Below are 179,387 nucleotides of genomic sequence, written 5' to 3'. Positions count from 1 at the left end.
CCCCGTGCGCGCCCCGCGCCCTTGTCCAAACCCCCCCGGGGCCCGCGGGCCCCCCCCCCCCCCCACGGAGTGGGGGTCGACCCATGCGCTCAGTGCCCTTCCGATGTCCGTTCGCGGCGACTGCCAGGTGGTTCCCCCACTCCGTCTCGGCTTCGCCGAGCCACCTCTCCCCCCTCCGGAGGGAGAGGAAAGGAGCCTGGCTGGGACAGCGCCAACGTCCGGAAAGATGGGGGGGGAGCGCCCCGGCCGTAAGCACAGGTCCTGCACGAAAACTGCACATCCCTGCGGAAAACCTCCTCCGCTCCGCCCCGCCGTTTCCATGCGAGCCCGCGACAACAGCGGCATGCAACAGCGAAACGCTCACCTTTGGTCCTTGCCCTATCGCCTGCGCAGCGAAAGCTGGTGGTTGGTCGATCCGCCCCGGGCGGCGGCCCGCCCTTACCTGGAAGCGAGCCTGCTCCCTTTTATCCGCCCACCGGCCGAGCGGACCCAGCCCATCAGGAAAATCCGCGCATGACATCGTTTGCAAGCTTTTCCAGCCGCTTCGGCATCGCCGTCCTGCTCGTGGCGCTGGCGGATTTTTTCTTTTACGGCCAGCCCGCCGGGATCACGGTGCTGCTGTTTGCCATCCTGATCGCCGGCGCGGTGGTCGCTGTGCATCCTGCCGCGCTGAATTCCACCCGACCCTGGCTCAAGCCGGCCGCTTTGTTCGTCGCGCTGCTGCCGCTGGCCGAGAACGTCAGCCCGCTGTCGGTGGCGATAGCTGTCGTGGCGCTGGTGGTGTTTGCGCTGTCCCTGTCCGGGCGGCTGCGGCACGGCATCGCCCGCATTGCCGGCCAGGTCGCGCTGTTCCTGCTGGCGGCGCCGCTGCGCCTTATCCGTGACTTTTTCCAATGGCGCCGCACGGTGCGCCGGCTTGGCGGCCGCCGCATCCGCCTGGCGTCCATCATCGTCTGGGTCATGCCGGTGACGCTGGGCGCGGTGTTCCTGTTCTTGTTCGGCGCCGCCAATCCGGTCATCGAATACTGGCTGTCGCTGATCGACCTGATGAAGCTGCTCGATCTCATCCAACTGGCGCGGATCGTCTTCTGGCTGTTCGTGCTCGCCGGCGTCTGGGCTTTCCTGCGGCCTCGCCTGCCGCGTTTCCCGCGCCGCCTTCCACGCCGCCTTCCACCTTTGGCGCCGCCTGCAGCCGTGGCCGCACCGGCTGCGACCAAACCCGCCACAACGATCGAGGACGTCGTCTTCGGCAAGGCCGCGATCTTGCGCGCGCTGATCGTCTTCAACGCCCTGTTTGCGCTGCAGACCGGGCTCGACGCCGCCTATCTCTGGGGCGGGGTCGCCCTTCCCGACGGGTTGAGCTATGCCGCTTATGCGCATCGCGGCGCCTATCCGCTGATCGCCACCGCGCTGCTGGCCGCCGGCTTCGTGCTGGCGGCGCTGCGGCCGGGCAGCGAAACGTCAAGCGATCCGCTGATCCGCCGGCTGGTCTATGCCTGGGTGGCGCAGAACATCGTGCTGGTCATTTCGTCGATTCTCAGGCTCGGTCTCTATGTCGGCGTCTATGCATTGACCTACTGGCGCATCGCGGCTTTCGTCTGGATGGGGTTGGTGGCGTCAGGGCTTGCACTGATCATTGCCCGCATCGCGCTTGGAAAATCCAACGAATGGCTGCTCTCCGCCAATCTTGCGACGCTATCGGCGACGCTTTATGCCTGCTGCTTCATCAACTTCGCCGCAACGATCGCCAATTTCAATGTCGACCATTCCCTTGAAATGACCGGCGACGGCACGCCTATCGATACCGAATATCTGCGCTCGCTCGGCGCTGCCGCCATGCCGGCGCTGGACCGCCTCTACATGCACCAATTCGGAAACCAAACCACCTATCTGGCCGACCAAATGATGATCGACGACACTATCGCCGAGCAGAAGCAGTGGCGCGCCTGGAGCTTTCGCGGCTGGAGGCTCGTGCAGGTTCTCGACAAGAGAGGTTCGCTCGTGCTTCCTCCACCTACCCAGCCCTTGCAACCTTCAGTGCCGGACCGTTAGATCCATGCCGCATCAGATCCTGGTCGCCGACGACGATCCGCACATTCGCGAGATCATCTGCTTTGCGCTGGAGAAGGCCGGCATGAAGACGCAAGCCGTGTCCGACGGCGCCGCGGCCCTGCAGGCGATCGAGCGCCGCGTGCCCGATCTCGTCGTGCTCGACATCGGCATGCCGGAGATGGACGGGCTGGAAGTCTGCCGGCGGCTGAGGCAACGCTCCGACGTGCCGGTTCTGTTCCTGTCCGCGCGCGACGAAGAAATCGATCGCATCCTCGGGCTCGAAATGGGCGGCGACGACTATGTGACGAAACCGTTCAGCCCGCGCGAGCTGGTGGCGCGCGTCAACGTCATCCTGCGCCGCGCCCGCCCGGTGGCCCCGGACCCCGCCGGTGCCAAGAACTTTGCGCATGGCAAGCTCAGCCTGGTGCCGGCCAGCCATGGCGCCAGTTTCGACGGCAAGGCGCTGGCGCTGACGGCGATCGAATTCTCGATCCTGAAAGGATTTCTGGCGCGGCCGGCGCATGTGCTGGGGCGCGACCTGGTGGTCGCTAGCGCCTATGCCGCCAACATCCATGTCGCCGACCGTACCGTCGATAGCCACATCCGCAACATCCGCGCCAAGCTGGCGGCGGCAGGCTGTCTCGACGCCATCGAAACCGTGCATGGCGTCGGTTTCCGGCTTGGCCGATGCGGCGCCTGAGCGACGCCAAATGGATCGGCACCAAATGGCGGCCAAGGCTGGCCACGGTGGTCCTCGCCATCCTCATCATGGTGCTGGCGCTGCCGCTGGTCGGCTTGTTCTTCTTCCGGCTTTATGAAAACCAGCTGATCCGCCAGACCGAGGGCGAGTTGATCGCGCAAGGCGCCGTCATCGCCGCCATCTATGCGCAGAATATCAGTGACGCCGCCATTGCCCCGGAGAAGCTTGGGGTGCCGATGCAGGCTGACAGCGGCGAAGCCAGCCGCGGCGACGACACGCCTTACCAGCCGATCGAGCCGAGCCTCGATCTCGCCTCCGACTATTTGCTGCCGACCCGGCCCGCCGGCGTCGCTGCCGCCACCGATCCGGCCTTTGCAGCGATCGGCGCGCGGCTGTCGGGCATTCTCGACACCACGCAGAAAACCACCCTGGCCGGCTTCCGGCTGCTTGACCCGCATGGCGTCGTCATTGCCGGGCGCGACGAGGTCGGCCTGTCGCTGGCCAATGTCGAAGAGGTGCGCACCGCCCTTGCCGGCCACTACGCCAGCGTGTTGAGACAAAGAATTCCCGACCAGCCGCCACCGCCCCTCTATTCGGTCAGCCGCGGCACGAAAGTTCGCGTCTTTGTCGCCATGCCGATCGCGGTCGACGGCCATGTCGCCGGCGTGATCTACCTGTCTCGAACGCCGAACAACATCGTCAAGCATCTCTATGGTGAGCGCGGCAAGGTGACGCTGGCGGCTATCGCCATGCTCTTCGGCATGCTGCTGATCGCGCTGGTGTTCCTGCGCACCGTCAGCCGGCCGATCTACGCGCTGATGGAGCGCACGAGGCGCATCGCCGCCGGCGACCGCGACGCGATCCGGCCGCTCGACCATCACGGCACGCGCGAAATGGCCGAGCTGTCCGCGGCCTTTCTCGACATGGCCGAAAAGCTGCAGGCGCGCTCCGACTCGATCCAGACCTTTGCCACCCATGTCTCGCACGAGCTCAAATCGCCGCTGACGGCGATCCAGGGCGCGGCCGAGCTTTTGCGCGAGTCCGGCGAGGCGATGGACGCGGCCGAGCGCAAGCGGTTTTCCGGCAACATCGTCAACGATGCCGGAAGGCTCAATCTGCTGGTGCGGCGCCTGCTCGATCTGGCGCGCGCGGAAAACCTGGCGCCGAGCGGCGAGAGCACATCGCTCGATGCGGCGCTGGCATTGCTGCCGGTGGACGGCAGGCTGGCTGTGGCCATCGAGACGGGCGGCGAAATCGGTCTGCGCATCTCGGCTGAGAATGCGGCGATCGTGCTTGCCAACCTGATCGACAATTCCGCCAGGCACGGCGCGACCCAGGTTTTGCTGGCGGCTGCCAGCGCCGAAGGCAAGGTGACCATTGCGGTCAGCGACGACGGCGCCGGCATCTCGCCGAGCAACAGGGCACGCATTTTCGAGCCGTTCTTCACCACGCGGCGCGAGTCCGGCGGCACCGGCATGGGCCTCGGCATAGTGCTGGCCCTCCTGAAAGCGCATGCTGGCACGATCGCGCTGGTTGACTCCGGGCGCGGCACGCGCTTCGAGATCATTGTGCCGGCGGCGTGAAGGATGCCGGCGGCCGGATCGGAGAACAAAGTGCGCTACGACACCGTCATCATCGGCGGAGCCATCGTCGGCTCCTCGGTCGCCTATTATCTGCGCGAGGAAGGCTTTTCCGGCTCAATCGCGCTGATCGAACGCGACCCGCAATTCGCCCATGCGGCAACGACGCTGTCCATGGCCTCGATCCGTCAGCAATTCTCGATTCCGGAAAATATCCGGCTGTCGCAGTTCACGCTAAACCTTTTCCGGCGGCTGAAGGAGACCTTCGGCACCGATGCCGATATCGGTTTTCGCGAAGGCGGCTATCTCATCCTGGCCGGCGAGGCCGGGTTGCCGATCCTGAAAGCCAACCACGAGGCGCAGGTCGCCGAGGGCGCCGACATTCTGCTCGAGGATGCCGACCAGCTGGCAAAGCGCTTTTCGTGGCTGTCGACGGAAGGCATCAGCGCCGGCGCCTTCGGCCGCACCGGCGAGGGCTGGTTCGACGCTCATGCGATGCTGACGCTGTTTCGCAAGGCATTGCGTGACAGACAAATAGATTTCATCGCCGCCGATGTCACCGGCATCGAGAGGCAGGGCAACCGCGCCACCGGAGTGGACCTCGACAATGGCGAAAGACTGCAAGCCGGCATCGTCGTCAATGCCGCCGGGCCGAATGCCGGCAAGGTGGCCGGCATGGCGGGACTCGTCCTGCCCGTCGAGCCGCGCAAGCGCAACGTTTTCGTCTTCGAGGCGCGGGAAAAATACGCCGACATGCCGCTGCTGGTCGACCCATCCGGCATCTATGTCCGGCCTGAAGGCTCGGTCTATCTCACCGGCGGCGCCGAGCCGGAGGAGGGCGATGGCCCCGCCGACGCCCGGGATTTCGACGTCGACTGGCCGCTGTTCGAAGAGGTGATCTGGCCCGTGCTGGCAACCCGTATCCCTGCCTTCGAGGCGATCAAGCCGACACGCGCCTGGGCCGGCCACTACGACTACAACACGCTCGACCAGAATGCGGTGATCGGCCCGCATCCCGAGGTCGGCAATTTCATCTTCGCCAACGGATTTTCAGGCCACGGCCTGCAGCAGGCGCCGGCCGTCGGCAAGGCGCTGGCGGAGTTGTTGGTGCATGGCGGGTATCGGACGGTGGATTGCTCGGCGTTTGGGTACGCCAGAGTGGCTGAGGGAAGGGCGTTCCGGGAATTGAATGTGATTTGAGGCGGCAAAAGCTCACTGTCGAGTTCCTGCCTACCCCCCTCTGCCCTGCCGGGCATCTCCCCCGCAAGGGGGGAGATTGGCAGCTTCGGCGAAGGCGCCATTCTTGCAACGTCGGCGATTGGCGAAAGCGGTCGCGGCATCTGATCTCCCCCCTTGCGGGGGAGATGGCCGGCAGGCCAGAGGGGGGTGCTGTCCCGCGAGAGTCTAAGCAACCATCGCACTGACAGCCATCGCGTTGCCCAGTGCATGCCCGGCAGCCGTGTTGTCGAAAATGCCCCAGACCTCGGCACCGGAAGCGGCCGCTGCTTCCACTTGCCGCGCAAACCGGTCGAGCGTTTCGGCATCGTAACCCGAATGGTAGATGCGCGGCGCGCCGTGCCAGCGGAAATAGGCAAGGCCGGGCGAGCCACCCGGCCCTGCTGCCTCAGGGACCGGGGTCGGGTCAACGGCAACGCGCGTGATCCGGTTGTCAACAAGGAGTGCGTCGGCCTCGGCGCCGAACCAGCTGGGATGGCGCGGCTCGCATGCCAGCCTTGCCAGGCTACGCCTGCCCAACATGTTGAAGAAGCCGCCGGCGACCTCCGGCTCGAAGGGCAGGCTTGGCGGCAGCTGCACCAGAAGCACGCTCAGCTTTTCGCCGAGACCTTCGACCTGCCCGAGAAAGTCCTCTGTCAGCCCCTCGCAATCGGCGAGGCGATGCTCATGGGTCATGCTCTTCGGTGCCTTGACCGCGAAACGGAAGTGCTCCGGCACGGCGTGCGCCCAGCGCTCATAGGTCTCGCGGCGGTGCGGCTTGTAGAACGTGGTGTCGATCTCGACGGCCGGAAAGCGTTTTCCGTAACGTTCGAGATGCGAACCGGATTGCGGAAAGTCAGCCTTGTATCGAGACGGAATTCCCCAGCCGGCGGTGCCTATCAGAGATCGGCGATTTCCCATCCTGCGGATTTGGACCGGATGAAGCGCGGGTCAAGGGCGACAAAGGAGGCGTTGCTCCGCGGTGTCCTGAACACCGTTCCGCATTGCCGAGAACCTTGCCCGCCTTGACTGCCCAACCCGATCGGCAATTGCGCTCGACGCTCGTCAGCCCTCGCGGGAGAACCAGAACGCGTCGGCCATTCGCGTCATGCCGATACGCTCATAGAAGCCGACGGCGTCGGGCATCGAGATCAGGCTGATGGCGACCGAAGGCCCAAGCTGCCGGCGGGCCTCGTCCATCAGGCCCTTGCCGATGCCGACGCCTTGCACCGATTGCGACACGGCGAGCTCTGAGACGTAGCACACCCAGGAAAAATCGGTGATGGCCCTGATAACGCCGATCAGCGGCCTGCCTTCGATGTCGAGCCGCGCGGTGAGCACCAGGTTCGCGCCCGAAAGCATCGCCTGTAGCCGGGCGTCGTCATCGACGGGGCGTGTTTCGCCGAGCGTGGATTCGACCAGCACGCGGCGGAACTCGGCGACGTCGAGCTCAGGCTCCCTGGCATAGATAATCTTCGATTGTGCGGTCATGGGCGTAAGGTGCACCAGCGGCGGCCGGTTTTAAAGACGTTTGCCGCCGATCTTTCGATCGGGCCGCGCACCAACAGTTGCCTTTTATTTGCCGGCGGCTTTGTGTAAACCGGGCGCAGCAAACCCTGACGCAACGAATTATCGATCAAGAACGGGCAAAAGCCATGGAAAAATTCACCAAGCTCACCGGCGTCGCCGCACCGATGCCGATCGTCAATGTCGACACCGACATGATCATCCCCAAGGATTATCTCAAGACGATCAAGCGCACCGGGCTCGGCAGCGGCCTGTTCGCCGAAATGCGCTACAAGGACGATGGCTCGGAAAACCCCGACTTCGTGCTCAACAAGCCAGCCTACCGCAAGGCGCAGATCCTGGTCGCCGGCGACAATTTCGGCTGCGGTTCGAGCCGCGAACACGCGCCGTGGGCGCTGCTCGATTTCGGCATTCGCTGCGTCATCTCGACCTCGTTCGCCGATATTTTCTACAACAACTGCTTCAAGAACGGCATCCTGCCGATCACCGTCAGTCCGGAAGATCTGGAGAAGCTGATGGACGACGCCTCGCGCGGCTCCAATGCGACGGTTTCGGTCGACCTCGAGGCCAAGGAAATCCGCGGACCGGATGGCGGCGTGGTCACCTTCGACCTCGACGACTTCAAGCGCCACTGCCTGCTGAACGGCCTCGACGATATCGGCCTGACCATGGAGAAGGCCGGCGCCATCGCCTCGTTCGAGAAGAAGAACGCTGCCGAGCGTCCTTGGGCCTGAGTGGTACGAGATGGCCCGGCCGCCACAAAGCCGGGTTCGTGGCGGCTGAACGGAGGGGACAGTCATGACACGTTTTCTTCTTGCCGGCGCCTGCGCGCTGGCGTGGATGCTGATGCCGGTGGCCGGCGCGCAAGCACAGACCGACAAGATACTCGTGCCGGCAGAAGATCCGTCCGCCGCCGATCCGGGCGCGTCGAACAATGCGGCCCTGGCGGACGATGACAGCCAGGGGCCGGTACCGTTCGAGGGCGGGCAGCTGACCATTACCGAGCCAGAGCAGGATGGCGAGAAGGTGCTGGCCTATGACGGCAAGCAGCTGGCCAGCAATTATGACGTGTTCTTCGACAGAACAGTCAAGGTCGGCGGCGTCAACGTGGCGCTGGTCGATGTTGGCGACGGCGGCAACCAGTGCGGCCCGGCCAAGGTCATCGTCTGGAAACCGGAAGGCGGCGAGATACAAAGCCTCAAGGTCGAACAGGACGAATGCGGCGCGCCGCCGGCGGCGGTGGCCGACAACGCCATCTATTTCGTGCCGTATCTGTTGCCGGGCGATACGAAGCAAGCGCTGCAATGGTCGCCCAGCGACGGGCTGACGATCTCGGGCGACCTGACCTACGCGCCGGAGCCGGGTACGGACTGGAAGGACGTCGATCCGGCCAAATACCAGAACATCATCGACGCCTTCCACAATGAGGCCGTCTACAAGGCGGCGCAGACGCTGCTCGGCGACACCATGCCCGACATGGCGACCAGCCTGCTGGTCGGCGGCGGCACCGAAAAGACGGCCTCGGGCGCCTTCTACGCCACCGGCTGCGTGCCGCACGCATGCGGCAGCAATGACGGTTTCATGGCGGTCGACCCGGCCAACCACACGCTCTACTTCGCCCGCCGCGGCGACAATGGCGAGCCGCAGGCCTGGCCTGACGTGAAGACCTGGCCTGCGGATGTGAAGGAAGCAATGGACAAGGCGCAGGAGTCGGGGAACTAGGGTTCGCGGCAGCGCGGCGAACACTCGGTGTTCATGCTTGTTCCGTCGCGATCCGTCACACCCCCCTCTGCCCTGCCGGGCATCTCCCCCTCATCAAGGGGGAGATCAGACGTTACTCTGGCTTCGCCAATCGCAAATGTGGAAAGCGAGAAAGGCGTCCGAACTGCTAATCTCCCCCCTTGAGGGGGAGATGGCCGGGAGGCCAGAGGGGGGTGCTGTCCCGCCGACGACCAAGATTTGCACCTGACTTGGCCCATGGCCTGGCCGGCCCTTTCCTGCAAAGTGTCCGAAACCACAGCGAGGCTCCATGCGCACACTCATCTCCACCGGTTCGCCCTTCGAAAAAACCGCCGGCTATTCGCGCGCGGTGGTGCAGGGCGACTGGTGCTTCGTGTCGGGAACGACCGGCTACGACTATGCGACGATGACCATGCCGGAAACGGTGGAGGCGCAGACGCGCAATTGCCTGGCGACCATCGCCGAGGCGCTGAGGGATGGCGGCTTCGACATGGCCGATGTGGTGCGGGCGCATTACTACATCACCGACCAGGCCATCGCGGACGTCGTCTTCCCCATCCTCGGCGAGGCTTTCGGCGAGATCAGGCCGGCGGCGACGATGATCGTGTGCCAGCTCAACAAGCCGGAAATGAAGATCGAGATCGAAGTCACGGCGCTGCGGCGTACGGCTTGAGGAGGCAAAGCCATGACGGTCCGGCGCATCGTAGCCAATATCGGGACGCAGGACGCGGCGGCGGCGAAACGCTTCTACCAGGACGTGCTTGGCCTAGATGTGCTGATGGATCAGGGCTGGATCGTCACCTACGGGTCCGACGAACGGATGCAGGTGCAGATCAGCTTCATGGCCCAGGGCGGCTCCGGCACGCCGGTGCCGGACCTGTCGATCGAGGTCGACGATGTCGATGCGGCGCTGCAAGGCATGAAGGCCGCCGGCTTCGCCATCGAGTATGGTCCGGCCGACGAACCCTGGGGCGTACGGCGGTTTTATGTGCGCGATCCATTCGGCCGGTTGGTGAATATTTTGTCGCATAAGTGATTTGTTCCTCTCCCCCGCCTCTGGCCACGGCGAGGAACCCAGGTCTTGAGAGGCGGGCGCCGTCGTAGCGTTCTTCATCCCCTTGCGCTGCAAGCTCTTGGCGTTTAGCAAGGCCGCGGTTTCTCCAACAGCATTGGGACGGTTCTCCATGGCTTCGAAAAATCTTCTCCTGCTCGCCGGCGACGGCATCGGCCCCGAGGCGATGGCCGAGGTGAAGAAGCTGATCGCGGCCATGAACGCAAAGCTCGGCAGCGGTTTTGCCACTGATGAAGGCTTGGTCGGCGGCTGTGCCTACGACGCGCATGGCGCGGCGATTTCGGATGCCGACATGGCAAAGGCGATGGCTGCGGACGCCGTGCTGTTCGGCGCCGTCGGCGGGCCGAAATGGGACAAGGTGCCTTACGAGGTGCGTCCCGAGGCCGGGTTGCTACGGCTGCGCAAGGATATGGAGCTGTTCGCCAATCTCCGGCCCGCCATCTGCTATCCGGCGCTGGCCGCGTCGTCCTCGCTGAAGCAGGAAGTCGTCGAGGGCCTCGACATATTGATCGTGCGCGAGCTTACCGGCGGCGTCTATTTCGGCGAGCCGAAGCAGATCATCGATCTCGGCAACGGCCAGAAGCGCGGCATCGACACGCAGGTCTACGACACGTTCGAGATCGAGCGCATTTCCGGCGTCGCCTTCGAGCTGGCGCGCACGCGCAAGAACCACGTGACATCGATGGAAAAGCGCAACGTCATGAAATCCGGGGTGCTGTGGAACGAGGTCGTCACCCAGACCCAGAAGACTCGCTATGCCGACGTCAAGCTCGACCACATGCTGGCCGATGCCGGCGGCATGCAGCTGGTGCGCTGGCCAAAGCAGTTCGACGTCATCGTCACCGACAATCTGTTCGGCGACATGCTGTCCGACATCGCCGCCATGCTGACCGGATCGATCGGCATGCTGCCGTCGGCCTCGCTCGGCGCGCCCGATGTGAAGACCAAGAAGCGCAAGGCGCTGTACGAGCCGGTGCACGGCTCGGCGCCCGACATTGCGGGACAGGGCATCGCCAACCCGATCGCCATGATCGCTTCGTTTGCCATGTGCCTGCGCTACTCCTTCGGCATGGTCGATGAGGCCGACAAGCTCGAAGGCGCCATAGCCGCCGTGCTCGACGACGGGCTGCGGACGAAGGATATTTTGTCCGAGGGCATGACCGAAGTCGGCACTGTCGCAATGGGCGATGCCGTCATCGCCAAGTTCCTGGCTTAGCGGCCGACTCAGCGGATCTCGCCGGCCAGCCGTTTCAGCAGGCCGACGAGTTGCGCCTCATCCACGGCTGAGAAAAAAGCAGCGTCGGCGGCTTCGACGGCGACGATAGCGCGCTGGACTGCGGCCGTCCCCGTCGTGGAGACGCGGATCACCTTGGCGCGGGAATCCCGCGGGTTGGTGTCCCGCACAATCAGTCCCTTTGCCTCGAGCCGGGCGACGACGTCCGATGTCATCTTCACCTCGGTGCCGGCCTGGGCGGCGAGCTGCACCTGGTTGGGCGGCTCGCCATAGCGGCCGAGCCACATCGCCGAAGCCAGCAGCACGAACTGGACATGGGTAAGGTCAAGCGGGGCCAGCGCCGCCGTCATGACGCGCTGCCAGCGCATGGTTGTTCGCCAGAGCAGCAAGCCGGGGCTCTCGGATGGTCCGCTGAAGCGCGTGTTCAGATCCCCCCGATCAGCCACCGTTCGCCAACACCCTTGCCTGCTCGAACAGTTTGGCCATCGAAGTGTCGAAATCGCCGCTGATCTGCGGCCCGAGCTCTGGTCCGACCTCGGCGGCCGATGGGCCGGAAATCTCGAGGCGATGAGTCACTTGAGTGCCACCCTCGACCGGCGTCAGCGTATGCCTGAACAGCAGTTTCGTGTCGCCGGACGAGGTCTCGTCCGCATAGGTTACAGCGTCGACGAGGTCGACGATCGTTTTCGATCGTCGATTTGATGATTGCACAGATTATCTGTGCACAGACTACATGGCAAGAGAAATATTTCGTCGTTCGGTCAAAACAGCAGCTGCCTTCCCGGCTGCGACCTAAGCCATTGTTATAGCACGGCTGTCCGCAAACAGCCGGCTGCTCATTTCTTGGTGCGGGTCTAGGCTCCGCCTCCTCCAGGCACCGGCCCCCACTGGTTTTCGTGGGCCTGGGTCGGGATCAATCCGAGTATCAGCGCGAGGATCAGCGTAGCCGGAGCGAACATGAAGGTGATTGCGAAGTAAGGTATTGCCAGCCAGCCGGTCAGGCCGATGTCGTGCAAGCGGCGCACGACGAGCCCGACCCAAGGCAGGAACGTCGCTAGCCAAAACAGCCCCCAGACGCCGATCATCACAATCGGCCAGTTGCCGGCATCGAAATTGCCGACGGCCTGGTCGGCGAGGGCGCCGGCAATTCCGACCAGGATGAAGCTGACGGTCCAGAACAGGCAGTAGCCCCAGAATTCCTTGCGGCGGGCGCGTTCGGCGAAGTTGATGTAGTTGCGCGTCACGCCTCGCCAGAAATAACCCGGCAGTCCGCTATCGCGAACCGCGCCGTCTTCCGCCAGGCGGCCGAAATGCTGTGGGGCGGCTGAAGCGGCAGCCGCCTTGGGCGGCGCGGCGCTTGCCGCTGGCGCAGCGGTGGCGGGACTGGCGGGCTGGGCGCGGATTGAAAAAACGTCGCGCGCCTGACCGCTTGCCGGCAGAAACTCGACCACAGCGCCGTTCGCGATCACGGTATCACGGCGCAGATCCTCGCGCGCGAAGGTGTAGCGGTTGCCGTCCGCCCCGGTGATGAAGCCGAAACCCTGGGCCTCGTCATAGTGAAGAACTTCGCCGCGCATTTAGCCTCGCCCCCGTGCAGGCACAGACTGTTCAAAGTTGCGGCGGACTGCAAGGGGGTGGACGAAATGGAGGGCGAACGGTTCAGGCATGAGTTGCTTTATTTTCCGGTGCGTTGGCGCTGCCCCTCACCTGCCTGCCGGCATCCTCTCCCCGTATAGTGACGAGGAGAGGGGTCGCTGTTATCGACGATTCCGCCAATCACCAACGCTGCAAGAAGAGCGCCAAGGCTGCGGTCCGCCCTTTCTCCCGTCACTATACGGGGAGAAACGCCAGGCAGGGCAACGAGGGGCAGCGCCTGCATTTGTAATTGGCCGATAAGAGCCTCAAACCGGCCGCTTCTTCGGCTTCTTGTTCTTCGGCGGTCCCGCCTTGTCGAATTTCGGTTTCCCGGCCCAAGGCTTTGCATCGCCGGCGGGCCGTTCCCGCTTCTCGAATTTCGGCTTGTGTGCGCTTTGCGGCGCCTCGAACGGGCGCTTGCCGCGATGCGGCTTCTTGTCGGGCTTCGGCGCCTGGTAGCCGGCGCGCGACAGGTCGGGCGTGCCGTCCAGCCGCTTCACCACGATGTTGCCCTGCAGCTTCTTGTCGGGGCCGATGGCAGCGAGGAAGCGATCGGCCCAGTCGGCCGCGATCTGCACGTAGGTCTCATCCTGCTGCATCTTGATGGAGCCGATCTCGCGCTTGGAGATGTTGCCGGTGCGGCACAGCATCGGGATCAGCCAGCGCGGCTCGGCATTCTGCTTGCGCCCGATCGACAGCGAGAACCAGACACTGTCGCCGAAATCGTCGCGCCGGCTTGGCGCTTCATCGCGGCGCTCGAATTTTTCGCCCGCCGGTTTGTCACGCGAAGGCGTGAACGGTGCGACATCCGTAAGCTCCTCGGGCGCCGAGCGGCTGGCGCGGCATTGGCGCACGAAGGCGGCGGCCACCTGTTCGGCGCCATGCCTGGCCAGAAGCGCGTCGATGAAGCCGCGCTCGTCCTCGGCAATCGGCTCTTCGAAGGCTGGATCGGCAAGGATGCGCTCGTCGTCGCGCTTGATGACGTCGTCGGCGGAGGGCGGGCTCGCCCATGTCGCCTTCAGCCCGGCATTCTGCAGCAGCCGTTCGGTGCGCTTGCGGGCGCCGTTGGGCACGATCAGCGCGCTGACGCCCTTGCGTCCGGCTCGGCCGGTTCGGCCGCTGCGGTGCAGCAGCGTTTCGGGATTGGTCGGCAGATCGGCGTGGATGACCAGTTCGAGATTGGGCAGGTCGATGCCGCGCGCTGCAACGTCCGTGGCAATGCAGACCTTGGCGCGGCCGTCCCGCATCGCCTGCAGCGCGTGGGTGCGTTCGTTCTGGCTGAGCTCGCCCGACAGTGCCACGACGGAAAAATTGCGGTTGTTGAAGCGCGCCGTCAGGTGATTCACGGCGGCGCGGGTGTTGCAGAACACCAGCGCGTTCTTCGCTTCGTAAAACCGCAGCACATTGATGATGGCGTTCTCGCGGTCGGGATAGGCGACATTCAGCGCCCGGTACTCGATATCGAGATGCTGCTTTTCCTCGCCGCCGGCCGAGATGCGTACGGCGTCGCGCTGATAGCCTTGCGCCAGCGTGGCGATCGAGCGCGGCACGGTGGCCGAAAACATCAGCGTGCGGCGCTGAGCCGGTGCGGCATCGAGGATGAATTCGAGGTCCTCGCGAAAGCCGAGGTCGAGCATCTCGTCGGCCTCGTCCAGCACCACGGCTTTCAGCGCCGACATGTCGAGGGAGTTGCGGGTGATGTGGTCGCGCAGGCGGCCGGGCGTGCCGACGACGATGTGGGCGCCGCGCTCCAGCACGCGCCGTTCGGAGCGCATGTCCATGCCGCCGACGCAGGACGCGACGGTGGCGCCGGTCGGCGCGTAGAGCCATTGCAATTCGCGCATCACCTGCAGAGCGAGCTCGCGCGTCGGCGCCACGGCCAGCGCCAGCGGTGCGCCAGCCTGGTCAAAACGCTCGGCGCTTCCAAGAAGGGTCGGCGCCAAAGCGAGGCCGAAGGCGACGGTCTTGCCTGAGCCGGTCTGCGCCGACACCAGAGCGTCGGACTCGCCGAGCTCCAGCACGGCCTTCTGCACTGGCGTCAGCTCGGTATAGCCGCGTTTTTCCAGCGCTTCTGCCAGCGCAGGAACAATAGCTTCGAAATTGGACATCTCACTCTTTCGGAATTCAGGGTCTGGGCTCATCATGGAGCACATGCCGGGGCTGACGCACGCCAGCCAAACACTATTTGGGCGTTCGTACTTCTTGCGGCCGCTATTGTACAGGGCAGGCGTGTGCCTGGCCGCAATTGACTCCTGACGCAAACCGCGTAAAAGCCGGCATCGAACGGGATCATTTTCGATGCGCGGCCTTCTGATGGCTCTTCTTGCCTTCGACTTCCCCGGCCACAATCATGGGGCCGGGCGCGTTGGCGCGTCTTACCGTTCCAGCAAAACTATGGCCAAAACCACCACCAAAACGGTGTGATTCCCTTGGCCTAACCACCCTCTCCCGGGTCCGGCCCGGGGGACGAAACCCGCATTGGCCGGCGGGTTTTCTCCAAAAACCAAGCGGAGAGGGACAGGAGATTTCTGATGAGTTTCAAAGTTGCGGTAGTCGGCGCCACGGGCAATGTGGGTCGCGAAATGCTCAACATACTGGAAGAGCGCGGCTTTCCGGTAAGCGAAGTCGTGGCGCTGGCCTCGCGGCGCAGCCAGGGCACCGAAGTGTCGTTCGGCGACCGTTCGCTGAAGGTCAAGACGCTCGACCAGTATGATTTTTCCGACACCGACATCTGCATCATGTCGGCCGGCGGCAACGTCTCGAAGGAGTGGTCGCCGAAGATCGGCAAGCAGGGCTGCGTCGTCATCGATAACTCGTCGGCCTTCCGCTACGACCAGGACGTGCCGCTGATCGTGCCGGAAGTGAACCCGGATGCGATCTCGCTGTTCACCCGCAAGAACATCATCGCCAATCCGAACTGCTCGACGGCGCAGCTGGTCGTGGCGCTGAAGCCGCTGCACGATGTCGCCACCATCAAGCGCGTCGTCGTCGCCACCTATCAATCGGTATCCGGCGCCGGCAAGGAAGGCATGGACGAACTCTTTACACAGACCCGCGCGGTGTTCGTCGCCGATGGCGTCGAGGTCAAGAAGTTCACCAAGCGCATCGCCTTCAACGTCATTCCGCATATCGACGTCTTCCTCGACGACGGCTCGACCAAGGAAGAGTGGAAGATGGTCGCCGAGACCAAGAAGATGCTCGACCCCAAGATCAAGCTGACGGCGACCTGTGTGCGCGTGCCGGTGTTCATCGGCCATTCCGAAGCCGTCAACATCGAGTTCGAAAAGCCGATCACCGCCGACGAGGCGCGCGATATCCTGCGCGAAGCGCCGGGCTGCCAGGTCTTGGACAAGCGCGAGGATGGCGGCTACATCACGCCGCTGGAATCGGCCGGCGAGGACGCCACCTTCATCTCGCGCATCCGCGAGGATTCGACCATCGACAACGGCCTGTCGATGTGGATCGTCTCCGACAATCTGCGCAAGGGCGCGGCGCTCAACGCGGTGCAGATCGCCGAGCTTCTGGTCGAGCGCGGCCTGATCCAGCCGAAGAAGAAGGCGGCCTGACGGCTGGTTTGTTTTCGCTCACGGGGTTCGGCCTTCGGCCGATTCCGTTTATCGCTCACGGGCCGTATCGCCGCTGCCGCGGCTGGCCCTCCGCGGGGCGCCGGAAAGCCGGCGGCCCGTAGTCGCGGGCTCGGCCTTCGGCCGAAGCCTTCCTTCTCCCCGTTCACGGGGAGAAGGTCCCGGCAGGGGGATGAGGGCAGCGCTGACCTCTGTTGAGAAACGCCTTTGAACGATCCCACCAAAATCGTGCTGCGCCCCGCCACGGCTTTGGATGCCGCGACCATCGCCATTGTCATGCGGGCCGCACTTGGCTCGTTCTCCTGGATGCCGGTCATCCACACGCCGGATGAGGATCTTGCCTTCATCCGCGAGATCGTGCTGTCCCGGCAGCAGGTGACGGTCGCCGAGGCCGGCACCGGCATTGTCGGCTTCATTGCCCTGAGCGGCGATTGGGTGGAACAGCTCTATCTCGACCCCGCCTGGACGGGGCAAGGCATCGGCAGCCGGCTGCTGGTGCAAGCGACCGCCGCGCTACGGATCGTTAAACTGCATTGCTTCCAGGCCAACACCGGCGCGCGTCGCTTCTACGAGCGCCATGGCTTTCGCCCCGAGGCGTTCGGCGCGGGCACCACCAACGAAGAAGGCCTGCCGGATATTCTCTACGTGCGTCGAGCTTGATATTCAGCCGGCGTTATCCTTGGCCAGTTGGCGCAATAACTCCATCGCTTCCTCGGCCCGCTCAGCGGGCACGAACAGATGGTCATGATAGAAAGCAGAGACCGGATTGACGCCCATGCCGGCGGCGGCCAGCCGGGCGGTGATGGCGGCGAGGAAGCCGACGGCTTCCAGCGAGGAGTGGACGTTCAGGGTGATCATGCGGCAGCGGAACGAAGCGGTCAGCCCGGCCGCCCGTGCCGCGTCCTCGGTCACGATCAGTGTCACACCCTCGCGCTCGCGAAAGACCATCACGGGATCGAGGCCTGCCTGCCGGCTGATTCCAGGTGTGAGCGTAGCGAACACGTAGACGTCCGGCAGCAGTTCCGGCGTCATCGCCGCCAGCAGCTTTTTCAGATCAGTCTCGCCGGCCATTCGCTCGTCTCTCGCCCAGCCCTATCAATAGCCGTGACTGGTGGATGTCGATAGTCCGTCAAGGTGGAGGGACAGCACCCCCCTCTGCCCTGCCGGGCATCTCCCCCGCAAGGAGGGAGATCGGCGGTTTCGATGCTCCGCTCATTCATGGAACATTGCCGAAGCGGTCGAGCGTGTAATCTCCCCCCTTGCGGGGGAGATGGCCGGCGGGCCAGAGGGGGGTGTGAAGGATCGCCACGCAGCGGCTTTTGCTTGCTGCTACCCAAAAAGAATCCGCACCCTGTAGGATCGCCGCCCCATCGCTCGTCCTTGGTCCGAAGCCAGCAAACGGCTCGAACCGCTTAGGAGGGAACACCGTGAGTATTTCTCAAACCATGCCCGTCTCGTCGGGCGCCCTGTGGACCGGCCGCGTGCTCAGCGGCCTCATCATCCTGTTCATGATCTTCGACGGCGTCATCAAGCTGCCGCCGCTCGATGTCGTCACCCAGACCATGGTGCCGCTCGGCTGGCCGGCCGATGTCAATGTCGCGCGCACGCTCGGCATTATCGGGCTGATCTCGACCGCGCTCTATGCGCTGCCCCGCACCTCGGTGCTCGGCGCCATCCTGCTCACCGGCTATCTCGGCGGCGCCATCGCCACAAACATGCGCGTCGGCAGCCCGTTGTTTTCGCACACGCTGTTTAGCGTCTATCTCGGCATCATCCTGTGGGGCGGTCTCTATCTGCGCGACCCAAGCGTGCGCGCCCTGATCCCGTTCAGCCGTTAAGCGAGGAGAAAAACATGCTCAGCACCATTCTCATCATCCTGGTCGTCATCATCGTCGCCGTGCTCATCTATGCGGCGACGAGGTCGAATGATTTCGTCACCGCCCGCACCGCCAGCATCAAGGCCGCGCCGGAAGCGATCTTTCCGCTGATCAACAATTTCAAGCACTGGCCGGAGTGGTCACCCTACGAAAAGCTCGACCCCGAGATGAAGCGCACGCTGTCGGGCGCTGATGCCGGCAAGGGCGCCGCCTACGCCTGGGAAGGCAATGCCAAGGCCGGCAAGGGACGCATGGAGATCGTCAATTCCGTGCCATCCTCGCTGGTGTCGCTGAAGCTCGACTTCGAGAAGCCGTTCCGGGCCAACAACAGCGTCGACTTCACCCTGAAGCCCTCGGGCGACACCACCGCAGTCACCTGGGCAATGCGCGGCAGCCGGCCCTTCATTGCCAAGCTTTTGGGCCTCTTCATGAATTTCGATACGCTGATCGGCAAGGATTTCGAGGCTGGCCTCGCCAATCTGAAGAAGGCCACTGAAAGGTAAAACGTCCTGCATTTCAACAAGCTCGGCGGCGGTCGTTACGAATGTGACAGGCACGCGCACCGGGATCTCTCACGTCTTCGGGATCAAATCAGCTGTCTGGGAGTTAGAGCCGTGGCGGCGAGGACGGCGATCCGCGTGAGAGAGGAACGACAATGAAAAAAGCGATGATCATTCTGGTACTGGCGACCGCACTGGGTGCGTGCTCGCAAACCGAAAAGGGTGCCGCGGTCGGCGGCCTCGGCGGCGCGGCGGTTGGCGCAGCTGTGGCAAATGATCCGGTTCAGGGCGCCGTCGTCGGCGGCGCCGTCGGCGCCGTGGCCGGCGCGCTGATCGGCCGTGCCAGCGAAAGCGGTCAATGTCGCTACCGCGGCCGCAACGGGCGCACCTACATCGCCAGCTGCCCCGACGGTTATTGAACACAGCCAGGTCCAACATCGGAAACCGGCGGCTATAGATCGCCGGTTTCGCTGTTGCCCAAGGCAGCTGGACCATGGCTGCCTGCGCTACAGCAATCCCCGGATATGCTCCCAAGCCAGGCGGCCCAGGCGCGTGTCGGCGTCGTCATTGCCGCCATGGGCATGCAGCCTCGAGCGCGGCGTGATTTCGCCCGGCAGCAGAATGCGGTGGCCGGCGTCGGGCACTGAGACGAGGCAGGTGGTCATTGCGGTGTCCTGGCGACGCCGAACGATCGACTGGGCAAAATCCAGCGATGGCCATAGCGCGTCGTCGCCGCCCGCAACCAGAACAATGTCCGCTGAAATAGCTTCGGCGGGAATGGCAGCCTTGGCCGCTGCGTCCTCGAAGGTTTGCAAGGCACGTAGGAAGAGCCGCCGGTAGGACACCAGACCATCGACATACTCGGCGTTCCAAGCGGGATTGCTTGGGACAAACGGCAAAGGAATCCCCTCGATCGTCCACGACGATCGTTCCGGCCAGCTGACGCCGTCGCGGCCCGGCCCGATATTGCCCCAGACCACCGATGTCGGGCTGATCGCAACCACGAGGCCGATGCGTGGATCGTGAGCCGCCGCAAGCAGGGAGGCCTCGGCGCCTTTCGAGGTCCCGACATAGACGATGCGCCGGCATCCCATCTGGACAAGATAGTCGGTCGCCGCGAAAAACGTTTCGAGCGGGATCTCGCAAATGCCGGGCACCTGACCTTCGCCGCCAAACCATTGCAGCGCGAGAGCGGATGCTCCTTCCTTGGCAAAGAGCCGGGCGCGGGTGACGTCGATGCGGCCGCTCGATCCGCTGAGCACGACGACGCCTGTCGTGGCGCCGGCGCATCGCAACAGCGTTCCGGCTACGCCGCCGAAAAGGGTCTCTTCCGTGACGGTCCGCTCAGTCATCTTTCGTTCGAACGCATATGACATCGCCGCACATTAGCAAAACGGCGGGCACAGGCCCGCCGTTTTGTCGATGCGATGACGCGATGCTTATTCGGCGGTGGCGGCTTCCGCTTCGGCCGGGGCTGCAGCAGCGGCGGCAACGGCGGCGGCAGCGTCTTCCTGGGCCTTCTTCAGCAGAGAGGCGCGTTCCTGCGCCTTCTTGCCGGGCTCGGCCTTCTTCGGGTTGGAGCGGGCTTCGCGCTTGAGGAGGCCGGCCTCATCGAGGAAGCGCAGCACGCGGTCGGTCGGCTGGGCGCCGTGCGACAGCCAATGCTTGACGCGGTCGGCGTCGACCTTGACGCGCTCGCCGTCCTTGGGCAGCAGCGGGTTCCACGAGCCGATCGACTCGATGAACCGGCCGTCGCGCGGCGAACGGGCGTCGGCAATGACGACGTGGTAGTAAGGGCGCTTCTTCGAGCCCGCACGGGCCAGTCTGATCTTCAAGGGCATTTCATTTCTCCTAAATTTCTGATTTCAGTGTTGGGTTAATGGCTTTGTCTGGTGCAGGTCGTTGTCCCAAAACCGCTGCGCACTTTTGGGCGACATGCACTTTGTTAGCCGGTTTTGCTTGCGCCGTTGGACGCGGCGATCTGCTCGTGATGGCGGATCACTTCGCGGACGACGAAGTTGAGGAATTTTTCCGCGAAATCGGGGTCGAGATGAGCGTCCTTCGCCAGCTGGCGAAGGCGGGTGATCTGCTCCTGCTCGCGCGCCGGGTCGGCGGGCGGCAGGCCATGCTCGGCCTTGAGCACGCCGACCGCCTTGGTGCAGCGGAAGCGCTCGGCCAGCATATGAATGAGGGCGGCGTCGATGTTGTCGATCGAGGCGCGATAGCCGGCCAGGATGGTGCGTGCGTCGGCCATGTCTTTTTCTTCGTTCATAGCGTCCTCACTTCTTCTTTCCGAGGCCGGGCAGACCACCGCCGCCAAGGCCGGGAAGCTTCATGCCGCCGGGCAGACCGGGCAGGCCACCGCCGCTCGGGGTGGGCGGGCCCTTCATGCCGCCAAGGCCGGGCATCTGCTTCTGCAAGGCTTCGAGCTGCTTGGGATCCATTTTGGAGAGGTCGGGCATGCCGCCACCCATCATGCCGCCGGGGCCACCCGGCATCATGCCGCCGAGGCCCATCTTGGAGGCAAGGCCGCCCATCATGCCGCGCATCAGGCCGCCGCCTTTGCCCTTGCCGCCCATCGCCTTCATCATGTCGGCCATGCCGCGATGCATTTTCAAGAGCTTGTTGATCTCGGCCGCATCCGTGCCTGAGCCGGCGGCGATGCGCTTCTTGCGCGAATGTTTCAGCATGTCCGGATTGGCGCGCTCGGCCTTGGTCATCGACGAGATGATGGCGAGTTGGCGGCCGAACATCTTGTCGTCGAGGCCGGCGGCCGCCATCTGGTCCTTCATTTTGCCCATGCCGGGCATCATGCCCATGATGCCGCCCATGCCGCCCATTTTCGACATCTGCTGAAGCTGGCCGGCAAGGTCGTTCAGGTCGAACTTGCCCGACTGCATCTTTTTGGCCATCGCAGCCGCCTGCTCGGCGTCGATGTTTTCGGCGGCCTTTTCGACCAGCGAGACGATGTCGCCCATGCCGAGGATGCGGTCTGCAATACGCTTGGGGTGGAATTCCTCCAGCCCGTCCATCTTTTCGCCGGTGCCGATCAGCTTGATCGGCTTGCCGGTGACGGCGCGCATCGAAAGCGCGGCACCGCCACGGCCATCGCCGTCCATGCGGGTCAGCACCAGGCCGGTGATGCCGACGCGCTCGTCGAAGCTTTTGGCAAGGTTGACGGCGTCCTGGCCGGTCAGCGAATCCGCGACCAGCAGGATTTCGTGCGGGCTCGACATCTTCTTGATGTCGGCCATCTCCACCATCAGCGGCTCATCGATATGGGTGCGGCCGGCGGTGTCGAGGATGACGACGTCATGACCGCCGAGCTTGGCTGCCTGGACGGCGCGCCTGGCGATGTCGACCGGGTTCTGGCCCGCAATGACAGGCAGGGTCGCGACTTTGACCTGCTCGCCGAGCTGGCGCAGCTGCTCTTGCGCCGCGGGCCGCCGCGTGTCGAGCGAGGCCATCAGAACCTTCTTGTTCTGGCGCTCGGTCAGGCGCTTGGCGATCTTGGCGGAGGTCGTCGTCTTGCCGGAGCCCTGCAGGCCGACCATCATGATGACGACCGGCGCCGGCGCATTGAGGTCGATGGCGACGCCCTCGGCGCCGAGCATGTCGACCAACTCGTCATGGACGATCTTGACGACCATCTGTCCGGGCTTGATCGACTTGACGACGGCGGCGCCGACGGCCTTCTCGCGCACCTTGTCGGTGAAGGAACGCACCACTTCCAGCGCAACGTCGGCTTCGAGCAGCGCACGGCGCACCTCGCGCAACGCCGCCGAGACATCAGCCTCCGACAGCGCGCCGCGGCCTGTCAGGCCGTTCAGGATGGAGCCAAGGCGCTCCTGAAGTGATTCAAACATTGGTCAACCCGCCGCGCGAGAGCGCCTTGGATTCATGGTGATCCCTGTCGGGCCGATGGCCCGCCACGCCTCTTGTGCGCTCCTGCAGCGATTCAAACATTCCGTTTCCTTTTTCTCAGGCACCCCGATGGTGCCCGAGAGGTAGTGCGTTCGCGCCGCTCATCCAAGCAAAGCTCAAAACCAAAAAGCACCCGGGGGCGCTCAGCGCTGCCGGGTGTTGGCCTCCAGGATCTGTTTACAGCACCCACCTCAAAAGGTTTTGGCGTCCTGGTCGGCTTGCTCGGAGGGATACTCGTCGCGGATTTCGGGGCTGTAGACAGGAAATCGGCCGAAGAGTCAAGACAAGGGCGGCTTCCCGGTCTCTGGATCGGTCCCTGTTTAGTTCACCCTGCATCCCGAGGGTCGGCCGTAACCTTCAGCGGCGAGCGCGGGTGCAGAAGCAGCAGGATCGTCAGCAAGGTGCAGACGATACCGATGGCGGCGATGATGACGGCATCCGTCGTCGTCCAGTCCGGACCTTCCAGCGGCTTGGCGTTGAACAGGGCGAAGGAATTGTAGTTCTCCTGATGCGAGATCAGCAGGAAGCCGGTGAGATTGTTGCCGAGATGGGCGCCGAAGGCGGCGCCGAGATTGCCGGTGACATAAACCACCAGCGTCAACAGCAAGGCGAAGGCGGCGATCGAGGCCAGCACGCAGGCGTTGATGGCGGGGGTCGAGCCCGGGCTCCAATGCAAGGAGGTGAACAGCAAAGCGGGCAATAGCGCCCACACGTAAGGGCTCTCGAAGCGCCTGGCCAGGCCGCGCAGCAGATAGCCGCGAAACAGCATCTCCTCGGACGAGGTCTGCAGCAGGGTCAGCGCCACGATCGGGAGCAGGAACAGCAGCCAGGTCGACAGGTTGATCGTGCCGCGGGCGATTTCGGGCTGTAGCCAGTAGAGCAGGATTTCGGAAAGCGCCGATGTGATCAGCACCGCGACCAGGCCCTTGAGGAAGCCCGACAAGGACACGCGGCGACTGGCGCCGAAAAGCGCCGAGAGCGGCTCGCCATGGACGAAACGCATGGCAAGCCAGAGGCCGAGCCAGATGCCGGTAAACGAGGTGAGTGCGGCGAGTATGCCGATGGGCGAGGCCAGAAAGCCCTGAAGCGGCCCGCGCGGATCGTCCGGCAATACATGCCAGACGATCGCGACATAGGTGCCGCCAAGCACCACAACCAGGGTGATCGCCACCCAGAACAGGACGACGACTGCCGTTCCAATTATCAGCCGCGGCAGGTTCGTCTTTTCGGTGGCCGTGTTGCTATAGCGCTCGAAGGCGGCTGAATCTGATATCACGCGAGTTCCTCTGCCGAACGCATCGGGTCGCATGATCTAGGGGATCGTCGGCTCTCGCGCAATTGCTGCTGTTCAGCGACCCTTTTGCCGCCCTCAGCCTCGGCAGGAGGGCGGCACGAGTTCACTTGTCATTCTTTCCAGGCAAAATCAGCGCACGACGTACATGATGCGCCGTGTCTGCGGGTCGACCAGCGCCTGCTGGCCATTCACATAGACGTAGCGGTAGCGGTAGTCGGGGATCTCGCGCAGTTCGACCGTGTCGGGCAAGGTGGCACCGGTCACCACCTCGCCTTCGAGATAGACAGGATCGAGCCGGTGCGTGCTGACATAGGTGCCGACTTCCGCCGGTGGCCTGTCGATGGCGTCGACGGGGCCGTCGTCGGACAGAATCGCACCGGTATAGGTATCGGGATAATCATCCTGCGGCGGTGTAACCACGGTGATGGCGGCGTTGGCGGGGCGGCGTGTCAGAACGACCCGGTTGCCGCCGAAATCGGCCGTGACATAGTCGGAATAGACCCAGCCCTGGCCTCCGGCTTCGGCAATGGTGCACCATTTGCTGTTTTCGATGCAGCCATTGAGCGTCGCCGACTGGCCGGCGGCGAGCACGCCGATCACAGGATATTGCGGGCCGGGGCCGGCGCGCACATTAAGATCGGTGACGGCCGAGACGGCGGTATCGGCAAGTGCCGCACCCGACATCGCGACAAGCGCCCCGGCGACGGCCGGAAACAATATGCGTCTCATGGTTTCTCTCCCTTTCATGGTCCCTCGCGACACCAAACGAAACCAGAACGCATGCGTTCCGGCTAAAATACCGACGCCAGCTCACGATTTGTTCCGGTTTCTTTCGGCAAACCGGTCAAAAGCTCATGCACGAAGCTGAGTTTCTGCGCCGTCACGTCCGAAATGACGAAGGGATAAAGGTCGGGCAGGCCCATGCAGCGGTTGATCGAGTTGGAGGCTTCCGAGAGTACCAGCCAGCGGGCGAGAATCTTTTCGAACGGCTCGGGCACGGCGTCAGGTTCCGCGGGCGCCGCCTGCAACCGGCCGCCGGTGTCGCCTTGCGGCAGCACATTGGTCTCCATCGTCTCAAGCTGGCCGAGTGGAAAATTCAGCGCGTGCACCATCTCCAGCGTGTCGGTGATGTGGAGATGGTGCGCCCAGGTCTCGGCCCAGTCTTCCCATGGATGCGACGTCGCATAGGCGGAGATGTGGTTCTGCTGCCAGTCGGGCGCAGCGCCATTGGCGTAATAGGCCTTCAGCGCCTGCTCGTAGTCGGGGCGTTCGTCGCCGAACAGCGCCCGGAAGGCATCGAGCCGTTGCGGCTCGTCGCGGATCAGCCGGTCCCAGTAGTAATGGCCAAGCTCATGACGGAAATGACCGAGCAGCGTGCGGTAATTTTCGCCCATCTCGACGCGACGCCGCTCGCGCTCGGCCGAGTCCGCCTCGGCGACGTTGAGCGTGATCAGGCCGTTGTCGTGGCCGGTAAGGATGCGTTCGCCGCCGGGACCGCCGCCGATCGGATCGGCAATGAAGTCGAAGGCGAGGCCGATTTCGTCGCCGTGCTTGTGCTTGGGCGCGACCGGAAGGCCGAAGGCGAGCAGCGAATAGACGGCGCGCTTCTTGGCCGCCTCGACGCGAATCCAGCGGCGGCGGTTGCCGTCGACGGAGAGGTCGGGGATCAGCTGGTTCAGCACGCAGGCGCGGCAGTAGGTATGACCCGGTTCGGCCATCCAGTTGCAGGCGCATTCATCCGCATTGGTGCAGTGGAAGATGCCGTCGACGTCAGACAAGGCAAAGCGCGCATGCTCGGGATCGTAAAGCACGAGACTCCCGCAATTCAGGCACTGCGCATTCTCGAAGTAGAGGCGGTGGCCGCAATGCGGGCAGTCGAACAGTTTCATGTCGATCTCGATGCGTCAGGCGTTGGCGTATGGCGTCAGAGGAGGAATATGGTGCGGAGCGGCGCCTCGCCCAAACGCCCGCCACGGGCCGCCGTTCCATGCCCCCGTCACCTCTTTTTACCCGAGCAGCGAATTCGCCTGCCCGGCACCGGGCGTTTCGGCCACAAAGCACTTGATCGTAAGCAAATTCCGCTGCATTGGCCAGGGTAGCGCCGGGGGTACGGTGACAATGGCGTGTTTCGCTGGCAAGTTCGCAACCGGGACGTGATTCAGGCAATCAGGAGAAAAAGCATGGCATTGCTTGCCAAGGGAAAGATTATTGCTGCCGCGGTGGTCGCGGTACTTGCGCTGGCGACGGGCGCGCAGGCGGCGGCCAGCTGCGGCAAGACCGGCGCGGGCTTCGAAGCGTGGAAGCAGGACTTTGCCGCGCAGGCCAGGTCCGAAGGTGTCGGCGGGAAGGGTCTGGCTGCTCTGGCCGGTGCCAGCTACGCGACAAAGACAATCTCCGTCGACCGCGCCATCCACAAGGCTTTCAGCGGTTCGGTGGACGCCTTCATGAAGCGCCGTGGCGGAGCTGCGATCATTTCCAGGGGCCGTGCGCTGAAGAAGTCGAATGCAGCGATGTTCGACAGGATCGAGAGCAATTACGGGGTGTCGCCGGGCGTGTTGCTGGCCATCTGGGGCATGGAAACCGGCTTCGGAGCCTCCCTGGGCAACCAGAACACGGTCTCCGCCATTCTGACGCTTGCCTATGATTGCCGTCGCCCGGGCTTCTTTTACCCGCATGCCATTGCGGCGCTGAAGCTGGTCGATCGCGGCGCGCTGAGCGCCTCGTCGGTCGGCGCTGCGCATGGCGAGATCGGCCATACGCAGTTCCTGCCCGGCAATGTCCTGAAGTACGGCGTCGGCAACGGAAATCTGCGCGACAAGGCAACGGCCTTGGCTTCGACGGCCAACTTCCTCAAGGCTCATGGCTGGCGGGCGGGTGCGAGCGCGAGTGCGAATATGGGCGCCATCGCCGGCTGGAATTCCGCCAGCGTCTACCAGCAGGCCATCGCCCAGATCGCCGACGCGATCGACGGCAGCTGAACGATAATCTTCATTCGACATGAAAGCCCGGCCAACGCCGGGCTTTTTTGTTGGTGCATGGCCATGCGAATAATCAAGAGCCCGGCGTTAGCCCCTCTTGGCAGTCTCCGCCGGGTTTTCCTGGAATAGTAGTTGGGCTCAACCCTTGCGGTTGCGCGCGGCCAGCGTCCTCAGCCGCAGCGCGTTGAGGCGGATGAAGCCGGCGGCGTCCTTCTGGTCGTAAGCGCCGCGGTCATCCTCGAAAGTGACCAGCGCGTCGGAATAGAGCGTCTTCTTCGACTTCCGGCCGGTGACCATGACATTGCCCTTGTAGAGTTTCAGGCGCACCGTGCCTTCGACGTCCTCCTGGCTCTTGTCGATCATCGCCTGCAGCATCAGCCGCTCGGGCGAGAACCAGAAGCCGTTGTAGATCAGCTCGGCGTAGCGCGGCATGAACTCGTCCTTGAGGTGGCCGGCGCCGCGGTCGAGCGTGATCGATTCGATGGCGCGGTGGGCGACGATCAGGATGGTGCCGCCGGGGGTCTCGTAGACGCCGCGCGATTTCATGCCGACGAAGCGGTTCTCGACCAGATCGAGCCGGCCGATGCCATTGTCGCGGCCAAGATCGTTAAGCGCCGTCAGCATCTCGGCCGGCGACAGTTTCTTGCCGTTCAGCGCGATCGGGTCGCCCTTCAAGAATTCGATTTCGATCTCGGTGACCGCGTCCGGCGCGTCCATCGGCGAGACTGTGCGCTGATGGACGAATTCCGGCGGCTCGTTCCACGGGTCTTCCAGCACCTTGCCCTCGGAGGACGAGTGCAGGAGGTTGGCGTCGACCGAGAAGGGTGCTTCGCCGCGCTTGTCCTTCGCTACCGGGATCTGGTGCTGCTCGGCGAAGTTGATCAGGTCGGTGCGCGACTTGAACGACCAGTCGCGCCACGGCGCGATGACCTTGATGTCGGGGTTCAGCGCATAGGCGGAAAGCTCGAAACGGACCTGGTCGTTGCCCTTGCCGGTGGCGCCATGCGCAATGGCATCGGCCCCGGTCTCCCTGGCGATCTCGACCAGGTGTTTGGAGATCAGCGGCCGGGCGATCGAGGTGCCGAGCAGGTAGGTGCCTTCATAGACGGCATTGGCGCGAAACATCGGGAAGACGAAGTCGGCGACGAATTCCTCGCGCACATCGACGACGCGGATATCCTTGATGCCCATCATCTCGGCCTTCTTGCGCGCCGGCTCCAACTCGCCACCCTGGCCGAGATCGGCGGTGAAGGTGACGACTTCGGCGCCGAGCTCGGTCTGCAGCCATTTCAGGATGATGGAGGTGTCGAGACCGCCGGAATAGGCGAGCACGACCTTCTTGACGTCTTTTGTCTTGGGCATTGCTGGGGACATTTTGGCGGTTCCGCGATGAGTTTCGCGGGCGAGGTATCACGGCATTTCCGGCCAGCGCAAGGGATGAACGGGCTCCGACCGCCGCAGCCGCTGGACCAGATGCCACGCCAGTCAGTTGCTGGCGTGAGCCGGGAGGCTGCGTTATAGACCGACGATCATTCGCCAGGGCCCACCGATGTCCTTCATTCCCGACACCACCACGCTGATCCAGTTCGCCATCGCCACCATGATCCTGGCGATCACGCCGGGGCCGGATATGACGCTGTTCGTCTCGCGCACACTGAGCCAGGGCCGCGCCGCCGGCTTTGCCTCGCTGGCGGGTGCTCTGTTCGGCACGCTGATCCACACAACTTTGGTGGCGGTCGGCATCTCGGCGCTGATCGTCGCCTCGCCAATGGCCTTCCTCGTGCTGAAAACGTTCGGCGCCGCCTATCTGGTGTTCCTGGCCTGGCAGGCAATCACCAAGGGCTCGGCGTTTTCACCGCAGAAGAAGAACGGGCCGCAGATTTCGCTGTTCCGCAGCTGGGCTGCCGGGCTTGGCGTCAATCTGCTCAACCCGAAGATCATCCTGTTCTTCATGACGTTTCTGCCGCAGTTCGTCTCCGCTCACGATCCGAACGCGCCGGGAAAACTGTTCTTCCTCGGCCTCATGTTCATCGTGCTGTCGGTCCCGGTGACAGCGCCGATGGTGTTTGCTGCGGAAAGGTTTTCGGCGGCGATGAAGGCCAGCCCGCGGGTGACGCGGGTGGTAGACTATCTCTTTGCCGGTGTGTTTTCGGCCTTCGCGCTCAAGATCCTGACAGCTCAGGCGAAGTAGCGGCCTGCCACCAGCTTCCGGCCCAGCGGCCGGCGCTTAGCCAGTAGAAGATGCCGCCGACCATGCCGCAGCCGATCACCGCGGCGATGGCGTGCGGTTTGGTGACGTCGACATCCACGTTCTGATGGACGAAGCCGAGGAAGGCCGCGGCCACGACGCCGCCCGCGAGTGCATAGAACAGCCAGTCGCGGCGGCTGAGGACCTCGGAGATCAGGATTGCGACCACCGCCGGTATGAAAGCGAAATAGGCGACAAGCAGCGCCACGAACGGAATCGAAAAATAGAGCGCCGTGGCCATCATCGGGTGCGCATCGTCCGGCTTATAACCGACGGAAGCCAGGAACAGCACGTTGAGAAAGGCGCTCGCCGCCAATGAGGCGACGACATAGCCGAACAGGATGACGGTGAAGCGGACGAGGTAGGCGAAGAGGCGGCTCACGCCTCGCCATGCCCCGCAATCATCATGGCTTCCAGCGCCAGGCGGTCGACCTTGCGCATGCGTTCGGAGTCGGATTTGAGCTGGCCGCAGGCGGCCAGGATGTCGCGGCCGCGCGGCGTGCGGATCGGCGAGGCATAGCCGGCATTGTTGATGTAGTCGGCAAACTTCTCGATCGTCTCCCAGTCCGAGCACTGATAGTTGGTGCCCGGCCACGGGTTGAACGGGATCAGATTGATCTTGGCTGGAATGCCTTTGAGCAGCTTGATCAGCCCCTTGGCGTCCTCGATGGAATCGTTGACGTCCTTCAGCATCACATATTCGAAGGTGATGCGCTTGGCGTTGGACAGGCCGGGATAGGCGCGGCAGGCCTCGATCAGTTCCTTCAGCGGATACTTCTTGTTGATCGGCACAAGCAGGTCGCGCAGATCGTCATTGGTGGCGTGCAGCGAGATCGCCAGCATGACCCCTATCTCCTCGCCGGTGCGGAAGATCTCGGGCACCACGCCGGAGGTCGAGAGCGTAATGCGGCGCTTCGACAGCGACAGTCCGTCGCCGTCGGAGGCAATCAGCAGCGCCTTCTTCACCGCCTCGAAATTGTAGAGCGGCTCGCCCATGCCCATCATGACGACGTTGGAGACTTTTCTGCCCTCGGCAGGGACGATGGCGCCGTCGGGTGTGTCGCGGTCGGGGAAATCGCCGAGCCGGTCGCGGGCGGTGAGCAATTGCGCCAAGATCTCTTCCGCCGTCAAATTGCGCACCAGCTTCTGTGTGCCGGTGTGGCAGAACGAACAGGTCAGCGTGCAGCCGACCTGCGAGGAGATGCAGAGCGTGCCGCGGCCTTCTTCGGGGATGTAGACGGTCTCGATCTCGACCGGACGGCCGGCGCCGCGCGGCGGAAAGCGGAACAGCCACTTGCGCGTGCCGTCGGAGGAAATCTGCTCCTCGACGATTTCGGGCCGGGCGACGGTAAAATGCTTGTCGAGTTCGGCGCGCAGATCCTTGGAGATGTTGAACATGCCGGCAAAATCGGAGACGCCGCGCACATACATCCAGTGCCAGAGCTGCTGGGCGCGCATTTTCGCCTGGCGCTCGGGCACGATGCCGGCACTGACAATGGCTTCACCGAGCTCGGCCCGGGTCAGGCCGATCAGCGACGGCTTCTCGGGCGTGGCGCGAGCGCGCAACGCGTCGGGTGCGCCCTCAGTGGTGAGATCGAAGGAAAGGGTCATATCAGCGCCAATATAAGCGAATTGCGGCCGATTTCATCCATCGTGCCGAAAAGAAGCGCGGCGCATAGCACAGGTTGCGGCGAGAGTCATGCGGCGGGAACCGCGCTAGCCTACTTGCACTTGGCGATCGACGTCAGCGCGGCCGAGATGCCTTTCAGCGAAAACACATAGGTCGTCGGATTGCCGCGGCCGGACTTCGCCGAGACCTTCATGTCGGTGCCGGTCTTCATGGCGGCGATCAGCACCGGCTCTTCGGCGGCGTTCTCGACCCAGGCCGACTTGCCGCGGGTGAACATCGAGAACGTCTTCTTGTCGATGGTGACGGTGGCCTTGGAGCCTTCCTGGAATGTGTAGCCGGCGATGAATTGCGGCTCGTAGGACACTTGCTGGCCCGGCCGCTGGCTGACGAAGAAGAACATGTCGCCGTGATCGAGCGTCGGCGGCTGCTTGTCGGTCGGCACGGTGAGCACATAGCAGACCTTGCCGCCCTGCGCCTGGTAGCTGTAGGTGCCCCAGGCATTGTGCTGGCCGATCTTGGTCGCCTGCTGCGCCAGCGCCGGCGCGGCAAAGGCCACCAGGACCAGGCTCGAGACTAGTGCAATCAATCCGCGCATCGCTTTTCCCGTATTCCAAATGGTGCGGGGCAGGCCGGCTTGGCGTCCTGCCCGTCGCTTCATTTTGATTTAATCTGGGTTACCAAACGGTGAATTTCCCTCGGAAAAGGACATTCACCCATGGAAACCACCGCCATTTCCGCGCCGCTTCTTGAAAAAACGGCTTTCGCAATGTCCCTGCGGCGACTTGGAGGCCACGAAAGCGGCAAGAGTTTGACTTTTTGAACGGCCTCAGCGGAACCCGAAGCCAAGCCGCTATCGTCCTGTTTGAGCGGAGGATTTCTTCTGAACCCAGTTGTTAACGCGACCGCCGATTCAGCTCTTGTCGGCGATCGCCTCCTTGGCGGCCTTGCGGTGCGCAGGGGTGATATGGGCGCTTACGGCGGTGATCGCGGCGGTCAGCACGGCGATGTCGTCGGTGAAGCCGAGGCCGAAGACGAAATCGGGGATGACATCGACCGGCAGCACGAAATAGCCAAGCGCTGCCAGCAATATGCCCTTGGCACGCAAAGGCGTCTTCCTGTCGAGCGCGCAGTAATAGCCGGCGACGACCTCTTCCATGAACGGAATCTGTCGGGCGGCCTTCTTGGCCGTGCGCCAGAATTTGGCGCGCACTTCACTTTCGTCGCCGAGCTTGCTGCCGAAGCCGAAGAAATCAAAACCGGGCTGCTGCGCCATCAATCCTCTCCTTGCCGGCCGTCGCGCTGCGTGTTGCGCGGCTGCCATGGAAAATGTGGTGAAAGCCCCGGTCCACTGCAAGAGGATGGCGCCGATTTGGCGTTGCCGCCCCAGCGTTCAGCCGCCTGCATACCCATTCATCTTCTTGGCCAGCGCGATGTCGAGCGCGGTGACACCGCCGGCATCATGGGTGTTGAGCGTCACGTCGACAGTCTTGTAGACGTTCGACCAGTCGGGATGATGGTCCATCTTCTCGGCGGCCAGCGCAACGCGGGTCATGAAGGCGAAGGCCTCGGAGAAATTCTTGAAGTCGAAGCTGCGCTTGATGGAGGCGCCATCGGCTGCCTGCGACCAGCCGGCCAGTTCGGCCAGTGCGGCGGCGATGGCGTCCTTGCTGAGTTTCTCTCTCGTCATGATGATTTCCCGTGCTATCCCAGATATCGACCCTCACCATAATGCAAGTCGCCCAAAAGTCCTTTGCGTTTTGGGCTTCCAAATGCACGAACGGCGCATATCGAATGAGCGTAAAGCCGATAAATTCCATACTCTTCGTCTGCCTCGGCAACATCTGCCGCTCACCCCTGGCCGAAGGCGTGTTTCGCGCCGTGCTGGCGGAACGCGGCCGCGACATGGTGCTGGACGATATCGTGCTGGACTCTGCGGCGACCGGCGGCTGGAACCTCGGCGAAGCGCCCGACCCGCGCTCGATCGCGATTGCGGCCCGCCACGGCATCGACATATCAGGGCAGCGGGCACGCAAGGTCAGGCCGGGGGATTTTTCGCGCTTCGACCTGATCCTCGGCATGGATCGGCAGAATGTCCGCGACCTCAAGGTGCTGGCGCCGGCCGGTGCGCGCGAACGTATTCATCTCTTGGCAGAGTTTGCGCAGGGCAAAACCCGCGACGTGCCGGATCCCTATTATGACGGGGCCGAAGCGTTCGCTTCGGTCTACCGCATGATCCGCGAAGCGTCGGAGGCGCTGGCGACGAGATTGGTGGCGCGGGCGTCGACGCCGGAGAGCGGCCACGCCTCCTCGACAATGTAGGGACCGCCGCCGACCGAATCGCGCGACGACATCAGCACGAAGCGGCCGACGCGAAACGGTAGCGTCGCAAAATTGCCGCGCGCCGACAGGTACTGGGCGACGTCGAGCGGGCTCGAATTGCGCAAGCGTGCCAGCGTAACATGCGGGGTGAACTTGCGCGGGTCGGCGGGCAGGCCGAGCCGCTGGCAGATGCGGTCGATTTCGCTCTGCAGCGCCGAAAGGTCGGGCGAGGCGAAGACGCCGGCCCAGACGGCGTGCGGCTTCTTCTGGCCGAAAGCGCCAACTCCGGACAGGGTGAGCGAGAAGGATGGGCGGTGCACCCGGTCGAGTGCGTTGGCGATTTCGTCGGCGATATGGCCTTCGACGTCGCCGATGAAGCGCAGCGTCAGATGGTAGTTTTCGACATCGATCCAGCGGGCTCCGGGCAGGCCGCCCCTGAGCAGGGACAGCGAAAGAGCGGCGTCACGCGGTATTTCGAGGGCGGTGAAAAGACGCGGCATGGTGAGCCTCCCTTCCTCGAATCGAACTGTGCCCCTAGCGAATCATCGATAGTCAAACGGGGCAAGTGGTTTGTTGGTTGCAGGCATTTTTACGAACAGGCGACCCGGGCCCTCTGCAGCCCGGTCTTTTGTTTCAAAGTTCGCGCGAGGCGAACAGCGTCCTCTCTCTTGATGATAATGGCCATATGACCCTCCTTTTGGAGGCTATATGTCCTTTTTGGCCACACCGGTCAAAATGATCGCCGCGTGTTATTCTCGTCACGCCGGCGTTCAACCGCCACCCTGAACTGCCGCAATCGCCTTCTCCACGGCGGGCAGGATGCGCTCGACCATCGCTGCGACGCCCTTCGGATTGGGATGCAGGCCATCCTCCAACTGCAGGCCGGACTGCCCGGCGACGCCATCGAGAAAAAACGGATAGAGCGGCACATCGTATTTCGCGGCAAGCTTTGGATAGATCGCATCGAAGGCGTTCTGGTAGTCGGCGCCGAGATTGGGAGCGGCGCGCATGCCGGCCAAAAGCACCGCGATCTTGCGCGCTTTCAGCTTCGCCAGCATGTCGTCCAGGTTCTTTTCCGTAATGCTGGGCGAGACGCCGCGCAGCATGTCGTTGGCGCCGAGTTCGAGGATAACCAGCCTTGTCCCATCCGGTACCGACCAGTCAAGCCGTGCCAAGCCGCCGCTCGAGGTGTCGCCTGAAACGCCGGCGTTGGCTACGGTGACGTCATGGCCTTTGGCCCGCAGCGCAGCTTGCAATTTGTCGGTAAAGCCATCGCCAGGCCCGAGGCCGAAACCGGCCATCAGGCTGTCGCCGAACCCGACGATGGTGAACGTCTCGGCGCGTACCGACGAAATGGCGCCGCAAAGGGTGACGAAAAAGACGAGCCCTGCGGCATTCAAGCGTTTGAAAGACATGTGGCAGGCCCCATATACCCGAGGAATTCTTCCGGCGACGGCTTCCGGCAAGCAGAGCCTTCATCCTGATATAGGACGCTTTAATTGTGACAGAAGCCGTCATCGCGCTGAAAGACATATCCCTGACCCTGGGCCAAGGGGCTTCGTCTGTGCATGTGCTGAAAGGCGTCAGCCTTGACGTGACGCGCGGCGAGGCGACCGGCATTGTCGGCCCTTCGGGTTCCGGCAAGTCGACCTTGCTGATGGTGCTGGCCGGGCTTGAGCGGGTCGATTCGGGGACGGTGCGGATCGCCGGCGAATTGCTGAACGGCAAAAGCGAGGATCAGATCGCCTCGTTTCGGGGCCGAAACATAGGCATCGTCTTTCAGTCCTTCCATCTCATTCCCAACATGACGGCGCTCGAAAATGTCGCGGTGCCGCTGGAACTGGCCGGCCATGCCGATCCGTTCGGCGTCGCCGCGCGGGAGTTGGCGGCCGTCGGCTTGAGCGATCGCGTCACCCACTATCCCGGCGAACTCTCCGGCGGCGAACAGCAGCGCGTGGCGATCGCCCGCGCGCTGGCGCCGTCGCCGCGCATTCTCATCGCCGACGAGCCGACCGGCAATCTCGACCAGGCGACGGGGCGTCAGGTCGCCGACCTTTTGTTCGCCAAAGCGGCCGAGCGCGGCATGACCTTGGTGCTGGTCACGCACGATCCGGCCCTTGCGGCGCGCTGCTCGCGCCAGGTGTCGATGCGCTCGGGCCGCATCGAGGATGCGCCGGTAGCGCAGGTCAAGGTGCCGGCCTGATGCCACTGTCGCAGACGCTGAAGCTCGCGTTCCGCTTCTCGCTGCGCGAGATGCGCGGCGGGTTGTCGGGTTTCCTGATCTTCCTTGCCTGCATCGCGCTCGGCGTCGCTGCAATCGGCGGGGTCAATTCGGTGGCGCAGGCGATCACCGCAGGCGTTGCCGACCAGGGCCAGACGCTGCTTGGCGGCGACTTGCGCTTCCAGCTCAACCAGCGCGATGCGACGCCAGCCGAAAGCACCTTCCTCGACCGCCTCGGCACTGTGTCGCACAGCGCCAATATGCGCTCGATGGCGCGGCTGGAAGACGGCTCCGACCAGGCGCTGGTCGAGGCCAAGGCCGTCGACGACGCCTATCCGCTCTATGGCGCGATCGAGACCGCGCCGCAGCTTGGCAGAAAGGATTTGTTCGACGAGAAATCAGGCGTCTTTGGCGCCGCCGCGCCCGACCTGTTGTTCGACCGGCTGAATGTGAAGATCGGTGACCGGCTGAAGGTCGGCAGCGCGACATTCGAATTGCGGGCCAGGCTGGTGAGCGAACCGGATGCGGTGTCGGACGGTTTCGGCTTCGCGCCGCGGCTGATGGTCTCGACCGCGGGGCTTGCCGCGTCCGGCCTGATCCAGCCGGGCAGCCTGGTCGAGAATGCCTACAAGGTTCGGCTGCCGGCCGGCGCCAGCGAGGCCGATCTCAAGACCATCCAGGATCGGGCGGCGAGCGATTTCCCTGAAGCCGGCTGGTCGATCCGCACGCGTTCCAATGCGGCGCCGGCGCTGTCGGCCAACATCGAGCGCTTCTCGCAATTCCTGACGCTGGTCGGGCTGACGGCGCTGGTGGTCGGCGGCGTCGGCGTTGCCAATGCGGTGCGCGCCTACCTCGACGGCAAGCGCGGCGTCATCGCCACCTTCAAGAGCCTTGGCGCCTCGGGCGGCTTCGTCTTCACCGTCTATCTCGTGCAAATCCTGATAATCGCCGGCCTCGGCATCGCGCTTGGCCTCATCCTCGGCGCCGCCATGCCGTTTGCAGCTAGCGCTGAGCTCCAGTCGGTCATTCCGGTGCCGGCTAAAGGCGGCTTCTATCCCGGTGCGCTGGCTCTTGCCGCGCTGTTCGGGCTGCTGGTGACGCTTGCCTTCGCGCTGTTGCCGCTCGGCCGCGCCCGCGATGTGCCGGCGACCGCGCTGTTTCGCGAAATGGGTTTTGAGGGCCGCGGCTTTCCACGCCTGCCCTATCTTGCCACGGCGGTCGGCATCGCGGTCGCTTTGGCGGCGCTCGCCATCCTGTTTTCCGGCGACCGGCGCATCGCCTTGATCTTCGTCGGCGCGACGGTCTTTGCCTTTCTGGTGTTGCGCCTGGTCGGTGCGCTGGTGCAGTGGGTGGCGCGCAAAAGCCCGCGTGTGCGCTCGGTCGCGCTCAGGCTCGCCATCGGCAACATCCACCGGCCCGGCGCGCTGACGCCGTCCGTCGTGCTGTCGCTGGGCCTCGGGCTGACGCTTTTGGTGACGCTGGCGCTGATCGACGGCAATCTCAGGCAGCAGATCTCCGGCAGTCTGCCGGAACGGGCGCCGAGATTCTTCTTCGTCGACATCCAGAATAGCGAGGTCGATGCCTTCTCGACATTGATCGGCAATGAGGCGCCGAAGGGAACGCTGGTCAAGGTGCCGATGCTGCGCGGCCGGGTGATGGCGCTGAACGGCGTTAGTGTCGACAAGGCCAATGTGCCATCGGAAGGCGCCTGGGTGCTGCGCGGCGATCGCGGCCTGACCTACGACGCCAAACAACCGGCCAATGCGACATTGACCGAGGGCAGCTGGTGGCCGGAGAACTACAGCGGCGAACCGCTGGTCTCGTTCTCCAACGATGAAGGCAAGGCGCTCGGCCTGAAGCTCGGCGATACCGTCACCGTCAATGTGCTCGGACGCAATGTGACGGCCAGGATCGCCAATTTCCGAGAGGTGCAATGGGAGACGATGGGCATCAACTTCGTCATGGTGTTCTCGCCCAACACTTTTGCAGGCGCGCCCCATGGCTGGCTGGCGACGCTGACCGAAAAGGATGCCACGGCAGCAGAGGATGCCCGCCTGCTCAACGCCGTCACCCGCGCCCTCCCGGCGGTGACGACAGTTCGGGTCAAGGACGCGCTCGACGTCGTCAACCGGCTGGTCGGCCAGCTCGGCACGGCGATCCGGGCGGCGGCCGGCGTGGCGCTGATCGCTTCGGTGCTGGTGCTGGCCGGCGCGCTCGCCGCGGGAAATCGCGCCCGCATCCACGATGCCGTGGTGCTGAAGACGCTGGGCGCCACGAGGCGCACGCTGATCGCGGCGTTTTCGCTGGAATACATGCTGATCGGCCTGGCCACCGCGGTGTTTGCGTTGGCTGCCGGCGGCATCGCCGCCTGGTACATCGTTGCCCGCATCATGACGTTGCCGTCGCATTTCATGCCGGAGGTGGCAGTGGCGACCTTGGTGTTTGCGCTGGTGATCACAGTCGGCATCGGCCTTGCCGGCACCTGGCGGGTGCTCGGGCACAAGGCGGCGCCGGTGCTGCGCGACCTCTAGGCCCCAAACGGCAAGGTTGGCCGAATCTGCCGTTTCCGATTAAATCTTGGTAATGTGCAGTCATGGAAGCCCAAGAAAACCGGCTTCCGGAGATTCACCAAGCGTTGCAGCCCGTTACGGTCTTGTTCTTGACGTCAAGAACCATCATATTTCGCCACAGGCATGCTGGAGCCCCGCCAGCGGCGCCCAGGTCCGAAAGGGCCTGACACCGTACGGGGCAGAAGCAACAGAGGATTCCAATGGCTGAGCCCATTCGCAACTACCAGACTTCGGCCGTGCCGGGCGCGCGCGCCGACATCGACCAAGGCCTGCGCACTTACATGCTCAAGGTCTACAATTTGATGGGGCTTGGCCTCCTCATCACCGGCGTCGCCGCCTGGGGCGCTTTCCAGCTCGCCGTCACCGGCGACGGACAGCTGACCGCTTTCGGCACGCTGATCTATGCCAGCGCCTTCCGCTGGGTGGTCATCCTGGCTCCGCTCGCCGCCGTCTTCTTCCTGTCGTTCAGGATCCAGTCGATGAGCGTGGCCGCGGCGCAAACCACCTTCTGGGTCTATTCGGGCCTGGTCGGCCTGTCGCTGTCGACCATCTTCCTGGTCTACACCGGCGCCTCGATCACCCAGACCTTCTTTGCCACGGCGGCCGCCTTCGGCGCGCTGTCGCTCTACGGCTACACGACAAAGCGTGACCTTTCGGCCTTCGGCTCGTTCCTGGTCATGGGCGTCGTCGGCCTTGTGATCGCCATGCTGATCAACATCTTCCTCCAGTCGTCGGCGCTCGGCTTCGCTATCTCGGCGATCGGCGTGTTGATCTTCGCCGGCCTCACCGCCTACGACACGCAGACCATCAAGGAAATGTACTACGAAGGCGATCAGGCCGACGTTGCCGGCCGCAAGGCGATCATGGGCGCGTTGAGGCTATATCTCGACTTCATCAACCTGTTCATGTTCCTGCTGCAGTTCATGGGCGATCGCCGGTAGGCGGTCTTCCCATCAGGCAACTGGACCAGCTGATATCAAGAGGGCGGCCCAACGGCCGCCCTTTCCTTTTGTGCCGGCCTTTGCTGTCATGGAGGCAGATGAATCGTCTGCATAATTTATGAGCACTATTTCCATCCGCGCGGCCATGGAAGGCGACCTCGGCCGAATCACCGAGATCTACGGCGATGCCGTGACGCATGGCACCGCGAGCTATGAGCTGGAGCCGCCCAGCCGCACTGAGATGGGTGCGCGCTTCGACAGCCTGACGGCGGGGGGCTTTCCCTATCTGGTGGCGGAACGAGATGGCGCGCTGCTCGGCTACGCCTATGCCGGCGCGTTCCGGCCGCGCCCGGCCTACCGCTTCATCGTAGAGGATTCCGTCTATGTCGCGCCTGATGCGAAGGGCCAGGGCGTCGGGCTGCTGCTGATGCAGGCGCTGATTGAAGCCTGCCGTATGGCGGGCTTTCGCCAGATCGTCGCGGTGATCGGTGACGGCCATGCAGACAGCGCCTCGGTGCGGCTGCATGAAAAGCTCGGCTTTCGCCATTCCGGTCGCCTGGAAGGCTCCGGCTACAAGCATGGGCGCTGGCTTGACACGGTGTTCATGCAGCTGTCGCTGAATGGCGGCGCAACGGTTCCGCCCGATCCGCATTCGCTGCCGGAGCGGAAGTTTCGTGAGAGCCTGAGGAGGGGGATTGAGGAGTTGAAGAACTGAAGAATTGAGGATTTGAATAGCTGAGAACAAACCCGGCGGTATTTCGACCGTTACATCCTCTTTTTCCAATTCTTCAGTTCTTCAATTCCCCAATTCTCAATTAGGCCTGGACAATCTTCAGCTTAGCATCGAAGACGTTGAGCACGCGACCGAGTTCCTGGCCGCGCTTGAGGATGCGGCCGCCGGCGGCTATGACGGCGAAGGCGCCTTGCCGGCGCGCCAGTTTCGGATCCTTGACGATCTGGAACAGCGGCACTTCGCTGGCCCGGCGGAAGACTGAAAACACAGCCCGATCAGACAGATGATCGATGGCATAGTCGCGCCATTCGTTGGCCGCGACCATGCGTCCGTACAGCCTCAGGATCTCGTCGAGTTCACGCCGGTCGAAACGGACCGGCTGGTCGAGGCGTTCGCGTCGCGCCTCGTGCAGCGGGATCAATATTGCGGATGCGTCCCCATCCTCCGTCCCACCGCTGCGATCGGTCATCCCGCGATCCTTTTGAAAATGAATCTCGCTTGCAGAAGTTGGCGTGTTCGCCGTGGAATTGCAAGGCCCGGCTAACCATCCCGGGACTGCGCTGTTTTCGCAACGTCCAGTCACTTTTATAAAACGCGGTGTTTGAATTGGTGATGCCTCGCCACATTTCCGCCTTTTTTTATCCGCGCTCATGCCCCAATGTCCGACGAATTTACCGGCGTTGCCTGAGACGGTTCGGTCCGGCACCGGCTCGTAAACCCCAAGCCCCCCGCCCACGGGTCTGCGTCGGATCGAACCAACCTCGGACTTTCCTCAGGGAGAGACCGGGTGCGACGATCCCAAACCTAAATGACCGACGTCAGAAGCAAGCTGACGTCGGTTTTTTTGTTGGGCGGCGCCAGACACTTGTCGTCGTGATCCTTCACACCCCCCTCTGTCCTGCCGGACATCTCCCCGCAAGGGTGGAGATCAGATTTCGCGTTTGCTTTCGCCAATCTCAAACGTGGGACAGGATGGCGGATGTGGCGAAGCTGCCAATCTCCCTCCTTGCGGGGGAGATGGCCGGCAGGCCAGAGGGGGGTGCTGTCCCGCCGATATCAAAAGGTATGGACTAGCCTCTTAAGGCTTGTGAATAAACGCCGCGCCCAGAATAGGCCCCGGCAGGCCGTCCTTGCCAACCGATTGCAGCAGCACGGCGCAGCCGCCTTTCTTGGCGATCTCGGTCATCGGCAATTCGTAGCGCTGCGCCTTGCCGTGCCACATGCCGGCGGTCTGGATGCCGGTGACGGCGTTCCAGTAGGTCATGCTGCGGCCGGTGTTCTCGCCCTTGGCGATGGTCACCGTCTGCGGTGGTTCGAAATAGACGATGACGACATGGGCGTCGCTCGGGCCGCTACCGGCGTCGCCGGCATCGATCATGACGCGATCGCTGGTGCGGCTGACCTTGACGCTGACCCGCATGCCTTCACCGGATTTCTCCATGCGGGCAAGCGCGCCGTCGACCTCCTTGCGGCTGGCGCCGTTGACATGGCTGCGACCATTGATGACGGCTTGCGGCGTGTAGACGGAGCGGGTGCCGAAGGCGCGCATATAGTCATATTGCCGGTCGGTATTGTCCTTGCTGCTCAGCGTGTCCTGCCAGCCGAGATAGTCCCAGTAATTGACGTGGTAGGCGAGCGCGACGACGTTGTCCTTGGCCGCCAGCTCGGCAAAGAAAGCGTCCGCCGGCGGGCAGGAATTGCAGCCTTGGCTGGTGAACAGCTCGACCACGCCCAAGGGCCTGTCAATCTGCGGTTTGTCGGTCTGGGTCGTTCCCGATTCCTCGGCGAACCCGGTCCCGGCAAGCGCCGAGAAGGCCAGCGCAAAAGCCGCAAGCCGCAGAGGTTGTCGAGGTGCCATGATCGTTCCGATTCCCGCCGGTGACGCCGGCCTTGTTCTGGTTGCCCAGATTTGTGGCAGAAGCGACAGTCAACGGGAAGTCACGTTGCGGTGAAATTTTTGCTGCCGCAACCATGGGTATGGCATCACAGGGGGAGCACTTCACCGCCCGGTTCGATCGGGAGCATGGCATCAGGAGCGTGGGGCAGATCTTGCTGAGCCCAGCCGGTTTTTACTCCTGTCGGACAGGGCGGGGCTTCGATCGGGTCGGGCAATGCTTTGGAAAGACTGGGAGTAGGGAGTAGGGAGTAGGGAGTAGGGAGTAGGGAGTAGGGAGTAGGGTGCAGGGTGCAGGGTGCAGGGTGCAGGGTGCAGGGGATGTCGTTCCCCGCTACCGCCCAATCCCTACTGCCTAAGCCCTGGCCGCTACGCGGCCAGATCGCGCAGCACGTATTGCAAAATGCCGCCATTCTTGAAGTAGTCGAGTTCGTCCAGCGTATCGATGCGGCAGATGATCGGCACGTTCTTCACGGTGCCGTCGCCATAGGTCACCTTGGCGATCATCGTCTGGCGTGGCTTGATGGTGCTTATGCCGTCGATCTCGACCAGCTCGTCACCCTTGAGGTTGAGCGAGGCCCATGAGGTGCCTTCCTCGAAGACGAAGGGGATGACGCCCATGCCGACTAGGTTGGAGCGATGGATGCGCTCGAAGGACTGGGCGATGACGGCACGGACACCGAGGAGATTCGTTCCTTTAGCTGCCCAGTCGCGCGAGGAGCCGTTGCCGTATTCGACGCCGGCGAAGATGACCAGCGGCACGCCTTCCTTTTTGTATCTCATCGCCGCGTCGTAGATCGATTCCTCTTCCTTCGACGGGTAGTGGATGGTGTAGCCGCCCTCGCGGCCGTTCTCGCCCAGCATGTGGTTGCGGATGCGGATGTTGGCGAAGGTGCCGCGCATCATCACCTCATGGTTGCCGCGCCTTGTGCCGTACTGGTTGAAGTCGGCAACGCCGACGCCATGGTCGGTGAGGTATTTGCCGGCCGGGGAAGCGGCCTTGATCGAACCCGCCGGTGAGATGTGATCGGTGGTGATCTTGTCGCCGAACAGGCCGAGCACGCGCGCGCCCTTGATGTCGCCGATCTTGCCGAAACCGGAGGTCATGCCGGCGAAATAGGGCGGGTTCTGCACATAGGTCGAGTTGTCGTCCCAGGCATAGGTCTGGCCTTCCGGCGCCTTGACGTTCTGCCAGTATTCGTCGCCCTTGAAGACGTCGGCATATTTGCGGGCGAATAGCTCACGTGTGACGTTCTTCTCGATGAACTCCTGGATCTCGGCCGAACTCGGCCAGATATCCCTGAGATAGACCGGCTTGCCGTCGCGGCCTTCGCCGAGTGGCTCGGTGGTCAGGTCCTTGGTGACGGTGCCGGCCAAAGCATGGGCTACCACCAGCGGCGGCGACGCCAGATAGTTCGCCTGCACGTCAGGTGAAACACGGCCTTCGAAGTTGCGGTTGCCGGAGAGCACTGCGGCGGCGATCAGGCCCTTATCGTTGATGGTCTTGGAGATCGGCGCCGGCAGCGGGCCGGAATTGCCGATGCAGGTGGTGCAGCCGAAACCAACCAGGTTGAAGCCGATCTGGTCGAGCTCCTTCTGCAGGCCGGACTTTTCCAGATATTCGGCGACCACCTGGCTGCCCGGCGCCAGCGAGGTCTTCACCCACGGCTTCTGCTTGAGGCCGAGCCGGTTGGCGTTGCGCGCCAAAAGGCCGGCGCCGATCAGCACGCTCGGGTTGGAGGTGTTGGTGCAGGACGTGATGGCGGCAATGACGACATCGCCATGACCGAGATCATGGTCGGTGCCTTCGACGGCATAGCGCTTGTGGATTTCGGCAGCCTTCTTGTACTCGGTTTCCATCGCCTTTGCGAAGCCGGCCGGAATGCCTTCGAGCGGAACGCGGCCTTCGGGGCGCTTGGGACCTGCCATCGACGGCACGACGCTGTCGAGCTCGAGTTCGAGCAGGTCAGTGAAGACAGGGTCGGCCGAGCCGGCGTCACGCCACATGCCTTGCGCCTTGGAATAGGCCTCGACCAGGGCGATGCGGCTTTCCTCGCGGCCCGACATTGTGAGGTAGCGGATGGTCTCGCCGTCGACCGGGAAGAAGCCGCAGGTGGCGCCATACTCGGGCGCCATATTGCCGATGGTGGCGCGGTCGGCCAGCGTCATGTTGGACAGGCCCGGGCCGAAGAACTCGACGAACTTGCCGACGACGCCCTTCTTGCGCAGCATCTGGGTGACGGTCAGCACCAGGTCAGTGGCGGTGATGCCTTCCCTCAGTTTGCCGGTGAGGCGGAAGCCGATGACTTCGGGCAACAGCATGGAAACCGGCTGGCCGAGCATCGCCGCCTCGGCCTCGATGCCGCCGACGCCCCAGCCGAGCACGCCAAGGCCGTTGATCATGGTGGTGTGCGAATCGGTGCCGACGCAGGTGTCGGGATAAGCGGTGGTTTCGCCGTCTTCCGTGTTGGTCCAGACGACCTGACCGAGATATTCGAGGTTGACCTGATGGCAGATGCCGGTGCCGGGCGGCACGACGCGAAAATTGCGGAACGCCTGCTGGCCCCATTTCAGGAATTTATAGCGCTCTTCGTTGCGCTCATATTCGAGCTCGACATTCCTGGCAAAGGCCAGTGGCGTGCCGAATTCGTCGACGATGACGGAGTGGTCGATGACGAGGTCGACCGGCACCAGCGGATTGATCTTCTGCGGATCGCCGCCGAGCGCCTTGAGGCCGTCGCGCATGGCGGCCAAGTCGACCACCGCCGGGACGCCCGTGAAATCCTGCATCAAGACACGCGCCGGGCGATAGGCGATCTCGACGCCGGCGGTGCCCTTGTCGGTCAGCCAGCCGGCAACAGCCTGGATAGAGTCCTTGGTGACGGAGCGGCCGTCTTCATTGCGCAAAAGGTTTTCCAGCAGCACCTTCATCGAATAAGGCAGCTGGGCAATGCCGGTGAGGCCGTTCCTCTCGGCCTCGACCAGATTGTAATAGACATAGTCCGCGCCACCCACGGTGAGGGTGCGGCGGCAATTGAAACTGTCGAGGGATTTTGACACGTGCGGTCCGTCCTTGTCTGTTCAGCCTGAAAGGGAACGGACGCCGATGGGCATGCAATCACGCGCAAAGGTGCGGGTACGGCCATTTCCGCTGTCCGTTCCCAGCCAACCCGAGCCGTTCAAGGCGGCGCGTGCGCTGGTTCGGCGCAAATTCTGTTCCCGTGCCGACCGCTGGCACGGATGTCCCGCATATAGAGAATTTTCTGGAATAGTTCTAGACAGTTGCGGAGCAAATTTGTGCGATGCGGCAGCTATCGCGCGGTAAAGTTTTCGGGACGGGCAGGCATGCGGCTGATTGCCGAAAATCTGGGTGGCGAACGCGGCGGCGAGACGGTCTTTTCCGGCATCGGGTTTGCGCTCGACAAGGGCCAGGTGCTGGTCGTCACCGGGCCGAACGGTTCGGGCAAATCGACGCTGCTCAGGGTCATCGCCGGGCTGCTGCGGAAGGTGCAAGGCGACCTGCGCATCGAGGGCGGCGGCGAGACGTTTCCGACGATCGCTTCGGCGGTCCACTATCTCGGCCACCTCAATGCAATGAAGACGGCGCTCAGCGTGGCGGAGGATCTGCGCTTCTGGCGCGATTTCAACGGCGATGGGCAGTTGGGTGTCGGAGAGGCGCTGGAGACGGTTGGTCTCGGCGGCATCGGCCATCTGCCTTTCGGCTATCTGTCGACCGGGCAAAGGCGGCGCGCGGCAATTGCGAAATTGCTGGTCAGTCATAAGCCGCTGTGGCTGCTGGATGAGCCGACGGCTGGGCTGGACAAGGCTTCGGAGGCGCGGTTTGCGGGGCTGATGACGAGGCATTGCGCGGAGGGTGGGATTATTGTCGCGGCGACGCACCTGCCGCTGGGATTGGATGGGGCGAAGGAATTGAGGATGGGAGCAACAGGGTGATGCCGGCATTCCCGCCCACCCCCCTCTGCCCTGCCGGGCATCTCCCCCGCAGGGGGGGAGATCAGATGTCATGCCGGCTTTCGCCAATCACCGGCATTGAAAAAGAGGCGTCAGCAGTGGCGCTGCCAATCTCCCCCCTTGCGGGGGAGATGTCCGGGAGGACAGAGGGGGGTGTGAAGGAACGCCACCTTCGGCAAGATGGCGATCAAACCGCAGGCGCGGCTTGGCAATGCTAGCCCTCTTCCTGCGCGACATCCGCCTCTCCGTCCGCGCCGGCGGCGGAGCGCTCACCGGCGTCATCTTCTTCCTCGCCGTCATCGTCACTATCCCCTTCGGTGTCGGACCGGACCTGAAGCTGCTCGCCCGCATCGGTCCGGCGATCCTTTGGATCGGCGCTCTGCTCGCCTGCCTGCTCGGCCTCGACCGGCTGTTTCAGGCCGATCGCGAAGACGGTTCGCTCGATCTTCTGGTGCTGGGCAATGACCGCCACATGCTGGCGTTGACGGTGCTGGTGAAGTGCCTGGCGCATTGGGCGGGCAGCGTTCTGCCGCTGGTGGTTGCGGCACCTCTGCTGAGCCTGTTCATGAACATGGAGCCGCTCAGCATCGGCGCCACCGCGCTCACGCTGCTGGTCGGCACGCCGGCGATCACTTTCATCGGCGCGGTCGGGGCGGCGGTGGCGGTGGCGCTGCCGCGTGGCGGGCTGCTGATCTCGGTGCTGGTGCTGCCGCTGACGATCCCGGTGCTGATCTTCGGGGTGTCGGCGAGCTACGGCGCGGTGGCCGATCCTGATCCGTTCCTGCAGCCCTTCCTCATTCTTGCCGCGCTGACGCTGTTTCTTGCCGTGCTGGGTCCGGTGGCGGCAGCACTGGCGCTGCGGCATGGAACGGATTGATATGACCGCTGCGGCGCGACGATCAATTGCGAAGCCCCAGCCGCAAAGCTAAGAAAGCCGCAAAGCTATGGGAAGGCCATGATCGAGCACGACGAAGTGACGGTGGAAGGGGAGCGAAGCGCATGAGTGCACACGCACTCTATGTCGCGGCCGCCTATGGCATCACGGCGATCGTGCTGGCCGGGCTGATCGGCTGGATCCTGCTCGACCAGCGGACCCGCAAGCGCGAACTGGCAGACCTCGAAGCGGCCGGCGTGCAGCGTCGCTCGGACAAAGCCGGTACTGGGGCCAGCACTGGGGCCAGCAAGCCATGAGCACGGAAAGCGAAACGCCGGCGTCGCCGCGCCGCCGCCTGATCGTGCTGTTGCCGCTGCTGGTTTTTCTCGGCCTCGCCGGATTGTTCCTGTCGCAGCTTTTGTCGGGACGCGATGAGGCGGCAGTGCCGTCGGCGCTGATCGGCCTGCCGGCGCCGCAGACCAACCTGCCGGCGCTGGAAGGGTCAAACCTGCCCGGGCTGGATTCGAAAGCCTTCGCCGGCAAGGTAACGCTGGTCAACGTCTTTGCATCCTGGTGCGCGCCGTGCCGGGAAGAGCATCCGGTGCTCTTGCAGCTGTCGCAGGACAAGCGCTTCGTCATGGCCGCGCTAAACTACAAGGACCAAGCGCAAAACGCGCGCCGGTTCCTTGGTGATCTCGGCAATCCGTTCCAGGCGATAGGTGTCGACGAGGCCGGCCGCACGGCCATCGACTGGGGCGTCTACGGCGTGCCGGAAACCTTCGTCATCGGCAAGGACGGCAAGATTGCCTACAAGCATGTCGGGCCGCTGACAGGGGAGTCGGCGAGGGATGTTCTGTTGCCGCAGATTGAAAAGGCGCTCGCGGCACCGGGCTGACGTTGGCGCCATGCCCCCTCATCGGGCCGCTACGCGCCCCCTCCTCCCCGTGGGGGAGAAGAGGGAAGCATCGGCACAGGCTAGCTCCTCTCCCCGGGGGGAGAGGTCGGATTGCCCGAATTGCTCATGCAATTCGGTTTGGCAATCCGGGTGAGGGGGCGGTGCCCCGCTGAGGTCTGAAATGCTCAGCCGTAGATCTGCCTGTGGACCTGGTAGAGCATTTCCGAGCGGTCGGCGCGCAGGTCGGCCAGGTCGCGGCTCGTCAGGTTTTCGATTTCCGCGACGAGGCGGTTGTAGTGGCGGCGCTTGGCCATCGAGGTGCGCGCGCGGGAGAAGAGGTTGTCAAAAGCCATAGCAAGGGTCCTTTCGTGCCGCATATCAGCGGTGAATTTGTTCCTCCCTTGGTCGTTCGCACCATGACATAGGAATGGTGCGATGCAAAAAGAAGATGTTGCAATGCACCATTGCACAGGGCGCATAGCGGGTTAATACAGCGCTACAGCACCATAAACGGCCGGACAGGCTGGCGGGCCATGCCGGCCGGGCACCTTTTGTCTTACAAATTGCGCCTGCGCCACCTTGCCATCGCGCCCGCAGGCTGGCTTGATCCGCGCGTCACGTGATGCCCGGAGGAAATGCATGGCGACCGCAGACTATTACGAAATTCTCGATCCGCGTTTCGCGCGGCTGTTCAACGGCAACGCCCAGGTGGAAAAGCTGTTTACCGGATGTCAGTGGGCGGAAGGGCCGGCCTGGTTCGCCGCCGGCCGCTATGTCGTCTGGTCCGACATCCCCAACAACCGCATGCTGCGCTATGACGAGACCGACGGCAATGTCAGCGTCTTCCGTCAGCCCTCCGGCAATTCCAACGGCAACACCGTCGACCGCCAGGGCCGACTGGTGACGTGCGAGCATTCCGGCCGCCGCGTCAGCCGCACCGAGCATGACGGTTCCGTCACCACCATCGCGGCCGAATGGAAAGGCAAGCGGCTGAATTCGCCCAATGACGCGGTCGTGAAATCCGACGGCTCGATTTGGTTCACCGATCCGAGCTACGGCATCGACACCGACTATGAGGGCGACAAGGCCGAAAGCGAGATCGGCGCTTGCAATGTCTACCGGGTCGATCCGGATACGGGCGAGGTCGAGGCCGTCATCACCGACATGGTCCGGCCGAACGGGCTTGCCTTTTCACTGGATGAAAGCCAGCTCTATGTCGTCGACACCGGCCGCACCCATGGCGCGCAGAACCCCGCGCATATGCGGGTCTTCAACGTCGGCAAGCACGGCAAGAAGGTCTCGGGCGGGAAGGTGTTCGCTGACTGCACGGCCGGCCTATTCGACGGCTTCCGGCTCGACGAGGCCGGCCGCATCTGGACCAGTGCCGCCGACGGCATCCATTGCTACGATCCCGACGGCACGCTGATCGGCAAGGTCAAGGTGCCGGAAGTGACCGCCAATTGCGTGTTCGGCGGCAACAAGCTGAACTGCCTCTACATCGCCGGCACAACGTCGCTCTACATGGTGCGGCTGATGGTGAACGGGGCGAAGACGTATTGAGGTTGCTGGAAACGCTTCTCTGGCGGCCCTTGATGGCGTTTCTGCGCATGTCCGCGGCGCCTGTTGCGCGGCGGCCGCCGGAACGACCGACAAGCGATTCGCCGGAGCGGATTTCGGAGCCGCGGCGCGGCGCTATCAGACACAATTCAGGGGGAGGACATCATGCCATTCGTCAACATCCGCATCGTCAAGGAAGTGATCGCCGCTGATCCCGCTGGCAAGAAGGCCGACATTGCCAAAAAGGTCACGGCGGCCATCATGGACGCCACCGGGCTTAGCAATGACGACGTCTGGGTGGTGTTCGAAGAGGTCAACGCGCGCGACTGGTATGTCGGTGTGACCGATGTCGAGACGTTGCGGAAGGGGTAGCACTGCGGCACGTTGGGGTGCGCCGCACCCTTTCGTTCGTCATCCTAGGGTCTGCGCCGCGTCGCTTCGCTCCTTGCTCCGCCCTAGGATGACGAGGCAACGTTTGCGCGTATAAAACTCGCGAAAACCTGCACCGCTTCGCGCACGGCCCGCAGGTTCTCGTCCTCTCCCAGGATCGCTTCTATCTCCGGCGGTTTCTTGCCGAGCAAGGCAATCTCCAGAACCGCATTCTCACAAAGCGCGAACGACATGGTGCGCATGATCTCGGCCAGCGCGGCGCGGGCATAGAGCGAGCGCGCGGAGGCGTGGGCCAGCATGGCGGGCTTGCCGACGGCGGCGTCGCGCGAGACCAGCCAGTCGAGCGCGTTTTTCATGCCGCCGGGCACGCCATGGGCATATTCGGGGCAGGAGACGATGATGCCGTCGGCGCTGGTGACGGCCTCGATCAGCCGCATGGCCTCGGCCGGTGTGCGCTCGCCTTCGTCATCCGGGTTGAAGATCGGCAGCAGGCCGAGCCCGTCATAGACAGTTACGCGGCAATCCGAAGGCGCGTTCGCGGACAGCGCCGCCAGCAGCGCCGAATTGGTCGAGGCGGCGCGCAGGCTGCCGGAGATGGCGAGGAGTTCGATCACGGGGAAACAGGGCTAGGGAAACCGGCAAAGGACTGTAATGGCGAATCGTACCCGAAATCTACCACAGGGTCTTGCTGTAGGCTTCGTCCAGCGAGCGGTCGAAATCGTCGGCAGTTTCGGCATGCGCCATCTGATCGGACAGGATCTGACCGAGCGTCGGCAACGTCGCGCGGTCGTGCCAGCTGTCCGGCTTCCACAATTCGGAGCGCATGAAGGGCCTTGGCGCAGTGCATGTAAGCGGCCTTGACGCTCACCACGACGACGCTTTGCGGTTGCTTGCCGTCGACGGTGAGGCGCTCGCGCAAACCGGCATCGACGGTTATGCGGGCGTCGCCATTGATGCGCAGCGTCTCGTTCATGCCGGGGATGAGAAAAAGCAGCCCGACCGAAGGGTTGAGCAGGATGTTTTCCAGCGTGTCCAGCCGGTTGTTGCCGGGCCGGTCGGGAATGGCGATGGCCTTGTCGTCAAGGACAAGGGCGAAGCCGGGCCTGTCGCCTTTAGGCGTCACGTCGGCATTGCCGGCGCCGTCGGAAGAACCGATCAGCACGAAAGGGCTCTTGCCGATGAAGGAGCGGCAGTGGCCGTCAAGCGCCTTGAACTACTTGCGCATCGAGGTGTCGGTCGGCCGCGGCGTCTTGTAGATCGTCCTCAGTTCATCGCGCGTGGTGACGAATTCCATGGCCGTCTCCGTTTATTCTGACGCAATTCCGGACGGCTTCACACTTTTCCTGGAATTGCTCTACTTGCCGGCTTCTTCCACCTTCTCGGCCTTATCCTCGATCGAATGGTGCAGGATCAGCGGCATCTGGCTGAAGGTGAACAACAGGGTGATCGGCATGATGCCCCAGACCTTGAAGGTAACCCAGAAGTTGGTGGAAAAATTCCGCCACACCACTTCATTGGCAAGAGCCAGGAACAGGAAGAACAGGCCCCAGCGGAAAGTCAGCTTGCGCCAGCCTTCGGCATCGAGGCGAAAGGCCGAATCGAAGACATAGCCGAGCAGCGATCGGCCGAAATACAGACCGCCGAGCAGCACGCCGCCGAACAGGGTGTTGACGATGGTCGGCTTCATCTTGATGAACACGTCGTCCTGCAGATAGAGCGTCAGCGCGCCGAAGATGAAGACGACGACGCCCGAGACCATCGGCATGATCGGCAAGGTGCGCAGCAGCAGCCAGGAGGCGATCAGCGCGATCGCCGTCGCCGCCATGAAAAGGCCGGTGGCGACGAAGATCGGCCCGCCGAATTCGGCCAGGACAGGAAATTTCTGCACCAGCCAGGCGCCGCGTGCATTGGCGAAGAAGAACACCATCAGCGGCCCGAGTTCCAGCACCAGCTTGAGCAGCGGATTGACGCTTTCTTTCTTCTTTCGCGGGTCGGACGGGTCGCGTTCGAGGATGGGTGGGTTCATGACTTCCTTCTGACGCATGATCTTGTCCAAAAAGCCGTCAGCTCTTCGGGATCATTGCCTGTTACGCTACGCCGGCGATCGCCCTGGCGAATTCGCCGGCCGAGAATGGTTCGAGGTCGTCGACCTGTTCGCCGACGCCGATGAAGTAGACCGGCAGTTTGTGCTTTGCCGCGATCGCGACCAGAATACCGCCGCGCGCCGTGCCGTCCAGCTTGGTCATCACCAGGCCGTTGACGCCGGCGACATTGCGGAAGATCTCGACCTGATTGAGCGCATTCTGGCCGGTGGTGGCGTCGACCGTCTGCAGCACGGTATGCGGCGCTTCCGGATCGAGCTTGCCCAGCACGCGCACGATCTTTTCCAGCTCCGCCATCAGTTCGGTCTTGTTTTGCAGCCGGCCGGCGGTGTCGATGATCAGTACGTCGGAGCCGGCCTCCTTGGCGCGTTCGAAAGCGTCGTAGGCGAGGCCGGCGGCATCCGCGCCGATCTTCGAGGCGATGACCGGAGACTTCGTCCTCTCGCCCCAGATCTTCAGCTGCTCGATGGCTGCAGCGCGAAAGGTATCGCCGGCGGCCAGCATCACCGACAGGCCACCATCGGTCAGTTTGGCGGCGAGCTTGCCGATGGTCGTGGTCTTGCCGGTGCCGTTGACGCCGACCACCAGAATGACATGCGGCTTGTGCGAGAGGTCGAGCTCCAGCGGCATGGCGACATGGGCTAGCACCTTCTCCACCTCGGCCGCCATGATGGTGCGGACATCCCCGTCGGAGACATCCTTGCCATAGCGGCTGGCGGCGAGCGCATCGGTGACGCGCAAGGCTGTTTCCATGCCGAGATCGGCGCGGATCAGCACGTCTTCGAGGTCCTGTAGCGTCTCTTCGTCGAGCTTTCGCTTTGTGAAGACGCCGGCAATGTTGCCGGTGAGTTCTTTCGAGGAGCGGGCAAGCCCGTCGCGCATGCGCTGGAACCAGGAGCGTCGCGGCGCCGGTTCGGGCGCCTTTTGCGGCTCGGCTTTCTGCTCGACCTTTTTGGTTACGGTGACTTTGCCGACTGACGGTGTGGGCTGTGGTGTCGGCGGAAAACCCGGTTCAGGCATGGGCGCAACCCCCGCCGTGACAGCCCGGACTTCGACCGGCGCGGGTGTGGCTTCGACCGGAGTGCGCTTTACCTCCCCCTCGATGGGGGAGGTCCCAAGCGAAGCTTGGGGGTGGGGGTGATTTGCGCTGGCGTCGGCGCCATCACCCCACCCCGCCGCTTCGCGTCGACCCTCCCCATCGAGGGGAGGGTGGGGCGCCTCGTCCTTCTCCCCGTGGCTATACGGGGAGAAGGTGCCGGCAGGCGGATGAGGGGCGGCGCTGACCTCTGAGGTAGGCTGTGCGGGAGGCGCGGACGGTTGCGGCACTTCGATCGGGGCGGCCGGTTCTGCTGGAGTCTCGGCAGGCGTCGGCACTTCGACGGGAGCGGGCTCCAGCTGCGGTTCCGGACGCGATGGTTCGATCTCCGGCTCGGCCGGCACCGGCGGCACTTCTTGGGGCTGCGGCTCGGGAGCCGGCTCCGGAACGGCTGGCGGCGCAGGAACTTCTTCCGGTGCAGGCGGCTCGGGTGTCTCCGGCTCAGGCTGCGGTTCTTCTACCGGCGCGGGCTCCGGCAACGGTTCCGGCTCGGATGGGACGACCGGTTCCGGCGCGGGCGGGATGGTCGGCGCGGGTTCGGGCTTCGGTTCTTCTGGCGCCGACTGCGGCGCAGGCTTTACCTCCCCCTCGATGGGGGAGGTCCCAAGCGAAGCTTGGGGGTGGGGGTGAGTGGCGCCGGCGTCGGCGCTCTCACCCCTCCCCGCCACTTCGTGGCGACCCTCCCCATCGAGGGGAGGGTGGGGCGTCGGCGGCTCGGGCTTCTCGCGCTTCAAGAACGCCGGACCGACCTGCTCGGCCGCCGGCTTCAGCGCCTCAAGCGCATCCCATTTGATCGGCGGCAGGGGAGCGGTTTCGTCGATGCGCTCCTCGACGACTTCCTTCTTGCCGAACGAAAATATGTTCTTGAAAAAACCGGCCATGCTTCAATCGTCTCAGGCGGCGCGGGCAGTGAGGGGCGAGGCTATCAGGTGCGCCCCATCATGGCCGGTGATGTCTGCCTCGACGATCTCGCCCGGCGCGCCTGTGCCGAGCGCGGCAAGCGTGAACCCTTCGGTGCGGCCGAGGCCGTCGCGCTCGATAAGGATCGTTTGGCGCGTTCCGGGAAGCGACGACAGATGGCGGCGATACGCAGTCTCACCAGCGGCGCGCAGCTGGGCCGCGCGCTGCTTGGCCAGTTCGCGGCGGACCTGCGGCATGCGCGCGGCGGGCGTGCCTTCGCGCGGCGAAAACGGGAAGACATGCAGGTGCGTCAGCCCACATTCCTCGACGATCTTTATCGAATTCTGAAACATTTCCTCGGTCTCGGTCGGGAAGCCGGCGATGATGTCGGCGCCGAAGACGATTGCCGGGCGCAATTTGCGCACATCTTCGCAGAAGCGGATCGACTGGTCGCGCAAATGCCTGCGCTTCATGCGCTTCAGGATCATGTCGTCACCTGATTGCAGCGACAGATGCAGATGCGGCATCAGCCTGGGTTCGGTGGCGATGGCGTCGAGCAGATCATCATCCGCCTCGATCGAATCGATGGAGGACAGCCGCAGCCGCTTCACATCAGGCACCTGCTTCAGGATGGTCTTCACCAGCTTTCCCAGCTTCGGCGCGCCCGGCAGGTCGGCGCCGAAAGAGGTCATGTCGACGCCGGTCAGCACGATCTCGGCATAGCCGTTGCCGGCGAGACGCTTGACCTGCTCGACAACCGCGCCCATCGGCACCGAGCGCGAATTGCCGCGGCCGTAGGGGATGATGCAGAAGGTGCAGCGGTGGTCGCAGCCATTCTGCACCTGCACGAAAGCGCGCGCCCGGCCCTCGATGGCGTCCACCATATGACCGGCGGTCTCGCGCACCGAGAAAATGTCGTTGACGCGCGCCTTCTCGGTGTCGTTGACGCCGAAATCCGGCAGCGCGCGGTAGGAGTTGGCCTTCAGCTTCTCTTCGTTGCCAAGCACGAGGTCGACCTCGTCCATGGCGGCAAAATTCTGCGGTTCGGTTTGCGCGGCGCAGCCGGTGACGATGATGCGCGCCGCCGGATTTTCGCGGCGGGCCTTTCTGATGGACTGCTTGGCCTGGCGCACCGCTTCGGCGGTGACGGCGCAGGTGTTGAAGATGATGGCGCCGCCTTTGAGCGCGCCGAGGCCGGCACTTTCGGCCTCGCGCCGCATCACCTCGGATTCATAGGTGTTGAGACGGCAGCCGAAGGTGACGACGTCTATGCCTTGGGAGTTGAGGCCCTTGGTATCGGCAAGTGCAGACATCAGGCCGCGCTTTCGGTGTCGCGGGCCCAGCTGCCGGTCGACGGATCGAAACTGCCGGAAAATTCCCATTCGGCGGCGCCGGTCAGGATGACGTGGTCGTCGTCGCGCCATTCCACATGCAGCGAGCCGCCGCCGGGCGTCATCAGCGTAACGCTGCGGCCGGTGCGCCGGGTGCGGGCAGCGGCGACGACGGAAGCGCAAGCGGCCGAGCCGCAGGCCTTAGTCAGGCCGGCGCCGCGCTCCCAGGTGCGGATGATCATCGTCTCCGGCGACGTTACCTGGGCGATGGTGATGTTGGCGCGCTCGGGGAAGATCGGATGGTTTTCGAGCAGCGGGCCGAAACGCTCGAGTTCGTAGGACCAGACATCGTTGTCGACCCAGAAGATGGCGTGCGGGTTGCCCATCGAGAGAGCCGAAGGCGAATGCAGCACCGGCGCGTCGATGGGGCCGATCTGCAACTCGATCATGCGGGTGTCGCGGAATTCCTCGGCCAGCGGAATGTCCTGCCAGCCAAAGCGCGGCGTGCCCATGTCGACCGAGATGGTGCCGTCGGCATGTTCGACGGCGTTGAGGATGCCGGCGCGGGTCTCGAAGGTGAAAGTCTTCTGGCCGGTTTCGGCAGCCAGCGCCTGGACGACACAGCGCATGCCGTTGCCGCAGGCCTGCGCGCCCGAGCCGTCGGAATTCAAGATGTCGATGTAAAAGGCGGTGCCCGGCGTGCGCGAATCGTGGATCGCCATGATCTGGTCGAACCTGGTCGCCGCATCGGCGTTCAGCGAGACAGCCGACGCCGCCGTGACCCTATCGGCACGGCCACGCATGTCGGCGACGATGATTTCGTTGCCGATGCCGTTCATCTTGGCGAAGGGGGCAGTGCCTGCCATGATCTGAGGTAATTCCTGTACGTTTCGCCGCTATATGGCGGAAACGGGCGGGAATTACCAGTGTGGGCTGCGTCTAGGTTACCGCGAAAACGCCGAGTACGATCAGCAGGAAGATGACGAGAACGATGCCGATCAGCAGGCGCGCGCCGGTGGCGGCGGCACCGGCCAGCGCCGGCATGCCGAGCAGGCTGGCGGCGGCAGCAACGATCAGAAGAATGATGATCCATTTGATCATGGACAATGCCTCGCAAATTGACTGGCCTGCAGCCGGCTTAAGAACGCATCTGCGGCGCTCTGGTTCCGTTGCCGCGAGGCTCTTTCCGACTGGGCGCGCTATTCGGCAATCTCGAAGTCGGTCGTGAAAGGCGCCGTCTTTGGCGAGTTCTCGTCGTGCATGAGGAAATCCGCGCGGTATTTGCCGGGGGGAACGCCATCCAGGGAGACGTTTAATTTGAAGAACATCTCTCGGTTATGCGAGCGCGAGGCGAGCTGGACCCGACCAAGCTTTTCGACGGTTCCCAGCTTCTCGCCCGACTGGGAAAGCACGGTAAGGTCAACGTAAAGCGCGATCTGGTTGTTGCCGAGCCCATCCGAGCCGTAGCCGTAACCGACCGGCTCCATATAAAGCACAATCTCTTCGCCCGGCTTGTAGACATGGTTCGGGCGCTCGGCGTAGGCGCCGAACCCGCTGGCCGACAGGATATGCTTCACATTTTGCACGCCAAGCGGCATCGCTTGCCACAGAGCGTCCTCGGCGCTGCGGAATTTGTCCAGCGCGCCGGCGCCATCACCCGCCTGCAGTGCCTTTTCGGCTTCAGCGGCGCGATCGGTGATTTCACCCGCGAAAGCGGCCGGCGTCGAAATTACCAGCGCGATCAAAACTGCCAAGATTGATTTCATCTGTTCCCCCTATTGCGATAGACCATCGGCTAAAATGGCAGTGCCGTAAACGGCCAAATGCAGACTCCAGCCGCGCTCGATCTCGGGAACGTCCCAAACCTCGCCCGGACGCAAGGCGCGAAACCGCTCACGCGCCAGGCCTTGCGCCTCAAGCGCTTCAATCAGTTTTGCGCCGGCAGTTGCGCTCGACCGCCGATGCGCCGACCTGCTGCGGGCTCCGGTGCCGCTTTCGCAACCAATGTACCGGTTGGAACCGCGCTAGAGCGAAGACATGCCTTTTGTCCGCCAGCCATTTTGCGACAAATTTACAACAATTCGTGGTGCAAACCCTATTTTAACCATATCGGGTTGAAATTTCGCCACCTTCTCCATCTTGGTGAGGGGTGAGATTGTGCGGACGGCTTCCCCCCAGCCGGATCCGACGGAGGTTTGAATGATTTTTTCGAGAAGCGGGCTGATGGCCGTATCGCTGGCAGCGCTCGTTGCGAGCGGCTGTTCGACCTCGCGTTTTTCATCGATGGATGACCAGCAGCCCGCCCCGCTGCAGCCCGCGCCCGCCGGCACGGTGAGCGGAAGCCAACTGCCGCCCCCGGCAGCGCCGGGCACCACCGACCCATCGCAATTCCCGACCGCGCCGGCAGGCGCGCAGGTCGCCTCGCTGCCGCCGGACGGATCGGCGCCGGCCGGAGCCTCCGACCTTACCGCTGCGAGCGTTGCCGGCGTCTGGAACGCCAGCGTGTCCGGACAGAGCTGCAAGGTGGCGACGCCGCAGACCAAATTCGGCGCCGGCTTCCGCGCCGGGCCGCTGCATTGCCCGCCGCCCATCGACGGCATCAAATCGTGGAACGTCGCCGGCAAGCAGCTGACGCTCTATGACGAGAATGGCGGCACGCTGGCGCGGCTCTATTCCTCGGGCGGTTCGAAATTCGACGGCCAGACTACCAACGGCTTGCCGATATCGCTTACAAGGTAGGCAGGGTATGCTGATATTCAGGTGAGGCCGGCCTGCGAACGGCGGCTTCCTGCGCTTCAGGTGCGTACTTAAGTACGCTCCGCTCCGGTTCTCAGGAGCCACCATTCTCGGCTCGGCCTGACCTGAACCTCAACACACCCTGATCTTTCCTGGAGCAATCCGCTCAAAGTAAGCGACGTGACCGATGCATCTGCGTGACGGCCTCCAGACCCATGCGACCGTCAGGCAGCGCTACGACCATCTGGTCGCAACCGGCGCCATCGAGCGCGATCCTGCGCAGGAGCGCATCGCCGCCGCGCTCGACCGGCTGACCGACGAGATCTCGGTCAAGCGGCTGGCGCACAAGTCGAGCGCGCTCGGCTGGCTGTTTGCCCGCAAGCGCGAGACGCGCGAGGTCGTCAAGGGCCTCTACATTCATGGCGGCGTCGGTCGCGGCAAGACCATGCTGATGGATATGTTCTTCGAGCTGTTGCCGGTCAGGCGCAAGCGCCGCGTTCATTTCAACGACTTCATGGCCGATGTGCAGGACCGCATCCAGAAGCACCGGCAGGCGCGCAAGAACGGCGACGTCAAGGAGGACGACCCGATCCCGCCGGTCGCGCTTCAGCTTGCCGAACAGGCCTGGGTGCTGTGCTTCGATGAGTTTTCGGTCACCGACATTGCCGATGCGATGGTCCTGTCGCGGCTGTTTTCGGCGCTGTTCGCCAATGGCGTGGTTCTGGTCGCCACCTCGAATGTCGCGCCGCAGGACCTTTATCGCGACGGGCTGAACCGCCAACTCTTCCTGCCCTTCATCAGCATTCTCGAGCGCCACGCCCATGTGCTGACGCTTGATGCCGACAAGGACTACAGGCTGGAAAAGCTCGCCCGCACGCCGGTTTATGTCACCCCGGCGGATGCCGAAGCCGACCGTGTGCTCGACGAGGCCTGGCAGGCGATGACGCGTGGAGCGCTGACGGCCGAGACCTCGCTGACGCTCAAGGGGCGGCAAGTGAGGATACCGGCTGCCGCCGGGGATGCAGCGCGGTTTTCCTTCGCCGACCTCTGCGAAAAGCCGCTCGGCGCACGCGATTTCCTGGCCATTGCCGGCCGCTTCTCGACCGTCTTCATCGATCACGTGCCGGTGCTGGGCGAAGGCAAGCGCAACGAGGCCAAGCGCTTCATCCTCCTGATAGACACGCTCTACGATCATCACACGCGGCTGGTGGTAAGCGCCGATGCCTCGCCCCCTGAGCTCTATACGGCCAGGCGCGGCAACGAGGTGTTCGAATTCGAGCGCACGGCCTCGCGGCTGATCGAAATGCAGAGCCGGGATTGGCTGGAGGACTGGGCGGAACGGCAAAAGGCGAAGGCGGAAGTGCAGGTCTGAGGGTTCGAAGAGGTCATTATGTAGTGATCCTTCGCGCCCCCCTCTGTCCTGCCGGACATCTCCCCCACACGGGGGGAGATTGGCGGTTTCGGCGCTCCGCTCATTCCTGCGGCCATTGGAGATTGGCGAAAGGTCGCGTGACGTCCGATCTCCCCCCTCGTGGGGGAGATGCCTGGCAAGGCAGAGGGGGGCGCTGTCCCGCCGACGCCTAAAGGTCATACGCATACATTACAAACGCCTCCGCCTGCCCATGCTCCTCCCTGCGTTTTTCATAAAGCCCGCGCGATGGAACATTGTCCGGCTCGGTTCCAACACAGGCTTCGCCGCAACCTTTGCTCGCGGCCGAGCGCGAACATCGCGTCGAGCATTTTTCGCGCGATGCCTTGGCGCTGGTAGGCGGGTGAGACGCCGACTTCGTCGATGTAGAGTCCGTTGACCTTGTCGGGATGGCGGTGGATGATTGTGGGGCATTGGTCGACGACGCCGTCGGCCAATGCCACGATCATGAGATGACCTGATGATGAGGCGAGGTAGGCAGCAAGCCTGTCTGCCCGGACCGGCTCGTCGAACACGTCCTCGGCGATGCGCTTCACAAGGGCGTCATCGCCTGGATATAGTCTTCTGATTTCCACGCTCATTGTGTAAAATCTCCCAGGCTGGCCTACAAACTTTGACGTTTACGTAAATCCCAATGTTTCTAACCGATTGAAATCATTCACTCGAAAATAATCGATTGAATATATTTTCCACCGGGGCTACTGGATGCGGCGAAATCTCGCTGAGACCATAGCATTCCGGCCTCTTCCTCGACGCCGTCAACAGATCGCCAGGGATTTGGGCGTCGTCACAGACAAAGGGAAAATTTCCTCACATGGCACGCAACAAGATAGCGCTCATCGGCTCCGGCATGATCGGCGGCACGCTCGCTCACATGATCGGCCTCAAGGACCTCGGCGACGTGGTGCTGTTCGATATTGCCGAGGGCATCCCGCAAGGCAAGGGGCTCGATATCGCGCAGTCTTCGCCGGTCGACGGTTTTGACTCCCGGCTGACCGGCGTCAATGATTATGCCGGGATCGAGGGCGCCGATGTCTGCATCGTGACTGCCGGCGTGCCGCGCAAGCCGGGTATGAGCCGCGACGATCTGCTGGGCATCAACCTCAAGGTCATGGAACAGGTCGGCGCCGGGCTGAAGAAATATGCGCCGAAGGCTTTCGTCATCTGCATCACCAACCCGCTCGATGCCATGGTCTGGGCGCTGCAGAAGTTTTCGGGCCTGCCCAAGACCCATGTCGTCGGCATGGCCGGCGTGCTCGATAGCGCGCGCTTCCGCTATTTCCTCGCCGAGGAGTTCAAGGTCTCGGTCGAGGACGTCACCGCCTTCGTGCTGGGTGGCCATGGCGATTCCATGGTGCCGATGATCCGCTATTCCACGGTGTCGGGCATTCCGCTGCCGGACCTCATCAAGATGGGCTGGACCTCGAAGGAAAAGCTCGACCAGATCGTCCAGCGCACCCGTGACGGCGGCGCCGAGATCGTTGGCCTCTTGAAGACCGGCTCGGCCTTCTACGCGCCGGCGGCTTCCGCAATTTCGATGGCCGAATCCTATCTCAAGGACAAGAAGCGCGTGCTGCCTTGTGCTGCGCATCTCTCGGGCCAGTATGGCGTCAAGGGCACCTATGTCGGCGTTCCCGTTGTCATCGGCGCCGGCGGCGTCGAGCGCATCATCGAGATCGACCTCAACAAGGCCGAGCAGAAGATGTTCGACGCTTCGGTGGCGACAGTGCAGGGCCTGACCGAGGCTTGCGTCCAGATCGCCCCGCACCTCGCCTCGAAATAATCCCCCAAAGCAGCCGATCCGGAGACCATCCAGATGAACATCCATGAATATCAAGGCAAGGCGCTGCTGAAGTCGTTTGGTGCGCCGGTGGCCGAAGGCGTGCCGGTGTTCAAGGCAAGCGAGGCGGAAGCCGCGGCACAAGCGCTGCCCGGCCCGCTCTATGTGGTGAAGAGCCAGATCCACGCCGGTGGCCGCGGCAAGGGGAAGTTCAAGGAACTGTCGCCCGACGCAAAGGGCGGCGTGCGGCTGGCTAAGTCGGTTGCCGAAGTCGTTGCCAACGCCAATGAGATGCTCGGCCACACGCTGGTGACCAAGCAGACCGGCCCCGCCGGCAAGCAGGTCAACCGTCTTTATATCGAGGACGGCGCCGACATCGAGCGCGAGCTTTATCTGTCGATCCTGGTCGACCGCTCGGTCGGCCGCATCGCTTTCGTCGTCTCGACCGAGGGCGGCATGGACATTGAAGGCGTCGCCCACGACACACCGGACAAGATCATCACCCGCGCCATCGATCCGCTGGCCGGCGTGACGACCATCGACGTCGACATATTGGTGGAAGCGCTGGGACTAAACGGCGATGCCGCCAAGGATGCCGGCACGCTGTTCCCGATCCTCTACAAGGCCTTTGTCGAGAAGGACATGAGCCTGCTCGAGGTCAACCCGCTGATCGTGATGAAGAACGGCAGGCTGCGCGTGCTCGACGCCAAGGTGTCGTTCGACAACAATGCGCTGTTTCGCCATCCCGAGCTGATGGAACTGCGCGACACCACCGAAGAGGACGAGAAGGAGATCGAGGCGTCGAAATACGACCTCGCCTATGTCGCGCTCGACGGCAATATCGGCTGCATGGTCAATGGCGCCGGCCTTGCCATGGCGACGATGGACATCATCAAGCTCTATGGCGCGGAACCCGCCAACTTCCTCGATGTCGGCGGCGGTGCGTCCAAGGAAAAAGTGACGGCAGCGTTCAAGATCATCACCAGGGACCCGGCGGTCAAAGGCATTTTGATCAACATCTTCGGCGGCATCATGAAGTGCGACATCATTGCCGAGGGCGTCATTGCCGCGGTCAAGGAAGTCGGCCTGGAAGTGCCGCTGGTGGTGCGCCTCGAAGGCACAAACGCCGAACTCGGCAAGAAGATCATCAACGACAGCGGCCTCAACGTGGTGTCGGCGGACGATCTCGACGACGCAGCCAAGAAGATCGTGGCGGCGGTGAAGGGCTGAAGGCGAATGCCTCCGCGCAAGATAAACCTCGTCGAGGCGGCGGATCGAACGATCACCAAGGTCTTCGATCCGCATATTGCCGGCGACGTCAATGACAGCCAGGCCAAGGTCGCCAAGTTCGGCGAGACCTTCGACTGGCATGCGCACGAGCATGAGGACGAGGCTTTTCTCGTGCTGCGGGGCAAGATCGCCATCGATTTTCGCGACGGCCCGGTCGAGCTCGGCGAGGGCGATTTCATTGTCGTGCCGAAGGGCGTCGAGCACCGACCGCGGTCGCTGACCGCCGAGCCGGTGGTGCTGATGTTCGAGCCGGCGACGACGCTCAACACCGGCAACGCCAAGAGCGACCTTACCGTCTCCGATTTGAAGCGGCTCTGACCCATGAACGCGTTCTCCTCGCTCTCGGCCGATCACCAGCGCCTGCAGGCACTGGTCGGCGCTTGGCGCGGCGAGGAAGAGGTGGCGGGGGCCGATGGCGGACCGGCGGCGTCGGAAGTGCTGGCAGAGCCACAGTTCGGCGGCCTGTTCGTGGTGCAGCGCTATCGCCAGCGCCGCGACGGCACGGTCTCGTTCGGCTCGCACAGCGTGTTCGGCTTCAACCAGCCAAACAGGCTCTTCACCATGCACCAGTTCGACTCCATGGGTTTTGTGCCGGCCTCGCCGGCCACAGGAACGTGGAACGGCGATGAGCTGGTTCTGGAGCGGTCGTCGCCGCGTGGCTCAGCACGCGTGACGTATATTTTCGACAATGTCGATGCCTACCGGATGCGACTGCATTTCAAACCTGCCGGCAGCGACAGCTGGCAAGACATGGTGAGCGGCGTCTACCGGCGCGTTTCGCCTTCCTCGATCAACGGTTTTTAGAAAAGGGCTCCGATGTCCATTCTCATCGACAAGAACACCAAGGTGCTGGTTCAGGGCCTGACCGGCAAGACCGGCACGTTCCACACCGAGCAGGCCTTGGCCTATCACGGCACCAAGATGGTCGGCGGCATCCATCCCAAGAAGGGTGGCGAGACCTGGACCGGCGCCAAGGGCGAAAACCTGCCGATCTTCGCTTCCGTTGCCGAGGGCAAGGAAAAGACCGGCGCCAATGCCTCGGTGGTCTATGTGCCGCCGGCGGGCGCCGCCGAAGCCATCCTCGAAGCCATCGAAGCCGAGATCCCGCTGATCGTCTGCATCACCGAAGGCATTCCGGTGATGGACATGGTCAGGGTCAAGGCGCGGCTCGACCGCTCGACCTCGCGGCTGATCGGCCCGAACTGCCCCGGCGTGCTCACCCCCGACGAATGCAAGATCGGTATCATGCCCGGCAACATCTTCCGCAAGGGCTCGGTCGGCGTTGTTTCGCGCTCGGGAACGCTTACCTACGAGGCAGTGTTCCAGACCACCAATGTCGGCCTCGGCCAGACCACCGCCGTCGGTATCGGCGGCGACCCCGTCAAAGGCACCGAGTTCATCGACATGCTCGAAATGTTCCTCGCCGACGACGAGACCAAGTCGATCATCATGATCGGCGAGATCGGCGGTTCGGCCGAGGAAGACGCCGCGCAGTTCCTCAAGGACGAGGCCAAGCGCGGCCGCAGGAAACCGATGGCCGGCTTCATCGCCGGGCGCACCGCGCCGGCCGGTCGCACCATGGGCCATGCGGGCGCGGTCATCTCCGGCGGCAAGGGCGGCGCGGAAGACAAGATCGCGGCGATGGAATCGGCCGGCGTCAAGGTATCGCCATCGCCGGCCCGGCTGGGCACGACGCTGGTCGAGGCGATCAAGGCTAAGTGAGTAGCGAGTAGTGAATAGCGAATAGGGAAAAGAGAGTAACGGCGCGACCCGGGAAAAATCGCTACTCGCTACTCGCTACTCACTATCCGCTTTTGAAAAGGAGACGGAGCCAGGCTCCGCGGACAAAAATGGCAAGACAAGATCAGGCCAACGACCAATTTTCGCTCACCTCTTTCCTCTATGGCGGCAATGCCGACTATATCGACGCGCTGTACGCGTCCTATGAGGACGATCCGGAGTCGGTAAACCCCGAATGGCAGGACTTCTTCGCCGGGTTGAAGGACGATGCCGGCGATGTGCGCAAGAACGCCAAGGGCGCTTCCTGGGCAAAGCCGTCCTGGCCGCTGCAGGCCAATGGCGAACTGGTGTCTGCGCTGGACGGCAATTGGGGCATCGTCGAGAAGCATCTGGAAAAGAAGGTCAAGGACAAGGCGGTCACCAATGGCGTCGTGCTGTCGGATGCCGACGTGCATCAGGCGACGCGCGATTCGGTGCGCGCCATCATGATGATCCGCGCCTTCCGCATGCGCGGCCATCTGCATGCCAATCTCGACCCGCTCGGCATCGCCAAGCCGCTTGAGGACTATAACGAGCTGTCCCCGGAGAATTACGGTTTCACCGCAGCCGACTACGACCGGCCGATCTTCCTCGACAATGTGCTCGGCCTCGAATTCGGCACCATCCGGCAGATGCTGGAGATCCTGACCCGCACCTATTGCTCGACGCTCGGTGTCGAGTTCATGCACATTTCCGACCCCGAGGAGAAGGCCTGGATCCAGGCGCGCATCGAGGGTGCCGACAAGGAGATTTCCTTCACCGCTACGGGAAAAAAGGCGATCCTGCAGAAGCTGGTCGAGGCCGAAGGCTTCGAGCAGTTCATCGACGTCAAGTACAAGGGCACCAAGCGCTTCGGCCTCGATGGCAGCGAAGGGCTGATCCCGGCGCTGGAGCAGATCATCAAGCGCGGCGGCCAGCTCGGCATGAAGGAGATCGTGCTCGGCATGGCGCATCGCGGCCGGCTGAACGTGCTGTCCCAGGTGATGGCCAAACCGCATCGCGCCATCTTCCACGAATTCAAGGGCGGCTCGGCCGCTCCTGACGAGGTCGAGGGCTCGGGCGACGTCAAGTACCATCTCGGCGCCTCGTCGGACCGCGAATTCGACGGCAACAAGGTGCATCTGTCGCTGACCGCCAATCCCTCGCATCTGGAAATCGTCGATCCGGTTGTGATGGGCAAGGCGCGCGCCAAGCAGGACTATCTGTTCGGCCGCAGCCGCGAGGAGATCGTGCCGCTGGAAGAGCGCGCCAAGGTGCTGCCGCTGCTTCTGCATGGCGACGCCGCCTTTGCCGGCCAGGGCGTAATCGCGGAAATTCTCGGCCTGTCGGGCCTGCGCGGCCACCGCGTCGCCGGCACGCTGCATTTCATCATCAACAACCAGATCGGCTTCACCACCAATCCGCGTTTCTCGCGCTCGTCGCCCTATCCGTCCGACGTCGCCAAGATGATCGAGGCGCCGATCTTCCACGTCAATGGCGACGACCCGGAAGCGGTGGTGCACGCCACGAAGGTGGCGATCGAATTCCGCATGAAGTTCCACAAGCCGGTGGTGGTGGACATGTTCTGCTACCGCCGCTTCGGCCACAATGAGGGCGACGAGCCGGCTTTCACCCAGCCGATCATGTACGCCAACATCCGCAACCACAAGACGACGGTGCAGATCTATGGCGAGCGGCTGATCGCCGAGGGCCATATCAGCCAGGCCGAACTCGACAAGATGAAGGCCGACTGGCGCGCCCATCTGGAATCCGAATGGGAAGTCGGCCAGCATTACAAGCCCAACAAGGCCGACTGGCTGGACGGCGCCTGGTCAGGCCTGCGCACGGCCGACAACCAGGACGAACAGCGCCGCGGCAAGACCGCCGTGCCGGTCAAGGTGCTGAAGGACATCGGCAAGAAGCTGACCGAGGTGCCGAAGGGCTTCGAGGCGCACAAGACCATCATCCGCTTCCTCGAAAACCGCCGCCAGGCGATCGACTCCGGCGAAGGCATCGACTGGTCGACGGCCGAGGCGCTGGCCTTCGGCTCCATCCTGCTCGACGGCAATCCGATCCGGCTCTCCGGCCAGGATTCCGAACGCGGCACCTTCTCGCAGCGCCATTCCGTGCTCTACGACCAGCGCGACGAGACCCGCTACATCCCGCTCAACAATCTGTCGGCCGCACAGGCCGGCTACGAAGTCATTAACTCGATGCTGTCGGAAGAGGCGGTGCTCGGCTTCGAGTATGGCTACAGCCTGGCCGAGCCTAAGGCGCTGACGCTCTGGGAAGCGCAGTTCGGCGATTTCGCCAACGGCGCCCAGGTGGTGTTCGACCAGTTCATCTCGTCGGGCGAGCGCAAGTGGCTCAGAATGTCGGGCCTGGTCTGCCTGTTGCCGCATGGCTATGAGGGCCAGGGGCCGGAACATTCGTCGGCCCGGCTCGAGCGCTTCCTGCAGCTCTGCGCCGAAGACAATATGCAAGTCGCCAACTGCACCACGCCGGCCAACTACTTCCACATATTGCGCCGGCAGCTGAAGCGGGACTTCCGCAAGCCGCTGATCCTGATGACGCCGAAGTCGCTGCTGCGCCACAAGCGGGCGGTATCGACGCTGCCGGAGATTTCGGGCGAAAGCTCGTTCCACCGGCTTTTGTGGGACGATGCCCAGCTGCTGCAAAACCAGGTGATCAAGCTCACCAAGGATTCCAAGATCCGCCGCGTCGTGCTGTGCTCGGGCAAGGTCTATTACGACCTCTACGAGGAGCGCGAGAAGCGCGGCATCAACGACATCTATCTCTTGCGCGTCGAACAGCTCTATCCCTTCCCGGCCAAGGCCCTGATCACCGAGCTGTCGCGTTTCCGCAATGCGGAGATGGTGTGGTGCCAGGAAGAGCCCAAGAATATGGGCGCCTGGTCGTTCATCGATCCGTATCTGGAATGGGTGCTGGCTCATATCGACGCCAAGCATCAGCGGGTGCGCTACACCGGCAGGCCGGCGGCGGCGTCGCCGGCGACCGGGCTGATGTCGAAGCATCTGGCACAGCTCGCCGCCCTGCTCGAAGACGCGCTCGGCGAATAGAACAAACCCGGCGAATAGAACAGACAGAGAAGAAACGGAACAGGCACAATGGCTACCGAAATCCGCGTTCCCACTCTCGGCGAATCCGTCACCGAGGCGACCATCGGCAAGTGGTTCAAGAAGGTCGGCGATGCCATTGCCGTCGACGAGCCGCTGGTCGAGCTCGAAACCGACAAGGTGACGGTGGAGGTGCCTGCCGCCGCCGCCGGCACGCTGGGCGAGATCACCGCCAAGGAAGGCGAGACCGTTGGCGTCGGCGCGCTGCTCGGTTCGATCTCGGCTGGAGGCGCTGCCGCCGCCCCGGCGTCCAAGCAGGAGACCAAGCCGCAAGCTGTGTCGCAGGCGTCGAGCCCCGACGCGGCACATACGACCAAGCAGGCCGCGGCCGAGACCGCCAAGATTGCCGGCGATGCCGGGCCGGTCGAGCCGCGCACCATGCCGCCGGCGCCAGCTGCCGCAAAGCTGATCGCCGAGAACAATCTGTCGGTCGACCAGGTTTCTGGCTCGGGCAAGCGCGGCCAGGTGCTGAAGGGCGATGTGCTCGACGCGATTTCCAAGGGCGCGCCGTCGCAGCCGGCCGAAATTCCGAAGGCCGCACCGGCTCCGGTCGCCGTGCGTGCGCCGTCCTCGGGCGACGATGCGTCGCGCGAGGAGCGCGTGCGCATGACCAAGCTGCGCCAGACCATTGCGCGCCGGCTGAAGGAAGCGCAGTCGACCGCCGCCATGCTGACCACCTTCAACGAGGTCGACATGTCGGCGGTGATGGCGCTCAGGACCAAGTACAAGGACATCTTCGAGAAGAAGCACGGCGTGAAGCTCGGCTTCATGGGCTTCTTCACCAAAGCGGTTACGCACGCATTGAAGGAAATCCCCTCGGTCAATGCCGAGATCGACGGCACCGACATCATCTTCAAGAACTATGCCCATATCGGCGTTGCCGTCGGCACCGAAAAGGGTCTCGTCGTGCCAGTGGTGCGAAATGCCGACCAAATGTCGATTGCCGAGATCGAAAAGGACATCGGCCGGCTGGGCATTGCCGCGCGGGACGGCAAGCTGTCGGTCGCCGACATGCAGGGTGGTACGTTCACCATCTCCAATGGCGGCGTTTACGGCTCACTGATGTCGACGCCGATCCTCAATGCGCCGCAGTCCGGCATTTTGGGCATGCACAAGATCCAGGACCGGCCTGTCGTGGTCGGCGGCCAGATCGTGATCCGGCCGATGATGTACTTGGCGCTGAGCTACGATCACCGTATCGTCGACGGCAAGGAAGCCGTGACCTTCCTGGTCCGCGTCAAGGATAGCCTGGAGGATCCCGAACGGCTGGTGCTCGATCTGTGAGTGATCCGGGATGGCCGAGCCCGCCCAGCCGATCGACCTGTTCGAACTCCTGACGACTGGCCGCGCGGGTCCTCTCGAACTCGGCAAAAGCAGCCGTGAGGCGGTTCGACAACTGATCGACGCGGAGGATGTGCGGGCGGACGGTCATTATCGCCACGGGGACACGGAGTCCGCGTGGTGTATCTATGGCGCCAATTGCGAATTCTTCTTCAGCCCCGATTTTCGCTTGCGATCGATCAGCGTCGAGCCTTCCAAGACCGCCTTGGCACTCAATGGCATGATGGCGACCTGGCGCGGCGATTTCGAACTCAATCTGGGAAGACATCCAACCATTCTGGCTGGCAACGACCCGATTGCATTTCACGCGTTGCCGAAAGCGCTGAAGGTCCTGAACAAGCCTGAGTTCAATTGGACAATCGGTGGCGGCGATGAGCGCGACATCTATATCGAACTGTCGGAAGGCTCCCGCTATTTGACCCTCAAGTATGAGATCAACACCATTCCGGTGGACGGGGATGCGAAAATTGACTTTGAGATAGATTACTTTCTAGCAGCGGTCTTCCTTGTCGACCGGGATGTTCAGGGCGACGAATGACAATCCGGTCCTTCCGCATTTCGCAGCGTGTTCTGGCCCTGTCGCTAGCAGCAGCGGTGGCGACGCCGATCCCCGCCCAGGCCGCCTGCCCGCTGGCTCTCGCCGTCTATGGCGATGCCGAGAGCGATGCCGGCATCGATTTCCGGCCGACGACGGATGCGGTCACCGTCACCAACTCCTTCACGATGGTGCTCGATAAAGGTGTCGTCCTCGACGGCATCGTCATGTGGACATCGGGCGTTTCGCGGCCGCACGGATCGCTGATGTACAAATGCCCGACCGGCGACGTCACCGGTGACGAGCTTGCCGCCTGCACGGTCTGGCAGGGCGTGGTCTACAGCGCCGACGACAAGGGCAACATTGCGCTGCTGGCGGCCGAAGGCACGGACGCGCCGCAGAGCCTGATCTTCCCCGATCTGGGTCCATCGTTGCAGATGTCGTCCGCCTTTGGCTCCAACGGTTTTTCGAAACTGCCGTGGGATGTGTTTTTGCTGAAAGGTTGCCAGGAATGAGCGCGGCGAAGAAAGTTCTTCTGGTCACCGGCGGCAGCCGCGGCATTGGTGCGGCCACTTGCCGGCTTGCGGCGAAGGCCGGCTACCGCGTCGCGGTCAACTATGCCGCAAACGAGGCCGCGGCCCAGGCGCTGGTCGCCGAGATCGAGGCCGGCGGCGGTGAAGCGATAGCGGTCAAGGGCGATGTCGGCGTCGAGGCTGACATCGTCGCCATGTTCGAAGCCGTCGATAGCGCCTATGGCCGGCTCGACGCCCTGGTCAACAATGCCGGAATCGTCGACGTCAAGGCGCGCGTCGACGAGATGAGCCTGGCGCGGCTGGAGCGCATGATGCGCATCAATGTCATCGGCTCGTTCCTGTGCGCGCGCGAAGCGGTCAAACGCATGTCGAGCAAGCATGGCGGCCAGGGCGGCGCCATCGTCAACATCTCGTCGGCGGCGTCGCTACACGGCTCGGCCGGCGAATATGTCGACTATGCCGCGTCCAAGGCGGCGATCGACACGTTCACGCTCGGCCTGGCGCGCGAAGTCGCGACCGAAGGCGTGCGGGTCAATGCGATACGGCCGGGCATTATCGACACCGAGATCCATGCTTCGGGCGGCCAGCCGGACCGGGTCGAGCGGTTCCGCGACATGCTGCCAATGAAACGAGCCGGCACGGCCGATGAAGTCGCGTATGCCGTTCTCCATCTTTTGTCGGATGAAGCGTCCTACACGACGGGCGCAATCCTGAATGTAAGCGGCGGCCGCTGAGCCCCAAGCTAAGGGAAACGAACATGGCTTATGATGTCGTTATCATCGGGTCGGGACCGGGCGGCTATGTCTGCGCCATCAAGGCGGCACAGCTCGGGCTCAAGGTCGCGGTGGTCGAGAAGAACGCCACTTTCGGCGGCACCTGCCTGAACATCGGCTGCATCCCATCCAAGGCGCTGCTTTATGCCTCGGAAATGTTTGCCGAGGCCGGCCATTCCTTCGATGCGCTGGGCGTCGAGATACCGGCGCCGAAACTCAATCTGAAGAAGATGATGGCGCACAAGGACGCGACCGTTTCGGCCAACGTCAATGGCGTCGCCTTCCTGTTCAAGAAAAACAAGATCGATAGTTTCCGCGGCACCGGGAAGGTGGTTGCGGCCGGCAAGGTGTTGGTGACGGCTGAGGACGGCAAGGTCGAGGAGATCGAGACGAAAAATATCGTTATTGCCACGGGCTCCGATGTCGCCGGCATTCCCGGCGTCAAGGTCGACATGGACGAGAAGGTGATCGTATCGTCGACCGGCGCGCTATCGCTGGAGAAAGTGCCGGGACATCTGGTGGTGGTCGGCGGTGGGGTCATCGGTCTGGAGCTCGGCTCGGTCTGGGCACGGCTCGGCGCCAAGGTCACCGTGGTCGAATTCCTCGACACCATCCTGGGCGGCATGGACGGCGAGGTCTCCAAGCAGTTCCAGCGCCTGCTTTCCAAGCAGGGTTTCGAGTTCAAGCTCGGCTCCAAGGTGACAGGGGTGACCAAGGCCAAAAAGGGCGCCGCCGTTACCTTCGAGCCGGTCAAGGGTGGTGCGGCCGAGACCATCGAGGCCGACGCGGTGCTGATCTCGACCGGACGCCGGGCCTATTCCGACAGCCTCGGGTTGAAAGAAGCCGGCGTCGAGGTCGACGAGCGCGGCCGGGTCAAGACCGACGGGCATCTCAGGACCAACGTGGCCGGCATCTACGCCATTGGCGACGTCATCGCCGGGCCGATGCTGGCGCACAAGGCCGAGGATGAAGGCGTGGCGGTGGCCGAGACCATTGCCGGCCAGGCCGGCCACGTGAATTACGACGTCATTCCGAGCGTCGTCTACACCAGCCCGGAAATCGCTTCGGTCGGCAAGACAGAGGAAGAGCTGAGGAAGGCCGGCATCGACTACAAGATGGGCAAATTCCCGTTCACCGCCAACGGCCGCGCGCGCGCCATGCTGCACACAGACGGCTTCGTGAAGATCCTCGCCGACAAAGCCAGCGACCGCGTGCTCGGCGTCCACATTGTCGGCTTCGGCGCCGGCGAGATGATCCATGAGGCGGCGGTGCTGATGGAGTTCGGCGGCTCTTCCGAAGACCTCGCCCGCACCTGCCACGCGCATCCGACAATGTCGGAAGCGGTGAAGGAAGCAGCGCTGGCGACGTTCTTCAAGCCGATCCATATTTGATTCCGGCAGGAAGTTGCGACACGCCGACTGGACAGCACCACCCTCTGGCCGGCACCCACGCTCCGCCAACCTTCGAGATTATGCGTTCCCATTGGGCGCTGTTCGTGAACTGCCGATCTCCCCTCTCGAGGGGGAGATGTCCGGCAGGACAGAGGGGGCGGTGAAGAATCGCGACGCTCGCCGATAGGTGCCCCAAACAAAACGGCCCGCTTTTCAGCAGGCCGTTCTTGGCTGGAACAAGATGCCAGATCAGTTGGCCAGATTAAGGGCTCGGCGCCGGAGCAGGCGCGGGTGCCGGAGCTGGCGCAGGAGCCGGTGCGGGCGCAGGGGCTGGTGCGGGAGCCGGTTCGGCGGGCTTCATCGGCTCAGCCGGTGCAGGTGCGGGCGCCGGTGTGCTGGCTGCCGGCGGCTCTGCGGGCGCAGGATGTTCGCCGCTTCTGCCGAAAACATAGTACGCGACAATCGCAAGGATGACGACGACCAGCGCAATCAGCCAGCCGCTGCCACCACCCGACCTGGGCGCTGGATCGTTAGGGTTCGCCATAAAAGTGTCCTCCGTGGATGAAAAGCATCAATCAACACCCCTCAACGCGCAACCGTTGAACGGGTTCATACTAGGCCTTCAAATTGACGAACGCAGGAAAATTCTGATTCGCAACCGCTTGTTGGCCTGTATTTTCCCCCGCAAAATCAATCACGAACGAGGTAGAACGAGCTTAGCTGGCCTTTTCCGCCAAAAATAGGGCCAACCGCCTTCGCTTTGCGAATCAGTTGCGCACCGGACAGAGCCGGGCTTACGTGATTCGGTATTCAGACGGGCGCTGCTCAGTCGACGGCGGTGACGGTATAGCCGGCTTTGCGAAAATCCTCGACCAGGCCTTCGGGGCCGGGAAGATGCATGGCGCCGACGGCCATGAAGGCATTGCCCTTGGCCAGGATCGGTGCGGCATGGTCGGCCATGACCTTGTTGCGGCCGGTGATCATCGTCCGGTCGAATTCGGCGTAACCTGCGTCCTCTTCGTCGGGCGAGATCGAACGCAACAGCGGCCAGAAGGTGCCGGTGTCGCCGCGCTGGTAAAGCACTATCATGGTTTCGTTGATGTCGTTTATCTTGTCGCCGAGCTTCAGGGTCTCGACCAGCCCCTTGATGTGGAACGCAAGCGGCAGCGAGGCCATGGCGCGCAGCTGGCTGGCTGCGGTCTCCAACCCTTCCACCGGCTTGCCATTAGCCTTGGCGTCCTGCGCCAGCTTGACGTCGAGAACCGGTGCGCCGCCTGCCTGACGGGCGACCTCACAGACCGGCAGCGCGACCATGGCCGACAGCAGCCACGGCTTCATCTTGGAGACGCTCGCCGGCGGAATGCCGCGCGCATCGAGCCCTTTGTTCACCACCGCCGCATCCTCCGGCGACAACAGCGACGACAACGTCGTGTTGTCGGTGAACATCATCAGCTCGGGTTCCTTGAGCATGGCCTCCATCATCTTCTGCTTGTCGAGCACGTCGGTGGTCTCGATGATGATGGTGCCGGCAGCGTCATAGGCTTTCCTGGCTGCCGGCGGCAGAGTGGTCACGCGCGGGTCGGTCATGTGCATGGTGCCGAACAGGAAGGATGGCTTTTCGCCTGATTTCTCCAGCTTCCACAACAGGCCCTTGCCGTTCAGCGTCGCTGCTGCTTCCGTCTCGATCCTGGCATAGGTGGCGGGGTCTTCCTTCTGCAGGGCCGACAGCAGATCGGCGCCGGCGCAGGCCGGGGCTTCGGCATGCGCCCTGCCCATGGCAAGCAGCAGCACGATGAGGAAAGACAGGAAAAACAGGGCGTTGAGCGCGACGAGCAGCTTCAGCGACACAAGGGCGGCGCGGTCGGCGATGGCAATGGCGCGTTTCATGGTTGCGGTTCTAGAGCTGAAAAGCGGCGAAACGGTTAACCGGCGTGGGGAAATTGTCCTGGACTTATACAGTGTCACGCGCGGGGATGCGCGGATTCGTAAATCTCGAGCAGCCTTGCCGTGTCGACGCCGGTATAGACCTGCGTCGTCGACAGGCTGGCGTGGCCGAGCAGTTCCTGGATGGTGCGCAGGTCGCCGCCGCGCCCGAGCAGATGGGTGGCGAAGGAATGGCGCAACGCGTGCGGCGTCGCGGTGTCGGGCAGGTTCAGCGCCGAGCGCAGCCTGGCCATGTCGCGCTGGACGATGGCCGGGTTGAGCGGCCCGCCCCGGGCGCCGCGAAACAGCAGGCCCTTGGGATCGAGATGGTAGGGACACAGTTTTCGGTATTCGGCGATTGCCCTGAGCGCCACCGGCAGCACCGGCACCAGCCGTGTCTTGCCACCCTTGCCGGTGACGCGCAGCACGGTGTCGGCTTCCGATGCCAGGTCGGCGGCGCTGAGGCCCAGCGCTTCGGAAATGCGCAGGCCCGATCCATAAAGCAGCGTCAGCACGGCGGCGTTGCGGGCGGCGATCCAGGGCTCTTCAGCCAGCTGGCCTTCCACCGACACGACATGTTTGGCATCGCTGGCGGTCAGCGGCTTGGGCAGCGATTTCGGCTGGCGCGGCGCGCGCAACGCAGCGGCACCGGCGGCATTGGCGAGACCGCGCCGTTCGAGGAAGCGCAGCAGCGAGCGGATGCCGGCGAGGCCGCGTCCGAGCGTGCGGGCGCCGGCGCCGGCGTTGCGCCGCGCGGCAAGAAAGCCGCGCAGATCGGCCGGGCGCAGAGTGGCGATGTCGGAAAGACCAGGCGAGCCGCCGCAATGCCCTGTGAGGAAATGCAGGAACTGGCGCGTGTCGCGCTCATAGGCTTCGACGGTCGCCGGCGCCAGCCGGCGCTCGCGCGCCAGCATCTTCAGCCAGCTTTCGCGCGCTGCCTGGAGGTCGGGTTTTGCCGGGATGAGAAATTCCTGCATGCCGCCATTGTCAGGCAGCCGGGTTAGGAAGCGGTGAAGAACCTGTCATTGAAATGGCCACGGGCGATCATTGAAATGACGCCGGTAGGGCGCTAGAGCAGGGCAAAGGATATCAGCCATGTCGAAGCCCCAGAACCCCGTGCAAATGGCCGTGATCGGCGCCGCCCACGGCATCAAGGGCGAATTGCGGGTGAAGACTTTCACCGGCGAGCCGATGGCGCTGGCCGATTATGGGCCGCTCTATGCCAAGGACGGCCGCGCCTTCCAGATCATCGACATCAGGCCCGCCAACACCGTCGTGGTGGTGCGCTTCAAGGGCATTGCCGACCGCAACGCCGCCGAGGCGCTGGCCGGAACCGAGCTGTTCGTCGACCGCTCGATGCTGCCCGACGATGGCGAGGAGGACGAATTCTACCACGCCGATCTCGTCGGACTTGAAGTCCGCGACGATAAGGACGCGGTCATCGGCAAGGTGGTGGCGGTGCATAATTTCGGCGGCGGCGACATTCTCGACGTTACCCTCGGCGGGCGCAAAGGCGTGCTGATCCCGTTCACCCAGGCCGCCGTGCCTCAGGTTTCGATCGCCGAAGGTTTTCTCCGCGTCGACCCGGCAGCCGCCGGCCTTGTCGAGGATGAGGATGGCGACGCGCCGCGCGAAGAAGATTTCGACGCGAAGGGCCGACCGCGCGGGCCGCGCGAAGCCGGAGGCAACCGGTGACGTTCAAGGCGTCGGTGCTGACGCTCTATCCCGAGATGTTTCCGGGCGGGCTAGGCCTGTCGCTGGCCGGACGGGCGCTCGAAGTCGGGACATGGTCGCTGGAAGCTATCCAGATCCGCACCTTCGCCAGCGATCGCCATCACACCGTCGACGACACCCCGGCCGGCGGTGGCGCCGGCATGGTGATGCGCGCCGATGTGCTGGCCAAGGCGATCGACCACACGTCGCCGGCGGGCGATCCGCGGCCGCGTTTGCTAATGAGCCCGCGTGGAAAGCCGCTGACGCAGGCGCGCGTGCGCGAACTGGCTGGCGGGCCAGGCGCCGTCATCGTTTGCGGCCGGTTCGAGGGCGTCGACCAGCGGCTGATCGAGGCGCGTGGACTGGAAGAGGTCTCCATCGGCGATTTCATCCTGTCGGGCGGCGAGCCGGCGGCGCTTGTGCTGCTCGACGCCGTGGTGCGGCTGTTGCCCGGCGTCATGGGCAATGCGGTGTCGGGCGAGGAAGAAAGTTTCGAGAACGGCCTGCTCGAACACCCGCATTACACGCGGCCACAGGAGTTCGAGGGCAGGCCGATCCCCGACGTGCTGGTCTCCGGCAACCACAAGAAGATCGCCGCCTGGCGGCGTGCGGAGTCCGAGAAGCTGACCAGGGAGCGCCGGCCGGATTTGCTAAATGAGCTCGGCAAGAATGGCTGAGATCAGCCAGAGTTCAGCTTCGCTACGGTTCTTCGGCGATGATCTTGATCCAGCCGAACTCACGAAGCTTCTGGCTGGCCAACCGACCTATGCCGTTCGGAAAGGCGACCTGCATACCTATCCCCCAAGTCAGCCACCTCGCATCGCGCTGAAAGGGCTGTGGAGGCTGTCTTCTGAATCCGGCAAAGGCGATCAACTCGATCACCAGATTGCAAGCATCTTGAAGACGCTCACGTCGGACCTTGGCATCTGGGCCGATCTCGTCCGGAGGTTCAAGGTCGACATGTTTTGCGGCGTTTGGCTCGACGAGGAAAACCAAGGTCTGGGATTTACCCCGGGTACTCTGCAAATGCTGGGCGAACGTGGCATCAAGCTCGATCTGGACATTTACTATGGTCTGGAGCCGGATTTTCTCGCCGCTCAGCCCTTGGCAAAATAGTAGACGGCGAGAAACAGGCCGACGGCGATGACGAAGCCGCGTACTGCGTTTTGCGGCACGCGCTTGGCGATCCAGACGCCGGCATAGCCGCCGAGCGCGCCGCCGGGGATCATGACGATTGCCTGCGGCCAGGCGACGACGCCGCCGGAAACGAAGACCAGTATGGCAACGGCGGCGATGACCACGGCCAGCATGTTCTTCAGCGCGTTCAGCCGGTGATAGTCGCCGGATTGCGTCAGGCCGAGCGTCGCCAGCATCATGACGCCCATGCCGGCGCCGAAGAAGCCGCCATAGATGGCGGTGGCGAACTGCGCCAGCGAACCGGTCAGAGAGCCCACCGTGGCTTCATGCCCAGGCTTCGGCGTTGGTTTGAGCCACGGCCCGGCGGCGAACAAGGCGGTTGCCGCCAGCAGCAGCCACGGCACCAGCGCGCGGAACGACGGATTTGAGAGCGCCAGCAGGATGAGCGCACCAGCCAGCGCGCCCAAAGCCGAGATCAGGCAAAGCAGCAGCGCGCCGCGCCAGAAATGCTTGATGTCTGTCCAGTAAGCCAGCGTCGAGGTGATGTAACCGGGAAACTGCGTCACCGAGGACGTGGCGTTGGCGACGATCGGCGGCAGGCCGGCCAGCGTCATGGCGCCGAAGGTTATGAAGGTGCCGCCGCCGGCAACGGCGTTGACGGCGCCTGACAGAAAACCCGCGAGGAAGAGCAGGACTGCGTCGAAAACAGACATTGTGAGGCCGCCGGACAAGTGTGCTGCTCCCGGATTAGGAAGCTTGAAGGGCCGGCGCAACCCTGCACTGGACGATTGCGTGGTGGCATGCGACCAAAAAAGACAGGGCCAAGGCGTGACAAGTCAGTGAAATAGCTGTATGTGCCCGCCCGTACTGGCGAGAAAAATCTCCCGGACCGTCAACAATGACGGTGTAGTCGCCCCTGCCCAATGTTTCGAAGACAAGATGTCTCGGGGACAAAGGGCATAGCCGAGCGGTCAATGGAACTGCCAGGCGAGTGTCGGACGCTCTGACTGTCGGAAGAACAAGAAGTGGACTATTGAGATGGATATCATCCGTCAGCTCGAGGCCGAACAGGCCGCCAAGATCGAAGCCAAGCGCAAGCTTCCCGAGTTTCAGCCCGGCGACACCGTGCGCGTCCAGGTCCGCGTGACCGAAGGCACCCGCACCCGCGTCCAGGCCTATGAGGGCGTCGTCATCGCCCGCGCCGGCGCCGGCTTCCAGGAAAATTTCACCGTCCGCAAGATCTCCTACGGCGAAGGCGTCGAGCGCGTTTTCCCGGTCTACTCGCCGATGGTCGAAGGCGTCGAGATCGTGCGCCGCGGCAAGGTGCGCCGCGCCAAGCTCTATTACCTGCGCGACCGTCGCGGCAAGTCGGCCCGTATTTCGGAAAACACCGGCGTGCGCGCCCGCAAGCTCAACGATGAGGAACGCGACGCGCTGAACGCCGAGAAGGCCCGCATCGAAGCCGAGAAGGTTGCCGCTGCCCAGGCGCTGGCCGCCGAGACGGCCGCCAAGGAAGCTGCCGAGAAGAAGGCCGCCGACGAAGCCGCCAACGCCGCCGACGAGGCTGCAAAGGCGGCGGAAGCGACCCCGGCCGAATAAACCTGGTCCAAGGATTTTGAGAAGGCGGCTTCGGCCGCCTTTTTTCGTTTCACCAGACTGTGAACGATTGCCGGCCGAGAGTTGCGCCACGGCTGTTGACTCGAATTATCTTGTACACTAAATGATCGTATACAAAGCAAATGGAGAACTGACATGGCACTCTACACCACACAGGCTCGCGTCACCGGCGGCCGCGCCGGCCACGGCGAGACCAGCGACGGCCTGCTGAAGGTCGACCTCGCTTTGCCGAAGGAGCTCGGCGGACAGGGTGGCGCCACCAATCCCGAGCAGCTGTTCGCGGTCGGCTATGCCGCCTGCTTCGAAAGCGCCATCCGCTTCGTCGCGCGCAAGCAGAAGCTGCCGCTGGACGATGCGGCGGTGAGCGCCACCGTCAGCCTGCTTCCCAATGGTGAAGGCTTCAAACTTGGTGTCGCACTGGCCGCGGAGACCAAAGGCCTTGATCAGGCGGCGGCGGAAGCGCTTGTATCGGCAGCGCATCAGATTTGCCCCTATTCCAATGCGATCAAAGGCAATATCGAGGTGGCGCTTTCGACCGTGGCGCTTCCGGCAAAGGCAGCATGACGACGAAGACCGAAACCAGGGCCAGCGAAGTCCCGGCGGACACCGCCGGGAGGATCGCCGTTCCGCGCCTCGACCAGCAGCTCTGCTTCGCGCTCTATTCGGCGAGCGGGCTGATGACCAAGCTCTATCGGCCGCTGCTTGACCCGCTCGGCCTGACCTATCCGCAATATTTGGCGATGCTGGCGCTGTGGCAGCATGCGCCTAGCACGGTCGGCGAACTCGGCGAGGCGCTGGGGCTGGATTCGGCGACATTGACGCCTCTGCTCAAGCGGATGGAAGCGGCTGGTCTCGTCACCCGCCGTCGCGATCCGGCCGACGAGCGCCGCGTGCTGGTCGAACCGACTGCCAAGGGCCAGGCGCTGCGCGCCCGCATCAAGGACGTATCCGCAGGCCTTGCCTGCGCCATGCCGCTGGAAGTCGAGGAGCTGAAGTCGCTGCACCGGACCTTGACCGGATTTGTCGCCAAGCTGCGTGACGCTACGTCACCATCCTGATCCGTCATCTGACGGGTTCCCGTGTGTCCAGGAGGGGCCTGGTTTGCCGGCGGCGCAATCACGGAATAAATTCCGACCACGGGGCGCTCTAAAACCGCGTTGGTTGAAGGCATTGGAATCCGCTTTCACCGGACGCTGAGCACCGGACCGGCTTGCAAGCCGTCTGCGGACGGCTAAAGTCGCGCCTGGATTTCATGCGAGCCCGGCTGCAAGCGGGCTTCTCATCCTGGAGCGTGTCATGACCAAATCGAAGCTGCTGCTGGCCGCCCTCGCGGCCTGTTTCCTCGCGCCCGTCGCTGCATGGGCGGCCGATGCGCTGCCCGATCTCGGCGGCAAGAAGGTCGTGGTGGTGACGGAAAACGCCTATCCGCCGCTGCAGTTCATCGACGCCAAGACCGGCAAGCAGATCGGCTGGGAGTATGACGCGATGGACGAAATCGCCAAGCGGCTGAACTTCAAGGTGGAGTACCAGAACACCTCCTGGGACGCGATGATCCAGGCGGTTTCCGACAACCAGTACAACATTGGCATGACCGGCATCACCATCAAGGACGACCGAAAGGAGAAGGTCGATTTCTCCGACCCCTATATGCGTTCGGAGCAGTTCATGCTGGTGCGCGCCGATGAAAGCCGCTTCACCGACGCCAAGACCTTCGCCGCCTTCAAGGACGGGTTGATCGGCGCGCAGGCCGGAACGACGCCGTTCTACACCGCCGTCTACAGCGTGCTCGACGGCAATGAGCAGAACCCGCGCATCAAGCAGTTCGAGACCTTCGGCGCTTCGGTGCAGGCACTGAAATCCGGCGACGTCGATGTCGTCCTGACCGACGGCACCGCCGGCAAAGGCTATGTCGATGCCTCCGGCGGCAAGCTCAAGCTGATCGGCGGCCCGCTCGGCACCGAGGATTTTGGCTTCATCTTCCCGAAAGGCTCGGACCTGGTGAAACCGGTCAACGCGGCGATCGCGGCGCTGAAGGCCGACGGCACGATCGAGGCGCTGAACAAGAAGTGGTTTCTCGACTACAAGATGGGGCAGTGATGTCCGACTCCTTACCCTCGCCCTTGTGGGGAGGGTCGATCCGCGAAGCGGAGCGGGGTGGGGGTGCCAGCGCCGGCGCTTTGTCACGACCCCCCCCCGGCTCACCAGCTTTGCGATGCAAAGCTTGTTCGCCGACCCTCCCCACAAGGGGGAGGGTGAAGCGCCCTGATGGCCACGCCCCCCGCTTCGACTCTCAAATCCGATTTCCCCTGGTGGCTTGCCGCCGCGATCGCGCTCGCCGTCGTCGCTGCGCTCTCCATTGCCGCCAGCGATCTCTACGCCCAGGTTTTTGCCACCGTCGCCAAAGGCATCGGCATCACCATTCTTGTCACCGTGGTCGCCTTCGCGCTGGCTTCCGCCGTCGGGCTCGGCATTGCGCTGATGGGGATGTCGGGGTCGCGTTGGCTCAGGCAGATCGCTCGTTTCTATGTCGAGATCATCCGTGGCGTGCCGATCCTGGTGCTGTTGTTCTGGATCGCCTTCGCCGGCGCGCCGGCCTTCGTGGCTGCGTGGAATGCGCTGACCGCGCCGCTGCAAAACGCCGGCTATCTCGGCGAGCTTTTGGTGCGCGACGTGTCGCTGTTGTGGCGTGCAATCATGGCGCTGACCATCGGTTATTCCGCCTTCATCTCCGAGGTCTTCCGCGCCGGCATCCAGTCGGTCGAGAAAGGCCAGATCGAGGCTGCCAAGGCGCTCGGGCTGACGCGCACGCAGCGCTTCCGGCTGATCGTGTTCCCGCAGGCGATCCGCACCATCCTGCCGCCGCTCGGCAATGACTTCGTCGCCATGGTCAAGGATTCCTCGCTGGTCTCGGTGCTCGGCGTCGCCGACATCACGCAGATGGGCAAGATCTACGCCGCCGGCTCGTTCCGCTTCTTCGAGACCTATTCGATCGTCGCCTATATCTATCTCATCCTCACCGTCAGCCTGTCGCTGGCGCTGCGGGGGCTGGAGCAACGACTGCGGCGGGCGCAGCAGGAATAGAAGTCCGACGCGGGCACGGCTACGATCGCGGAGGACAGGATTCCGGAGGATGCAGGCGATGACGATCGACAAGGCCAATGCGGCGCTGGGTACCGTCTATTCGGCCGACACGCCGGAAGGGCTGGCCAAGGCCTATGCAGACTGGGCCGCGACCTATGACGGCGAGACCGCTTCGCTCGGCTATCTGCTGCCGTTCCTGATCACCGCCTGGGTGGCGCGCCATGTGAAGGTGGGTGAAGGCCCGCTGCTCGACGCCGGCTGCGGCACCGGCCTGTCGGGCCCGTCATTGAAGGCGCTGGGTTATCACGACATTGCCGGGCTCGACCTCTCCGACGACATGCTGAAGATCGCCGGCAGCCGCAATGCCTATGGCGATCTGAAGCAGGCAATGCTCGGCGGGCCGCTGCCCTGGCCAGACGGCCACTTCCGCGCCTTCTTCTCGACTGGCGTGTTCACCATCAGCCATGCGCCGGCGTCCGGCCTGCACGAGCTTGTCCGCATCACCAGGAAAGGCGGCCACGCTATCTTCACCGTGCGCGACCAGGTGTTCGACAGCGGTGGCTTCCAGGCCGTGTTCGATGAGTTGGAACGGGCCGGGAAATGGCAGCCGGTCGAGCAAAGCCCATGGTTCCGCTGCTATGCGATCGCCGAGGCGGACGCGCTGGTGAAGACTTTCGTATTCGAGGTGGTTTGAGCGCCGCCCTCTTCGCCTTCTCCCACAACAAGGGGAGAAGGGAAAACACGCCGCAATTGCCGAAAAGCCAAAACATTGGTATGAGCCACGCCATGGAAGAGCTTTTTGGCGATCCGGCCTATAAGGGTTTCGTGCTGCAGGACAGAAAACGCCTGCCGTCGCGTTTCTCTTCGCGCATTTCCGGCGCGCTCACCAGCCAACTTAGCTAAGCCGCTTTCGCCGGGCCGAAGGCTTCGGCGCGTCTGCCCTTCCCCTTTTTGCAAATCGACGGATTTACGCACATGAGCGCACCGCGCACCCTCTACGACAAGATTTTCGACGACCATGTCGTCGACCGCCAGGATGATGGCACCTGTCTGCTCTACATCGACCGCCATCTCGTCCATGAAGTGACCAGCCCGCAGGCCTTCGAAGGTCTGCGCATGACCGGCAGAAAAGTCCGGCATCCGGAAAAGACGCTGGCCGTGGTCGATCACAATGTCTCGACCTCGCCCGAGCGCAAGTTCGGCATCAAGAACGAGGAAAGCCGCATCCAGGTCGAGGCCTTGGCCAAGAACGCTAGGGATTTCGGCGTCGAATATTACTCCGAGAACGATATCCGCCAGGGCATCGTCCACATCATCGGGCCGGAGCAGGGCTTCACGCTGCCCGGCATGACCATCGTCTGCGGCGACAGCCACACCTCGACGCATGGCGCCTTCGGCGCATTGGCACATGGCATCGGCACCTCCGAGGTCGAGCATGTGCTGGCGACCCAGACGCTGATCCAGCGCAAGGCCAAGAACATGCTGGTGCGTGTCGATGGCCAGTTACCGGAAGGCGTCACCGCCAAGGACATTATCCTCGCCATCATCGGCGAGATCGGCACCGCCGGCGGCACCGGCTATGTCATCGAATATGCCGGTGAGGCGATCCGCGCGCTGTCGATGGAAGGCCGCATGACGATCTGCAACATGTCGATCGAGGGCGGCGCGCGCGCCGGCCTGATCGCGGCCGACGAAACCACCTTCGCCTATGTCAAGGGCAAGCCGCGCGCGCCGAAGGGCGCGTCGTGGGACGCCGCGCTCGAATACTGGAAGACGCTGCAGTCCGACGAGGGCGCGCATTTCGACAAGGTGATCGTGCTCGACGCGGCCAAGCTGCCGCCGATCGTCTCCTGGGGTTCCTCGCCCGAGGACGTCGTTTCGGTGCAGGGCGTCGTTCCCAATCCGGAAGAGATCACGGACGAGAACAAGCGGACGTCAAAGATCCGCGCGCTCGACTATATGGGGCTGACGCCGGGCACGAAGATCACCGACATCACGCTCGACCGCGTCTTCATCGGCTCCTGCACCAATGGCCGCATCGAGGATCTGCGTGCGGTGGCCAAGGTGGTCGAAGGCAAGACGGTGAGTGCGCATGTCGATGCGATGATCGTGCCGGGCTCCGGTCTGGTCAAGGAACAGGCGGAGGCCGAGGGTCTCGACAAGATCTTCATTGCCGCCGGTTTCGACTGGCGCGAGCCGGGCTGCTCGATGTGCCTGGCCATGAACGACGACCGGCTGAAGCCGCATGAGCGCTGCGCCTCGACCTCGAACCGCAATTTCGAGGGCCGGCAAGGCTTCAAGGGCCGCACCCATCTGGTGTCGCCGGCGATGGCGGCGGCGGCGGCGATCGCCGGCCATTTCGTCGACATCCGCGACTGGAAATAGCGCTGACTGTTTCAAGCCTGATCTGAGCTTATGCAAACCCCGAACGGCAAAACCGTTCGGGGTTTTGTTTAATGCGCGCCGCTCTAAGACCCTTGGGGTATATGCCCTAGCCGGCACGCCGGATGATTTCATGAAATTCCTCCCGGCTGCCGGGTTCGTCGGCCGCGACCACCAGCGCCAGTTCGCGCTCGTCGAAGATCTTGAACCACTCGTCCCATTCGACCAGCTCGTAGCCGCCTGCGTTGACCGGGCGTTCAGGCTGATCCTGGTCCTGATAGGCGTGCTGGCCGAAGACGAGCCTCAGCAACGGCTGCGTTCCGGTTTCGGGCGATACATCGACGATCGCCGGAAATCCGGCGCGCCCTGCGGCCCATGAGCGAATTGCTTCGTGATCGGTCAGCGTGATCGTGTCGGCCATGAACAACTTCTCCTTGATTGCTGTCAGGAAACGCCGGCCTCAGGTCCCGGTTCCGTGCACCAGCTTCATGAGTGGCGACTTGCATATTCGTCCCGGCTTAACCGCTTGTTGGGGCTTGCGCTCTAAGGTCTTCCCTGACGTCAAGCGGGGAAGTCACCGTCCTTTGGACACCGGCCTGTTCATAGCGCTGCTCAATCCGACGATCGCGCTGGCGCTCGGCGCGGCGTTCCTCGTGCTGTGGTTCTATCAGCGCCACCGGCCCTATCTGGCTGTGCTCGGCACGAGCTATTGCGTGTCCGCGCCCGGCTTCCTGCTGCAGTATTTCACGCTGCCCGGCGGCATGGTGCTGACCAAGCTGGTCTCCAACCTCTGCTTCACGCTCGCCGCCTGTTGCCTCGTCGGTGCGATCATCTCACGCTACGGCAGGCGCGTGCCCTATATCGCGATCGGCATTCTGGCGGGTGGCGGGATGGTGGCATTCTGCTGGTTCCTGTTCGTCCAGCCGGACTTGACTTGGCGCATCCTGTCGATCAATTTCGGCTTTGGCGGCCTCAGCCTGCTGGTCGCTGCCGAGCTGCGCGCCGTGCGCAAGAACGGCCCGACGGAAAAAATCCTGTTCGTGTTGTCGCTGCTGTCCGGGCTGAACTTCATCGGCCGCACGCTGCTCGTCGTCATCTCGCACGGGCCGTTCACCAGCTATGACGGGTTTTATGGCTCGTCCTACTGGACGACGGCGCTTTTGACGCACGCGCTGCTGTCGTTGCTGATCGCGCTCTGCCTGTTCTCGGCAGCTGCGCTCGACGTGATGAAGGCGCTGAAGACCGAGACGCACACCGATCCGCTGTCTGGCCTGCTCAACCGCAGGGGTTTCGAGGAGCGCGCCTTGCTGGTGCTGCAGCATTGCGCTGTTACCAAGGTGCCGGTCGCGCTGGTGCTGGCCGATCTCGATCACTTCAAGGCGCTCAACGACAAATACGGACATGCCGCGGGCGACCAGGTGATCGCCGACTTCGCCGCCAAGCTTCGCGCGGCCGCCGGCACGCGTGCGGTTGCCGGCCGCATCGGCGGCGAGGAGTTCGCTGTGCTTCTGTCGCTGAGCGATCTTGCCACGGCGCGGCTGTTTGCCGAAGCCGTGCGCACGCACTATTCGGCCGGCAGTGTCGACGGGTTGCCGCCGGGCACCAGGGTGACCGCGAGCTTCGGCGTCGCGGCGCGCACCGGCGACGAAGGGCTGGAGCCGCTGATGCGGCGCGCCGACGAAGCGCTCTACAAGGCCAAGAAGAACGGCCGCGACAGCGTGCGATTGTCCTATGAGCGGGCGGAAACGGTCTTCATCCCGGATACAGGCAGCGTCGGTTAGCGTCTCGCTTAAACGGCCTCTCGGCCGTGCCGGATCATCAGCGGCAAGGGCTGAGGTTGGGCATTTCGCCATCGGAGAGGCCGTACATATAGGAGCGGCCCTTCACGAACACCGGCGGCTGGTAGCAGCCACGCCTGGAGATGTGATCCGCCTCGTCTTCATAAAGGACTTCCGGTTCCGCTTCCGGCTGCCCGGCGCTGGTGTAGTCGGACAATTTCTTGGCCAGCCTGCCTTGGCCGACAATGATGCGCTTGTAGCCGGCGGCGCTGTCGATGACGAGATTGCCTAGGGAATCGGAATAGACGCGGTCATGATGGCGCGACCAGGCCATTGCCGGGGCGGCGAAGCCGAGACTGGCTGTCGCCAGCACAAGCGCCGCAAGGCGCGCTCTTCCTGAATTCGAAAGCATGGTGTCCTCTCTGCTGTGGACCCGATCGAATCGGAAATTAACCTTTTCTTAACCTTTGTTAAGAGGGCAGGCGCATCCGGCGGCGATCTCTCGCCAAACATGGTTAATATCCGACGGGATGGAAACCCGGGCGTCATCATTCGGCCATGCTTGCCCGCACCATCGGCCGCGACGCACACAACTACGCTGACGTCGGGTGAGCTTGATCTTGGTGGAACATCGCGGCTAGTTAGCCGCGCAGGAGGACAGCATATGGCGTTACGCCGGACGTTTCGGGTGACGCTGTTGTCGATCCCCTTGCTGACTGCCGCAGCCTGCGTGCCGCAGAACGGCGCGCCGACGGCGGTGAATACCGTACCACCCACTGTCGCGCCCGTGCCGGCTCAGCAGTCCGCCGCACCTGTGGCGCCCCCGGCTTCCGCAACGGCTCCGACAGCGCCTGCCGCACCTTCAGCCAAGATCGTCACCGACCTTACCGCGCCGCGGTCTGCTGTCGGCACGGCAACTTACAGATGCGGCAATGGCGGCATGATCACCATCCAGAACCTCGGGCCGGCGTTGCGCGTTGTCAGGCCCGATGGCACGACCGAGGAGTTTGCCGCATCACCCGCCAACCAGTCCAGCCGCTACCAGGAAGCCGCGTCGCATGACGCAATCGTGATCGACGCGCGCGAGGCGCTGGTGATGAAGAGGGGCTCGACACCACAGACCTGCAAACGATAGCCTGGCGTCGATTGCAAAGGAAATGCCGCACTGCAGCGAACGGTGCGCCGGCTTTCGACGGTGGCCAAATCGATTGAAGCGAAACAGCAGCCTTTTGTCAGACTAAATGACGTTTTCAAAACGATTTTCCGGCTTTGACGCGGTGCAAAAAGAGCATTAGAAACCGGCTGTCTGAAGTCATATATCGAGGCGGTAAGTGCCGCTTTCCACCGCGGCTCCGGACATCGAACTGGGGCAGCCATGAGCAAATCACCAGCCACCCGAACCGCCAGACGTGAACGGCCGCTCTCGCCGCACCTGACGATTTACCGCCCACCGATCACCATGACGATGTCGATCATTCACCGCATCACTGGCGGGGCGCTGTATTTCGGCACGCTGCTGGTCGCCGCGTGGCTGATGGCGGCGGCGAGTTCGCAAGGCGCTTTCGATTGGATCAACTGGGCCTTCGGCACCTGGCTCGGCCGGCTCATCCTGTTCGGCTACACCTGGGCGCTGATGCACCACATGCTGGGCGGCGTGCGCCATCTCGTCTGGGACACCGGCGCCGGGCTGGAGAAACACACGGCATCGAAGATCGCCTGGGCGACGCTCGCCGGTTCCATCCTGCTCACGCTGCTGATCTGGGTCGCCGGCTACATGGCGCGGGGAACCTTGTGATGAGCGGCACGAACAACAACGATATGCGCACGCCGCTGGCCAAGGTCCGCGGTCTGGGCTCGGCCCGCGAAGGCACCGGGCATTTCTGGCGACAGCGGCTGACGGCCATTGCCAACATCCCGCTGATACTGTTCTTCGTCGGGTTCCTGATCGCGCTCAATGGCGCCGGCTTCGCCGAGGTGCGAGCGGCGCTCGCCAGTCCGTTCGTGGCGCTGGTGTTGGCGCTGGTGCTCGTTTCCGGTCTCACCCATATGCGTGTCGGCATGCAGGTCATTATCGAGGATTACGTGCATGCCGAAGGCATGAAGCTGGCGCTGATCGCACTCAGCACGTTTTTCACCATAGCGGTCGGCGTCGCCTCGATCTTCGCCCTGCTCAAACTGGCATTCGGAGGCTGATTTGGCCAAGGACGCGAAATCGGCCACCGGCTATACCTTTGTCGACCACAAGTTCGACGTGGTGGTCGTCGGCGCCGGCGGCGCCGGCCTGCGCGCCACGCTCGGCATGGCCGAGCAGGGCCTGCGCACGGCCTGCATCACCAAAGTGTTCCCGACCCGCTCGCACACGGTGGCGGCACAAGGCGGCATTGCCGCGTCGCTGTCCAACATGGGTCCGGACTCCTGGCAGTGGCACATGTACGACACCGTCAAGGGTTCGGACTGGCTGGGCGACGTCGACGCCATGGAATATCTGGTGCGCGAGGCACCGGCGGCGGTCTACGAGCTCGAGCATTACGGCGTGCCGTTCTCGCGCACCGAAGAGGGCAAGATCTACCAGCGGCCGTTCGGCGGACACATGATGAATTATGGCGACGGCCCGCCGGTGCAGCGCACCTGTGCTGCCGCCGACCGCACCGGTCACGCCATCCTGCACACGCTCTACGGCCAGTCGCTGAAGAACAATGCACAGTTCTTCATCGAGTATTTTGCGCTCGACCTGATAATGGAACCGGACGGCACCTGCACCGGCGTCGTCGCCTGGAACCTCGACGACGGCACTATCCATCGCTTCTCCGCCAAGATGGTGGTGCTGGCGACCGGCGGATATGGCCGCGCCTATTTCTCGGCGACGTCGGCGCACACCTGTACAGGCGACGGCGGCGGCATGGCGGCACGGGCCGGCTTCCCGCTGCAGGATATGGAGTTCGTGCAGTTTCATCCGACCGGCATCTATGGCGCCGGCTGCCTGATCACCGAAGGCGCGCGCGGCGAGGGCGGCTATCTCGTCAATTCCGAGGGCGAGCGCTTCATGGAACGCTACGCGCCGTCGGCCAAGGACCTGGCCTCGCGCGACGTCGTCTCGCGTTGCATGACGCTGGAGATCCGCGAAGGCCGCGGGGTCGGCAAGAACAAGGACCATATTTTCCTGCATCTCGATCATCTCGATCCGGCCGTGCTGCATGAGCGGCTGCCGGGCATTTCGGAATCGGCCAGGATTTTCGCCGGCGTCGACCTGGCCAAGGAGCCGATCCCGGTGCTGCCGACGGTGCACTACAATATGGGCGGCGTGCCGACCAATTACTGGGGCGAGGTGCTTAACCCGACGGTCGAGAATCCTGACCGGGTGTCGCCCGGGCTGATGGCGGTCGGCGAGGCCGGCTGTGCCTCCGTGCACGGCGCCAACCGGCTGGGCTCGAACTCGTTGATCGATCTGGTGGTGTTCGGCCGCGCCGCCGCAATCCGCGCCGGCCAGGTCATCGACCGTAATTCGGCGATCCCTTCGCCCAACGAAGCCTCGGTCGAAAAGATCATGGATCGCTTCGACCGGCTGCGCCACGCCAATGGGCCGACGCCAACCGCCGTTCTGCGTGAGAAAATGCAGAAGGCGATGCAGGAAGACGCGGCCGTGTTCCGCACACAGGAGTCACTCGAAAACGGCTGCAAGCGCATTTCGCAGATATGGACCGAGCTCAAGGACCTGAAAGTCTCCGACCGTTCGATGATCTGGAATTCCGATCTGGTCGAGACGCTGGAGCTGGAAAATCTGATGGCCAACGCCATCACCACGGTCTACGGCGCCGAGGCGCGCAAGGAGAGCCGCGGCGCGCATGCGCGCGAAGATTTCTCGGCCCGCGACGACACTATCTGGCGCAAGCATACGCTGGCCCGGCTAAGCGAGGACGGCCAGGTGAGCCTCAGCTATCGTCCGGTGCACACCGAACCGTTGGTGGCGGAAAAGGACGGCGGCATCAGCCTCGCCAAGATCGCGCCCAAGGCCAGGGTGTACTGACCATGGTGCCGAAGCTCGTCATCCGAAAGGACCTGAGGTAATGGTCGAACTCACGCTTCCCAAGAACTCCAAGGTGCAGCCGGGCAAGACCTGGCCGAAGCCGGAGGGCGCCACCAACCTGCGGGAATACCGCATCTACCGCTGGTCGCCCGACGATGACGAGAACCCGCGCATCGACACCTATTTCGTCGACATGGACGATTGTGGGCCGATGGTGCTCGATGCGCTGCTCTGGATCAAGAACAAGATCGATCCGACGCTGGCGTTGCGCCGCTCCTGCCGCGAAGGCATTTGCGGCTCCTGCGCCATGAACATCGATGGCTCCAACACGCTGGCCTGCACCAAGGGCTGCGACGACATTTCCGGCGCCGTCAAGGTATACCCGCTGCCGCATATGCAGGTGGTCAAGGACCTGGTGCCCGACCTCACCAATTTCTACGCCCAGCACGCCTTGATCCAGCCATGGCTGAAGACAGTGTCGCCAGAGCCAGCCAAGGAATGGCTGCAGAGCCATGAGGACCGCGAAAAGCTCGACGGGCTCTACGAGTGCATCCTATGCGCCTGCTGCTCGACCTCGTGCCCGAGCTATTGGTGGAACGGCGACCGCTATCTCGGCCCGGCGACGCTGCTGCAGGCCTATCGCTGGCTGATCGACAGCCGCGACGAAGCCACGGGCGAACGGCTCGACGATCTCGAAGACCCATTCCGGCTCTACCGCTGCCACACCATCATGAACTGCGCCCAGACCTGCCCGAAGGGGCTCAACCCGGCCAAGGCGATTGCCGAAATCAAAAAGATGATGGTGGAGCGGCGGGTTTAGTTGAGGCGAGTTCGCTCGCGGCAATCTCGGACGCGGCGATCCTTCGCGCCCCCCTCTGTCCTGCCGGACATCTCCCCCACGGGTGGGGAGATTGGCCGTCATCGCGGCTTTCGCCAATCTCCAAGGTTGAAGGATGGCGCGCTGTCGGCGAAGCTGCCGATCTCCCCCCGCGTGGGGAGATATCCGGTAGGACAGAGAGGGGGGCGCTGTCTCGCCGGCGCTAGAAAGGATACTCAACCCAATGAGCGAAGAGCTTCCAATCCTTAATCCGGTCGAAGCCCGTGTGCTCGGCTGCCTGATCGAGAAGAAGGAGCTGACGCCGGATGTCTATCCGCTGACGCTGAATGCAGCACTTGCAGCCGCCAACCAGAAGACGGCGCGCGAGCCTGTGATGGCGCTCGAGCCGACAGAGGTGCATCGGACGCTGAAGCTGCTCGAGCAGAAGGGGCTGGTGCGTCAGATGTTCGGCTCGCGCGTCGAGCGCTATGAGCATCAGATGGCGCAGCGCTTCTCGCTGACGAGGCCGCAGACTGCGGTGATCGGCCTGCTTTTGCTGCGCGGGCCGCAGACCGCGCATGAGTTGCTGGCGCGAGCTGAGCGCATGGCGCGGTTTTCGTCGATCGAAGACCTGCGCGCTGAACTCGACATGCTGATCGGCCGCCGACCGCCGCTGATCCAGGAAATACCGCGCGGGCCAGGCCAGCGCGAGGACCGCTACGTGCATCTGCTCGCAGGACCGGTGGACGTCGCCGCGTTATCGGTGCAGCGGAGCGCGCTGGCCTTGCCTGCTTCCGACCTGGAAGCGAGATTGGAGGCTCTGGAGCAGGAAGTCGCAGCCCTTCGCGCCCGGCTTGATGCGCTGGGCGCTTAATAGTTATCCGAGACGTTGGTGGGACAGCACCCCCCTCTGGCCTGCCGGCCATCTCCCCCTCAAGTGGGGAGATCAGATGTCACGCCGGCCTTCGCCAATCACGAACGTCGAAAGAAAGTGCCAGCTACCGAGCTTCCAATCTCCCCGGGAGATGCCCGGCAGGGCAGAGGGGGGCGCGAAGGATCGCTACCCCGGGCAAAATCGGCGGATCACCCCAGTTTCGCGTCGAGCGACACTTTGATGGCGCCGAGCGCCTTCGAAACCGGGCATTCGGCCTTGGCCTTCTCGGCCAATTCCTTGAACTTCGCCGTATCGATGCCCGGTACCTTGCCGATCAGGGTGATGGCGCTGCCGGTGATGCCGGTGCCGGGGACCAGCGTCACCACCGCCTTGGCGTCGAGTTCAGTGGCGGGCGTGCCGTTCTCGGCCAGGAAATGCGACAGCTGCATGGCGTAGCAGCCGGCGTGTGCCGCCGCGATCAACTCTTCGGGATTGGTGCCGGATTTGCCGCTCTCGTCCTCGAAGCGAGCCTTGAACGAATAGGGCGTGCCCTTCAAGGTGCCGCTCTGGCTGTCGAGGGTGCCCTTGCCTTCCTTCAGATTGCCTTTCCAGACGGCGTTTGCGGTGCGGTCCATAAAATTCTCCTTGATTACAGCGACAGCGCCGGCCACGCGGCGTTCCCTCCAACTATAGCGCGGCGGCAGGGGAAGACCACCGCGCTGTTTCGGCCGGATGCGACGCCGGCGTGCCCTGCAAATTTTTTCTGAAAAAATGTGCGTGCAAAAATGTCGACTTGCATCGGCGCCGGCCGTCCTGCGAGCGTCCACGGATTCTCGTGGCGGATGGAGATCCAAGATGAACAATCTGTTTTCTGCCCATTGGAACGACGCCGACAAAAGCGCGCGTCTACGCGAGATCGAGTGCTCGCGATCTTCCGGCTTCGGCCGGCTGCTTGCTGCGGTTGCCGTGATCGGCATTGCGGTCTGCGTGCTCGACCACGCTGCTGCCGGCAAGGATGCCGCCGGCACCGTGATCGCCTATGGGTCGTCACAGCAAGGGAGCTGGAAATGAAATATGTCTGTCTGGTCTACGGCGAGGAAAAGGACCTCCATGCCATGACGCCGGAGCGTCTGGCCAAGCTCGACGCCGATTCGATGGCCTATGACCGGTCATTGGACCAGCAAGGCAAGCTGATCATCGCGCAGGCGCTGCAATCGGTGAAGACGTCGAAGACGGTGCGGCGGCGCCAAGGCAAGCGGCTGATCACTGACGGTCCGTTTGCCGAAACCAAGGAGCAGTTGCTTGGTTTCGTCATGATCGAAGCCGACACTCTCGACAAGGCGCTGGAGATCGCCGGCAAAATTCCGCTGGCTGAAATCGGCACCGTCGAAGTCAGGGCGATCTACGACGTGCCGGGGTCATAGGCGGCGGCGCACGTCATGCAGGCCGGCGGATCATATCCGCCGCCTTCTCGGCGATCATCACCACTGGCGAGGCGGTGTTGCCGGAGACGATGCGCGGCATGATCGACGCGTCGATGATCCGCAGCCCCTCGATACCGGTCACGCGCAGGTCCGGGCTGACGACGGCGCGGTCATCGATGCCCATCCGGCAGGTGCCGACCGGGTGGAAGATGGTCGTGGCGATCGAGCCGATCTGGTGCAGCAGGTCCTCGTCCGACTGGTGGGCGAGACCAGGCAGGATTTCTTCCGGATGGAAGCCGGCAAGAGCCTTGGCGGTCATGATGCTGCGCGCCTGGCGCACCGAACGCAGCGCGATCTCGCGGTCGCGCGCCGTAGAGAGGTAGTTCAGCCGGATCTCCGGCTGCACGGCCAGCTCGCGCGTCGTAGCGTGCACCGAGCCGACGCTCTCGGGCCGCAGATTGCAGACCGACATGGTGATTGCCGGGAACGGGTGCAGCGGGTCGCCCAGCCGGTCGGTAGACAAGGGCTGGACGTGGTACTCCAGGTCCGGCGTCGCCATCGACGGATCGGATTTCGAGAACATGCCGAACTGGCTCGGCGCCATCGACATCGGTCCCGAGCGGCCAAAGGCATATTGCAGCGCGATCTTCGCCTTGCCGCTCAGGCTGTTGGCTAGCGTGTTGAGCGTCAGCGCCGACGACACTTTGTAGACAGTGCGGATCTGCAGATGGTCCTGAAGGTTCTCGCCGACATCGGGGCTGGCGTGAACCACATCGATGCCGAGCGCGGCGAGGCGATCCGGCTCGCCGACCCCGGAAAGCTCCAGCAGTTTCGGCGTGTTGATCGAGCCGGCGGTCAGCAGCACCTCGCTCCTGGCCTTTGCCTCGATGGTTTGGCCGCCGACGCGATAACAAACGCCGATAGCACGCTTGCCCTCGAACAACACCGTCTCGACATGCGCGTTGACGACCAGCCTGAGGTTCGGCCGTCGCAGCGCCGGGCGCAAGAATGCCTTGGCTGTGTTCCAGCGCACGCCCTTGCTCTGGTTGACTTCGAAGAAGCCGGACCCCTCATTGTCGCCGTCGTTAAAATCCTCGCGCGGCATGATGCCGAATTCCTTGGCCGCCTCCTGCACGGTGTTCAGGATCGGCCACGACAGGCGTTGCCGCGCCACTTTCCATTCGCCGCGGGAGCCATGCAGCTCGGTCTTGCCGCCATGATGGTCCTCGGATTTGAGGAAGTAGGGCAGCACATCGTCCCAGCCCCAGCCGACATTGCCCATCTGCCGCCAGCCATCGTAGTCCGCCGCCTGGCCGCGCATGTAGATCATGCCGTTGACCGAGGTGCAGCCGCCCAGCACCTTGCCGCGGGGATAGACCAGCGAGCGGCCGTTCAGGCCGGCTTCGGGGGCAGTCTTCATCATCCAGTCGGTGCGCGGATTGCCGATGCAATAGAGATAGCCGACCGGGATATGCACCCAGTGATAATTGTCGCTGCCGCCGGCCTCGAGCAGCAGCACGCGCGTCGCCGGGTTTTCGCTCAGGCGATTGGCCAGCACGCAGCCGGCGGTGCCTGCGCCGACAATGATGTAGTCGTAGTCGCCATCGAGCCGTTGGGTCATTGCGGTGGTTTACTCGGCGGTGTTCTACTCGGTTCTGCGGCGTGTTCGGCCCAGAACGATCGCAGCGTATCGGCAAGGCCGCAATAGGCGCGATAACGCCTGTTGTAATGGTCCTGCATGGCCGGGTTCGGACGGTAGGCGGCGCTTGACCGGGTCATGGCGTCGACGCCGGCCTCATAGTCGGCGAACAGGCCGGCCGCGACCCCGGCGCCGATTGCCGCGCCAAGCGCGCCGGTCTCGCGCGCCTCAGGCACGGTGATCGGCACCCCAAGCCCGTCGGCGAAGATTTGCGGCCAGTGCTCGCTGCGCGAGCCGCCGCCGGACAGGACCGCCTTGTCGAAGCTGACACCGGCGTCCTTCAGAACATTGATGTGGCGCCTATGCTCGAACATCACGCCCTCGAACAGCGCGCGCAGCATATGGCCTTCCTTGTGCCAGCCGGCAAGGCCGTAGAAGCCGGCGCGGTATTCCGCCCCTTGCCACGACCCGTAGAGAAACGGGTGGAACATCGGATCGTCCCAGGCCGGCGTCACCGCGCCGACAGCCGCATTGCAGTGGCCGAACGGATCGTCATAATGGGCACCGCGCTCGACGCGAAGTCGGCGTTATCGCCAAGCGGTTGCATCATTAGTGCCCGTGACGAGCGACCTGAACCCAGGACGTCCGATCTCGGCGTCTGGATGATTAGGGGGCCAGCTCTGTTTTCTCATCAGATACAATTCTTGCGTGTTGAAGCAACGCCGGAGTTCTCCTATCGTCGCCGCAATTTTCGGGGGAATTGGACATGCCTTTCCTGATTGCTATTCTCGGCGTGCTGGGAGCCGGGGCGTTCTGGTGGTATCGCATGAAGGCCATGAACGAAGCCGCGCGCGAGGTCGCCGACGTCGTCGGCCGCGTCCAGGGCAACATAAGGCGCAAGAAGCTGCGCAAGCAGGCGGCGCTGTCGCCGCTGACGGCGATCGACGATCCTGTGGTGGCGGCGGCAACGCTGATCACCGCACTGGCAGCGGAGCACGGCCCGATCCTGCCGAAGCGCGAAACGGTCATCCGCGAGGTGATCTCGCAGATTGCGGACAACCAGAAGAAGACCGATGAAGCCGTCGTCTACGCCAAATGGGCCGCGGCGCAGATCGACGACACGACGATCGTCATCGACAAGCTGGCGCCCTTCCTGCGCGAGCGCCTCGATCCCCACGAGCGCGAAGATCTGCTGCAGATGCTGGATCGTGTTGCCAAGAGCGGCGAGCAGAGTTTCAAGGTCGCCGACCAACGCATGCTGCGACTGCGGCAGAAGCTGGGGTTTGAGGTCAACTGACCTCGGTCAACATTGATCTTGAACGGAAGGCGGTCGTCCCCACATCAATGGGACGGTACCCCCAAACCGTCAAGGCACAGATGGAAGCAATTGCGTACGTGGCTGCGGAATTGGCCGATCTGATCGGCATGCTGTTTGGTGACAGATTGCGCAAATCCCGCGCCGGCAGGCTGGTGGTCGGCACGCTGGTCGCCATTGTGGTCTTCTACTACCTTGTCTGGCTGCTAGATCGCCTCCCCCTTCAATAGTCGCGGTGTGCCGTTGGACAACCCCGACGCCTGGCGGATGAAGAACTCCTTCAGCCTGGGCATGCGTTCGACGAGGCCGAGGCCGATGTCACGGACCTGGCGCAGCGCGCCGATGTCGTTGGAAAACAGCCGGTTCAGCACATCTGTGGTGACGCCCATCTGCACCGTGTCGAAGCGGCGCCATTGCTGGTAGCGCTCGAGCACGTCGAGCGCGCCGATATCCTGTCCCAAGCGATCGGCCTCGACCACCACTTCGGCAAGGGCCGCCACATCCTTGAAGCCGAGATTGAGGCCTTGGCCGGCGATCGGGTGGATGCCGTGCGCGGCGTCGCCGGCAAGTGCTACGCGCGGGGCGACGAAGGCGCGCGCGATGGTCAGGCCGAGCGGCCAGGCGCGCGGCTTGTCGGTGACGCGGATTTCGCCGAGCTTCAGGCCGAAGCGCAATTCAAGCTCCTGCTCGAAGACGAGGTCGTCGCCCGAGACCAGCTTTTCGGCATCCTCGGAACGTTCGACCCAGACCAGCGACGAGCGGTTGGTGCCGTCCTCGGTGGGCTTGAGCGGCAGCGTTGCAAACGGGCCGGCCGGCAGAAAATGCTCTTCGGCGCGGCCATTGTGCGGGCGCTCATGCGCCACCGTGCAGACGATGCCGGACTGGCCATATTCCCATTTCACCGTCTTGATGCCGGCCATGTCGCGCAATTTGGAATTGACGCCGTCGGCGGCGACCAGCAGCCGCGCCTCAATCGCCGCGCCGTCGGCCAGATGCACGGTGATGCCGGCGCCATTGCCGTCGAACGATGCGACCGCGACACCTTCGATGATGTCGATGCCTAGCTTTTGCGCGCGGCGGCGCAAGGCGCCGTTCAGGTCCTTGTTGGCGACCATGTGGGCGAACGGTTCGCCCGGCGCGACCTCGCCATCGAAGGTGAGAAACACCGGACGCACCGGATCGGCGGTGCGCGAATCGGTGACGATCATCTCGGTGATCGCCTGCGATTGCCCGACGATTTCCTGCCAGACGCCGAGCTGGTCGAGCATGCGGCAGGCGGCGGCGGCGATCGCCGAGGCGCGGCGGTCCTTCTGCCAGACGCCGGCGGGGGCAGCATCAACGACCGCCACGGCGAGGCCCGGCCGCGCCTGTTTCAGCGACACGGCGGCGGCGAGGCCGACATAGCCGGCGCCAGCGACCAGCACGTCGAGCGGGGTTTTTGCGTCCGGGTTGCGGTTCGCCATGTCAATTCCTTTCGAAGTCTCGACCATCCCCGCCCACTGGGGCATTCCGGCCTTGACTGCCCGCCATTCCTGTCGGAAACCGCCATAGCATCTTACGGCGAGGTCACGAAGCATGACGGCGGCCATGGACGAGCTTCTCAGCATTCTCGACCTCGAGCAGCTGGAACACAATCTGTACCGTGGTCGCAGCCCCAAGCTCGACTGGCAGCGCGTTTTCGGCGGCCAGACCATCGCCCAGGCGCTGGTCGCCGCGCAGCGCACCGTCGAGCCCGAGCGCCACGTGCATTCGCTGCACGGCTATTTCATGCGGCCCGGCGACACCAAGGTGCCGATCGTCTACGAGGTCGACCGCATCCGCGATGGCGGCTCGTTCACCACGCGGCGCGTGGTGGCGATCCAGCACGGCCAGGCGATCTTTTCGCTGGAAGCCTCGTTCCAGCAGGACGAGGTTGGCCTTGAGCATCAGCTGCCGATGCCGCGCGACGTGCCGCCGCCCGACAGCCTGTTGTCGCAGCGCGAATTGCTGGGCAAGTTCGGCGAGGCGGTGCCGGACGGCATCAAGCGCTACTGGGAGCGTGACCGGCCGATCGAGATGAAGCCGGTGATGCTGAAGCATTACACCAGCCGCGAAAAGCTGGAGCCGCAGCAGAACATCTGGATCCGCACCACCGGCCCGGTGCCGGCCGACCGCGGCATCCAGGCGGCGGTGCTTGCCTACCTCTCCGACATGACGCTGCTCGACACCTCGACCTTTGCGCACGGCCGCGCCATTTTCGACCGCGACATCCAGGCGGCGAGCCTCGACCATGCGATGTGGTTCCATCGCAGCCATCCGCTCGATGACTGGATCCTGTACACGCAGGACAGCCCGTCGACGCAGGGGTCGCGCGGCTTCACCCGCGGCTCGCTGTTTGCCCGCGACGGCACGCTGATCGCCTCGGTTGCCCAAGAAGGCCTGATCCGGCTGAAGCGGCCGCCTGCGGAATAGGCATTTTCGAAAAATTGCCTACTTTTTAATCAGTGACTGTCCGTTGACAGTGCGCACCGTGGCGCCGGGACTCGAGCGATCCGTTTGTTTACAATGAGTTAACACCCTGCTTCGGCAACTGGCACGGAGCTTGAATCCTGTTGGGCACTCTCCGGGCTTTTTGGGATCGGTGAAGGTGTGCAAACGCGGGGGACCGCAACAGCAAAGGGTGAAACCTTATGAAAATCGTGATGGCAATCATCAAGCCGTTCAAGCTCGACGAGGTGCGCGAAGCGCTCACCGCCGTCGGCATCCAGGGCCTGACCGTCACCGAAGTCAAAGGCTACGGGCGTCAGAAGGGACACACGGAAATCTATCGCGGGGCGGAATACGCGGTCAGTTTCCTGCCGAAAATCAAGATCGAAGTCGCGGTTAGCACAGACCTGGTCGACAAGGCCGTCGAAGCCATCACGGCGGCGGCCAAGACCGGCCAGATCGGCGACGGCAAGATCTTCGTCTTCGGCATCGATCAGGCGGTGCGCATCCGTACCGGCGAAACAGACACCGACGCACTTTGAGCGGCGAACACGTATTCCAATGGAGAGTTCAATGAATATACCTTCCACCTTGAAGTCAGTGGCGCGCTCCGCGCTGCTGGGCTCCTTAGCGCTCGGAGCATTGGGCACGGTTGCTGCCTTCGCGCAGGAGGCGGCTCCCGCCGTCGCGGCGGCAGCGCCAGCAGCGCCGGCTTTTACCGTCGACAAGGGCGACACCACGTGGATGATGATTTCCACCGTGCTGGTGCTGTTGATGACCATTCCCGGCCTTGCGCTTTTCTACGGCGGCCTGGTTCGTACCAAGAACATGCTGTCGGTGCTGATGCAGGTCTTCACCATCACCAGCGTGGTCATGATCATCTGGGTCTTCTACGGCTACAGCCTCGCCTTCACCCCGGGCAACGCCTTCGTCGGCGGCCTTTCGAAGATGTTTCTCTCCGGCGTCAACGTATCGACGCTTTCGGAAACCTTCAGCAAGGGCGTCGCCATTCCTGAACTGGTGTTCGTCGTCTTCCAGATGACCTTCGCCTGCATCACGCCCGCCCTGATCGTCGGCGCATTCGCCGAACGCGTCAAATTCTCCGCGTTGATCCTTTTCGTTATCCTATGGGTGACGTTAATCTACTTCCCGATCGCGCACATGGTCTGGTTCTGGGGCGGCCCGAGCGCCTATGCCGACCCGTCCGGCCTGATCTTCAGCTTCGGCGCCATCGACTTCGCCGGCGGCACGGTCGTTCACATCAATGCGGGCATTGCCGGTCTCGTCGGCGCGCTGATGATCGGCAAGCGCATCGGCTACAAGAAGGACATCATGGCGCCGCACTCGATGACGCTGACCATGGTCGGCGCTTCATTGCTGTGGGTCGGCTGGTTCGGCTTCAACGCCGGTTCGAACCTCGAAGCGAACGCCTATGCGGTGCTGGCCATGATCAACACCTTCGTCGCCACGGCGGCGGCGGCGGTGGCCTGGATCGTGCTTGAATCGCTGCTGCGCGGCAAAGCCTCCATGCTCGGCGCTGTTTCGGGCGCCGTCACCGGCCTCGTCGCGATTACGCCGGCTGCAGGTTTTGCCGGCCCGATGGGCGCTATCGTGCTTGGCATCGTCGCCACCTTCGTCTGCTACTTCTTCGTCTCGGTGGTGAAGAACACATTCGACTATGATGACAGCCTCGATGTCTTCGGCGTCCACTGCGTCGGTGGCATCATCGGTGCGCTCGGCACTGGCATTCTGGTCAATCCCGCCCTCGGCGGCGCCGGCATCGTCGACTATTCGACGGCCGACTTCGCCGCCGGCTATGCCGGCACGGCCACGCAGCTCCTGGCGCAGGGCAAAGGCGTCCTGGTAACCCTGCTGTGGTCGGGCATCGGCAGCGCCATCCTCTACAAGGTTGTCGACTTGATCATCGGTCTGCGTCCGACAGCCGACGCCGAGCGCGAAGGCCTCGACCTGACTTCGCATGGCGAAGCGGCCTACCACTCGTAAGCACCGCGGGGCGGCTTCGGCCGCCCCGCATTCTCCCATCCCGTCGTGACGCTCCCGAAAGGAGTTCACGCTTTGAGGCCCGGGTCATTCCGGGCCTCTCTTTTTTGGGCAACCGTGCTGGCAGGCCTCGATCCCCGCGCAATCACGTTCTAGTGATGGCCGCCGGCGGGGAGACGTCGACCGGATTGGTTCCGAACTGTTGAGGCTGCCTACAGTGGAGTGAGCAAGATCGTGGCTCCGGCTGCCGTATAGTTAATGCGGCCTTAACCTTCCCCCCGATAGTCTGACATCCGAATCTGCCGGAGTGCGTCATGCGCCCGGCCAGTCCATGACAGACGGGGAACGAAGCATGCGTTCAGGGGCTTCAGCACCGCTCGCGCTGACCGATACGGGGTACGGCATCCAGGCATTCGCGCGGCGCCAGGTCGGGCGGCTGGTCGGCGCCGGCCTGTTTGCGCTGGTCGCCTTTGGCGTCGCGGCGCTGGCGACCTGGAACGTCGCCGATCCCAGCTTCTCGCACGCCACCGACAACATCGTCACCAACGCCATGGGCTATGCGGGCGCGGTATTCTCCGACCTCGCCATGCAGTTCTTCGGCCTTGCCGCGGTCGCCGCCCTGGTGCCGGCGGTGATCTGGGGCTTTCTCCTGTTTTCGGCGCGCGGTGTCGACAGGCTGCCGAAGCGCGGCCTTGCCTGGTTCGGCTTCGCGCTGCTCGCGGCGGCGATGGCCGGCTGCGTGGTGCCGCCCAAGACCTGGCCGTTGCCGACCGGCCTCGGCGGCGTGTTCGGCGACATGGTGCTCAATATTCCGGGCCTGGTCATTGGCGGCTACCCGACCGGCATCGTTGCCAGCATCATTGCCATGGTGCTCATTGCGCCGGCGCTGTGGCTGTTTGCCTATGGCTCGGCGCTGATTGCGCGCAAGAACGGCTTTGCCGTCATGGAGCGCACCGCGGAGCCCGATCCCCGAGAGGACGACCTGCTCTTCGACGAAGACGACGACGAGGGCGACGAAGGGATACTGGCGCTCGGCGCCGTTACCCACTGGTGGCTGTCTTTCCGCGCCTGGATGCATCGCGGGGCTGTGCGCCGCCAGCAGGAGCGCGACGAGTTCGAGCCGGAGATGGAGCAGCGCTCCACCGCATGGCGCCGCGCCGCCGAACGGGTCGAATCGGCGGAATTCGCCGAAGCGCGGATGAGCCCGGATGGCCGCGCCCGCGTCGAGCCGGAATTCTTCGCCGCCATGGTCAATGACCGCAGCGTTTCCGTCGATCCGGACGATGACGACGTCCTCGATGCCGGTTTCGACAATGGCGACGAGGAGGTCGAACTCGACGACGAGCCGGTCCCGCGCCGTGCCGCGCCGAACGCCAAGGTGCAAAACTTCCGGTCAGATGCGGCGACCCGCGTCGCCGCACCTGCGCCGCGTCCCGCTCCCGGCGCGCGCGTCCAGCGCGAGGCGCAGACCTCGCTGATCGGCTCGGAAACATTCGAAATGCCGTCGCTGCATTTCCTGTCGGAGCCGAAGAACGTGGTGCGCGACGCCAGCCTGTCCAAGGACGCGCTGGAGCAGAATGCGCGCCTGCTCGAAGGCGTTCTGGAGGATTTCGGCGTCAAGGGCGAGATTATCGCGGTACGGCCCGGCCCGGTGGTCACGCTCTATGAGTTGGAGCCGGCGCCCGGCATCAAATCGTCGCGCGTCATCGGCCTGTCCGACGACATCGCCCGCTCGATGAGCGCCATTGCCTGCCGCGTCGCCGTGGTGCCCGGCCGCAACGCCATCGGCATCGAATTGCCGAATGCCAAGCGCGAGACCGTCTATCTCCGGGAGATCCTGGCCAGCCGCGATTTCGAGACGACCAAGTCCAAGCTGGCGCTGGCGCTGGGCAAGACCATCAATGGCGAGGCGGTGATCGTCGACATCGCCAAGATGCCGCATGTGCTGGTCGCCGGCACCACCGGCTCCGGCAAGTCCGTCGCCATCAACACCATGATCCTGTCGCTGCTCTACAAGCTGACGCCGCAGGACTGCCGGCTGATCATGATCGACCCGAAGATGCTCGAACTTTCCGTCTATGACGGCATCCCGCACCTTCTGACGCCGGTGGTCACCGACCCGAAGAAGGCGGTGGTGGCGTTGAAATGGACCGTGCGCGAGATGGAGGACCGCTACCGCAAGATGTCCAAGGTCGGCGTGCGCAACATCGACGGCTTCAACGCGCGCGTGCAGTTGGCTGAAAAGAAGGGCGAAAAAATCTCGCGCACCGTGCAGACCGGCTTCGACCGCCAGACCGGCGAGGCGATCTACGAGACCGAGAACCTCGATCTCGAGCCGATGCCCTACATCGTCGTCATCATCGACGAGATGGCCGATTTGATGATGGTCGCCGGCAAGGACATCGAAGGCGCGGTGCAGCGCCTGGCACAGATGGCGCGCGCGGCCGGCATCCATGTCATCATGGCGACGCAGCGTCCGTCGGTCGACGTCATCACCGGCACCATCAAGGCCAATTTCCCGACCCGTATCTCCTTTCAGGTGACGTCGAAGATCGACAGCCGCACCATTCTGGGCGAGCAGGGCGCCGAGCAGCTGCTCGGCATGGGCGACATGCTGTACATGGCCGGGGGCGGCCGCATCCAGCGCGTGCACGGCCCCTTCGTCGCCGACGAGGAGGTCGAGAAGATCGTCGCCCATCTGAAGCTGCAGGGCGTGCCCGAATATCTCGACGCCATCACCGAGGATGACGGCGAGGACGATGACGAGCCGTCGGGCAAGGGCGGCGCTGGTGGTGGCGGCAACAGCAATTTCGAGGATTCCGACGATCCCTACGACCAGGCGGTCTCGGTCGTGCTGCGCGACGGCAAGGCGTCGACCAGCTATATCCAGCGCCGGCTCGGCATCGGCTACAACCGCGCCGCCTCGATCATCGAGAAGATGGAGAAGGAAGGCATTGTCGGCCCGGCCAACCATGCCGGCAAACGCGAAATCCTGGTGCCGACCGAGGACGACAAGTTCTGATCAGCCGATACGGCCCGGCGGCAACCTTGAACCTTTTGGCACGTTACAGCGACTGAGCGCTGTCCGGCCCGCCAAACTTAAGTCTAACTGGGGGTCCACGGACTGCAACGAGACACACACCACACGAGAGTGACCGGCATGAAAAACGATCTATCCGCGATCAGCGATTTCGCTCCAAACCGTCGCCAGTTGCTCGGCCTTGGCCTGATGCTTGCCGGCGCCGCGGCCATCAACGTCGTGCCGGGGTTCCAGCTCTTGGCCTCGGCGCAGGCGGCGGTGCCGCCGACGGCGCAAAAGATCGCCGACCATTTCTCCTCGGTCAAATCGATGAGCGGCGAGTTCGTCCAGTTCGGCCCCAACAACCAGCAGACCGGCGGCAAGTTCTTCCTTGAGCGGCCAGGCAAGATTCGCTTCAACTATGACGGCAAGTCGAATTTCCGGGTGATTTCCGACGGCAAGTCGGTGGTCATCCTCAACAAGCGGCTGAAAACGTCCGATCTCTATCCGTTGTCGAAGACGCCGCTGAAGCTGTTGCTCGACACCAAGATCGACCTCTCGGGCGGCCGCGTCAAATCGATCAAGGAAGAGAGCGACCTCACCACCATCCAGCTTGCCGACAAGTCGGTGTTCGGCAATTCGAAGATCACCATGATGTTCGATCCGAAATCCTATGATCTGCGCCAGTGGACCATCACCGACGCGCAGGGCAAGGACACCACGGTGATGATCTACAACACCAAGGAAGGCGTCAGCTTCCCTGCGGATACGTTCGCCATCGACTATACGGCGAACCGCGAGCTGAACACCAACCACCGCTAGATCCGGTGAGGCCGGGCTGCAAATGGCGATCTCCTGCGCTTCCGGTGCTCACGTGGTTTAAGTACGCTCCGCTCCGGTTCTCGGAGACCACCATTTTCGACTCGGCCTGACCTGAATCAGCGCCGCCGCCCGCAAAGGCTGGCTTGTGTTTGTGGCGCTCGGCTGGCAGTAGATCGGCGACCTTGTTCGGACCGCCGCATGCCCTTCTCCATCGCCACCTGGAACATCAACTCCGTGCGCCTGCGCATGCCGATCGTCGAGCGGCTGCTGACGGAGCAGGCGCCCGATGTGCTTTGCCTGCAGGAGACGAAGGTTCCCGACGAGCTGTTTCCGGAAAAGGCGTTCCGCAAGGCCGGCTACGAGCACATCGCATTCCATGGCCAGAAGGGCTATCACGGCGTTGCGACGGTGGCGCGGCGGCCGATCGAGATTGTCGAGAAACGGCGCTTCTGCGAGATCGATGACAGCCGGCACCTGTCGGTCAAGGTGCAGGCCGGCGGCAAGGCAATCCTGGTCCACAATTTCTACGTGCCGGCCGGCGGCGACGAGCCCGATCCGGAGATCAACCGCAAGTTCCGCCACAAGCTCGATTTCGTTGCCGAGATGAACGCCATCCGCGCCGCGCATGACGAGGCGTCCGCCTCGATCCTGGTCGGCGACCTCAACATCGCTCCGCAGGAGCACGATGTCTGGTCGCACAAGCAATTGCTCAACGTCGTCAGCCACACGCCGGTCGAGACGCAAAATTTCGACGCGATGCGGATCGCCGGCGACTGGGTCGACCTGATGCGGCTCGACGTGCCGCCAGAGCAGAAGCTCTACACCTGGTGGAGCTATCGCGCGCGGGACTGGGAAGCCTCGAACCGCGGCCGCCGGCTCGACCATGTCTGGTCGTCACCGAACCTGGTGCCGAGCTTTGCCGGCTATGAGATCCTGCGAGAGGCGCGTGGCTGGGAGCGGCCCTCGGACCATGTGCCGGTGATTGCGCGGTTCGACTTGGATTAGGAAATTGGGGATGGGCGCAGCCCGTGAATTCGTCATCCTAGGGCGGAGCGACGCGAAGCGGGGCGCAGACCCTTGGATGCATGCCCTGACGGTAAGGGTTGAAACGGTGAAGAATTCTGCTCCGCGGCATCCTTCGATCGAGATCACGGAATGGATTCTAGGTCTCCGCGACGTCGCTTCGCTCCTGCTTCGCCCTAGGATGACGAAGGTCAGGGGGCTTAGCGCCAATTTTGAACGGTCGATGTGGGGTTACAGTCGCCCGTGTCCTACCCGCCAAACCTTGGCGCCAGCTTCTCGATGCGGGCGATCATGGCCTGAAAATCATCGAGGATTCGCTGGTGCAGTTTCACCGCCACCTCGGGATATTCCTCCAGGATGCGGCGAAACATCTTGCGGCTCAACCTTATCACTTCCGAATCGGTCTCGGCTGAGGCGCTGGTCAGCCGTCTTGAGTCGGCGATCAGCGCCAGGTCGCTGAGGATCGTGCCGGGGCCGGCGGTGCCGATCGGGATGCGGTCGCCGTCATGCTCGCGGTAGAGCACGATGCGGCCACTGACCACGATATAGGCTGAGTCGGCTTCGTCATCCTCGCGGTACAGCTTGCGGTCGGCCTGCAGATGGGTGGCTTCGGCGCCGAAGGCGAGCAGGCGCAGCTGTTCCTGCGTGAAACCCTCAAAGAGCTTCACGGCGGACAGGATGCGGATGTCGTCATCCAGCGCCATCTCTAGCTGCGTCCCCGAACGGTCAGTCCAATCCCTCCCTTAGAGCGCCGCGTGTCCAATTGGACGCGCAAAGGACGCTCTGACACTTCAATCTGCGCAGCGGGCCGATCCAGGCTCCCCCAGCCGGATCCTCCCCGAAACAGTCCCGCCCCGACCGCTTATTGAACAATGAAAAGTTTAAGGAACCAGCTTGTAGCCGCCGCTTTCTGTCACAAGAATTTCAGCATTGGAAGGATCGCGCTCGATCTTCTGGCGCAGCCGGTAGACGTGAGTTTCCAGCGTGTGCGTGGTGACGCCGGAATTGTAGCCCCACACTTCCTCAAGCAGGACGTCGCGCGTCACCACCTTCTGGTCGGCTCGATAGAGATATTTGATGATCGAGGCTTCCTTCTCGGTCAGCCGCACCTTGCCGCCGCGCTGGTCGATCAGAAGCTTCTGGCTGGGCTTGAACGTGTAGGGCCCGACCGAAAAGGTGGCGTCCTCGCTCTGCTCGTGCTGGCGCAGTTGTGCGCGTATGCGGGCGAGCAGCACGGCGAAGCGGAACGGCTTTGTGACATAGTCGTTGGCGCCGGCCTCGAGGCCCAGAATTGTGTCGGAATCGGTATCGTGGCCGGTCAGCATGATGATCGGCGCCTTGTAGCCGCCCTTGCGCAGGATCTTCACCGCCTCGCGGCCATCCATGTCCGGCAGCCCGACATCCATGATGAGCAGGTCGATGAGCCCGCCGCGCGCCGCGGCGACGCCTTTGGCGGCGGTCGCTTCCTGCAAGACGTCGAATTCTTCGTAAAGGGCCAGTTGCTCGACGAGGGTTCCGCGCAGGTCGTCATCGTCGTCAACGATCAGAATGGTACGTGATGTCATGGATCAATCCATTGTTTTGAAAAGAATTTTCAGTTGACCGCCCCCCATTTATGCGGAAGCTGACCGGCGCAACAGTCCGATCACAGTGATTTGTTCCGTGACACGATCATACAAGAAAAAACGCGATCGCAATGCAGCCGGCGCAATTTTGCCGAAAGGGCTGCGTGTGCTGGTGGTTCGGGCGAGGCCGGGCAACCCCAGCCAGGGGATATTGCAGGCCGGCAGCAAGGTGTTTGCCTGTGCGCTCGGACGCGGCGGCATCTCGGCCAATAAGCGCGAAGGCGACGGTGCGACGCCGCTTGGCGAGATGCGGATTTTGTCAGGATATTTTCGGGGCGATCATTTCGCGGCCGGCCGCAAAACCCGGCTGGCGATGGCGCCGATCGGCGCCGATCTCGGCTGGTGCGAGGTGCCGGACGACCGCAACTACAACCGGCCGGTGAAAATCCCTTATGGCGCCAGCCATGAGCGAATGCGGCGCGACGACCGCCTCTATGACGCCTGCCTGGTGCTCGACTGGAACATGGCGCCGCGCCGGCGCGGCCGCGGCAGCGCCATCTTCTTCCATCTGGCGCGCCCAGGCTTCACACCGACGCAAGGCTGCGTGGCGGTGACAGCGCGGACAATGGCGCGGCTGTTGCCGCTGGTGTCGGACCGGACGGTGGTGAGGGTGGTGAGGTAGGGAGTAGGGAGTAGGGAGTAGGGAGTAGGGAGTAGGGAGTAGGGAGTAGGGAGTAGGGAGTAGGGAGTAGGATGGTCTCGGCGTCGTTTCAATCCTTCACTACTCACTACTCACTACTCACTACTCACCATTGCCTAACGCCTTCTCGGCTTCTGCCACCCAGTGTCCAGCAATCCAAGCCGGCCGAGTTCCCGGTCCACGGCCCGCGTCACGTCCTTGCGCTGCGCGCCGACGTCCCGCAACTGGCGATCCGACAGATCCTCCACGTCCTGGCGCGGCAGGTTGATGGCGACTTTCGCCTGGCGAAGCCAGTCCGTTACGGCATGCAACCAGTTCGAGCGAGCTGCTGGCGAGTTCAAAACGAAGATGGACATGATGCGCTCCCGTGTTCCGCCGGATATCAAATCCGGCTTGATGGTGTTTCGATGGATGCATCATGCCGCATTGAAATCCATGAGAGAAACGAGTAGTTCTTTTCGGATCGTCAAGTTTTATTTGAGGATACGTTGATGTCCCGTCTGTTGCCCGGAACGCGCGCGCTGAGGACTCTGGAAGCCGCCGCCCGCCACCTCAATTTCACCCGCGCTGCCGACGAGCTCGGGCTGACGCCGGCGGCGGTCAGCCACCAGATCAAGGAAATCGAGGATCAGCTCGGGCTGGTGCTGTTCACGCGAACCAGTCGTACCATCCGGTTGACCGAGGCAGGTACGGTGCTGTTCGAGGCCTCGATCGATGCGCTGGACCTGCTCAACCGGGCGGTGTCGCGGGCGCGCAAGCTGACGCGCGGCACGGCATTGCTGAAGGTGACGCTCGACGCGCAGTTCGCGTCAAAATGGCTGATGCGGCGCGTCGAGGATTTTCGCAAACTTCAGCCCAGTATCGAGCTGAGGTTCGACATCGGCTATGAAGTGCGCGATTTCGAACTCGACGACGTCGATGTCGGCATCCGGTTCGGGGTCGGCAAGTATCCGGGGCTTCGCGCCCATCGCCTGTTCGACAACATCCTCATTCCGGTGTGCAGCCCGAGCCTGCTGACCTCCGGCCCGCCGCTGCGCGAACCGCGCGACCTCTTCAACCACACGCTTGCCCATATCGAATGGTCGCGCCAAGGCGTGACATGGCCGAACTGGCGCATGTGGATGGCGGCGGCCGGCATCAACGATTTCGACGACAGCCGGACTATCGTGTTTGGAACCTCTACCGATGCCGTGCAGGCGGCGCTCGACGGCAATGCCGTGGCGCTCGCCGAGTTCGCCATGGTGGCAAACGACCTTTCCCAGGGAAGGCTGGTGCAGCCCTTTGAACTCGGTCTGCGCGTGGGGCCGGAGTTCGGCTACTTCCTGGTCTATCCCGAGAGCACTGCCAACGATCCGCGCATCATCGCTTTCCGCGAATGGATCCTCGACGAAGTCGCCAGGACGCAGACCTGACGACTTCTGCAGGCCTCAGCCGGCGACCGGCGTCCCGAACCAGCCGATCACCGCGCCGATGATCAACAGCACGCCGAGCCAGTGGCCGCCGTCGATCAGGGTCAGGTCCCAGCCGAAATTCTCATAGCGATGGTTGGCCGTCAGCGTCGTGGCGACGAAACCCAGCCAGAGGACGAAGCCGAAGATCAGCCCTGCGACAAGGACCGGCTCGCCGCCGGTCATCGCGCCGACGACCAAGGCTAAGACCAGCGCCATGATCAGCTCGGCGATGAAGGAGATGATGAAGGGCAATATTGATTTCTTTGACGTTGACGGATCGATCCTGGCCGCCCTCATCCAAGGCTTGCTGAGGGCCGTGTACCAGACGGCGCCAAACAGCCACGCCGCGACGGCCGCGACAACCACCGCCAGCCAGTTCACCACTGAAAAATCCATAAAGTCCTCCCCTCAAGCATGCCGCCCAAAGCCTGACGGTTCTGGGATAACGACATGCGTATTCTTCAAAATGCGCGATGGAACGCCTGTTCGGCAATGCCGTCAAGCGAAGCGCCACACCGTGGTGCGCTTGACCAGGGCGTCCTCCAGCGCCTGCGTCACCGCCACTTCGTAGACGGCGAGCGGCTCCAGTCCCGCCTTCGGCATGTAGGAGCGGCCCGGATCGCCGACGAGGATGTCAGCGCCGCGCGCCTTCAGTGTCGAAAACCACGGCATCAGCGTGTCGGCGAAGGATTTGTCGTAGAAGACGTCGCCGGCCAGTACCACGTCCCAGCCGGCGTCGGTGCCGATGCAGTCCGTGCCGCAAAAGTCGATGGCAACGCCATTGGCCTTTGCGTTGAGGCGGACCGCCGTTTCGCAGAACGGGTCGATGTCGGCGGCGATCACGTGCGCCGCACCCGCCTTGCCGGCGGCGATGGCGACAAGGCCGGAGCCGGAGGCGAAGTCGAGCACGCGTTTGCCCCGCACATCCGACGGATTGTCCAGCACGTGACGGGCAAGGCCCTGACCGCCGGCCCAGGCAAAGGCCCAAAACGGCGGCGGCAGGCCGATTTCGATCAGCTCGTTCTCCGTGCGCTGCCAGAGGTCATGCGCTTCGTCGGCAAGATTGAGCACAATCTCCGGCACATGCGGCGGCGACATAAGCGCCGTGTTGTCGAGAATGAACTTTTTCGCGCTGTTCGGCATGAGGGCCGTCACGGAGCCGGCGTCAGGCCGCCCATGCGGCAGACTTCCTTCCATTCGGCCGGCGTCACCGGCTGTACGGAAAGCCGTCCAAGCCGCACCAGCGCCATCTCGGCGAGTTTCGGATTGGCCTTGACCTGTTCCAGCGTCGGCGGGTTCGGCACATCCTTGAAGGCTCGGATGTCGACGCATTCCCAGCGCGGATCGTCGGTGGTGCTGTCGGGGTGGGCAAGCCTGCAGACCTCGGCAATGCCGACGACGTTCAGCCCTTCATTGGAGTGATAGAAGAAGCCGAGATCGCCGATCTGCATCGCCTTCATGTTGTTGCGCGCTGCATAGTTGCGCACGCCGTCCCACTGCGTGCCGGCCTTGCCCTTGGCCTTCAGCGCCTCGAAGGAGAAGACCGAAGGTTCGGATTTGAACAGCCAGTAGTTCATGTCTTTGCTCCAACTACTATTTTTGCGCAATTCCGGACGGAAAACCGTTACACACTTTTCCTGGGATCGCTCTAGGCGCCGCCGGAACTAACTAGCCGCCGGCTTGTTGAAGGTCCAGTTCCACTGGCGGATTTCGACACTTTCGAACAGCCCGGCCTTGGCATAGGGGTCGGCAGCCGACAGCGCCTGCGCACCGGCCAGATCCGGCGCTTCGACGACGACGAGGCTGCCGTTGGGCTTGCCTTCGGCGTCGAGGAACGGGCCGGCAAAGGCCAGTTTGTTGTCGGCGTTCAGGCCTTCGAGAAAGGCGACGTGGACCGGCCGCGTGTCGACGCGCACCTGCAGGCTGCCGGGCTTGTCCTTGCAAATCAACGCAAACAGCATGCTTTCGAAACTCCGGGTTGGGATTGCGACTAAAGTTCGCCTTGAACTGCCGAAACCGCGTTTTTGCTTTTATGGTGCCTTCGGGTCAATGCCAAATGATCTGTCGCGATGGATCTCCGCCCCGCTCAAGGCCAAGGCATTGAAATGATGGATCCACATGAGTTTGATGAAAGTCACAGACGATATCGCTTCGCCCGAAAGAGCAGACACAGGCAACAGCGCTGCATTGCGAAAAAAGAGCGCCTGGCCTTTGCGATTGCTGCTTATAAAGACGCCACTGGATATTTCGTAAGTCAAAGATAATCAATTTTCGATATGATACGCTCCCAGCGGGTCAGTTGTGGGGATGGGCTGGTTCTTCCAGAACGCCTGAATAGAGGACGCAATGGAGAGCATCGCGGGGGACACGACAGTCAGGATCGACGACGCCACGCCTGCTTTCACGGTCAGCATGGAGACCGAGCGCGTTCTCGTCTCTGCAATTATTCCTTGCCTGAACGAAGAATTGACGATTGGCATTTGCATTCGCAAAGCCTTCGATGCCTTCTTGAGGCGCGGCGTCAAGGGGGAAGTCGTCGTCGGCGATAATGGCTCCACGGACAGGTCGGTGGAGATTGCGCAACAGTTGGGAGCGCGGGTCGTCCATCAGCCGGTAAAGGGCTATGGCGCGGCAATCAGCGCTGCAGTTGAAGCGGCCGAGGGCAAATATCTCATCATGGCCGATGCCGATGATTCCTACGACTGGAGCCAATTGGGCGATTTCATCGATGCGTTGGAATTGGGTGCGGACTTTGTCATGGGCAATCGGTTCGCCGGCGGTATCGAGCCGGGCGCCATGCCGCTACTGCATCGCTACCTGGGCAATCCCGTCCTGTCCACCATCGCTCGCTGGCTGCACAAATCTCCGATCCGCGACTTCCATTGCGGCATGCGCGGCTTCACTCGAGAGGCATTTCAGAAAATCGGCGCACGCTCGCCGGGAATGGAATTCGCCTCGGAAATGATCATCAATGCGCATCGCGCTGGGCTCACCATTCGTGAAGTGCCGATCAAGCTCTACCCCGACAAGCGAAACCGCGCCCCGCATCTGCGTTCCTTCCGCGACGGTTGGCGCCATTTGCGGCTCATTATTGCTCACGCGCCGGACACCATGTATCTCGTGCCTGGGCTGACCTTGCTGATCACTGGCATTGCCGGCCTTGCAGTTCTCGCTGCCGGACCTGTTCGCATCGGTGGATGGTACTTCGGAATTCACTTCGTCGCGCTCTCGGCTATGGCGACGTTGATTGGCCTTTCAGCGATCCTGTTCGGTATGCTGGCAAAGGTGGCAATCGCCATCTACCATCCGGTCTACAGCGGTCGAATTGTGTCATGGCTGACGCGCGGTCGCCCTTTGGAATGGCTGGTTTTTTCCGGTGGCGTACTCGCGGCAGCTGGCTTCGCGGCGGACGTGGCACTGGCGCTACATTGGATTTTTGTCGGTGGCCCCATGGAGCAATCAGTGCATCTGACCTTTGTGGTCACCACTATCTGCGTGGCCGGCATGTCCATGGTGCTATCTGGCTTCGTGCTCAAGTTGCTGCTTGATACATTGAGCGCCAGACATGAGTTCTAACCCTTCAGCAGCCTCGCGAGCGGAAATTCAAGCCGTAAGCCGCGCAGCCGAAAAGCCTTTTCTGTCGGTCGTCATGCCTGTCCATGACGGGGCGGCATGGATTGGAGCGACACTTGATTCACTTGCTGCGGAGCTGACTGGCGACCTGCAGATAATCATTATCGACAGCAGCCCGACGAACGCCACAGCTGCCATTGTCGAGCGATTCCTCTACCGGCCGGCGTTCCGGCTGCTTCGGCGAAAAGATCTCGGGCCTTGGCAGTCGAAGACCAACCTGGGCGTTGAGCTAGCCGCCGCCGATTATGTCTGCATACTCCACCAAGACGACCTGTGGTTGCCCGGGCGCATTGAGGCCGCTCGACGCTGGCTCGCGGACGCACCCGAAGCAGCGCTTCATTTAGCCCCGACTGCGATCGTTGACCGCCACGGCCGGCGAATGGGATGCTGGAACTGTCCCTTGCCAACTGAAAAGGTGCTCGAATCTGAATTCTTGCTGGAACGGCTTCTCGTACAGAATTTCGTGTCTGTGCCTGCTCCGATTTTTCGTCGGAGTGCTTGGCTGGCATGCGGGGGCATGGATGAGATGCTTTGGTATACGGCGGATTGGGATATGTGGGCGAAGCTCGCTGTTGCCGGATCTGTCGTTTATCACAAAGAGATAACCACAGCCTTCCGGGTTCATGGCGATTCGCTGACCGTAACCGGATCGCGCGATGCGAACGAATTCCGTTCGCAAATGCAGACTGTCCTAGAGCGCCATCTGTACCGGCTTTCGGCGCGCAGCCGACGCCAGATTGAATCTGCTGCTCGGGCATCGATCAGCGTCAATGTGTCGCTGGCGGCTGCGTCGGGCGGCGACTTGAAGGCCTTGGTTCGAGCGGCTCGCACCATGCTGTCGCTCGGGCCGACGGGATTAAGGCGCTACTTGCGCGATTCGCGATTGCTGGAGCGCGTCATGTGCCGGCTTCGCGCGAAACTGACAGGAGCGTTCTGAGGCAATGTTCAGCTCTGCCAGGATCGCCGACGACCAAGTGGACAAGAGCAACCATGCCGGAGCTCACGAAAGACCGCTTTTGGAACGTGGATGGCGGTACACTGTGGTGGGAGCGATATGCGCAATTGCGCACAATGCCATCATGATTGCGGTTGATCAGCTGGGTGGGCATTACCTGCTGGGCATCATGATTTCATTCCTGGCTGTGATGCCTACGGGATACGCTCTGCACAGCTGGTTCACCTTCGGCAAGCCACTTCGCTTGAAAGCGTTTGCGCGTTTTGCGGCAGGTGTGGCTGCGGCCTATCCGATCTCGGTAGCCATGATGGTGCTTCTCTGTTCATGCCTCGGCCTTGGCGTTGCGATTGCGTCTCCGATCGCCACAGTTGCGTTGCTCATCTGGAACGTTGTCGTTGCGCATTTTGCTATCTTGTCACGGTTCAATCTAAAGCCCGTCACCTTGCCGGCGACATCCTCTCGCTCAACCACGGGAAACGAGGAATGAGAATGTTGCCGCCAGGACAGATCATGCGCAGGGCTCTTGGCCGTCATTTCAAGCCGGTCGGAGACATCTACCGGCGTGTTTTCGTCAATCTCAATGTAATTGCGGATTTTCTCGATCGCGAATTGCCGAACGGCGCGAGGGTTTTGGATATCGGCGGCGGGGATGGAGCGCTCGTCGACCGGTTGCTTGATCGGCGCCCCGACCTAACGGTTACGATGTGCGATCTCGCACCTTCAATCGGTGCCTTTCTAAGCAACGCAAATCGGGCGAAGGTCGAACTTCTGCCCGCCACGGACCTTTCCAGCGTGCAGGGATCTTTTGATGTTGTGACGATTTCCGACGTCATTCATCATGTGCCGGTCGATGGGCGCGACGCATTCTTCAAATCGCTGGCCGACAGTTGCGAACGCTGGGCCTGCCGGAAGATCATCTTGAAGGACATCGAGCCTGGTGGAATACGCGCCACCTTGTCGCTTCTTGCGGACCGGCACATTACCGGAGACAAGCATGTCGTGCTATTTTCACGCTCGGACTTCACGGCCATGGCAAGACGGCATTTCCCCACAGCAAAAAGAGCATCGGCGTTACCGGACCGGCCGAATTATTGTGAACTGCTCAGCTGGTAGCAGATGGGTAGATCCTGGCGGGTCGCTAGAACGTTTCACCGTTTCACGGAAACGGCGAACCGCTCTATCTCTTTGTTTTTGCGCAATTCCCAAGGGAAAGCGCTACGCGCTTTTCCTGGGAAAACCGATCACACTTTCCTGGAATTGCTCTTGGCGATAAGCGCTGGTCAGCGACACGCTATTTGGTCGCGATGGTGCCGAGCATGCTGGCGATCCGGTGACTCTCCGGGCGATCGACCAGAAATTTGTCGATAAACTTCAACGGGAATGTCAGCGTCAGGATCGCGGCTTTCGCTACCATGTAGCGGGTTCGGTTCTCTCGACCGACAACGACGCCGATGTATTCGGACAGGATGTTGACGATCGCGCTTGTCGGCCCTTGATGCGTCTGGACCTCTACCCTTGCGAACCGCTGGAGAAGCTGCTCGATCCCGTCCTTTGTGAAGTTGCAGTAGTGGGCGGGATAGCCGTGATAGGGGAACAGGAAAGGGTTGATGCAGAGCAGCTTCCCACCCGGCTTCAGGACACGGAACACTTCATCGACGACCGCTACCGGATTGGGAACATGCTCGATCACGCTGTCCAGAATGACGACGTCGACGGAATCGCTCGCAAGCGGCGTGTGCTCGATATTCGCGACCAGATCGACGTTCGGGGTGGGGAACAGGTCAATGTTGAGAACATCGGGGCGGACGCGCCGTGCGCCGGAGCCGAACTCAACGATCATTGAGTCCTGAGGTATCGAGGCAAGAAACGAATTCAGCGTGTCGTGCGGTGAATATTCGCTGGTGATGACCTGCTTGAGCGAATTGTAGAGACGGGCGCGCGTACTGGTACCGGCATACGCCTCTTCATGGAAGCTCGCGTCGAAGCCCTCCCTCACCGGCGACTCGACAAAGAACGGAATGCCTTTGTGCACGGGATAGGGGGCAGGGCAAGATTCGCAGGTCAGGGCAACCGGGCTTGTGCCAAGCCTGGAATAGCAGACTGGGCAGACGAGGCCCGATGCCATCTTGGGTTGTAGCACGCGATGTCCTTTCAAGCCTCCGCATTGTCGCAGAAGGCTGGCTGCCGTGTTTGAACATAACCCTTCTTAACAAGCAAAAGGCTAACAGCGGCTAAAGTCCGCTGCGTATAGACAGGCTGGAGCGGAGCGCTGCAAGAATCCGAAGCGCGACGGCTTCAGTTCCGCACAGTCTCGGAAAATTAACCGTGGTGGAACCATGCTTCGCCAAGCGGAGCTGCCGGCCTCGAAGTTGTTGTCTGAGGATGAAGGGCGTTGCGCCCAGCGAGGCAGCACGCCTGGCGTTGGTCTGCCTGGGCACGATCGAGGGGGTTGTCTTGAATACGCAGGAGCCGGGACCAAACAAGCTGTTCGCTCTCGGGCAGCGCCCAACAACAACTTTTCTGCATATCCTGATCGCACTCAAGATCATCTTGCTGTTCGTTCTGGCTTGGAACATCCGCTTCGTCATGGATGAATTCGTCCAACTCGGATGGGCGAAATATTTCTCCAACGGCCTGTTCGATACGATCTGGCATCCCAAGGCGGTCGGCTATGCGGCTTTTTATGAGATTGCTCATCTGATCGGCTGGAATGCCACGTCGATTCTGCTTGCTGGCCGGATGCAGACTGCGTTGCTGGCCTGCGGGACGATCTCTTTGATCTACGCATGCGCTCGCGCTCTGGGCGAGGATCGCGTGCGCGCTTTGACGATCGTCCTCGTTCTCCTGTGCTTTTCGAATTTCATGGAGCGCATCTTTCGTACCATCGCCGAACCGCCGGCAGTGTTCTTCGCCGTGGCGGCGTTGCTGGTTGTCCTGCGCGCACCTGGGTTGAGGGCGAGGCAGCTTGTTGCCGCCGGCATGCTAAGTGGCCTTGCCTTCGTCATCACTCAGAAATCGGTCTACTTCAACGTTGCGCTCGGCATCGGCCTTGTTGCTGACGCAGCCTTGATGAGACGCTACGCAACAGGGGCGGTTCGCGGAGGGTGGCTCGTGCTTGGATGGGCCGTTCCGATAATCGTCTATTGCTTGATCTTCGGTGGAGGCGCCCCTGTTCTCGCGGCCAAAAACCTTATACTTGGCCCGGTCGAGATTGCGAGGCGTGGAGGCGGTGACTATGGGGGACTGAGGCAGTTCGTGTTACAGACACTGGCGCGGAACGCCCTTCTTTACGGGATCTGTTTCTCCGGTATGGCCCTGTCACTGATGCGGATCATGAAACTCGATGGTCGAAGGCGAATAGCGCTGATCTTTTCACTCGTCATCACGGTGCTGGTATTCACGCACGACCAGCCCTGGCCTTATGTCTTCATCATGGCGTTGCCGTTCGTTGCGCTCTGGTCGTTGGAGCTTCTCGACAGCACCGCAACCCACGCGCGCTACCGGGTTCCTGTCCTCGCGGTGCTGATCACAGCCATCGCCATGAGCTACGCGAGCAATGTCGTTTACCTACGCCTCAACAATCAGACCCAGCTTGAACTGGTCTCGCGCGCGGAATCTTTGCTCGCACCGGATGAGAAGTATTTCGACGGCATCGCCATGCTGCCCAATCGACAGGAGCCCTCCACACTCTGGCTCGACCAGCATTATGTCTTGAAAACATTGCAGGAAGGCAGGCAATCGGAAGCCTACAAAGTTCTCTCGGATTCCCCGCCCAAGATGGTCCTCTGGTCATATCGCATGGATTTGATCGATACCGTGATCGCGCCTCTCATCCGCGACAGCTACGTCCAGATCGCTCCCAACATCAGAATGGCTGGTCGTCGCCTCTATTCCGGTCGTCCGGTCGTTTTCAAGGTGCCTGTCGCCGGACGATACAGCCTGTACACGACCAGCGGGGAGCTTGCAGACGGCGAGGTCGAGATAAACGGCACCTCGCATTCTTCGCCCCTATCCTTGGAGGCAGGTACCAGCGACGTTGTCCTGCGCAACGGTCCAGCCGAGGCACTGCTGCTGCCGGAAGGTCACTATGAAAACCGCATCGTGCCTGGCGGGGACAATGCCGAGCTGTTCACGGGAGTTTACAATTAAATACCGCTTTCGGTCTTCAGCGGCCGGGTCATCAATGCCGTGACAGCCTGCCGAATGGTGATCGTGCCGTCCAGTATCGCCGACACCGCAGCGATGATAGGCGCGTCGATGTCGCGCTCGGTGGCGATGCGGGCGGCGATCGCCGCCGTCGGCACGCCTTCGGCGAGCGGCAGTCCGGACAAGGGCTTACCTTGCCCCAGCGCCAGCCCATAGGCGAAATTGCGCGACTGGGCCGAAGAGCAGGTGAGCAAAAGGTCGCCGAGGCCGGAAAGCCCCATCAGCGTCTCCGGCTTGGCGCCGAAGGACGCGCCGATGCGGCGCAGTTCGACGAAGCCGCGTGTCACCATGGCGGCCTGCGCGCTGGCGCCGAGCCCAGCGCCGGTGACGGCGCCAGCGGCAATGGCGAACACATTCTTCAAAGCACCGCCGATCTCGACGCCGATCAAATCGTCGCTGGAATAGCAGCGCAGATTCTGCGCCGAAAAGCGCGCGGCAAGCTCGGCCGCCAAGGCGTCGTCGCGTGCAGCAACCACGACAGCGGTCGGCAGACCCCTGGCGACGTCGGCGGCAAAGCTGGGACCGGACAGGGCCGAAACCGGAGTTTCGGGCAGAATCTCATCAACGATCGCCGACAGCAGCGCGCCGGTGTCGCGCTCAATGCCTTTGGCGCAGAGAACCAGCGGGATGCCTTTCGGCATATGGGGCTTTGCCGTCGTCAGCATGGCGCGCAGCGCCTGCGCCGGCGCCACGGCCAGCGCGCAATCGGCATCGGTCAGGGCCGTGCCGATATCGCTCGTCGCCGCAATGCCTGTTTCAATGGCGATGCCGGGGAGATAACGCGGGTTCTCGCCGCGGCGGATCGCGGAAACAGTCTCTTCGTCGCGGGCGTAGAGCTGGACATCGTGACCGGCGCGCAGCATGGCCAGCGCCAGCGCCGTGCCCCAGGCGCCGCCGCCAAGCACGGCAACGCGCCAGCCGGTCTTGTCCCTGCCGCTTGTGTTGCCGGCGCTCATGCTTTCGCTCCACGCCGGCCGGAGCCGACCATCGGCGCCGAAATGCTGTCCAGCGGCCAGCGCGAACGCGGCACGAAATCGAAGCCGTTCTCTTGCGACAGGCCTGCCCGCAACCGCTCGATCCCGGCCCAGGCGATCATCGCCGCATTGTCGGTGCAAAGCTTCAGCGGCGGCGCGACAAAGGCGAAGCCGGCCTCGGCGCACTGCTTCTGCAGCGTCGCCTTGATCGCTCTGTTGGCGGCGACGCCACCGGCAACGACCAGCGCCGGCTTGGCCCTGTCCGGAAATTCGTCACGGAAGCGGGCAAGCGCGCGGGCCACGCGGTCGCCCAGCGCATCGGCTACCGCCGCCTGGAACGAGGCGCAGATGTCGGCGACATCCTGCTCGCTCAGCGGCTGGATGGCGGTCGCCGCCTGGCGCACCGCGGTCTTGAGGCCGGAGAAGGAGAAATCGGGCTGCGCAGATCCTTTCATCGGCCGTGGAAAGGCAAATCGCGTCGCATCGCCCGAGATTGCCGCCTTTTCGACATTCGGGCCGCCGGGATAGGGCAGGCCGAGCATTTTGGCCGTCTTGTCGAAAGCTTCGCCGAGCGCGTCGTCGATGGTCGTCGCCCAGCGTTGGTAGTCGCCGACGTCGCGCACGGCGACGATCTGGGTGTGGCCGCCGGAAACCAGCAGCAGCAGATAGGGAAAGTCGAGCCCGTCGGTCAGCCTTGCGGTCAGTGCGTGGCCTTCCAGATGGTTGATGGCGATCAGCGGCTTGCCGGCGGCCGCTGCAATCGCCTTGGCCGTCATCAGGCCGACGATCAGCCCGCCGACCAGGCCGGGGCCGGCAGTAGCGGCAATGGCGTCGATGTCGGCCAGGGCTACGCCCGAATCCGCAAGAGCGGCCTCGACAATGCCGTCCAGCGCCTCGACATGGGCACGCGCGGCGATCTCCGGCACGACGCCGCCGAAGGCGGCGTGCTCCTCGATCTGGCTGAGCACGATGTTGGACGCAATCACCGGCACGGAATCGCCGTCCAGCGTCACCACGCTGGCGGCGGTCTCGTCGCAACTCGTCTCAATGCCCAGAACGCGGATCAATTCGTCGCTGTCTCCAGAGATTGTGTCGCCGGACTTTCCTAGTTAGTAGAGGCGGGCCTCGCTAGGGAGAGCGCCGGAAACGCAAAGCCAGCCGGGGGTTATCACGGACCGCGCGCCATGCAAACTTTGAAAATAGGAACACGCGGCAGCCCGCTGGCGCTCGCCCAGGCGCATGAGACGCAGGCGCGGCTGATGGAAGCGCACGGCATGCCGGCGGAAGCCTTCGAGGTCGTCGTCATTTCGACCAGCGGCGACCGCATCCAGGACCGGCCGCTGTCGGAAGCCGGCGGCAAGGGCCTGTTCACCAAGGAAATCGAAGAGGCGCTGCTGGCCGGCACGATCGATATCGCCGTGCATTCCTCCAAGGATATGCCGACAGTGCTGCCGGACGGGCTGGAGCTGTCCGCCTTCCTGCCGCGCGAGGATGCGCGGGACGCCTTCATCGGAAAGGCGGTGAAGCGCATTGTTGATTTGCCGCAAGGCGCCAAGGTCGGGTCGTCTTCGCTCAGGCGCCAGGCGCTGATCCGGCGCATGCGGCCGGACCTAGACGTGGTCATGTTCCGCGGCAATGTGCAGACCAGGCTGCGCAAGCTGGAGGAAGGCGTCGCCGAAGGCACGATCCTCGCTTATGCCGGGCTGAAGCGGCTCGCGCTCGGCCATGTCGTCACCGATCTGATGCCGCTCGATGCTTTTCCGCCTGCGCCGGGACAAGGCGCAATCGGCATCGAAGCCCGCATCGGCGACAGCGAGGTCGAAAAGATGCTGGTGGCCATCCATGATGTGCCGACAGGCCAGGCGCTGGCCTGTGAGCGCGCCTTCCTGGCGGCGCTCGATGGCTCCTGCCGCACGCCGATCGCCGGCTATGCGACGATATCGGGCGGCAGGCTGGTTTTCGCCGGGCTGATCATTTCGCCCGATGGCACGCAATCGCATGAGGTCAAGGCCGAAGGCTTGGCGCTGGATGCCGCTGACATCGGCACGGACGCGGCCAGGATGGTGCGGGTCAAAGCGGGCGAAACCTTCTTCGACGGCTGGGTCTGATATGCGTGTCCTGGTGACGCGGCCGCAACCCGGGGCGTCGCGAACCATGCGGCGGCTGCAGGAATTGGGATTTGAGCCGCTCCTTCTGCCGCTGACCGAAACGGTGACACTGCCGGTTGGCGCCGATGCTGCGAGCGACAATGCCGTGGCCGTCGCTGTGACCAGCGCCAATGCCGTGCGGCATGCGCCGAAAGAACTCATTCGTGCGCTCGCCGCCTTGCCTTGCCATGCCGTCGGACGCAGGACGGCTGAAGCGGCACGTTCGGCAGGGTTCTTGTCGGTCAGCGAAGGGGCGGGCGACGCCGAGCGGCTGGCCGAGGCGATTGCTGCCGGCCTTTCCGGCAAGGCGGTCGTCTATCTCACAGGGCGCGTGCGGTTTCCGGCCTTCGAGGCGCGGCTGCGAAAGGTCGGCGTCGAGGTCCGCACCGTCGAAACCTACGACACGATTTCGCTCGATTATTCCGATGATGAAATCCGTGCACGCCTGTCCGATCAGGCGGTCGACGCGGTGCTGCTCTATTCAGCCAAGGCGGCGGCAGCGTTGCAGGCCTTGACCAACCGGGCGGGGCTGCGCGATCTCTTTGAAAACATGCAGGCTTTTGCGCTCTCCGAGCGCGTGGCAGCGGCATTTGACAATGCCGCCGGCAAAAAAATACGCATGGCGCGGGAACCGCAGGAGGAGGCGCTGCTTGAGCTGTTGCACCGCGGCGACTGAGCCCCGTGTCATCACGCCGCCCCTTTTCACCTGATGATGATGTGCTAGACCATTTTTCAAACCATCACGCGCCGTCGGGCGCCCAGACGAAGCAGGATTGCGGAGCCCAGGCATGGTCAAGACGCCGAAGATGCGACATTCGAAAAGCCGCCGCGAGCCGGTGACCATCGAACTCGAACCCGGCGCTGTCTCGCGCATTGCCGATGCGGATGCCGCCAAGACGGATGTCGCCAACTCGGATGACGTCGGGGGCCCGGCAGAATCGGTTGCGGCCGAGGATGCGGCTGCCATGGCCAATGCGCAGCCGGAGACGCCTGACGAGCCCGTTCATGCCGATCAAGCCGATCTCGAGCCGTGGGAGCACTCCGACGCCGCGGCGCAGGCCGCTCCCGAAAGCGCCGATGCCAAGGCGTCCACCCAGGCGGAGCAGCCTTATCCCACCGCTTCGGATGCGCCACCGCGCGCCAGAACCTCCGACTACAATTTCGAGGATGCCTCGCGCAAGCCGGGTGCACCCAAGGAAACCCCAAGAACAGCCGGGAACCAGCCCATGGCCGCGCAACCGAAGCGCACGAGCGGCATTGCCGCCGGCATCATCGGCGGTGTCATCGCGCTGGCTGCCGCCGGCGGGCTGCAGTTTGCCGGCATGCTTGGCGCTCCGGGCTCAGGGGCGGGCACGGTCTCGCTCGACGGCGTCAATGGCGAGATCGCTTCGCTGAAGCGCGAAATCGCCGACCTCAGGGAAGCCAGCGGCAATAGCGCCGCAACCGCCAAGGTCGACGGGCTGTCTTCGGCGCTGGATCAGGTCAAGGCCGATGTCGCATCGCTGAAATCGGCGGTCGAAAAGGGCGGCGCCGGCGACAATGCCGGGCTTGCAGCGCTTGGCGACAAGGTCAAGCAGATCGAGACGGCGGTTGCCGCCCTTGGCCAGGCCGGTGGTGCAGCGCCCGTCGATCTCGCGCCGCTCAATGAAAGACTGGCGGGCCTCGACGCACTGGTGAAATCGGCCGGTGAGGCAGCCAAGACGCAGGAAGGCAAGATCGCCGCGCTGGAGCAGTCGGTGACGCAGCTCGCCGGCAAGGTCGATGCGCAGGCCTCGCAGCCAAAGATCGCGATGGCCATCGCCGCTTCGGCCTTGAAGGCGGCGCTTGACCGCGGCGCGCCGTTCGCCGCCGAGTTGGAGACCTTCGCAGCGATCTCGCCCGATGCACCGCAGATTGCGGCGCTGCGTCCCTACGCTGAAAAGGGCGTCCCGACCCGCACCGAGATCGCCGGCGAGGCCGATGCCGCGGCCAATGCGATGGTCGCGGCGGCGACGCCGGTCGATGAAAATGCCGGCTTCTTCCAGAACCTTTTGTCGAGCGCCGAATCGCTGGTCAAGGTTCGGCCGATCGGCGCCGTCGAAGGCGCCGGCGCGCCGGAAACCGTGGCGCGCATCGAAGTGGCGGTCAATCAGGGCGACTACGCCAAGGCGCTCAGCGAATACGCAACGCTGCCGGATCCAGTCAAGGCTGCCGGCGCCGACTTTGCCGGCAAACTGAAGGCGCGCATCGACGTCGAGACGCAGGTCGACGCGCTGATTGCAGGTGCGATGAAGGCATGAGGACGACACGATGATCCGCATTCTCATCTTTCTCGCCGCCGTTTTCGCGCTCGGTCTCGGCTTTGCCTGGCTGGCCGATCGTCCCGGCGAGATGGTTGTCACCTTCAACGGTTATCAATACCAGGTCAGCCTGATGGTGGCGGCGGTGGCGATCGTTGCCGTCGTCGCAGCGGTGATGATCGTCTGGTGGCTGATCAAGTCGCTGTGGAACAGCCCGTACACGATCTCGCGCTATTTCCGCGTCCGCCGCCGCGACCGCGGCTACCAGGCGCTGTCGACCGGCATGATCGCAGCCGGCGCCGGCGATGGCGCGCTGGCCCGCAAGAAGTCCAAGGAAGCCGCCAAACTGATCCGCTCCGACCAGGAGCCGCTGATCCAGCTGCTCGAAGCGCAAGCCTCGCTGCTCGAAGGCGACCATGAGGGCGCGCGCGAAAAATTCGAGGCCATGCTCGACGACCCCGAAATGCGGCTGCTCGGCCTGCGCGGGCTCTATCTCGAAGCCGAGCGGCTCGGCGACCGCAACGCGGCGCGTCACTATGCCGGGCGCGCCGCTTCCGTCGCGCCGCAACTGGCTTGGGCCGCCGAATCGACGCTGGAAGATCTGACCGGGCGCGGCGACTGGGACGGCGCGCTGAAGCTGGTGGAGGCGCAGAAGTCGACCAGGCAGATCGAACGCGACGCCGCCAATCGCCGCCGCGCTGTGCTGTTGACCGCCAAGGCGCAGGCGCTGACCGACAGCGACCCCAATGCAGCCAAGGCAGCCGCTCTCGAGGCCAACAAGCTCGCGCCCGATTTCGCGCCGGCCGCGGTTGCAGCCGCCAATCTTCTGTTCAAACAGAACGATGTGCGCAAAGGCTCGAAGATCCTTGAGGCAGCCTGGAAGGCTGAGCCGCATCCCGAGATCGCCGAGCTCTACACCCATGCAAGGCCGGGAGATGCCGTGGTCGATCGTCTCAACCGGGCGAAGAAGCTGCAGGAGCTGAAGCGCAACAATGCCGAATCGTCGATGACGGTGGCGCGCGCCGCGCTCTATGCGCAGGATTTTTCCACCGCCCGCCGCGAGGCGGAAGCCGCGATCCGCATGGATCGCCGGGAAGGCGCTTACCTGCTGCTGGCCGATATCGAGGAGGCAGAGACCGGCGACCAGGGCAAGATCAGGCAATTGCTGTCCAAGGCGGTCAGGGCGCCGCGCGATCCGGCCTGGGTCGCCGACGGCGTCGTCTCCGAACGCTGGGCGCCGGTATCGCCGGTCAGCGGCAAGCTCGACGCTTTCGCCTGGCGCGCACCGATGGAGCGGCTGGGCCAGCTCATCGACAGCCATGAAGAAGCGTCCGAAGCCGATGTGCCGGTGCTTGCGGCACCCGCCAAGCCGACAAAGGAAGCCGAAGTGATCGATCATCCCGCCGTTGCCAAGACGATCAGCGAGGCGCCGACCGAGCCGAAGCCCGCTGTGGGCGATGACCAGGTCACGCCGGTCACCGCCGCCGCTTTCGCCGCAATACCAAACGACGCCGAACCCGTCGAACCTGCCGAGGAACTGGCGCGGCTGCCCGACGACCCCGGCGTCGACCCCGATGACGAAGCGGAGAAGTCACCGCGCCGCTTCCGCCTGTTTTGATCCCTGAAGCATGATCCCAAAAAGTGGATACCGGTTTTTGGAAAAGATCATGCTCCAATAATGTGAAGTGAGCACCATGTTCGAACGCGTCCTGGCCTTTCTGAAAGACCTGCCCTCCGGGGCTGGGGCTCGCGCCAATGCGGACGATCCGCGCGTTGCGGCGTCGGCTTTGCTCTATCATGTGATGAATGCCGACGGCGTGCGCCAGGATGTCGAGTGGGAGCGGTTCAAGCAGGTGCTGGCGCAGAGCTATTCGATCAGCGGCGACGAACTCGATGCGTTGGCTGCCGCCGGCGAGCGCGCCGACAATGAGGCGATCGACCTCTATGCCTTCACCAGCGTCTTGAAGCGCCATCTCGACGCCGAGGCGCGCAAGGCTTTCATCGGCCTGATGTGGGAAATCGTCTATGCCGACGGCGAACTGCATGAACTGGAGGACAACACCGTCTGGCGCGTTGCCGAACTGATCGGCGTCGAGCGCCAGGATCGCGTCGAGGCGCGCCGCAAGGCGGCGGCCGCCGCGCCCGACGCCAGCGGAACGTCGAGCGACGAATAGGATTCCGCCTTTCCATGCCGCCAAGACCGAGCTCGAAACCAAAAATCCTGATCGTGCTGCATCAGGAGACTTCGAGCCCCGGCCGGGTTGGCCACATGCTGCTCGAGGAAGGTTTCGACCTCGACATCCGCCGGCCGCCTCTCGGCGACAGCCTGCCGGAGACGCTGGAGGGACACGCCGGCGCCGTGGTGTTCGGCGGGCCGATGAGCGCCAATGACGAAGATGAGTTCGTCCGCCGCGAGACCAACTGGCTCAATGTTCCGCTAAAGGAGAACCGGCCCTTCCTCGGCATCTGCCTTGGCGCGCAGATGCTGGCCAATCATCTCGGCGGCAAGGTCGAGGGGCATGGCGAGGGGCTGGTCGAGATCGGCTGGTATCCGCTGAAGCCGACCGAAGCCGGCAAGAAGCTGCTGCCTTGGCCCGACATGGTCTACCAGTTTCACCGCGAAGGCTTTTCGCTGCCCAGGGATGCGACGCTGCTGGCGACGGCGGAAACCTACCCCAACCAGGCTTTTCGCTATGGCGACAATGCCTGGGGCATCCAGTTCCATGGCGAACTGACCCGGTTGATGATGCAGCGCTGGGTGGTGCGCGGCGCGCACCGTTTCGAATTGCCCGGCGCGCAGCCCGGCCGCGACCATCTCGGCGGCCGGCTGATCTGGGATATGCACCTCAAGCGCTGGCTGAGCGAATTTTTGAGCCTGATCTTCGGCAAGCCTACTGAGGGATAGAGCAAAATCCAACTACTCTGAACGGCCGAGCTTGCCCAAAGACGACTTACCTCTGGGAGGCGTGTACGATGGATCCGGGACCTTAGCCCGTTCCCGCAGATTTGGATTGCGCCCCAAACACTCCGATGGATCGAAAAACTCCGTGGCGCATTTAAGCTTCGGCTAATAACGGCCCCAGGAGAGAACCAATGAAGAAGACGCTGCTCATTTTGAGCCTACTCATTCCGCTCGCGGCATGCTCCCGCACCGAACAAGGCGCTGCCGTCGGTGGTTTGGGTGGCGCAGCTGTAGGCGCAGCAGTGGCCGGCGACCCGGTAAAAGGGGCGGTTGTTGGCGGGGCGGTCGGAGCGCTGGCCGGGGCGGTCATCGGGCACGCCAGCGAAGCCGGCCAGTGCAGATATCGCGGTCGGAACGGTCGAGTTTACGTTGCTCAGTGCCCGGACGGCTACTGATCTCAAAGGCGCGTGATCTCTTTCGATCACGCGCCTGCTCGGGGTAGGATAACTGAATGGCATATAACAGCAAAAGACTGCTGGCTTTCTGGTTAGCCGTTGTCAGCGCTGTCGCGATAAACGCCGAACTTTCGACCGCGGCCTTGGCCGCACCTGTAGAAGCGAAGACGATTGCCGATCACTTCTCATCGGTAAAGTCCATGTCCGGGGACTTTGTCCAGTCGGGCCCAAGAGCGGAAAGGACCAAAGGGAAATTTTTCCTCCAGCGGCCGGGCAAGATCCGGTTCAACTATGCAGGCCAATCAGGGGTCAGCGTAATTGCAGATGGAAAATCCTTGGTGGTCTATAACAAGAAGCTCAAGACATCGCGGCTTTATGCTCTCTCGAAGACGCCGCTCAAGCTGCTCCTCGACAATCAGGTCAACTTTTCCGGCAATCGCCTCAAAAGTATCAGGGACGATGGCGCCCAGGTGATCATCAGGCTGGCCGACAAGTCGGCCTTCGGCAATTCGAATATCACTATGGTGTTTGACAGGGAATCGCTCGATCTACGCAGATGGACCCTGACTGACGAGAGGGGCCTTACCTCGACAGTCACCATATCCAACGTGAAGCAGGGCGTTCGCGCTCCTGCGGGCACCTTCACTATCGACTATGCCGCAAACCGTGAATTCAACACCAAAACGAAATAGTCGGCAGCGCCACGAACTGCCCGTGTAACACTACTCGGCGGCCGTCTCGGACGGCACCTCTGCCGGTGCCGAAGGCTCGGCCTCGGCATGCGGATTGCGCCGTGAAAACAGCGACCTGAGCGTGACGTAGAACACCGGCGTCAGGAACAGGCCGACGAAGGTGACGCCGAGCATGCCGGAGAACACCGCGGTGCCGAGCGACTGGCGCATTTCGGCGCCCGGGCCCGTCGCGATCATCAGCGGCACGACGCCGAGGATGAACGAGAAGGCGGTCATCAGGATCGGCCGCAGCCTGAGCCGGCAGGCTTCGACGGCAGCCTCGGCCGCCGACAGGCCGCGTTCCTGCGCCTGCCGCGCGAATTCGACGATGAGGATCGCGTTCTTGGCGGCAAGTCCGATCAGCACGATGAGGCCGATCTGCACGAGGATGTTGTTGTCCAGCCCTCGGAACGACACGCCGAGCAACGCTGCGAGCACGCCGAGCGGCACCACCAGCACGATGGCGAACGGCAGCACCCAGCTTTCATATTGCGCCGCCAGCGCCAGGAACACGAACAGCACCGACAGTCCGAAGATATAGACAGCGGCATTGCCGGTGTTGCGCTCCTGATAGGCGAGTTCGGTCCATTCGTAGGAGGTACCGGCCGGCAACGTCTGTGCCGTGATTGCTTCCATCTTGGCAAGCGCATCGCCGGTGGAAACACCGGGCGCGGCGTTGCCCTGCAGCGGCACGGAGACGTACATGTTGTAGCGCTGGACCAGCGCCGGGCCGGTGACGTCGCGGATCTCGATCAACGTGCCCAGCGGAACCAGCGCGCCGGTCGCCGAGCGCACCTTCAGTTTCAAGATGTCGGCGCGATCGAGGCGGAACGCCTGGTCGGCCTGCGCGCGCACCTGGTAGACGCGCCCGAAAGCGTTGAAGTCGTTGACGTAGGCGGTGCCCAGATTGATCGACAGCGTCTCGAAGATGTTGGGGATCGGCACGTTCAGGATGCGCGCCTTGTCGCGATCGATCGCCAGGAAGAATTGCGGGCTGGACGCGGAGAAGGTGGTGAACACGCCGGTCAGCCCCGCCGTCTTGTTGGCCTTGCCGGCAATTTCATAGGCAAGCGCCAGGATCTGCCGCATGTCGGCGCTGTTGCGCTCCTGGATCTGCAGCTTGAAGCCGCCGGCATTGCCGACGCCGCGGATCGGCGGCGGCGGCAGTGCGATAATGAAGGCTTCCTTGATGCTTTGCAGGCTGCCGAACAGATTGCCGATGACCTGGGTCGCCGATTGGCCGGCTTCCAGTCGCTCGTCAAACGGCTTGAACCTGGCGAAGATCACGCCTGCGTTGCTGGCATTGGTAAAGGTGGCACCGGAGAAGCCGGCGAAGGCGACCGCGTAGTCGACGCCCGGCGTTTTCTGGATGATCTGCGACGCCTGCTGGATGACGGCATCGGTCCGCGATAGCGAGGCGCCGTCCGGCAACTGGACGACGACGATCGCATAGCCCTGGTCGAGCGACGGAATGAAACCGCGCGGCACCGTCTGAACCATATAGACTGTGGCGTAGATGAGGGCCGCGAAAACGGCCAGCGTGGCGGCGATCGCTATCCGCGAGCCGACCAACACGCGCACGATGCTCGAATACCAATGGGCGACCTTGTCGAAGCCGCGATTGAAGCCGTCGGCGAGCGCCCGTCCGAACCGCGCCAGGAAAAAGCGCGGCGGCGCGGCAGCAGTGTGGTGCGGCTTGAACAGCAGCGCGGCCAAGGCCGGCGAGAGCGTCAGCGAATTGAATGCCGAGATCGCCGTCGACACCGCGATGGTGATCGCAAACTGCAGGTAGAACTGCCCGGAAATGCCGGGAATGAAGGCTGTCGGCACGAACACCGCTATCAGCACCAGCGAGATCGCGATGACCGCCGTTCCGACTTCGTCCATGGTCAGATGCGACGCCGGATTGGGCGCCAGCCCGCTGGCGATATTTCGCTCGACGTTCTCGACCACGACGATCGCATCGTCGACGACGATGCCGATGGCCAGCACGAGGCCGAACAGCGTCAGCATGTTGAGGGAGAAGCCGGCGGCGTAAAGCACCGCCAGCGTGCCGATCAGCGACACGGGGATCGCCACGATCGGCACGATCGCCATGCGCCACGATTGCAGGAAGACGATGATGACGATGATGACCAGAACCATCGCCTCGAGGATCGTCTTGTAGACCTCCTGGATCGACTCGGCGACGAACTCGGTCGGATTGTAGACGATGTCGTAGCTCAATCCCTTCGGGAAGTCCTGGGAAAGCTCCTTCATCTTGTCCTGGATCTCCGCGGCTGCGGCGAGCGCATTGGTGCCTGGCCGCTGGAAGATGGCGAGCGCCACCGCCGGTTTGCCGTTGAGATAGGAGTTGGTGACGTAATCCTTGGCGCCGAGCTCGATGCGCGCCACGTCCTGCAGCTGGATCAGGCGGCCGTCTTCGGCCGATTTGACGATCACGTATCGGAAGTCCCGTGCGTCGTTGAAGCGGCCTTGCGTGGTGACCGTGTACTGGAACGCCGTGCCGGTATTGGTCGGCGGCGCGCCGATGGAGCCGCCCGACACCTGGACGTTCTGGTCGCGCAGCGCCTGCACCACATCGCCCGAGGTCATCCCCAGGGCGGACAGTTTTTCCGGATCGAGCCAGATGCGCAGCGAATATTCGCGTTCGCCAAAGATGATGAGGTCGCCAACGCCGTCCAACCTGAGCAATATGTCGCGCACCCGCGAGCGGGCGTAGTTCGAGACGTAGAGCTGGTCGTAGGTATTGTCGGGCGACAGCATGTGCACGACCATCATCAGGTCGGGCGAGCTCTTGATGGTGGTGATGCCGAGGCGGCGGACTTCTTCGGGCAGGCGCGGCTCGGCGACCGAGACGCGGTTCTGTACCAGCACCTGCGCCTGGTCGAGATCGGTGCCTAGCTTGAAGGTGATGGTCAGCGCCATCGCTCCGTCGCCGGACGAATAGGACGACATGTAAAGCATGCCCTCGACGCCGTTGATCTCCTGCTCGATCGGCGTTGCCACCGTCGCTGCGACCGTCTCGGCGTCGGCGCCCGGGTACTGGGCGCGAACGACGATGGTCGGCGGCGCGATCTCGGGATATTGCGCGATCGGCAGCTGGGTATAAGCAATCCCGCCGAGGATCAGGAGGACGATCGAAACCACCGATGCGAAGATCGGACGGTCGACGAAGAAATGGGCGAACCTCATTGCTGCAACCCGGCGGTCTCGACCTTGGGCGGCAACGTCACCATCTCGACTTTCACCTTGGTGCCGGGCCTGGCGTGCATCAGCCCGTTGACGATGATCGTCTCGTCGCCGGTCAGGCCCGCGCGGATCACCCGGTAGCCGTCGAGAAGCGGGCCGGTGCGCACGGGCTTCGCCGACACCATCCCGGCCTCATCCACCAGGTACACGATGCGGCGATCCTGATCGGCGCCGACCGCCTCGTCGGGCACCAGGACGCCGCTATGCGGCAGCGACCCCGGCACGTTGATGCGCCCGAACATGCCTGGCTGGAGAACGCCGTCGGCGTTGGCAAACCTTGCACGCACCCGCATGGTGCCGGTCGCGTTGTCGATCCGGTTCTCGGCAAAATCGAGCTTGCCCTTGAATACCGCCTCCGCGCGGTCGGCGACGCGAACCACCACCTCGAGCCCGCCGGCGCCTTCCTGCATGCTGCCGCCGCGCTCCTTCGCGTCGCGGGCGTAGCTGAAATACAGGCGCTCATCGACGTCGAAATAGAAGTCGATCGGATCGCGCGTGACGATGGTCGTCAGCAAGGTGGAATCCGGCTGCACGAGGTTGCCGACCGACACCAGCCGGCGGTCGATGCGGCCGGACAAGGGCGCCTTGATCTCGGTGAACTCCAGGTTCAGGTTGGCCGTCGTCAGCGCAGCCGTCGCGCCTTGCATCTGCGCCTGCGCCGAAAGGTATTCCCGCCGGCGGTCGTCGACCGTCGCGGCCGAGATATTGCCGGTCTTGGCGAGTTCATCGGCGCGATCCAGCTGCATCTTGGAGAATTCGAGCAGGGACTTGGCGACGTCTACTTGCGACTTGGCGGCATCGTAGGCCGCCTGGTACGGACGCTGGTCGATGGTGAAGAGCAGGTCGCCCTTGTTGACCAGTGCGCCGTCCTGGAAGCTGATCTTGTCCAGATAGCCGCTGACGCGCGAACGGATGGCGACCTCGTCGACGGCTTCGAAGCGCCCGACGAACTCGTCGTCTTCGACGATTTCACGCACCACCGGCTTGGCCGCCGTCACCACCGGCAGTTGCTGGTCCTGCGCAAACGCGTTGCTGCTGAAAGCCATGCCGAGCAGGAATGCCACTGGGACGGCGGAGCGGGCCAGCCAGCCGACCGATCGGCTGGGTCGCCCGCTTGCGTCGCGATGCGATTGCCGATTCCCTGAAGTGTCCATTTGCGTCCCCGCTAGCTGGACCCGGAGGTCGGGTGGTTCTCTTCTATATTTAAGGTTTCTCGTCGAGACCAGAGCACTGCAGTATTGTGCATGGCAACATGATCATTTTCCATACGGACTGAAATGTCCACCCTGTGGCTGCCCCGCCATCTGGCTAGTTCGCCCAGAACCGGCCCATCCGCTTCCGGCCCATCTCAGCCGTCATCGGCGCAAGCTGATTTGGACCGAACGCCGGATCCTGCGGCTTACTCGATCAGTTGCGGCTGTTGAGATGCCGCACCCTTCGCAGTTGCGGAAACAGCACCGCCCACAGTCCGGCGACGGCAATCGCACCGACGCCGCCGATCACCACCGCCGGCACGGTGCCGATCAGCGCCGCCATGGTGCCGGCGCGGAACTCGCCGACTTCGTTGGAGGCGCCGACGAAGACCTGGTTGACGGCGTTGACGCGGCCGCGAACCTCGTCGGGTGTCCACAGCTGGATCAGCGTCTCCCGGATATAGACGCTGAACATATCGGTGGCGCCGAGGCCGGCAAGGGCCAGGATCGACAGCCAGGTGATGGTCGAGACGCCGAACAGCACGGTGAAGGCGCCGAACCCGGCGACGAAGCCGAGCATGATCTTGCCGGCATTGTCGCGCAGCGGATGCCCGGCAAGCCAGACCGCGACACAGATGGCGCCGATGCCGGGCGCCGAGCGCAGCAGGCCGAGGCCCCACGGGCCGAGTTCCAGAATATCGCGGGCATAGACCGGCAGCAGCGCCGAGGCACCGGACAGAAGCACGGCGAAGAGGTCGAGCGAGATGGCGCCCAGGACGATCTTCTCGCTCCAGATGTATCGGAAGCCGGCAAACAGCGTCTCCATCGTCGGCTTGTCGGTGGCGCTCTGCTGGGCCGGTTTCGGAATGGTGAACATCAGCAGACCGGCCACCAGCATCAGCACGGAGGCAACGGCGTAAGCGGCTTCGGCCGAGACGCCATAGAGCAGGCCGCCGGCGACCGGGCCGACAATGGTCGCCGTTTGCCAGGCGGACGAGTTCCAGGCGATCGCATTGCCGAAATCTTCCGGCGGAACAAGGTTGGCGAACAGCGACGACGAGGCCGGCCCATAAAAAGCGCGCGCCAGGCCGAACATAGCCAGCACGATGAAGATCGGCAGCGGGCTGACGAGACCGCGCAGCGTGAAGTACAACAGGACAAGCGCACAACCTGCCTCGACTACCGTCGCCAGCGCCATGATCAGGCGGCGGCCGAAACGGTCGGCGACAACGCCGGTGACCAGCACCAGCAGCAGCGACGGCAGGAACTGGACGATGCCGACAACGCCGAGATCGAAGGGATCGCGCGTCAGATCATAGATCTGCCAGCCGACGGCGACGGACACGATCATGGTGGCGAAGGTGGTCAGGAAACGCGCCGCCCAATAGCTCAGGAAGGAGCGATGGCGGAAGGCGGCGTAACGCCGGTCAGGCGGTGTATGGGAATGGGATGTCATGGATACAGGCCCCGTTGCTTGCATTGGCCGGCGGGGCACTTCCCGGAAATGGGCGCTGTTCCGGCCAATGAAACTTATCAAAGTTCGGGGCGCGTATGCGTGAAAATCGGGCCCGGATCAAGCGGTTTTCAAGCCGCTCGCCCGATTGCACGCGGACGTTACTGCCTCAGCGCGGCGGAAATGGCGTCGAGGCCGCCCTGTAATTCCGCCTCTTTCGGCCAGCCGAAACCGACGCGGAAGAAGCGCTTGGGCATATCAAACCAGTGGCCGGGACCGACATAGGTGCCGTGGCTTTCCAGCAGATTGACGTAGAAACGGTCGAGGTCGAAGTCTGGACTGACAACGAGCCTTGGAAATCCAACGACGCCGCCTTGTGGCCGCACCCAGTCGACCAGCGGCTCGCGGTCGATCCAGGCTTGCACGATGTCGCGGCGTTTCGCCATCTCGGGCAGCAGCGCGGCCAAGAAAGCGTCGCGGCGCTCCAGCATGCCGCGCGCAATTCCTTCGTCGATCACGCTGCCGCAAATGCCGATCTGCTCCTTGGCGGCGAGGAAGCGCTCCTGCAGTTCAGCATCGCTGGTGATCAGCCAGCCAATGCGGATGCCGGGAATGCCGAAGGCTTTCGACAGCGACGAGACACTGATCGCCTTGGGGCTGAGAGAAGCCGCCGCCGGCAGGCGCTGTCCATAGGAGAGGTCGCGATAGGTCTCGTCGACCAGCAGATGGCAGCCGCTCGCTTCGGCCAGCGCAATCAGCGCGTCGAGATCGGCCCGGCCCATCATCGTGCCGGTCGGGTTGTGCGGGCAGGTCACGCTGATCAGCTTGGTGTTCGGTTGCATGCTGGCGGCGACGCGGCCGAAATCGATGGCAAAGCCTGCGTCGAAATCGAGATCGACATAGGAGATGGCGCAGCCGATCGCCTTGGGGGTCTCGATGTTGGTGGCGTAGTTCGGCCGGACGACGACAAGGTGGTCGCGCTCCGACAGAAGCGAGGTCGAAATGATGAAGAGCGCGCCCGCCGCACCGGCGGTCACCAGAACATCGTCAGGCGAAATGCCGGAATCCTGCGCCGCGATCAGCGCCCGCAACTCCTTGTCGCCGCGATGCTCGCCGTAGAACAGCGTGAGATCCGGCAGCGACAGGCCGACGTCGGAGAGTTTCTGATCGGCGATCGAGCTTTCGGAGAGATTGAACCGAATGCGATCGTAGCCGTATTCCTCCGGCGCCTCTTTCTCGATCACCATTCTGGCGTAGTTCATGGCTGCTCCCCCCAAAGTCCTGACACTCGGAGGTACAAGCCATAAAAGCACGAAGCCTGCCAAGGCTCATTCGCCGGCAGGCTTCTGTTCCAGTCGTCCAAACGATTGGCTCAGGGCCGAGGCGCTGATCCCACTCAGGCCGGAACTTTGGCCTTCCGACCCTTGGCTTTGGCCGGCGCGGCCACTGCGGCCTTGCGGCCGAGGCCGATCGACTTGGCCAGCTCGGAGCGCGACGCCGCGTAGTTGGGGGCAACCATCGGATAGTCGGCCGGCAGGCCCCATTTGGTACGATAGGCTTCCGGCGTCAGGTTGAAATGGACGCCGAGATGGCGCTTCAGCGATTTGAATTTTTTGCCGTCCTCGAGGCAGATGATGTAGTCCGGCGTCACCGACCGCTTGGGATTGACGGCCGGGATCTGCGGCGCCGCCACTGGGGCCGGCGGCTGGCTGAGCCCGCCGATCGACGCCGCAACGCTGGCGATGAGATCGCTCAGGCCGGCAACGGGCAAGCGGTTCTTCTCGACATAAGCGGACACGATATGGGCGGTAAGCTCGAGCAGGTCGATGTCCTTGTCAGAGTCGTTGCTGTCGTCGGCCAATTTATCTCTCCGTCGCTAGGGGGGTGGCGGAAACTCCCAGAGTGGTCCCAGCGGAGCCGGAAATCCGCTCTAGTCATTTGTCTTGCCGCATATGTGCGGTTGCGCCAGATGATTCCATCCGGTGCCACCGATCTAATCGCCAAATCTGCGTAACGCAATGACTTCGTATCGCGCCACACGTCATTTTGAACAACTATACTGAATTTTAATACTATCAGACGATGAGCGCCTTGTCGCGCCATAGTCGAAAACCGCCCTCGAAAGCGCGCGTATTGTCGCCGCGCCTGGATGTGGCGGGCAATTCATCCAGTCTGTCGACATTGCCGCCGCCGATGACGACATAATCCGGCTGCAGCGCCGCACGCAGCCGCCCGACGACGTCGAAAACGTATTTGCGCCATTTCTTCTTGCCGTATTTCTCCAGGCCGCGCTCGCCGACATAATCTTCGAAACTGCCGCCCTTGCGGTACGGCAGATGCGCCAGTTCCATCGGCTGGCCGACATTGTTGAGGATCATCGCCGCGCCCAGGCCGGTGCCGAGGCCGAGGAATAGCATGCGCCCGCCATCGTAGCTGCCGATCGCCTGCAGCAGCGCGTCGTTGACGATCTTGACCGGGTTGCCGAAGGCGGCGGCAAAATCGTAGCCGTCCCAGCCCTTGCCGAGATTGGCGGGATCGAGCGAAGGCCTGTTGTGCCTGACCGGGCCGGGATAGCCCATCGAGATCACGTCATAGGCCAGCCCTTCGGCCAGCGTCTTCACCGTGGCGACCATCTGCTGCGGTGTCAGGTCCGGTCCGGAATCGGCTCGGCGCATCTCGCCGCCTGCGCTGGTGAGGATTTTCACATGCGAGCCGCCGACATCGATCGTCAGCACGATCGGTTCGGCCTTGGCCTTCGCGGGCCTGGCTGCCTTGGCCATGTCGTTTCCTCCGCTCACTTGGCGCATTCCCCCGTTTCAGGGAACGGGGGAACGCTCCAACTCTTTGTTTTTACGCAATTCCGGACGGAAAAACCGCTCGCACCTTCCTGAATTGCTCAACTCGGATTGATCCAGCCGTTGGGCGGCCCGAAGCTGGCCATGGCGTCGGCCGGCCCCCAGGTCTTCGGCTCATACATATGCGGCGGCGTGGTGTCGCCGAGCACCGGGCCGACAATGCGCCAGGCAAGCTCGCTGGCATCCTGGCGGGTGAACAATTGGCCATTGCCGTTCATGGCATCGCCGATCAGCCGCTCATAGGGCGGCATGTCGCCCTTCGAATCGTCGAGCGCGGTGAGCTCGACCTGCTCGCCGACCATATCGTCGCCGGGCGCCTTGCGTTGCGCGCCGATCGAGATCGCCACCTGCGGGTCGATGCGGAAGCGCACGTAATTTGCGTCGCTGGGCTTGATCGGATCGAAGACGTCGAGCGGCGGCCGCTTCAGCCGCACGATCACTTCGGTCACATGCACCGGCATGTTCTTGCCGGTGCGGATGAAGAACGGCACGTCCTGCCAGCGCCAGGTGTCGACCATGAAGCGCACGGCAGCAAAGGTTTCGACCGGCGAGTTCGGCTTCACGCCGGGTTCAGCGAGGTAGCCGGTGAACTGGCCGCGCACGACGTCGTCCTTGGTCAGCGTGCGGATGGCGCGCAGCACCTGCACCTTCTCGTCGATCAGATCGTCGGCCGAGCGGCCGACCGGCGGTTCCATGGCGAGCAGCAAAAGGATGTTGAGCAGATGGTTCTCGATCACATCGCGGATAGCGCCGACATCGTCATAGAATTTGCCACGGCCTTCGACGCCGAAGTCCTCGGCCATGGTGATCTGTACGCTTTCGACGAAGTTGCGGTTCCAGATCGGCTCGAGAAAGGAATTGGCAAAGCGGAAATAGAGCAGGTTCTGGATCGCCTCCTTGCCGAGATAGTGGTCGATGCGGAAGATCGACTGCTCTTCGAACACCAGATGCAGCACGCGGTTCAGCCAGCGCGCCGATTGGAGATCGTGGCCGAACGGCTTTTCCACCATCAGCCGCGCGCCATGCGCGGTACCGGATTGCTCCAGCCCCTGGACAACGGTCTCGAACATGGTCGGCGGCACCGCCATATAGTGCAGCGGCCGCTGCGCCGAGCCGAGCGCCGTCTTCAGCTTCTCGAAGGTCGCGCCGTCGCGGTAGTCGCCGCTGACATAGCGCAGCAGACTGGCGAATTTGGCGAAGATCTTTTCGTCGATCTTGCCGAGAGCGTTGACGATGCCGTCGCGGGCCCGCGCCTGCAATTGGTTGATGTCCCAGGCATCGAAGGCGACGCCGATCACCGGCTCGGTCAGCGTCCCCTTGGCTACCATCTGGTAGAGGGCCGGAAATATCTTCTTGTGGGCAAGGTCGCCGGTTGCTCCGAAGAGCACCAGCGTGTCGGACCGTTCCGGGCTCATCTTGCGCGTCTCCCCTGCGGCCTTCACTTGCCGGCCTTCGGCTTTTCGACATGGCCGCCAAAGGCATAGCGCATGGCCGACAGCAGCTTGTCGGCGAATTCGGATTCGCCCTGCGAGGAGAAGCGGTCGAACAAAGCCGAGGACAGAACCGGCGCCGGCACGCCGGTGTCGATCGCCGCCTTCAGCGTCCAGCGGCCTTCACCGGAATCGGAGACGCGGCCGCCGAACTGGGCCAATGCCGGGTCGCTCTTCAGAGCGCCGGCGGTGAGGTCGAGCAGCCAGGAGCCGATCACACTGCCATGGCGCCAGACCTCGGCCACCTGCGGCAGGTCGATGTCGAACTGATAGTATTGCGGGTTTTCCAAAGGGCTGGTCTCGGCGTCGGCAGTGCGCTGTCTTTTGCCGGCATTGGCCGATTTCAGGATGTTCATGCCTTCGGCGTAGGCGGCCATGACGCCATATTCGATGCCGTTGTGGATCATCTTGACGAAATGGCCGGCGCCGCTCGGTCCGCAATGCAGGTAGCCAAAGGGTGCGGTCCCGCCCGCCTTGTCGGGCGTGGCGCCGGCATCGGCGCCGGGCGCCAGCGTGGCGAAGATCGGATCGAGGTGTTTGACCGCCGTATCGGGGCCGCCGATCATCAGGCAGTAGCCGCGCTCCAAGCCCCAAACGCCGCCGCTGGTGCCGACATCGACATAGTGCAGGCCCTTGGCCGCAAGCTCGGCCGCCTGGTCGACAGCGTCGTGATAATAGGAATTGCCGCCGTCGATAATGATGTCGCCGGGCTCCATCAATGCTGCCACCTGGTCGGCGATCTTGCCGGTGATCGCCGCCGGCAGCATCAGCCAGGCGCTGCGCGGCTTGGAAAGCTTGCCGACGAACTCCTCCATCGATGCGGCGCCGATGGCGCCATCGGCAACCAGGGCGGCAACGCTTGCCGGGTTGATGTCGTAGACGACGCATTGATGGCCGTCGCGCATCAGGCGGCGCACCATGTTGGCGCCCATCCTGCCCAGTCCCATCATTCCGATCTGCATGGTGTTGTCCTAGTCGCTTGAGGAAAGAAATTGCTGGCGAGTTAGTTCTCAATGCCGACGGTGAAGTCGACATTCTCCCAACGGTCGCCGTCGGGCCAGAAAAAAGTGAAGACGATCGTATTACCTCGCGGAATATCGGTCACCGGCAGATCCGCCATATGGACGCCAAAGACATTCACGGACGTGTTGATTTCATGGCTGGTCTGCCACTGGTCGCCGCTCCAGCGGATCAGTGCCGGCTGCAGCAGTTCAACCCGCAGCGTCTTGCCGGCTTCCATGGTGCGCAGCCTGTTGTTGAAGCGCCATATCCTCAGCGGCGAGCCGGTCTTGTCCCTGACATAGCGCTTGACGCCTTGCGGCGGCATGTCGAAGACGGCGCCGTCGCGGAGCGAGCGCAACAGCTTGATGTGTTCCGAATGCGCCCAGACCAGCGGCATGGCGCTGCCCGACGGCTTGCCCAGCCACAATTCGCGCTCCGGTATGTCGGCGCCGTCCCAGACCTGTTCCGGCAGCAGACCGCCCACCCCAGCCGAAGCCTCGAATGTGTCGAGCAGGCTTGCCGCCTTGTCCTTGCGGCCGGCGGCCAGCTCGTAGTGGGCGCGTTCGCCGGCCAGCAACGGCCAGGGTCGGCCCTGGCCGTTGCCGTCGAAGGGGGCGCCGTCGGCGTGTTCGCCATAACCGTCGCTGGTGTAGCGGTACCATAGAGGCCCTTGCGGCAGGTCGCAGCGCAGTTGCGCGTCGATGATCTTGACCGTGCCGACGATGCGCGGATCGTCCGCGGCCCTGAGGCCGAAGCGGACCAGCGCCAGCGCGTCCGGGCTGACAATCGCTTCGGCCGGCTTGTCGGTATCGCCCGGCGGACGGTTCTTGATCGGTACGAAGCCGTCCTTCGGCGATGCGGCGCCTGAAGCGTCGGCCGGCGCGATGCGGATGTAGTACCCGTCGACGCCAGCCTCGTGGCACTCCGGTGTGCCGCTGACATAGGTCCAGCGCTCGATCTGGTCGTTCCAGCAATCTGCGACCTCGCGCAAATAGTTAGCCGGCTCGGGTTTGCCGTTGACGTCGAACAGATCGGCGGCGCCAAGCAGTGCCGATATTTCGACGGCGAGCGTGAATGGGCTGTAGCCCGCGTCCTCTTCCCAGCGGTCCTGCCCGGTGACGGGGCCATTGCGCACGACATAGGACGCTGCTTTCTCGACCATCGGCATGAAGGCGGCGAGCTTTGCGCGCGGCAGGTGGCCGGCGCGGTGGAGCGCATCGGCAAGCAGCAGCGGGAAGGCGCATTCGTCCATCTGGATGCCCGGCCAATAGAGCGAGCCGTCGAGCCACACATTTTGTGGCCAGTGGCCGTCCGGCTGCTGGATGGAACGGAGATAGGCGAGGATCTCAAGCGCCTGCGCCGGATCGCCGGCGGCGAGGAAGCCGCCCGCAATTTCGACGAGGTCGCGCGGCCAGACCAGATGATATCCGCCAAGGTCGTCGTCGCCCTTGCTGAACCCCCAGGGGATCGACAGGCTGGCGACGGCCGCACCGGGCCTCGCCAGCGACAGGTGTGTCGCCAGCACCGCTGTGCTGACGCGGTAGGTGTTGAGGCCGGATGCATCATGGTGGTCGAGCGCCGTCAGGCCTGCCTGCCATTTCCGCCATTTCGCGACATAGACCTTTGCCGCCGGCTCAAACCCGCGTTTCAGGCTGGCGGCGGCGTTTTCGGCCGCTTCATCCGGCGTTGCCCCAAACCCAAGCGCAAGCAAGGCTTTGCTGTTGCGTAAGGAAAAGCCGATCTCGCCGGTCAGCGCGACATTGCCGTCCTCCGCCCTTTGGCAGGCCGGATTGAGCCGGCCGGCGCGGCTGAGTTGCTGCCAGCCGTCGGAAAAGCCTGCATAGCCGGCCGAGCAATCACCCCAGGGCAGCGAGGATGCAAGCGCCAGGCAGGTGCCGCGCCCGGACGCGAACAGCATCGGCCTCCCCTTGTGCTCGTCGGTCCAGGCGGTGTTGCCCATGCCGGCATTGACCAGATGCGGCGCCAGCAGGGCGTAGACGCGGTAGTCCGTGGCCACGCCCTCGAGTGCCGTGAAGCTGGTTTCCTGCAGCAAGGCCGGGCGCGCCGGATCCGCCAGGATGCGCTTTTCGATCTGGTAACGCGCCGTCGCGTTGATCAGCCGGTAGGCGGGCACGCCGTCCTCGAACGGCTCGATGGCATGTGTGGCGTCACGCTTCTCCTCGGAAAACCAGCCGCCGGGACCGGTGACCAGCAGTCCCATGTCGCGCGTGCAGGCGCTGTCGAGGCCGGGATAGTAGACTTCATTGACGATGCCATGGCTGAGCGTGAACCAGACGCGGCTCGCCGTCGAAAGCGCGGCACCTACGCCGCTCTTGGCGCTTGACGTCCAGCGCGCCGGAATTCCGGGCGCGCCCATTCTTTTGGGTGCACTGGGGGGAAGGGTCGGCGGCGTCGCTGCCATGCATGGTCTCCTGGGCCCTTCCCTAGACCAGCAGGCGAAGGCTTTTCAATCATCGCACCTGAAGTTGATCGCCAAAGCGTAACCGATCGCAGTTGACAAGCGAGCTCATCTGCATTTGTCTGACAATAGATAAAAAACAGGCAGCCAACGCCAAAACCATCAGCAACAGTCGGCGGGGCCGACAATCCATGGGAGGATTATGACATGAAGAAACTGCTCGTCCTGAGCGCTCTGGCGGCGATGCTCGCCTCGGGCACGGCGCTTGCCGACACCAGCGGCAAGAAGATCGCCTTCTCCAACAATTACGCCGGCAATTCGTGGCGCCAGGCGATGCTCGACAGCTACGGCATCGTCACCAAGAAGGCGGTGGAGGACAAGATCGTCGGCGCCGCCGACATCTTCACCACCGCCGACAAGGAAGTGCCGACGCAGGCTGCCCAGGTGCAGAACCTGATCCTGCAGGGTTATGACGCCATCGTCATCAATGCCGCATCGCCGGATGCGCTGAACGGCGCCATCAAGCAGGCCTGCGATGCCGGCATCGTCGTCGTCTCCTTCGACGGGACGGTCACCGAACCTTGCGCCTACCGCGTCGTCGTCGACTTCAAGGACATGGGCAAGCAGGAAGTCGAGCAGATGGCCAAGTTCCAGCCCAAGGGCGGCAATTTGCTGGAAATCCGCGGCCTTGCCGGCACCTCGATCGACGATGCCATCCATGCCGGTATCTTGGAAGGCGTCGCCGCCCATCCCGAGTTCAAGATCGTCGGTTCGGTGACCGGCGACTGGGACCAGACGACGGCGCAGAAGGCGGTCGCGACGATCCTGCCTTCGTTGCCCGACATCGTCGGCATCGTCGACCAGGGCGGTGACGGTTATGGCGCGGCACAAGCCTTTGCCGCCGCAGGCAAGCCGCGTCCGACCATCATCATGGGCAACCGCCAGGACGAGCTGAAATGGTGGAAGGAGCAGAAGGACAAGGATGGCTACCAGACCTGGTCGGCCTCGATCGCGCCCGGCGTGTCGTCGCTGGCCTTCTGGGTGGCGCAGCAGGTGCTCGACGGCCGCACCGACATTCCGCATGACCTTTTGGTGCCGTATCTCGCCTTTACCCAGGACAATTTCGAGACCGAGCTGCCGAAAATCAAGGAGGGCGGCGTCGCCACCCACGAATACAGCCAGGAAGACGCAATCGCGGCGATCAAAGCCAATATCAAGTGATGCATTGCATTCATTGCCAGCGGCATGACCGACCGGATATCGTTGAGCATGCCTGAGGCCAATACGGACATCATCAGACTGGGCGGCGCCGAAAAACATTTCGGCGCCGCCCATTTGGACATCATCAGGCTGAACGGCGCCGAAAAACATTTCGGCGCCGTTCGGGCGCTTAACGGCGTCGACTTCCATGTTGTATCAGGCGAATGCGTCGGGCTGGTCGGCCACAACGGAGCCGGCAAATCGACGCTGATGCATATGGTGGCCGGTACGCTGCAGCCCGATGGCGGTGAGATCGCGGTGCGTGGCAATGCCGAAACCGACTACTCGGTGGCGCGCGCGCTGAAACTCGGCATACGCTGCGTGTTCCAGGAACTGTCGCTCTGCCCTAACCTCAGTATCGCGGAGAATACGCGCATCAACCATCCGGCGCTCACCGGCTTCGGCTGGCGACGCAAGGCGGCTGCTCTCATTGCCGCCAAGCTGGACGAAATCTTTCCGGATCACGGCATCTCGGCAGACGACATTGCCGGCGATCTCTCCATCGGCCGGCGGCAGATGGTCGAGGTGGCGCGCGCCTTCACGGTGACGCGCGATCCGCTCGACTTGGTCATTCTCGACGAGCCGACCTCTTCGCTGGACGCGCATACTGCGGGCCAGCTGCTTGCCTTCGTGCGCCGTTTCGTAGCCACCGGGGGCAGCTGCATCCTGATCTCGCATGTGCTGGGCGAGGTGCTGCAGAATGCCGACCGCATCGTGGTCATGCGCGACGGCAAGGTGGTCGCCACGGACGTTGCAAAAGCGTTCGACCGCGACCGGCTGGTGGCCACCATGGGCGGCGCGGAAGCGCGCGAGAAGATCGCGGCGGAGATCGCCGCCAGGCCGGCGGCGGGCCCGCTCAGGGTGCGGGCGCGGCCCGAGCGGCAGCAGGACGGCAAGGAGCTTGTCGCTCGCGCCGGCGAGATCATCGGGCTTGCCGGGCTTGCCGGCCATGGCCAGACCGACCTGTTGCTGGCGATCTTTGCCGCCGCGACGCGTAGAAGGCTTGATATCGAGGTGACCGCCCCGGTGGCGCTGGTGGCCGGAGACCGCCAATCGGACGGCATTTTCCCGCAATGGTCTATTGCCGAAAACATCGGCATCCGCTCGCTGGCGCGGCTGCGCAAAGGGTTGCTGATCTCGCCGCAGCGCGAGGCCGAGCTTGCTGAGTTTTGGAAGCAGAAGATCGGCATCCGCACGCCTGACATGACCAACAACATCTTCTCGCTGTCCGGCGGCAACCAGCAGAAGGCGCTGTTTGCCCGCGCACTGGGTTCCGATGCGCAGATCGTGCTGATGGACGATCCGATGCGCGGCGTGGACATCGGCACCAAGCTTGAGGTCTACGATCTCGTGCGCGAGGAGGCGGCCAAGGGCCGGACCTTCCTCTGGTACACCACCGAGACCGAAGAGCTCGACAATTGCGACCACATCCATGTCTTCAAGAACGGCCGCATCGTCGCCAATCTCACGCGCGACGAGCTGACGGAGGAAAAGATCATCCAGTCCTCATTCGGCGATGCGGCCTGAGATGACGGCAATCGCTCCCGGCCCGACGACCTCGCCGCGCAGCAGTGCCGCCCGCGCGCGCCTGTTGCGCAGCCTGTTGCCGGCGCTGTCGCTGGCGCTGGTGGTTATCGCCATCGCCTGGCTCAACCCACGCGCCATCAGCTATTTCGGCTTCAGCCTGATGCTCAACCTGGCGATCCCGATCGCGCTGGCGACGATCGCCCAGATGTTCGTCATCGCCGGCAATGAGCTCGATCTGTCGATCGGCACCTTTGTCGGCTTTGTCGGCTGCGTCACCGCGACCTGGCTGAAGGACGCGCCGCTGCTCGGCGTGGTCATCCTGCTCGGCGCCATCGGGGTCTATGCACTGCTGGGCGCATTGATCCATCTGCGCAATCTGCCGTCGATCGTGGTGACGCTGGGCATGAGCTTCGTCTGGCAGGGGCTTGCCATTCTGGTGCTGCCCAAGCCCGGTGGCAAGGCGCCGGACTGGCTCTTGTCGCTGATGGCCTTCAAGCCGCCCTTCATTCCGTTCCCTATCATCGCCGCGCTGGCGATCGCAGCGGTGGTGCATTTTGGGCTGATGCGCACCTCCTATGGCGTTATCCTGCGGGGATCCGGCGGCAATCCGGCGGCGCTCAGGCGCGCTGGCTGGTCGCTGCTGCGCACCAAGATCGTGCTGTTTGCGCTGACCGGCCTGTTCGGCGTTCTGTCCGGCATGGCGCTGATCGGCATCACCACCTCGGCCGACGCCAATATCGGCAATGGCTACACGCTGCTGGCGATCGCCGGCGTCATCCTCGGCGGCGGCGAGTTCGTCGGCGGCCGGGTATCGCCCATAGGGGCCGTGCTCGGCGCGCTGACACTGGCGCTGGCGGCATCGCCTCTGCTCACCTTCATGCACATCCCGCCGGATTGGCAGGTCGCGGCCAACGGCGCCATCCTGATCATCGTGCTGGCGGCCCGCGTCCTGATCAGCCGCAGGGAGAGGTAGCGATGACATTTGTGAAATCGCTTGTCGCCAAACCCTGGATATGGTCGTTCATCGGCGCGATGTTCGTCTGGCTGGCGACCATCGCTTTCACCGGCGGCTATGGCGGCGGCGGCATGGTCACGGCGGCACTTTCGCTTGCCGTGTTCACCGTCATCGTCGGCGTCGGCCAAATGTTCGTCATCACGCTCGGGCCAGGCAATGTCGACCTGTCGCTACCGGCCAATATCGGGCTCGCCAGTGCCGTCGCCATGAAGGTCATGGGCGGCAGCGATTCCATGATCGTGGTCGGGCTGCTCGCCGCGCTCGCCTGCGGCGCTGCCATCGGTGCCGTCAACTATCTCCTGATCTGGGCGCTGAGGATCCCGCCGATCATCGCCACTCTGTCGGCCAGCTTCATCATCCAGTCGATCGACATCAGCTATGGGCGTGGCCTGCAGATCAAGCCGCCGCCCGGCTTTGCCGATTTTGCCAACTGGCAAATCCTGGGCATTCCGGTGCTGGCGATCCTTACCGTATTGTTCACCATCGGTGCGGCCATCGCCTTGCAGCGCATGATCTATGGCCGCTCGGTGCTGGCGGTCGGCCAGAACATCCGCGCCGCGTGGCTCGCCGGCGTCAATGTCGGCCGCACCCGCTTCCTCACTTACACGCTGTCGGGCGCGCTCGGCGGCATGGACGGGGCGCTGCTCGCCGGCTATTTCCGCGGCGCCAATGTCGATATCGGCAACGAGTACCTGCTGGCCTCGATCGCCGTCGTCGTCATCGGCGGCACCTCGGTCGCCGGTGGCAAGGCCAATGTTCCCGGTGTCTGGGGCGCGGCGCTGTTCCTGGTGCTGCTTCTGACCATGCTCAACACGTTCGGCGTCAGCGCCGGCGTTCGGCTGTTGCTGACCGGGCTGATCATCGTCGGCGTCATCACCGTAGCCGGCGGCGAGAAAGCGCTGCGCTAAAAGGCGTGAGCCCGGCAGCAGTCCCGCCAAATTTGACCATGTGGACAAAAGTCCGCACCCGTTCCATAGTTCCGCGTCTGATTTCGGAACAGTCGGCTCGACACGGCTGTCAAACAGAGGGGCACTAGATGGAAAACCGGAAAAACAAATCGCAATCGACCGGCCTGTCGCGGCGCGACGTGCTGGAACTCGGCGCACTTGGCCTGGCCGCAGCCATGCTGCCGGGTGCAGCCCTCGCCAAGGACAAGAAGCTGAAGGTGGCGGCGATCTTCGCCACGCCGATCGAGGAGCCGTGGGACAACCAGATCCACGTCGCCCTGCAGAAGGCCGAGAAGGAACTCGGCATCGAATACAAATGGTCGGAAAAGGTGCAGACCGCCGATTTCAGCCGCGTCATGCGCGAATATGCGCAAGGCGGGTACCAGCTGGTGCTGGGCGACGCCTTCGCCGCCGAGCGTGAATCGCGCCGCACGGCAAAGCAGTTCCCGAAGACGGCATGGCTGTTCGGCTCGGGCGCCGGCCCGGCCGAGCCCAATTTCGGCGTCTTCGACAACTGGATCCACGAGCCGGCCTATCTGTCCGGCATGATCGCCGGCAAGATGTCGAAGTCGGGCACGATCGGCGCGGTGGCGGCCATGGGCATTCCGGAAGTGAACCGGCTGGTCAACGCCTTCTTTGCCGGCGCCAAGGAGGTCAATCCCAACATCAAGAAGAAGGTCGCCTTCATTGGCTCGTTCTTCGATCCGCCCAAGGCCAAGGAAGCGGCGGTCGCCCAGATCGATGCCGGCGTCGATGTCATCTATGCCGAGCGCTTCGGCGTCATCGAGGCGGCGGTGGACAAGAAGATCCTCGCCATCTCCAACATGTCCGACCAGTCGAGCCTCGGCCCCGACACGGTCATAACCGGGCCGGTCTGGGACATGTATCCGACGGTCGAGCAGGCGATCAAGCTGGTCAAGGCCGGTGTCTTCACCGCGCAGGATTATGGCGATTTCTCGCGCATGGCCAAGGGCGGGTCGTTCCTGGCGCCCTACCATAAATTCGACAAGACGCTGCCGGCGGATGTGAAGGATCTGGTCGAGAAGAAGAAGGCCGAGATCCTGGAAGGCAATTTCCGGGTGGATGTGGACGAGAACACGCCGGTTTCGGATTAGCTCGGCGTACCCTCCCCCTTGAGGGGAGGGTGGCCCGCAGGGCCGGGTGGGGTCCTCCGCGAAGTGCTCCATCCTGCTAAGTCATGGGTTGAGGCAGTTGAGGTGACCCCACCCGCCTCGCTTCGCTCGGCACCCTCCCCTCGAGGGGGAGGGGTATCTCCGCAGGAGCATCCTTGTCCGCCCCTCTCATCGAAATGCGCGGCATCACCAAGAGCTTCGGCGCCGTCAAGGCGAATGAGGCTGTCGATCTAAGCGTCGCCCCAGGTGAGATCCTCGGCCTGCTGGGCGAAAACGGCGCCGGCAAGACGACGCTGATGAATGTGCTGTTCGGCGCCTATGCGCCGGATGCCGGCGAAATTCTTATCCAGGGCAAGACCGTGCGGATCACCAGTTCGGCCGATGCGCTGGCCGCCGGCATCGGCATGGTGCACCAGCATTTTCATTTGGCGCCAAGGCTGACGGTCCTGGAAAACCTTCTGATTGGCATTCCCGGCAAATCCGGCCGCATCGACCGCGCCGGCGGACTTGCCCGGTTGTCCGACATCAGCCGTCGGCATGGGCTGACGCTGGACCCCAACCTGCCTGTCTCCGCGCTGTCGGTCGGCGAGCAGCAGCGGCTCGAAATCGTCAAGGCGCTGTTTCGCGGCGCCAGCCTGTTAATCCTCGACGAGCCGACGGCGGTGTTGGCGCCGGGCGAGGTCGACGGGCTGTTTTCGGCGCTGCGCTCGATGGCGGCGCAGGGGCTCGGAATCATCTTCATCTCGCATAAATTGAACGAGGTGCGGGCGCTCACCCATCGCTGCACCGTATTGCGGCACGGCCGCGTCGCCGGCCGTGTCGACGATCCGGCGAACACGACATCGGCAGAAATGGCGCAGCTGATGTGCGGCCATGAGATCGTGCCGCCGGCAAGAGGACCTTCGACCCCAGGCGCGGCGGTGCTGACGCTCGACGGTATTTCCACCTCACGGCATTCGGGGACGCCGCTGCGCGATGTATCGCTTGCCGTTCGCGCCGGCGAAATCCTCGGCATTGCCGGGGTCTCCGGCAATGGCCAGCGGGCGCTGGCCGAGGTGATTTCCGGCACGCGCGCGCCCGACGCCGGCGCGATGACGATAGCCGGCAAACCTGTTACGCGGTTCTCGCCGCGCGAGGTGCAGGCGCTCGGCCTTGGCCGCATCCCGGAAGACCGTATGACGACCGGGCTGGTCACCAATCTGCCGCTCGCCGATTCCATGGTGTTGCCGCGCATTGGTACTGCGGCTTTCAGCAGCCGGGGCCTGCTCAAGCCAGATGCGATCCGCGCCTTCGCCGAAGAACAGATCAAGGCCTATGACATTAGGTGCCCCGGGCCGATGACCCGCGCCGGCGCGCTGTCGGGCGGCAATCTGCAGAAGGCGCTGCTGGCGCGCGAACTGGCTTTCGACCCGAAGGTGCTGATCGTCTCGCAGCCGACGCGCGGCCTCGACATCGGTGCCGCCCGCTTCATCCACGAAAAATTCCTCGACATGCGTGCCAAGGGCTGCGGGATCATCGTCATCGGCGAGGATCTCGAAGAGCTGCTGGTGCTCTGCGACCGCATCGCGGTGATGTATGAGGGCCGCATCGCCGGCACGCTGGACAGCGCCGATGCGACCATCGCGCGGCTTGGGCTGCTGATGACCCGGGCGGAGGGCAGAGCCTAGATGGACTTTCTCACTCGGTTCCTCGCAGAAACCTCAAATAATACTGCCCGCTTTTGGCTGACTTTAAGCGTCAGCGCTGCCCCTCACCTGCCTGCCGGCATCCTCTCCCCGTATAGAGACGGGGAGAGGGGCTCTCACCCATGGTTTCGCCAATCACCACAGCTGCAAGAGGGGAGTTGCATAGGGCCCGGATCCCTTCTCCCCGTGTCTATACGGGGAGAAGGTGCCGGCAGGCGGATGAAGGGCGGCGCGACCGTCTGGGCGGCGGAGGGGCATAGCTGATGTTCCGCCTCGAAGCCCGCAGTTCCACCCCCGCCTGGTTCAATCTCGCTTTGCCGCTGCTGGCCATCGGCGCAGCGCTGGTCCTGTGCAGCGGCCTCATCGCGCTGGCCGGCGCCGGCGTGCTTGAGGCCTATGGCGTGATGCTGTCGGCCTCGTTCGGCGACAGCTATGCCATCACCGAAACGCTGGTGCGCGCCGCCCCGATGATCTTCACCGGGCTGGCTGTGGCCGTCGCCTTCCGGGCCAAATTCTGGAACATCGGCGCCGAGGGCCAATTGCTGGCCGGCGCCGTGGCCAGCTGCTTCGTCGGCGCCATCCCAATGCCGGGCGCGCTGGCGATCCTGTCGATGGCGCTGGCGGGGGCTGCTGCCGGTGCCGCGGTAGCGCTGGTGCCCGCGACGCTCAGGGTCAAATTCAAGGTGGATGACGTCGTCAGCTCGCTGCTGCTCAACTCGGTCATCTACTATGCGCTGATGGCGCTGATCGAGGGGCCGTGGAAGGACTCGTTCAGTGGCTATCCGATCTCGCCGCCGATCGAGGATTCGGCGAATTTCCCGGTGCTGCTCGAAGGCACAAGGCTGCATCTGGGTGTCATCGCCGCGTTGATCGCAGCACCGTTGATCTGGTTCCTGATCGTGCGGACCACGCTCGGCTTCCGGATCAGGGTCACCGGCGAAAGCCCGGAAGCCGCCCGCTATGGCGGCATCCACGTCGAGCGGGTGCTGATCTCGACGGCGCTGCTGTCGGGCGCGCTGGCCGGGCTTGCCGGCGTCGGCGAGGTCGGCGGCGTGCATTTCCAGGTGATGAGCGACATTTCGCCGGGCTATGGCTATTCCGGCATCGTCGTTGCCATGCTGGCCAGGCTCAATCCGCTCGGCGTCGTACCGGCGGCGATCTTCCTGGCCGCCGTGATGACCGGCGCCGAAGCGATGTCGCGCGCCACCGGCGTGCCGGCGTTCCTCAGCGATGTCATCCAGGGCACGGCGCTGCTCGCCATGCTGGTGGCGCTGCTGTTCACGGCCTATCGCATCCGCCGCGTCGGCGCCTTATGAGCGCGGTGTTCGAACAGATCTTTCAGGTCGGCTTCCTCGCCGCCATTATCCGCATCGCCACGCCGCTGGCATTTGCCACGCTGGGCGAGATGTTCTCCGAGCGGGCCGGCGTGCTCAATCTCGGTATCGAAGGCATCATGCTGCTCTGCGCGATGACCGGCTTCACCGCCGCCAGCCTCAGCGGCAGCCTGTGGCTCGGCGTGCTGGCCGCGGTGTTGACCGGCATGGCGATGAGCGCGCTGCATGCGCTGTTCACGGTGGCGCTCGGCCTCAGCCAGCATGTCTGCGGCATCGGCGTTACTTTGTTCTCGTCCGGCCTTGCCTATTTCCTCTACCGTCTGACCTTCGGCCAGCAATCGGTGCCGCCCAGCATCAAGGGTTTTCAGACGGTGCCGATCCCGCTGCTGTCGGATATTCCGGTTCTGGGGTCAGCGGTTTTCAACCAGTTTGCGCTGGTCTACTTGGCAATCATTGCCATCCCGCTCGCTGCTTTCGTGCTCTACCGCACGCCTTGGGGGCTGTCGGTGCGGATGGTCGGCGAGAACCCGCGCGCCGCTGATTCCGCTGGGGTCAGCATCATCGCCACGCGCTTCCAGGCGGTCATCCTCGGCGGTGCGCTGATGGGGCTTGCGGGCGCCTTCCTCACCATGGCACAGTTCAACGCCTTCACCTTTGGTGTGGTGTCGGGCCGTGGCTGGGTGGCGATCGCGCTGGTCGTGTTCGGCCGCTGGGACCCGTGGCGCTCTGCGGGCGCGGCGCTGCTGTTCGCCTTCGTCGATGCGCTACAATTGCGCATGCAGGCGAGCGGCCTCGGGCATATTCCCTATGAGGCGTTCTTGATGCTGCCCTTCATTTTCACCATCGTCGCGATGGCCGTGATGTCACGCAACGCGGTTGCGCCGTCGGCGCTGCTGAAGCCGTTTCGACGAGAAGAGCGGTAAGGCGAGTAGGACTTGGCGCCCTTCCTCTCCCTCCGGGGGAAGAGGTGGCGCTGCGAAGCAGCGACGGAGCGGGGAACCACCTCGCCACTGTTGCCAACGGGTGCGCATGAATCTTCCTTGCGCCAAGGGTCGACCCCCACTCCGTCGAGTTGCGCTCGACACCTCTCCCCCGATCGACGGGGGAGAGGAAGGGCGCCAAGCCTGGGATACTCACATCGCCGTAAAACCATTATCGACAAACAGATGCGTGCCATTGACGAAGCTGGACTCATCGCTGGCGAGGTACAGCGCTGCCTTGGCCACTTCCTCCGGCTCACCGATGCGGCCCTGCTGTGCGGCCAATGCGGCGTCCGACACGTCGACGCCGAGCTTGCCGAGATCGGCGACCTCGCGCAGGCCGTGCGGCGTGCGGATGAAGCCGGGACAGACGGCGTTGCAGCGTATGTTGCGGTCGCGGAATTCGACTGCGATGGCGCGCGCGAACATGTGGCAGGCGCCCTTGGTGGTGTCGTAGAGCACCTCCATGGGTGTGGCCGCCACAGCCGAGATCGACGAGGTGCAGACGATCGAACCGCCACCGGCAGCGATCATGCCCGGCAACACGGCGCGCGTCATCAGGAACATCGAGCGGACATTGACCGCATGCAGCCAGTCCCATTCCTGCACTGTCGTCTCCAGGAACGGCTTTATCACGATGGTGCCGGCATGGTTGAACAACACCGTGGCCGGGCCGAGCCTGGCAGTCGCCGCCTTCACTGCGGCCTCGACCTGCGCCTCGTCCGAGACGTCGGCCACCCAGTGTTCGGCGATATGTCCCCGCGCGCGTATCGCCGCCGCAGTGGCTGCCGCCGCCTCGCCATTGCGGTCGATGATCGCCACCTTGGCGCCTTCGGCGGCGAACAATTCCGAGGCCGCTCCGCCCATTCCGGTCGCGCCGCCCGAGATGATTGCAATCTTGCCGGCTAGTCTTGTACCCATGTTCTGTTCCCGTTCCCGATCGAAATGATCCGCATTTATGCCGGAATGGCGATGCTATCGCCTATGCAGACGTCGGCCAAGCTTGTCGCTCGCTTGTCGCCAGCAGGGGTCCCCCAGCAATCCAAAACCAAATAATAAGGCATACTGAGAAAATCGTTCTACATATCGCCAAAAAATAGCACTCGACAAAGTCTACTGATTTTATAGATTAATCCGCAAGACGGAGGTCGATATGTCCTATATCCAGAACGCCGAGACGGACCGCACCAGCCAGAGGCTGGCCAATAGCCAGGCTTTCCGCCCGGCCTATGCCGGCGCCTTCGCCTATCTCGTCTTTGCCCTTGCGTTCGTGTTCACCGGGGCAGTCGTGCTCGGCTTGATTCCCTGACCCGTTCAGGCCGAAGGGTGGCGACCTATCGCTTTCAGTGAGTGACCGGAGTTGATGAACCGAATGCGGATGCGCTTTGGCGCTGACCGCTTGTTTTTACGCATGTCGTCGTCTCAAAAACCGGGGCCACTTTTGGGCGACATACATCCAACGTGATGGAGGAGATGGCAATGCCGATCGAGTTCACGCATGTTCCCGGTAAAACGCATGCCGCCGACGCCGGTTCGGCCGTTCCGTTCTTCTATGATTTCGTCGAGACGGCGACAAAGCTGTCGCTGATCGAGGATTCCGGCTTCCAGAACATCGTCGTCGACGACCCGGCCGGGCTGTTGACCAATATGGACATCGCCGCCCAGGCGCTGGACCGCACCTCGTCGCTGGAAGTGGTGCTGACGCACTGGGCCGGCGTGATCGCGCCTGCGGTTGCGGCGCGGCAACTGGCGGCGCTCGACGCCAGGAGCGGCGGCCGGCTGGCGCTGAGGATGCTGAGCGAGCCGCTGGATGACGACGATGCCGAGACGCGTCCGGTCGGCCACACCGTGGTCTGGCAGCGCATCGACGAATATCTGGTGCTGCTGAAGCGGCTGTGGTCGAACGACCGGCCCTTCGACCATGAAGGTGCATTCTACAGCATCAAGGGTGGCTATGTGCCGCGCAAGGGGCCGCATGGCGTCGACGTGATCATCCGCATGGGTGGCCAGTCCGGCACCGCGCTCAAGGTCGCCGGCCGCCATGCCGACGTGTTTGAACTCACGGCTGGTTCGCTCGACGAGATCCGCCAGCTGATGGAACGGGCGCGCAGCGCCGCCGCCGAGCATGGCCGCGCCGGCAAGCTGCGTTTTGCGCTTCCGGTCCGGGTCCGCTCGGAGGGTGGCGCCTCTACCGTCGGCCACAAGGCGGTCGAACTTTCCGGACCACCGGCGCAGATCGCCCTGTCGCTGCTGCCCTATGCGGCGCTGGGCATCAGCGAGTTCATGATCGTCGGTGTCGACCGGCCGCGCGAGATCGCCAGCGTCGGCCGCGAGACGATCGCGCTCTTGCGCAACTCGCTGGCACGCCGGGAGGCGGAGGTGCCGCAGCCCGGCGCGTTTGCCTCGCGGGGCGGGTCGGATATTCACGCAGCTGGGTAGCGAGATCGCGATCGGGAACGCCGGCGGGGACAGCACCCCCCTCTGTCCTGCCGGACATCTCCCCCTCAAAGGGGAAGATTGGCAGCTTGAGCGCCGGCTCTCAACGTTGGTAATTGGCGAAAGCCGACGTGATGTCTGATCGCCCTCCTTGCGGGGGATGCCCGGCAGGGCAGAGGGGTGCTGTCCCGCCAGCGTCTAATCACCACTCAGCACTGCCAGCGCCTCCAGCACCGCGCCAGATTCCGTCAGCGTACCAAATACCCCGTCCTCCACCGTCACCATATGCAGCGCCGCGTCATGCGCGTATTGGTCGCCACTGGCGCAGGCATCGGCGATGGTCAGGCACTGGAAATTGCGGTCGCAGGCCTCGCGCAGCGTCGTGTGCACGCAGACATCGGTCGTGCAGCCGGAAAAGATCAGATGGGTGATGCCGCGTGCGCGCAGCACAAGCTCCAGATCCGTATAGGTGAAGGCGCTGTTGCAGGTCTTGTCGACGATGATGTCGTGCGGCGCGACGTCGATCTCGGCGACGATCTGAAAGCCCGGGCCGGAGCGCAGCAGCACGTCGGTGCCTTCGAGACCCGCCCGCTTGCGGCGCCATCTCTCGTACGGCGTCATGTCGGCCATGTCGCCGCGATATCCCTGCCTGGTGTAAATGATGGTGAGGCCGGCCGCACGTGCCGCTGATATCAGTCGGTTAACTGTCGGCAGGATGGCGCGCAGCGGCGCGGGGTCATAACCCTTCCTGGCGAAATAGCCGGTCGGCGAAAGGAAATCCTCCTGCAGGTCGATGACCAGCAGCGCGGTGTTTGCTGGCACCAGCCGGCCGTCATAGGGGAAATCGAACGGTATCGCCTTGATCATCGCAGCCTGCCTCAATTGCTGCCCGGTATCGTGGCCCAGCAACCCTGCGGCCGTCCATCCCTCAGTGCGACGACACCAGGTAGACCGATGCCAGGACGATGTGCCGTTGAGACATCGCGCCCACAATCGTTGGCCAAAAAAGCCATCTTGTTTGTTGACTACTAAACTCATGTTTTATAGTCAAGCAGGGGCACTCGGCCGCCTGAATTGTTTCCAGCGGCTGTGCCGCGTTTGAGAGAAGCCAGAATCCGTGGCTGGAGTTTTCGGGGTCGAGATCGGGGTGTTCCCGCATCCCGTCACCGACCAGCCGATCGGTACGTGCAATGACGAAGCGAGGACGAAGCGTGTCCAGAAATGGTTTGTTGGCGGCGCTGGCCGCGGTCATGCTGTCGGCCGGCAGCGCTGCTGCGCAAGAGCAGCCAAACACGCAGCCCAGGGTGACGACGGTGCCCGCTGCAGCTCCCCAGTCGGCGCGAACCGTAGTCGAACAGCCCGCACCGGCTGCGCCTGTCGCGCCGGCTTCGCCAGCTGCCGGGCAGGCGGCGCCGACCGCGCTACGGCCGGCAACCCAGCCCGGTGCATCCGCGCAGGCCGAGCCTTCGGCAATATCGCTGACGCTGCCGCACGATCTGTCGCCCTGGGGCATGTTCATGGCCGCCGACATCATCGTCAAGGCGGTGATGATCGGGTTGGCCTTCGCCTCGCTCGTCACCTGGACGGTGTGGCTGGCCAAATCGCTGGAGATTCTCTTCGGCAAGCTCGGCGCCCGTCGCGCTGCGCGCGCCATCGGCAATGCCGCCACGCTGCGCCAGGCCGGGCGCGCGCTTGGCAACAGTGGCGGCCCCGGTGCGCTTTTGGTGCGGGCGGCCGAGGAAGAGACTGCCCTTTCGGCCGGTGCGCTCGGCCATGTCACCGGCGACGGGCTGAAGGAACGCGTGACGTCGCGCCTGTCGCGCATCGAAGCGGCGGCGGCGCGGCGCATGTCGCGCGGCACCGGCGTGCTGGCGACGATCGGCTCGACGGCGCCCTTCGTGGGCTTGTTCGGCACCGTCTGGGGCATCATGAACGCCTTCATCGGCATCTCGCAGGCGCAGACCACCAACCTCGCGGTCGTCGCGCCCGGCATCGCCGAGGCGCTGCTCGCCACGGCGATGGGCCTGGTCGCGGCCATTCCCGCCGTGGTCATCTACAACGTCTTTGCGCGGTCGATAGCCGGCTACCGGCAGCTCCTTGCCGATGCCTCGGCCGGGGTCGAACGGCTGGTCAGCCGCGATCTCGATTTCCGCACGGTGCCGCAGGCGCCCGCGCTGGCGGCGGAGTGATGGGCCATGGCGGCTAGAATTCGCGAGACTATCGACGGCGATCTCGAGGAAAGCTACGAGATCAACGTGACGCCGTTCATCGACGTCATCCTGGTGCTGCTGATCATCTTCATGGTCGCTGCCCCGTTGGCGACAGTCGACGTCAATGTCGATCTGCCGGGTTCGACCGCGACACCGGCGCCGCGGCCGGAAACGCCGCTGTTCCTGACGCTGAAGGACGATCTGACGCTGGCGATCGGCAATGACAGCGTGCCGCGCCAGGCTTTTGCCTCCGTGCTCGACGGCAGAACCAAGGGCGACAAGCAGACCCGCATCTTCCTGCGTGCCGACAAGGCGGTCGGCTATGGCGAGTTGATGGAGGTGATGAACCTGCTGCGCGGCGCCGGTTATCTGAAGATCGCGCTGGTCGGGCTGGAGAGGGTGCCAGCGGACGCATCCCCGCCGCACCCGGGCGCCGCCCCATGACGCAACTGGCCGCGGCCGTTCCCACCGCCGACCCGCCGGGCGCCGGCGCGCGCGAGATCGGTTTGTGGGCGGCTGCGGCCATTGTCATTGTCGGCGCGCATGTCGCGATCGCCTATGCCGTGCAGAGCTTCAGCCTAGCCAACATGGCCGATGGCGGCCCGCCGGCTGTGGCTATCGAGCTGTCGCCGATGATGGTGGCGCCGGCGGTGCGGGTGGACTCAGCGGCCGACGTGGTGACGCCCGAGCCGCCGAACCAGATCGAGGAGGCGGTTGCCGAACTCAAGCCGGTCGTGGAGCCCGAGCCCGGTCAGCCGGAGCCGGTCACCGAGAAGACGGAAGCGGTTCAACCCGCCGCTCCGATCGAGACGGCAGCGGTCGAGCAGCCCGATCAATCGCCGCCGCTGGATGAGGTGGTGCCCGACATCGTCCCGACCATAGCGCCGGATGTGGTCATTCCGCTGCAGACCAGGCCGGTGGAGACCAAGCCGACGGAGGACAAGCCGGTGGAGGACAAGCCGATCGAGAAGGCGAAGAAGGCTGCCGAAAAACCCAAGCCGAAAGCAAAGAAAGAGAAGAAGGAAAAGGCCGCGCCGGCGAAAGCGGTCGTGACCGCCAGTGTCGATCAAAAGGCAGCGGCGAAGGCGTCGGCGCCGAAGGCTTCGCAATCGAGTGGATCATCAGTCAATGCAAGCAAATGGAACTCCCAGCTGATCGGATGGATCAATCGGCACAAGCGCTACCCGAGCGCGGCAAGGTCTCGGCGCGCCGTGGGTACCGCAAATGTGACCTTCGTCGTCAGCGCTTCGGGCAAGGTGACCTCCGTCCGGCTGACACGATCTTCGGGGGACGCCGATCTCGATCGCGCCGCGCTCGGCATTCTGCAGGGTGCGACGGTGCCCGCGCCACCGCCTGAGAAGGCCGGTACGGCTGTCGTGGCGCCTTTGATGTTCACGCTGCGGAACTAGAAGCAGCCGGACAAGGCCGATCCCATGACCACGTACTTTCCCGCTTGACTGACCCGCCGGACCGAATACGCTAGCGCAAAATACCGGCCTTGGTCGCCGGGCGGCAAATATGCCTCGCATGCCTCGCCCTCCGGCGCTGGCTGCGGGGCATTGTCATTTCTGAGGATCGGTTTGAAACGGCGTATCGAGATCGGCATCCTGTATTCCCGCTCGGGCAGCTACCAGCTGGTCTCCGATGCGTGCCGGATGGGCGCCATGCGCGCCATCGCCGACATCAATGCCGATCGGAGCTATGGCATCGAAGTGGTTCCGGTCGAGCGCGATCCGCAAAGTAATGCCGATCGCTACGCGACTTTGTGCGAGGACATTTTCAGGACCAGCAGCGCGCGCCATGTCGTCGGTTGCGTCACCTCGTGGAGCCGCAAGGAAACCATCCCAGTGCTGGAGAAGGCCGGCGGCATGCTCTGGTATGCCTGCCCCTATGAAGGGTTCGAGGCCAACGAGCATGTCGTCTACATGCACGCCTGCCCCAACCAGCATCTGGTTCCGCTGATGGCGCATGTCGTGCCGCGTTTCGGCGCCAACGGCTTCCTGCTCGGCTCGAACTACATTTGGGGCTGGGAGATGAACCGCGTGGCGCGCGACCTGATCGCGGATGCCGGCGGCAAAGTGCTGGGCGAGCGCTATCTGCGCATCGGCGAGACCGACGTGTCGCGGCTGATCGCCGAGGTCCGGGCGACGCGGCCGAGCTTCATCCTCAACAATCTGATCGGCACCTCATCCTACGCCTTCCTGGCGGCTTACCGCGAGCTGGGCGATGAGGATGCGGCATTCAGGCCGGAAAACTGCCCCGTCATCTCCTGCAACCTCACCGAAGGCGAGTTGCCGGCGATCGGCGAGACAGGGAAAGGGCATCTGTCGGTCGGGCCCTATTTCGCGCCCCGGCCGGCTGCCTTCGCTTCGTCCTTCGAGGCCTCCGCCTATGCCTCGGTGCAGGTGATGGCCGACGTGCTGTCGCGCGACACTGATGCCGGCCCGGCGGAATTTTCCAAAGCCTTCGCCGAGCGACGCTTCTCCACCCGGCTCGGGCCGATCGCCATCGACGCCCACTCCCAGCACGCGACGCTGCCGGTGATCATCGGCCGGATCGCCGATGGCTTCTTCGAGGTCGTCAGCCAGGAGGATGAGGTCGCGCCGGATCCCTATCTGTCGCGCTACGACCCCGCCAAGACATTCGGCCGTCCGCGCCTGAGGGTGGTGTCATGACCCGGACGCGCATCCCCAATCTCGGCGGCGCGCGGGCTTTCATCCTGCATCGCCCGCATCCGACGGTGCAGGCCATCACCAGGCAATTGTCGGCCATCGGCCTGGCTACGATCGACTGCTGGCCGGAATTGCCGCCGGAAGCTCTCGCCGCCGATTTCGTTTTCTTCGATGCCGATCTCGGCTTTGACGAGCAATTCCCGTGGAAGCCGGGCGAGGCGCCGATGCCGCTGGTGGCGCTGATCGGTTCCGAGGCGCCGGGGCGTATCGAATGGGCGCTGTCGCACAAGGCCGATGCGCAGCTGCTGAAGCCGGTCGGCAATGCCGGTGTGTACAGCGCATTGCTGATCGCAAGGCAGAGCTTCGAGGCACGCAAGCATTTAGCCGGCGAGATAGCGTCGCTGCGCCAGCGCGTCGCCGAGCGCCAGACCATTGTGCGCGCGGTGACGGCGCTGTCGAAAGGCAGCGATGACGAGCGTGCCTATGCACAACTGCGATCGCTGGCGATGAGCTGGCAGATCAGCGTCGAGGATGCCGCGCGCAGGATCGTGGCAATGACGGATGAGGAAGGCGGCGATGACCAGTCCCATCGCGCCTGATCTCCCGGTACGCATGCCGGCAAAACCGCGCGCCGGCGTCTGGCGTCGGCTGGTCAAACGCCGCCTGGCGCTGCTCGGGCTGGTCATCGTCGCCATTGTTGTCGCCGGCGCTGTGCTGGCGCCCCGGCTGACCGGCTACGATCCCAACGAGCAGATGTTCGACGGCCTGACCATCGAGGGCTCGCCGCTGCCGCCCAGCGCCCAGTATTGGCTCGGCACCGACCTGCTCGGACGTGACCTCTTGACCCGCATCCTCTACGGCGCCCGCACCTCGCTGATCATCGGCATCGTCGCCAATGGCGTGGCGCTCTTGATCGGCACTTTGGTGGGCGTCACCGCAGGCTATTTCCGCGGCTGGATCGGCAGTGCGCTGATGCGCTTCACCGATCTGATGATGGCGTTCCCGGCGCTGCTGCTCGCCATCTGCCTGGCGGCAGTGTTTCAGCCGAGTCTGTGGATCGTCGCCATGGTCATCGCGCTGGTCAACTGGGTGCAGACGGCGCGTGTCATCTACACCGAGACCTCATCGCTGGCCGAGCGCGAGTTCATCGATGCCGAGCGCAGCATCGGGGCGAGTGCGCCGCGCATCCTATTTCGCCACATCCTGCCGCATCTGCTGCCGACCATCATCGTCTGGGGCACGCTCGGCATCTCGACCACGGTTCTGCTCGAGGCGACGCTTTCCTTCCTCGGCATCGGTGTGCAGCCGCCGACCGCGTCGTGGGGCAACATCATTTTCGAGAACCAGACCTATTTCCAGGCCGCGCCCTGGCTGGTGTTCTTCCCCGGCGCCGCAATCCTCGCGTTGGCGCTGGCCTTCAATCTGATCGGCGACGCGTTGCGCGACATCCTCGATCCGACGCAAAGGGGCCGGGAATAATGGGGGGCCGGTCATGATCGCCTATCTCGGCCGCCGGCTGATCCAGTCGCTGCTCATCCTGCTTGGCGTCTCGCTGATCACTTTTGCGCTGCTCTACCTCTTGCCGGCCGACCCGGTGCGGCAGATCGCCGGCCGCAGTGCCACGCCGCAGACGGTGGAAAACATCCGCCAGCAACTCGGCCTCGACCAGCCTTTCGTGGTCCAGTACTGGCACTATCTGACGAAGCTACTCAGCGGCGATCTCGGCCGCTCCTACATCCAGCGCTCGGAGGTCACCGAACTCATCGTCTCGCGGCTGCCGGCCAGCCTGCTTTTGATGGTCGGCGCCATCCTTTGCGAATTGCTGATCGGGCTCTCGATGGGCCTGATCGCGGCCGTCAAGCGCGGCACCGCCACCGACCAGACGCTGATGGTCGCCTCCTTCGTCGGCGTCTCGGCGCCGCAATTCGTGGTTGGCCTGTTGCTGCTCTACGTCTTTGCCGTGCGGCTAAGCTGGTTTCCGATCGGCGGCTACGGCACATGGCGCCATCTGGTGCTGCCGTCGTTGACCATGGGCGTACTCGGCGCCGGCTGGTATGCGCGCATGATGCGCTCGTCGATGATAGACGTCCTGCGCCAGGATTATGTCCGCACGGCGCGGGCCAAGGGCCTGGCGCGCAGCGCCATCATATTCCGCCACGCACTGCCGAATGCCATCCTGCCGGTCATCGCCATGATCGGCATCGACATCGGCATCTTCATGGGCGGCATCGTCGTCGTCGAAAGCGTGTTCGGCTGGCCCGGCATCGGTCAGCTGGCGTGGCAGGCGATCCAGCGCGTCGACATTCCGATCATCATGGGCGTCACGCTGGTGTCGGCCTTCGCCATCGTGCTCGGCAATCTGCTCGCCGACATCATCGCGCCGTTCATCGATCCCCGCATCAAGCTCAGATGAAAATGAAACAGAGAAAGGGAACACAACAATGAAAAAGTTTCTCGCATCCACAGTCGCGGCATCCGCCTTGGCCCTCATGCTCGGCATGACAAGCGTCCGCGCCGAAGACACGGTCGATCCCAACGCCAAGCAAGGCGGCGCCATCACCATCACCTACAAGGACGATGTTGCGACCCTCGATCCGGCGATCGGCTATGACTGGCAGAACTGGTCGATGATCAAGAGCCTGTTCGATGGGCTGATGGATTACGAGCCGGGCACCACCAATTTGAAGCCCGACCTCGCCGAAAGCTACGAGATTTCGCCCGACGGCCAGACCTTCACCTTCAAGCTGCGCCATGGCGTGAAATTCCACAATGGCCGCGAGATGACGGCCGACGACGTGAAATATTCGCTTGACCGCGTCACCAATCCGAAGACGCAGAGCCCCGGCGCTGGCTTCTTCGGCTCGATCAAGGGCTATGACGATGTCGCCGCCGGCAAGGCCGAAGGCCTTTCCGGCGTCACCGTCGTCGATCCCTACACGGTGAAGTTCGAGCTGACCCGGCCCGACGCCACCTTCCTGCATGTCATGGCCATCAATTTCGCCCATGTCGTGCCGAAGGAAGAGGTCGAGAAATATGGCGCCGATTTCGGCAAGCATCCGGTGGGCACCGGCGCCTTCAAGCTCGCCGAGTGGACACTCGGCCAACGCATCGTCTTCGAGCGCAATGCGGATTACTGGCACAAGGGCCTGCCGCATCTCGACAAGATCACCTTCGAGATCGGCCAGGAACCGATCGTGGCGCTGCTGCGCTTGCAGAAGGGCGAGATCGATGTTCCCGGCGACGGCATTCCGCCGGCCAAGTTCCAGGAGGTGATGGCCGATCCCGAGCAGAAGGCGCGTGTCGTCGAAGGCGGTCAGCTGCACACCGGCTACGTCACCATGAACACCACCATGGCGCCGTTCGACAATGTTAAGGTGCGTCAGGCCGTCAACATGGCGCTCAACAAGGCGCGCATCATCCAGATCATCAACGGCCGCGCCGTGCCGGCCAACCAGCCGCTGCCGCCGTCGATGCCGGGCTACGACAAGGAATACAAAGGTTATCCCTATGACGTAGCCAAGGCCAAGGCGCTGCTGGCCGAGGCCGGTCATCCCGATGGTTTCGACACGCAGCTGTTCGCCATGAACACCGATCCCAACCCGCGCATTGCCCAGGCGATCCAGCAGGACCTGGCGGCCATCGGCATCAAGGCCAGCATCCAGTCGCTGGCGCAGGCCAATGTCATCGCCGCCGGCGGTGACAAGGCCGGCGCGCCGATGATCTGGTCGGGCGGCATGGCCTGGATCGCCGACTTCCCCGATCCGTCGAATTTCTACGGCCCGATCCTCGGCTGCGCCGGCGCGGTGCCGGGCGGCTGGAACTGGTCGTGGTACTGCAATAAGGACCTCGACGCCAAGGCGGCCGAGGCGGATTCTGTGGTCGACCCGGCAAAGGCCGGCGAACGCGACAAGATGTGGAGCGCCATCTACGACAAGGTGATGGAAGACGCGCCCTGGGCGCCGGTCTTCAACGAACAGCGCTTCACCATGAAATCCGCCCGAATGGGCGGCGCCGACAACCTCTATGTCGACCCGGTCCATATCCCGATCAACTATGACAATGTGTACGTAAAAGATGTGCAATAGCTGCGACTACACCATCCATGGGCGCCATCACCATTTCGGCTGGGACAATTCCTTTATCCCGGCCGAGCGGGTGGCGCCCGGCGCGACCATCGAGTTCCAGTGCCTCGATGCCGCCGGCGGCCAGCTGAACGCCGACAGCACGGTCGCCGAAATCGTCAAGCTCGACTTCGCCGGGGTCAACCCGGTGACCGGGCCGATCTTCGTCGAGGGCGCCGAGCCGGGTGACGCGCTCAAGGTGACGATCGAGATGTTCAAACCGTCCGGCTTCGGTTGGACGGCGAACATTCCCGGTTTCGGCCTGCTCGCCGACGACTTCACGGAACCGGCGCTGAACATCTGGAAATACGATGCAGCCGCGCTCGAACCGGCGCTGTTCGGGAAAAACGCGCGCGTGCCACTGAAGCCGTTCGCCGGCACCATCGGCAATGCGCCGGCTGAGATGGGGCTTCACTCGGTGGTGCCGCCACGGCGGGTCGGCGGCAATCTCGACATCCGCGATCTCGCTGCCGGCACGACGCTCTATCTGCCGGTTGAGGTGGCCGGCGCGCTGTTCTCGGTCGGCGATACGCACGCCGCACAAGGCGATGGCGAGGTCTGCGGCACGGCGATCGAGAGCCCGATGGACGTCGTGCTCAAGCTCGACCTTGTCAAGGACGCCAGGCTGAAGACGCCGCGCTTCACCACGCCGGGCCCGGTGACGCGCCATCTCGACGCCAAGGGTTACGAGGTGACGACGGGGATTGGGCCGGATCTGATGGCGGGCGCGAAGGAGGCGGTGGCGCAGATGGTCGATCTGCTCGCTGGGCGTTACCAGATCGATCCGGTCGAGGCCTATATGCTGGCCTCGGTGTGCGGGGACCTGCGCATCAGCGAGATCGTCGACATGCCGAACTGGGTGGTGTCGTTCTATTTTCCGCGTTGCGTGTTTGAATGACGGTACGTCGGCGCCGCACCCCCACCCCGCTGCTTCGCAGCGACCCTCCCCACAAGGGGGAGGGTAAAGCGCTGCCACCCTACCTCCCCCTTGTGGGGAGGTCGGACCGGAGGTCCGGGTGGGGGGCAGCGCCAAGGTTTGTGCGAATGGTGCGACGGAACCAATCCGTCGCAGGGCTCCACCCACAATGACCCTCGCCGACACCCCCGTCCTCTCCATCGCCAACCTCTCCGTCAGCGTGCGCGGCGAGGACGGCGAGCGCGATGTCGTCTCCAACCTGTCGCTGACGCTGGCGCGCGGCGAGACGCTCTGCATTGCCGGCGAATCCGGCTCCGGCAAGTCGATGACCGCGCTGGCGATCATGCAGCTTTTGCCGCAGCCGGCGGCGCGCATATCGTCAGGCATGATCCGTCTTCGGGATGGGAATCGGGGCGACACCGACCTAGCAACCCTCGACGAACGCCAGATGCGGCGCATTCGCGGCGACCGCATCGCCATGATTTTCCAGGAACCGATGACCTCGCTCAATCCGGTGCTGTCGATCGGCCGGCAACTGACCGAATCCATCGAAGCGCATACCAGCCTGTCGGCGGCGCAAGCCCGCCAGCGCGCCGTCGAGTCGTTGAAGGCGGTGCGCATTTCGGAGGCCGAAAGCCGGCTAAAGCAGTTTCCGCACGAACTCTCCGGCGGCATGCGCCAGCGGGTGATGATCGCCATGGCGCTGGCGCTCGAGCCCGACGTGCTGATCGCCGACGAACCGACGACGGCGCTCGACGTCACCGTGCAAGGCGAAGTGCTGGAGCTGTTGCGCGACCTGCAGCGCCAGCATGGCACCAGCGTCATCCTGATCACCCACGATATGGGCGTGGTTGCCGAAATGGCCGACCGGGTCATCGTCATGCGCGACGGCCGCATGGTCGAAGAAGGCACGACATCGGATATTTATGCCCAGCCGCAGGCCGACTATACGCGCGAACTGCTGGCTGCCGTGCCGCGCATCGGCAGTGGCGTCGGTCGACAGAAATCCAGGGATGCGATTGACGTCTTGAAACCGGCCAATGTCGCCGAGGTCAACGACCTGCATGTCCGCTTCGATCTGCGTGGCGGCATCTTTGGCCAGGTCACCCGCCGCGTCCACGCCGTCGAGGGCGTCAGCTTCTCGATCGCGCCCAACGAAACGCTTGCTCTGGTCGGCGAATCCGGCTGCGGCAAGTCGACGACCGCCAAGGCGCTGGCCGGACTGGCGCCGTATAGCGGCGACATCGTCATTGGCGGGCGCAATCTCTCCGGTCTTGGCCGCGACGAACGCAAGGCGGTGCGCCGTGACGTCCAGATGATTTTCCAGGATCCCTTTGCCTCGCTCGATCCGCGCATGCGCGTCGGCGACCTCGTTGCCGAGCCGCTGGTGATCCATGGCATCGCCTCCAAGGACGAGCGCCGGGAACGGGTGGCGGCGCTGTTCGAGCGTGTCGGCCTGTCGGCCGAACAGATGGAGCTTTACCCGCACGAATTCTCCGGTGGCCAGCGCCAGCGCGTCTGCATCGCCCGAGCGCTGGCGCTACGACCAAAACTGATCATCGCTGACGAAAGCGTCTCCGCGCTCGACGTCTCGGTGCAGGCGCGTGTGCTCGATTTGCTGAAGGAATTGCAGCGCGAATTCGGCGTCGCCTATCTCTTCATCTCGCACGACATGGCGGTGGTCGAGAACATTTCCGACCGCGTTGCCGTCATGTATCTCGGCCAGATCGTCGAGATGGGCACGCGCGACCAGGTGTTTTCCAACCCGCGCCATCCCTATACGAGGCGGCTGATCGAAGCGGTGCCGGTGCCCGATCCGGCCCAGCGCAGAAGCCGCTTCGCCCGCCTCGACCAGGAGATACCGAGCGCCACCCGCAGGATCGGCGAGGCGCCGCTGAAGCTGGCTCTGAACGATGTCGGCAACGGCCATCTGGTTGCTGCAGAAAGCTGAGCCGCACTGGCTGGCGATTGCAGCTTTACCTTGTTAAGCACAACCAGGACTTGTCATCTCGGGTTTACCACGCCTTAGGTAGATGACGGCCACTATACGGTCGGCGTTCTTGCCCTGGGGGAAACAGTGCTCAAGGCGGTTCTGCAGCTGCTGCCGGGTCGGTTCATGGATGTGCGCATGCGCGTATCCGCCGACTACGAGACGCGTGTCGTGGAGCGGCCCGGGCGCTGGATGAAGGCGGCCGAGCTGGAGCAGTTGAGCAGCGATCTGCGGCTGGTGGCGTCGAAGACGCTGAAAGTCGGCAGCCTGACCTACGGTGTGTTTTCCGGTGACCGCAGCCGGCTGGAACATTCCATCATCACCATCGTCTATCGCCGCAGCGACGGGCGGCCGATCGCCTTCAACGCGCTGGCGCTGATGGAGATTTCGCTGGCCGGCAACCCCTATGAAGTCTTGCACCTCGGTCTGGTCATGATCGATCCGGACGAGCGCAGCCGCGGTCTCAGCTGGATCCTCTACGGCCTGACCTGCTTCCTGATGTTTTTGCGCAACCAGTTCAGGCCGATCTGGATCTCCAACGTCAGCCAGGTGCCGGCCGTCGTCGGCATGGTCGCGGAGGCGTTCAGCAATGTGTTTCCCGGACCGCATGCCGGCGCGCGGCGCTCGCTGACCCATGTGCTTCTGGCGCGGCAGATCATGGCGCGGCACCGCCATGTCTTCGGCGTCGGCCCCGAAGCGGGTTTCGACGAAGAGCGTTTCGTCATCACCAATGCCTATACGGGCGGCTCGGACGATCTGAAGAAAACCTTCGACGAGACGGCCAAGCACCGCGAGGAGACCTTTAACGAGTTCTGCCGCAAGGAACTCGACTACGGGCGCGGCGACGATGTGCTGCAGATCGGCCAGATGAGTTTCCAGTCGGCGCGCACCTATCTCGCCGACACCGTTCCGCGCGGCTCGCTTGCCGCCCTTGCGGTAGCAGGTGCGGCGGCCACGCTGCAGCGGCTGGTTTTGCCGGTGGTTCACTGGGCCGATAGCACCCGCCAATGGAATGTGCTGAGACCATGGACACGCTGATGGCTTCATTCGTGGCGTCTCGGTTTATCCGCAAGCTGACGGCAGCCGGCCGATGATGAACCTCGACGGCACGCTCGTCGCCGACACCATCACCTCGCTGGCGGCGCTGGTTGGCCTGCTTGTCGTGATATCGATCATAGGCGGGCGCGACACGGGCGATCCGCTGTCGCAGCGCTTTCTATTCGGCCTCAAGGTGCTGGCAGTGCTGCTTGCCTGCCGCATCCTCGACTGGACCACGGGTCTTGCCTTTTTCCGCTTCGTCACCATCACGGCGGCGGGTCTGCTGCCGCTGGCCGCACTGCTGCTGACCGAAGGCCTGCTGCGCCGGCACGCGCCGTTCGCTCTCAAATTGTTCGCCGCCGGCGGTGCCCTGCTGTTCTTCGTTCTGGCGCCGATCCCGGAACGCTTTGCCGAGCCATGGCGGATGGCGGTACTACTTGCCTTCCAGTTCGGAGGTTTTCTCGCCATCGGCTGGCTGGTGATGACGCGCGATCGCGACAGCCTGTCGGCGGCCGAAAACCGCACGGTCGAGCGCATGGCGCTGTCGCTGCTGTTGATCATTCCGTTCATGGTCACCGACTACCGGCCCGGCCTGTTCGAAGTGCCGGTTCGGCTTGGCGGCATCGCCATCCTGTTCCTGTGTTGGCTGACGATCGGCCTTGGACGCGCGAGCCTCGGCCATCGCGACACGATCGGCGCCTTTACCGTGATTACGCTGAGCTCGGTTTTCGCCGGGCTGGCGCTGGGCGGCATCGACGATCTCGGCTGGCGCGGCAGTGTGCAGGGCGTGGTGATCGTGCTGTCGGCGACGCTGCTGGCAGTCATCTACAATGACAGCGTCAGCCTCACCGCGGAGAAGCGCCGCGACTCGTTGCTGAAGCATATGGCCGAGGGCGACCTCACCGATTCGGCGCGCTTCCTGCGCGGCCTGCAGAGCCATATTCTTGTCGACGGTGCGCTGATCCTGCCGGCAGCCGACCTCGGTGATTTCGACCTGAAGGTGCTGGCCCGTGCACTAGAGCAGGAGCCCGTGCGCTCGCTCGCCGATACGCAGCCGGGGGCGCCAGTCGACCAGGATATACGCGAGCAGCTGGCCTGGCTGTTCGAGAAATTTGAGGCGACCCATGTGCTGCTGGCGACGCTCGAGCCGTTGACCGTGGTGGCGCTCAACATGCCGGCGCTGGCATCGTCGCCGGGCGTGGAAATGGAGTTGCGGGCAGTCCAGCGCATGGCGATGCTGATCTCGCAGCGGCATGCGAAGGGTTGATCATACTGAACGGGCCGGCTCTTGCGTCGGCCCGTTGCCGTAGCCGGGTCAGGCGGCCTTGGTCTTCAAGGCCTCTTCGTCGCGCACCATTTTTGTCACGGCGGCGAAGTCGAGCTTGCCGGAGCCAAGGACCGGTACCTTTGAGACCACCCGCACTTCGGCCGGGACCATCAGGTCCATGGCGCCGTTGGCCTTGGCGTAGGCGAGGAATTCCGCTCGTGTGGCGCCGGATGCCTCAGTGATGAGGATCAGCTTTTCGCCCTTGCGCGCGTCGGGCACCGTGGCGACCGCCGACAGCGAGCCCTTCCACAATTCGCCGGCCAGCGCTTCGACAGCGGCGAGCGAGATCATCTCGCCGCCGATCTTGGCGAAGCGCTTGGCGCGGCCGCGAATGGTGATGAAGCCGCCTTCGTCGATAGCGACGACGTCGCCCGTATCATGCCAGCCGTCCTCCAGCGGTTCGAGCACGCCGGGCTTCTCGGCCCGGAGATAACCGGCCATGACATTGGGGCCGCGCACGAACAGCCGGCCGCCTTCGTCGACGCCGGGGACCGGATCGAGGCGGTATTCCATGCCGGGCATGATCTTGCCGACGGTTCCAGAGCGATTGTACATCGGCGTGTTGATGGAGATCACCGGCGCCGTCTCGGTGACGCCGTAGCCCTCGAGTATGCGGACGCCGAACTTCTCCATATAGGTCATGCGCGTCGCTGTCTTGACCGGCTCCGCGCCGGCAAAACAATAGCGTATCGAGCGGAAGTCGTAGGGGTGCGCGGTGCGGGCATAGCCGGAGAGGAAGGTGTCGGTGCCGAAGATGATCGTCGCGTTCGAGCCGTAGATCAGTTCCGGCACGAGGCGGTAGTGCAGCGGCGAGGGGTAGAAATAGACCGGCACGCCGGAGATCAACGGCAGCACCGTGCCCGCGGTCATGCCGAAGGAGTGGAAGATCGGCAGCACGTTGAACACCTTGTCGCCCGAATGGAAGTCGATACGCGACGCCGCCTGGGCGGCGTTGGCCAGGATGTTGCGGTGGGTCAGAACGACGCCCTTCGGCGTGCCTTCCGAACCCGAGGTGAACAAGATCACCGCCGCATCGCCGGGCTTGCGTTTCGCGCGCGGCGTCGACTTGCGCAGCAAGCCGAGCAGCTTATCCTTGAGACTGATGGCCTTTCTGAGATCGTCGAGCCACACGATGTCGACCGAGCGACCGAGTTCCTCGACTACAGCGCCGAGCTTTGCCTGTTCGACGAACGCGCGGGACGTCAGCACGGTGCGGACTTCGGCGGCCTTGCAGGCGGACAGAATATTGGCAGCACCTGCGGTGAAGTTCATCATCGCCGGAACCTTGCCGGCGGACATGACGCCGAGCAGCGTCGCGCAAGAGCCGTTGGCGTTGGGCAGCATGATGCCCAGCGTCTGCTGGTCGGCATAAAGGTTCTGGAACTTCTCACCAAGCACGGCGGCAGCCGTGAGCAGCTTGCTGTAGCTGAGAGAACCGGTGACCGGATCCTGAACTGCGAGCTGATTCATGCCGCGTTCGTTCGCCGTCTCGATGATCTTTTCCAGTACGGTCTTGTCGATGTCCTGGGTGCGGAAAACGAGATCCGACATCACCTGGTAGAGCGCGGAACCCGCCGCGGCGCGGCGCTTGCGGCCCTTCAGCTCTTGCGGCACCTCGAGCTTGACCGGTTCCAGAATGGTCACCTTGACCTTCGGGAACAGGCGGCGGCGCACATGCTGCGAGCTCAACCGCGAGAAGTAGGTCTTCTCCAGCCCGTCGATGCGCACCGGCACAACCATCGAGCCGGTCTTGTCGGCAACCATGGCGGCGCCGTCATAGACCTTCATCAGGCCGCCGGTCACCGTGATGCGTCCCTCCGGGAAGATCACCAGCGGATCGCCGCCCTGCACGATCTTGATCAGCGTGCGGGTCGACATCGGCTTGGCCGGGTTGAGCGGCAAAGCGCGGGCAAGTTTCATGAACGGCTTCATCCACCAGGCCTGGGCAATGGTGTAGTCGATGGCGAAGACCGGCTCCTCATCGGTCAGCGTCAAGGCGAGCGGACCGTCGAGGAAGCTGACATGGTTGAGCGCCAGGATCGGCGCCTTGCCGGCCGCCTTGAGGTTTTCCATACCCTCGACTTCGAGGCGCAGGAAAGCGCGGAACAGGATGGAGACGAAGTCACGGAAGGGGTTCGTCGGCAAATATTTCAGCATCAGCCAGGCGGCAATCGCATTGGCCGCGACGAGGCCGAACAGGATGCCGCCGGTCGAGACCTTCGTCTGGATCAGGGCCATGATGATGCCGCCGCCAGTCATGAAGCCGGCATTGACGATACTGACGGCGGCGACGACCCGGGCGCGCCGCGCTTCGGGCGACCAGGCCTGCACGGCGGCGAAGGTCGGCACCACCAGGAAAGCGGCTGCAATGGCCATGCCGGCGAGGTCGATGGCGACGCGGATCGTGTTTGGGCCGGCGAAGAATGCGCCAAGGGTTTCCGCCTGGGGCGACGGCGTCATGCCGGAGATGGTCCAGGCGAGATGCAGGCCGAACAGGGCGAGCAGCGCCGTGCCGACCGGTGCCGGCAACAGCACGATGCGGCCCTGCGACATCCAGGCGGCGATGGCCGAACCGATGGCGATCGAGACGGCGAACACGGCGAGGTAGACGGTGACGGCCATTTCGTTGCCGCCGAGCGAATCCTTGATCAGCACCGGCAGGAGCGAGAGCACGATGGCGCCGATCAGCCAGAACCAAGACGTCATCAGGCCGGCGCGCCAGATGCGCGTGTCGGTGCGCAATTCGGTGACCTGGCGCCAGGTCGAGCGGAAGATGTTCTTGTCGATGACAAGGTCGGGCGCCGCCGAACCGGTGGACGGGATATAGCGGCTGACGAGCCAGCAACCGACGGCGAGCGCCATCATGATCGGTCCGAACACCGCGACGCCGATACCATCGGCGGAAACGACGCCGCCGGCTATGGTGCCGCCGAGAATCGCGGCAAACGTGGCTGACTCGATCCAGGCGTTGGCCTTGGGCAGTTCCTTGCGTTCGAGGTGATCGGGCAGGATTCCGTATTTGATCGGTCCGAACAGCGCCGAGATAACGCCGAACATCAACAGCGCCGTCATCAGCACGGGAATGGACGACAGGGCGATGCCGACGACGGAGACACCCGCCGCCGCGATCTCGGCGAATTTCAGACGCTTGGCTATGAGAGCCTTGTCGAAGCGGTCGGCGAGCTCGCCGCCGAGCGCCGACAGGAGCAGGAAGGGGGCCATGAAGACGGCGCCCGCCAAGGTGACCAGTGATGCCGCCTGGTCCGCCGCCAGCGTGAACAGAATAAGGAACACCAGCGTGTTCTTGAGGAAATTATCGTTGAAGGCGGACAGGAACTGCGTCCAGAACAAGGGCGCAAAGCGCCTGGACGTCATCAGATGAGCTGTCGGTCGGTTGATCGGGGCGATTTCCATAGCGGCGACTTCCATTGGGCAAGACCGATTAAAATCCTGGCTGGATTGATCAGCGGTCTTGCGCGTTGAGCCTTGTTTAGCGGGAACCCGGTTACACTTCGTTACTGCGGCTGACTTCCATCAGCAACTTCTCGGTCTTGGCGTCTTCCAGCCGGTTGATGAAGCGGCTTGCCTCTTCCGAGTCGCGCAGCGTCTTGGTGATGGTGATCGAGGTGTGCACGAGCATGATGGCGGCCATCGCATAAAACCCCTTGGCGGCGAAGCTCGCCTCCATGAAGTAGATGCCGCCGGCCATCATCGTGGCGGCAACGGCGAAACTGGCCATGGTGAAGGTCTTCCAGGCGCTTGAGTCCTTGGGGGAATAGGTGTTCGGGGTCATCGATATGGTCCTTTCGTTTCAAGGTTAGGTTGGTTGGGCGTGGGTCTGTTTCAGGCTGGATACAATCAGGCCGGATACAATCAGACTGGATAACAATCAGGCCGGGTACGATCAGGCCGGCTTGGTCATGGTCTTCGTGAGCCGTTCGAGCACGGCGTCGGCGCTGCTTCTCAGCGGCGCGCCGCAGCCGGCGGCCGCAAGCTTCTCTGAGACCGCGGCAGGATCGCCCGACTGTTCCATCTCGGCCATGGCGGCCGCGGTGGCGTCGATCTGCTTTTGCCTGGTGCGCAGGCGCAGCAGCGTCTCCTCGGCGTCCCTGAGCGCCGACAGGCTGGAGCCGGGCGCGCTTTCTCGCAGGCGCTGGGTCGAGTCGACCGCGGCAACGATGCGCTGGCCGCGCTGCAATTCGCGCAGGCGCATTTCGGAGACGCGGATAATCCGCTTGAGACGCTCGATCTCGGTGCCGAAGCTTTTCTGCGCCTCGGCGGAGGCGTCGCGTTCGGCTTCCAGCATGGCGATGGTTTCGGCGGCTTCGCGGGCCAGTTCATTCTGTCCCTGCTCGATCGCGGCGATCGTGCGCTTCTCCAAATCGTCGATGCGGAGGACAAGCTTCTTGTACTGCGCGACTTCCTGTTCATTCTGGGCGATGGCAATTGCAACCGCCCGGCGGGCGGCCGCGATAGCGTCGGCGCAATCGCGGATCTGCTGGCGCAGGATTATCAGCGCGTTGCGGTCGACGACCGCCTCGGCGGCTTCGTAGCTTCGGCCGCGAACGAGAGCAAAAAACTGTTTCAACATTTCCGTTTCTCCTCTATGAACGTTGTTCACGACCCAATGTAGCACACCGTGAACGGCGTTCAAGGATAAAATGAACGTTGTTCATGACTTGCGCATAAGAGAAGGTTAATGACCGCAAAACGGGACGCCAAACGCGAGGACCTCAAAGGCAGGCTGATCGAGGCCGCGCAAGCGCGCATCCAGTCCTCGGGGCTCGCCGGTCTGCGTGCGCGCGACATCACGGCCGATGCCGGCTGCGCGCTGGGCGCGCTCTACACCGCCTTCGCCGACCTGGACGAGCTCATCCTGCACGTCAACTCGATCACGCTGGCAAGACTTGGGGCGGCGTTGGAACAGGAGGCGACCGGCGCGGCCGAGCCAAGGGCCAAGCTGAGGGCTCTGGCCAAAGCCTATCTCTCTTTCGCGCGCGACAATCGCATGGCGTGGAAGGCGCTGTTCGAGCATCGCATGGCGCCAGGCGTGGCGGTGCCCGGATGGCATCTGGCCGAACATGCCGTGCTGATCCAGCATCTCGTCGAGCCGCTGGCGGCGCTGCTCCCGGCGGCGGCAACGCCGGAGCTTTTGGCCCGCGCGCGCACGCTGTTCTCCGCCGTGCATGGGATCGTCGCCATCTCGCTCGAAGACCGTTTCATTGGCCTGGCGTCCACCGATCTCGAAAGTGAGCTGCTGGGTTTCGTCGGCACGCTGGTGAGCGGACTGGAGACGGAAAGGGAATGAACTGCTGCGATCGGCTCTTGCCTCACGGCACTCTGCCCTTATGAAGATCGTGGCGCGAACTGCCGGTTGATCCAGGCCGGCTGAGACTGTTGGGGGATACCCGGTGACAATCGATCAGAACCGTCGGTTTCGACCCGAAATACAAGGGTTGCGCGGACTGGCCGTCGCTCTGGTCGTCGTCTTTCACCTGTGGCCCCATGCTCTTCCCGGCGGATATATCGGCGTCGACGTCTTTTTCGTCATCTCTGGCTATCTGATCACCGGGCTGCTGGCGCAGATGGCGCTGCGCGACGGTCGCGTCTCGCTGATCGAATTCTATTCGCGACGAATCCGCCGGCTCCTGCCAGCAGCGATCCTGGTTCTATTGGTGACGCTGCTCGGTACGCTGCTGTTCATTTCCAAGGCGCGCTGGGAGGAAACGGCCAACCAGATCCTGGCCAGCGCGCTCTATGTCGAGAACTGGCGTCTGGCCCACGAGGCAGTCAGCTATCTCGACGCCGACAATCTGCCGACGCCGGTGCAGCATTACTGGTCGCTTTCCATAGAAGAGCAGTTCTACATCGTCTGGCCGGTGCTCATGATCGGCGTGATCTGGCTGGCGCGGCGATGGCATCTCTCCTTGCGACGATGCTTGGCGACGACATTGTCGCTCGTTTTCCTGGCATCGCTGGCCGCCTCGGTCATCCTGACGAAAACGGATTCGGCACAGGCCTATTTCGTCAGCCATACACGCCTGTGGGAATTGGCGTTGGGCGGCCTGCTGGTGCTTGGCGAGCACCGGTTCCGCCTGGGCGCGGGTGCAAGCCGGGTGATGGCGCTTGCCGGCACCGCCGGCATCCTTGCCTCCGCTCTTCTGTTTTCAGCGGCGACACCGTTCCCTGGCCTCAGTGCGTTGCTGCCAACCCTGGCCACCGTGCTCATCATCCTGGCTGGCGAAGGCCAAGCCGGTCGGTTTCGTGGGCTCGATTTGTGGCCGCTTCGGTTCATCGGCGATAGGTCCTATTCGATCTATCTCTGGCATTGGCCGTTGATCACATTCTTCCTGGGACAGGGCTTTTCGCTGACCTTTGCCAGTGGTGCCGGCCTGATTGCGGTGACCGTGGTCCTGTCGGACCTGTCTTATCGCTATGTCGAACAACCCTGCCGGCAATCCCGGGGTGCCTGGTGGAAGCCGCTGGGGTACGGCACCATCGCTGTCCTGGCATGCGTGGCGGCATCGGAGGGGCTGCTGCATTTCGTGACGACGCAACGCACCGACATTACGCTGATCGGCACGCCGGCCTATCCCGGGCCTGCCGCCTTGCTGACCGGCGCCGCGGTTCCGGACGATGTTGACCTCCTGCCGCCGCTGGCCAGGCTAAGGCGGGATGTGTCGAGGTTGTTCTCGGCGGGATGTCAGCAGAACCTCAAAGGCGCAAAACCGGTGGGATGCGTGCTGGGCGACCCCGCCGGCCCGAAAACCATCGTCCTCGTTGGCGATTCCCACGCTGCCCAATGGGGTCCAGCCTTGAACAAGATCGCCAGGGACCGCAAATTCAAACTGGTTTCTTTCTCGAAATCCGCCTGCGCATTCGCGCGTGCGCCTACCAAGTCGGACGGCAAACCGTATCCATCTTGCTACGAGTGGAGGGAGAAAGTGCTGGCTGAGGTTTTAAAGCTCAGGCCGCTCGCCGTCATCACCAGCCAGTCCAACGCCGGATCGGTTCCGGATGACCTGATGATCGAGGGGCTGCGCAATGTCTGGAGCGAACTGACCGAGGCAGGTTCGCAGATCATCGTCATCCGCAACACGCCCTTGATGCGATTCGAACCCGGCGATTGCCTGAGCGCCACGCCCGCAAAATGCTCCACCAAAAGAAGCGACGCCGAGCTCAACAACCTGTTGGCGCTTGCCGCGGAGGGTCAGAAAAACGTGCGCGTCGTCGATATGACTGACGCTTTGTGCGGACCGGAACTATGCCCGGCGGTCGTCGGCAATATGATCGTCTGGCGCGACACCGGTCATTTGACGGCCACCTATTCGCTTGCGCTCGCGCCTTATCTCGCCCCCAGGCTCGGCCTGTGATGCGATTCCCAAAGCGAAAGGGCCTCGCGCTTTCCCAAGTTGCTCCAGCAGGCACAGAGTCCAGATATTTTCGGGACGAGCAAAGAAATGGAAATTCCGCTGGTGGAGCTGAGGAGGATCGAACTCCTGACCTCGTCATTGCGAACGACGCGCTCTCCCAGCTGAGCTACAGCCCCGTCCAGCGGATGGCGCATTTATCGAAGGCTGCGGTTTCCTGTCAAGGCGGGGTTTTGCCGAAATCCCTTGTGCCCGATGCTTGTAGGCGACCGGCCCTTGCCGGTTTCGCGCTCAATGGCTACATGTCGGCAACAATCGGAGACCGGCATGCTCGCCCTCATTCAAACAATCGTCATGGCGCTGGACCTGTACTGGTGGGTCATCATCGCCTCGGCGATCTTTTCCTGGCTCTATGCGTTCAACGTCGTCAACTCGCGCAATCAGTTCGTCGGCAGCATCGGCAACCTGCTCTACCGGCTGACCGAGCCGGCGCTGCGTCCAATCCGTCGGTTCATGCCCGACCTTGGCGGCGTCGACATCTCGCCGATCATCCTGCTTCTGCTCCTGTTCTTTCTCAGGCAGCTCATTCTCACCACGATAGCGCCGCTGGTCCTGTGAACCTGACGGCGGCATGAGCGCGCCATTCCGCTTGCGCGCCGACGGCATCGACCTGTTTATCCGGCTGACGCCGAAGTCTTCCGTGGACAGGCTCGGAGGCGTGGAGACGATGGCCGACGGGCGCAGCCATTTGAAGGCGCGCGTGCGCGCCGTGCCGGAGAATGGCGCGGCCAATCAAGCATTGCAAAGACTTGTCGCCAAGGCGCTGGGAGTTCCCGCATCGGCGGTGTCGGTCGTTGCTGGCGCTACCGCTCGCTTGAAGACGCTACGCGTGAATGGCGATCCGGCGGCGCTGGTGACGAGCATCAAAGCGCTCGGCCGTTAGTCCTCAATCCCCCAGCGGCAACTTTGGATCGTCGACCTTCAGCGTGTTCACGCTCTGCTTGATGCGGCGCAGGTTTTCCAGAACCCTTGGTCCGCGCGTCTCGGCCACCGAGGTGACGATAATGTCGACGATCGAAAGCAGCGCATAGCGCGACGAGGTCGGCTTGTAGATGTTGCCGTCCTCCAGCGACTGGAACTGGATGACGGTATCGGCGGCCTTGGCCAGCGCTGATTCCGGCGGGGTTACGGCGATGGTGGTGGCGCCATATTGCTGGGCCACCTGCACGGCGTCGATCACCGAGCGCGCATAGCCGGACACCGAGAACGCGATCAGCGTCGTCTCCGATGTGGCGACCGCGGCATACATGCGCTGCAATTGCCCGTCGATCTGCGCCAGCACCGGCACGCCGAGCCTAAACAGCCGGTTCTGCATCTCGGTCGCCATCATCGAGGAAATGCCGCCGGAGCCGATGCACAGCACATTGCCCGAACTGACGATGCGCGCGGCCACGCCCACCAGCGTCTTCATGTCGAGGTTTTCGCTGGCGCGCTGGATGGCGGCGATTGCCGCTTCGGTGATGGCCGACGCAATGCGCTGCTCGCGCGCGTCCCGGTTCAGCGGTTCGGGCGATAGATACTGGCCGCCAATGGCGATCGCCTGCGCCAGGTAGAATTTGAAATCGCGCAGACCCTCGCAGCCGAGATTGCGGCAGAAACGGGTGACCGTCGGCTCGCTGACGCCGACGCGCGCGGCAATTTCCGAGATTGCCGCCTTGGAGGCAAAGTCGAGATCTGTGAGCACGAGACCGGCCAGGCGGCGGTCCGATTTGGTGCCGTCCTGCGACATCAGCTGCAGGCGCGTGATGATGTCGGCCGGCGTTTTCATTTCTGGGTTGTCGTCTTCATCGTGGTATTTTCGTTTTCATGCCGGCGCTCATAGCGGCAGGCCTGTCGCCGTGTCGAACAGATGGATGTTGCCCGGCGCTACCGAGACCGGCAGCAGTTCACCCGGCTTGACCTGGATCCGGTCGCGGAACACGGCGCGCACCGTGTCGGCACCGATCGCACCATAGACATGGGTTTCCGAGCCGGTCGGCTCGACGACATCGACCTTGATCGCCATCGCGTCGACAGCCTCGCCGATGACGAAGTGTTCGGGCCGTATGCCGGCCTCGACCGTGCTGCCAGCCGGCACCGTCTTGCTGCCGAGCGCCAGTCGCCCTCCGCCGGCCGATTCGAACCAGCTTTTCTCGGGCGTCGTCTTCAGGGCGCCGGAGACAAAACTCATCGACGGCGAGCCGATGAAGGAGGCGACGAATTTGTTGGCGGGACGGTCGTAGAGTTCCAGCGGTGCGCCGACCTGCTGGATCTTGCCGCGGTCCATCACCACGATGCGGTCGGCCATGGTCATGGCCTCGATCTGGTCGTGGGTGACATAGACGATGGTCGATTTCAGCCGCTGGTGCAGCGCCTTGATCTCGGTGCGCATCTGCACGCGCAGTTGCGCGTCGAGATTGCTGAGCGGCTCGTCGAACAGGAACACCGAGGGTTCGCGCACGATGGCGCGGCCCATTGCGACGCGCTGGCGCTGGCCGCCCGACAGTTCCCGGGGATAGCGGTCGAGATAGGAGAACAGGTTGAGGACGCCAGAGGCCTTTTTCACCTTGGCGTCGATTGCCGTGCGGCTTTCGCCGCGGATCTTTGGGCCAAAGCCGATGTTGTCGGCCGCTTTCAGGTGCGGAAACAGCGCATAGGACTGGAAGACCATCGCGATGTTACGCTGCTGTGGCGGCAAATCGTTGGCGCGCACGCCGCCGATCAAGAGGTCGCCTGAGGTGATCGGCTCCAGCCCGGCCAGCATGCGCAGCAAGGTCGACTTGCCGCAGCCGGAAGGGCCGACCAGCACGACGAACTCGCCGCTCTTGATGTCGAGGCTGATGTTTTCGAGGATCTTATGGCGTCCGAAAGATTTCGACAGGTCGCGGAACTCGACATCGGTCATGGTCAGGCTCCCAATATGTCGTCGATGAAGGGCAGGAAGCCGGCGGTCAGTCCGGCGTCGACCGGCACCACCGCGCCGGTTATCCCCGATGCGCGATCCGAAACAAGGAAGGCCACCGCTTCGGCCACTTCCGTGGCGTCGACGATGCGGCCGAGCGGATAGAGCCGCTTGAGCTTGCCGAGAACATCCGGGTTCTTGGCCAGCCGATGGTCCCATGCGGCGGTGCGGATCGAGCCGGGGCAGACGACATTGGCGCGCAGCCCGTTGCGGCCGAGTTCCACAGCGATCGCTTTGGCATAGGCATTGATGCCGGCCTTGGCTGCGGCATAGGCCGGGTTGCCGAAGTGGGCGATGGCGTTGACGGAAGAGATGAAGACGACGCTGCCCGAACCGCGCGCGGCCATTGCCTTGATCAGCGGATCGGCGAACAGCATCACCCCGGTCAGATTGAGGTCGAGTTCATGCGTGATCTTGTCGGGGGTCAGCGCTGCAAGAGTCTCGGCGCGCGTCCAGCCGGCATTGTTGATCAGGATGTCGGGCACGCCGTCTTTCTCGAGGATCGCCGTGATCGCGGCATCGGTGGAGATCCGGTCGAGAAGGTCGAAGACGTGGCGCGACGCCAGATGCGGACTGCCGAGCTGGTCTTGCGACTGGTCGCAGCCGACGACGCGCGCGCCTCGTTCGGCCAGCAGCGCCACAATAGCCGAGCCGAGCCCGCCGCCGGCGCCGGTCACCAGCACGGTCTTGCCTGCGAATTCGGCCGTTGAAACCACGCTGCGCGCCTCCCTGGGATCTACGATAATCGGAAAACGCTATTTTAAGAAATGTAATTAAGCAACAGGATAATCCGCTTGCACAGCGCGAAATCATGGATAATGTAGGAAAGTCACATAAAGCCGTGGCCGCCTCAAAGCCGCAAGAGTGCAGACGCAATCAAATGGGAGAGATCGAATGAAGCTTGCAAAATGGACTGTCGGCGTGATGGCCGGAATGAGCCTGCTCGCCCTGGCCGCGCAGGCAGATGCCGGCGAGGTGCGCGTAACCGTCGCCGAATACAGCGCCAAGACCGGCCCGTATTTCGAAGCGGTGAAAAAGGAATTCGAGGCAGCCAACCCGGGTATCACCGTCAAGTTCGAAGTTGTGCCGTGGGACGTGCTGCTGCAGAAGCTGACCACCGACATCACGGCCGGTACCAATGCCGACCTGTCGATCATCGGCACCCGCTGGCTGATCGATTTCGTCCAGCAGGATGTCGCCGAGCCGCTCGACGCCTACATCAAGCCAGACTTCAAGGACCGCTTCATCGACACCTTCCTGTCGCCGTCGATCATGGAGGGCAAGACCTATGGCCTGCCGATCGCGGCCTCGGCGCGCGCCATGTACTACAACAAGGAATTGTTCGAGAAGGCCGGAATCGCCAACCCGCCGGCAACCTGGACCGAGTTGCAGGAGGATGCGCGCAAGATCAAGGCACTGGGCACCGGCACGTTCGGCTTCGGCCTGCAGGGCAAGGAGATCGAGACCGACGTCTATTATTATTATGCGATGTGGTCGCAAGGCACCGAGATTCTCAACAAGGATGGCACGTCGGGCCTCGGCACGCCGGGCGCGCTCGAAGCCGCCAAGCTCTACAAGTCGATGATCGACGAAGGCCTGACGGAACCCGGCGTCACCTCCAACAACCGCGAGGACGTCCAGAACCTGTTCAAGCAGGGCAAGGTCGGCATGATGATCACCGCGCCCTTCCTGTCCAACCAGATCAAGGACGAGGCGCCGAACCTGAAATACGGCGTGGCCGCTATCCCCGCCGGACCGACCGGCGCGCGCGGCACGTACGGCGTCACCGATTCCATCATCATGTTCAAGAATTCCAAGAACAAGGATGAGGCCTGGAAGCTGCTCGACTTCCTGTTCACCACCGAACAGCGCGCCAAGTTCACGCAAGGGGAAGGCTTCCTGCCGGTGAACAAGGAAGAGGCCAAGATGGACTATTACGTCAACAATGCCGATCTGGCAGCGTTCACCGCGCTGCTGCCCGACGCCCGCTTTGCGCCGGTCATCCCCGGCTGGGAAGAAGTCGCCCAGATCACCTCGGATGCCATGCAGAAGATCTATCTCGGCGGCGACCCCGAGGCAGGCTTGAAGGAAGCGGCTGCCAAGGCCAACGCCGTGATCAAGAAATAGGGCGTATCTCCCTGCGCCCGGGGCGCCCCAGAGATCGGGGCGCGCCACACTTTCCTCTCCCTCCGGAGGGGGGAGAGGTGGCTCGGCGAAGCCGAGACGGAGTGGGGGAACCACCTGGCAACCGCCGCGATGGACATAGGAAGGGCAATAGGGGCAAACATCACCTCGCCTTGCGCCCCAAGGGTCGACATCCACTCCGTCGACCCCCCCCCCCCCCCCCCACGAGAGACGCCCCAACACCCCCCCCCCCCCCCGCGGGCGGGGGGCGGCAGCACCCGCCCCCCGGGGGGAGG

General features: G+C 63.6%; 179 protein-coding genes, 1 tRNA gene and 2 pseudogenes. 110 read left to right on the top strand and 72 right to left on the bottom strand.

Annotated features, from left to right (window positions below; all coding sequences use genetic code 11):
• Positions 1-513 precede the first annotated feature (513 nt).
• Genes NKI10_RS19365 through NKI10_RS19350 form a run of 4 tightly spaced genes read left to right on the top strand, consistent with a single transcriptional unit; the run spans position 514 to position 5,532 of the window.
• Positions 514-2,052: a DUF4153 domain-containing protein gene (locus tag NKI10_RS19365; RefSeq protein ID WP_352861473.1), complete on the top strand. Its 1,539-nt coding sequence runs from the start codon at positions 514-516 to the stop codon at positions 2,050-2,052.
• Between the two features lie 4 nt (positions 2,053-2,056).
• Complete coding sequence (locus NKI10_RS19360) at positions 2,057-2,752, top strand: response regulator (protein WP_352861471.1); 696 nt, start codon at positions 2,057-2,059, stop codon at positions 2,750-2,752.
• Entirely contained in the window at positions 2,740-4,335 is a 1,596-nt protein-coding gene (locus tag NKI10_RS19355) for a sensor histidine kinase (protein ID WP_352861470.1), read from the top strand. The genes NKI10_RS19360 and NKI10_RS19355 overlap by 13 nt, the downstream gene beginning before the upstream one ends.
• A gap of 30 nt (positions 4,336-4,365) precedes the next feature.
• Positions 4,366-5,532 carry an NAD(P)/FAD-dependent oxidoreductase gene (locus tag NKI10_RS19350; protein WP_352861468.1) on the top strand — a complete coding sequence of 389 codons (1,167 nt, stop codon included), beginning with the start codon at positions 4,366-4,368 and terminating at the stop codon, positions 5,530-5,532.
• A gap of 204 nt (positions 5,533-5,736) precedes the next feature.
• On the opposite strand, the gene NKI10_RS19345 is transcribed toward NKI10_RS19350, so the two are convergent.
• Together NKI10_RS19345 and NKI10_RS19340 are read right to left on the bottom strand one after the other, a co-directional pair.
• The gene (locus NKI10_RS19345; protein ID WP_352861466.1) at positions 5,737-6,468 is read right to left on the bottom strand and encodes a DUF72 domain-containing protein; all 732 of its coding nucleotides are present in this window, start codon (positions 6,466-6,468) and stop codon (positions 5,737-5,739) included.
• A gap of 144 nt (positions 6,469-6,612) precedes the next feature.
• Entirely contained in the window at positions 6,613-7,038 is a 426-nt protein-coding gene (locus tag NKI10_RS19340) for a GNAT family N-acetyltransferase (RefSeq protein ID WP_352861464.1), read from the bottom strand.
• A 164-nt stretch (positions 7,039-7,202) separates the two neighbouring features.
• Here NKI10_RS19340 and leuD point away from each other — a divergent pair, with 164 nt between their 5' ends.
• The 5 genes from leuD (at position 7,203) to leuB (ending at position 11,102) form a co-directional block, all read left to right on the top strand.
• Positions 7,203-7,808, top strand: a complete 606-nt coding sequence (leuD, locus tag NKI10_RS19335) for a 3-isopropylmalate dehydratase small subunit (protein WP_023694556.1) — start codon at positions 7,203-7,205, stop codon at positions 7,806-7,808.
• 64 nt (positions 7,809-7,872) lie between these two features.
• Positions 7,873-8,796, top strand: coding sequence for an Ivy family c-type lysozyme inhibitor (locus NKI10_RS19330; protein WP_352861461.1), 924 nt, complete (start codon positions 7,873-7,875; stop codon positions 8,794-8,796).
• 307 nt (positions 8,797-9,103) lie between these two features.
• Positions 9,104-9,487 carry a RidA family protein gene (locus NKI10_RS19325; protein ID WP_023826853.1) on the top strand — a complete coding sequence of 128 codons (384 nt, stop codon included), beginning with the start codon at positions 9,104-9,106 and terminating at the stop codon, positions 9,485-9,487.
• 12 nt (positions 9,488-9,499) lie between these two features.
• Positions 9,500-9,850 (top strand): VOC family protein, encoded by a 351-nt coding sequence (locus NKI10_RS19320; protein WP_352861459.1) that lies wholly within the window; start codon positions 9,500-9,502, stop codon positions 9,848-9,850.
• A gap of 148 nt (positions 9,851-9,998) precedes the next feature.
• A complete protein-coding gene (gene leuB, locus NKI10_RS19315) occupies positions 9,999-11,102 on the top strand; it encodes a 3-isopropylmalate dehydrogenase (protein ID WP_352861457.1) in 1,104 nt (367 codons plus the stop codon).
• An 8-nt stretch (positions 11,103-11,110) separates the two neighbouring features.
• Here leuB and NKI10_RS19310 read toward each other — a convergent pair whose 3' ends face one another.
• From NKI10_RS19310 to NKI10_RS19295, 4 genes are all read right to left on the bottom strand, one after another.
• Positions 11,111-11,488 carry a MarR family winged helix-turn-helix transcriptional regulator gene (locus tag NKI10_RS19310; protein ID WP_023671693.1) on the bottom strand — a complete coding sequence of 126 codons (378 nt, stop codon included), beginning with the start codon at positions 11,486-11,488 and terminating at the stop codon, positions 11,111-11,113.
• A gap of 70 nt (positions 11,489-11,558) precedes the next feature.
• Positions 11,559-11,831, bottom strand: coding sequence for an SRPBCC family protein (locus tag NKI10_RS19305; RefSeq protein WP_352861455.1), 273 nt, complete (start codon positions 11,829-11,831; stop codon positions 11,559-11,561).
• 143 nt (positions 11,832-11,974) lie between these two features.
• Entirely contained in the window at positions 11,975-12,697 is a 723-nt protein-coding gene (locus NKI10_RS19300) for a DUF805 domain-containing protein (RefSeq protein ID WP_023683826.1), read from the bottom strand.
• Positions 12,698-13,021: 324 nt separating this feature from the next.
• Complete coding sequence (locus NKI10_RS19295) at positions 13,022-14,863, bottom strand: DEAD/DEAH box helicase (protein WP_352861454.1); 1,842 nt, start codon at positions 14,861-14,863, stop codon at positions 13,022-13,024.
• A gap of 423 nt (positions 14,864-15,286) precedes the next feature.
• On the opposite strand from NKI10_RS19295, the gene NKI10_RS19290 reads away from it, so the two are divergent.
• Positions 15,287-16,321, top strand: coding sequence for an aspartate-semialdehyde dehydrogenase (locus tag NKI10_RS19290; protein WP_023671698.1), 1,035 nt, complete (start codon positions 15,287-15,289; stop codon positions 16,319-16,321).
• A 225-nt stretch (positions 16,322-16,546) separates the two neighbouring features.
• Entirely contained in the window at positions 16,547-16,999 is a 453-nt protein-coding gene (locus tag NKI10_RS19285) for a GNAT family N-acetyltransferase (protein WP_023671699.1), read from the top strand.
• A gap of 3 nt (positions 17,000-17,002) precedes the next feature.
• On the opposite strand, the gene NKI10_RS19280 is transcribed toward NKI10_RS19285, so the two are convergent.
• Positions 17,003-17,410, bottom strand: a complete 408-nt coding sequence (locus NKI10_RS19280) for an ACT domain-containing protein (protein WP_023671700.1) — start codon at positions 17,408-17,410, stop codon at positions 17,003-17,005.
• Positions 17,411-17,766: 356 nt separating this feature from the next.
• On the opposite strand from NKI10_RS19280, the gene NKI10_RS19275 reads away from it, so the two are divergent.
• The 3 genes from NKI10_RS19275 to NKI10_RS19265 all read left to right on the top strand — a co-directional run bounded on the left by NKI10_RS19275 (position 17,767) and on the right by NKI10_RS19265 (position 19,135).
• Entirely contained in the window at positions 17,767-18,177 is a 411-nt protein-coding gene (locus NKI10_RS19275) for a DoxX family protein (RefSeq protein WP_023687655.1), read from the top strand.
• A 14-nt stretch (positions 18,178-18,191) separates the two neighbouring features.
• Entirely contained in the window at positions 18,192-18,719 is a 528-nt protein-coding gene (locus NKI10_RS19270) for an SRPBCC family protein (protein ID WP_023805919.1), read from the top strand.
• Between the two features lie 152 nt (positions 18,720-18,871).
• Positions 18,872-19,135 carry a YMGG-like glycine zipper-containing protein gene (locus NKI10_RS19265; RefSeq protein ID WP_023683830.1) on the top strand — a complete coding sequence of 88 codons (264 nt, stop codon included), beginning with the start codon at positions 18,872-18,874 and terminating at the stop codon, positions 19,133-19,135.
• Between the two features lie 87 nt (positions 19,136-19,222).
• Here the strand turns inward: NKI10_RS19265 and NKI10_RS19260 are convergent, their stop codons facing one another.
• From NKI10_RS19260 to NKI10_RS19230, 7 genes are all read right to left on the bottom strand, one after another.
• Positions 19,223-20,068 carry an acyl-CoA thioester hydrolase/BAAT C-terminal domain-containing protein gene (locus NKI10_RS19260; protein ID WP_352861453.1) on the bottom strand — a complete coding sequence of 282 codons (846 nt, stop codon included), beginning with the start codon at positions 20,066-20,068 and terminating at the stop codon, positions 19,223-19,225.
• 87 nt (positions 20,069-20,155) lie between these two features.
• Positions 20,156-20,557, bottom strand: a complete 402-nt coding sequence (gene rpsP / locus NKI10_RS19255; protein ID WP_023671705.1) for a 30S ribosomal protein S16 — start codon at positions 20,555-20,557, stop codon at positions 20,156-20,158.
• Between the two features lie 104 nt (positions 20,558-20,661).
• Positions 20,662-20,988: a chorismate mutase gene (locus NKI10_RS19250; RefSeq protein WP_023671706.1), complete on the bottom strand. Its 327-nt coding sequence runs from the start codon at positions 20,986-20,988 to the stop codon at positions 20,662-20,664.
• A gap of 7 nt (positions 20,989-20,995) precedes the next feature.
• Positions 20,996-22,582 carry a signal recognition particle protein gene (gene ffh, locus NKI10_RS19245; protein WP_023671707.1) on the bottom strand — a complete coding sequence of 529 codons (1,587 nt, stop codon included), beginning with the start codon at positions 22,580-22,582 and terminating at the stop codon, positions 20,996-20,998.
• Positions 22,583-22,965: 383 nt separating this feature from the next.
• Complete coding sequence (locus tag NKI10_RS19240) at positions 22,966-23,916, bottom strand: CPBP family intramembrane glutamic endopeptidase (RefSeq protein ID WP_023736747.1); 951 nt, start codon at positions 23,914-23,916, stop codon at positions 22,966-22,968.
• 147 nt (positions 23,917-24,063) lie between these two features.
• Positions 24,064-24,663 (bottom strand): DUF1236 domain-containing protein, encoded by a 600-nt coding sequence (locus tag NKI10_RS19235; RefSeq protein WP_023671709.1) that lies wholly within the window; start codon positions 24,661-24,663, stop codon positions 24,064-24,066.
• Between the two features lie 62 nt (positions 24,664-24,725).
• Positions 24,726-25,823 (bottom strand): zinc-binding metallopeptidase family protein, encoded by a 1,098-nt coding sequence (locus NKI10_RS19230; protein ID WP_023730269.1) that lies wholly within the window; start codon positions 25,821-25,823, stop codon positions 24,726-24,728.
• Between the two features lie 291 nt (positions 25,824-26,114).
• On the opposite strand from NKI10_RS19230, the gene NKI10_RS19225 reads away from it, so the two are divergent.
• On the top strand, positions 26,115-26,912 hold the full coding sequence (locus tag NKI10_RS19225; protein WP_023694544.1) for a lytic murein transglycosylase: 798 nt from the start codon (positions 26,115-26,117) through the stop codon (positions 26,910-26,912).
• A 138-nt stretch (positions 26,913-27,050) separates the two neighbouring features.
• On the opposite strand, the gene NKI10_RS19220 is transcribed toward NKI10_RS19225, so the two are convergent.
• On the bottom strand, positions 27,051-28,274 hold the full coding sequence (locus NKI10_RS19220; RefSeq protein WP_352748077.1) for an argininosuccinate synthase: 1,224 nt from the start codon (positions 28,272-28,274) through the stop codon (positions 27,051-27,053).
• Between the two features lie 187 nt (positions 28,275-28,461).
• Here NKI10_RS19220 and NKI10_RS19215 point away from each other — a divergent pair, with 187 nt between their 5' ends.
• The gene (locus tag NKI10_RS19215) at positions 28,462-29,103 is read left to right on the top strand and encodes a LysE family translocator (protein ID WP_023694540.1); all 642 of its coding nucleotides are present in this window, start codon (positions 28,462-28,464) and stop codon (positions 29,101-29,103) included.
• Here NKI10_RS19215 and NKI10_RS19210 read toward each other — a convergent pair.
• The 5 genes from NKI10_RS19210 to NKI10_RS19190 all read right to left on the bottom strand — a co-directional run bounded on the left by NKI10_RS19210 (position 29,075) and on the right by NKI10_RS19190 (position 32,477).
• On the bottom strand, positions 29,075-29,542 hold the full coding sequence (locus tag NKI10_RS19210; RefSeq protein ID WP_352748080.1) for a hypothetical protein: 468 nt from the start codon (positions 29,540-29,542) through the stop codon (positions 29,075-29,077). The two genes, NKI10_RS19215 and NKI10_RS19210, sit on opposite strands and share 29 nt — an antisense overlap.
• Positions 29,539-30,771, bottom strand: a complete 1,233-nt coding sequence (gene rlmN / locus NKI10_RS19205) for a dual-specificity RNA methyltransferase RlmN (RefSeq protein ID WP_352748083.1) — start codon at positions 30,769-30,771, stop codon at positions 29,539-29,541. The genes NKI10_RS19210 and rlmN overlap by 4 nt, the downstream gene beginning before the upstream one ends.
• Positions 30,772-30,881: 110 nt before the next feature.
• Positions 30,882-31,385 carry an invasion associated locus B family protein gene (locus tag NKI10_RS19200; RefSeq protein ID WP_023671718.1) on the bottom strand — a complete coding sequence of 168 codons (504 nt, stop codon included), beginning with the start codon at positions 31,383-31,385 and terminating at the stop codon, positions 30,882-30,884.
• Positions 31,386-31,700: 315 nt separating this feature from the next.
• Complete coding sequence (locus NKI10_RS19195; protein WP_352461003.1) at positions 31,701-32,063, bottom strand: YkvA family protein; 363 nt, start codon at positions 32,061-32,063, stop codon at positions 31,701-31,703.
• A 117-nt stretch (positions 32,064-32,180) separates the two neighbouring features.
• Positions 32,181-32,477 carry a 4a-hydroxytetrahydrobiopterin dehydratase gene (locus tag NKI10_RS19190; protein ID WP_023671720.1) on the bottom strand — a complete coding sequence of 99 codons (297 nt, stop codon included), beginning with the start codon at positions 32,475-32,477 and terminating at the stop codon, positions 32,181-32,183.
• A 104-nt stretch (positions 32,478-32,581) separates the two neighbouring features.
• Here NKI10_RS19190 and NKI10_RS19185 point away from each other — a divergent pair, with 104 nt between their 5' ends.
• Complete coding sequence (locus NKI10_RS19185) at positions 32,582-33,109, top strand: low molecular weight protein-tyrosine-phosphatase (protein WP_352861451.1); 528 nt, start codon at positions 32,582-32,584, stop codon at positions 33,107-33,109.
• Here the strand turns inward: NKI10_RS19185 and thpR are convergent.
• Together thpR and NKI10_RS19175 are read right to left on the bottom strand one after the other, a co-directional pair.
• Positions 33,013-33,609, bottom strand: coding sequence for an RNA 2',3'-cyclic phosphodiesterase (gene thpR, locus NKI10_RS19180; protein WP_023671722.1), 597 nt, complete (start codon positions 33,607-33,609; stop codon positions 33,013-33,015). The genes NKI10_RS19185 and thpR overlap by 97 nt on opposite strands.
• 270 nt (positions 33,610-33,879) lie before the next feature.
• Positions 33,880-34,524: an arylesterase gene (locus tag NKI10_RS19175; protein WP_352461010.1), complete on the bottom strand. Its 645-nt coding sequence runs from the start codon at positions 34,522-34,524 to the stop codon at positions 33,880-33,882.
• A gap of 86 nt (positions 34,525-34,610) precedes the next feature.
• Between NKI10_RS19175 and NKI10_RS19170 the strand changes: the two genes are divergently transcribed.
• From NKI10_RS19170 to NKI10_RS19155, 4 genes are all read left to right on the top strand, one after another.
• Positions 34,611-35,312 (top strand): ABC transporter ATP-binding protein, encoded by a 702-nt coding sequence (locus tag NKI10_RS19170; protein ID WP_023715752.1) that lies wholly within the window; start codon positions 34,611-34,613, stop codon positions 35,310-35,312.
• Positions 35,312-37,861, top strand: a complete 2,550-nt coding sequence (locus tag NKI10_RS19165) for an ABC transporter permease (RefSeq protein ID WP_352861448.1) — start codon at positions 35,312-35,314, stop codon at positions 37,859-37,861. The genes NKI10_RS19170 and NKI10_RS19165 overlap by 1 nt, the downstream gene beginning before the upstream one ends.
• A 239-nt stretch (positions 37,862-38,100) precedes the next feature.
• Entirely contained in the window at positions 38,101-38,841 is a 741-nt protein-coding gene (locus NKI10_RS19160; protein WP_023671726.1) for a Bax inhibitor-1/YccA family protein, read from the top strand.
• 118 nt (positions 38,842-38,959) lie between these two features.
• A complete protein-coding gene (locus tag NKI10_RS19155; RefSeq protein ID WP_352861446.1) occupies positions 38,960-39,556 on the top strand; it encodes a GNAT family N-acetyltransferase in 597 nt (198 codons plus the stop codon).
• 100 nt (positions 39,557-39,656) lie between these two features.
• On the opposite strand, the gene NKI10_RS19150 is transcribed toward NKI10_RS19155, so the two are convergent.
• The 3 genes from NKI10_RS19150 to acnA all read right to left on the bottom strand — a co-directional run bounded on the left by NKI10_RS19150 (position 39,657) and on the right by acnA (position 44,528).
• Positions 39,657-40,043 (bottom strand): DUF2794 domain-containing protein, encoded by a 387-nt coding sequence (locus tag NKI10_RS19150; RefSeq protein WP_023683844.1) that lies wholly within the window; start codon positions 40,041-40,043, stop codon positions 39,657-39,659.
• Between the two features lie 609 nt (positions 40,044-40,652).
• On the bottom strand, positions 40,653-41,432 hold the full coding sequence (locus NKI10_RS19145; protein ID WP_023671730.1) for a DUF1223 domain-containing protein: 780 nt from the start codon (positions 41,430-41,432) through the stop codon (positions 40,653-40,655).
• 405 nt (positions 41,433-41,837) lie between these two features.
• Positions 41,838-44,528, bottom strand: a complete 2,691-nt coding sequence (gene acnA / locus NKI10_RS19140) for an aconitate hydratase AcnA (RefSeq protein ID WP_023715753.1) — start codon at positions 44,526-44,528, stop codon at positions 41,838-41,840.
• 285 nt (positions 44,529-44,813) lie between these two features.
• Between acnA and ccmA the strand changes: the two genes are divergently transcribed.
• The 4 genes from ccmA to NKI10_RS19120 all read left to right on the top strand — a co-directional run bounded on the left by ccmA (position 44,814) and on the right by NKI10_RS19120 (position 47,209).
• Positions 44,814-45,422, top strand: a complete 609-nt coding sequence (gene ccmA, locus NKI10_RS19135; protein ID WP_352861444.1) for a heme ABC exporter ATP-binding protein CcmA — start codon at positions 44,814-44,816, stop codon at positions 45,420-45,422.
• Positions 45,423-45,651: 229 nt separating this feature from the next.
• Positions 45,652-46,317, top strand: coding sequence for a heme exporter protein CcmB (gene ccmB / locus NKI10_RS19130; RefSeq protein WP_352861442.1), 666 nt, complete (start codon positions 45,652-45,654; stop codon positions 46,315-46,317).
• A gap of 122 nt (positions 46,318-46,439) precedes the next feature.
• Positions 46,440-46,631 (top strand): heme exporter protein CcmD, encoded by a 192-nt coding sequence (gene ccmD, locus NKI10_RS19125; RefSeq protein ID WP_352861440.1) that lies wholly within the window; start codon positions 46,440-46,442, stop codon positions 46,629-46,631.
• Positions 46,628-47,209, top strand: coding sequence for a DsbE family thiol:disulfide interchange protein (locus NKI10_RS19120; RefSeq protein ID WP_023687679.1), 582 nt, complete (start codon positions 46,628-46,630; stop codon positions 47,207-47,209). Before ccmD ends, NKI10_RS19120 begins: the two co-directional genes overlap by 4 nt.
• Positions 47,210-47,394: 185 nt before the next feature.
• Here NKI10_RS19120 and NKI10_RS19115 read toward each other — a convergent pair whose 3' ends face one another.
• Positions 47,395-47,562 (bottom strand): hypothetical protein, encoded by a 168-nt coding sequence (locus NKI10_RS19115; protein WP_023671737.1) that lies wholly within the window; start codon positions 47,560-47,562, stop codon positions 47,395-47,397.
• Positions 47,563-47,848: 286 nt separating this feature from the next.
• On the opposite strand from NKI10_RS19115, the gene NKI10_RS19110 reads away from it, so the two are divergent.
• Both NKI10_RS19110 and NKI10_RS19105 read left to right on the top strand, forming a co-directional pair.
• Positions 47,849-48,769 (top strand): SMP-30/gluconolactonase/LRE family protein, encoded by a 921-nt coding sequence (locus NKI10_RS19110; protein WP_023671738.1) that lies wholly within the window; start codon positions 47,849-47,851, stop codon positions 48,767-48,769.
• A gap of 162 nt (positions 48,770-48,931) precedes the next feature.
• Positions 48,932-49,138, top strand: coding sequence for a tautomerase family protein (locus NKI10_RS19105; RefSeq protein ID WP_023683852.1), 207 nt, complete (start codon positions 48,932-48,934; stop codon positions 49,136-49,138).
• A gap of 83 nt (positions 49,139-49,221) precedes the next feature.
• On the opposite strand, the gene NKI10_RS19100 is transcribed toward NKI10_RS19105, so the two are convergent.
• The 8 genes and pseudogenes from NKI10_RS19100 to NKI10_RS19065 all read right to left on the bottom strand — a co-directional run bounded on the left by NKI10_RS19100 (position 49,222) and on the right by NKI10_RS19065 (position 56,351).
• Positions 49,222-49,770, bottom strand: coding sequence for an NADPH-dependent FMN reductase (locus NKI10_RS19100; RefSeq protein ID WP_352861438.1), 549 nt, complete (start codon positions 49,768-49,770; stop codon positions 49,222-49,224).
• A gap of 58 nt (positions 49,771-49,828) precedes the next feature.
• Positions 49,829-50,450, bottom strand: a pseudogene (locus tag NKI10_RS19095) (pyridoxamine 5'-phosphate oxidase family protein).
• 60 nt (positions 50,451-50,510) lie between these two features.
• Positions 50,511-51,182 (bottom strand): septation protein A, encoded by a 672-nt coding sequence (locus tag NKI10_RS19090; RefSeq protein ID WP_352861477.1) that lies wholly within the window; start codon positions 51,180-51,182, stop codon positions 50,511-50,513.
• A 61-nt stretch (positions 51,183-51,243) separates the two neighbouring features.
• Positions 51,244-53,235 carry a signal recognition particle-docking protein FtsY gene (ftsY, locus tag NKI10_RS19085; RefSeq protein ID WP_352861436.1) on the bottom strand — a complete coding sequence of 664 codons (1,992 nt, stop codon included), beginning with the start codon at positions 53,233-53,235 and terminating at the stop codon, positions 51,244-51,246.
• A 12-nt stretch (positions 53,236-53,247) separates the two neighbouring features.
• Positions 53,248-54,567, bottom strand: a complete 1,320-nt coding sequence (gene mtaB / locus NKI10_RS19080) for a tRNA (N(6)-L-threonylcarbamoyladenosine(37)-C(2))-methylthiotransferase MtaB (RefSeq protein ID WP_352463603.1) — start codon at positions 54,565-54,567, stop codon at positions 53,248-53,250.
• Positions 54,567-55,451 (bottom strand): diaminopimelate epimerase, encoded by an 885-nt coding sequence (gene dapF / locus NKI10_RS19075; protein WP_352463604.1) that lies wholly within the window; start codon positions 55,449-55,451, stop codon positions 54,567-54,569. Before dapF ends, mtaB begins: the two co-directional genes overlap by 1 nt.
• 73 nt (positions 55,452-55,524) lie before the next feature.
• Positions 55,525-55,686, bottom strand: a complete 162-nt coding sequence (locus NKI10_RS19070; RefSeq protein ID WP_023671746.1) for a DUF1328 family protein — start codon at positions 55,684-55,686, stop codon at positions 55,525-55,527.
• Positions 55,687-55,784: 98 nt separating this feature from the next.
• The gene (locus tag NKI10_RS19065; protein ID WP_023732882.1) at positions 55,785-56,351 is read right to left on the bottom strand and encodes a hypothetical protein; all 567 of its coding nucleotides are present in this window, start codon (positions 56,349-56,351) and stop codon (positions 55,785-55,787) included.
• A 433-nt stretch (positions 56,352-56,784) separates the two neighbouring features.
• On the opposite strand from NKI10_RS19065, the gene NKI10_RS19060 reads away from it, so the two are divergent.
• Both NKI10_RS19060 and zapE read left to right on the top strand, forming a co-directional pair.
• Positions 56,785-57,324 (top strand): protease inhibitor Inh/omp19 family protein, encoded by a 540-nt coding sequence (locus NKI10_RS19060; RefSeq protein ID WP_023687689.1) that lies wholly within the window; start codon positions 56,785-56,787, stop codon positions 57,322-57,324.
• A 184-nt stretch (positions 57,325-57,508) separates the two neighbouring features.
• Complete coding sequence (zapE, locus tag NKI10_RS19055; protein ID WP_352463606.1) at positions 57,509-58,693, top strand: cell division protein ZapE; 1,185 nt, start codon at positions 57,509-57,511, stop codon at positions 58,691-58,693.
• Positions 58,694-58,962: 269 nt separating this feature from the next.
• Here zapE and NKI10_RS19050 read toward each other — a convergent pair whose 3' ends face one another.
• Positions 58,963-59,331, bottom strand: coding sequence for a GNAT family N-acetyltransferase (locus NKI10_RS19050; protein ID WP_245264522.1), 369 nt, complete (start codon positions 59,329-59,331; stop codon positions 58,963-58,965).
• Positions 59,332-59,564: 233 nt separating this feature from the next.
• Between NKI10_RS19050 and mdh the strand changes: the two genes are divergently transcribed.
• From mdh to lpdA, 11 genes are all read left to right on the top strand, one after another.
• Positions 59,565-60,533 carry a malate dehydrogenase gene (gene mdh, locus NKI10_RS19045; protein ID WP_352852737.1) on the top strand — a complete coding sequence of 323 codons (969 nt, stop codon included), beginning with the start codon at positions 59,565-59,567 and terminating at the stop codon, positions 60,531-60,533.
• A gap of 33 nt (positions 60,534-60,566) precedes the next feature.
• Positions 60,567-61,760, top strand: a complete 1,194-nt coding sequence (gene sucC, locus NKI10_RS19040; protein ID WP_023745421.1) for an ADP-forming succinate--CoA ligase subunit beta — start codon at positions 60,567-60,569, stop codon at positions 61,758-61,760.
• A gap of 6 nt (positions 61,761-61,766) precedes the next feature.
• Positions 61,767-62,138: a cupin domain-containing protein gene (locus NKI10_RS19035; RefSeq protein ID WP_023706740.1), complete on the top strand. Its 372-nt coding sequence runs from the start codon at positions 61,767-61,769 to the stop codon at positions 62,136-62,138.
• Between the two features lie 3 nt (positions 62,139-62,141).
• Positions 62,142-62,624 carry a DUF1579 family protein gene (locus tag NKI10_RS19030; RefSeq protein WP_352861431.1) on the top strand — a complete coding sequence of 161 codons (483 nt, stop codon included), beginning with the start codon at positions 62,142-62,144 and terminating at the stop codon, positions 62,622-62,624.
• 12 nt (positions 62,625-62,636) lie between these two features.
• Entirely contained in the window at positions 62,637-63,542 is a 906-nt protein-coding gene (gene sucD / locus NKI10_RS19025; RefSeq protein ID WP_023724452.1) for a succinate--CoA ligase subunit alpha, read from the top strand.
• Positions 63,543-63,670: 128 nt separating this feature from the next.
• A complete protein-coding gene (locus NKI10_RS19020) occupies positions 63,671-66,658 on the top strand; it encodes a 2-oxoglutarate dehydrogenase E1 component (RefSeq protein ID WP_352861429.1) in 2,988 nt (995 codons plus the stop codon).
• Between the two features lie 48 nt (positions 66,659-66,706).
• Entirely contained in the window at positions 66,707-67,999 is a 1,293-nt protein-coding gene (gene odhB, locus NKI10_RS19015; protein WP_023742114.1) for a 2-oxoglutarate dehydrogenase complex dihydrolipoyllysine-residue succinyltransferase, read from the top strand.
• Between the two features lie 10 nt (positions 68,000-68,009).
• Positions 68,010-68,594: a hypothetical protein gene (locus NKI10_RS19010; RefSeq protein ID WP_352861427.1), complete on the top strand. Its 585-nt coding sequence runs from the start codon at positions 68,010-68,012 to the stop codon at positions 68,592-68,594.
• Positions 68,591-69,106 (top strand): hypothetical protein, encoded by a 516-nt coding sequence (locus tag NKI10_RS19005; RefSeq protein ID WP_352861425.1) that lies wholly within the window; start codon positions 68,591-68,593, stop codon positions 69,104-69,106. The genes NKI10_RS19010 and NKI10_RS19005 overlap by 4 nt, the downstream gene beginning before the upstream one ends.
• Positions 69,103-69,858, top strand: coding sequence for an SDR family oxidoreductase (locus NKI10_RS19000; RefSeq protein ID WP_352861423.1), 756 nt, complete (start codon positions 69,103-69,105; stop codon positions 69,856-69,858). The genes NKI10_RS19005 and NKI10_RS19000 overlap by 4 nt, the downstream gene beginning before the upstream one ends.
• 23 nt (positions 69,859-69,881) lie before the next feature.
• The gene (gene lpdA, locus NKI10_RS18995) at positions 69,882-71,288 is read left to right on the top strand and encodes a dihydrolipoyl dehydrogenase (protein ID WP_352861422.1); all 1,407 of its coding nucleotides are present in this window, start codon (positions 69,882-69,884) and stop codon (positions 71,286-71,288) included.
• Positions 71,289-72,113: 825 nt separating this feature from the next.
• Here the strand turns inward: lpdA and NKI10_RS18990 are convergent.
• On the bottom strand, positions 72,114-73,175 hold the full coding sequence (locus NKI10_RS18990; RefSeq protein ID WP_352861421.1) for a TraB/GumN family protein: 1,062 nt from the start codon (positions 73,173-73,175) through the stop codon (positions 72,114-72,116).
• 74 nt (positions 73,176-73,249) lie between these two features.
• On the bottom strand, positions 73,250-74,188 hold the full coding sequence (locus NKI10_RS18985) for a tyrosine recombinase XerC (RefSeq protein ID WP_023747380.1): 939 nt from the start codon (positions 74,186-74,188) through the stop codon (positions 73,250-73,252).
• A gap of 118 nt (positions 74,189-74,306) precedes the next feature.
• On the opposite strand from NKI10_RS18985, the gene rimM reads away from it, so the two are divergent.
• Genes rimM through NKI10_RS18970 form a run of 3 tightly spaced genes read left to right on the top strand, consistent with a single transcriptional unit; the run spans position 74,307 to position 76,040 of the window.
• Complete coding sequence (gene rimM, locus NKI10_RS18980) at positions 74,307-74,906, top strand: ribosome maturation factor RimM (RefSeq protein ID WP_023732892.1); 600 nt, start codon at positions 74,307-74,309, stop codon at positions 74,904-74,906.
• Entirely contained in the window at positions 74,903-75,601 is a 699-nt protein-coding gene (trmD, locus tag NKI10_RS18975) for a tRNA (guanosine(37)-N1)-methyltransferase TrmD (RefSeq protein WP_352861418.1), read from the top strand. The genes rimM and trmD overlap by 4 nt, the downstream gene beginning before the upstream one ends.
• Complete coding sequence (locus NKI10_RS18970; protein WP_352861416.1) at positions 75,594-76,040, top strand: DUF4279 domain-containing protein; 447 nt, start codon at positions 75,594-75,596, stop codon at positions 76,038-76,040. The genes trmD and NKI10_RS18970 overlap by 8 nt, the downstream gene beginning before the upstream one ends.
• On the opposite strand, the gene NKI10_RS18965 is transcribed toward NKI10_RS18970, so the two are convergent.
• On the bottom strand, positions 76,022-76,774 hold the full coding sequence (locus tag NKI10_RS18965) for a sulfite exporter TauE/SafE family protein (protein ID WP_023745412.1): 753 nt from the start codon (positions 76,772-76,774) through the stop codon (positions 76,022-76,024). The two genes, NKI10_RS18970 and NKI10_RS18965, sit on opposite strands and share 19 nt — an antisense overlap.
• A gap of 325 nt (positions 76,775-77,099) precedes the next feature.
• Here NKI10_RS18965 and rplS point away from each other — a divergent pair, with 325 nt between their 5' ends.
• From rplS to leuC, 8 genes are all read left to right on the top strand, one after another.
• Positions 77,100-77,660 carry a 50S ribosomal protein L19 gene (rplS, locus tag NKI10_RS18960; protein ID WP_352861414.1) on the top strand — a complete coding sequence of 187 codons (561 nt, stop codon included), beginning with the start codon at positions 77,100-77,102 and terminating at the stop codon, positions 77,658-77,660.
• Between the two features lie 153 nt (positions 77,661-77,813).
• Positions 77,814-78,242 carry an organic hydroperoxide resistance protein gene (locus NKI10_RS18955; protein WP_023694503.1) on the top strand — a complete coding sequence of 143 codons (429 nt, stop codon included), beginning with the start codon at positions 77,814-77,816 and terminating at the stop codon, positions 78,240-78,242.
• Positions 78,239-78,736: a MarR family winged helix-turn-helix transcriptional regulator gene (locus NKI10_RS18950; RefSeq protein ID WP_352861412.1), complete on the top strand. Its 498-nt coding sequence runs from the start codon at positions 78,239-78,241 to the stop codon at positions 78,734-78,736. Before NKI10_RS18955 ends, NKI10_RS18950 begins: the two co-directional genes overlap by 4 nt.
• Before the next feature lie 238 nt (positions 78,737-78,974).
• On the top strand, positions 78,975-79,775 hold the full coding sequence (locus tag NKI10_RS18945; RefSeq protein WP_023687705.1) for a transporter substrate-binding domain-containing protein: 801 nt from the start codon (positions 78,975-78,977) through the stop codon (positions 79,773-79,775).
• 168 nt (positions 79,776-79,943) lie between these two features.
• Positions 79,944-80,759: an amino acid ABC transporter permease gene (locus NKI10_RS18940; protein ID WP_352861410.1), complete on the top strand. Its 816-nt coding sequence runs from the start codon at positions 79,944-79,946 to the stop codon at positions 80,757-80,759.
• Positions 80,760-80,817: 58 nt separating this feature from the next.
• Positions 80,818-81,453: a class I SAM-dependent DNA methyltransferase gene (locus NKI10_RS18935; protein ID WP_352861408.1), complete on the top strand. Its 636-nt coding sequence runs from the start codon at positions 80,818-80,820 to the stop codon at positions 81,451-81,453.
• Positions 81,450-81,662, top strand: a complete 213-nt coding sequence (locus NKI10_RS18930; RefSeq protein WP_352861479.1) for a hypothetical protein — start codon at positions 81,450-81,452, stop codon at positions 81,660-81,662. The genes NKI10_RS18935 and NKI10_RS18930 overlap by 4 nt, the downstream gene beginning before the upstream one ends.
• A 72-nt stretch (positions 81,663-81,734) precedes the next feature.
• Positions 81,735-83,144 carry a 3-isopropylmalate dehydratase large subunit gene (gene leuC / locus NKI10_RS18925; protein ID WP_023670518.1) on the top strand — a complete coding sequence of 470 codons (1,410 nt, stop codon included), beginning with the start codon at positions 81,735-81,737 and terminating at the stop codon, positions 83,142-83,144.
• A gap of 106 nt (positions 83,145-83,250) precedes the next feature.
• Here the strand turns inward: leuC and NKI10_RS18920 are convergent, their stop codons facing one another.
• Positions 83,251-83,562: a hypothetical protein gene (locus NKI10_RS18920; protein WP_023670517.1), complete on the bottom strand. Its 312-nt coding sequence runs from the start codon at positions 83,560-83,562 to the stop codon at positions 83,251-83,253.
• 163 nt (positions 83,563-83,725) lie between these two features.
• Between NKI10_RS18920 and NKI10_RS18915 the strand changes: the two genes are divergently transcribed.
• Positions 83,726-84,922 (top strand): GGDEF domain-containing protein, encoded by a 1,197-nt coding sequence (locus NKI10_RS18915; protein ID WP_023698369.1) that lies wholly within the window; start codon positions 83,726-83,728, stop codon positions 84,920-84,922.
• Positions 84,923-84,959: 37 nt separating this feature from the next.
• On the opposite strand, the gene NKI10_RS18910 is transcribed toward NKI10_RS18915, so the two are convergent.
• Positions 84,960-85,331, bottom strand: a complete 372-nt coding sequence (locus NKI10_RS18910; RefSeq protein WP_352861406.1) for a hypothetical protein — start codon at positions 85,329-85,331, stop codon at positions 84,960-84,962.
• A gap of 252 nt (positions 85,332-85,583) precedes the next feature.
• Between NKI10_RS18910 and NKI10_RS18905 the strand changes: the two genes are divergently transcribed.
• The 6 genes from NKI10_RS18905 to NKI10_RS18880 all read left to right on the top strand — a co-directional run bounded on the left by NKI10_RS18905 (position 85,584) and on the right by NKI10_RS18880 (position 90,634).
• Positions 85,584-86,054: a hypothetical protein gene (locus tag NKI10_RS18905; protein WP_352861405.1), complete on the top strand. Its 471-nt coding sequence runs from the start codon at positions 85,584-85,586 to the stop codon at positions 86,052-86,054.
• Between the two features lie 240 nt (positions 86,055-86,294).
• Positions 86,295-86,714, top strand: a complete 420-nt coding sequence (gene sdhC, locus NKI10_RS18900) for a succinate dehydrogenase, cytochrome b556 subunit (protein ID WP_023683884.1) — start codon at positions 86,295-86,297, stop codon at positions 86,712-86,714.
• Positions 86,714-87,112, top strand: a complete 399-nt coding sequence (gene sdhD, locus NKI10_RS18895) for a succinate dehydrogenase, hydrophobic membrane anchor protein (RefSeq protein WP_023683885.1) — start codon at positions 86,714-86,716, stop codon at positions 87,110-87,112. The genes sdhC and sdhD overlap by 1 nt, the downstream gene beginning before the upstream one ends.
• 1 nt (position 87,113) lies before the next feature.
• The gene (gene sdhA / locus NKI10_RS18890; RefSeq protein ID WP_352861403.1) at positions 87,114-88,943 is read left to right on the top strand and encodes a succinate dehydrogenase flavoprotein subunit; all 1,830 of its coding nucleotides are present in this window, start codon (positions 87,114-87,116) and stop codon (positions 88,941-88,943) included.
• A 40-nt stretch (positions 88,944-88,983) separates the two neighbouring features.
• Positions 88,984-89,763, top strand: coding sequence for a succinate dehydrogenase iron-sulfur subunit (locus tag NKI10_RS18885; protein ID WP_352861401.1), 780 nt, complete (start codon positions 88,984-88,986; stop codon positions 89,761-89,763).
• A gap of 241 nt (positions 89,764-90,004) precedes the next feature.
• On the top strand, positions 90,005-90,634 hold the full coding sequence (locus NKI10_RS18880; RefSeq protein ID WP_352861399.1) for a YceH family protein: 630 nt from the start codon (positions 90,005-90,007) through the stop codon (positions 90,632-90,634).
• A gap of 209 nt (positions 90,635-90,843) precedes the next feature.
• Here the strand turns inward: NKI10_RS18880 and NKI10_RS18875 are convergent, their stop codons facing one another.
• Positions 90,844-91,269 (bottom strand): OsmC family protein, encoded by a 426-nt coding sequence (locus tag NKI10_RS18875; protein ID WP_352861398.1) that lies wholly within the window; start codon positions 91,267-91,269, stop codon positions 90,844-90,846.
• Positions 91,270-91,489: 220 nt separating this feature from the next.
• On the opposite strand from NKI10_RS18875, the gene NKI10_RS18870 reads away from it, so the two are divergent.
• Positions 91,490-91,705 carry a hypothetical protein gene (locus NKI10_RS18870; RefSeq protein WP_023726056.1) on the top strand — a complete coding sequence of 72 codons (216 nt, stop codon included), beginning with the start codon at positions 91,490-91,492 and terminating at the stop codon, positions 91,703-91,705.
• Complete coding sequence (locus tag NKI10_RS18865; protein ID WP_023698373.1) at positions 91,702-92,058, top strand: YciI family protein; 357 nt, start codon at positions 91,702-91,704, stop codon at positions 92,056-92,058. Before NKI10_RS18870 ends, NKI10_RS18865 begins: the two co-directional genes overlap by 4 nt.
• Before the next feature lie 13 nt (positions 92,059-92,071).
• Here the strand turns inward: NKI10_RS18865 and NKI10_RS18860 are convergent, their stop codons facing one another.
• Both NKI10_RS18860 and NKI10_RS18855 read right to left on the bottom strand, forming a co-directional pair.
• Positions 92,072-93,679 carry a GMC family oxidoreductase gene (locus NKI10_RS18860; protein WP_023742127.1) on the bottom strand — a complete coding sequence of 536 codons (1,608 nt, stop codon included), beginning with the start codon at positions 93,677-93,679 and terminating at the stop codon, positions 92,072-92,074.
• A pseudogene (locus tag NKI10_RS18855) lies at positions 93,676-94,266 on the bottom strand (FGGY-family carbohydrate kinase); the annotation flags it as partial. The gene NKI10_RS18860 and the pseudogene NKI10_RS18855, both read right to left, overlap by 4 nt.
• 197 nt (positions 94,267-94,463) lie before the next feature.
• Here NKI10_RS18855 and NKI10_RS18850 point away from each other — a divergent pair.
• Positions 94,464-94,994, top strand: a complete 531-nt coding sequence (locus NKI10_RS18850; protein WP_023670503.1) for a hypothetical protein — start codon at positions 94,464-94,466, stop codon at positions 94,992-94,994.
• Between the two features lie 80 nt (positions 94,995-95,074).
• A complete protein-coding gene (locus NKI10_RS18845) occupies positions 95,075-95,242 on the top strand; it encodes a hypothetical protein (protein ID WP_352861396.1) in 168 nt (55 codons plus the stop codon).
• Here NKI10_RS18845 and NKI10_RS18840 read toward each other — a convergent pair.
• Entirely contained in the window at positions 95,219-96,475 is a 1,257-nt protein-coding gene (locus tag NKI10_RS18840) for a ubiquinone biosynthesis hydroxylase (RefSeq protein WP_352741010.1), read from the bottom strand. The genes NKI10_RS18845 and NKI10_RS18840 overlap by 24 nt on opposite strands.
• A 112-nt stretch (positions 96,476-96,587) precedes the next feature.
• Between NKI10_RS18840 and tesB the strand changes: the two genes are divergently transcribed.
• From tesB to xth, 6 genes are all read left to right on the top strand, one after another.
• Complete coding sequence (tesB, locus tag NKI10_RS18835) at positions 96,588-97,463, top strand: acyl-CoA thioesterase II (protein WP_023687727.1); 876 nt, start codon at positions 96,588-96,590, stop codon at positions 97,461-97,463.
• A gap of 218 nt (positions 97,464-97,681) precedes the next feature.
• A complete protein-coding gene (locus NKI10_RS18830; protein ID WP_023670499.1) occupies positions 97,682-98,020 on the top strand; it encodes a P-II family nitrogen regulator in 339 nt (112 codons plus the stop codon).
• Between the two features lie 31 nt (positions 98,021-98,051).
• Positions 98,052-99,482: an ammonium transporter gene (locus tag NKI10_RS18825; RefSeq protein ID WP_023670498.1), complete on the top strand. Its 1,431-nt coding sequence runs from the start codon at positions 98,052-98,054 to the stop codon at positions 99,480-99,482.
• Between the two features lie 349 nt (positions 99,483-99,831).
• Positions 99,832-102,501, top strand: a complete 2,670-nt coding sequence (locus tag NKI10_RS18820) for a DNA translocase FtsK (RefSeq protein ID WP_352861395.1) — start codon at positions 99,832-99,834, stop codon at positions 102,499-102,501.
• Positions 102,502-102,639: 138 nt separating this feature from the next.
• Positions 102,640-103,320: an outer-membrane lipoprotein carrier protein LolA gene (locus tag NKI10_RS18815; RefSeq protein ID WP_023683897.1), complete on the top strand. Its 681-nt coding sequence runs from the start codon at positions 102,640-102,642 to the stop codon at positions 103,318-103,320.
• 198 nt (positions 103,321-103,518) lie between these two features.
• The gene (gene xth, locus NKI10_RS18810; protein WP_023730229.1) at positions 103,519-104,325 is read left to right on the top strand and encodes an exodeoxyribonuclease III; all 807 of its coding nucleotides are present in this window, start codon (positions 103,519-103,521) and stop codon (positions 104,323-104,325) included.
• Between the two features lie 266 nt (positions 104,326-104,591).
• Here the strand turns inward: xth and NKI10_RS18805 are convergent, their stop codons facing one another.
• Positions 104,592-105,047: a cyclic nucleotide-binding domain-containing protein gene (locus tag NKI10_RS18805; protein WP_352861392.1), complete on the bottom strand. Its 456-nt coding sequence runs from the start codon at positions 105,045-105,047 to the stop codon at positions 104,592-104,594.
• A gap of 177 nt (positions 105,048-105,224) precedes the next feature.
• Entirely contained in the window at positions 105,225-105,908 is a 684-nt protein-coding gene (locus NKI10_RS18800; protein ID WP_023670493.1) for a response regulator transcription factor, read from the bottom strand.
• A gap of 145 nt (positions 105,909-106,053) precedes the next feature.
• Here NKI10_RS18800 and NKI10_RS18795 point away from each other — a divergent pair, with 145 nt between their 5' ends.
• Entirely contained in the window at positions 106,054-106,590 is a 537-nt protein-coding gene (locus NKI10_RS18795) for a L,D-transpeptidase family protein (RefSeq protein ID WP_196813612.1), read from the top strand.
• 134 nt (positions 106,591-106,724) lie between these two features.
• Here the strand turns inward: NKI10_RS18795 and NKI10_RS18790 are convergent, their stop codons facing one another.
• Entirely contained in the window at positions 106,725-106,964 is a 240-nt protein-coding gene (locus NKI10_RS18790; RefSeq protein WP_023670491.1) for a hypothetical protein, read from the bottom strand.
• Between the two features lie 135 nt (positions 106,965-107,099).
• On the opposite strand from NKI10_RS18790, the gene gcvA reads away from it, so the two are divergent.
• Entirely contained in the window at positions 107,100-108,020 is a 921-nt protein-coding gene (gcvA, locus tag NKI10_RS18785) for a transcriptional regulator GcvA (RefSeq protein WP_352861390.1), read from the top strand.
• Between the two features lie 15 nt (positions 108,021-108,035).
• Here gcvA and NKI10_RS18780 read toward each other — a convergent pair whose 3' ends face one another.
• The 4 genes from NKI10_RS18780 to NKI10_RS18765 form a co-directional block, all read right to left on the bottom strand.
• On the bottom strand, positions 108,036-108,455 hold the full coding sequence (locus NKI10_RS18780; RefSeq protein ID WP_023737978.1) for a DUF1761 domain-containing protein: 420 nt from the start codon (positions 108,453-108,455) through the stop codon (positions 108,036-108,038).
• Positions 108,456-108,557: 102 nt separating this feature from the next.
• Positions 108,558-109,256, bottom strand: a complete 699-nt coding sequence (locus NKI10_RS18775; protein ID WP_352861388.1) for a class I SAM-dependent methyltransferase — start codon at positions 109,254-109,256, stop codon at positions 108,558-108,560.
• The gene (locus tag NKI10_RS18770) at positions 109,211-109,636 is read right to left on the bottom strand and encodes an EVE domain-containing protein (RefSeq protein WP_023737976.1); all 426 of its coding nucleotides are present in this window, start codon (positions 109,634-109,636) and stop codon (positions 109,211-109,213) included. The genes NKI10_RS18775 and NKI10_RS18770 overlap by 46 nt, the downstream gene beginning before the upstream one ends.
• 87 nt (positions 109,637-109,723) lie before the next feature.
• Positions 109,724-110,020: a YciI-like protein gene (locus NKI10_RS18765; protein WP_023670486.1), complete on the bottom strand. Its 297-nt coding sequence runs from the start codon at positions 110,018-110,020 to the stop codon at positions 109,724-109,726.
• A 385-nt stretch (positions 110,021-110,405) separates the two neighbouring features.
• Here NKI10_RS18765 and NKI10_RS18760 point away from each other — a divergent pair, with 385 nt between their 5' ends.
• From NKI10_RS18760 to NKI10_RS18745, 4 genes are read left to right on the top strand one after another with little or no spacing between them, the layout of a single operon-like run.
• Positions 110,406-111,635 carry a glycosyltransferase family 2 protein gene (locus NKI10_RS18760; RefSeq protein WP_023709450.1) on the top strand — a complete coding sequence of 410 codons (1,230 nt, stop codon included), beginning with the start codon at positions 110,406-110,408 and terminating at the stop codon, positions 111,633-111,635.
• Entirely contained in the window at positions 111,625-112,629 is a 1,005-nt protein-coding gene (locus tag NKI10_RS18755) for a glycosyltransferase (protein ID WP_245260377.1), read from the top strand. Before NKI10_RS18760 ends, NKI10_RS18755 begins: the two co-directional genes overlap by 11 nt.
• 4 nt (positions 112,630-112,633) lie before the next feature.
• Complete coding sequence (locus tag NKI10_RS18750) at positions 112,634-113,134, top strand: GtrA family protein (RefSeq protein ID WP_023737975.1); 501 nt, start codon at positions 112,634-112,636, stop codon at positions 113,132-113,134.
• Positions 113,131-113,760 (top strand): class I SAM-dependent methyltransferase, encoded by a 630-nt coding sequence (locus NKI10_RS18745; protein ID WP_023705009.1) that lies wholly within the window; start codon positions 113,131-113,133, stop codon positions 113,758-113,760. Before NKI10_RS18750 ends, NKI10_RS18745 begins: the two co-directional genes overlap by 4 nt.
• 178 nt (positions 113,761-113,938) lie before the next feature.
• On the opposite strand, the gene NKI10_RS18740 is transcribed toward NKI10_RS18745, so the two are convergent.
• Positions 113,939-114,787 (bottom strand): class I SAM-dependent methyltransferase, encoded by an 849-nt coding sequence (locus tag NKI10_RS18740; protein ID WP_156931600.1) that lies wholly within the window; start codon positions 114,785-114,787, stop codon positions 113,939-113,941.
• Between the two features lie 242 nt (positions 114,788-115,029).
• On the opposite strand from NKI10_RS18740, the gene NKI10_RS18735 reads away from it, so the two are divergent.
• Positions 115,030-116,796 carry a DUF7056 domain-containing protein gene (locus tag NKI10_RS18735; protein WP_352861385.1) on the top strand — a complete coding sequence of 589 codons (1,767 nt, stop codon included), beginning with the start codon at positions 115,030-115,032 and terminating at the stop codon, positions 116,794-116,796.
• Here the strand turns inward: NKI10_RS18735 and NKI10_RS18730 are convergent.
• Positions 116,793-117,809, bottom strand: coding sequence for an NAD(P)H-dependent glycerol-3-phosphate dehydrogenase (locus NKI10_RS18730; RefSeq protein WP_352861383.1), 1,017 nt, complete (start codon positions 117,807-117,809; stop codon positions 116,793-116,795). The genes NKI10_RS18735 and NKI10_RS18730 overlap by 4 nt on opposite strands.
• Complete coding sequence (tsaD, locus tag NKI10_RS18725; RefSeq protein ID WP_352861475.1) at positions 117,806-118,891, bottom strand: tRNA (adenosine(37)-N6)-threonylcarbamoyltransferase complex transferase subunit TsaD; 1,086 nt, start codon at positions 118,889-118,891, stop codon at positions 117,806-117,808. The genes NKI10_RS18730 and tsaD overlap by 4 nt, the downstream gene beginning before the upstream one ends.
• A gap of 120 nt (positions 118,892-119,011) precedes the next feature.
• Between tsaD and hemC the strand changes: the two genes are divergently transcribed.
• The 8 genes from hemC (at position 119,012) to NKI10_RS18685 (ending at position 126,302) form a co-directional block, all read left to right on the top strand.
• Positions 119,012-119,935 carry a hydroxymethylbilane synthase gene (gene hemC / locus NKI10_RS18720; protein ID WP_352861381.1) on the top strand — a complete coding sequence of 308 codons (924 nt, stop codon included), beginning with the start codon at positions 119,012-119,014 and terminating at the stop codon, positions 119,933-119,935.
• Between the two features lies 1 nt (position 119,936).
• A complete protein-coding gene (locus NKI10_RS18715; RefSeq protein ID WP_352861379.1) occupies positions 119,937-120,650 on the top strand; it encodes a uroporphyrinogen-III synthase in 714 nt (237 codons plus the stop codon).
• A gap of 112 nt (positions 120,651-120,762) precedes the next feature.
• Positions 120,763-122,253 (top strand): COG4223 family protein, encoded by a 1,491-nt coding sequence (locus tag NKI10_RS18710; protein WP_352861377.1) that lies wholly within the window; start codon positions 120,763-120,765, stop codon positions 122,251-122,253.
• Between the two features lie 10 nt (positions 122,254-122,263).
• The gene (locus NKI10_RS18705; RefSeq protein WP_352861375.1) at positions 122,264-123,871 is read left to right on the top strand and encodes a heme biosynthesis protein HemY; all 1,608 of its coding nucleotides are present in this window, start codon (positions 122,264-122,266) and stop codon (positions 123,869-123,871) included.
• 76 nt (positions 123,872-123,947) lie between these two features.
• Complete coding sequence (locus tag NKI10_RS18700) at positions 123,948-124,427, top strand: tellurite resistance TerB family protein (RefSeq protein ID WP_023687738.1); 480 nt, start codon at positions 123,948-123,950, stop codon at positions 124,425-124,427.
• A gap of 14 nt (positions 124,428-124,441) precedes the next feature.
• On the top strand, positions 124,442-125,158 hold the full coding sequence (locus NKI10_RS18695; protein WP_023834670.1) for a glutamine amidotransferase: 717 nt from the start codon (positions 124,442-124,444) through the stop codon (positions 125,156-125,158).
• A 188-nt stretch (positions 125,159-125,346) separates the two neighbouring features.
• Positions 125,347-125,610, top strand: a complete 264-nt coding sequence (locus tag NKI10_RS18690; RefSeq protein ID WP_023670477.1) for a YMGG-like glycine zipper-containing protein — start codon at positions 125,347-125,349, stop codon at positions 125,608-125,610.
• Positions 125,611-125,666: 56 nt separating this feature from the next.
• A complete protein-coding gene (locus tag NKI10_RS18685) occupies positions 125,667-126,302 on the top strand; it encodes a LolA family protein (RefSeq protein ID WP_023698393.1) in 636 nt (211 codons plus the stop codon).
• A 30-nt stretch (positions 126,303-126,332) separates the two neighbouring features.
• Here the strand turns inward: NKI10_RS18685 and NKI10_RS18680 are convergent, their stop codons facing one another.
• The 9 genes from NKI10_RS18680 to NKI10_RS18640 all read right to left on the bottom strand — a co-directional run bounded on the left by NKI10_RS18680 (position 126,333) and on the right by NKI10_RS18640 (position 140,008).
• Entirely contained in the window at positions 126,333-129,536 is a 3,204-nt protein-coding gene (locus tag NKI10_RS18680; RefSeq protein ID WP_023815310.1) for an efflux RND transporter permease subunit, read from the bottom strand.
• Positions 129,533-130,639 (bottom strand): efflux RND transporter periplasmic adaptor subunit, encoded by a 1,107-nt coding sequence (locus NKI10_RS18675; RefSeq protein WP_023687741.1) that lies wholly within the window; start codon positions 130,637-130,639, stop codon positions 129,533-129,535. Before NKI10_RS18675 ends, NKI10_RS18680 begins: the two co-directional genes overlap by 4 nt.
• Before the next feature lie 361 nt (positions 130,640-131,000).
• Positions 131,001-132,242 (bottom strand): MFS transporter, encoded by a 1,242-nt coding sequence (locus NKI10_RS18670; protein ID WP_352861372.1) that lies wholly within the window; start codon positions 132,240-132,242, stop codon positions 131,001-131,003.
• 158 nt (positions 132,243-132,400) lie between these two features.
• Positions 132,401-133,501 (bottom strand): aminotransferase class I/II-fold pyridoxal phosphate-dependent enzyme, encoded by a 1,101-nt coding sequence (locus NKI10_RS18665; protein ID WP_352861370.1) that lies wholly within the window; start codon positions 133,499-133,501, stop codon positions 132,401-132,403.
• Positions 133,502-133,635: 134 nt separating this feature from the next.
• Positions 133,636-134,100 (bottom strand): Ros/MucR family transcriptional regulator, encoded by a 465-nt coding sequence (locus NKI10_RS18660; RefSeq protein ID WP_023687743.1) that lies wholly within the window; start codon positions 134,098-134,100, stop codon positions 133,636-133,638.
• 214 nt (positions 134,101-134,314) lie between these two features.
• Entirely contained in the window at positions 134,315-135,019 is a 705-nt protein-coding gene (locus tag NKI10_RS18655) for an ROK family protein (protein WP_352861368.1), read from the bottom strand.
• Positions 135,020-135,135: 116 nt separating this feature from the next.
• Positions 135,136-136,509 (bottom strand): glucose-6-phosphate dehydrogenase, encoded by a 1,374-nt coding sequence (gene zwf / locus NKI10_RS18650; RefSeq protein ID WP_023687745.1) that lies wholly within the window; start codon positions 136,507-136,509, stop codon positions 135,136-135,138.
• 23 nt (positions 136,510-136,532) lie between these two features.
• The gene (gnd, locus tag NKI10_RS18645; protein WP_023683928.1) at positions 136,533-137,546 is read right to left on the bottom strand and encodes a phosphogluconate dehydrogenase (NAD(+)-dependent, decarboxylating); all 1,014 of its coding nucleotides are present in this window, start codon (positions 137,544-137,546) and stop codon (positions 136,533-136,535) included.
• Between the two features lie 41 nt (positions 137,547-137,587).
• On the bottom strand, positions 137,588-140,008 hold the full coding sequence (locus tag NKI10_RS18640) for a glucan 1,4-alpha-glucosidase (protein ID WP_352861365.1): 2,421 nt from the start codon (positions 140,006-140,008) through the stop codon (positions 137,588-137,590).
• A gap of 204 nt (positions 140,009-140,212) precedes the next feature.
• On the opposite strand from NKI10_RS18640, the gene NKI10_RS18635 reads away from it, so the two are divergent.
• The 8 genes from NKI10_RS18635 (at position 140,213) to NKI10_RS18600 (ending at position 149,829) form a co-directional block, all read left to right on the top strand.
• On the top strand, positions 140,213-141,226 hold the full coding sequence (locus NKI10_RS18635) for an ABC transporter substrate-binding protein (protein WP_023683930.1): 1,014 nt from the start codon (positions 140,213-140,215) through the stop codon (positions 141,224-141,226).
• 48 nt (positions 141,227-141,274) lie between these two features.
• Entirely contained in the window at positions 141,275-142,792 is a 1,518-nt protein-coding gene (locus tag NKI10_RS18630; protein WP_023732918.1) for a sugar ABC transporter ATP-binding protein, read from the top strand.
• A 1-nt stretch (position 142,793) separates the two neighbouring features.
• A complete protein-coding gene (locus tag NKI10_RS18625) occupies positions 142,794-143,765 on the top strand; it encodes an ABC transporter permease (protein ID WP_023752675.1) in 972 nt (323 codons plus the stop codon).
• Positions 143,766-143,767: 2 nt separating this feature from the next.
• Positions 143,768-144,715 (top strand): ABC transporter permease, encoded by a 948-nt coding sequence (locus tag NKI10_RS18620; RefSeq protein ID WP_352861362.1) that lies wholly within the window; start codon positions 143,768-143,770, stop codon positions 144,713-144,715.
• A gap of 128 nt (positions 144,716-144,843) precedes the next feature.
• Entirely contained in the window at positions 144,844-145,869 is a 1,026-nt protein-coding gene (locus NKI10_RS18615; RefSeq protein WP_023694458.1) for a BMP family protein, read from the top strand.
• 173 nt (positions 145,870-146,042) lie between these two features.
• A complete protein-coding gene (locus NKI10_RS18610) occupies positions 146,043-147,554 on the top strand; it encodes an ABC transporter ATP-binding protein (protein WP_352861359.1) in 1,512 nt (503 codons plus the stop codon).
• 281 nt (positions 147,555-147,835) lie between these two features.
• Positions 147,836-148,888 carry an ABC transporter permease gene (locus tag NKI10_RS18605; protein WP_023806411.1) on the top strand — a complete coding sequence of 351 codons (1,053 nt, stop codon included), beginning with the start codon at positions 147,836-147,838 and terminating at the stop codon, positions 148,886-148,888.
• Positions 148,885-149,829 carry an ABC transporter permease gene (locus NKI10_RS18600; protein WP_023732921.1) on the top strand — a complete coding sequence of 315 codons (945 nt, stop codon included), beginning with the start codon at positions 148,885-148,887 and terminating at the stop codon, positions 149,827-149,829. The genes NKI10_RS18605 and NKI10_RS18600 overlap by 4 nt, the downstream gene beginning before the upstream one ends.
• A gap of 210 nt (positions 149,830-150,039) precedes the next feature.
• On the opposite strand, the gene NKI10_RS18595 is transcribed toward NKI10_RS18600, so the two are convergent.
• Positions 150,040-150,807 carry an SDR family NAD(P)-dependent oxidoreductase gene (locus NKI10_RS18595; RefSeq protein ID WP_023686096.1) on the bottom strand — a complete coding sequence of 256 codons (768 nt, stop codon included), beginning with the start codon at positions 150,805-150,807 and terminating at the stop codon, positions 150,040-150,042.
• Positions 150,808-151,039: 232 nt separating this feature from the next.
• On the opposite strand from NKI10_RS18595, the gene NKI10_RS18590 reads away from it, so the two are divergent.
• Positions 151,040-151,195 carry a hypothetical protein gene (locus NKI10_RS18590; protein ID WP_023670454.1) on the top strand — a complete coding sequence of 52 codons (156 nt, stop codon included), beginning with the start codon at positions 151,040-151,042 and terminating at the stop codon, positions 151,193-151,195.
• Positions 151,196-151,365: 170 nt separating this feature from the next.
• Positions 151,366-152,325 (top strand): LLM class flavin-dependent oxidoreductase, encoded by a 960-nt coding sequence (locus NKI10_RS18585; protein ID WP_352861357.1) that lies wholly within the window; start codon positions 151,366-151,368, stop codon positions 152,323-152,325.
• Between the two features lie 195 nt (positions 152,326-152,520).
• Here NKI10_RS18585 and NKI10_RS18580 read toward each other — a convergent pair whose 3' ends face one another.
• Positions 152,521-153,189, bottom strand: coding sequence for a cysteine hydrolase family protein (locus NKI10_RS18580; protein ID WP_352861355.1), 669 nt, complete (start codon positions 153,187-153,189; stop codon positions 152,521-152,523).
• Between the two features lie 344 nt (positions 153,190-153,533).
• Between NKI10_RS18580 and exbB the strand changes: the two genes are divergently transcribed.
• From exbB to NKI10_RS18520, 12 genes are all read left to right on the top strand, one after another.
• Positions 153,534-154,511: a tonB-system energizer ExbB gene (gene exbB / locus NKI10_RS18575; RefSeq protein ID WP_023737952.1), complete on the top strand. Its 978-nt coding sequence runs from the start codon at positions 153,534-153,536 to the stop codon at positions 154,509-154,511.
• A gap of 6 nt (positions 154,512-154,517) precedes the next feature.
• Positions 154,518-154,976 carry a TonB system transport protein ExbD gene (exbD, locus tag NKI10_RS18570; RefSeq protein ID WP_023747352.1) on the top strand — a complete coding sequence of 153 codons (459 nt, stop codon included), beginning with the start codon at positions 154,518-154,520 and terminating at the stop codon, positions 154,974-154,976.
• On the top strand, positions 154,973-155,941 hold the full coding sequence (locus tag NKI10_RS18565) for an energy transducer TonB (RefSeq protein WP_352861352.1): 969 nt from the start codon (positions 154,973-154,975) through the stop codon (positions 155,939-155,941). The genes exbD and NKI10_RS18565 overlap by 4 nt, the downstream gene beginning before the upstream one ends.
• A gap of 171 nt (positions 155,942-156,112) precedes the next feature.
• Positions 156,113-157,207, top strand: coding sequence for a transporter substrate-binding protein (locus NKI10_RS18560; RefSeq protein WP_023732923.1), 1,095 nt, complete (start codon positions 156,113-156,115; stop codon positions 157,205-157,207).
• Entirely contained in the window at positions 157,204-157,803 is a 600-nt protein-coding gene (locus tag NKI10_RS18555) for an ANTAR domain-containing response regulator (RefSeq protein WP_023715884.1), read from the top strand. The genes NKI10_RS18560 and NKI10_RS18555 overlap by 4 nt, the downstream gene beginning before the upstream one ends.
• Positions 157,781-158,683, top strand: coding sequence for an ABC transporter permease (locus NKI10_RS18550; protein WP_023693235.1), 903 nt, complete (start codon positions 157,781-157,783; stop codon positions 158,681-158,683). Before NKI10_RS18555 ends, NKI10_RS18550 begins: the two co-directional genes overlap by 23 nt.
• 13 nt (positions 158,684-158,696) lie before the next feature.
• Positions 158,697-159,617, top strand: coding sequence for an ABC transporter permease (locus NKI10_RS18545; RefSeq protein WP_023698726.1), 921 nt, complete (start codon positions 158,697-158,699; stop codon positions 159,615-159,617).
• Positions 159,618-159,693: 76 nt separating this feature from the next.
• Positions 159,694-161,289, top strand: coding sequence for an ABC transporter substrate-binding protein (locus NKI10_RS18540; RefSeq protein WP_444849001.1), 1,596 nt, complete (start codon positions 159,694-159,696; stop codon positions 161,287-161,289).
• Positions 161,279-162,223, top strand: coding sequence for an acetamidase/formamidase family protein (locus tag NKI10_RS18535; protein ID WP_023747348.1), 945 nt, complete (start codon positions 161,279-161,281; stop codon positions 162,221-162,223). The genes NKI10_RS18540 and NKI10_RS18535 overlap by 11 nt, the downstream gene beginning before the upstream one ends.
• A 187-nt stretch (positions 162,224-162,410) precedes the next feature.
• Positions 162,411-164,192: an ABC transporter ATP-binding protein gene (locus NKI10_RS18530; RefSeq protein WP_352861348.1), complete on the top strand. Its 1,782-nt coding sequence runs from the start codon at positions 162,411-162,413 to the stop codon at positions 164,190-164,192.
• 126 nt (positions 164,193-164,318) lie between these two features.
• A complete protein-coding gene (locus tag NKI10_RS18525; RefSeq protein WP_352861346.1) occupies positions 164,319-165,269 on the top strand; it encodes a hypothetical protein in 951 nt (316 codons plus the stop codon).
• Between the two features lie 52 nt (positions 165,270-165,321).
• Positions 165,322-166,536 (top strand): hypothetical protein, encoded by a 1,215-nt coding sequence (locus NKI10_RS18520; protein WP_352861344.1) that lies wholly within the window; start codon positions 165,322-165,324, stop codon positions 166,534-166,536.
• A gap of 48 nt (positions 166,537-166,584) precedes the next feature.
• Here NKI10_RS18520 and NKI10_RS18515 read toward each other — a convergent pair whose 3' ends face one another.
• The 3 genes from NKI10_RS18515 to NKI10_RS18505 all read right to left on the bottom strand — a co-directional run bounded on the left by NKI10_RS18515 (position 166,585) and on the right by NKI10_RS18505 (position 171,187).
• A complete protein-coding gene (locus NKI10_RS18515) occupies positions 166,585-170,010 on the bottom strand; it encodes an acyl-[ACP]--phospholipid O-acyltransferase (RefSeq protein ID WP_352861342.1) in 3,426 nt (1,141 codons plus the stop codon).
• A gap of 91 nt (positions 170,011-170,101) precedes the next feature.
• Positions 170,102-170,389, bottom strand: a complete 288-nt coding sequence (locus tag NKI10_RS18510; protein ID WP_023668598.1) for a YiaA/YiaB family inner membrane protein — start codon at positions 170,387-170,389, stop codon at positions 170,102-170,104.
• Positions 170,390-170,500: 111 nt separating this feature from the next.
• Positions 170,501-171,187 carry a PspA/IM30 family protein gene (locus tag NKI10_RS18505; RefSeq protein WP_023745372.1) on the bottom strand — a complete coding sequence of 229 codons (687 nt, stop codon included), beginning with the start codon at positions 171,185-171,187 and terminating at the stop codon, positions 170,501-170,503.
• A 108-nt stretch (positions 171,188-171,295) separates the two neighbouring features.
• Here NKI10_RS18505 and NKI10_RS18500 point away from each other — a divergent pair, with 108 nt between their 5' ends.
• A complete protein-coding gene (locus NKI10_RS18500) occupies positions 171,296-171,904 on the top strand; it encodes a TetR/AcrR family transcriptional regulator (protein ID WP_023698731.1) in 609 nt (202 codons plus the stop codon).
• Between the two features lie 103 nt (positions 171,905-172,007).
• Positions 172,008-173,969 carry an acyltransferase family protein gene (locus tag NKI10_RS18495; protein WP_352861339.1) on the top strand — a complete coding sequence of 654 codons (1,962 nt, stop codon included), beginning with the start codon at positions 172,008-172,010 and terminating at the stop codon, positions 173,967-173,969.
• A gap of 100 nt (positions 173,970-174,069) precedes the next feature.
• Here NKI10_RS18495 and NKI10_RS18490 read toward each other — a convergent pair.
• Positions 174,070-174,145: transfer RNA gene (locus NKI10_RS18490), tRNA-Ala, on the bottom strand.
• Positions 174,146-174,293: 148 nt separating this feature from the next.
• Here NKI10_RS18490 and NKI10_RS18485 point away from each other — a divergent pair.
• Entirely contained in the window at positions 174,294-174,584 is a 291-nt protein-coding gene (locus tag NKI10_RS18485) for a YggT family protein (RefSeq protein WP_352861337.1), read from the top strand.
• 13 nt (positions 174,585-174,597) lie between these two features.
• Positions 174,598-174,909, top strand: a complete 312-nt coding sequence (locus tag NKI10_RS18480) for a DUF167 family protein (protein ID WP_023698733.1) — start codon at positions 174,598-174,600, stop codon at positions 174,907-174,909.
• Between the two features lie 3 nt (positions 174,910-174,912).
• Here the strand turns inward: NKI10_RS18480 and NKI10_RS18475 are convergent, their stop codons facing one another.
• Genes NKI10_RS18475 through NKI10_RS18465 form a run of 3 tightly spaced genes read right to left on the bottom strand, consistent with a single transcriptional unit; the run spans position 174,913 to position 177,683 of the window.
• Positions 174,913-175,794, bottom strand: coding sequence for a MurR/RpiR family transcriptional regulator (locus tag NKI10_RS18475; protein ID WP_352861335.1), 882 nt, complete (start codon positions 175,792-175,794; stop codon positions 174,913-174,915).
• Between the two features lie 48 nt (positions 175,795-175,842).
• The gene (locus NKI10_RS18470) at positions 175,843-176,910 is read right to left on the bottom strand and encodes an ABC transporter ATP-binding protein (protein WP_352861333.1); all 1,068 of its coding nucleotides are present in this window, start codon (positions 176,908-176,910) and stop codon (positions 175,843-175,845) included.
• 2 nt (positions 176,911-176,912) lie between these two features.
• Positions 176,913-177,683 (bottom strand): SDR family oxidoreductase, encoded by a 771-nt coding sequence (locus NKI10_RS18465; protein ID WP_352861331.1) that lies wholly within the window; start codon positions 177,681-177,683, stop codon positions 176,913-176,915.
• Positions 177,684-177,861: 178 nt separating this feature from the next.
• Between NKI10_RS18465 and NKI10_RS18460 the strand changes: the two genes are divergently transcribed.
• The gene (locus NKI10_RS18460) at positions 177,862-179,094 is read left to right on the top strand and encodes an ABC transporter substrate-binding protein (protein WP_023736814.1); all 1,233 of its coding nucleotides are present in this window, start codon (positions 177,862-177,864) and stop codon (positions 179,092-179,094) included.
• Positions 179,095-179,387: the final 293 nt, after the last annotated feature.

This window comes from Mesorhizobium sp. M0802, assembly GCF_040320115.1.
Classification (GTDB): Bacteria; Pseudomonadota; Alphaproteobacteria; order Rhizobiales; family Rhizobiaceae; genus Mesorhizobium.
This window is presented reverse-complemented; position numbering and strand designations above follow the sequence as displayed.

What these genes read in the sequence shown, in the direction of transcription:
- exbD (WP_023747352.1), top strand. Translation starts at nt 154,518, where the DNA reads ATGGCGGCTAGAATTCGCGAGACTATCGACGGCGATCTCGAGGAAAGC.
- NKI10_RS18520 (WP_352861344.1), top strand. Translation starts at nt 165,322, where the DNA reads ATGATGAACCTCGACGGCACGCTCGTCGCCGACACCATCACCTCGCTG.
- NKI10_RS19060 (WP_023687689.1), top strand. Translation starts at nt 56,785, where the DNA reads ATGATTTTTTCGAGAAGCGGGCTGATGGCCGTATCGCTGGCAGCGCTC.
- NKI10_RS19165 (WP_352861448.1), top strand. Translation starts at nt 35,312, where the DNA reads ATGCCACTGTCGCAGACGCTGAAGCTCGCGTTCCGCTTCTCGCTGCGC.
- NKI10_RS19150 (WP_023683844.1), bottom strand. Translation starts at nt 40,043, where the DNA reads ATGACCGATCGCAGCGGTGGGACGGAGGATGGGGACGCATCCGCAATA.
- NKI10_RS18955 (WP_023694503.1), top strand. Translation starts at nt 77,814, where the DNA reads ATGGCACTCTACACCACACAGGCTCGCGTCACCGGCGGCCGCGCCGGC.
- NKI10_RS18655 (WP_352861368.1), bottom strand. Translation starts at nt 135,019, where the DNA reads ATGGCCAAGGCAGCCAGGCCCGCGAAGGCCAAGGCCGAACCGATCGTG.
- NKI10_RS18615 (WP_023694458.1), top strand. Translation starts at nt 144,844, where the DNA reads ATGGAAAACCGGAAAAACAAATCGCAATCGACCGGCCTGTCGCGGCGC.
- NKI10_RS18565 (WP_352861352.1), top strand. Translation starts at nt 154,973, where the DNA reads ATGACGCAACTGGCCGCGGCCGTTCCCACCGCCGACCCGCCGGGCGCC.
- mtaB (WP_352463603.1), bottom strand. Translation starts at nt 54,567, where the DNA reads ATGTCTGCACTTGCCGATACCAAGGGCCTCAACTCCCAAGGCATAGAC.
- zapE (WP_352463606.1), top strand. Translation starts at nt 57,509, where the DNA reads ATGCATCTGCGTGACGGCCTCCAGACCCATGCGACCGTCAGGCAGCGC.
- NKI10_RS18965 (WP_023745412.1), bottom strand. Translation starts at nt 76,774, where the DNA reads ATGTCTGTTTTCGACGCAGTCCTGCTCTTCCTCGCGGGTTTTCTGTCA.
- NKI10_RS18535 (WP_023747348.1), top strand. Translation starts at nt 161,279, where the DNA reads ATGTGCAATAGCTGCGACTACACCATCCATGGGCGCCATCACCATTTC.
- NKI10_RS18510 (WP_023668598.1), bottom strand. Translation starts at nt 170,389, where the DNA reads ATGACCCCGAACACCTATTCCCCCAAGGACTCAAGCGCCTGGAAGACC.
- NKI10_RS18460 (WP_023736814.1), top strand. Translation starts at nt 177,862, where the DNA reads ATGAAGCTTGCAAAATGGACTGTCGGCGTGATGGCCGGAATGAGCCTG.
- NKI10_RS18630 (WP_023732918.1), top strand. Translation starts at nt 141,275, where the DNA reads ATGCCTGAGGCCAATACGGACATCATCAGACTGGGCGGCGCCGAAAAA.
- NKI10_RS19225 (WP_023694544.1), top strand. Translation starts at nt 26,115, where the DNA reads ATGGCATTGCTTGCCAAGGGAAAGATTATTGCTGCCGCGGTGGTCGCG.
- NKI10_RS18990 (WP_352861421.1), bottom strand. Translation starts at nt 73,175, where the DNA reads ATGAAACGCGCCATTGCCATCGCCGACCGCGCCGCCCTTGTGTCGCTG.
- NKI10_RS18730 (WP_352861383.1), bottom strand. Translation starts at nt 117,809, where the DNA reads ATGAGCGCCGGCAACACAAGCGGCAGGGACAAGACCGGCTGGCGCGTT.
- NKI10_RS18920 (WP_023670517.1), bottom strand. Translation starts at nt 83,562, where the DNA reads ATGGCCGACACGATCACGCTGACCGATCACGAAGCAATTCGCTCATGG.
- NKI10_RS18950 (WP_352861412.1), top strand. Translation starts at nt 78,239, where the DNA reads ATGACGACGAAGACCGAAACCAGGGCCAGCGAAGTCCCGGCGGACACC.
- tesB (WP_023687727.1), top strand. Translation starts at nt 96,588, where the DNA reads ATGACGGCGGCCATGGACGAGCTTCTCAGCATTCTCGACCTCGAGCAG.
- NKI10_RS18705 (WP_352861375.1), top strand. Translation starts at nt 122,264, where the DNA reads ATGATCCGCATTCTCATCTTTCTCGCCGCCGTTTTCGCGCTCGGTCTC.
- NKI10_RS18590 (WP_023670454.1), top strand. Translation starts at nt 151,040, where the DNA reads ATGTCCTATATCCAGAACGCCGAGACGGACCGCACCAGCCAGAGGCTG.
- NKI10_RS19030 (WP_352861431.1), top strand. Translation starts at nt 62,142, where the DNA reads ATGAACGCGTTCTCCTCGCTCTCGGCCGATCACCAGCGCCTGCAGGCA.
- NKI10_RS19235 (WP_023671709.1), bottom strand. Translation starts at nt 24,663, where the DNA reads ATGAGACGCATATTGTTTCCGGCCGTCGCCGGGGCGCTTGTCGCGATG.
- NKI10_RS18665 (WP_352861370.1), bottom strand. Translation starts at nt 133,501, where the DNA reads ATGAACTACGCCAGAATGGTGATCGAGAAAGAGGCGCCGGAGGAATAC.
- ccmB (WP_352861442.1), top strand. Translation starts at nt 45,652, where the DNA reads ATGCTAGCCCTCTTCCTGCGCGACATCCGCCTCTCCGTCCGCGCCGGC.
- NKI10_RS18755 (WP_245260377.1), top strand. Translation starts at nt 111,625, where the DNA reads ATGAGTTCTAACCCTTCAGCAGCCTCGCGAGCGGAAATTCAAGCCGTA.
- NKI10_RS18805 (WP_352861392.1), bottom strand. Translation starts at nt 105,047, where the DNA reads ATGGCGCTGGATGACGACATCCGCATCCTGTCCGCCGTGAAGCTCTTT.
- NKI10_RS19175 (WP_352461010.1), bottom strand. Translation starts at nt 34,524, where the DNA reads ATGTCTTTCAAACGCTTGAATGCCGCAGGGCTCGTCTTTTTCGTCACC.
- rplS (WP_352861414.1), top strand. Translation starts at nt 77,100, where the DNA reads ATGGATATCATCCGTCAGCTCGAGGCCGAACAGGCCGCCAAGATCGAA.
- NKI10_RS19355 (WP_352861470.1), top strand. Translation starts at nt 2,740, where the DNA reads ATGCGGCGCCTGAGCGACGCCAAATGGATCGGCACCAAATGGCGGCCA.
- NKI10_RS19320 (WP_352861459.1), top strand. Translation starts at nt 9,500, where the DNA reads ATGACGGTCCGGCGCATCGTAGCCAATATCGGGACGCAGGACGCGGCG.
- NKI10_RS18840 (WP_352741010.1), bottom strand. Translation starts at nt 96,475, where the DNA reads ATGGCGAACCGCAACCCGGACGCAAAAACCCCGCTCGACGTGCTGGTC.
- NKI10_RS18625 (WP_023752675.1), top strand. Translation starts at nt 142,794, where the DNA reads ATGACGGCAATCGCTCCCGGCCCGACGACCTCGCCGCGCAGCAGTGCC.
- rlmN (WP_352748083.1), bottom strand. Translation starts at nt 30,771, where the DNA reads ATGACCCTTTCCTTCGATCTCACCACTGAGGGCGCACCCGACGCGTTG.
- NKI10_RS19155 (WP_352861446.1), top strand. Translation starts at nt 38,960, where the DNA reads ATGAGCACTATTTCCATCCGCGCGGCCATGGAAGGCGACCTCGGCCGA.
- NKI10_RS19110 (WP_023671738.1), top strand. Translation starts at nt 47,849, where the DNA reads ATGGCGACCGCAGACTATTACGAAATTCTCGATCCGCGTTTCGCGCGG.
- NKI10_RS18850 (WP_023670503.1), top strand. Translation starts at nt 94,464, where the DNA reads ATGCCTTTCCTGATTGCTATTCTCGGCGTGCTGGGAGCCGGGGCGTTC.
- NKI10_RS19360 (WP_352861471.1), top strand. Translation starts at nt 2,057, where the DNA reads ATGCCGCATCAGATCCTGGTCGCCGACGACGATCCGCACATTCGCGAG.
- NKI10_RS19280 (WP_023671700.1), bottom strand. Translation starts at nt 17,410, where the DNA reads ATGGCCGGCGAGACTGATCTGAAAAAGCTGCTGGCGGCGATGACGCCG.
- NKI10_RS19230 (WP_023730269.1), bottom strand. Translation starts at nt 25,823, where the DNA reads ATGAAACTGTTCGACTGCCCGCATTGCGGCCACCGCCTCTACTTCGAG.
- hemC (WP_352861381.1), top strand. Translation starts at nt 119,012, where the DNA reads ATGCAAACTTTGAAAATAGGAACACGCGGCAGCCCGCTGGCGCTCGCC.
- NKI10_RS18880 (WP_352861399.1), top strand. Translation starts at nt 90,005, where the DNA reads ATGAGCGAAGAGCTTCCAATCCTTAATCCGGTCGAAGCCCGTGTGCTC.
- NKI10_RS18845 (WP_352861396.1), top strand. Translation starts at nt 95,075, where the DNA reads ATGGAAGCAATTGCGTACGTGGCTGCGGAATTGGCCGATCTGATCGGC.
- NKI10_RS18870 (WP_023726056.1), top strand. Translation starts at nt 91,490, where the DNA reads ATGAACAATCTGTTTTCTGCCCATTGGAACGACGCCGACAAAAGCGCG.
- NKI10_RS19020 (WP_352861429.1), top strand. Translation starts at nt 63,671, where the DNA reads ATGGCAAGACAAGATCAGGCCAACGACCAATTTTCGCTCACCTCTTTC.
- NKI10_RS18745 (WP_023705009.1), top strand. Translation starts at nt 113,131, where the DNA reads ATGAGAATGTTGCCGCCAGGACAGATCATGCGCAGGGCTCTTGGCCGT.
- NKI10_RS18970 (WP_352861416.1), top strand. Translation starts at nt 75,594, where the DNA reads ATGGCTGAGATCAGCCAGAGTTCAGCTTCGCTACGGTTCTTCGGCGAT.
- NKI10_RS19120 (WP_023687679.1), top strand. Translation starts at nt 46,628, where the DNA reads ATGAGCACGGAAAGCGAAACGCCGGCGTCGCCGCGCCGCCGCCTGATC.
- NKI10_RS18480 (WP_023698733.1), top strand. Translation starts at nt 174,598, where the DNA reads ATGAGCGCGCCATTCCGCTTGCGCGCCGACGGCATCGACCTGTTTATC.
- NKI10_RS18600 (WP_023732921.1), top strand. Translation starts at nt 148,885, where the DNA reads ATGAGCGCGGTGTTCGAACAGATCTTTCAGGTCGGCTTCCTCGCCGCC.
- NKI10_RS18765 (WP_023670486.1), bottom strand. Translation starts at nt 110,020, where the DNA reads ATGCTGTTTGCGTTGATTTGCAAGGACAAGCCCGGCAGCCTGCAGGTG.
- NKI10_RS19310 (WP_023671693.1), bottom strand. Translation starts at nt 11,488, where the DNA reads ATGCGCTGGCAGCGCGTCATGACGGCGGCGCTGGCCCCGCTTGACCTT.
- NKI10_RS18780 (WP_023737978.1), bottom strand. Translation starts at nt 108,455, where the DNA reads ATGGATTTTTCAGTGGTGAACTGGCTGGCGGTGGTTGTCGCGGCCGTC.
- NKI10_RS19010 (WP_352861427.1), top strand. Translation starts at nt 68,010, where the DNA reads ATGGCCGAGCCCGCCCAGCCGATCGACCTGTTCGAACTCCTGACGACT.
- NKI10_RS18685 (WP_023698393.1), top strand. Translation starts at nt 125,667, where the DNA reads ATGGCATATAACAGCAAAAGACTGCTGGCTTTCTGGTTAGCCGTTGTC.
- NKI10_RS19160 (WP_023671726.1), top strand. Translation starts at nt 38,101, where the DNA reads ATGGCTGAGCCCATTCGCAACTACCAGACTTCGGCCGTGCCGGGCGCG.
- NKI10_RS19265 (WP_023683830.1), top strand. Translation starts at nt 18,872, where the DNA reads ATGAAAAAAGCGATGATCATTCTGGTACTGGCGACCGCACTGGGTGCG.
- NKI10_RS18905 (WP_352861405.1), top strand. Translation starts at nt 85,584, where the DNA reads ATGGCGTTACGCCGGACGTTTCGGGTGACGCTGTTGTCGATCCCCTTG.
- NKI10_RS19300 (WP_023683826.1), bottom strand. Translation starts at nt 12,697, where the DNA reads ATGCGCGGCGAAGTTCTTCACTATGACGAGGCCCAGGGTTTCGGCTTC.
- NKI10_RS19270 (WP_023805919.1), top strand. Translation starts at nt 18,192, where the DNA reads ATGCTCAGCACCATTCTCATCATCCTGGTCGTCATCATCGTCGCCGTG.
- NKI10_RS18985 (WP_023747380.1), bottom strand. Translation starts at nt 74,188, where the DNA reads ATGCAGGAATTTCTCATCCCGGCAAAACCCGACCTCCAGGCAGCGCGC.
- NKI10_RS19345 (WP_352861466.1), bottom strand. Translation starts at nt 6,468, where the DNA reads ATGGGAAATCGCCGATCTCTGATAGGCACCGCCGGCTGGGGAATTCCG.
- NKI10_RS19090 (WP_352861477.1), bottom strand. Translation starts at nt 51,182, where the DNA reads ATGAACCCACCCATCCTCGAACGCGACCCGTCCGACCCGCGAAAGAAG.
- NKI10_RS18815 (WP_023683897.1), top strand. Translation starts at nt 102,640, where the DNA reads ATGAAAAACGATCTATCCGCGATCAGCGATTTCGCTCCAAACCGTCGC.
- thpR (WP_023671722.1), bottom strand. Translation starts at nt 33,609, where the DNA reads ATGCCGCGTCTTTTCACCGCCCTCGAAATACCGCGTGACGCCGCTCTT.
- NKI10_RS19115 (WP_023671737.1), bottom strand. Translation starts at nt 47,562, where the DNA reads ATGGCTTTTGACAACCTCTTCTCCCGCGCGCGCACCTCGATGGCCAAG.
- NKI10_RS18675 (WP_023687741.1), bottom strand. Translation starts at nt 130,639, where the DNA reads ATGGCTTTCAGCAGCAACGCGTTTGCGCAGGACCAGCAACTGCCGGTG.
- NKI10_RS18555 (WP_023715884.1), top strand. Translation starts at nt 157,204, where the DNA reads ATGACCCGGACGCGCATCCCCAATCTCGGCGGCGCGCGGGCTTTCATC.
- NKI10_RS18540 (WP_444849001.1), top strand. Translation starts at nt 159,694, where the DNA reads ATGCTCGGCATGACAAGCGTCCGCGCCGAAGACACGGTCGATCCCAAC.
- NKI10_RS18700 (WP_023687738.1), top strand. Translation starts at nt 123,948, where the DNA reads ATGTTCGAACGCGTCCTGGCCTTTCTGAAAGACCTGCCCTCCGGGGCT.
- lpdA (WP_352861422.1), top strand. Translation starts at nt 69,882, where the DNA reads ATGGCTTATGATGTCGTTATCATCGGGTCGGGACCGGGCGGCTATGTC.
- NKI10_RS19365 (WP_352861473.1), top strand. Translation starts at nt 514, where the DNA reads ATGACATCGTTTGCAAGCTTTTCCAGCCGCTTCGGCATCGCCGTCCTG.
- NKI10_RS19195 (WP_352461003.1), bottom strand. Translation starts at nt 32,063, where the DNA reads ATGGCGCAGCAGCCCGGTTTTGATTTCTTCGGCTTCGGCAGCAAGCTC.
- NKI10_RS18680 (WP_023815310.1), bottom strand. Translation starts at nt 129,536, where the DNA reads ATGAGGTTCGCCCATTTCTTCGTCGACCGTCCGATCTTCGCATCGGTG.
- NKI10_RS18670 (WP_352861372.1), bottom strand. Translation starts at nt 132,242, where the DNA reads ATGACATCCCATTCCCATACACCGCCTGACCGGCGTTACGCCGCCTTC.
- NKI10_RS18775 (WP_352861388.1), bottom strand. Translation starts at nt 109,256, where the DNA reads ATGGAAGGAAGTCTGCCGCATGGGCGGCCTGACGCCGGCTCCGTGACG.
- NKI10_RS18605 (WP_023806411.1), top strand. Translation starts at nt 147,836, where the DNA reads ATGTTCCGCCTCGAAGCCCGCAGTTCCACCCCCGCCTGGTTCAATCTC.
- NKI10_RS18940 (WP_352861410.1), top strand. Translation starts at nt 79,944, where the DNA reads ATGGCCACGCCCCCCGCTTCGACTCTCAAATCCGATTTCCCCTGGTGG.
- NKI10_RS19185 (WP_352861451.1), top strand. Translation starts at nt 32,582, where the DNA reads ATGAGCGTAAAGCCGATAAATTCCATACTCTTCGTCTGCCTCGGCAAC.
- NKI10_RS18475 (WP_352861335.1), bottom strand. Translation starts at nt 175,794, where the DNA reads ATGAAAACGCCGGCCGACATCATCACGCGCCTGCAGCTGATGTCGCAG.
- sucC (WP_023745421.1), top strand. Translation starts at nt 60,567, where the DNA reads ATGAACATCCATGAATATCAAGGCAAGGCGCTGCTGAAGTCGTTTGGT.
- gnd (WP_023683928.1), bottom strand. Translation starts at nt 137,546, where the DNA reads ATGCAGATCGGAATGATGGGACTGGGCAGGATGGGCGCCAACATGGTG.
- NKI10_RS18530 (WP_352861348.1), top strand. Translation starts at nt 162,411, where the DNA reads ATGACCCTCGCCGACACCCCCGTCCTCTCCATCGCCAACCTCTCCGTC.
- NKI10_RS18760 (WP_023709450.1), top strand. Translation starts at nt 110,406, where the DNA reads ATGGAGAGCATCGCGGGGGACACGACAGTCAGGATCGACGACGCCACG.
- NKI10_RS18935 (WP_352861408.1), top strand. Translation starts at nt 80,818, where the DNA reads ATGACGATCGACAAGGCCAATGCGGCGCTGGGTACCGTCTATTCGGCC.
- NKI10_RS18735 (WP_352861385.1), top strand. Translation starts at nt 115,030, where the DNA reads ATGAAGGGCGTTGCGCCCAGCGAGGCAGCACGCCTGGCGTTGGTCTGC.
- NKI10_RS18640 (WP_352861365.1), bottom strand. Translation starts at nt 140,008, where the DNA reads ATGGCAGCGACGCCGCCGACCCTTCCCCCCAGTGCACCCAAAAGAATG.
- leuB (WP_352861457.1), top strand. Translation starts at nt 9,999, where the DNA reads ATGGCTTCGAAAAATCTTCTCCTGCTCGCCGGCGACGGCATCGGCCCC.
- NKI10_RS19070 (WP_023671746.1), bottom strand. Translation starts at nt 55,686, where the DNA reads ATGATCAAATGGATCATCATTCTTCTGATCGTTGCTGCCGCCGCCAGC.
- NKI10_RS18820 (WP_352861395.1), top strand. Translation starts at nt 99,832, where the DNA reads ATGCGTTCAGGGGCTTCAGCACCGCTCGCGCTGACCGATACGGGGTAC.
- NKI10_RS18945 (WP_023687705.1), top strand. Translation starts at nt 78,975, where the DNA reads ATGACCAAATCGAAGCTGCTGCTGGCCGCCCTCGCGGCCTGTTTCCTC.
- NKI10_RS18585 (WP_352861357.1), top strand. Translation starts at nt 151,366, where the DNA reads ATGCCGATCGAGTTCACGCATGTTCCCGGTAAAACGCATGCCGCCGAC.
- NKI10_RS19190 (WP_023671720.1), bottom strand. Translation starts at nt 32,477, where the DNA reads ATGACGAGAGAGAAACTCAGCAAGGACGCCATCGCCGCCGCACTGGCC.
- NKI10_RS18515 (WP_352861342.1), bottom strand. Translation starts at nt 170,010, where the DNA reads ATGGAAATCGCCCCGATCAACCGACCGACAGCTCATCTGATGACGTCC.
- ccmD (WP_352861440.1), top strand. Translation starts at nt 46,440, where the DNA reads ATGAGTGCACACGCACTCTATGTCGCGGCCGCCTATGGCATCACGGCG.
- gcvA (WP_352861390.1), top strand. Translation starts at nt 107,100, where the DNA reads ATGTCCCGTCTGTTGCCCGGAACGCGCGCGCTGAGGACTCTGGAAGCC.
- rpsP (WP_023671705.1), bottom strand. Translation starts at nt 20,557, where the DNA reads ATGCCCTTGAAGATCAGACTGGCCCGTGCGGGCTCGAAGAAGCGCCCT.
- NKI10_RS18695 (WP_023834670.1), top strand. Translation starts at nt 124,442, where the DNA reads ATGCCGCCAAGACCGAGCTCGAAACCAAAAATCCTGATCGTGCTGCAT.
- NKI10_RS18545 (WP_023698726.1), top strand. Translation starts at nt 158,697, where the DNA reads ATGATCGCCTATCTCGGCCGCCGGCTGATCCAGTCGCTGCTCATCCTG.
- NKI10_RS19250 (WP_023671706.1), bottom strand. Translation starts at nt 20,988, where the DNA reads ATGAACGAAGAAAAAGACATGGCCGACGCACGCACCATCCTGGCCGGC.
- NKI10_RS18635 (WP_023683930.1), top strand. Translation starts at nt 140,213, where the DNA reads ATGAAGAAACTGCTCGTCCTGAGCGCTCTGGCGGCGATGCTCGCCTCG.
- NKI10_RS18875 (WP_352861398.1), bottom strand. Translation starts at nt 91,269, where the DNA reads ATGGACCGCACCGCAAACGCCGTCTGGAAAGGCAATCTGAAGGAAGGC.
- ffh (WP_023671707.1), bottom strand. Translation starts at nt 22,582, where the DNA reads ATGTTTGAATCACTTCAGGAGCGCCTTGGCTCCATCCTGAACGGCCTG.
- NKI10_RS18470 (WP_352861333.1), bottom strand. Translation starts at nt 176,910, where the DNA reads ATGACCGATGTCGAGTTCCGCGACCTGTCGAAATCTTTCGGACGCCAT.
- NKI10_RS18800 (WP_023670493.1), bottom strand. Translation starts at nt 105,908, where the DNA reads ATGACATCACGTACCATTCTGATCGTTGACGACGATGACGACCTGCGC.
- NKI10_RS18485 (WP_352861337.1), top strand. Translation starts at nt 174,294, where the DNA reads ATGCTCGCCCTCATTCAAACAATCGTCATGGCGCTGGACCTGTACTGG.
- NKI10_RS18715 (WP_352861379.1), top strand. Translation starts at nt 119,937, where the DNA reads ATGCGTGTCCTGGTGACGCGGCCGCAACCCGGGGCGTCGCGAACCATG.
- NKI10_RS18580 (WP_352861355.1), bottom strand. Translation starts at nt 153,189, where the DNA reads ATGATCAAGGCGATACCGTTCGATTTCCCCTATGACGGCCGGCTGGTG.
- xth (WP_023730229.1), top strand. Translation starts at nt 103,519, where the DNA reads ATGCCCTTCTCCATCGCCACCTGGAACATCAACTCCGTGCGCCTGCGC.
- NKI10_RS18505 (WP_023745372.1), bottom strand. Translation starts at nt 171,187, where the DNA reads ATGTTGAAACAGTTTTTTGCTCTCGTTCGCGGCCGAAGCTACGAAGCC.
- sucD (WP_023724452.1), top strand. Translation starts at nt 62,637, where the DNA reads ATGTCCATTCTCATCGACAAGAACACCAAGGTGCTGGTTCAGGGCCTG.
- leuC (WP_023670518.1), top strand. Translation starts at nt 81,735, where the DNA reads ATGAGCGCACCGCGCACCCTCTACGACAAGATTTTCGACGACCATGTC.
- NKI10_RS18770 (WP_023737976.1), bottom strand. Translation starts at nt 109,636, where the DNA reads ATGAACTACTGGCTGTTCAAATCCGAACCTTCGGTCTTCTCCTTCGAG.
- NKI10_RS19005 (WP_352861425.1), top strand. Translation starts at nt 68,591, where the DNA reads ATGACAATCCGGTCCTTCCGCATTTCGCAGCGTGTTCTGGCCCTGTCG.
- NKI10_RS18620 (WP_352861362.1), top strand. Translation starts at nt 143,768, where the DNA reads ATGACATTTGTGAAATCGCTTGTCGCCAAACCCTGGATATGGTCGTTC.
- rimM (WP_023732892.1), top strand. Translation starts at nt 74,307, where the DNA reads ATGTCGAAGCCCCAGAACCCCGTGCAAATGGCCGTGATCGGCGCCGCC.
- NKI10_RS19215 (WP_023694540.1), top strand. Translation starts at nt 28,462, where the DNA reads ATGTCCTTCATTCCCGACACCACCACGCTGATCCAGTTCGCCATCGCC.
- mdh (WP_352852737.1), top strand. Translation starts at nt 59,565, where the DNA reads ATGGCACGCAACAAGATAGCGCTCATCGGCTCCGGCATGATCGGCGGC.
- NKI10_RS18885 (WP_352861401.1), top strand. Translation starts at nt 88,984, where the DNA reads ATGGTCGAACTCACGCTTCCCAAGAACTCCAAGGTGCAGCCGGGCAAG.
- NKI10_RS19065 (WP_023732882.1), bottom strand. Translation starts at nt 56,351, where the DNA reads ATGAAATCAATCTTGGCAGTTTTGATCGCGCTGGTAATTTCGACGCCG.
- NKI10_RS19260 (WP_352861453.1), bottom strand. Translation starts at nt 20,068, where the DNA reads ATGACTGAGCGGACCGTCACGGAAGAGACCCTTTTCGGCGGCGTAGCC.
- NKI10_RS18500 (WP_023698731.1), top strand. Translation starts at nt 171,296, where the DNA reads ATGACCGCAAAACGGGACGCCAAACGCGAGGACCTCAAAGGCAGGCTG.
- sdhC (WP_023683884.1), top strand. Translation starts at nt 86,295, where the DNA reads ATGAGCAAATCACCAGCCACCCGAACCGCCAGACGTGAACGGCCGCTC.
- ftsY (WP_352861436.1), bottom strand. Translation starts at nt 53,235, where the DNA reads ATGGCCGGTTTTTTCAAGAACATATTTTCGTTCGGCAAGAAGGAAGTC.
- NKI10_RS18865 (WP_023698373.1), top strand. Translation starts at nt 91,702, where the DNA reads ATGAAATATGTCTGTCTGGTCTACGGCGAGGAAAAGGACCTCCATGCC.
- NKI10_RS19200 (WP_023671718.1), bottom strand. Translation starts at nt 31,385, where the DNA reads ATGCGCGGATTGATTGCACTAGTCTCGAGCCTGGTCCTGGTGGCCTTT.
- NKI10_RS18910 (WP_352861406.1), bottom strand. Translation starts at nt 85,331, where the DNA reads ATGCTTTCGAATTCAGGAAGAGCGCGCCTTGCGGCGCTTGTGCTGGCG.
- NKI10_RS18710 (WP_352861377.1), top strand. Translation starts at nt 120,763, where the DNA reads ATGGTCAAGACGCCGAAGATGCGACATTCGAAAAGCCGCCGCGAGCCG.
- NKI10_RS19290 (WP_023671698.1), top strand. Translation starts at nt 15,287, where the DNA reads ATGAGTTTCAAAGTTGCGGTAGTCGGCGCCACGGGCAATGTGGGTCGC.
- NKI10_RS19295 (WP_352861454.1), bottom strand. Translation starts at nt 14,863, where the DNA reads ATGTCCAATTTCGAAGCTATTGTTCCTGCGCTGGCAGAAGCGCTGGAA.
- odhB (WP_023742114.1), top strand. Translation starts at nt 66,707, where the DNA reads ATGGCTACCGAAATCCGCGTTCCCACTCTCGGCGAATCCGTCACCGAG.
- NKI10_RS19035 (WP_023706740.1), top strand. Translation starts at nt 61,767, where the DNA reads ATGCCTCCGCGCAAGATAAACCTCGTCGAGGCGGCGGATCGAACGATC.
- NKI10_RS18550 (WP_023693235.1), top strand. Translation starts at nt 157,781, where the DNA reads ATGACCAGTCCCATCGCGCCTGATCTCCCGGTACGCATGCCGGCAAAA.
- NKI10_RS19145 (WP_023671730.1), bottom strand. Translation starts at nt 41,432, where the DNA reads ATGGCACCTCGACAACCTCTGCGGCTTGCGGCTTTTGCGCTGGCCTTC.
- NKI10_RS18830 (WP_023670499.1), top strand. Translation starts at nt 97,682, where the DNA reads ATGAAAATCGTGATGGCAATCATCAAGCCGTTCAAGCTCGACGAGGTG.
- NKI10_RS19340 (WP_352861464.1), bottom strand. Translation starts at nt 7,038, where the DNA reads ATGACCGCACAATCGAAGATTATCTATGCCAGGGAGCCTGAGCTCGAC.
- NKI10_RS18790 (WP_023670491.1), bottom strand. Translation starts at nt 106,964, where the DNA reads ATGTCCATCTTCGTTTTGAACTCGCCAGCAGCTCGCTCGAACTGGTTG.
- NKI10_RS19330 (WP_352861461.1), top strand. Translation starts at nt 7,873, where the DNA reads ATGACACGTTTTCTTCTTGCCGGCGCCTGCGCGCTGGCGTGGATGCTG.
- zwf (WP_023687745.1), bottom strand. Translation starts at nt 136,509, where the DNA reads ATGAGCCCGGAACGGTCCGACACGCTGGTGCTCTTCGGAGCAACCGGC.
- dapF (WP_352463604.1), bottom strand. Translation starts at nt 55,451, where the DNA reads ATGGCAGGCACTGCCCCCTTCGCCAAGATGAACGGCATCGGCAACGAA.
- NKI10_RS19000 (WP_352861423.1), top strand. Translation starts at nt 69,103, where the DNA reads ATGAGCGCGGCGAAGAAAGTTCTTCTGGTCACCGGCGGCAGCCGCGGC.
- sdhD (WP_023683885.1), top strand. Translation starts at nt 86,714, where the DNA reads ATGAGCGGCACGAACAACAACGATATGCGCACGCCGCTGGCCAAGGTC.
- NKI10_RS18595 (WP_023686096.1), bottom strand. Translation starts at nt 150,807, where the DNA reads ATGGGTACAAGACTAGCCGGCAAGATTGCAATCATCTCGGGCGGCGCG.
- NKI10_RS18860 (WP_023742127.1), bottom strand. Translation starts at nt 93,679, where the DNA reads ATGACCCAACGGCTCGATGGCGACTACGACTACATCATTGTCGGCGCA.
- NKI10_RS18750 (WP_023737975.1), top strand. Translation starts at nt 112,634, where the DNA reads ATGTTCAGCTCTGCCAGGATCGCCGACGACCAAGTGGACAAGAGCAAC.
- NKI10_RS19050 (WP_245264522.1), bottom strand. Translation starts at nt 59,331, where the DNA reads ATGAGCGTGGAAATCAGAAGACTATATCCAGGCGATGACGCCCTTGTG.
- leuD (WP_023694556.1), top strand. Translation starts at nt 7,203, where the DNA reads ATGGAAAAATTCACCAAGCTCACCGGCGTCGCCGCACCGATGCCGATC.
- NKI10_RS19105 (WP_023683852.1), top strand. Translation starts at nt 48,932, where the DNA reads ATGCCATTCGTCAACATCCGCATCGTCAAGGAAGTGATCGCCGCTGAT.
- ccmA (WP_352861444.1), top strand. Translation starts at nt 44,814, where the DNA reads ATGCGGCTGATTGCCGAAAATCTGGGTGGCGAACGCGGCGGCGAGACG.
- NKI10_RS19325 (WP_023826853.1), top strand. Translation starts at nt 9,104, where the DNA reads ATGCGCACACTCATCTCCACCGGTTCGCCCTTCGAAAAAACCGCCGGC.
- NKI10_RS18690 (WP_023670477.1), top strand. Translation starts at nt 125,347, where the DNA reads ATGAAGAAGACGCTGCTCATTTTGAGCCTACTCATTCCGCTCGCGGCA.
- NKI10_RS19220 (WP_352748077.1), bottom strand. Translation starts at nt 28,274, where the DNA reads ATGCCCAAGACAAAAGACGTCAAGAAGGTCGTGCTCGCCTATTCCGGC.
- NKI10_RS18825 (WP_023670498.1), top strand. Translation starts at nt 98,052, where the DNA reads ATGAATATACCTTCCACCTTGAAGTCAGTGGCGCGCTCCGCGCTGCTG.